The following is a 230,686-nucleotide window of genomic DNA, read 5'->3' on the forward strand; positions in this document are numbered from 1 at the left end:
TGGTATAGAAGAAGCAAAAAAATATAAAGGTATATCCTGTTTTCAGGGATTCGAATTTGAACAGCACAGTTAGGAGGAAGATAATATGGGTTTTAACTTTTTTGTACAAAGCAATATTAGATTCGGCAGAGGCGTTTCAGAAGAATTGCCTCAAATCATATGTGGATATGGTATGAAAAATGTCATGGTCGTATATGATCAGGGAGTAAAAGCAGCAGGGATTTCAGAAAAGGTGTTGGAACAGGTAAATAAAGCAGGAGTAAAAGTAACAATATTTGATAAAGTAATTCCAAACCCCACCAACGAAATAGTAGAAGAGGCAGCAGTCATCGCAAAAAAGGCAGAAATTGATGGATTCGTTGCAGTTGGAGGAGGAAGCAGTATTGATCTTGCAAAAGCTATCAATGTATTGATGACAAATCCGGGTTCAATCGGGCAGTACGGCGGAGTTGGGATGGTAAAAAATCCTGTGCTTCCATTGATTGCAATTCCTACAACAGCCGGGACTTCCAGTGAAATTACAAATGTAAGTGCATTGATTGACACAGAAAAAGTTATTAAATATGTTGTAATTGATAATAATATTACGCCTTCTGATGTTATTGCAGATCCTGAATTTACGGTAACTATGCCTGCATCTGTTACAGCAGCGACAGGAATGGATGCAATTACACATGCAGTAGAGAGTTATATTTCCAATATGGCAACACCATTGTCAGAATACAATTCACTAAAAGGCTTGCAGATTATATACAACAATCTTTCTAAGGCGGTAAAGAACGGCAATGATATGGATGCAAGAGAACAAATGATGCTAGGATGCATAATCACCGGATTTGCCTTTTCCAATGCAAATCTTGGATTGGTGCATGCAATAGCACACACCTTGAGTGCACATTTCAAACTGGCACATGGTATGGCAAATGCAACTGTTCTTCCGTATGTAATGGAATTTAATGCTGAGAGCTGTCCTGAAAAAATGGTGGAACTGGCAAAAGCAATAGGACTTGCAACCAGTGGAAATATTCATAGCGACAAATACCTGCTATCAAAGGAATTGTTGAAGCTGACTAAGGATTTAGAGATCAAAACCTTATCTGAACAGGGTATCAAAGAAGAAGATCTTGAAATGCTGGCCGGAGATGTATTACATGAACCGGTACTTAACTTTAATCCCCGTCAGAATGTGACAAAGGAAAATGTAATGGACATCTTGCGCAAGGCATTTTAAGTATGGAGCGGAGGGGAATAATTGAAAAAAGCAGAAAAAAGTAAAATTATTATAGCAATTGTTGCAATATCTTTTATTCAAGGTCTGCAGTACAGTGTATCCCCTGTTCTGGGGCAGATACAGGAGCATTATAAGAATATAAATGTTAGTCTTGTACAAATGCTGATTACAGCTCCGGCATTGTTGGCGATGCTTGTTGCTTTAATTTCAGGTGGACTGGTAGTGAAGGTAAGTAAAAAGAAACTGCTGATTTTTGCAAGTATAACTTCAGGTATAGCAGGCTTCCTGCCGCTTTTGTCAGACAGCTTTGGACTGCTGTTTTTTTCCAGAATCTTTTACGGAGTTAGTCTAGGGCTAGCATGTACATTGAATACGGCAGTAGTAGCAGAATTCTTCGAAGGAAATGAAAGAGTTTCTGTTATGGGGATACAGGCGGCAAGTATCGGTACAGGTATGGTGGTCATTACCACATTGGGAGGAAGGCTTGGCGAACTTGGATTTCAGGCATCCTACTTCACTAACATTATTGGATTTCTTAGTTTTATTGCTATTGCATTATGTTTGCCGGATACCGGTAAAACACAAGTTACTCAGACTGATAAAATCCGTTTGAACAAAGATGTCTTCATAATATCTATTTTCGGAATGCTGGAGTTTTTGTTTCTGATTACTTTTACAACAAATATTTCAATGCATATAAGTGGTGAACTGACTGGTAATTCTACTGTTTCAGGAATTCTGATAGGAATTTTTTCAGGGGCACAGATTGTCATGGGGCTTATTCTTGGACTCGTGACAAAGGTAACCAGAAAGTATACTTTACCAGTAGCAATGCTAAGTTTCAGCATAGGTGGGATTTTTTTGATATGTTTTCCTGACAACTTTGTGTTGCTTATAATTGGAGCACTATTCTGTGGATTTTCGCAGGGAATGTTTATACCGCAGGCAATGTGTGATGTTGCCAATGCAGTAAACCCGGTGGCAACCACTATGGCATCCGCATGCTTTACCTGCTTCATGAGTCTTGGTCAACTAATTTCTCCGACGGTTTTGAATACGGCATCAAAATTAATATTCGGAAATGTCACTACCTCACATGCATACTTGATTTCATCAATCGGCATGGTTGCTGCTGCAGGAATTGTCATTATGATGAAGGTAGGAAAAAAACAGGAGAAACAGCTACAGTGATATATAAACAAATTACTGAGGGAATATGTTATTTTGGGGGTAAAGATGAAAAAGGGAGATTTTATTTGGGGAGCAGTTATTCTGCTGATTTCAGTATTAATGATAGTACCTGTAACCCATGAAATTTTTGTTTCGGCAACTACAAGTCATCCGTACATTATGGGATTTGTCAAATTTGCTATTATGGCAACCATGGGAGAACTGCTGGCAATCAGAATTATTTCGGGAAGCTGGAAGAAAAGCAGTGGTATGTTTTACAAAGCAGCGGTATGGGGAATAGTAGGTCTGATGATAGTCCTAATGTTCAGTGTATATTCAAATGGAGTAGCTGCTGCTGAAAAAGCTGGATATTTATTTGCATTCCAGGGTGGTTTGGGAACTCTTGTAAACGCTCTGTATGTAAGTGTGATACTAAATTTTACATTCGGACCAATGTTTATGGCAGCTCACAGAGTATCTGATACGTATATCGACATGAGAGTTGAGGGAAACAAAGTATCTGTTGGCGAATGCATTGAGAAAATTGATTGGAAGGGTTTTATAAAATTTGTTGTGTTTAAAACAATTCCTTTGTTTTGGATACCGGCTCATACCATCACATTTCTCTTGCCCGGACAGTACAGAGTGCTATGGGCCGCCTACCTTTCAATTGCACTTGGAATAATACTTTCATACGCACGAAGGAAAAAGTCATAAATCAAATAATTCAAGATAATATTTCAGAAGCTTGAGGGATAAGGTCAGTCTTATAATATTTATTTGGAGGTTTTTAGAATGAAGAAAATGCTAGCGTTATGTACACCAATATCGGAAAAACAGATGGAATTTATTAAGGAACATTGTGATGTTACCATTTGTGGAGAATTAAAACACGGAAAAGGCAAGGTAACAGAAGCACAGACAAAAGAAGAGTGTATGGGAAATGAAATTATTGTTCTTGGTGATGAAGTTGCCGGCGGGGACACCATTACAGCCTGGGCAGAAGCAGGAATGAAATTTATGGGAGTTGCTAAAGGGACACCGGCAACTGTTGACTATGAAGCAATTGCAAAGGCAGGTTTGGAATTATCCTATACCCCGGGAAGAAATCGTGTAGCAGTAGCGGAGTTCAATTTCGGACTTATGCTGGCAGCGGCAAGAAAAATTACGTTAAGCAGTACCGGACTTCAAAAGGGAGAGCATCTGGGGGAACCGGTTAAAGATATTTATGATGTACCGGATGTAAAAAATGTAATATGGGGACCACTGGATGAAAATCATCCGTTTACAGATTACGGAATTGGGTTTGAGTTATTCGGTAAGAAACTGGGTGTAGCCGGATATGGGGCAATTGGAAGAGAAGTTGCTGTCAGAGCAAAAGCTTTTGGCATGGAAATTCTGGCTTATGATCCATATTTACCTGCAGAAAAAATTGAAGCTGATGGAGCAAGAGCCGTTGACCTCGATACAATGCTAAAAGAAAGTGATATGGTAAGTATACATCTGCCAGTGCTTCCATCCACAATGGGAATGGTTAATAAGGACTGGTTCTCAAAAATGAAACCGACAGCGTATTTAATTAATACAGCAAGAGCGGCAGTTATTGACCAGAAAGATTTGATTGAGGCACTCAGTAATGGCGTGATTGGTGGAGCGGCAATTGATGTATATTGGAAAGAACCTGTTCCGGCTAATCATCCGTTGCTTTCTATGAGAAATGTAGTATTGACTCCACATATGGCAGGGCTTACTACTGATGTTGATAACTGGTCAGGTACAATGATGGCTGAGGAAATTATTGCTTATCTAAAGGGTGAACCAAGAAAATATATATGGAAAATTAAAAAATAGTAAGGTATCGCCAAGGGAGAGAACCAGAGTTATGGAGCGAAAAGGAGAAAAGTATGGCAAATTGTATTTATCATAAGGGAAAAGAAAAGTATCCAAATCTTTTTTTGCCGATCCGTATAGGTAATATCAGATTAAAAAACAGAATTATTGGTGCTCCCACAAGCCCAAGTATGATTACAGCAGAGGGACATTTTACACCTGAAATGATTGCTTATCTGGAAGAAAAAGCAATTGGTGGTGTCAGTGTAGTTACTTACGGAGAAGCAATTGTACATTCCGCAACAGGAAAATCGCATAATAAACAGCTTCAGCTAGATTCATTTGGAGTAAAACAAGGCATGGCACAAGCGGCAAGGTCAATTCATAACGCCGGAGCCTATGCAAATATTCAACTGTCACATGGCGGAAAATATGGTGGACTTGCAAGCGTCGGAGGTGATCACAACTGCTGTGATGTGGCATACGGACCTAGTCATGAGATGACACCTATGGGTGAAGTCCAGGAGATGCCAAAGGAACTGATTATGGAAATCGTTGAATCATATAAGACAGGAGCAAAGCTTTGCAAAGACTGTGGGTTTGATATGGTTCAGGTACATGCGGCACATGGATGGATATTTTCACAGTTTTTATCACCTGTGTTGAATAGTAGAACGGATGAATTCGGAGGTTCACTTGAAAATAGGGCGAGATTCCTACTTATGGTACTTGATGCTGTAAGAGAAGGGGTTGGACCAAAATTCCCAATTGAAATCAGACTGTCAGGGGATGACTTGACAGATATCGGCTTGGGGTTGGAAGACTGTATTAGAGTTGCTCAAATGGTAGATGATAAAGTGGATTTATTCAATATCTCGTGCGGAAATCATGAAGATCCGGATGTTTTTTGCAGAACACATCCGTCAGCTTTTTATCCAAGGGGAGTAAATGTTTATCTGGCAGCTGAAATTAAAAAGCACGTAAAAACACCGGTTGCGTGTGTCGGCTCCTTAAATGATCCTGCGCAGATGGAGGAAATCATAGCAGAAGGTCAGGCTGATATTGTGGAAATAGGTCGTGCATTACTGGCTGACCCATATCTTCCAAAGAAAGCCTTGGAAGGAAATGCAGACGATATTACACCATGTCTGCGTTGTTATGAGTGCTTTGGGGAAACGGCTAAAAGTGAAACTGTTAAGTGTACAGTAAATCCAACGATGGGACAGCAGCTGCAGGAAAAGTATCCGAGAAGAACCCCAGAACGTAAAAAGAAGGTTTTAATAGCCGGAGGTGGCCCCGCGGGTATGCAGGCAGCTATCACAGCAGCTGCACGCGGTCATGAGGTTATACTGGCAGAAAAGTCAGAAAAACTGGGAGGGAATCTTCATCCGGCCGGCGCACCGTATTTCAAAAAGGACATCATTGATTTTTGCAATGTACTGATAAACAGAGTTGAAAAAGCAGGGGTGAAGGTTGTTCTTAATACCGAAGTTACGGAAGACTATATAAAGGAAGTATCTCCTGATGCTTTATTCGTTGCTGTTGGTTCTAATGAGCTGAGACCGCCCATTAAGGGAATAGATTTGCCACATGTCATTATGGCTGTTGATGCGGAACTTCATCCAGAAAAACTTGGTAAAAAAGTAGCTATTATGGGTGGCGGCCTTGTGGGAAGTGAAGCGGCAGTTTCGTTTAATCATGAAGGAAAGAAATGTACAATCATTGAAATGAAGGGCGTTATAGCAGAGGAAGTAAACAGCTTTTATCGTGGAGGTCTTATGGTAGAAGTTGAGAAGAGTGCAGATATTTATGTAAATACAAAAGTAAAAGAAATTGTACCTGAAGGTGTGTTGTGTGAACGAAATGGAGAAGAATTTATCATAGCAGCCGATTCTGTAGTTTGTGCACTGGGTTTTCGTGCACCTTATGATAAAGTAGATGCTTTGTGCAGTCTGGTAGATGAATACTATATTATCGGTGATTGCAAAAATGTAGGGCAAATATATCATGCGATAAACAGTGCTTACTATGCAGCACAACTGATTTAGCACTGATAGTTGAACATCAACCGAATGAACAAAAGGGGGATGTAAAGATGAAGAGTATTACAAAATATTCAAATCTTTTTAAGCCAATTACTATTGGTAACTTACTATTTAAAAACAGAATTTTTTCAGCACCTACGTCATTGAATTGGGGAGCAGTTGATGGCAATCTTACTCCCGAGACAATAGCATACTATGAGTTAAAGGCAAGGGGCGGTGCAGCCGTTGTGACGATGGGAGAAAGTATTGTACATACTCTTACAGGAAAATCACATGACCGTCAGATTGAATTAGATAACCCAACTTCTCTTGTTGGATTATCTCAATTGGCCAAGGCTATTAAAAGACACGGCGCAGTTCCAAGTGCAGAGCTGTCTCACGGCGGAAAATGGGGAGGGCTTATCAGCATGGCAGGCAGCTTGAAAGCTGACAGGGTTGCCTATGGACCAAGTGCAGAAATGACAGAAGCTGGTGAAGTGAAGGAAATGCCTGAGAAACTGTTGCTAGAGATTATTGAATCATTTGGAAAGGGTGCAGCAGTACTGAAACGCGCAGGATTTGAAATGTGCATGGTTCATGCAGGGCATGGATGGTTCTTCGGACAGTTTTTATCACCCAAAACAAATCACCGTACTGACCGGTTTGGCGGAAGCTTTGAAAATAGAGCAAGAGTACTTGTCATGGCATTGGAATCTATCCGAAGGAATGTAGGACCCGGATTTCCTATTGAAGTACGTATGAGCGGGGATGAGTTTATAAGCGGCGGTATTACTGCTGAAGAAGGAATAAAGCTTGCGAAGACGATTGAAGGTAAATGTGATTTGATAAATGTGTCAGCCGGAATGCATGAAAATCTTGAGTTGTATATCAGAACCCATCCAACGCAGTTCGCAGAAAAAGGGCCCAATGTTTATCTGGCAGAAGCAATCAGAAAAGAAGTAAAAATTCCTGTTTCAACAGTAGGAGCAATTGTGGATCCGGAAATGATGGAAGAAATAATTGCATCAGGTAAAGCTGACATTGTTGAGTTAGGCAGACCATTACTGGCTGATCCTTATCTACCAAATAAGCTGCGTGAGGGTAAAGAAAAGGAAATTACGAAGTGTCTCCGGTGCATGGGATGCTTCGGAGAATCATTAAAGACAGAGACAACTTCTTGTACGGTTAATCCCGTCATTGGGAATGAATTTAATGAGTGGATAGCAAAAAGTCAGCCGACTACTCCAAAAAAGGTTATGATTATTGGCGGAGGCCCCGGAGGAATGAAGGCCGCTATCACAGCGGCAGAACGGGGGCACGATGTAGTGTTGTATGAAAAGTCCGATACATTGGGAGGCGCACTTAAATTTGCAAAATATGTAGACTTCAAGTATGGATTATATGAATTCAAAGAAGTATTGGAGTATCTGTTGAAAAAAAGTACTGTTTGTATTCATATGAATACAGAAGCAACTACTGAAACTGTAGAATCAGAAAATCCGGATGTATTATTGCTTGCAGTTGGTGCATCCCCAATACTTCCATGTATAAAGGGAATTGACGGAAAAAATGTTAAGTTGGCAGAAGATGTATATGGAAACGAAAATCAAGTTGGTGAAACTGTAGTAATTCTCGGAGGCGGATTGGTTGGCTGTGAAACAGCGGCGCATTTGGCGAGAAGAGGGAAAAAAGTAACGATTGTAGAAATGAGACAGGATATAGCATTAGATTCAGAAGTATTCTACCGTACTGCTATGAAAGTTGATTTGAGCAGAAATAATGTAAAAGTTATAACTAATGCTATAGGCTTGGCAGTAAATGAAGTTGGACTTGTCATTAAAACTCAGGACGGAAATGAAAAGCTGATAAAAGCAGAAACTGTCATTAGTGCAGCCGGGTATCGTGCAGACCATGTGCTTTTTCAAGAAATGAGCAACGCAGCTCCGGTTGTACAGATAATTGGAGATTGCAGAAGACCGGGTAAAGTTACTAATGCAGTATCGGATGGATATTATATAGCACTTGATATATGAAAGAATGTTAAAAGAAAAGTTCCTGCATATAGATTCGCGGGAACTTTTTATTTGGGAATATTTAGAAAACTATCTAGTCAATTTGGATATGGTTTCCTTCAACTGCTTCAGGTCAGAATCAAGATGCTTATACATATCGATATAAAGGGGATACATTTGGTCATATGCATCAGTCCATTCTTTTATTGGCTGAATAATTTCTTTTACAGTTACTAGTTTTTCCATGCTATTTGTAATATCTGGGAATACTCCTACGGCTTGTCCTGCTATCAGTGTATCACCAAAAGGAACATCGCCCGATTTTTCATCAAGAATGTGTACGGGAATATTAAGCATAGAGGCTTTTATCTGAGACCAGATACGATTCTTTGAACCGCCTCCCGTGATGCGCAGCGAATCAACCTTGGCACCGGTTTCTTTAATTGTAGATATGACATGTCGCAGTGCAAATGCAGTTCCTTCTAATACGGAACGGATTATTTCTTTTCTCTCAGTATCTAAAGATAATCCGATAAACATTCCTCGTGCATATGAATTCCAAAGTGGTGCACGTTCACCCATAAGATAAGGAAAGAACATTACTCCTTTGCTTCCGGCACAGGATTCCTTTGCAAGTTGTTTCATATATTCGTAAACATCTAAATCATGCTCATTTGCAAAGTCTTTTTCTGCTTTTCCAAAAGTATCCAGGTACCACTTTAGGGCTGCACCGGTTGTACTGAGTGGAGCATCAAATATATATGGCATACCGGAAATAGGACAGGGCTTTGTTACAAGAGGAAGATCAGTAGCGCTTGGAATATTATGGCCAACGAACACAAGGGAAGAAGTACCCGAGGATTCTCCGGCTTCTCCCAGCCTGCTAAGTCCCATTGCATACATTGAGGCTAATGCATCACTGGCACCTGCTATAACGGGGATGCCACTGACTAAACCTGTCTGTGCAGCAGCGGCAGATGTTACGTTACCAATGACATCAGTGACTGCCTGAGGCTGTGGCAATAAAGAATTTAGATCGGCACCAATTGTACGTGATACTTCATCAGACCACTTTAAAGTATTAATGTCAAGGCACTGTGTGCGGGAAGCCTGATCAATATCCATCGTGATTTTTCCAGTCAGTTTGTAGTTGATATATGAACTTGCCTGAACAATCTGGTAGGTTTTATGGAACAGTTCCGGTTCATTTTTTTTATACCATAGTATTTTATTTGGAAGAAAAACAGTATCCGGCTGTCCGCCAATAATGGATACATAACGTTTATACCCGATTTCATTTATAATATACTGCAATTCAGAAGAGGAACGGCTATCCATCCAGATGATTGCGTTACGTAAAGGATTTCCGGCCTTATCAAGTGGAAGTAGAGTAACTGTCTGTGAACTTACTGAGATACCACGGATACGTTTTACAATATCCTTTCCTGCTTTTTCTGTAATTTCAGACAAAATCTCTGTGGTATTCTTCCACCACACATCTGCGTCCTGTTCCACCATACCGGTGCCCGGAAATATTAAAGCATTCTGCCTTGATGCAGAAGCAGTAACATTCCCGTTTTGGTCCATAATGATTCCTTTTACATTTGTAGTACCAAGGTCAATTCCTAATAAGTAGTTTTCCGTCATGTATGTTTCCCTCCATTTTTAATCTTAATTTTATGCTAACAAAAAAAATATATTATCTCAAAATGCAGTTTGCCGCTATTAAGAGGAAAAGAAATGTTGAATTGAACAGAAAGCACGTATCTGTTAAATATATAAAAAAGCGCTTATGCTATACTTAATATTATCAAATGAGGGAAAGGTGCAGTGATAAAATGGGGGCATTTACATTGAGCATAAGACAGCGAAAACTACTTCGCATTTTGAACTCTGCTCATGGCATTTGTACAGGAAATGAATTATCCGGTAAGCTAGGAATTTCGGAAAGAACAGTGAGAAATGACATCAGTGAAATAAATCATATGCTGGAACCTTATAGGATATATATTAAAGCTATACACGGAAAAGGATATTTCCTCAAAATTGGTAACAGAAGAGTTTTTCTCGAGTTGATTGCAGAAAAAGATAATCTGCTGACAAAAGAAGATAGAATAAAAACACTGCTCCTGAAGCTTATAAAAGGAAATGAATGCATGGATCTGCGCGAGTTAGAGGATGAAATGTATATCAGCAAGACAACGCTGGAAAATGACTTGAAGATAATAAAAAAACGAATCATGGAAAGCAGGCCTTATCTTGAACTAGTAAGAAATGGTTATTATGTCAGGCTGGCCGATGACGAAATCAAGAAAAGAAGTATTTTAATTCAATTGTATTGTGAAAATTGGGATTATGATTCAAAAGATGGCATTGTACTGGAAGAAAATTTGATTAGTAAGGAGATTTTAAATCAGATTCATATTGTTTTAGAACAGGTTTTGAAAGAGTATAAACTGGAAATAGATGATTATGGGCTGGTTTATTTAATCATTTCGGTTGCCATAGCATATTTAAGGATTCTGGACGGACACAGATTAAAGAACGTTGATAATATTTGTGAGGAGTTAATAATTCAAGAAGCATCTGCAGAGATTTGGGAAAAGCTGAACAAACAGTGGCAGTTGGATATTGAGCCTTTGGAATATATATGGCTTGGATGTATTCTAAAACAGTTAACGGTATTGTGTATCATGGATTATGAAAGTATATTGGAAAAAGTAGAGAAAAAGAGTATTTTTCTGGCATCAACAGTTCTTAATGATATTCAGCAGGATTATGATCTGGAATTTTGCAATAATAAAAGGCTTTTTGCCGGAATGGCACTCCATATACAGGCGTTGCTTCATAATATGATTTCATATCACACTCAAAATAAATATCTGCTGGATGAGATTAGAATTAAGAACCCGTTTTTGGCAGATATTGCATATGATTTGTGTGACAGACTGCAACAAATCTGCAAATTAAATCTTGGAAAAGAAGAAGAAGATTATCTGTTGCCATTGCTGCTTTCTGTACAAAGGGATTGGCTGCAAAAGTTAAGAGGAGATGGGATAAAAGTAGCAATTGTAAGTCATCTGAATTCAGACCTGAACTGCTACTTTACCAATAAAATGCAAGAAATTTTCGGGAAGCGTATAAACTTAAATGGGCCTTATCCAATTTATAAAAGAGAAGCAATTGATGAAATTCAGCCATCATTGATACTTACAACAGTGCAGATGGATGACTTTCAATATTTTTCAGTACCGGTAATTACTGTTTCTCCTTTGGTTAACGAAGAAGATCGAAAGAAAATAGAGCTATGTTTAAACGAAATTGAGACTCTGCTATTATACACAAGATCAAAAAAATTTGAATCATGCAGAAAGGTTGAAGATACTGATGAACAGTAAAATTATATTTTTAGTTATGGATGGTACGTCGAAACAATCAAGAGTCTAAGGAAAAATTATTTTAAAACTAGGTTTACTATAATACTGCAGATATAAACATATTATATTAAAACGTTAATATTGAACATAAAAAAAGAAACTGTCATGTCAATACCAGATATAAGCCATTATACTTATCTTAAAGATAGAAAAGGGAAATTATTCAGAAAATGAAAAGGGTTTTGTAATTATAGCAGAAACACTTTTTAAGGAAATGAGACTGGATAGTTGCAACAATAAGAGTAATGGAAAGGATGAATAATCATGAAATATGAAAAAATCAGAAAACAGGTATTGGATGCAATTTTAGAAGCGGTAGATATGGGACTGATTAAAGGAACATCCGGCAATATTGCAGTGAAAGATGATGAAGAAGATGTTGTAGCAATTACCCCAAGTGGCATAGCATATAAAACAATGAAAGTTGAGGATATTGCAATTGTTGATATGAATGGAAAATGGCTGGATGGCCCATATAAACCATCATCAGAAGCTCCTATGCACACAGCAGTGCTAAGAGCAAGAAAAGATATGAAAGCGACCGTACATACTCATGGAATGTATGCAACAATTATGGCAATGTATGACAACGATTTACTGCCAACAACTCCACCACAAGCGGAATTTGCGCCAGTAAAAATTGTTCCTTTTACAATGCCGGGAAGTAATGACCTTGCACAGAAAGTTGTAGATACACTGGGAGATGGAAGAGCGGTACTATTAAAGAACCATGGAATGTTCTGCTGTGGTAAAGATATTAAGTCTGCTATGGCAGCAACAGTATATACAGAAGAGATGGCGACTACTGCATATTATGCAAAGTTGATAGGAATATTCAAACCATTGCCTGAAGAAGCAATTCAAAAAATGAAGGAATTAATTGCTGCAGATCAAGCGGTTTAATGTATTAATAGCTTGGTTATTTCATTTAAAGGGACTTCAGGCAAGTCTGAAGTTTAATAAGGCCAACGGGATGGAAGTTTATACATTATGTTTTATATAAGAAATTTATTTATATCTGAATTAGGGTATATTTAGAAAAGGGGGAAAAACATATGATTAAATCAATTAAGATAAAAAACATTGAAGACATTGAGAAAGTAAACCGTATTGTATGCAAATATCCATTTGATGTATGGATACATGGTAAGAGTGGTATGGCTGATGCCAAATCTATTCTGGGAATGTTTATATTAAAGCTGGATGAACCATTAACCATGGTTGTTCCGGATGATGCCGCTACTGATAAATTGTTCAAGGAACTTGAAGATTATCTGCATTATAATTAGAAATATCATGCTCAATAGTGCTTACTAGTACCATGAATTGCTAGAGAATTAACTTTACTTGAAAGTATCTGAATAATGTTGGGCAAAATCTCCTCCGGACAATAGTTTAATTGTAAAGAGGAGATTTTTGATATATATTACAATTTGTAGTATAACCATTACGCCTTATGCTCGTATTGTTTGCAATTGCCTGATATTCCATTTCACAGCATTAGTCTGTATAATAATATGGCTACATACCAGTTTAAAACTACGAAAGTTATTTATGGACTGTTTGTCGTAATTTGTTGTTGCAAAGGAGAGATATTATGAAGGTTGCGGTGTTTCACGGGAGTCCCCGAAAGGGTAATACCTATAAGGCTACAAAAATCTTTTTAGATGAGTTGACAAAATACAAAGATGTTCAATACACCGAGTTTTTTCTTCCTGAAGCCATGCCGGAGTTTTGCACTGGGTGTCAACTTTGCCTTGGCAACCCGTATGAAAAATGTCCTCATTCAAAATACGTAACTCCAATTTTGAACACAATAATTAATTCTGATGCACTGATATTTACCACTCCTCATTTTGGCGCTTGCAGCATGTCATCTTGTATGAAAAACTTATTGGACCATCTGGACTTTTTGACAATGAATATTGCTCCCAGAGCCGAGCTGTTTAAAAAGAAAGTATTTATTATTACGACAGGTGCAGGTTCTATTGCAGCCATAAAACCAATTAAGAAATATATATTATCATGCCAGACAAGAGTACCCATATATTTCTACGATTTTCATGTATCACATGTTTAAGTTTATATTAAGGAAATACGTTGGTATAGGCAAATATCCATATACATCGGGCATTCTTTAACCGGAGTGTCTTTTCTTATGTCCAGATTCAGAAAGAAGTTGGTATATTTGATTTTCATTATGGTGGAAATTTATAACCGTAAAAGAACTCATGCCGGTAATGGATGTAAAAAATATGATAATTACCAGGGGGATTTATTCGTTTTATGCAACTAATATGGTGAAAGGAGTTGATAAAATTAATGCTCTTGAGGTAATACAATTTTTTGCTAAAATTAAGAAAGTGTAACATTTGCGAAGGAACTGGAACTTGATTTATTAAAAAAATCAACAGTCTTTCACTGGGACAGCAGAGAAAACTTCAGCTTGTTATAGCAACCATTGGAGAACCAGAAATTCTTGTATTAGACGAGCCAACAGCTGGTCTGGATCACAAGGTTGTATGTGCATTGCTGTTGCTTACATTTTACCTCACAGTTAATATAATATTAGGCCTATATGTGTTTCGGAGACAAGATGAGCTGAATTACAGCGAATGAATAAATGGTATATGGGAGTGGAAAGGAGATATATATGAAAAAGAAGACGTCTTTGATTGTACTAATAATTTTTATCGTCCTTGCAATATTAGTAGGTTTTGTTCTTGTTAATAAGGGTGATGGTCCTGTTGCCGGTATGATATTGGCAGATAAAGTTTTGGATGATATACATAAATATAACAGTGCTGAAGAGAAACAAGGCAAAGAAATCTACCTTGTAGTATCAAAAGAATATAATAAATTTGAGGAAGACTATAAAACCAGCATTCCGGAATCTGAAAATTTATATTCAACCATCCACATTGTAGAATGTCCTAAAGGTTCTGAGTTTACGGGAAAATGGCTGAAACATGACGAGGTCATAAAAGAGGATGTAGTAACCTTGACTACGGATTCTGAAGGCGTAGTTTCATTTATGCTTGATGGTGATAATGTAAGTAGAGGCGGTTATAGTTTTGAATTATATGAAGGAGACAGAAAGATATTTGAAAAGACATTTTCTGTAGAATGAGTATGAAGATGAGGATAAACGAGGTAAAAAAGAAAGAGTATTTTACTGAACAATATGACCAATGCTTTGATTATGTTTACTCATATATCTATGCCAGAACAGCAGGAAATAGACAAATGACTGAGGATATTGTAGAAGAGACTTTTTCTGCTGCATGGCTATCTCTTGATCGGTTTAATAATAGAAGTTCATTTCGAACATGGCTCTGCTCAATAGCGAAAAATAAGCTTAGAGAAAGTTATCGTAAAGCGATTAGTAGTGAAAAGTATGAGATTCTAGATAATGACAGCTATATTGAATATGAGAGTAGCTTTGATCTGGAACAGTTTGAACTTGACAAAGAGAAGCGCCAGTGTGTACAAAATGCTCTTAATGAAATAAATCCCCTTTACAGATACGTGCTTATATTGAAATATGTGGATGATATAAGTGTAAAAGAAATTGCTAAAGATCTAGAAAAATCGGTTAAGAGCGTGGACGGCATACTTCAACGGGCAAAAATTGCTTTTAAAAAAGTGTATTTGAATATGAAAGGGTATGATAAAAATCATGGACGACAGAGAAGTTGAAAAGCTTATTAAATCACTGGATACTGAAGTGACACCACCTGAAGGGGTGAAAGAAAAAATTTTATTGAAAGTAATTTTAGAAAATAAAAAAGAGCTCGTTTTGACATCTTTTGAAAGATTTATTTTTGAAAAGCCGTTAAGATTTGCATGTGTTATATCTGTAAGCGTATCTGGAGTTTTGTGGATGGTTTTAGGTAGTAGTTTTTCAAAATTGCTAATTGGTATTATGGGATAGGTGGTGAAATCTATATGAATATTTTATTTCAATCAATATTTACTCCGCTTGGGGTTTTTAATAATAATTATGTGAAAAATAGGCTTCAGACATCAATGATTATAGTACTTTCTACTGCGATTTTAGAAACGATATTTGCTCCAATTGCGTACTTCTGTACTTATAGGAATAGGTATGAAATTAATTTGGATATTAGTAGTATGTTCCTTAGGCTGGTCGTTGTAATCATCACATGGGTTGTTGTATGTACAGTTTTCTGGCTGTTGTCTAAATATTTTCACAAAAAAATAAGCTTTAGACAGACAGCATCTATATGGGGGCTAAGTTATATACCAAATTTTTTATGTATCATTTTATATAATATCCTATTGATAAAACCAAAGATTTACAATGGAAGTGGATTTTCAACCTTTATTATCAGTTCACTTTTTATAATGTTTCTTATCTGGAAGGCGATATATTACTTTATGTACATGCGATCTGTACTTAATACTACATTACGTGAGATTGTTATTATTACGGTGGTATCAGCATTTTTATTTATTTCATTGATAATGCTAGAGTTTATGGTTGGGGTACAAGTACCTGTTTTATAGATATTATTGGTACATTTATGAGAAAGCATATTTGATGGTAAAAAATTATTTAATCAGATTTAATCGAACATATTTAAAATTTGAAAAACCGTGCCAAAAATAGTTGGCACGGTTTTCATATGCAAATATTGACTGTGCCAGAGATAGTACCTCACTGTTATTGTAGCATATAGCAAGGTACCTCTCTGCTTTCAAATCAATTGGGAACTAGCAGAGCATTGCCATGAAGAAGTATGAGGATTATGATAGAGTGAGGCGGGTGTCTCTAAATGAGCAGTGATTGATTTCCATATTGATGTTATTTCAGGACACCGATATAATATTTTTGAGGGTAATAGAATTGACAATCTGTGATTATTTTAAAGGAAAAGGGTTTTTTCGCTACAGTTTATCTAAGAGCAGCGGTATACCATGAGCAGCACTGGCGAATATCTGTTCAGGGATTCTTATATTTTGAGAGGCATTGATGTGAAGAATTTAGTAATAATAAATGGTACAATGGGTGTTGGTAAAACAGCTACGTGCAGAGAACTACAAAAAATCCTGCCACTAAATATTTTTCTCGATGGTGACTGGTGCTGGGATATGACTCCATTTACGGTTACTGAGGAAACAAAAGCAATGGTAATGGATAACATAAGCTATTTGCTCAACAATTTTATTCGTTGTTCAGAATATGAAAATATAATTTTTTGCTGGGTTATGCACGAGCAGTGGATAATTGATGAGCTTCTTTCAAGACTTGATCTGGGTAGTTGTACAGCAAAAATCTTTTCTTTAACAGCAGACTGTGAAGCATTAAAAAGTAGGCTGAACAAAGATGTAGCTAACGGAATAAGAACCAAAGACATAATTCAAAGAAGTATCAGCAGAATTAAAAAGTATGATTGCTTAAATTCAGAGAAAATTGATGTTAGTAAAATATCTCCTAAACAAGCAGCGGAGGCTGTTTCAGCAAGAATACTATAATCTGAAAAAAAGGAGAATAAAAATGGGAAGACCAACAACAAAAACAGATTTGATTAATGCAGCGACAATTAATTACGATAATATGAATGTTTTGATTTCTAAATTAACAGAAACAGAACTTTCAACACCTTTTGATTTTTCAGAAGATGAAAAAAAGACAGAAGCTCACTGGAAAAGAGATAAGAATCTTCGAGATATCCTAATTCATCTCTATGAATGGCATCAACTTTTATTGACTTGGATACAGGCAAATGAAAATGGAGAAAACAAATCATTTATTCCGGAACCGTATAATTGGAAAACATATGGCGATATGAATGTTGAATTTTGGAGAAAACATCAAAGTACATCATTGGAACAAGCGGGAGAATTGCTTAAAAAAACTCATAAGGATGTGTTAAGTTTGGCAGAGACTTTTTCTAATGAAGAATTATTTTCAAAAGGTGTATATAAATGGGTTGGCGGAAGTACATTAGGATCTTATTTTGTAAGTGCTACAGCAAGTCATTATGAATGGGCTATGAAAAAAATGAAAGCACATATGAAAAACTGTAAGAAATAATATGATTATCGTAAGGTTGGCTAAAAAGCTTTCAGGTAAAAGGGTTATTGAAGTGATGATTGAAAATACGGAGTATTAGATATTTGGAAGCGAGCTGATGCATATTAATATACTGCTATTGAAAGGTTTGGGCAATTATGATGTTGAAAAAACCGATTATTATTTATTATTTTTCAGGGACAGGAAATACACTTCTTGTTGCAAGAAAAATAAAAGAGGTTTTTGAAAAACAAAAATACCTTGTTACATTAAGAAAAATATCTGTATCTGGAACTATTGAATTGGAAAATGACTACCATTTGGGAATAGTGGTTCCGGTTGCAATACAATCAACTTTTCCAATAGTGTGGGACTTTATTGACAGACTGCCTGAAGGGAATATGAGACAAGTATTTTTTGCAGATACCATGGAAGTTTTTTCAGGTGGAATTGTAGGACCCATGAAAAAATCTCTGGAAGCAAAGGGATACAGGTGTATAGGGGCATGTGAATTTAAAATGGCAACCAGTATGCAAACAACGGGAAAAAAGGCTGAAATAGGGAAAGTGAAAAATAAAATTGCTTTGCTCAAGGTAGAAGATTATGTGCAGTCACTCGTTGATGGAAGAGCTAAATGGCGACGAATACCAGGTTTATCGGATGCAATGAGGTATATATCTAAGGGACGTTCAATATGGATAAAAACCAGTGAAAGAATAGGGATAGATTATGCCTTATGCACAAAATGCAGGATGTGCGAAAAATTCTGTCCTGTAAATGCGATTCAATTAACGAATCAACATATGAAAATCCAACATAAGCAGTGTATCTCTTGTATGAGGTGTGTAAATTACTGTCCTCAAAATGCATTTACTTTAGGTGAAAAACATGTGATTCAAAAAAAGGTTACTAAAATAAATGAATTATAATGAAAAAATGGAATAAATGGCATGGAGCGCCTCGGTAAAATCTTCAATAATATAATTTTTCATAGTGCTTTTATCACGCTTTGCTGTTAATTTATAATTTTACCACAATTCTACATAGCTAAAATTTTATTATGCTGCATTAAAAATTTTTATGAATTGAAAATAAAGGATTTACCAGTGTAAATGGAAGTGGTACACTTTAAGTACCAATATATGGTAAATAGCTAAAGGAAATATAGGAAAGCAAGTGCATGGTTAAACATGGAATTAATGCAGGTAGAAATGAAATTAATTCTTTGAGAGTTTAAGAATCCAAAATCAAACATACTTAAGTGTTTAGTAACCGAAAACAGTAAAAAAAGTAATTTGGAGGAGATAAACTATATGAAAGCCAGAAAGAGGAGTACACTTATATTTATTATTATGGTTTTCTTTATAATGAGTGGATGTGGTCAAAAAAGTGTCAATATATCATCAACAGAAACATCAGCAACTATTAATAACACTAAGGTTGATTCGAAACGATTCACAAAAATCTCTTTTTCAAGTAAGGCTCTAGAAAAAGAAATGAAAATCAATATTTATTTGCCCAAAGGATATAGTCACAAGAACAAATATCCGGTACTTTATTTAATCCATGGATACACGGGGAACGAGGATGCATGGTTTCCGGGGCTTAAGGTAGAAAAGAAGGCAGATGAGCTAATAGATAAAAAAAAGATAGTGCCCTTAATCATTGTTGCGCCACAAATAGATAATAGCTATGGAATAAATTCTGCAAAAAATACAAGCAATCAACAGCTTCATTTTAATACGGGTATGTATGAAGATTATCTCTATAAGGAATTAGTACCATTTATTGATAAAACCTATAGCACTATTTCTTCAAGAAAAGGACGATATATTGGAGGAGTATCAATGGGTGGTTGGGTAGCCTTACATATGGCATTTACTCATGTGGATATGTTTAGTAAAGTTGGTGGTCATAGTCCTGCAATTTTTTTAGATGGTTATACAGGAGCACCCGTGCCTTTTTTGTATCCAACTGAAAAACTAAGAAATGAGAGAGATCCAATTAGAGTAGCTCAAAACAAAGATCTTACCAGCTTAAAGGTATATCTGGATTGTGGCGCTCAAGATAGTTACCGGTTTTTTGAGGGGTGTGATAAGCTGAACAAGATATTACAATCTAAAGGTGTGGATTCAGAATATTACTTTAATCAAGGAAAACATGATGGGGCATATTGGGAGGCAAATATAGAAAAATATCTTACGTTTTATGCGGCACCTTAAAATAATTTGTACGGAATTACTGTTAAGAGTCTATGCTCAAAGGACCAGAAATAGCATCTTTCAGATTTTTCTTAATAGTATCATACATTGGTTCGAGCCATTCATGACTTGGACGTATAATCAAATTGGCCAGAGTAGCTCCGGAGAGTTTCACTCCTTGGTTGGCCCAGTCTTTCGCCTGTCTGTATAAAGGCATTCCATTTGCATATTTTTAATATATTACAAAGATTATTTATGTTTTGTGAGGTGATTTAATGTTACAGTATGTAATGTTTATAATTAATAGTGGAAAATTTGCAAGTAACAACATGGCTCATATTTTTGAAGATTATACATGGTGGATTGGTCTTGTAAAAAAAGTTCTTAAGAAGGCAGAAACATTTGAAATGAGGCTGTGGTCTGACGATGTGGAAGCCATCGAATCAGGATTGAAGTATGGTACAAAAGTAAATAATAAAGAAACTGAAGAAATTGTTTTTCAAGGGAAAGTTACAAATGATTTTGAAATTGAAGTACAGGAAGATTTCATGTCCAGAGAAGGCTATATTAAATGGTTTACTCTTAACTTATACCGAGGTGAAAAGCTATTATTTTCAAGTGGACATTATGGAGATGAAACATTAGTTTTTGATTTATCAGAAGAAGAGGCTCACCGAATCCAAGAGTGGGCGAAGCAGTACCCAGTTATAAAAAGAGTAGATGTTTATAATGAAACTATCAGGACCAAATTTTAGTGAAATAAAATCATTAAAAATTAAGCATTTTTATATAGATGATATATAATGAGAGAAAGATAACAGCCAGTGTTGTGTTGAAAATTTGGTCTTGGATATAATAATACATCCATAATAGCGTGAAATGGAGAATGATTTTAAGTCTGCTACAAATACTAAAAAACAATGCTTTTGATTCCATAAATTTGGCAGTAAGGATATTAACTTAATGAGGAGGAATGTTTATGACTAATTTATTTGAAAAATCATTACATTTAGGGTTGGGGGCTTTTTTATATTCAAGAGAAAAGGTGGAAGAGCTGGTAGAAGAGCTGGTAAACAAGGGTGAAATAGCCAAAAAAGATGCACGTCAGTATACAAGTGAACTGATTAAAAAAGGGGAACAAGAAAGAGATGAAATTAAGAAACTGATTGGAAATGAGGTTGCTAAAGCAATGAATCAGTTGAACGTAGCAAAGAAAGAGGATATTGTTACAAAAGATGAAATCGGCAGAATTGTAAGAGAGCAAATAACACAAGTGCTTGTAGAACAGGGAATTGCCAAAAAAGAGGACTAATAATGACATAAGAGGTCAGAAAAACGGGGAAGGGTAGGATAGAAATAAAATGGTGATGAAAAAGAAGATACACATTAGAAGATACAGGCAAATCATAACAGTGTTTAGTAAACATGGTTTTGGATTATTACTGGATCAGCTTGGAATCTTTGCTCATCTTAATCTCGAAAAGAGTATCCGCAATACAAAGATAGAGCCCGGTACCTCCAAACTTTCAAAAGGAGAAAGGCTGCGATTAAGTTTGGAGGAGCTGGGGCCTACCTTTGTTAAGCTGGGGCAAATCCTTAGCACAAGAGCGGATATTTTCCCTGTTGAGGTTGTTGAAGAATTAAAAAAATTACAGGATTCTGTACAGCCATTTTCCTTTTCAGAAGTGAAGGCTGTTATTGAAGAGGACTTTGGAGATCAATTAAAAGATATTTACAAAGAGTTTGATGAAAAGCCCATAGCAGCAGCCTCCATATCACAGGTTCATCGGGCAAAAATGAATTCCGGTAAGCAAGTAGCCGTTAAAGTACAGCGACCGGGCATAGAACAAACAATTCATGAAGACTTGAATATTTTAAAGGACTTAGCGCATTTTATCGACCACCATACCCAATATGGGAGTTTGTATGATTGCAGCGGTATGGTAATGGACTTTGAAAATGTAATACAAAATGAACTGGATTTCACAAAAGAGGCTGAAAATCTTGATATCTTCAAAAAGAATTTTTCAAAAGATAAAGGTGTAAAAGTCCCGGAGGTTAAATGGATTTATACAACCAAACGTGTGTTGACCATGGATTACATTAAAGGCATTCGGGTTGATGACGGCAAAACGCTCGAAGCAAATGACATAGATACATGGCAGCTGGCTAACAGGCTTGCCACATCTTTGTGCAACCAGATACTTAGGGACGGCTTTTTTCATGCTGACCCACACCCCGGAAATATTCAAGTGTTGCCGGAAGGAACCATTGTATTTCTGGACTTGGGTATGGTGGGCTCCTTGAATGATACGCGTAAAAAAATGATTTCGAACTTTTTTATAGGTGTTACTTCAAGAGATAGCACTATGGTAGTGAAATCCATTGTTGACATGGAAACAATGCCTAAGCGTAGTAATATGAAAAAATTTGAAAAAGATGTAAATAGAATTATCGAAAAATATTTGACTATGCCAATGAATGAGATAAAGGTTGAAGAATTGCTCTCTGAGATTCTTAATATTGCATTTTTAAACCATATAAAAATTCCGCGGGAGTTTGTATTACTGAGTAAAACACTTGTAACTCTTCAGGGTCTGCTGCAAAGTCTGGCTCCTGACCTCAATGCTCTTGTGGTGGCAAAGCCTATAGCTAAAAAACTGGTTTCACAATCCATTTCGACAGAAGAAATCGGGAGAGAAATAAGAAGAAACCTATGGAATTACAAGGAGTTGTTCAATGTAATTCCTTCTGCCTTACTGGATATTTTAGGCAAGCTGGAAGAGGATGACTTTTCCGTGCAATTTGAAATTAAAGATATTCATAATATACAAAAACGGTTTGAAAGAGCTTTTAACAGGATTTCCTTTAGTATGGTACTGTTAGCTGTCAGCATCATTATTGCAGGAATTATTATAGGCTCCGGGTTAAGTGCCAATTCAGGTGGCGAAATGTATGCGTTGAACCTGATGGTGCTAAAAACCGGTCTGGGGTTGGCAGGGATTATCATTGTGGGGCTGGCTGTTTCAATGTTTAAATCAAGACGATGAGAACAGCAGTAATTTGAAAGGCAAAAAAGAAGTAAATACACTTGTTATTGTTATGTGGTTTTCCCGTCCATAAAAGAGTTTCTGAGAAAGCACTTCCTACATTTCTATTATACTATAAAATTAAAATTGGTCATATTCAGGTCATAAAGCCAATGTAAACTCCCTTATATAAGAAAGATATAAGGGGGTATTAATCATATGCAGTTAGCATGGAAAGAAATGAAACATTATAAAAAAAATTATATTTTGATAGAGTGCACTATTATTCTTATGATATTTATGGTGATATTTTTATCAGGCCTTACCAATGGATTGGGAAGGGCAGTAAGTGCAGCAATTGAAAATAGTAATGCTGATTTTTTTGCAATTAGTGAAGATGCACAAAATGTGATTGCTGCATCCAGCCTGACACAAAAGCAGGTAAATGAATTGATTAAACACAAAAGTGGAGCAGTGTCACCACTTAACATTCAACGTGCCTATGTGAAGCAAAAGAACAGCACAGAAAAATTGGATATTACTTATCTGGCAATTGATACAGGTTCTTTTTTAAGTCCTGAGGTGACAGATGGAGCGAAATTAAGCAGCGGAGAACATGAAATCGTTCTTAACGATACTTATAAGGAAGATGGAATTAGTGTTGGTGATGTGGTTGAGGATACAGCTTCCGGAATACAGCTGACCGTAGTAGGCTTTACAAAAGGTGCTTTTTATGGTCATGTATCAGCCGGATATATTTCATTTGATACATTCAACAATATCAGAAAAAGCAGTAACCCAAATTATGTTCTAGCTTATAACGTGGTTGCTATACAGGGGCAGGCACAAGGAGGACTTAATGTGTCCGGAGTAAACATTGTTAATAAGGACACCATCGTCAATAACTTGCCGGGATATGAGGCAGAGCAGACCACTATTCAGATGATTATTTGGGTTCTGATTGTGATTACCGGTGCGATTCTTGGAGTATTTTTCTATATTCTTACAATTCAAAAGCAAAAGCAGTTTGGTGTTATGAAAGCCATTGGAATGAAGACAAAACAGATTGCAGGGGTTCTGATATCTCAAATTATGGCATTGTCTGTTACAGGTGTAATATTTGGAACACTGTTAGCCTATGGCCTGTCCAAGGTTTTGCCAAGCAATATGCCGTTTTTCTTTCAAGGAAAGGATGCACTGGTTATATCCATGGCATTTGTGGCAATTTCGGTATTTGGAGGAATTTTATCTATATTTAGAGTAGGTCAGGTAGATCCAATCATAACTATTGGAGGAAATGAACAATGAATAAATATGCAATACAGCTGAAAAATATATCCAAAGCTTATCAGGATGGAGAACAGAATAAAATCGTTCTAAATAATATATCTCTGGATGTAAGACCGGGGGAATTTGTAGCAATTGTTGGCCCATCTGGAAGTGGAAAAAGCACATTGTTATCTATCGCAGGTGCATTACTGTCAGCGGATAAAGGTGACATAATCATAGGAAATCAGACCATATTGGAGAAAAAACAATGGAATGAGTTTCGTCGCAGGCGTGTGGGCTTCATCTTCCAAAATCATCAGCTTCTTCCCTATCTGAAGGTGTATGATCAGTTGTTTCTGAACACTAAAAAGACATCTGAGAAGAAGACCCTTGCAGAAGAAATATTAAATGAACTAGAATTGATAGATATGAAGAAAAGATATCCGGAAGGTTTATCAGGTGGAGAAAAACAGCGTGTAGCAATTGCTAGGGCATTTATGAATGAGCCAGATGTAATTCTGGCAGATGAGCCTACAGCCAGTCTTGATAAGATAAGGGGGCGTGCTGTTATTGAATTGATTGCAAAAGAAGTGAAGAAGAGGAAAAAGGCAGCGATTATGGTTACACATGATGAGCGTATCTTAGATCTGGTTGATACTATTTATCAACTGGAGGATGGTGTGCTTATAAAGATAATGAAGTAGAGGAGCTATGATGATGTTCTCCATACTTGTGGTAGAAGATGACGAAACTTTAAATAAACTTATGTGCATCAAATTAAAGCAGGAGAATTTTAAGACATTTTCTGCTTTTGATGGTGCACAAGCACTTGGAATTTTAGATCAGGAATATATTGATTTAATTATTAGTGATATCATGATGCCTAAAATAGATGGGTATGAGTTAACAAAAGAACTGAGGGATGCGTCATATGCACAACCGATTCTTATGGTAACAGCAAAAGATCAGCTGGAGGATATGGAACAGGGATTTCGTGCTGGAACAGATGACTACATGATTAAGCCGATTAACTTAAAAGAAATGATATTGCGTGTAAATGCACTTCTTCGGAGATCAAAGATTGCCAATGAAAAAAGGCTTATAGTTGGAAAGACTGTACTTGATTATAGTCAAATGACGATTTATATCGGAGGTCAAGAATTCGAGATTCCGCCAAAGGAATTTTATCTGCTGTTTTTATTACTGAGCAATCCCAATAAGATTTTTACCAGATTAGAAATCTTAGATGAAATATGGGGAATGGACAGCGAGGTAGATGAGAGAACGGTGGATTCACATATTAAGAAGCTTCGGAGAAAATTTGAAAATTGTATGGATTTTGAAATTATCACAATCCGTGGACTTGGATATAAGGCAAAATACTAGGAAAGAAGGAGTCACATGGAAGAATCGCAAAGAGATAAGAAAAAATACAGGCTACATTTACGAACACATATTGCATTTTCTTCTATTATTACTTTGTGCTTAGCATGTATTGTTTCATGTGGGATTATTTTATTAGGAACGAGACTGTTATATCAAGGACCGTTAACAATTTTTTTATTAATCGTTCTGTGTCTGTTAGTATGTACTTTATCTATGGTGATTGGAGGAAGCCTGTTATTCTTTGTAACAGGCCATCTTTCAAAGCCTATAGAAGCATTGAGCAAGACGGTAAATATGATTGCAAAGGGAGACTTTTCGGCCAGAGTGGAACGAAAGGAACAACGAAATGATAAATTTGAATATGCTAATGAATTAGATGAATTAGAAGCCAATGTGAATAAGATGGCAATGGAGTTAAATGGCATGGACTACATGAGAAAGGACTTCATGAGCAATGTATCCCATGAGGTAAAGACTCCGGTAGCTGCAATAACTGGATTTTCAGAGATACTGATGGATGGAAAGCTAGATAAACAGGAGCAGGAGGAGTATCTTCAACTAATCAATAATGAATCCAGAAGATTATCCGTTTTGTGCGAAAACATGCTTCAGATGTCCAGATTAGACTATCAGGAGATTGTAGCAAAGAAAAACAAAGTTCGTATAGACGAGCAGATTAGAAAATGTATTATTCTTTTGACGCAAAAGTGGTATGAGATGGACATTAGCTTTGATTTAGAGATGGATGCAGTGACAGTAGAAAGTGATGCCTCTCTTCTTATGCAACTGTGGACTAATCTTATCGATAATGCGATTAAGTATTCGGATATGAAGCCGTATATAAAAATCCGCGTAAAAAAAGAGGATGGACAACTGTTAGTCAGGATTGAAGATGACGGTATCGGAATTCCAAAGGAAAAACTGCCAAAAATCTATGACAAGTTTTATCAGTGTGATGAATCGCATAAGAAACATGGAAATGGATTGGGACTGTCAATTGTAAAACGTATATTGGAGCTACTGCATGGGACAATCAGTTATGAGAGTGAAGAGGATGAAGGGACAGTGGTTTTCGTTACCATACCGATAGATTTAAAATCATAATTAATTGTATTTAATATGAGAGAAAGGTATTCCACAAAATAGATGGAATACCTTTTTGATGATGGTGCTATTAAGAGAACAACCGTCCAAGTGCTGTAAGGCTGTATTAATGAGTGATTCGCCAACTTTCTACGATATAAACGATTTTGACAGTTAATATTATCTCATATATAATATTAGAAATATGCGTGCTTTTTTAAGAGAGTCTAGGTAAAAAATGGTAAATTGTAGCTGTTTATGTACATGGTAAACTTGCTTGAAGGGGAGAGATAGTATAATTAAACGTAAATATATATTTATTATGACCTTGTTTACTAGCATTGTTTTTTTTATTATTGTCTCCTACTTCGTATTATCTATTAATAAGGTTAGCGATATTTATTTGAATAATACACAGGAAACCATACTTAGGATGAGAAAGGACTTTCTGAAATATACGGTCAATAATCTTATTACTCAAATTGATAATAAAATAAAAATTAAAACTGCATACATTGACAAATTAGTTACAAATACTTCTGTTATTATTAATTTAAAAATGTCAATGAGTAATGAGGAATTTCATGATTTCTATCTCAACTTTTTTGAGAGCAATACTGATTATAATTTTTGGACTGTACTTCTATGGGATGCAAAAGAGAATAAAGTAATGTATGATCCGCAAAATGTTTCTGGTAAATCATGGGATATAACTCTGGGTAATATCCAAGCTAAATTAGCATCTTACAAAATTGTTCATCATGGGAGTCAGACCGCTGTTTATGGAATCAGTAAAAATTATGTTAATGAAATAGTAAAAGCTGAGATGGCTGAAGCAATTAGAGATACCAGATTCAATGACGATTCTTATATGTGGGTAAATGAGATTTTAAACTATAATGGCGGAAAAAACTATGCAATCAGAAGAGTTCATCCAAATCTTCCTGAAACAGAGGGGATGTATCTTTCTACCGATATGACTGATATGAAAGGGAATTTGCCCTATTTAAAGGAACTGCAGGGAATCAATAAAAACGGAGAACTATTTTTTTCTTACTATTTTAAAGAATTAGAGCAGGATACTGTTTCAGAAAAACTAACTTATGCAAAGTTATATAAACGATTTAATTGGGTCATAGCCATGGGAACTTATGAAAAAGATTTAAATGCTTCTATCAAGCAAACGAATGAGGAAAGTAAAAAACTTGTTTCCAAGCTTATGTTGAATTCAGTACTTTTGTTTATTTTTATACTATTACTGAGTTATTCTTTAATCATGTTAATCGAAAAATTATATAGTCGTCATTCGAAAAAAATCTTGGAATCTGAAATTAATCAGGATTTACTTACAAAGGCTGATAGTAGAAGAAGCGGAACTAAAAGCCTCAGTGATGCATTTAAGGACTATAAGCAAAAGGGACATAATTCTGCTGTTATGATGTTTGATTTGGATTATTTCAAGCACATCAATGACACTTATGGACATGCCACCGGAGATAAGGCCTTGATTGAAACTGTAAATGCTATTTCACATATAATAAGAAGTTCTGATAAATTGATTCGGTGGGGCGGAGATGAATTTATTATCATTATATTCGGCTTGCAGGAAAAAAATGCAATCAAATATGGCGAATCAATTTTATCAGTAGTATCAACTGTGAAGATAAAAATGGATACGGATGAAATTACGCCATCTTTATCCATAGGAGTTTCATATTTTAAAGAAACAGATACGGACTATACGGATGTGCTTAAACGTGTGGACGAGGCAGTGTACAAATCAAAGTCCAATGGCCGGAATCAAGTAAATCAAGTGTTGTAAAAAAAGGGCTGTTGCAAAACAAAACTTAGTTTTTATCTTTTCTTGCCGTACGGGAGTATAAATTGTATCAATGGAAGCTTGGTTAAAGATATTTGCATATGTTTGTCGGCGAACATGGATATTTTACCGGAACCCCTACACGATGTAGGGGTTAGCAAAACAATGAATCATGGACGATGAATGTGAGCGACGGTAAAATATCTAATGATGAGCCGCCAGAAACATCTGCAAATATCTTGGAAGCAATCATTGATACAATTTTATAAGGGAGTACAGGTATTAAAACAAAAAAGCTTTCTAGTTTTACAACAACCCCTTTCTATAAAATGAACACCCTGCATTATGGTAAAATAAGTACATTCATCCGATATTTTGGGTAAGGTTAATTAATGGCATATTATGTAATGTTTAGAATAATTTATTTTTGCCAATCTAAACAGATATTCTCTCATTTTTGTGCATCAAAAGAGAGGACAAATATTGCAGTAAAGATATAATTTATTTATAAGGGGTTGGATTGATGGAATGGATTGAGCGCTTGAATAGTGCTATAAATTATATTGAGGAACACTTGGCTGATGATATTGATTATGAGCAGGTTGCAAAGGTTGCTTGCTGCTCAACGTATCATTTTCAGAGAATGTTTGCGTATATGGCGGATGTGCCACTTTCTGAATATATACGCCGCAGACGCATGACAATGGCTGCGGTAGATTTGCAGAGCTGCCAAGAGAAAATATCAGATGTCGCACTTAAATATGGGTATGATTCACCTACGGCATTTAACCGCGCTTTTCAGGGTGTTCATGGAGTTGCACCATCACTTGTAAAGGCAGGTGGCGTTTCTCTTAAATCATTTTCTCCAATCAGCTTCAAAATTACCATAAAAGGTGCTGTGGAAATGGATTACAGAATTGAAAAGAGAGATGCCTTTAGAATTGTAGGTATTGCGGAACCACTACAAAATGAGATTGAAAAGAACTTTGAAATTGTGCCACAGATGTGGCAAAAAGCTTCTGTGAATGGAATGATTCAAAAACTGATAAGCATGATGAATAGTGAACCTATGGGACTTCTTGGTGTAAGTGCCTGCAATGATATGGACAGTTGGCGATACTTTATTGCTGTTGCCAGTACACAATCAATTGATAATACTCTGGAAGAATATACTGTGCCTCCGTCAACGTGGGCTGTATTTTCAGGTGAGGGTACCGCTCAAACCGTACAGGAATTAGAGAAAAGGATTGTGACAGAATGGTTGCCAACATCCGGATATGAGTATGCAAATGCTCCTGACATTGAAGTATACTTATCGGCTGACCCGGTGAATACAAAATATGAAGTATGGATTCCTGTTGTAAAAAAAGGAGAACTGTAAATGGTACATTTAGTATATTGTGATGACAAGGAAAAAGTATTGGATAAAATTTTGAACGGCTTCAAAACGATGGTTGTTCGTGGAGCAGCGGGAAGGAAAATTCCGCATAGCAGAGTTTTTGAGGGTGAAACACTTTATTTTATGCAAAAAGGCAGTGCCAGAATCTCTGCAAAAGCAACGGTAAAAAGTGTTCATAACCTTGTTAAACTGTCGGAGGAAGAAATTGTTAAAACGCTTGAGGACAACCAAGAAAAGCTCAATCTTTCTCAAAAACAAAAAGAGCGTTGGCATAGAAAATGTTTATGCTTAGTGGAATTTGAAGGCGTAGAGCCTATTGTGCCATTGAACTTTGAACATCAAGGGAATATGGATGATTGGCTTATTATTGAGAAAATTGAGGATGTTGTTGTTGGGACAAGTATTCCGTACAACTATGATAATTCTAAATTTAAATAAAGAGTTTAGTGTTACCTCTTAACAGCAATTACAGTTTTGGTGGAGGCGAAAGCATGAGATATCTTACAAAAGAGTGGTATGACCTTTGCCAGCGTACAGGGCTTCACTTTGGGATGAGAGCACATAAGGGTGCCGGGCAGAAAGATGAAGCTTTATATCTGCGGCTTTATAAAAGGAAAGAACAACAATTTATAAAAAAAGAGAACGAAATATACAATGTGGACCCGCGCTTTATGCTTGATGTTGATGGTTCGGTTTTTATTCCTGCTGATAAATTCCTCAGTGATGATGAAATTTGTGATGAAGATAAAATAGTGTATGAAATGCCATCTGAAGAAAAAGAACGTATTTATAAACTAATTGAAAAGTACGATTCACGAGGACCTTTTGATGTAAATGAATGCAGAATTAAATTCAGTTTTATCACTACAATATAAGGGTGAGAAAATTGATTAAAGGCAATTACCAAGAAGTGAAACCAATACCCGTTGGAGGACTTACCGACGTTCCCGGTATCCTAGTGGGAAATGCTGAGGATAAAAGCGGTCGTACAGGATGTACGGTTATTCTCTGCCCCCATGGAGCAGTCCCCGGTGTAGACGTAAGTGGAGGCAGCCCCGGTACACAGAACACAGATATCATTCGGCCGGGTGCCTCAGAATATCCTGTATATGGTGTCTTGCTCACTGGTGGAAGTTTTTTTGGACTTCCTGCTTCTGGTGGGGTTATGCGTTGGATTGTTGAAAATAAAATTGACGATGTGCCGTTAGTTCCGGCAGCGGTTATATTTGATCTCCTTTATGCAAAAGGCGTAAAGCCGCCAGATGCTGACATGGCATATGCAGCCTGCCAGGCCGCAAATACAGGTCCGGTGATTGAAGGAAATGTGGGTGCTGGAGCAGGAGCGACAATCGGAAAGATTTACGGTACTCCTATGAAAGGTGGACTTGGTACTGCCTCAATACAAATTCCCGGCGGTCCTGTGGTCGCAGCTTTGGCAGTGGTCAATGCACTAGGAGATATATGGAATCAAGGACGTATTATTGTTGGAGCCCTGAATTCAGAAAAAAAGTTTATTAATCAGACTCGAGCTATGATGGAAGGTATTCCAACTCAGCTTTATTACATGAATACTACAATAGCTGTAGTAGCTACTACGGAGCGGCTAACAAAGGCGGAAGCCAACCGGGTTGCAAAACTTGCCAATGATGGAATGGCCCGTGCAATATCTCCCAATAATACTCAGTGGGACGGTGATACAATTTTCTGCCTTTCACTGGGAACGCACACAAGTAAAATGTCTAGGGATGCTGTGGTTACACAAGTTGGTACTGCTGCTGCCTTGGCACTTGAGAATGCCATAATACGAGGTGCGCTGGCAGCACAACCGTAGTCGCTCAGGATTTGTCATGGTAAAGATATTTATTCTCATAAATAGTATTTGTTCTATACCAATCCAAACAGACGAACGACATTTGCTACAACAAAGCATACAATAATACCCGCTACTGTTGGTATAGCAAAAGATGCAAGTGTCCATTTCAGGCTTTGGGTTTCTTTTCTTATTGTCCACAAAGTTGTACCGCATGGGAAATGCATAAGCGAAAACAGCATTACGCAAATACCTGTAAGCCAAGTCCACCCATGCGCAACAAAAATCTGTTTTAAATCTGATAGTTGTTCTAATTCAGCCATTGAGCCGGATGCCATATAGCTCATTATAAGTATAGGTATAACTATTTCGTTTGCCGGTAGTCCAAGTACAAAAGCCATTAGTATATACCCGTCCATTCCCAAGAGCTTTCCAAAGGGATTAAGAAAATTGGCACCATGTGCCAGAAGACTTATATCTCCAATAGTAATATTAGCCATTATCCAGATAACCAATCCTGCTGGCGCGGCAACAGCAACAGCACGGCCAAGAACAAATAAGGTTCTATCAAAGACTGATCGAATTATAATACGTCCAACCTGTGGTTTCCTATATGGGGGCAGCTCCAGAGTAAAAGATGATGGAAGACCTTTTAGTATTGTTCTGGAAAGTATCTTTGATACAAGTAGTGTCATTGAGATACCAATTAAAACTATTCCGGTAAGAGCCAAAGTAGAAGCAACAGACCCAAAGGCACCTCCTACGGTTCCACCAACAAAAATAGTGCCAATAGCTATGAGCGTCGGAAAACGGCCATTGCATGGAACAAAAACATTAGTCAAAATTGCTATCATGCGCTCCCGAGGAGAATCAATAATTCTACATCCTATTACACCGGCAGCATTACACCCAAACCCCATACACATAGATAGAGCCTGTTTACCGTGAGTACATGCTTTCTTGAAGAAGTTATCCATATTGAATGCAACTCTCGGAAGGTATCCTAAATCTTCCAAAAGGGTAAACAAAGGGAAAAATATAGCCATGGGAGGCAACATAACAGATACAACCCAAGCTAATGTACGGTACATTCCAAGTACCAGTATTCCATGCAACCATACGGGTGAGCCTGCCCACATAAAGAATAATGTGAGTTTTTCCTCAATCCAAAAAAGAAAATCAGCAATTAAGCCTGATGGAACATTTGCTCCTGCTATAGTAAGCCAAAAAATAACAGCTAGCAAACCTAACATTATTGGAATACCAAAAATTCTGGAAGTCAGAATGCTATCGATATTTCGGTCTGTTTGATTGTATTTCGTATTATCATAACTAACTGTTTTCCTGCTTATATCTTCAGCGGTGGTTACAATCTGAGAAACAATTTTATCCCTTAACTGGTTAGCTTCAATATCATTATCAACTAAATGTATTTTTGCTTTTATAAGAAGCTCCTGTAACTCTGTATTATCCATAAGGTTAAACCCAAGATACCTGTCCAGTGATTTTAACAGGGTGGAGTCACCATCCATAAGCTTTAGAGCAGCCCAACGGCTGTTAATTTTTCCGTCAACTAGTTCCCCTATTTTTGGCTGGACGATATTTATTGCTTCTTCAACTACTGCATCATATTTAAACTGTATAGGATTACTGGATATATGATTGTCAGCTACCTTATATACCGCATCCATTAACTCATTAAGGCCTTTATTGCTACGGGCATTCGTAGGTATAACCGGTACACCCAGAAGCTTAGAAAGTTTACCATAATCAATTTTTATTTTCTTTCTGTTTGCTTCATCAATTAAGTTTACACACACTACAACCTTGTCTGTAATCTCAAGAGTTTGCAGTACTAAATTCATATTCCTTTCCAGACAAGTGGCATCTGTTACGACAACCGTTGCATCAGGCATACCAAAGCATACGAAATCTCTTGCCACTTCTTCTTCAGCAGAATTAGCCATTAATGAATATGTACCGGGTATGTCTACCATTATAAAAGTTTTGTCTTTATGTATATATTTTCCTCGGGCATTTGAAACTGTCTTCCCCGGCCAGTTTCCCGTGTGCTGATTAAGCCCTGTTAAGCCGTTAAATACAGTACTTTTTCCTACATTAGGATTACCGGCTAGGGCAATTACCTTATCATCTGAATGTACTCGTTCAAAATTAAGTTCATTTACAAGTACACCTGTACCAGTTGATTGTTTTGTTAAACCCATAAAAACCTCCCCATTCCTATAGTTATTGGATTAAGTAATTTTCATGGTTATAAAGTTTCTACAATTATTTTGGATGCTTCTTCAGAGCGAAGGGCTATTATAGCGCCCCGAATGTCATATGCAATTGGATCTCCGGAAGGGCTTTTTTGGAGAGCCTCAACTTCTGTATCTGCAATAAGCCCTAAATCTAGCATTCTTCTTCTGGTGGGGCCATCAGACATAAGTGCTTTAACTTTCCCTTTCTTGCCTAAGGGTAAATAATTAAGTTGTATAAAATTATCGCTCATAAACCATTCCTCCTGTGATTTGATTATGTTAACCCTTAATTCTAAGTTAGCCGAGAGTAAAACTTTTTCCCTACACTAACATATGTAAAATAGAATTAAAGTGTTCCGCATATCTTAACAAATTTAAAAAAATTTGCCGTAGATACAATAAGGAGGTTGGGCGAAGGGACAAGAAAAAAAGAATGGAGTTGATATTTTGACTTTCCTCAAATAATATTCTTAATGCCTTCACAGATTCTTTTTGCTACGATAGGATTGTTCATTGTATACAGATGTATTCCATCCACATCGTTTACCAACAAATCAATAACCTGACTGAGAGCATATGACATTCCTGCATCAAAAAGTGCTGTCGGTTCATTTTCATATCTGTTGATTATTTTTCTGAATCTGTTTGGAAGTGATGCTCCGCACAAATTTACTATTCTTTCTATTTGAGCTTTGTTGATAACAGGCATTATTCCGGCTGTTACTGGTACATTTATTCCTGCTATTCTGCAATTTTCTATAAATGAATAGAAAAACTCATTTTCAAAGAATAATTGTGAAATAAGGAAATCAGAGCCTGCATCAACTTTTCCTTTTAAATGGCTTATTTCTGAAATTCTATTTTTGGATTCCGGGTGGCATTCAGGGTAACAAGCACCCGCTATACAGAAATTAGCCGACTTATTCAAATATCCGGTTAATTCGGAAGCATACTGAAAATCACTCTTTTCCAACACATTTGGATTTTTATCCCCTCGGAGAGCTAAAATGTTCTCAATACCATTTTCACTAAGTATAGAAATAAAGCTGTCAATCTCTTGTTTTGTATAGCCGGAACATGTAAGATGCACCAAGGTTTCTATACCATACTGATGCTTGATTTTCTTGGCAATTTCAATTGTCTTGTTGTTATTGGAGCTTCCGCCTGCGCCAAAAGTAACGCTTATAAAGTCTGGGCTTAGTTTGCTCAATATAGCAAGAGTCTCATCTATATCTTTTAGCTCAGAATCCCTTTTAGGGGGGAATATTTCGAATGACAACACAGGCTTCTTCTTTGCAAAAATTTCTTGTATTCTCATAAATCAATCTCCTATTTGTACTTATAAATATACTGCCATATAAAGATTATCAAGAATTTTTTTATTATGCTTAATTTATATAGTTATGAATTGTGTATGACTAATATAACTAATTAGTGCAATTTATTTGATTATAACATAAATGTACAACACATAATATAGATACAGACAATTAATATCAGGCAACTTTGCCTCTTTCAGAGCTGCTTTTATTTTTAATGTTTTCATAGAAATTGTCTGTTGCAGGATAACATCCCGGGCAGGCTTTTCTAATTTTCTCTAAAACGTAGTCACCATTTGCGGGATTATATAAATATTGAAACTGTTCCTTGATTATCTTGATATCAGCTACACCATGATGACTTGCACTTAGAACCGATTCCAGCATGTTTAAATAGCAAATTATTATCCATCGAAGTTCGGAACTTTCCTCAACTGTCAATTTTCTTTCGTATTCTTTACTTACTTCCGGGTTCACTGACAATAGTTTTCTGATTTTTCTGCAAAGTTCCGTCTCATTTTCATTAAAAACAATTTCTTCCTGATTAATGAGACTTCTTGCCTGTTTCTCATCAAATTTTTCCACATACTTTCTGGCAAGACTGGACTTCCGATTATTACTTAGGTTTGTACTCCACTGCATTACAAGCTCCAAGGCCTTTTCACGTCTTGAACGTTCATGGTCCTTTCTGATAGTGTACAATGCTGTTACGGCACTTATTATTATTGCCGTAATACTTATCAATATTGTCATTACAGATATCCACATATGTAGTTCTCCTACTTTACCTTTTATCGAATACAGATTTGACAATATTATAACACAGTTTGAAATTTATCCCAATAAAGTATTAAAGTTAAATTTATTATTAATTTTACTTGTATTATTTGATAAAATAATATCTGATTTAAAATACAAGCCCCCAAGAAAGCAAATTAACTTTCTTGAAGGCTTAGTTATTTCAATATCGGCTATGTGTCTATATTATTGAAAAGTAGTTCCTGTAAAATCAACATTTGGGAAAAGTTTAGGATCAAATGAGCTGTTATTTTTAAATTTACAGTTAGTGAATTTAATGCCATCAGATAAATTTACCGCTAAAACATCACTTGAAGTATTATCAGATATCTCACATTTGTCGTATGTAATATTTGTTGAAGAGCTGATATCAATCAAACTAAAGTTCTCACACTTTCTGATTATACTATTGGTAAATGCGAAATTTTTGCAATTATATATAGTCATTGCTCCATATGTACACTCTTCAATGGTGGAGTCGGTAAGCTTTAAGTTCTCAGAATTATTAGCTATAATTCCATAGGTTCCGCATCCGTATAAAATGCTCTTTGATATATCTACATCCTTTGATGAATCAAAGTTAAATACACCTCCTACACACTCACCCTTTTCTATGGTATGTCCGGCTTTAATATTCTTTACAGATATTTTTCTGGAGTTTTTAAATGTCAGAACATTTGCGTATCTTGGCTCGACAACTAATTCAACGGGTTTATCCCCCAAACCTTCCAACGTAAGATTATTAATTCCATTGAGTATTAATTCGTTACCATCGTATACACTTTCCCAGTATATATTTGCATTTTTGGATTTTGGATTCAAGTCTGAAATATCATAAGTTCCCGGTTTCAACTTAATATGTTTATTAGGACCAAGTGCGTCAAACAGTTCAGTAACATTGGAAACCGTTACTTCTTTGGCTTTTGAATCAGGCTGTAATCCTATATAAACACTCTTTGATTTTCCATCCCAGCTAACATCTTTTCCAAGGGCCTTACTTATAGCTGCAACGGGTAAATATGTAACTCCCTTTGAAATAAAAGGCTGAATATCTTTACCGTTAGTGTCCTTTGGTTGGAAAAGAGCTCCATCCACATAGATTTTAATGTTATCATAAATTACTGACAGCTTACTTTCCACAGGTGCTGCAAAAACTGTTACACCTAATGTAAATGCTCCTATGATTACTGAAAATATTACTCCTGAAAAAAACCCTTTAAGCCTATCTTTGTTTTTCATGGTACACCTCCGTAATTTAATGTTTATATCCATTCTACCATATAATAGCAAATTGGGGTAATAATAAAACCGAGCATATGAGCTGAACTTTTGCTAGAAAATTACTTTTCCTAACAAGAATGATTTATACAATGCCAAGTCCATAGCATCGACACTCCCGTCATTGTTTACATCAGCATTCTGAATTGTAGTGTCTCCGTTTAAAAGAGCTTTCTTAATCAATGCAAAGTCTATAGCATCTCTTTCTCCATCACCGTTGACATCTCCGAGAGTACCACCACAAATAACTGGTGCTTGTTCATCAAGAAAAGCTGACATCCATGCCAGTGGAGCATTCCAATTTGTATATATTTCATTTGTTGACCAAGACTCGATATTATCCACAAAGCATTTTTCTGAAGCTATTTCACCCGGTTGCCAACCTAAGCTCTTAACCCATGGATCCTGTAAACTTGAGTTAGGCCCGCCTGACATACATCCGGCAGGAGGATGTGGGAAGGAGTTATCTGCCTGATATGCCCAAAAACAGTGATGTGGATTTTCAAGGGGGTTATCGCCATAACCTGTTACATAACTCTGAACATTGGGGTTACGTCCAAGTATATAGTCCATTGCTGTTATTGCACCGTTGATGTATTTTTTGTGTGTTGAAGCATAGCCACTGAATAAATAAGCATATGACATTACAATTGCATTATTGACGACAAATGAATTTGATCCCCATGGGTATCCGATTAATGTATCAGATACTTGTTTTTCTTCTATAGGTACTCCATAGCCCTGAGTCTGTTCAATTGATATGAACTTGTCAGCAGCAGCTATGATATTAGCTTTGGCTTTAGCTACATCGGTTGCAGGCAGACCATTAGGAGCAAGAGCGAGAGTTATTGTTCCCATGCCGGCAGTATTATCCCCGTCAAAACATCCTGTAGGTCCTATGAGTCCCATCTCCTCTCCGCCTGTCAATTCAGAAGGTTCCTGAAGATAGTGAGGCGAGCTCTTTATGTAATCAAGATATTTTTGAGAACCTGTAGTGACATAAAGCTCGCAAGCAGCCCAGTAGAAATCATCCTTAAGATAGTTTTCACCATAAGCTCCAATAGCAGCGTAGCCATTCGAAGGAGCATATACGTCAGGATGTGCAACAGCTGAATTCCATGCGGTTTCGGAAGCAGATAAGCACTTAGCTGCGAAATGAGCATCATACTGCTTCCAGAGACGTGAACCCTGTGCTGCTATTGCAGCAAGATTCAAGGTAGCAGCTGTGGTTGGAGGTTGTAAGTAACGCTTCGTAGTATCCTGATCGGGACGTATAGCAAGGTCTTGCCAACGCACATCCCCGGCTTTGTGATGAACCATACCGGCCAGAGCATTTCCTGTTGGTACTTGCATGTTCAATAAGGCATTCAAATTATAACGAGCTTCATCAAGAATATCCGGGAAGCCATTTCCGCTTTCCGGAATGTTTAATGAACCGTCTTTAAACGGGGTAACTGAAGTGTCACCCAAGTAAAGTGCCCGTTCATATGAATTCATAAGAGTCCAGGTAGAGATACCTCCATTAACCACGTATTTGCCAAAGTCTCCTGCATCATACCAACCACCTGTTACATCCAGTTTGTAGTTTGCACTGTAATTTTTTGCTGGGTCCGGATACAGTACGTCAGGGTAATGTCCTGCGGGGCGAGTCCATTGTTCATCATCTGCGTATGGCATAGTTATTGGTATACCGCTTCTGTGATGATAAAAATATTTTATGGAGTCATATTTCATTTTGGAATATATATCGTTACCAATATTAAAAGGCATACTTTCATTGTTAGCCGGATTAGTGGCAGTCTTAACCACAGGAACATCTGTTACTATCTTATAGCCTGTACCGGATGTTCTGTAATTTGAGAAATCAATAATATGAACATTGTCACCTGACGCATGGTCATATCCCTTAACAGTTGATTTCCCTGCAAAGACTACTGTACCTTTTTGATTAACTAACTGCCAGTTGATGGGAGTTGCTGAGCTTGTCAATACTGTTGCAAGCTTAGCGAAATTCGGATAGAATCCTTCTTGATTTAAACGGACAACATTTGTCGGCTCTGTTGCAGTCTTTGGATATCCTGTAAACTGTGGGTCCTTAATATACATGTCGTCAAAAGTAAATGTTAATGGCTTGAAAATACCGGTATATTCGGAGGGAGCCATACTTCTATCAGGGGCAAGGTGAAAAGCAAATTCAACTTTACTCCTGTCTCCCTTTTTCTGAGTAAATGTCTGAGTTACAGTTGTTGGCTTATTTGCACTCAATTGCAGGAAATTCCACTGTTGATCCAGATTCCAGTACTCATCATAGGGAGTGCTTTGATCACCTATTTTAGGATAGATTAGACAATCTCTATCAGCGGTTACAGTGAACTGTACAGTGTAAGTATGCCCCTGTATCAATGTGAGTCCTCTGTGAAGGAGCTGAACATCCCATCTTTCCCCGGTTGCTGCATTACCAATCTTTGAAAGTGTTATTTTTAACTTACCGTCTTCTGTAATTTTGTAATCAGCTGTTGCAGGGTAAGCTTCAACTACACGCCAAGGAAAGCTTATTCCGTTGTCAAAGGTGTGATTTTTAATCAAGTCTCCTGCACCTTCATACTCGAATGAATACACTGGTGCTGCAATTGTAGGTAGGATAAGCACTATTGCCATAAGCATACAAATTTTCCTTACTAACCTTTTTTTCATATTTACCTCCAAGTTAAAAAATTTATTTTTTAAGCACATTAAACAAAAACTTGCTTCATGTAAGCATTAAAAAAGCTAGCATAAATATGTTTTTGGTATTCAAAAACAGGCCACTGGAAAAATTGGTTTTAAATATTAGGAGTATAAGTTAAATCAGGATTTTATGTAGCAACTATTGACCATCCTTTAGTGGTGACGGTTCTTAATTATAATAACATTTTACCATAATTGTTGCATTTATAGTAAAAATTGTAATTTGGTATTATCTTTAAACGAGTATTTTCTCTAGTTCACTGTTAAACTATTTTGAAAAGATTATTATCAAAAAATATCACAGTAAATTAATAAAAAAATAGTTGATAACTGGTAAAATGGGGAATATAATCAATAATATAAATAAAACTGGAAATATGTTATTGTAAGTTAGGGTATGCTGTTGATACCCTTGTTTTTACGCTTATGAACGTTACCTGAGATACAAGGGATATCCCAAAACTGTTGCAATTAACGCAGCTATTGAGATAGCAAGAATAATTACAAGTTCTGTTTATAAATACATACTGTTGCATCGTATTTTATCTGTCTGCGGTACATACTAAGCAAATACTGCATATCTATAGAAAATCTTTTGACTTGAAGGACATTACCGAGGTTAATTCCTTCTAAGGAAAGCCAATCCCTCCTCATGTATTACTGAACCATAAGGGCTATTTTTTCTTGAGTAATGAGTTACATTACTCACAATTTGACGTAACAAAAAAAGAATAAAGTTGTTACAGGATGAGTTAAGTCGGACGTGAGACTCCAATGAGTTTTACTGAGGAAAGAGCTGCATTGTATCAGGAAATGCGCAGAAAAGGTTTGGGATATACGACAGTAAAGCAGAACCGTGTATTTAAACTGCCTGAGCTAATATAATTATTAGGAGGAAAATATGATAATAGAGATTAAAGAATCAAATGAAAACTATAGTCTGAGCGTAAAATCAGTTGACGCAAAGCAGGTTTTTATTACGATTGCAAATCAAAGTAAAGACCAAGACATACTGAAGACTGCTTCACTGCTATACAAAAAGGTCTATAAGATATTAACCAAGTATAACATAACAGTATTTCATGAAAGGTTTTTCGGAACAGGCAAGTATTATGATGATGTTCAGAAAATAAGGGCCGAGGAACTAAAACTGAATACTCAGAACCAATGTTTCAGTTATATTGAAGGTTCTCCTTATTGGGGTGAAGGAGTCTCAGGAATTAACATACATGGTTTTATTTTATGTAATGAAGAAATAGAGGATGTTGAGTTTAACGGAATAGTCTGCGGAAAGCTGTATAAGACTGACGCTGTGGACTATATGTTAGTACATACCGTTCATGGAAATAAAGAAAGTGACTACTACGGACAGACATATGAGATGTTCCAATCAATGATTAAGGTACTTGGAAAATACGATTTTGAGCTGAAAAATGTTATAAGGACATGGATATATTTGAATAATATTCTATTGCAATACGATGAGTTCAATAAAGCCCGTACAAGGATATTCCTAGAAAACGGGTTATGGTCTGACTCTGTAGCTGTTGATAAAACAGAAGAAATATATATGCCTGCAAGCACAGGTATCAGCTGTGGCAATCCACATGGTCTGACTGTAATCTCGGATATTCTGGCTGTAAAAACAAAAGATATCGAAAAGTTCAAGTACTCAAGTGAATCAGGCAAAGCTCAGAAGTCTGCAATGCGTTACGGTTCTGCTTTTTCAAGGGCTATTGTGCTGGATAATAAGACAAGCAAATATGTTTATTTATCAGGTACGGCATCAATAGATGATTTGGGGAATACAGTGTATCTTGACGATATAGGCTTGCAGATAGATAAGACATATTCCGTGATTGATGCCTTGTTGGATGTAAGCTCAATGAAATTAAATAACATGGTTGAAGGAACGGTATTCTTAAAAAAAGCAGAGTATGTAGATGCATTCATTGAATACTGCAAAAGTCGGAATATTGAACTGCCTGCACTGATTACGGTTGCTGACGTGTGCAGGGATAATCTGCTGTTTGAAATGGATGGAACCTTTGCAGGAGGAAAATAGTTGTTTATGCTAGGCAAAAGAATGCATTACCAAAAACCAAAGGGAACAATGTTTTATGAGGATAGCGACTAGTGTCAAAAAAATCTAAAGCTTGAAACTGTAAATTACATAACTTAATAAATAAGGAGTTATTATGAAAAAATTTATTTCAATAATTGTATTAATCTGTTTAATGATTGGGCTATTTCCACCAAATTGTTTTGCCGGAGAACCAGTTGTTACTCCCCAATTAATTATTATTAATGTAAATGGCGAAAATGTCTCTGTGTTGTCAGTTAAGATAAAAAATGAACAATACTTGAAGTTGCGAGATATAGCGTATTATGCAAATGGCAGTGACAGACAATTCAATATTAGCGAAGTCAAGAAAAAAGCAATTGTTAATATTTATTCAAATACTCCCTATAAGTCTATAGGAAACCAAGCTTCTTTAAAAAACAACAAACCACAAAAAGCGTTACTTTTTAAAGGAAAGTATTTTCTTGATGAAAAAGCTACTAAAATTAATTCATATTACGTAGGTAATGAAATGTATGTTAAACCGGCAGAGCTCGGAAAGCTGTTGAACTTTATAGTAACCTCCGGCAAAAAAACAGGGCAATATTACATTAATACTAATCATAGTGCAATTACTAAGAAAATTGGTGTAGAGACTGCAATGACCTACGGCGATATGAAACAGAGTGACAAGAATAGTCCGTGGGTTGGATATGACTATAGTGGGAGGAAAGTACTGGGATGGCACCAATTATGGCCTGGAGATGTGAGATTATTTTTAGATTTCGGCTCAGGACCTGTTTTAGTGTGCTATAAGGTTATTGTTTCAAATGGTCGTTTCTACTTTTTAGATGATAAGCTTGTTTACAAAAAAGAGATTAATGGTGTGAAGATACCATTAGAAGCAGATGGTGGTATATCTGCAAGGCGCTTAGAACAGATTCTGGGCAGTTACTATGAAACTTTTCTTAAAGAAAGTGTATATCTTACTATTAACCTTGGTATGCCGGCAAAGCAGAAAAATGATAAAAATATAACATATAAAATATCAAGCAATAAGAGCTCAGTATTTTTAGGGGTATTAGAAAAGTCACAAATTATTCCTAGTTTGACACCAACACCCGAAATGGCTAAGAAATTTATTTATACCAGTTCCGATGCCAAAGTTGCGTTTGCTGACGAGACAGGCATGGTTTATGGAATTGGACCGGGAACTTGCACAATCTCTATTGGGCTAGAGGGACGTAGTGATATTCCGGTAAAGACAATTAAAGTTTCAGTTAATGGAGATGCAGCTCTGGCAAAGAAGTCAACAGGGTTTATCTGTTTTGACTATTATGATAATGATGTGGCAAATGTATTTCAGGAACCTACAATACAAGCTATGCATCAAGATGGGGCTCAGTGGGTTAGCTACATAAATACCTTAAGCTATACAAATGAAAATCCAATACGTATTGACGGTGTCAGTAACAAAAATACTAATATAATGCGAGAAATTAGAAAAAACGAGTTTGGGGCTTTTGTCAAGGCAGCAAAAATTAGAGGTATGAAGGTAGCTGCTCAAACTCAAATAATGTATGATGAATTACTAAAGGATTGGATGTCTAATGAAGCAAAAAGTAATGAGGCTCTATTTTATGAGGAGTCTGCAAAATTCTGGGCGTATTTTGGCTCTTTACTAAAAAACAATGCCCAAAAATGGATTTCTGACCCTAATAATGTTGAAGCAAATAAGTTTTGGGATGAATGGTTTGCGCAATATGAAAAAAATATCTTGGAATATGCCAATTGGTGTGAAGAATACAAGGTTGATTTGCTAATAATAGGTGAATATCAATCAAATCCCTTTTATAGTATTGGCGGTGGGCGTATGGAAAAACTGATTAAAGATATCAGGAATGTGTATTCTGGTAAAATAGGAGCTGTTTGCACGTATACAACCCAATGGGATGAAGTAGATAAAATGTCATTTGCAGGTCAACTAGACTATATTAATGTAGTACTTCAAGAACCTTATAGCACCAAGGAAAATCCTACAATAGAGGAATATCAACGAGAAATAGAGCCAATCCTTACGGGAAAAATAGAAACTTTATATAAAAAATATCAGAAAAAAATTATTATTACTTCTTCTTACAAGAGCGCACAGAACCAAGGAAATAAGGAGTGGTTTGAACCTTGCACTGTGCAGACTAATATTAAACAAGATTTTTTGCTGCAAGCCAGAATGTACGAAGGGCTGTTTCGAGCACTGCAAAACAAAACATGGGTTGAGTCTGTATGGGCAAATGGATATAATTGGGTAGAAAATTTCGAACATGCAGACGGACGTTTAAATGCTATTGATAAAGGCCAGTCTGTACGAAATAAACCTGCAGCGAAAGTATTTTTGAAATGGAGTAATAAATAATTACATCGCAAGAAAAATATATGAGCGCATGAATTACCAACCCACACCCTGATAATTGAAGAAAATGGAATAATATGGTAAAATTTAATTAATTAACCCTCAAAGGTCGGATTTATGCTTTGAGGGAAATTTTTATTAATAAGTTTTTTCTAATGAAAAATGAGGAGGTTAATTTATGAAAAAAGGCAACTGTGGATTTTGCCGTAAACTTGCAGCTTTTCTGGTGTTGGTGCTGATTTTTCAGTCCTGTGGATTTGTTCGGGCAGCGTCAACTGATACTGTGAATGTGGATTTTAATAACATTTTACGGCCCGTGAATCATAGTAACTTTGGCTACATTCTCACACCTAACTATGATATACCGGATAGCAGGATGAAAATGCTTGGACCCATTCTTAACCGAGAGACCATCCCAGTCCAGACCTTCCAAGGAGTAGGTGATTTGGATGGTACATGTTTTAACAACGAAAACAGTCAGCTTCAGAGGTGCTTGGAGGCATATCAAAGGGCAAAGGCAAACGGATTGAAGTGGTACTTCCTTCTTGGACTTAATCCGTCGTGGACAGCACCTAACGGCACTCCGGGAGGTGGTGCTCCTACAAATCAGGCTTGGTTTAAGCAGTATGTAAAAGATGTGCTTCAGTATTTAAAGGACAATGGAGCGACGCCGGACTTTGCAGACCTTACAAACGAGTATTGGACAGGCCGTGAAGCTACATTCAAAGGCAATTGGGAAGCCGTAAGGGAAGTTTATCCGGACTATATACCTATAGTCGGCCCCGGTGCAGTAGGTTATTCAGGGATAGCGGATTTTTACATACCGTTTTCCAGTCAAAACCAAATGGATTTGGAAGGACCTTGCTGGCATGAATACTGGGAAGGCAGTACATATGCGTCATATACTCAGACAAATAAATGGAAGGATCCCATAGTAAGCCTTCAGACAAAATATCCTGAAACCAACGGCAAGTATGTGGTATGGGAGGAAAACAACTCTTGGTCAACGTCGGCTGTTGATTGGACACGAAGTATGGCCAATGTAGTGCGCTCAGGAATCACCCAGAATATTAAGGGCTGTATCAAATCAGGCAACTGGAATGGCATGAGCGATATATTGACAACAACTGTCAGAAACAGTCAACAAAATGGAGCTGTCAGGACGCCCATATGGTGGGTATATTACATGTTCTCTCAGTTGTCGGGACACTATGCGGGAGTTTCAACGAGTACAGGGGATGATATTACAGCTTGTGCCAGCAGAGACACTGATGAATGCAAGGTTATCATCGCAAAAAGCACAACCGCAGGTACCATAAATGTAAACCTGAACAATCAGCCTTACAGCGGGAAGGACGTAAGGATAGACCTATATAAAATTACTTCAAGTGAAAATAACGGTCTGACATACCAATCCAGTATTACACCTTCTTCAACTTCCAACATAAGCTTTTCAATAAACAATGCGGCAGCCAATGATTCATGGCTGGTGGTTTTGAAAAAGGTTGATTCTGCTCCAAACTTTTTCCACCCAATGACTCCTGACGATGGGGAAGTTACTACAACAGCACCGACACTTACCTGGTCGGCAGCTCAAGGTGCTGCCAGTTATACGGTGAAAGTATCTGTAAACAAGGATTTGTCCGACCCTGTCATCAACCAATCGGGCATTGCCGATACCAACTACACGGTTGCAGCACCTTTAACTGAAGGCCAAAAGTATTACTGGAATGTTACCGCAGTAAATTCCGGCGGAAGTCGAACAGTCTCAAACGATGCCGTTTATTCTTTTATAGCCGGTGCAAATGCCGGTGTACCCGGACAATTCGGACCTTACCTGCCGTCACGGAATGCACCTAATGAATCAGTTACACCAAAATTTTTGTGGTCAAGAGCATATAACGCAAGCTCTTATCGTTTGGTAGTTTCCAAAAACAGTGACCTTTCATCTCCGGTAATAAATAAATCAGGAATTACAACTATAACAGGTACAAATGAATTTGGCCCTAATACGGCATCAACTTATACTCCTACTACAGCATTGGAAAACAATACTACATATTATTGGAGGGTATACGCCCTAAATGCAAATGGAGAGAGACCAATAAACGGGCCTATACAATATTTCACTACAAAGACTGCAGGAAATTCGCCTGTAAGCTTCAGCCTGTCTGCTCCTGCAAACGGAATAACAGGTGTTTCAGACAGAGCGGTACTTTCGTGGACGCCTTCCGGGAATGCCTTCTTCTACAAGCTTGAGGTGTCTTCAAATGCAGACATGTCTAACCCTGTAATTCTGAGGGACAGGATGATATATAACAAATATACCGTAGAGCCCAATCTACTGAATCCTGATACCAAGTATTACTGGAGAGTTACAGCATATACAAAAAATCTGGCAAACTCCACGGCATCTTCCAGTGGTATATGGTCATTCACAACAGAGAATAAGCCATGCTCGCCATTGCTATATGCCCACCAGCCCGATAATAACAGTATAAAGCTTTGGTTCAGGCTCTCAAAAGGGGCAACTTCATACAATATCAAATACGGTACGGAACCAGGTGTGTACACTAATACAATAAAAGGCGTTACTGCAAGCCCATACACCGTTTCAGAACTTAAAAGCGGAACAAAGTATTACTTTGCAGTAACTGCAGTCAATGAAAACGGTGAAAGCTCCATATGGAACGAAAGACCTGAAATTACCGGGGGGACTGCCATTCCCAACCCTGACTCCAGGTCGGCATTTGCGCAGATTGAAGGAGAAAGCTTCGATAAGCAATCGGGAGTTCAAACAGAAACCTGTTCCGAGGGAGGAGAAGATATCGGGTACATAGAGAACGGAGATTACGCTGTTTACAGTAACATTGACTTTGGGAATGGTGCTGAAAAATTTCAGGCAAGAGCAGCGAGTAACTCAAGCGGAGGAAACATCGAGATTCATCTCGACAGCATCAACGGTACCTTAATAGGAACATGTCCTATTACCGGAACGGGAGATTGGCAGACTTATGCAGATACATCCTGTAGTATCAGCGGTGTGAGTGGGAAGCATGAGGTATATCTGAAGTTTACAGGAGGAAACGGGTACTTATTCAACTTAAACTGGTTCAAATTTACCCCAATAACTGTAATTGTCGGAGACCTCAATGGAGATTCCGGTGTAGATGCAACTGACTATGCACTGATGAAAAAGTATTTGCTTGGATTAATTACGGATTTGCCTGTAGAAAATGGTCTTACGGCAGCTGATCTAAATGGTGACGGTGTGATTAACGCCATTGATTTATCACTATTCAAGAAATATCTGCTGGGTATTATTGAGGAATTACCTTATACAGGCTAAGGATGTATAATTTATAGCCGTTTTTCTACGGAAGTAGATAGCCTAGTGCAAAAGCAGCCATCTAAACAGAATAATCTGTTTAGATGGCTGCTTTTGGTTGAACCTATTTATATTATAAATCAGTTTTAATTCCAAGCACTACTTGTTTCAAAATCGCAAAATCAATTGCGTTTATATCTCCGCTATCATCAACATCAGCTGCTTCTAGCTGTTCTGCGGGTAAATTATCAAGTTCACCCATTAATATCTTTTTCACAAAGACCAAATCAATTGCATTAATTTCTCCATCACCATTTACATCACCTTTTTGTAAGGTTTGAGCAGGATTACTGTCTATTTGAAGCAAATATGCCTCAAGTTGTGAAAGCTGTTCAGCAGTAAGCTGTGATGTTTTACCATGTTTGTCATTTGCATTCTTTGTTGTCAGTACTTCATGGAGTGTTGCCGCAGAACCATCATGCAGGTATGGGGCAGTTCTCCACAATTCCTTAAGCGGTGGGGTATAATACATTCCATCGGGGTCTAGAATATCTTTTGTACCAACATCATGAGCTTTCAAATCAGTATACATTTCTCCGGAGTGACAGTAAGAACATTTTGTCTCACTGCTTTCAAAAATAGCTTTTCCGGCAGCAGCATCTTTTGTCATTGTACCTTTATTCGAGTATGGGTCAGCTTCCTCAGAGAGGCTCTTGATATAAGCAGTTACATCATCAAGCTCTTGCTGGGTTGGCTCTTTAAACTTTATGTATTTGAAACCTGCTTTTATGCCAACATGTGCATCATCTCTTACTCCACGCCACATAGCAGGAGGTGTATCAAAAACATACAACATTGACTTAGTGTTTTTAGTATTGCCGATACCGTCATTTGGCATGTCCCAGTTAAGTCCGTCGGCTCTGCCGTCAGGATGACAGGAGGCACAACTGAGCCATTTTTGTGTGGTGGTTGATGCATCGTAGAATATACGTTCACCACTTCTAACCTGACTTTCTTGGGGTTGTATACCCAGTTTTGCCGTGCTTTTCAATACACTACCGAAGGTATCTATAAGATATACTTCTCCTGCAAAATATGCGCCTACGGCTACAGTTTTACCATCCGGTGATAGGGATATTCCTCTTGGTCCCTGACCGGGTAGCTCAATCTCTTTTAACAGACCTGCTCCCCATAAAGCTCCAAGATCATATTTCAGACCACTTTTTTTTGTGGGGTCGGCTTTAATTTGTAACCAGATATCTGAATATGGTTTGTCGAAGCCCGATTTTGAACGGAATAGTAAGGAATAATTGCTTGTCGAACCTCCGGAACCAGCTTTTGATATTTTCCATTGCTGGCTCAAGCTTGTACTACTGCTGTTTGTTACTATACCGGCATTGTTACTGGTAGAAGCAGAACTAACATCCATGTATTTCTGACTGGATTTCACTTGAAGCTTGTAGTAACCGTTTCCTGCATCAATTAATTTCCATTTCTGATTATCTGAAGAACTCTGGTCCCATTCCACTACAGCCGAATTATCTCCGGTAGCGCCTGCATTGTCCAGTGCTTTGTTTGTTCCCCTGTTAATAATTGAATAATACCCGTCAGAACCGGCCACTAACTTATACTGCTGGTTGTTGTTACCCACATCATCCCATTGTACCAGCTGAGTGTTGTTAGCAGAATTACCGTTAGGTACATCAAGGGCTTTTCCACTATTTCTGTTTACTATCTTATAGTAAGAACTAGAATCAATTTCAGAACTGTCACCGCCGTTTAAATTTCCTGCTAAAAGCTGATGTAGACCATTCAAATCAACTCTCAGCACTTGATGAGTTCCTGACACACTGACCCACATGGTTTTACTGTCTGCTGATATTGCCAGTCCCCAAGGGTCTGCTGCTCCTTCCATTGTTCTGTCCAAAAGGAAGGTAGTATATATTTGTTTGGTTGCTATATCAATAATAGTAACTGCATTTGTCATTACCCATCCTCTTGTTATCTGGGTAGTAGGAAGGGATGTTTTTCCGAAGGTGTGAAGCACGTACGCCCACTTACCGTCAGGTGAACATTTAATGCCTCTTACATTTGATGAACCCTGTGGAAGCACAATATTTGCAACTTCACTGGAGGTTTTCATATCGATAAAGGTAACTGATGCGGCATACTTAGCTTCGGAGGCATTTCCTGAAGGCAGGGCATGTCCGACTATTGCATATTTGCCGTCAACAGTACTGTCCATTAAGTAGGGATAATCTTTAACAGAGATATTTTTTTCAACATTGCCTGAGGACAAATCAACTACAGATACTTTTTTCAAGCCGTAATCAGATACAACGAGTTTATCCTCTACTACTTTTACTCCAAGAGGTTTAGACCCTGTTGAAAACCTTCTTTTTACTTCTCCGGAAGCCGGATTTACTTCGGCAACAGTACCTGCTCCGTACTCACAAACATATATATTTTCATTTCCATTCCATGCAAGAGCTTTAGGCTGTCCATCCAACTGAATAACCTTTTGAACTTCACCGTCGGATGCCTTCAATATTTCAATCTGTGCTTTAGTTGAATCTGATACCGCTATCATGCTGCCATCAGGGGAATATACAGTATCAAAAGGTGAAAAATATGTATTGTCAGCCGAATAGCCAATATTACTATCAGGAAACAGGAAGCTCACTACAGTAATGACTATTGCTATGCAAAGAATCATGGGAATTAATTTTTTATTTGTATACCGATTCATTTTTTTTAACACTCCCATCTATATTATTTTAGCCAAGGGATTTAATTCAGAGATGGCTCGACCTGCTCTCCTCTTAACTGGGCATCTGTATTCTTATAGTCTCCAAAGAATGGTGCAATTCCCGAATCCATCCATATTGTAAATGAGTGAAGCTCGCTTGGAGTAAGATTACCATGTCCCGTCTTTAACTTTTGATATAACTTTGATGCTCTGGAACCGAACTTGCCCGGTTCAGTTCGAGGATAGACATGATCCCAGTTAGCACCTTTATACATTACATCAAATAGCGCAACATATGGCTTCAGATTTTTATACGAACTAAACCATTTGGTTTGGGAATCCAGGTTTCCCTTTCTAAGGTCAGGGACCTGAGAGCCATTGTGACATGAGATACATTTTTTATCCAAAATAGGCTGAATAAGCCTTGGAAAACTCATTGGCCTTGCGCCTTGGGATGCATCAGGTGTAATTGTTGAAGGTGTTCTCCTTAGTGCTAAGGGAACACTTTGCGGATTCTCTGCTGCTTTACGGGCAGGTTCGTGACAACCCTGACATAACAGCCGGTTTTGTCCCGGGACAAGGAAGGTATCAGATCTCATAGTCTGAACGGCAGTTCCGTCTTGATCAACAGCCTGGAAAAAAACAGGTTTTCCGGGTGACAAATAGAAGGATGCACTACCATCTTCCTCGACCGGTACTGAGCCTAATAGCCCTCTGGTATTTCTACCGGCCCATGAACTTTCAGTTCCTTCATAGCTTACTATTGGGTCTGTTGCCAGAGGTGTGGTCTTTGGATACACCTGCCAGATACGCAGTTCTTTAATCTTTGTTCCGGATGGGAATGGAAGCAGTGTATCATAAATATTCATTATAGATACAACTCCATCAGGAGCTTGTCCCGTTGGTATAGCTGAGCCCGGAATACTGTTGGGTACAGTACGTGGGCGAAGTGGCATAGGACCGTAACAAGAAAAATTAGGATCGCTGTACAGCATTGTCTTGTTTCCTTTAGTATCTATAGCATATATTCCATATCGCTTGTTTGCGCCATTACTGTTGGCATTGGGATCATAGATACACAGAAAATAGTCTTCGCTTAAAGGATATGGAGTTCCGTATTTCTGATCGGTTGTGGTGCCGGTTTCAGTTTCCGGATATTTTGCATCAGGTGTAATTTTTGTAATAGTGGAAAGGTTGTCATCATCTTCAACATCCGGGTCAATAACAATTAGAGGCCCATAGTTTTGAGCATGATGAGGAGCGGCTGTCGCAACATATTTGTTGGAATTCGGTATTGCTCTTAATGAATTCTGCATCATAGGAACGTTTTTCCACCATTCATCCCCGGAGTTAGGGTAATTTAGCGTAATAGCTCTCGCATCAAGACCGTCGGGAGTGGTTATCCATGCAGAATGAGGATGAGTGGCACCTCTGTCCACGTAGTCCCAACGAGTGTAAACAATCATACCGTTGTTATCAACACAGGGACTCCATTCATTAGTTTCATGGTAACTTATGCATCTTATATTGCTCCCGTCTGCATTCATTGTATGCAGATTAAAGGTGGGAACCGTACGCTGATGACAACGTCCGTATCCGCCTCTTCTTTCTGATATAAATACAATCCTTCCGTCGGGAAGCCAGCGAGGATCAAAATCATTTACACTCCCGTCGGTAAGCTGTGTGAGATTTGTCCCGTCCACATTTACCTTGAAAATGTGGTAAGTAGTGTTTTGATTCCAAACGCCGTAGGAATTTTGAGCATCTGTGTAGGCGAATACAATTTCCTTTGCATCGTAACTCACATCAAAGGAATAGAAGGCTCCTCCTGTAAGCTTCTTTCCTGCGTAACGCCCATTTTTGCAGATAGAATTCTGTAAAACATCGGTTACGGTGGGATTGCCTGAAAAGGCATTGTTCAGAATATACAGTCCACCACCTTTTACTCCTGTAAATCCGAAGTTTCCATCAATCATATGGTTCTCAACACCTGAATATGGCTGATGTTTAGTAAAAACGATTTTGTCAAAGTTAAACTCTGACTTTTTAAGATCAACACTTCCCGAAAATACAACAGAAATCTGAGTAGCCAATAAAACTGCGGTTATTAACATAACTGCAATAATCTTGAGAGATAGTTTTGATGCTTTTGTCATTTTCAAACCTCCTGTTCTAAATTATTTTTTATTACTATTTTTGTTTTTTTATTTTCAAAAACGTAATACAGAATCGTGAATACAATCAATAAAATGCTTCCGGCCCATACAAGGTTAACCCATTTTACTACCTTAACTTTTAAGGATATATTGTCCTTCTCGTCTATACCTTCGAAAATTATGTATAAATCTTCTTTCAATCCTGATTTTATTACTGCTCTGGAGTGAGAGGTTTTCATTTTTTGATAATACGAAAGTTCCGGCTTTAACTGGAATTTTCCGGCAGGGCCACTGACCCCCAAAACGGAAACAGCGGTAGTTTTTCCTGTTTCTTCTTTCCAAAAGAGGTTTCTGTATTTCACTTCATATTCTCCGAAAACCATGGTGCTTCCCTTTTCCAGAGTCTTATCCGTAGATTGAAGCATTCCCATGGACCCTGCAAAGCCAACTGCCATTAATATCAATGCGGCATGTAGTAATAGAACTGCCATTTTTTTCGGATTCAATATAAGCTTTTTATAGTTTATTACAACGTTTATAATCAAATTTACTGCCAGCATAGTACAAACTGCCAGAGACAATTTTGTAAGTAAGCCGTAATCAGAAAGAAATAGCATTAGTCCCAATACTGTTAAGCCACATACGGCGCCGGGAATCAAAAGCATTTTTCTAGAAAAAATACTTGGATTAATTGAAAGAAATAAAAGCATCAGAATACCATATATTCCGAATACGTACTGGTAAAAACTTATGGGTGCAGCCGATGGATTTTTGATAAACAGTCCTCCAAACAAAGGGAAGGTTGTACCGCCAAAAATTAAAACAGCTGTTATAATGCTTATTGCAGTAAACAAGTTGCCGGGTTTAATTATATTTGGAAGCAGCTTTTTAGGTGCTGCTTCACCGGAGTTATTTATTACGTCCTTTCCATGTGCTTTTCTAATTTTGAAGTAATAGAAAATAAAAAGCAGGACCAGGGCCAGTAATACCACTCCGAAAACCACGGTGACACCACGGCTGCTGTAAGCATGTACCGATTCCAATACACCGCTTCTTGCAATGTAGGTACCCACAAGTATGGTAAATGAAGTTAAAAAAATCAAAAGAAAATTCATTCTTTTATTGTTATTACCTTCTCTTCGCAAACCATGAAGAAAAGTTGTTGCAAATAACCAGTTAACCAGAGATGAATTCTCTATGGGGTCCCATGCCCAATAACCTCCCCAGCCAAGCTCGGTATATGCCCAAATGCCCCCGGTAACAATTCCAAAGGTAAGAAGAATCCAGCCCCACATAGCCCATTTCCATGTAATATTTACGTGTTCTTCAGTGTTTTTTCTGATATCAAATAATTGATATCCAAAAGCAATGAAGAAGAAAGAAAAGGCAATAATTATAACAGGGGGATGAAAGACCATACCCAGACTTTGGAGGGCAGGATTAAGACCAAACCCGTCGCTTTGTGACGAAACCTGTTTAAATGGGTTTTTTATAAAGGTTACTACAAACATAAAAAGTGTCATAACAAATAATAAAACACCGCTGATGGTTTTTGTTGAGCTTTTTTCTTTGTTCCTGAAACAGACAACTATAAGAAGTACCGCCAGTACAGAAGTCCAAAAAAGCATCGAACCTGAGCTGCCAGACCAGAACGCCGAAATTTTATATATTAATGGAAGTGATTTTTCTGTATTATGATATACATACTCAACTGAATAGTTCCCGCTTACAAGCGAATAAAGCAAAAAAAGTGAAGATAACAGAACTCCAGAGCTTGCAACTATACCTGTCAGAATTCCCAGATTTTTGTTTTCCTCTTTTTCATTTTTAAAGGCAATGAGCAATAACGATATAAGACCACATGTAAAAGCAAATCGCAGCATCCATGTACCCAAAAAGTTCATTTAAAATTCCCCCGTTTAGTATTTAATTTTTATATTAAAAGCCATTTGGCTTACTTTTCTGACATCAGAAAATAAAAATACTGTATCGATTCTATTAAGATTATCTTGGCAAGAATGATTTTTTTGAATAAGTACAATTGAACAGCCTATGTTGATAGAAATGAATGTATTTGATATAAATAAATTTTGCGGTTATTTATTACTATTTTATATATTTATATTGTATATGTCAATAAATGACAGAGGTACTTGGACACCCTAAGAATTTTTCGTACCTTTTCCGTAAAAAATTTCCGGCTTGTGTTTAAACAGATGAATCATCCTATTAACAACGTATCCGTTGTTAAGGAACGCTCTCTATAATAAAAAGCCAGACCACCTGTAAGACACTGTATAAGCGACTTACAGGTGGTCTGGCTTTTTTTGTACGGTTAAAGCTTGAGGCTGCTTATGTCTCATCTACAATTTTGCCTATATCCGTAAGGTCATAACCGCCGATTCCTTCCAGTTCCATTTTGAATTCCTGAGAACGCAGAATTTCAAGAACAGCTTGATAAGGTGCTTTTTCTATATCTTCCTTTTTAATAACAAGCTCATACCTCTCTGATTGAAGAGGTATAAAATCAATACCTTTTACTTGCAGACCGGATTTCTCATTACCGATACCAATATCTGCGCCTCCACGGGCAACTGTACTGGCTATGGCAAGGTGAGAAGTGCTTTCCCGTTCGTAACCTTTTATATTCTTTGCAGAAATACCGAGCTTTCTCAGATGCTCATCTAAAAGAACTCTGGTTCCGCTGCCTTTCTCACGATTTATTATAGTTAATTCCTTTCTCTTCAAATCTTCCCAGCCTTTTATACCTTTAGGATTTCCTTTTGCCACATAAAAGCCTTGGAGTCGACAGGCAAGATGAATAATTACTGCGGGAACACCCGGCAGCATTCTCCTGACAAAAGGTATGTTGTATTGTCCGGTATCTCCATCCCATAAGTGTGCTGTGGCCATTTGAACGTTGCCTTGGTATAAGGCATAAAGGCCATTATAGCTTCCTACATATGAACGGAGTGCCTGTATACCATTAGGATGCAATTGCAGATATCTGGAAAGGATATCAAGAAGAATATCTTGTCCGCATATTACAAAGCCGTTGTTTCTAACCAATTCTTCCTCTGAAAAAGAGTTTAATTTATTATTCACTGTAAAACTATCAGGCTGATTGGTGCTTTTTACACTCTTTGTTTTATTTCTATATTCATCAACATCTTTTAAATCGACTCTTATTTTTTTACCTACTCTATAGGAGTTCAATTCTCCTCGTTTGATTAATTCATAAACGGTATTTTTGGCTATTTTCAATATATCTGCGACTTCCTGAGGTGTTAATGCTGAATTGTCATTCATGGTGATTCTCCTTTGGGCTAATACTTTATTTCTTAGTACGTACAAGAAGTACTAAACATCTCAAAACAATATAAAACACAATAAAAAGATACTATTGCTATGTATTATATAATAAACCCATTATAAAAGTAAATATTAATAGTATTTAGTACTGTTTATTTAAAATAATATGCTAATTAACTAAAAATATTTATTTGCTATTGATTTTTAATTTAAATCCACGTATAATAAAACGTAATATAACATAACAAAAAGTTATTAAAATATTAATACGTGTCACGTTACGTTCTCTTATGTTATATTGAAGGTTTAGCAGTCGGGTAAAGAAACTCAATGATGAGATTGTAGCATTCAAGGATGAATGCTATGGTTTTATCATTTTTTTTTACCCAATTTATTATCCCAACGAAAGGAGATGATTTATATGAAATACAAGTTATTCAATACTCCAGTAACTAGAAATAGAATTTTGAGCCTGTTGATTTCAGTTGGCATTATTTTTAGCTTAACTTCATGTGGTAATAAGAATGTAAACGAGCATCCAACAGCATTAGAGAATAGCAGCTCTTCCGGAAACAGAATCTTTACAGATACTGCCGGAAGAACACTTACGATACCGGAAAATATCAAGAAGGTGTATTCTTTAAGCCCTGTAGGTAACATTATGATGTACACCTTAGCGCCTGAAAAAATTGCAGGGTTAAGCAGCAAGGTTGAGAAGGATGACAAAAGGTTTCTTATGCAAAGCTATAATGAACTCCCAGTACTAAGCGGAAATTTCGGGCAAAGCAATACCATGAATACGGAAGAAATTCTGAAAATTAAGCCAGATGTGATTATCAACATGGGAAATGTTGACCACACAACAATTGAGGGCGCACAAAAAATACAGGAACAACTGGGTATACCTGTTGCAGTTATAAATTTTGACTTAAAAACCATGGGCAGAGCATATGAAATGCTTGGAGAGCTTACAGGAGATAAAGTAAGAGCAAAGGAGCTCGGGAATTATTGTACAAAGGTAGTAAATGAGATAAATGAGGCTGCAGCAAAAATTCCTGATGAAAAAAGAGTACGGGTTTATTATGCGGAGGGAGATAAGGGATTGCAGACAGACCCCAAAGGGTCTCCCCATACAGAGGTGCTGGAGTTGGTGCGAGGTATAAATGTTGCTGATGTAGCAATGCAGAAGGGCTACGGACGTTCGAACGTTTCCCAAGAGCAGCTTATGAAGTGGAATCCCGACAGAATTATTGTGTGCATTGATGCCGGAACGCAAAAAGGAAACAATCCATATCAATACATAATAAATGACAGTACAATGAAAAATCTTGATGCAGTTAAAAACAAAAAAGTGTCTGCCGTACCCTACCATCCTTTTAATTGGTTTGACAGGCCTCCATCAGCCAATCGCATCATTGGAGTTAAGTGGCTTGCGAACCTACTGTATCCTGATATTTTCAATTACGATATCAGGAAGGACACAAAGGAGTTTTATGAAAAGTTTTACCACATAAAACTCACGGACACAGATGTAGATGAAATATTGGAGAATGCAGGGTAACAGCTAAAAGGAGGGAGCAAAATGCAAAGTAAAGCTTATGAATTTGATGAAATTGCAAACGGACCGTTTTTACCGATATATTCCGTTATTGCACAGCAAATTATTGAAAAGACAGGTATAAAGGCTGGCACATGTCTTGACATCGGCAGCGGAGGGGGACATTTAGGACTTTCATTGGCACAAATTACAGAGATGAAGGTTATCCTTCTGGACAAAGCGGGAGATGCACTTACCATAGCAAATAATAGAGCGGGTAACTGGGGACTGTCAAATCGAACGACTACAGTACTTGGTGATGTACAAAGAATGCCCTTGGAGGATGGAACCATAGATTTGTGTGTCAGCAGAGGTTCGGTTTGGTTTTGGGAAGACCAGAAAAAGGGGTTTGAAGAGATTAATAGAGTACTTGCTGCGGGTGGTATAGCATATGTTGGCGGGGGATTTGGCAACCTGAAACTGAAAGAGCAGGTTGATAAAAAGATGAAAGAACGTGACAGCGAATGGCCCAAAAGAAGGGAAAAATTCGTTGAGGGTAATAACATAGGCCATTTTACTGAAATATTACAACAAACAGGTATATCGAATTTTGAAATAACAGATGATGAAAAGGGCATATGGGTAATTTTCCAGAAGGCAAGGAATGTGGAGTGAGGTGATGTAAAAATGAATATAAAAAATGATAATGAGATTATTGAGCCGGATGTCTGTCAAAAATCAAACTTTATCGGATATACCTATTGTCCGCTAAAGCTTACCTTTAAAGAGTGCATTGAGGAGACAGTAAAAAACTACCAATCAGAAACAGGGGATAAGGATTTCAGGTATTATGTACCTTCCGGCTGTAGCACTGAAGACCCCTATGACGATATATGGAAGTCACAGAATATAGAACAACTTCCTGAGGTAATTGCAAGTGTTGGCTTCGGAGATTTTTTCAGGAAAGAATTTGTAGAGAGATTTATACATAAAGGCTATTTTAAGGCTGTACCGCAGCCTGAAATTCATAGTTCCTTTTCAGCAGCCGGGTTAGTTGACCCAAATGGCTGGTATACGATTTACTCTGTATTTCCATTGGTTATTCTCATTGACAAAAAAAAGCTGGGAAAGCTGCCTGAACCAAAACGTTGGAGTGATCTTTTAAGTCCGGTTTACAAAAATAATATCATTATAGGTGCCTCTCATGGAGAGTTTCACGAAGATTTGTTTCTTTATATGTACAAAGATTATGGTGATGAGGGAGTTGTAAAGATATCCAATAACATTAAGAGCGGCTGTCATGCCTCACAGATGGCGAAGCTGGCAGGAACCAACAGCAATGAAGGAGCTGCAATATATGTTATACCATGGATGTTTGCAAAAGCCTGTCCAAGGCATGAAGCAACTAAAGTCATCTGGCCTGAGGACGGTGCACTGGTAACTCCATTGTACTTACTGGTAAAGGAAATCGCTTATGAAAAATACAAACCAATCGTTGAGTGTATAACGGGATATGACTATGGACAAAAATCTGCACATAATTATTTTCCTGTCATGAATGCACAGGTTGATAACAGACTTCCGGAAGGAGCAGTCTTTAAATGGCTGGGTTGGGATTACATAAGAAGTCATTCCATACATCAACGAATGGAATACGTTATGAATATTTTTAAAGAGGTTTGGAGCGGAAAGTTTGAAGACAGGGAGATGTTGCTATGAGATTCATTACAGTATCAGGTCCGCCCTCATCCGGGAAAACCTCAGTCATATTAAAGACACTGGAAGCTATAAGAACAGAAACTCATAGAGTTGGCATTGTCAAGTTTGACTGTCTTTCAACCTATGATGATCAATTGTATATGAAGGCAGGATTTCCGGTGAAGGTGGGACTTTCAGGCAATTTGTGTCCGGATCACTTCTTTATCAGCAATGTGGAAGCCTGTATTGATTGGGCTTACCGTAAGAAACTTGATTTTTTGATTAGTGAAAGTGCCGGGTTATGCAACCGTTGCTCTCCACATATAAAAGAAGTTCTGGCAGTATGTGTCATAGATTGTCTCTCAGGCGTGAACACGCCAAAGAAGGTAGGCCCAATGCTCAAGCTTGCAGATATTGTTGTCATAACCAAGGGAGATATTGTATCTCAGGCTGAAAGAGAAGTTTTCTGCTTCAAAGTAAAGCAGGCAAATCCTAAGGCTTTCATTACTTTTGTTAATGGTATAACAGGGCAGGGCGCTTTTGATTTAGCTGTCAAGCTTAAGGGAGCACCCGACGTGTTTAATCTTGAAGGAAAGCGTCTGAGGTTTTCAATGCCGGCAGCACTGTGCTCTTATTGCTTGGGTGAGACAAGGATAGGAGAGGATTACCAGACCGGTAATCTCAAAAAGATGGATTTTGAGGATGTGGTCTAATGAAGGAATATATATTGTCCACAGCACTGAGGGAGATATTCAGAGAACATAACTATGCGCAGGATTTCTTTAGCTCTATAGGAATATCGGATGCCTCTGTAGGACTTGGCATTGAAGCTTTTCTGAATACTCTTGATGACAGCTGCCTTGATGATTGTGGAATGGAACGTGAACAGATTGTAAGCCACTTTATTTTGTTTATGGAAAAGATGGCAGAGCTTAAAGAAAAGCCTGATTTTACAATAAGTGAAATTGCGGTGGTAGGAGGCCATGATAAATCGGGAAATAGTGAAAATATCACTTTGACTATGAAGCCCGGGGAGATTATATCCATTGTGGGACCCACGGGCTCAGGAAAAAGCAGACTGCTGGCAGATATAGAGTGTCTTGCTCAAGGAGATACTCCTACAGGCAGGCATGTTCTTTTAAACGGAAAAGCACCAGCCTATGATAAGAGATTTTCTGTAGAGCATAAGCTTGTGGCTCAGCTGTCTCAAAATATGAATTTTATTATGGATTTGACAGTGGGAGAATTCTTAGCCATGCATGCTGAAAGCCGTATGGCCCCGGATATTGAATATATTGTGAAAACTATTGCACAATGTGCAAATGAGCTGGCGGGAGAAAAGTTTACCATGAAAACGGCAGTTACAGCCTTAAGCGGAGGGCAATCCAGAGCCCTTATGATAGCAGATACTGCACTTCTGAGCAGATCTCCCATTGTATTGATTGATGAGATTGAGAATGCCGGAGTTGACCGTAAGAAAGCCTTGGAGCTTCTTGTTAAAAAGGAAAAAATAGTATTGATGGCTACCCACGACCCCATTCTTGCCTTGATGGGCAATAAAAGAATTGTGATTCGCAACGGCGGAATGAGTAAGATTATAGAAACCGGCAATGTGGAGAGAGAGAATCTTGAACTGCTGCAGCATATGGATGCAAGAATAGTGGAGCTTCGCAACAGGCTTAGAAATGGTGGGAAAATAGACTTTAATGTAGGTGATTTTTTTGAATTAGAGAAAGTAAGGTGAGCTAATGAAAAATAAAGTATTTTTAAAAACTATTACTTTTATACTGACAGCAGCTTTTATGCTTGCAGGCTGTGGAGGTACGGATAAAAATAAGTATGAACAGCCTGCCTCTTCTGCAATCAGTCAGGAGAATGAGGTTAAAGCTGAAAAAAGCAAAGAGATACTTGATATGGCAGGACGAAGAGTAAAGGTTCCAAGTGAAATCAAAAAGGCTTATGCCACAAGTCAGATAGGAATTATTGCGCTATACACCCTCAACCCTGACAAGCTCGCCGGATGGGGATTCGCTTTATCGGAATCGGATAAACAGTTTATATCAGAAAAGTATTATGAGTTACCCGTGCTGGGAGTATGGTCAGGAAAGAACGGAACAGGAAATGTAGAAGAAATCATTAAGGTACATCCTGACATTATTTTTTCAATAGGTACAATCGACAGCTCTCAAAAAGATTTGTCCGATAAAATACAGGTGCAAACAGGAATACCCGTTGTAATGCTGGATGCTCCGCTTGAAAAACTCGATATAATGTATGAGAAATTGGGAGATATCATGGGTGAAAAAGACCGTGCTAAAGAGCTTGGAGATTATTGTGCAAAGACGATTGCCGATATTAACAAGTTCAAGCTCAAAATTCCTCATGGAAAACAGCTTAAGGTGTATTACGCAGAAGGAGCCAAAGGACTTGAAACTGATCCGAAAGGTTCTTTCCATACAGAGGTACTTGATTTTGCAGGCGGAATAAACGTTGCAGAGGTTCCTAAGCAGAGTGGCTTTGGCAGGTCGGCAGTTTCATTGGAGCAACTGCTGAAATGGAATCCTGAGGTTATTGTTGTAGGTTATGACAAGGATGCGAAGTCCGGCTTTTTCAAAGACATATATACTACGCCTGAATGGAAGAGTATCAAAGCTGTAAAGGATAAAAAAGTTTATGCTATACCCAATAAGCCCTTTGACTGGTTTGACAGGCCGCCGTCTGTTAATCGTATCTTAGGTGTAAAGTGGCTGGCTAACCTACTGTATCCTGAGTATGTAAACCTGAATATTGATAATGAAGTAAAGGATTTTTACGATAAATTTTATCACAAGAAGCTTACAGAACAAGAGGTTAAGAACCTGCTGACAGAGGCTCGCGGCAGATAAAGGGGTGATACCATGGGATTTGTTAATGAAATTATAGTAAAGAAGAATGTAAAAACGTTTAGTATCCACAATGAAGAAAAATCCGGAGCAAGAGTAGGTTATATTACAATTGTTTTAGCTGTCATGCCCATTGTAGCATTTGTCATATCCTTTACTTTAGGAAGATACGGGATATCATTGAGTGAAATTTTAAACATGTTTTTTTCTAAAATTTTCGGGAAGGAAGTTACTTGGACAGCTACAACAGAAACAGTTATATTTAATGTCAGACTTCCAAGAATACTTGCAGCTATGCTGGTAGGAGGAGCATTATCTGTCTCAGGTGCCTCATATCAGGGCTTGTTTAAAAATCCAATGGTATCTCCCGACATACTTGGAGCATCTGCAGGAGCCGGGTTTGGAGCAGCAGTAGGAATTCTCTTGTCCTTGGGTATTGCAGGAATACAAGTAACTTCCTTCCTTTTTGGGCTAGGGGCCGTGGCTTTAACATTTATCATCAGTACTATAATTGGAAAAGGGAACAATGCAGTTTTGGTATTGGTACTGACAGGAATGGTGGTTTCCACGTTGTTTACTTCCTTTATTTCAATGACGAAATATCTGGCAGACCCGTACAGCAAGCTTCCCGCAATAACCTTCTGGCTCATGGGAGGGTTGTCCACCATAAGTATGAATGACATAAATATTATTATTTTCCCTCTTTTACTTGGAGCTGTACCCATAATTCTTCTAAGATGGAAACTCAATGTTTTATCCTTTGGTGAAGAGGAGGCAAAAGCATTAGGAATTGATACCTCGGTAATCAGAGTAATTATAATCATCTGTTCTACCTTGTTAACGGCTGCTTCTGTTTCCATATGCGGTATGATTGGATGGGTGGGACTCATCATACCACATCTTGCCAGAATGCTTGTGGGACCCAACTATAAGGTTCTGCTGCCGGCGTCGTTTTTTATTGGAAGTACATATCTTCTTATTGTAGATGATGTGGCCAGAAGCAGCTTTGCTTTGGAGATTCCGCTGGGCATACTTACCTCCTTAATAGGTGCTCCATTTTTCATTTATCTTTTGATTAAAGGAAAGAGGGGATGGATATGAGACTGGAAGTAAAAAATGCCGTTTGTGGTTACGGAGCAAAAAAAGTAGTAGAAAACATATCCTTAAGCGTTGAAACCGGGGAGATTCTGTGCCTGCTTGGGCCTAATGGTGTTGGAAAAACAACCTTCTTTAAGAGTATTCTGGGTTTTTTGAAGCTTATGGATGGAGAAGTACTGCTAAATGGGGATAACATTAATAGTCTTACTAAAAGAAAGGTTGCAAAACTTATCGGATATGTTCCTCAGGCTCATACTCCTCCATTTCCTTTTACTGTTTTGGATGTTGTGGTGATGGGAAGGACTGCTCATATGGGCATGTTCGCTTCTCCTTCAACAAAGGATATAGAGATTGCAGAAAAAGCATTGAATACTCTGGGTATTTCGTCTTTAAAAAATTGTATTTATACGGAAATCAGTGGTGGAGAGCGGCAAATGGTGCTGATTGCACGTGCTCTGACACAACAGCCCAAGATACTCATTATGGATGAGCCGACTTCCAGTCTGGATTTTGGAAACCAAATCAGGGTGCTGGAGCAAATTAATAGACTTTCAAGAAAGGGTATAGGAGTCATAATGACTTCCCATTTTCCAAACCACGTTTTTCTATGTTCTTCTAAGGTAGCCTTGTTGCAGAGAAATCAGATTTTTACAGTTGGAAGCGTTGACGAGGTTGTCACGGAAGAAAATCTGAGGTCCGCATATGGAATAAATGTGAGAATAACCGGTATAGAGGATTCGAAAGGAAGTATTATTAAAGCCTGTATTCCTCTTATTAGTTAGAGCAAAAAATTATTGAGAGGTAATGTGTGAGACTTTTTAGTGGAAAGAAAGTGAGAAATATATGTATATAAGTGATGAAATGATTGAACGTTTTATAAAGGAAGATATACCTTATTTGGATTTAACGACTCTTGTATTGGGTATTGGAAGTAAATTAGGTCAGATCCGTTTTATGGCAAGGGAGGATATGGTCTTGTCTGCTGCAGAAGAGGTTAGGAGGATATTTGGAAAACTTGGAATAAACGTAAGCCGATTATTGCCAACAGGTACCTTGGTTAAGAAAGAAGAAACTTTTATCATAGCAGATGGATTGGCAACCAATCTTCATATGGCTTGGAAGGTTTCCTTGAACCTTCTGGAATACTGTTGTGGCATAGCAACAAAAACAAAAAATCTTGTTGATAAGGCAAAGTCAATTAATCCTGATGTAGCGATTGTTGCCACAAGAAAATCATTTCCCGGAACAAAGGAGCTGGCAGTAAAATCTGTTGTAGCCGGGGGTGGTTACCCCCACAGGCTTGGATTGTCTGAAACCATATTGATTTTTAAGCAGCATATGAACTTTATGGGTGGTTTGGAGGAGTTGCCAAAAGAGATAAAGCAAATAAGAAGTAATGCTTATGAAAAGAAAATAATAGTTGAAGTTGAGAATAAGGCAGAGGCTATTATGCTTGCAGAGGCAGGAGTAGACGGTATTCAGTTTGATAAGGTACCTGCTTCAGATTTAAAACAAATAGTTGATAGTATTAGAAGAATCAACCCAAATATTACTTTAATAGCTGCCGGTGGGATAAATGGGGGTAATGTGCAGGAGTACGCAGACACAGGTGTTGATACTATCGCAACTACCTCCGTCTATTTTGGAAAACCTGCTGACATTAAGGTTACTATGGAAAGATTATGAGGCAGGTGAATCTATGAATACAATAAGCAAAAACAATTTTATGAGTGATATTTTAAAAAGTTATCCGGAAACAACGGATAGAATGAACTTGCTGGCATTGCTGCCGTGTCCTTTAAAGCTACCGTTGCAGGAGGCCTTTAGTAAATTTGTTCAGAAAAATAACTTAAAGAATCTGGAATATTTAATTGAAGGTAATGCGAACAACCAATACTCATATTACAGTTTTGTAGAGCAGTTGGAGGATATTGATGAAATACCTGATATTGTTATATCGCCGGGTATAAATAGTTTTTATTATAAAAATTTTGTTGATAAATTTATAGACAAAGGCCTTTTTGTCAGTGTATCACAAAACACACCCAATAATCTGTTGTCCCAAATTGGAGTTAATGACCCTGGAGGGAATTATACTGTTATTGCTATGAATCTGCTTGTAATGGTTGTTGACAAGCTTAAAATTGGGAATCAATCAATTCCGCAATCATGGGGTGATTTGCTGCAGCCTGAATTTGAAAAAAAAGTTGCAATACGAGGGCAGAATAATTCTTTTTGTGAGACAACATTGCTTACTTTATTCAAGCAGTTTGGATTTGAGGGAGTCAGAAAACTCGGCAAGGCAGTTAAGTATGGTTGGCACCCTTCGCAAATGGCAAAGTTAGCAGGAAGCAATAGTAACGATTCACCTGTCATAAGTGTTATGCCATATTTTTTCACCAAAACCATAAAGCACAAAGAAAATGTTGAAGTAGTCTGGCCAAAAGACGGCGCAATCATTAGCCCGGTTACTATGCTTGTGAAAGCTGATAAGGCAAAAGAATTAAAGCAGATAACAGAGTTTTTTACCGGGGCTGAAGTGGGGCGTATTTGTGCAGCTGCCAGCTTTCCAACAATGCATCCGGAGATTGATAATAAGCTGCCGCAAAGTGCCAACTTAAACTGGATTGGGTGGGAATTTATTAAGGAATATGACATAGGCGGGCTAATGACAGATTTAAACCGACAATTTCTTAAAGCTTTTATATAATAGCGCATTACTCCTATTTTTCTGTAAACCCTTTTTGTCAGACAAAAAGGGTTCATTTTTTTTATATCCCAAAAGATGCAAGAGAGAGTTTAATAATATCAGTTAATTAGTATAATAATGATATAGAATTTTTTGGCGATGATTCAAAATAACAAAAGTGAGGTAAATATTATGACAGACATACTTAAAAACATACAACCTGTTGAGGTGTTTAAATACTTTGAAAAGCTTACGCAAATTCCAAGAGGGTCGGGGAATGAAAAAGAGGTCAGCGATTATCTGGTATCCTTTGCAAAAGAACATAATCTGGAGTATGTACAGGATTCGGCACTAAATGTTGTTATAAGAAAGAAGGCAGCACAGGGATTTGAAAACAGCCCTGCTGTTGTTTTGCAAGGACATATGGATATGGTGTGTGAAAAAAATAAAGCTATAGAGCATGATTTTGCCAAAGACCCACTAAAGTTAAGAATAATTGATGACATGCTATATGCCACGGATACAACTTTAGGAGCTGATAATGGAATAGCGGTTGCCATGGGATTGGCAATTCTGGCTTCTGACGAATATCAACATCCGCCAATAGAATTACTAGTCACCACTTCCGAAGAAACAGGAATGGGTGGAGCTATGGCATTGGAACCTGAAAATTTAGAAGGAAGAATACTTATTAACATAGATTCAGAAGAAGAGGGTACTCTTTTGGTGAGCTGTGCAGGCGGACGCACAGTCAGAACAACAATTCCTGCAGTGAGGGAAGCTGTAGACGAGAACCTTGTTCCATATATGGTGAAAATCAGCGGGTTAAAAGGCGGACACTCGGGAATGGAGATAGATAAAGAGAGAGGAAACTCAAATAAACTGATGGGTCGTATACTTATGTCTGTTTTATATGAAACGGATTTTAGACTCAGCTCATTAAACGGAGGCTCAAAACATAACGCAATTCCACGTGAGTCAGACGCTGTTATTTTAGTAAGAACTAATGATAAAGCCTTAGTTGAGAAAAAAATATCTGAATGTGAAAAAATGTTTAAAACTGAACTGAGAACCTCGGACCCCGATGTAAGAGTGGAATTTGAGATTTTGCCGGACCGCCCGGATGAAATGTTTTCAAAACAATCAACTATTAACACAGTTAACTATTTGTATCTGCTGATAAATGGGGTAACTTCCATGAGCATGGATATTAAGGGGTTAGTGGAAAGCTCCTTGAACCTTGGGGTAATTACGACTTTAAAAGATAGTATAGAATTTATAAGCTCAATCAGAAGTTCAGTTAGAAGCTTAAAGGAGGAATTAACTAATAGGCTTATTGTGACTGCCAAACTAAATGGAGGAAGTGTTGCAACAGAATCAGATTACCCTGAATGGGCATATAATCCCACTTCAAAAATCAGAGCAGCTTTTGAAGCTGTATATGAAAAAATGTATAAAAAGAAGCCTGAAATAACAGCGATACATGCAGGACTTGAGTGTGGGCTGTTTGCTGAGAAATTTGAGGAACTGGATGCAATTTCATTCGGCCCAAATCTATATGACGTTCACACGCCAAATGAGCATATGAGTATTTCTTCGGTTCAGAGGATGTGGGAATATTTATTGGCGGTACTAAAGAATATAAAATAATAGCAATATGACGGTATGTTTAGGGCTTGTTGCAAAACAGATAAAGCTTAGTTTTACGACGGGCCCTTTAAAGCTTCTAACAAATCTTCGGTTACCTTCTTTTCACTTTCATACATTTTATGTAAAGCTTCAAGTATTCCAGACGGGACACCATAGTTTTTTTATGTTCATACATTAAATGAAAATGCCTAATATTTACCTTTTGTTCAGAACCATTTTTGAGGATATCCTCGTAATATTTTATCAGTTCATCATATACAGAAATTCCATATACTAAATTGTTTGGAGTTCCTATAATACCAAAATTATAAATAATTATCAATAATCCGATTAAATTGTGTTAGAAATTATTGTAATTATTTACAATTGTATTATAAAATTTGAATAATATAACAATATATGTTACAATTTACAGTAATGTATATTCTGTTTTTATGACATACCATTTAAAGAGGTCATAATTTTAAAAGTAAAATATCCAAAAGAAAATCACTATTTATTTGTAAATACAAATTTTTAATTAATTTAAACTCATAAGGTTTAAATTAGGAATCTTTGTGAGTTCAAATAAAATAATCAGGCTGATAAGCATGAAAATGAAAGCGAGGTGATAATATGAAAAAGCTAGGTAAAAAAATACATAGTTGTCACAGAACTATAGAGGCATATGCTGGCTGTGATTGGTATGGCTACACATGTGGTCGTAGGACTGCAGATTATGTGTATGATTATCAAAATAAGAATAGGTAATTCATAAAAAATAACCGGAATACAGACTTTCTATATTCCGGTTATTTTTAATCAATAAGGAGGAAGTGATAGTTTTGAATTCTTTCATACATCTGTTTAAAACTCCGGGAGGGCATTATTTTTATGATGTCAATAAAAACGTGATTCTTAGCTTATCAGAAGAACAATATAAGATACTCGAGTACTACAGAAAAAGTGATGAAACTGATAAATGTACCTCGGAATTTAACGCACAAGCGATAGAGTCAATTAAGCATTTGCGTGATTTGGGTTTCTTGTCGGAAAAAAGACCAAAGGAAATGTACCATCCATTAAATGATACGATTCTAAGTCACCTTAATAATAAAGTTAGTAAGATTACACTACAAATAACAAAGCAATGTAATCTCAGGTGTAAATACTGCATATATTCGGGAGATTATGAGAATAGGGTTCATTCAAACGAGAAAATGACTCTTGATACAGCCAGAAAGGGAATAGATTTTTATATTGAGCATTCAAAGGATAATGAGAAAGCCTTGCTGGCATTTTATGGTGGTGAGCCGCTGCTTGAATTTGAATTCATAAAAAATTGTGTTGAGTATTTTGAAGAAAAAGCTGAAGGAAAAAATATTTACTTTTCATTGACTACAAATGCAACCCTTTTAAATGAAGAAATTGTAGAATATTTTCAAAAGCATAGTGTACATTTACTAATAAGTCTTGATGGTTCTTCTGAAATACATAACAGAAATAGGGTATATAGAGACGATAAAGGGACCTTTGAAAAGGTACTGGAAAACCTGGAGATGATTAAAACTAAATTTCCTGATTTTTTAAGTAAAAATATTGCTTTTAATGCTGTGTTAGATCCTCAGAACGAGTTTAGCTGTGTAAATAATTTTTTTACTGATTTTGAATTAGCAAAAGAAGCAAGTGTTATGGCATCACAAATATCTAATTTATACAGAAAAGATACTGTAAAGGCATCTAAAGAATATATATCTGAAATTGAATATGAAATTTTTAAGATATTTTTATCAGAGCTTGGCTATTTGGATGAAAAATACACATCTAAACTACTGTCAAAGGAATATGTGGAAAGAAAAGTTAGATACAGCCGATTGCAGATGAGAGATGAACTACCTGATAGAATTCATCATGGAGGGCCATGCGTAGCAGGAGTTCAAAGATTGTTCGTAGATGTTGACGGTAATTTCTATCCTTGTGAAAGGGTTAGTGAATCATCGCCCCAAATGAAAATAGGAAATATAAATGATGGTTTTGATGTTAATAAAATTAAAACTTTGCTAAATATAGGGAAATTAAGTGAAAATAAGTGTGTAGACTGTTGGGCACTTATGTTTTGTGATTTATGTGCAGCGGCAGCAGATGATATAGATGGCCTGTCAACAGAAAAAAAGGTTTCAAAATGCAGTGGTGTAATAGACACAGCTGATAGTATGTTTAAGGATATTTGTACTTTAAGGGAATTTGGGGCTGAATTAGGCAAAGAGATTTATGCTTTGGATATGATCGAGTGACAGCTGTAATAATGAAGGAGGTTAATATGGAAAAAAACGAGAGACTTTTGATTTATCCGTACGATATGGAATTTACTCCGGTATTGAGGCACAGGTCTTTGCTTACGGAATATGACATATCGTGCCTTGTATCTCCGAATGGATGGGGCTTTACAGGAAAAGATGCAGGTATTGCAGATAGAGGGCCGGATATAGGTATCACAGTGTCTTCTGATTTTGAAAAAGCATTGGACTTATGCGATACCGTGATGATTGTTGAATCGCATCTGCCGTTTGATTTCGAAAAATATATATTTAAAAAAATTATATCTGCAGTAAAATCCAAAAAGAACATAATATGCTCATTAAGTTTGAATAAAGAAGCTATTGAAAAAATATCGTCCATGTGTAATTGTGAGGGAGTGTATTTCAAATATTTTGATGGAAATCAGAGTTTTCTGTCTGAGGATATAGTTATTGAGGACGAAAGTATTGAAGAAATAGACATACCTGTTATTTTGACAGTTGGAATAGATGAGAAAACTAATAAATTTGAAATACAGCTTGCCCTAAGAGACAAAATTCAAAAATCAGGATATAAAATAAGTCAGATAGGCACCAGACCGTACTGTGAGATGCTGGGGTTTCATCCCTTTCCTTCATTCATGTATGGAAATGAAATTTCTGATGTCAATAAAGTATTGATGTTCAATAGATATATCAAGAATATTGAAAAGACAGAAGAGCCGGATGTAATAATAATCGGGGTACCAGGGGGCGTAATGCCATATAACAGAATGATTACCAACAAATTTGGATTGCTTGCCTTTGAAGTCTCACAGGCTGTGATTCCGGATGTTGTAATAGCAAGCCTACTGTATGAAGATTGTAAGCCTGAGGGATTTGATGAGTATACAAATTTGTTTAAATATAAGCTTGGATTTGAGGTTGATTTCTTCAACATTTCAAACATGCAATTCGATTGGTTAAAAGCAAATGAGGAATATGTGAAGTCTTATATTTCATTGGATTACAAGTTTATTGATGAGAAGAAAGAGAAATACATCAGTAATAAAATACCTGTACTTAATATACTTAACAAAGACGATTCCAACCGTATGGCAGACCAAACTATTGATAAGCTTATCGGGTATGCTGATGTCCAAATAGTTTAGAGGAGAAAACTTACTATGGATAATTTAATGTCAGATAAAATAAAAGAAAGGCTTTTAAATATTTTTAATCAAAGGTTTAATATTGATTTTACTAAATGGGACAAGGACTATTACACTAAGAATCTTTTAGGAGAAGATATAAAGCTGAGTGCCAGAGATTTGCTATACATATACTTTGATGTAAAGAGTCAATTCAATATTACAATTCCTCAAGAGGAAATTGCCAACGGAAAGTTTATTACCTTTGGGGGGATATATGATGTTGTTGAAAGTCAAGTGAAACTAAAGAATATATCATAATTTTTATTGGATAGGCATTTTAACTCTTACCATAACCTTGGTAAGAGTTTTTTAATGAGAATCCCCCCCTTTCTATGTTATAATACTACTTGTTGTTAATTCACAAGAAAATGGAAAAAGGATACTAGAAATGTTAACTAAGCAAGAGAAAGTATTACATAGCAAGCACACAGCATTACACGATTTCATTGACGGTTCAAAACAAAGTCTCCCTATAGCCCTGGGATATTTTCCCGTTTCCTTTACCTTCGGGCTTATGGCTGTAAAGGGGGGGATACCTGTTTGGATAGTTATACTAATATCAATGACAAACCTTACTTCGGCTGGACAGTTTGCAGGGACTAACCTGATTATAGCAGGAGCAGGCCTTGCTGAAATTACCATTACTACCTTTGTCATAAATATCAGATACATGCTTATGTCCCTGTCATTATCACAGAAAATAGTTGAGGGCATACCGGGATATAAACGGTGGATAATGTCTTTTGGAATCACCGATGAAACCTTTACGGTAGCTGCCATGCAAAAAAGAGATATAACCTTTTCCTTTATGACAGGACTTGAAGTGCTGCCCTATATCGGGTGGGCAGCAGGCACTGCAGCAGGTGCCATAGTGTGTACCATACTGCCGGAATCCTTGCAGAATTCAATGGGTATTGCTTTATACGCAATGTTTATTGCCCTTGTAATTCCGGCTGCTAAAAAATCAAAAGCTGCTCTGATTGTGGCAGGCTGTGCAATATTTATAAGTTCTCTTATAAAATGGGTACCTGTCTTTTCTTCCGTATCAGGGGGATGGAGAATAATCGTAGCTACATTTATTGCATGTACAGTAGGAGCAAAGCTTTTTCCAATGGAGGATACGGCAAATGACTAATACATTGATTGCAGTATTTCTTATGGCATTGGTTACATATATTCCAAGAGTGCTTCCCATGGCTGTTTTCAAAAATAAAATAAAGTCCCGGTTTATAACTGCATTTCTGGGATACGTACCTTATGCGGTTCTGGGAGCTATGATATTTCCTGATATACTTACAGCTACAGGACATCTTTGGTCTGCTGTTACAGGACTTGGAGTTGCAGTTATACTTGCTTACTTTGAAAAGAGCTTATTGAAGGTAGCTGTGTGTGCAATTGCCGTTGTTTACATTTGTGAGATGATAATTTCCAGAGTGTAGAAATATGCTACCTCGGCTGCGACCGAAACGCACATGGGCAATTATAACATTAATTTTTGCAAATTCATGTTATAATGTTGTTAACTAAAATGAAAAGAAAGCAACATTGTTATGTACTAAGGGGACAGGATTTATGCATAAGAGATACATTTTATCCCTTGATCAGGGGACTACCAGCTCCAGAGCAGTAATATTTGACAGCTTGAACGGTAACATAGCGGGAATAAAGAGTGTTCCGCTAAAGCAGTATTACCCTCAGCCCGGATGGGTTGAACATGATGCTGAAGATATTTTCAGAGACCAGATGGCTGCTATAACCGGAGCAATAAAAATGGCTGGTATAAGTGCTGATGCAATAGCTTGCATTGGTATCACAAATCAGAGGGAAACCGTAGTCGTCTGGGACAAAAACACAGGAAAACCTTTACATAGAGCCATCGTGTGGCAGTGCAGGAGAAGTTCCGAAATTTGTGATAGTTTAAAGATGGCTGGTTTGAGAGATAAAATCAAAAGTAAAACCGGATTGGTAATAGATGCATATTTTTCGGGAACCAAGATAAAATGGCTTCTGGATAATGTAGAGGGAGCAAGGGAAAAGGCAAATAAGGGAGAGCTTCTTGCCGGAACCATTGATTCCTGGCTTATCTGGAATTTAACCGGAGGCAAAAAGCATATAACTGATTATTCAAATGCCTCCAGAACCATGTTATATAACGTAAATGAATTAAAATGGGATGAAGAACTCCTAAAAGAACTGGAAATACCGGCGTGTATGTTGCCGGAGGTAGTTTCCTCATCGGGAGCATGTGCATACTCTAACGAAAAAGTGTTAGGTGAAAAAATCCCTATTTCCGGTATAGCGGGGGACCAACATGCCTCTCTTTTCGGTCAGGCCTGCTTTAAACAGGGTGATGCTAAAAATACGTATGGAACGGGTTGTTTCATACTAATGAATACCGGCAAAAAACCCGTGTCTTCAAGAAACAATCTTCTTACTACAATTGCATGGGCCATAGATAATCAGGTTGAATATGCCCTTGAAGGCAGTGTGTTCAATGCGGGAGCAGCCATTCAATGGTTAAGGGATGAATTAGGTATAATAAAGACTGCACATGAAAGTGATATAGAAGCAGGAAAAGTCCCCGACACGGGCGGGGTATATGTTGTTCCTGCATTTACGGGATTAGGAGCACCATACTGGGATATGTATGCTCGTGGTACGATTCTGGGGATAACAAGAGGTACAAACAAAAAACATATAATTAGAGCTACTCTGGAATCCATAGCCTATCAGAGCAGAGATGTACTGGAGGCTATGGAACTGGATTCAGGTATAGAGCTGAACGCCCTGAAGGTAGACGGAGGTGCAAGTGCAAGTGACTTCCTTATGCAGTTTCAGGCAGATATACTGGATATACCTGTTCAAAGGCCTGTAATAAGGGAAACAACAGCACTTGGCTCTGCATTTCTGGCGGGACTGGGTGTTGGAATCTGGACATCCAAGGAAGAGATTGAAAAAGCATGGAATCTTGACAAGACATACATACCCTTAGGAAATAAAAATTACTTTGACGGTCTATACTTAAAGTGGAAGAAAGCAGTTGAAAAATCAATGAAATGGGATATTTAGGAGGTATAAATGGACATAAGACAATTGTGTGAAAATGCTGGTGAGGCATCTGTAAAAATGGCTGCACTGAGCGGAGAAGTTAAGAATAATGCACTATTAAAAATATCTGAAGCACTGCTTGCAAACAGTAAAAGAATTATCGAAGCAAATCAACATGACCTTGAAAGAAGCGAAAAGGACAATCTGGCTTCACCCCTTCTAAAAAGGCTTAAATTTGATGAAAAGAAATTAAATGATGTGGTAGAAGGAATTAAAAGTCTCATGTCTCTGGAAGAACCTGTAGGGAAAACACTCTTCTCAAATATGTTGGACGATGACCTTGAGCTGTTTAAAGTTACCTGCCCGATAGGTGTTATAGGTATTATTTTTGAGTCAAGGCCGGACGCACTTGTGCAGATATCAACCCTATGCCTTAAAAGCGGAAACTGTGTTCTTCTTAAAGGCGGTTCTGAGGCAAAGGAAACAAACCGTGTTCTGACGGATGTTATAGAAGAAGCTACTGTAGCAGCGGGACTGCCAAAGGGCTGGATAAGTCTTCTTGAAAGCAGGGACGACGTAAGTGAAATGCTGAAAATGGATGAATACATTGATTTGGTAATTCCGAGAGGCTCAAATGAATTTGTACGTTATATAATGGATAATTCGAGGATACCCGTAATGGGTCATGCAGATGGTATTTGCCATGTATATGTGGATTCAGGTGCAGACTTGGAAATGGCAAAGAAAATCACTGTAGATTCAAAGACTCAGTACGTTGCAGTGTGCAATGCTACAGAAACCCTTTTGGTGGACAGCGCTGTGGCAAAGGAATTTCTGCCGGGATTGAAGGCTGAACTTGATAAAAAGAATGTTGAGATATTCGGAGATGAAGAAACAGCTAAAATCATAGAAGTTAAGCCTGCCAGTGATAAAGACTGGGCAACGGAGTACCTTGATTACATTATATCCATAAAGATTGTTTCTGGTGTGGATGAAGCAATAAAACATATCAATACTTATGGCTCAGGGCATACTGACAGCATAGTGACAAAGGATAAAACAACAGCGGTTAAATTTATGAATCTTGTTGATTCAGGCAATGTTTTCTGGAATGCATCCACAAGATTTAGCGATGGTTTCAAATATGGCTTTGGTGCCGAGGTAGGAATAAGCACAAGCAAGCTTCATGCAAGAGGCCCTGTAGGTTTGGACGGCTTATTAAGCTACAAATACATGCTGATTGGCAAAGGGCAGATTGTTGATGATTATGCCACAAACAAGAGACAATTTAAACATGTAAAAATGAATAAGCAGATTGAAGAGATATAAAATATTAAGGAGTGATAAAAGATGGATTTGCAAATTATATCAACTGATAAGGCACCTGCCGCTATAGGCCCGTATTCACAAGCGGTAAAATGCGGAAACGTTATATATACCTCTGGGGCAATTCCCATAGACCCGAATAGCGGAAATGTTGTTGCCGGAGGTGCTGCCCAACAGGCAGAGCAAGCAATTAAAAACCTTGCAGAGGTTCTCAAAGGAGCCGGTGCAGGTCTGGGGAACGTTGTAAAAACTACTGTATTCATAAAAGACATGAATGACTTTACAGCAATAAACGATGTATACAAAAGCTTCTTTACCGACAATTATCCTGCAAGGTCATGCGTTGAGGTTGCAAGACTTCCAAAGGATGTCTTAGTGGAGATAGAATGTATTGCAGTATTGTAGATGAGATAATGGTATAAAAAGGGGTTTTACAACAACCCCTTTTAGTTTATAAACTTATTACAAATCTCTGTAGAAAATCAGATTTGCTTCCATATCCTCGTCCATAGGACCGTTCTTGAATAATTTATTATATCGGTTGGTAAGAGACTTTGCCGTCTTGGCTCTGGTGGTATTCAACTGCATACACAGGTCTGCGAAGGCAGGCTGCTTTGCAAGATTTGTCCTTTGCTCTATAGGAAGAGGACAATGCCTGAATAATATTGATCTTGCTATTTTGTTGAGTCTGAGGATACCCTTTGATTCATAATTTATCCAAATATCATAATCACTTGTGAAAATATCCTTCATCATGTTCCTGTTTTTCTGTATTTGTACCTTGATTTTTCCCTTGGCTTCTTCTGAGAGATCATGATTTTTCTTATAGAACTGAATGTAATCAGTGTACTCTGAGGTCAGAGATTTTTCAGTAATATCATTCCATGCCACGCCCATCATAGTTCTGCACAGTTCCCATCTGAAGGTACCCATAAGCTTCAGTACCATATCATATATGTTTTCATCCGTAAATGCAGGGAATATGAATCTTCCGGGTGTGTTTCTGCCTCTTCCCGTAATTTCCTGCCACATAGATGCACGGGAACCGAAGGTAGGCACTATAATAATGTCAGGAAGAATCTCTTTCATTATCGGTTCTTTTTCAATATTCTTCTTTTCATTTTTATACCAGATTTCTCTATAGAATACTGAAAAATCAGTCTCAAGTATATTCATAATAGCATCAGTAATCTTGTGAGGAGTTACAACTGCTTTCTCAAGGTCACGAGTGATAATATCCCTGTGCAGAATAGGAAAGTAGCTGCTCATGTGACCATGGCATACTTTCTGATTTGTTTTTAACATGTTGTTTATTTCAAAGCTTATCTTTGCATTAAAGTCCTTTTCATATGCCGGCTTATCAAGATCTGTAACGATTTTTCTTTTCTTCATATCCCTGAAAACATCATAGTAATCCTGTCCGAAATCATTAATAGAAGGTTCTTTTTTGTTACTATAAATTTCCTGAAGCCACTTTGTTGAATTATATATATTGAATCTTGATTTTTGATATTCCTTATCGCACAGTCTGTACAAAGCAATCGCCTGTTCTTTTGTTACAAGACGTTCATCCATATATCCAAAATTTAAGAACATGCTTATAATTTTGGGGTATTGTTCGCTTTCCTGTGCTTTTTTAAAAGCGGCTTCATAAACAGTAAAGAAATCGCCTGTAAGTGAAGATCTGAGTTCTCTTGCTTCAGAGTCGCTGGCGGATTTATCCTTTAGAGCTCTGAAATGACAGAGCCGTTTATTGAAACTGTCTTTGAAATCCATAGTGCAGCCGCATATTGTTAATATCTTATCAAGACTGTTTTCAAGTTCCTTTGGAAGCTCATTTCCTGAATATGTACCATCATCATTTTGGGTTATACGGTTTATGAATGCCTTATCCTTCACAGCTTCAACCATTTCATTAATCTTTGAAACAGTAATGGAGCTGAAACAGTCAAACTCATTCTGAAGTCTGCTAATACAATTTGCAATAACTACAGCCGATTGCTCCATAATTCCATAAATAGTCAGTGCTGCTTCTTTATCATCTTTTGAATCTACGGTAATTTTTGCGTAGGAAGACATGAGGTTTACGGGAGCAGTATAGAGACAGTTGATATTGCTGTATAGTTTGGATAGCTTGTTCTTAATTTCACCTACAAGAGACTCCATAAGTTCAGAGCCATTTTTAATATGGTATTCGCATACATAGCTTTCGCTGTTGAAAAAACCCTTTCTCTGCTCAAGAGGTACATTAAGCAGCTTTGAAAAATAGTCGAAATCCGCACCGTCTATTTCATCCTCGGCTTCGCTGCAATTTTCACATATATATGTATTTGATAAGGAATCAGTATCAACAGGAAAGATATGTACTCCATTATCTTTTGCTTCCTGATAAGCGTTTTTGTAATAATCCAGATTCTCTATCTCAGGAGAATATTTAAAATAGTACTTATCCTTTATAGCCCAGTAATATACGGATAGGTTCTTTACTAATATATCCAAACTCCTGCATATAGGGAGAAGCTTCTGATATGAATCATAGCTCAGGTCGATGAGTGTTGCCAGAGAAGAGACAATATATGTTGAATAATCCTTTTGTGTATTCATGATATCTCTGATGCCATTTGCAGATGAGGCAGGAAAACAGTATAAATTACAAGCTTCCCGGGATCTTAAACTAAAGGAGTTCTTACCGCTTTTCAAAATGTCATTAATGCTTAAAAAAGTATTCTGATCCAAGGTGAAAAGACGGCAGCTGTCATCAGCTGTGCATTCTCCACCATTTGGTGCTTTATCAAAGGGCGACAGTAAGACATCTAACTTCCCCTGAAGCATTAAAATAACTGATGATACTCTGTTACCTTCATAAATAATCGTTTCATTCTGACCGGTCAAATATTGGCCTGCATAATCTGATTTTATGCCCATTTTGATCTCCTTTGCCTGTACGAAAATTGAACACTAACATATGGTATAAATTTGAACATAACAAAAAAGCTAGGTTGTTCACCTAGCTCAAATATCGGCATATTATACTAAATTATTTACCTATTCTTAATAAAAATAGGTAATATTGCTTATTTTGCATGGATATATCCTTGGGACTTTAGGTACTCTGCCATTAGTACTCCGCCGCCTGCAGCACCACGTACAGTATTATGTGAGAGGCAAACAAATTTATAGTCATAAAGAGTGTCTTCACGGAGTCTTCCGGCAGTTATACCCATTCCGTTCTCGGCATCTCTGTCCAATTTGGTTTGTGGTCTGTTGTCTTCTTCGAAATATTTAATGAACTGCTTTGGAGCACTTGGCAAATCTAAAAGCTGAGGTTCACCCTTGAAGTCTTTCCACAACTCAAGTATCTCTTCTTTTGAAGGTTTGTTTTCAAAGGAAACAAATACTGCGGCAAGATGACCGTCAGTTACAGGTACTCTTATACACTGTGTAGTTATAAGAGGTGAAGAAGTCTTTACGATTTCTCCGTTCTCAACTTTACCCCAGATTTTCAATGGTTCCTGTTCGCTTTTTTCTTCTTCTCCGCCTATATAAGGTATTACATTATCGAGCATTTCAGGCCAGTCTGTGAAATTCTTTCCTGCGCCGGAAATTGCCTGGTAAGTAGTTGCAACAACATTTTTAATACCGTATTTCATTAAAGGAGTAAGAGCAGGAACATAGCTTTGGATTGAACAATTTGGCTTAACGGCAATGAAGCCGTATTTTGTTCCCAGTCTTTTTCTCTGAGCATCTATTGCCTTTACATGATCTGCATTGATTTCAGGTATTAGCATAGGTACGTCAGGAGTCCACCTGTGTGCAGAATTGTTTGAAACTACAGGAGTTTCATTTTTTGCATATTCTTCCTCAAGCTTCTTTATCTCATCCTTTTTCATATCAACTGCACAGAAAACGAAATCCACTTCATCACAAATTTCTTTAACTTGCTCTGTTGCATTTTTTACTACAATATTCTTAACGTTTTCAGGCATAGGTGTAGACATCTTCCATCTATTACCTACTGCTTCATCGTATCTCTTTCCTGCAGATTTTTCACTGGCAGCAATGGAAACAACTTCGAACCATGGATGGTTTTCAAGAAGTGAAATAAATCTTTGTCCAACCATTCCAGTACCACCGATTATACCAACTTTTAGCTTAGACATCTTTTATGCCTCCTACTCGTAGATTTTCATATTATTGAAAGGATATTGAATGGGTTTAGTCAAATAAAACAATAAAGTGTCCACCATTCGATGACATTTGTATTTGTATTGTGTATTTTATCACAATGACGTTTAAAATTCAATAATAAAAATTTTCTACGAGACTTGCTATTTGAACTGAGGTTGAGTGATGCTCCAGTTCTTTAGCTCGGTCTGAGTACCTACCCAGACAGGTGCCTTCATAGGAACCAGAGGATACAGTTCTTCCACACAGTAATTTGACATTCTCATGCATCCATGTGATATGTATTTTCCAATAGAATAAAATGAATTTGTGCCATGTATCCCATAGGAACCGTCAGTTCTGTTTATCCCCATCCAACGGGTTCCCAAAGGATTTTGCGGTGTTCCGCCTCTTACTGGTTTTGCAAATCCTCCTCCTCCCCAATCAGGGTCAATAAGCTTACAGTTAACGACATACTTGCCTGATTTAGTAAGGGTAGCGGGATTACCTACTGCAACAGCATATTTTTTCAAAACCTTTTTACCTTCATATAATGTAAGAACTCTGGTGGTCTTGTTTACTGCAATCCATCTTCCTTTAGTGGGGGCTTTTATAACATTGTCAAGATAAGCAAACTTGTTGCTTGAGAGTCTTTGTACAAGCATATTTTTTGTTGCCGTGTCGTATGTACCGGTTACACTCATATTATGATTACTTTGAAATAAAAGAAGTGCATTTCTGATATTCAGTTTTTCATCATTTTTATAAGCTTTTTTGTAGTAGCCAAGCTGCTTAATGTAATTCATGTATGTATTGGCCGTAATACTTTTTTGCAGTTGGGCTATTTTTTTCTGTAGTTTTTCCTTGGCAGCAGCCTCTTCCTTTTTCTTCTGGGCTTCCTGCTGTTTTTTTTGAGTATCAAGGGTTTTATCAAGTACGGTGGTATCAATTTTCACTGCCGACTGTGACACTTCCGGATACTGTTTTTTGTCTTTTGCATCGGCTGCACCACATACAGCTGTACTTTCAAATAGTATGGCAATCATTAGTGTGCCAATCAATAAAAGTTTTTTTATCATTATACAATCCACCTCTGATTTTTAATTATTACTATATTATAATTGGAAAAATATAGTACCGCATTAGTTCATTATATTAATATTACTGTTAAAATGAAAATTTCATTACTGTTACATTTTTTGCGATTAAAACGATTAGCACAGATAGGGGCTATCTAGCGGTGTCTCATCAAATATCTTCAAATAAAATATTTCCTGAAATCAGAGAATAAAGGAAATTTACATACACTGTAAGAAAATTACGATAGAACGAAATATTTATGCATTGTATTGAATTTTTATGCATAATAATTTATAATTGTACACATCGATGTTTTATTATGTAGAAAAATAATAGGGGGATTTCAAAATGAAGAAAGGATTATTAAAGAGGATATTCTGCTTGCTTATTGTTGCAACTATCGGAATATCCATTGCAGGTTGCGGTGGCGGAGAAACAATGAAGAGAATAGAAAAGACCGGCAAATTGGTTGTAGGTACCAGCGGAGATTATGCGCCGTATGAATATCACATGCTGGTAGATGGAAAGGATACTATAGTAGGTATCGATATTTCCATAGTAGAGGAGATTGCAAAAGACATGGGCGTTCAGTTCCAGATTGTGGATGCTGATTTCAACGGACTATTGTCATCGCTTAACACAAACAAGGTGGACATTGTAATAGCGGGTATGAATCCAGACGAAAAGAGAAAAAAATCAGTTGATTTTTCAAAGATTTATTATGAAGCAAAACAAGGTGTAATGGTAAGAGCTGAGGACAAAGACAAATATAAAACTGTTGCTGACTTAAAGGATAAAAAGGTTGGTGCACAGCTGGGAACTACACAGGAAAAAATAGTACAAGAACAGATTAAGGGTGCAAACCTTGTTTCATTAGGCAAGATACCTGATTTGGTTATGGAATTAAAGAACAAAAAAATAGATGCATTGGTGGTAGAACTTCCGGTTGCAAGCGGTTATGTTAAAAACAACAACGATTTGGCACTTACTAATGTTCCTGTAAAGGATGACACAGGAGGATCTGCTATAGCAGTTAAAAAAGGTAATTCAAACTTAGTGGACAAAATTAACAAAACCCTTGACAGACTTATGAAGGACGGATTAATAGAAAAGTTTGTTCAGGAAGCTAATGAAAAGAATGTAACATCAAAATCGAAATAATTGACATTATATGAAGGTCAAAGCTAAGGGGATGTCCATGGGCACCCCTGTGTTTTGTTTTTCGGAGAATTTTTATAATAGGGAGGGTTTAGCTTGGATTTCAGCTTTTTAAGTGAATATTGGTACTATTTTGTAAGCGGTACCGCAAACACAATAGTAATTGCAATTCTTACCGTAATACTTGGCGTTATTATAGGTACAGTTATTGCATTAATGAAGATATCTCATAACAAGGTTTTAAAGGCAGTTGCATCATCCTATATTGAGTTTATAAGGGGAACACCACTTCTAGTTCAGATAACACTTTTTTTCTATCTGATATCACTTCCGGAATTTCATATATTCGGTTTAGAATTGGAGCGATTTATCCCCGGTGTTATAGCCATGTCCGTAAACAGCGGTGCATATGTGGCTGAAATAATTCGGGCAGGTATTCAGGCAGTGGACAAAGGTCAGATGGAGGCGGCAAGGTCCATCGGTTTTACTCATGGACAGGCAATGAGATACATTGTATTGCCCCCCAGGCATTAAGAAACATTCTTCCTGCTTTAGGAAATGAGTTTGTTGTTGTAATTAAGGAATCTTCCGTATTGTCTGTTATCAGTATAAGTGAACTTATGAGAAACACAAATATTATACAAGGTGCTATTTACAGGCCTTTTGAGCCATTGGCAATTACGGCTATTATATATTTCCTATTGACCTTCAGTCTTACAAGGCTTCTGGGATATGCTGAAAGGAGGATGAGGACAAGTGATTAATGTTAAGAATCTTCATAAGAAATTTGGTAGCCTTCATGTGCTGCAGGGTATAGATGTAACCATTGAAAAGGGCGAGGTTGTAGTTGTAATCGGCCCCAGCGGTTCCGGTAAGAGTACTTTCCTCAGATGTTTGAACTTATTGGAGCAGCCTACCGGCGGTGAAATTATTTTAGAAGGAATAAATATAACTGACAAGAACAATGATATAAACAAACAAAGGCAAAAAATGGGGATGGTTTTTCAAAATTTCAACCTATTTCCACATTTATCTATTATTGACAACATAACTCTCGGGCCTGTAAAACTCAAAAATCAGACTCCTGAACAGGCAAAAGAGAATGCTATGGCACTTTTGAAGCGTATAGGATTAGAGGAAAAGGCAAATAACTATCCTGCACAGCTTTCTGGAGGACAGAAACAACGTATAGCTATTGTACGTGCCCTTGCTATGTCCCCTGATGTAATGCTTTTTGACGAGCCTACTTCAGCCCTTGACCCGGAAATGGTAGGAGAAGTTCTTGAAGTAATGAAAGAGCTTGCTGCAGAAGGAATGACAATGGTGGTTGTTACTCATGAAATGGGCTTTGCAAAAGAGGTTGGAACCAGAGTTCTATTTATGGATGAAGGTAAAATCAAGGAAGAAGCAACGCCAAATGAAATTTTTACTAATCCTAAAGATGACAGAACAAAGGAATTTTTAAGTAAGATACTATAAATAATAATAGTAAATTCTTAAAAATTGTTGGAGGCACATATGTTCAAGCTGTTAAAGGATGCAACAGTATATTCTCCGGAATTTATTGGTAATAAAGACATATTGCTTTGCTTTGACAAGGTGGCTTTAATTGAAGACAATATAAACCCTACAGGGTTTAAAGATGTTGAGATAGTTAACTGTGACGGCAAAATAGTGTTTCCGGGCTTTATAGACCTTCACGTCCATATAACAGGTGGAGGCGGTGAAGGCGGTTTTACTACAAGGACTGAGGAAGCAAAGGCAGAGGACATACTCAAGTACGGCATAACTACAGTTGTAGGAGTTCTTGGAGCAGACGGCGTTACCAGAAATATGCCCAATCTTTATGCAAAAGCACGCCAGCTGGAACTGGAGGGCCTTTCAACTTATATATATACCGGTTCATATCAGGTTCCGGTAATAACACTAACGGGAAACATACAAAACGACATGGTTTTTGTTGATAAGGTTATCGGGGTGGGTGAAATTTGTCTTGCAGACAGCAGGGCTTTTGAACCGTCTTTTGATGAAATAAGCAGAATTGCAGCTCAAACCAGAAACGGTGCCATTATTTCAGGAAAAGCCGGATTGGTGCATTTCCATCTTGGACTGGGTGAAAGTGCAATGGAGTATATGTTCAGGCTTTCAAATGAGACTTTAATACCCAAACAGCACATTCTTCCTACACATGTTAACCGTACCAAAGTACTCTTTAACAGGGCTTTGGAGTATTTAAAACAAGGCGGCAATATTGACTTGACAGCGGGTTTTATTCCATCAGACAGCGATTTGGAATGTGTTGCTACCTATGATGCATTAAGGACTGTCTTAGACAGAAATCTCGACTTTTCAGGAATCACAATCAGCTCAGATGCCTACGGAAGTGTACCAACTTTTGATGAAAACGGAAACGTGGTTTCCTCGGAGACTGTAAGCTGCAAGATTCTTTTTGACGAAGTCCGTACAGCTATTAAACACAGGGGAATTCCTGTGGAAACGGCAATAGGCATTATCACAAAAAATGCCGCTCAGAGGCTAAAAATAGACGATAGAAAGGGTACTTTGGAAGTGGGGAAAGATGCGGATTGTGTTATATGCGATAGTGCCCTGAATATAGTAAATGTTATTTCAAAGGGAAAAATGTACTAAAAAAGCTGAGTTAATACATTAAAATGCGTGGTACAATCATATAATTAACAGGTGGACATATTCCTAATAGTTAATTGGAGGTTGAGTACATTGACCAAGGATTTTCGCAAGATAATAATAGTATTTATCAGCCTGTTTGTATTATTTGCAGCAGCTGTAACAGTATCTGAAATAGTAAATTACAACCATATTCTCAGAACATACCCCCAAAGCGGGCAAATAGCCGTACCTGACACTGTTCAGGTAACAATGCCTACACAGGCGGCTTTTAATTTTCAGAAAAGCAAGGTAACAACATGGCTGATAAGACTTTTTCTCAGCTTTGCAGTGCCTGCTTTTTTTATATTTTCAAAGCTGTCTATTCACATTAGAAATTGGGCAGCGGGAAGAGCCCGTCGTTGGATTTCAATAATTATTCTATATTTCATTGTGTATTCAGTTATTGAAACACTTATCTACCTGCCTCTGGATATATATACGGGTTTTTTCAGAATGCATCAATATGGTTTGTCAAACCAGACTTTTGTTCAATGGCTGACAGATACAATCAAAAATTTCATTGTAAATACGGTTTTAACCGGGGCGATTATATGGGTTCCGTTTCTTATAATCAAAAAGTCTCCAAAGCGTTGGTGGCTATACATAGCACTAATATCAATCCCGTATCTGTTTATAGTTTCGTATATACAGCCTGTGGTAATCGACCCTATATTCAATCATTATAAGCCTGTTGAAGACAGTCAGCTAGCCTTGAAAATAGAAGATTTGCTCCATAAAACACCAATAGGTGACTGTCAGGTTTATCAGGTGGATAAAAGCAAGGAAACAAACCAGATGAATGCTTATATGACAGGGGTATTCAATACAAAGAGAATTGTCCTGTGGGACACAACAATTAATTATCTGGACACAGATGAAGTGCTGGGGGTTACAGCTCATGAAATGGGGCATTATCTTATGGGGCATGTTTGGAAATCAATAGTTTTCGGGGGCTTGGGAAGTATTCTTATTTTGTACCTAATATATAGGCTGATGGGGTATATACTTAGAAAAGCAAAAGGAAGGCTTGGTTTTGGCAAAGTCTCGGATATAGCAGCCTTTCCGCTTATAATACTTCTTATAAACATGATGATGTTTTTTACGGCACCTATAACCAATGCATACTCACGTAGTATGGAAACTGAGGCAGACCGCTTTGAACTGGAGCTTACAAGGAATAACTTTGCTACTGCAACAGCAACTGTGAAACTTCATCAGCAAAGTCTTACAATGCCTGAACCCGGTTCTGTTTATATGCTTTGGACTTATGACCACCCTACTTTTAAATCCAGAGTTGATTTTGCCAATAATTATAGACCTTGGGAAAACGGGCAGCCTCTGAAATATCAGAAATTCATCAAAGAAGGAAAATAACAGGTAGTGGTAGAAGTAATAAAAGGTTTTTGATTTTTACGTTTCGGAGGAGAAAATAAATAATGGAAATTTTAAAGGGACTTGGTATTTTAAACGCATCTTTCTTGGTTCCGGTTATTGTGGTGGTTCTTGTTATACTTATTATTGCAAAGGTAGCGAAAAGTCTGCTGAAGCTTGGCATACTTATTGCAGTCATAGCAATCGGAGTGGTAATCTATTTTAATCTTCCCAGCTTTACGGTAGATAACGGTACAGCTACCCTAAAGCTCATGGGACAGGAGCATACAATAAATGCTAAAACTGCAAAGGTTATTACCGAGGATAAGGATGGCAAAAAACAGACAGTGCTTGTTTCAGGAACAGAAAGGATTGTTCTGCCGTTCAGTAAAGACTTTGCAGAGAAATTTATAATTGAAAAGCTTAAAGACAGTAAATAATTGCTTAATCAAAAACTATTAAGTATGCGGTTTTGATGATTGATACATGGGCGCAGTGGATGCGAGGACACCCGGCAGAGCATCCTTTAGTGGTATATATTATGGCACCAGAATATAGAAAGGTAAACGTATGATTATAGACATAAATAGAGAAACTGACAGGATAAAGACGATTCTGTTATCTCTTGGGGCTGATGATTGCGGGTTTGTTTCACTTGAGGAGCAGTCTTCCATTTCATGGCACATGAGGGCTGACGATGTTTTACCGGGTGTAAAAACGATTATAGTATTTTATAAAAAATTCCCCAGGTACTTCTATACTGCCGAAGACAGGGAATGCTATAACAAGGATTTCTGCAAAATGATTTCTTCCGTGGATATGATATCACAGATGTTAGCCCAAGAAATCATATCCAAGGGGTTTCAAGCAATAGCCATTGCTGCAGACGATGAGGTGGAGCCGGACTGGGGAGCAGTTTCTCTCAGGCATTATGCCGTTCTTGCCGGACTGGGCAGCATCGGCAAAAATAAGCTGTTGCTAACTCCACGCTTTGGAAGTATGGTGGAACTTGGTGCGGTCATGACTGATATGCCTCTTCATGGAGATGCTCCTATCGAAAAAGAAATTTGTATTTCCGGCTGTGCCCGGTGTATACAGGCATGTCCTCAACAGGCTTTAGGCGGTGGCGAAACAAAAGCAGACCACTGCAAAGAAACTGTATATTTAAATGAAGACGGGGACTCTATAAGCGGGTGTTGGCTATGTCGGTCTTCATGCCCGCTAAATATCAGTTTTGGAAAAAACAATATATAGAGTTCTGTGAGGATATGACCTCAATAGCTGAAGGTAAAAAAATGAAAGCTCAAAATATTAAAATTAACAGCATCCCTGCAATCATTTGGGGCGATGAATCAGACAAGTTATATATTCATGTTCACGGAAAAATGTCTTGTAAAGAACATGCAGAGAGCTTTGCTGAAATAGAAGTTGACAGTAGCTGAAAACAGCGAGCATCCTTTTATGGAAAAAGAGGATATAAATATAGTGCATACATGGCTTGAAGAAAACATATAAGTGATAGTCGCAGTGCTGTCATATCAGAATTATCGAAATAGCTGGTGGGATATATTAATGTGTTATTAGATGTAGTAAAATAATGGTATAAATACAAAAAAAGTTTGGAAATTAAGTTTGTGTTGGAGGTGTTAGTATTGAAATTATCGAAATGCTTAATCACGGCTGTTACTCTTTTAATTGTATTGCTTTGCTTGACCTGCAGAAATGTATATGCAGACGATACTTGCCTTGGAAGAATGCCTGACGGGGTATTCCCCATAGGAGAAGACGATATAAGAATGGAGGAGGAAACAGTAGTTGTTGATTTGAAAAATAACACGGCTCAGTGTGAATTCCATTTTTATAATTCAGGAAAGCACAAAACAATATTGATGGGATTTCCAAGTGTACTAACAGATGATAATGACATTTCACAACCCGTCAATCTTGAAGTTCATAATTTTAAGGCATACATCGGGGGTAAAAAGATTGCTGTAAAAAAAGAAAAGAATACTCCCAAAAAAGACTCGGATAAACCATATGATAAGTTCAGCCAATGGTATACTTTTAAAGTGAATATAAAACCCGGCCAAAGAATCATTGTTAAAAATACATATTCGTTTAACCCGACATATGATTCTATATCAAATATTTTTTCGGGCTATGTAATACGTACGGGTGCGGCTTGGAAAGGCACAATAGGCAAGGCAAAAGTAACATTTAAACTGGGAGACATGCAGCCGTATTACATTACTGATCTGTATCCCGGTAATTATAAATTTGTAGGAAATGAACTTGTTTGGGAAAACTCAAATTTTGAACCAACCTATGATTTGAGCGTTATATATAATGAAAGCCGCTTCAAAAACAGCAAGAAGTATTTGGATAATTATGGCGGTGACATTGAAGACATAAACAAAATAGTAAAGCAGTTCAAGGAAGCAGACCAATTGGCTAAACAAAAAAATAATAAAGAGTTGATAAAACGTTATAATGAGGCAATAGCAGCCCATCAGAACGTTCTGGCTGTGTATATAAAAAGTAAACTTCCTGATGGTTTGGTTAAAGAAAAAACATCAATAGGTGACATACATATTGAGAAGAGAGAAGATGGGGATTTTTATATCGGATGTGACATTTTGGGTATACCTGAACAGCAGTCTAAAATAACCGTTACTCATATTGATAAAAATGGTAAAAAAATCGTTGATGCAGAGAGCAGTAACTATTTTATCTGTCATTTAGAAGCATCGGTTAATTATGAGATTTTGTGCCAGGTTACGGACTGGAAGGGTAAAATTATAGAGAAAAGCACTAAATATTTTGCACCTCCGTCATAGGAAGGCATACCTGATACCAAGCATATTAAATAAATTACATATATGGGTGATATTGACAATAATCTAGGCAATAGATAAACTCAAAAAGTACAGTGTTTAGTCACAATGTAAGTCTTGCAACGAAGGGAGGGTGCTGTACTGCTTTTTTATATTTGCTAAATAAAGTTTTTTCCTCATAACTTCAAGATAGTCGGACGACTAACTATATACAACAAGGAGAGATTTTATATGAACTTTAGTAAAAAGAAATTGCTGTCATTGCTGATGGTTGTTTCAATGTCATTAGCCATTGTTTGCCCAATGAATGTACTTGCAGCAGAAAATACGGATGCAAAAATGCATGTTGAGTATTCGCCAAATAAAGAAATAAAGAGTCAGGAAGCTGTACAGGTTACAAATTTAGCTTCTGCTGAAAATATGGCCGTGCCCAATAAGCTGGAGAAGAAAGTTGATATTTCACGTATCAAGAAGGGAAGACTGCAGAGTGCTGCTGGGAAAGCAGCAACTTCAGATTCAGAAGTTGCTGCCCAATCAACAGTTGTGGCAGGTACTGTAAGCGGAACTTTATCTGCAACAGGTGACGCAAAAATATATTCTCTGAATTTACAGCCGGGAATATACCTTCAAGCACAGTTGACAACTCCTGCAAATCCTAATTTGGATTATGATTTATATTTGCTGGATTCACAAGGAAATATTCTGCGTGGCTCAGAATACTTCACACAGATTAACGGAACCAGCGGAACCTTGCCGGAAGCTCTGGGGTATATAACCTCAGGTGATGCAACGGCTACATATTATTTATATGTTCACTCTTCAAACGGCGGAAGTGTAAGTGAAACATTTAAATTAGATTATTCAGTAAGCAGTGCTTGTGATAACTACGAAATAGATGAGCATGCAAGTCAGGCGCTTGCATTTACATATGGAACAGCTGGGGCATATGTAAACACAAGAAACTTGAGTTCACCGATAGACAACGATTGGTACGCTATCACAGTACCAAGCAGCAGAATATATGACAAATTACAGATTACAGCCACTACTGCGTCTGCCAATACCTGTTCAGTTCAGGTATATAAGAATGCTTCAACATCAGGACTTGCTATGCAGATGGTAAATCCAAGCGGTAATAATTTCTCTGTTGGCACCGGAACATATTATATAAGGGTGTGCAATGCAAAAACCATGGAAGAATATAACGATGCAGATATTCAGAACTATACATTGACAGTTACTCCCATATTAAGAGCAGACACTATTACAATTACAGATTTAAACGGAACAGAAGGCTTGAATTATGTAGTTAACTATCCAGGCTATGGAGCACATTTCAGGACAGGCACAGGAACGTTAACAATTTCAGGTGTTGCAACTGTAAAAGACCCTGCTACAAATGTTACATATGCCGTTGCAGGAGTGGGAGTTACAGGAATGTACTATAATCCGTACTGGGACAGAAATAACACACCTTCAAATGCTGTCAGAACCGGTACCGGTATAACTGATTCGTCAGGCAGATTTAATATTTCAATTGGTTTGCCTTCGGGAGTGGGTGGTGAAATGCACGATTCAGGTGTTTCCTATCAGTATTTCGATGTATGCGGAGTTCAGGCGTATATGAGCGATAATACAAACGTAAGAGACGAGGAGACCATTTTTCACCTTGCATATTCAATGTATCATGGTTTTTAGTCTAAAATATATTAAGCGACATTAAGTCCCAAATGAGTTAAATAGGAATAAGCAGATATTAAAAGCAGAATATTTATTGCTGAAAAAGCATCTAAAGTGAGTATCGCCAGACTACTTGAGAAGTGGTGGGTGATACTCTTCTTTTTTAGGAGAAAGTTAAATTGAGTAAAGTAATAGTCATAATTTCATGAAAGTGTTGCTCTTTAAGGATTGCTAATTTTACATAAATTCTATTAAATGTTAAACTTTAACTAAAATATCAGTGTGAAAGGAATACTTTATGAATTACATATTTATTTTTTCCGGGATAGCTTTTTTAATAGCTTTAATACATTCGTTAGTCAAGGTTTTCTTTTTAGAAGAAAAATGGGAGACACTAATCTTTTCTAATGGATTTGATAATAAAAATATGTTAGAAATATACTCTTATTTAACGTCTGAAGGTATAAAATGTATAATTGTAAACTTAGAAAGTTCTTCTTCAAGGGAGGTTGCAAGTACTAGAAACATTGTGCCACAAAGACTTGATATTCATAAAAGCCATATACAAAAAGCCCGTCAACTGATATACAAAAAGTATGGAAATACCTTGGGATAGTCAGTTTGATGTTTTGTCATAATAATATGTTACATCTATTTTTAACCGTGCTAATAATTCCCAGTAATTTTGTTGGTTTTCACTTCTTATTTTGGGTATAAATATAATAACACAATATAAAAAGAGGTGTTTACAATGGACGCATGGAGATATTTCAAAAACGGAAATTGGTCCGAGGAAATAGATGTAAGGGATTTTATAGTAAATAATTATACACCATATGAGGGGGATGCTTCCTTTTTAAAGGGTCCGACGGAAAGGACACAAAAACTTTGGAAGAAAGTCAGTGACAAACTGGAGGAGGAAAGAAAGAACGGAGGAGTTCTTGATGTTGATACAAAAATAATATCAACAATGACTTCTCATGACCCCGGGTATATAGATAAAGAACTGGAAAAAATTGTAGGATTACAGACTGACCAACCTTTGAAAAGGGGTATAATGCCATTTGGTGGAATCAGAATGGTGGTAAAGGGCGGTGAGGCTTATGGTAAAAAGATTGATGAAAGTGTTGTTAAGCTTTTTACTGAGTACCGCAAAACTCATAATGATGGTGTCTACGATGTATATACTCCTGAAATGATGAGAGCAAAAAAAGCAGGAATTATAACCGGGCTGCCGGATGCATACGGTAGAGGAAGAATAATCGGGGATTACAGAAGGGTTGCACTGTATGGGGTTGACAGACTTATTGACGATAAACAGAAGCAGCTGACAAGTCTTGAAATGGATTATATGGACAGTGAGACCATTCAGGAGAGGGAAGAAACAAAAAGTCAGATAAAAGCCCTTGAGTACTTAAAACAAATGGCAGAAATGTATGGCTTTGATATTTCAAGGCCTGCTGAAACCGCACAGGAAGCCTTCCAATGGTTGTATTTTGGTTTCTTGGGAGCAGTAAAGGAGCAGAACGGTGCCGCTATGAGTCTCGGCAGAGTTTCAACCTTCCTTGATATTTATATAGAGAGGGATATAAAGGAGGGCGTACTTACGGAGGAGGAGGCTCAGGAACTTGTGGACCACTTTGTTATGAAACTCAGATTAGTAAGATTTCTAAGGACTCCCGAATACGAAAAACTGTTTTCCGGCGACCCTACATGGGTAACTGAGAGTATAGGAGGTATGGGCCTTGACGGACGTACGCTGGTAACCAAGAATTCCTTTAGGATGCTGCATACCTTGTTTAATCTGGGACACGCACCTGAACCAAATTTAACGGTTCTATGGTCAGTACATCTTCCTGACGGTTTTAAAAAATACTGCTCATATGTTTCCATTAACACAAGCTCTATTCAATATGAGAGCGACGACATAATGAGGTATTACTGGGGCGATGACTATGGTATAGCATGCTGTGTTTCGGCTATGAGAATTGGAAAGCAGATGCAGTTCTTCGGAGCCCGTTGCAATATGGCAAAAGCTTTGCTGTATGCAATTAACGGAGGCCGTGACGAAAAATCAGGGGTTCAGGTAGGGCCTATAATGCAGGCAGTTGAGACTGAATATCTTGATTATGATGATGTAATGAAGAGATTCGATGCAGTACTTACATGGGTTGCAAAGCTTTACATCAACACTCTGAATATTATACACTATATGCACGACAAGTATGCATATGAAAGACTACAGATGTCTTTGCATGACAAGGATATATTAAGAACTATGGCATGTGGAATAGCAGGATTATCAGTAGTTGCAGACTCACTGAGCGCTATCAAGTATGCAAAGGTAAAGGTAATAAGGAATGAAGATGGGCTTGCTACCGACTATGATATAGAAGGAGATTACCCGAAGTTTGGAAACAATGACGACCGTGTAGACAATATAGCAGTAATGCTGGTTAAACGTTTTATGGAAAAATTGGAAAAACAGAGGACTTACAGACATTCTGTTCCAACTCTTTCAGTACTCACTATTACATCAAATGTTGTATACGGAGCGAAGACAGGAAATACACCTGACGGAAGAAAAGCAGGAGAACCCTTCGGACCGGGTGCAAACCCAATGCACGGAAGGGACTTGAATGGAGCACTTGCAGTACTTCAGTCAATTTCAAAGCTGCCTTACCAGTTTGCACAGGACGGTATATCTTATACATTCTCCATAATCCCAAAAGCACTGGGAAGAGAGGAAGATACCAGGATAAGTAACCTTTCGTCAATGTTAGACTCCTACTTTAAGGAAGGCGGACATCACATTAATATTAATGTTTTTGAAAGGGAAATGCTTATGGATGCAATGGAGCATCCTGAAAAGTATCCTCAGCTTACAATAAGGGTTTCCGGTTATGCGGTAAACTTTATAAAATTGACAAGAGAACAGCAGCTTGATGTAATTAACAGAACTATACACGAAAATATATAGTTTCAGCCGGACAGGTTCCGAGGGATAAGAGTGACAAATTAATTTCCTTGGAATCTGCTAAGGATTAATTTTCATACGGGGTTGCAAGTTTTAAGGAGGTAATTCTGATGGAAATCAAAGGAAGAGTACACTCATTTGAAACCTTCGGGACTGTAGATGGTCCCGGAATAAGATTTATAGTATTTTTAAAAGGTTGTCCCCTGAGATGCAAGTACTGTCATAACAGAGACGCATGGAGCTCCGAGGGAGCAAAACTGTATACCCCTCAGGAGGTTATGAAGGAATTACTCAAATACAAGAACTTTATAGAAGCCTCACATGGAGGAATAACAGTCAGCGGAGGAGAGCCGTTAATACAGCAGGATTTTGTAAGGGAGCTGTTTAAGCTGTGCCGTGAAGCGGGGATACATACTGCTGTGGACACTTCCGGCTATGTCAATGTTGAAGATGTAAAGGAAACACTTGAATATACAGACCTTGTACTTCTGGACTTAAAACAGGCAAATGCAAAGAAGCATTTGGACTTGACAGGTGTTGAAAATGAGCGAATAAAGCTGTTTACAAGCTATCTCGGTGAAATAGGAAAACCGGTCTGGATAAGATACGTCCTTGTTCCGGGTTATACCGACAATGAAGAAGACTTGCTGGCGGCATACAATTATTTAAAGGGATTCAAAAATATAGAAAAAATAGAGGTTCTTCCGTACCACTCAATGGGAAAAGTGAAATGGGAGAAGCTGAATGTTGAGTACCCTCTGGAAGGAGTGCCCTCCCCTTCACAAGAAGAAGTGGACAGAGCAAAAAACATTCTGACCACGGGAAAACCGTAGAAATTTTACATCTGTTTTCTTACGGTTTTGTATTCATCATTAAATTGAAAGTAGGGGCAGCTGTTAAAGGCTTTTGTCATAAACCTTAGCATTTCATCCTCGTCCAGATTTACCTGACAGTAATAAGAGCTGTATTCTTCGTCGTACAGGTAATTTATACAGCAATCACAGTTTGATTTAGTTTTCATCAGCAAAATCCTCCTATAATATAGTTAGATAGTCCACTGGCAAAATGTCTCATGATTTAAAATCATTGAGGCATTTTGCTTAGTACAGGGTAATCGTTTTCGCAAAAATTACCAGTTACAAAATATGATGCCTGAGAACGGACAAGAAGCTGGTTATCTTCATTGAATATCTGGCCGGAAGCTCTCATAATGGTTTTACCATTGCTTACTACCTCGCCTACCGCAGTCAGGCTGCAACCTACGGGTGAATTTTTAATATAGCTGTTGCTCATATCAATTGTTACAACCCGCTTTTTAAGCGTAATACAGGAAACACCCATAACTATATCAGATAATGAAGCCAGAGTACCTCCATGAACAAAGCCATAGATATTACAGTGCTTGTCTGTGATTTTTGTTTTACATGTAAATCTCCCTTCAGACAAATCAACTATTTCAAGCTTAAGGAAATTTTCAAGTATGGGACTTTTGTATGTTTCCAATAAATATTTATATAGCCATGAAAGATGTTCCTGCATTATGTGCCTCCATTAAATTGTTAAGTTTTAATAGCTAACTATTACCATATATTAAAAAATGCTTTATTGTCAAGAAGCTATGGTGTAAAGAAAATAAAATGATGCAATATTATTTGCCTATATATTTTTTCCTATGTATTGGGAAATACAAGGACACTGAAGTTCCATGTCCTACATTGCTTGATATTTCTAAGAAGCCGTTATGCTTTTTCATTACATTATAGCAGTAGGAAAGGCCAAGACCAAAATTTGAATCTTTGTTCTTAGTGGTAAAGAATGGTAAAATTACACTTGAAATTTTATTAGAGGGTATTCCAATTCCCGTATCTTGAATTTTTATGAAAATAAATTTTTTACTAGTACCCGTTGAAACTCTTATTTCACCATTTTCTCCAATGGCCTCAATGGAGTTTCTGAGTACATTATTTATTACTTCTATTGTATGTGTTTCATCGCAAAGAAGCTGGATATTGCTGTCGTAATTCTTGAAAATATCGATACTGGCTTGTTTTATATCAATTTCATTTAAATTGATTGCAGAGTCAATTATATCTTTAAGAGATACTAATTTTTTACTTAATATAATATCCCTTGTGTTTTTCATTGTTCTATTCATCAAATTGGATAAATGCGAAAGTGAGTTTCTAATAATTATAACGCTTTTTTCTATAATATCATTCTGCGTGATGTTGTTTTCTTGTATGGAATCAGCACACATAGAAATCTTTGAAATTTCACTTTTCAATGAATGATTAATTATACTGATTCCCGGATAAGCAGGTTTCATTGAAGTTTCAATATCTTTTTTTTCAATTTTGATTTTTATTCCCATAATCCCATGCTTCATAGCTAAAAATATAGCAATGAGCACTGAAACGAAAGCAATTAAATCATGATAATTCCAGATTGAGAAGTTCTTACAAAGTACCAGAATATAGTCTGTATAGACTGTTAGGGAGGTTCCCGGAATCAAAGTGATGCAGACAATAAGAGCTTCTGCTTTTATATCGGCTTTTATATAGGAGTAAATAAGGAATGAATTGGATAATATTATATAAATGCCGGCCCATACTACAATAATTATCAAACTGGGATTTACCTTGGGGTAGACATTAAAGATGAGGTAAAAAAGTATGATTGGCATTAAAAAAATAAGATAAATTTTTCTTTTATGCTTTAAAAAAAATGCATTTGCGGACAGGGCGTGGGTCATGCTAAACATTAAAAAGGAATATGGAAAGAAATAAAAAGAATAGGTATCAAGGAGATAGAGCGGTAAATATTTCACACTTGAGGATTTAAAGTATTCTTTCGGAAGCATATTGCTGCCAAAAGTTTCTTTTACATAATGAGCTACCAGTCCGCCAATAACACAAGTAAACAGTGCAAAGCATATCCATCGATACTTACTATCTTTTGGATTTAAACTTAGAAATATAAGACCAAATACCAGCATTAATGAATATACGATAAACACAGTCCATGCCTCTTAACTCTTTAAGATTTGTTTTTGTAAAAACCTCTCATAGTTATTTTTTCAACGGCTTCCTTACTACTGCTTACCCCAAATTTTTTAATTATTTTATTGATTTGACATCGCAGAGTTCCCTGTGATTTATATAGAATTTTTGCAATTTTTGACTGAGTATATCCTTGTTGTATTAAATTTATGATTTCTCTTTCGGATTTGGTTAGAATATCCAGCATTTTCTCCTCTTGTTGTTTTGCAAAGCTTTTAGCAAGTATTTCAGTGGGGCAGCACCGATTAAAAACAGTTCTTATTGTGTAGGGAATTTGCTTATAATCGGTTTTAAGGACATAATTTATTGCACCTGCAGTAAAAGAATCAATTATTGACTTTTCTTCATTCAAACATGTAAGCATAATTATTTTTAAGTTTTCATAGAGATGTAAAATTTCAGCTGCTATGTATATTCCATCGTATTTGTTTTGATTTAAAATAATATCTAAAAGCACTATGTCAATATCTTTTCTCTCTTGCAATAGTTCACTCAAATCCTGGCGGTTTACGGCGGTTCCTACAATTGATATATCTTCACAACTATTTAAATACAATTTTATAGATTCAATCCAGTCTATATCGTCGTCAAGTATTGCAATTTTTATTTTACACATAACATGAAGTTTGACTCCTTCTTAATATACTAATAAATACAAATAAATACTAATATATACACAATATAGCATATGTTGGTTAATTTTGTAATCATCCAAATTCATAAATTATGACTTTCCGGTTTAAATTTGTAAGGCACACTTAAAAATATAATATTCATGGGGGGTATATAAAAAATATATGTTACATTTTGGAAATTTTACTTATATAATTTGTTTATCGAAAACACCTGATTGCGTTTGGTGTTGAATGGACGTAAGTCCAGAAAAGTCAGGTTAGGTGGATCAATTATGGATATTATTAATATAGTCTCAGCTTGTGATAATAATTATGCCCAGCATCTGGGAGTAATGATAACATCTCTTTTGGAGAATACGGCAGTAAGAGAAAATGTGGATTTTTTTGTGATAGATGGAGGCATCAGTAGTCGGAATAAGGAATGTCTGCGTGCTTGTGTTGAAAAGTATGGCTCACGAATTAGATTTTTAGAACTTAAACCTGAATTGTATCAGGATTTTAAAACACAATCATACTTTGGCTATGTGACATATTTTCGCATATTTATACCTGAAATTGTTGAGGCTTCGGTCAGGAAAGTCATATACCTTGATTGTGATATAGTCATTAAAGGTGACATCCGCAAACTATGGGAAAATGACATTTCCGAATACTTTGTGGCGGCGGTTGAGGATGTTGGCATTGATATTGGCGGAAATTTCGCAACCATGGTGAAAAAACACATTGGTATTCCGAGAAAAGGTAAATATTTTAATGCCGGGGTTTTATTAATTAATCTGGACAAATGGCGGGCTGACAAAACTACTGAGACAATAAGAAAATACTTGATTGAAAACAGGGAAAAAATATACTTTGCGGATCAGGATGGTCTAAATGCTGTTTTCAAAGACAGATGGCTGAAATTACCCATAGAGTGGAATCAACAGGCGGATATTCTGGAGCTTTTAAAAAGAAATAGAATTGACAGGCCTGACGTGATGAAGGCGGCTCTCAATCCCATGATTATTCACTATACAAAGCAGGTTAAGCCATGGCAATATAAAGATTGTCATCCATTAAAGGAGGAATATCACAGGTATCTTCGCCTAACTCCATGGAATGATACTGCTCCAAAGGTTACTATTGTAGATGTACTTGGAAAATTCCTTGGGAAGACTCCGATTGGAAGGGGTTTCTACCTGTATAAGAAGAAAATTAGAGATTACTTTATTATAGACAAGAGTTATTTTTCGGATAAATTGGTTGAATCCAAATTATTCAAGCTGATATACTCTTTGCTTTTTCCATTAATTTACACATATCTAAGACTTTTCTCAAGGCTTACGGTCCGTTCTTATTACATCCAAAATGAAAAACCTGCGGAAAATATAGCATCTGCCCTGGGAAGGCTGATTTGTGCAGCTCTTATTCCTGTCAGGTACACAATTCCTCGAGCCTTGAAGGAAGCCTCCCGAAAATACGCACTCTCTGATAAGTATACATGCCCCTGTTGTGGCTACAAATCATTTACAAAAGAGGCAATAGAGTCACATGAAGCCTGTAGAGTCTGCTACTGGGAGTATGACTCCCAACAGCATGAAAATCCCTATTTTGACGGAGGCGCAAATGAAGTATCTCTGGTGCAGGCTCAGCATAATTTCATCCAGTTTGGGGCGACGGAAAGAAGGTTTACACATTTAATTTATTATTATAACCACGCACCATATTTGTTTTACAAAAAGGATAAGAACTGGCATCTTGTAGCCGGAAACTTAATGGAAAAGCAGAATCAGGGATATTAATTTAAAAGCTATCTGGGGGAATAGAAAATGGAAGCTAAAAAGCAGATAAAATATTGTATTATAACAAATGATGATGATATGCATACTCAAAAAAAAGAAATAGAAGCTGTCGGGTTCTATCAGTGGCTGAATGTATTCCAAGGACATATTTTCAAGGCAGGCCAAATAATAAGCCGTCTCAAAGACACTGATTTTGATATAATTCATGTACAATTAACACCAGAAAACCTTCCTGTTATACATTCAATAAGGGGCAGAATCGGTTATAGGTCAAAGACCAAGCTTGTTGTCAGTATGGATATTCCGGTAAAATGCTGGAAAAAATACTTCATTGATTTTTTAGAATTGACTGATGCTGTACAAAAAGCGGATTTTGTTTTTGCAACGGAATACAGCATATCAAGAAGACTGGAAGCATTAACAGGCGCACAGGTATATGAACTGGCATACCCGGCAGATATACAAAAAATCAAGACATACTGCTCCGGGAATAATTCTCAAAAAAATAAGTATATAAATGTTATACATTCAGGCAAGCTAAATAACCTTTTCAGGGTTAAGAGGTTTGTAAAGAAATATAATATGAGGCTCAGGGTGGTTTTTTATAAGAACGGGAACAAAAAATTAATTCGGAAATTAATGAAATATAATATTGAAACTGTTCAATGCAATAACGAAGAGGAATACTGCAAAGCATTAAATGAAAGTGCAGCACTTATAGATACCAATAGGTATCCCAACTATGGTAAGAGCATTATTTATGCTGCTGCCATGGGGATAATAGTAATCGGGAATCAATTATCGGATGCATCCAGACGCTGCTATCCCTTTACATGGACCAAAAGAAATTTACTGACAGCATTAAAAGTAGTGTTAGATATGCAAAAACATAACGGTGAAATGCTGAATTTCGTTTCAGAGAACGCACGTTCAAAAGTAGAATGTTACAATTGGTATAATATAGGAGAACGCTTTCTTCAGATGCTTTCCGGTAAGACTCAAGACAAAAAATTCTTAAAGCATGTCCGTAATTTCGGCACCGACCCTGACAGAACTGTATTTTACAGAGATATCCCTCACATGTTTGGAGACAAAGCCATTAATTTGGAAAAGAATGAGTTGGCTGTGGTTTGTCTTCTCAAAGACGGAATGGATTATTTGGAAGATTTTTTGGAGCATTATAATAATCTGGGGGTAAAACATTTTGTATTTATTGATGATAATTCTACCGATGGTACCGTAGAGTTTCTAAAAGGCAAACCCAATGTTACCGTTTATCAGGTAAATATAAAGCCTTCTATGGTATATGAAAGTGAAATAAGGAGAGCCATTATACAGAGCCTCTTTGATAACTGCTGGTGTCTGTGCGTGGATGTGGATGAGCTGTTTGACTACCCCTATTCTGATAGGATTTCTCTGGCACAATTTTTAGACTATCTTAACAAAAACGAATATACCGCAGTTGTTGCCTATATGCTGGATATGTTTTCAAAAAACAGCAGGGTTTTAGATACGAACTATACAGATCGACTTGCAGATAAATATTGTTATTATGATATTTCTCAAGTCAAAAAGGGAAAATATTTTAAGCACAACCTCAACTTTTGCAACTATAACGTACTTTCGGACAAGGGAATGAAATATTATTACGGAGGTATACGCAGAAAGCTGTTTGGAAAAATCGTAATCAATAAAAAGGAAATTCCTCGTTATTTACTGATAAAGCATCCGTTGATGTTCATAGACCGTAAAATTGAGCCCATAACAAATCCTCATTTTTGTAACAAAGCACATATCGCAGATGTAAATGGACTTTTAAAACACTATAAATTCACAGATTCATTTATAGACAAGCTTAATGCAGAGCGGGATTACAGTTTTTTCGGAAGAATAGAGCACAATGAGTACTCGAAAATACTGCAAGGGAAAGAAAACATAAATTTCTATTCTAGTGATTCAAAAAAATTGGAGGATATGGAATATTTAATTAAATCACACTTTTTACAGGTTTCGGGGAGATACTTGAATTATGTAAAGCAACAGGGGACTTAGTTTTCAATTTTAATATTATTCAAAAATATATTTAATAGGAAGGGAGCATCAAAGTGACAAAAACAATTGAAGCTTATCTCACGAAAGCATCAAAACTTACAGCTTCCGTTGAGCAATCCGCTTTTTATACTATTTTAGATGAAATTAAGCGAGTTTTAAAGAGAAGGCATACTGTATTTATTATCGGTAATGGCACAAGTGCTGCTACAGCCTGTCATTTTGCAAATGACTTAATGAAAAATGCAGGAGGGATAATAGCCGGCAAGCTTGGATTTGGTATTAAAGTCATTGCACTACCGGAGAATATGCCATTTTTCACGGCAGTATCCAACGACATATGTTTGGAGCAGACATATACTCAATATCTGCGTGCGTATGCTTCGGCAGGTGATCTGGTTATGATATTTTCTTCCGGTACTCCACACAGAAATTTGATAGAAGCAGCAAAATTCAGTTATACAAGGGGGCTGCGAGTTGTTTCAATTACAGGGCAAGTACCGGGGACACTGGAAGAAAACTCCCATGTGCTGTATCACATTGGGAGCAGTATACCGGAACATGTTGAAGACATGCAGGAATTTTTGTGCCATAGTTGGGCAATCCTGCTGCGGGAAGAACTCACCCAGCCGGTAGTATTTCTTGACAGGGATGGAGTTATCAATGAGGACAGACCTGATTACATAAAGAGCTGGAATGAATTTAATTTTCTTCCCGGAGTGGCAGATGCAATTAACAAGCTTAATGAAAAAGGTTATGCAGTAGTAGTCGTAACGAATCAGTCTGCAATTGGGCAAAAAATTATCAGTGAAGAAACGTTGGAGGAAATTCATAAAAGAATGTGCGAAGCTTTGTTACAACAAGGTGCAATTATCAGCAAAATATACTATTGCCCACATACCTCCTCTGAAAACTGTACTTGCCGAAAACCGCAAAACGGATTGATTACAAAGGCATTTGATGAACTGCCGTTGGATATGGAAAATGGCATTTTAATAGGAGACAGGCTTACAGATATCGAAGCAGGTCTTAAATCTTCACTTACCACAATTTTATTGACACACGGCCGGAAGCACCGGGACATTATAAAGGCAACACCCCATTATTCGGCAAGGGATTTGACAGGGGCAGTTCAGTTAATACTTAGTGATGAATTCAAACCAAATATCAATAAGGAGGGGATATGCAAAGTAAGTCAGTTATTATGAAACCCGGATTGAGTGGTTAGCAGACAACAGTAGTATCTCAGCTCATTGCTGCAGAGGTGCACGATGATGAAAAGGGAGGAGAGATTTTGGTTATTTCAAAAACACCGCTAAGAATTAGCTTTTTTGGCGGAGGTACTGATATGCAACAGTTCTGGAGGGAAGAAGAAGGGTGTGTTCTTAGCTGCTCTATAAACAAATACATCCATGTCATTGTTAATAAAAGCTTTGACCGGTTAATACACATTAAATATTTTGAACAAGAGGATGTTGATTCCATAGATAAAATAAAACATGATTTGGTACGTGAAACAATGCGTAAAGCGGGAATTAAAGGTGGAGTCGAAGTTGTGATTCTATCGGATATCCCTCATACCGGGAGTGGTTTAGGGTCTTCCAGCACTTTAACAGTGGGACTGCTTAATGCATTCTATACATATTGCGGAAAGAAGGTTTCTAAAGAGATCTTGGCGCAGCAGGCATGCGAAATTGAAATTGATATCCTTGGCAAGCCTATCGGAAAACAGGATCAATATATAGCTGCATATGGGGGATTGAACAAAATAGTATTTAAACCCAATGGGAGTGTACAGGTGCAACAAGTTGAACCTATATATAACATGTTACCGGCTTTACGAAAGTATTTACTGTTGTTCTATACCGGAATCGGACATAAATCAGAAGATATTCTTGAAGAACAAACAAGACTTATTACCCACACAAGGCCTGTTTTGAGGAAAATAAAAGAACAGGTTAATGATGCTTTGAAAATTTTGTCCGGGGAAGACCTTGAGAAACTGGGAACATTAATGCAGGAGGGTTGGAGATTAAAATGCCAACTTGCAAGCAAAATAAGCAACAACTTTCTTAACGAGTTAATTGAAAGAGCTTTCAAGGCAGGGGCTATGGGTGCAAAGATTACAGGGGCAGGTGGAGGCGGATTCCTTCTCCTTATCTGCAAACCGGAATTACAGGATTCTGTTCGCAATAAACTGGGTGATTTAAAAGAATTCAGCTTCGATTTGGAAGCAGGTGGAACCGAGATATTGATGGATAGTGAAAACTTGCGGTTTGCATAAAAGTAATCGAGAGAAAAGAGGTAAATGCAATGACCTTGTCAACAATGATTGAAGACTTTAAAAAGCCTTTACATGCCATAGAACAAGTGCAAATTGAGAATTCTGCCCGGTATGTTCTGGAGGCATTGAAAAAAAACTGTAGTGTTTTTATTTGCGGAAATGGAGGAAGCGGTGCTAATGCCAATTTGTTTGCCGCTTCCATGTCAAAAATTGTAATGGATAGCTGTAATATTCGTGTAATAAGCTTAAATTCCAATATGGCAATCATTACTCATGTGGCTGAAAGTATGAATTATATTAATATATTCAGCAAGCAAATTGCAAACCTGGCACATGACTCAGACCTGCTGATTGCCATAAGCGGAAGCGGGAATTCTCCAAACATTTTGGAGGCAGTAGCCACTGCGAAGGCCTTGGGAATGTATACTATAGGTTTAACCGGGATGGGTGGCGGAAAGCTGTCTTCCATGGTGGATTTCCCAATTGCCGTGAATTCAGACAGCATGGAAATAATTGAAACAATACATACCGTGATTCTCCATGCCATTTCTGTCTGGGTGGCGGAAAAGGTAGCCGAATGAAAATGTCATTTTCGATATCATGGAGGTAAATGTGAATACAGATTATGAAAAAGGTACTGCAACCTTTGTAATGGCACATTGGAGTCAAAACCACGAAGAAAGCAGGGAACATCTGAAACAAGCCGTAGATGGAATACTAAGCCAAACCAACGATAATTGGCAAATTGTTATTGTGGACGATTTGTCTCCTTCCCTTGAAGCCAGAGAATACTTAAAAAAAATAAAAGAGCTTAAACCTGAAAAGATTCATCTAATATTTAAAGCAACAAACGATGGACCGGGTATAAGCCGTAATATTGGTATTGAATGGGCATATAAAAATAATTCGCCTATTATCCTCTTCAATGATGCTGATGATGTATCCCACCCAAAAAGACTGGATACTGTCAGAAGAATTTTTATGGGAGACCCCGAAGCCGGAGTTGTATATTCTACATTCAAAGTGATTGACGAAAATATGAAACCTGTTCCGGATAAAGCGTTGACTCCTTCCATACTTGAAATTCTTGAAGGGCACAGGGAGAACCCGGTGCAAGGAAAAGATGCGTGGATACAAATAGGTACTGTTAAGGGATATACCAATCTTACTTCATCAACGGCTGTAAAAACCCAGATAGCATATAAATATCCCTTCCCGGAAGTTATAGTATCAGAAGATCAGCATGCATGGCTAAGGTATTCTGCAGGAGGAGGAAAGTTTGTATATGCCGCAGATATTCCCTCATTATATAGAATTCCTCAAGGCATTTCTACAGCTTCCCGGGCAAGGAGAGAAGACTTCTATTCAGAGAAAGCTGTTGTTGACACAGATGGCTTTTTAGAGGCAATCAGAATTTATGACAAAGCCATAGGTCTATGTCCTGAAGACAGGGACAGCCTATTGATAAAATTTTATCTTAAACTGGCTGAGACACTTGGAAGAGAAGACCAAAACAGTTTAGCCAGAGCTCAAGTTGTCAAAGCTGCCGGGATTTCAAGAATCAAGACTGAGGAACAGATAGCTCTGAGGGGATTGCAGAGCCATCTATGGGCTAAAATATAAATTTATTTACATAAAGGCAGGTATTATTATGGCAGAACTACGGTGGAATCCTTTATTAAAAGACTGGGTAATCATTGCACCAAAACGGCAGGGAAGACCTGTAATATCAAAGGAGCAATGCCCTTTTTGTGTGAGTTCGGGGAAGGTACCGAAGGATTATGATGTATACAGCTTTGAAAATGACTTTCCCGCCTTGTCTCAAAATTTACCGGACGAAACTTTACCTTCCTATGATGTTCATGAAGTTAATAAAATTAAGGGCGCCTATGGCAAATGCGAGGTTATCTTGTATTCACCCGAGCATAAGGCAAGCCTCCATCAATTGTCGGTGGAGCATCTGAAGAAGTTGGTGGAGTTGTGGATAGAAAGGTTTAATGCCTTAAAAGCAGATGAAAGAATAAAGTATATTTACATATTTGAAAATCGGGGCGAGCTTGTAGGGGCTACCATTTCACATCCTCATGGACAAATATACGGTTATTCATATATACCCAAAAGGGCAATGCTAGAGCTTGAATCCTGTGAAGAATATTTCAGAACACAGAATACCTGTCTGATATGTGAGATGCTAAAAAATGAAATAAATAACAGAGACAGAATGATTTTAGAAAATGACAGCTTTGCAGCCTTTATACCATTCTTTAGCGAATGCCCTTATGGAGTATATATTGTCAGTAAGAGCCACAAAAATAATCTGGGACAGTTCAACGCTCGTGAGAGGTCTGATTTAGCAGGTATATTAAAGGATATTACAGGAAGTCTCGATATGTTGTTCCATTATCCCTTCCCGTACATGATGTGCATGCAACAGGGGCCTGTAAACAGCGGGGATTTTGGAGCACATTCCCACTTTCATATTGAATTTTTTTCTCCTATGAGGTCAAAGGATAGCCAAAAGTTTAATGCATCCGGTGAAACTGGTGCATGGGCTCACATTAACCCTACCAGACCTGAGGAGAAAGCTTTGGAGCTACGTAGAGCATATATGCAATATAGAGATGGAATTCAGGGGTGAAACTACGGCGGTAAATATAATCAAACCACTTATTGTGAGGGAGGATAGTATGGAAACAGTCAAGATAGTTTCTGCATGTGACAGCCATTATGTACAGCATTTGGGGGTCATGATTACTTCATTGCTTGAGAATACTTCCATGAAGACAAGTCTGGAATTTTACGTTATTGATGGAGGTATAACAGATGCTGATAAGGAGTTGCTTTGTTCATGTACCTGCTTATATGGCTGTAAAATTAACTTTATAACTATCCAAGCAGACTTTTATGCCAGATTTGGAGAAAGCCCCTCAGCAAGTGATGCTACATATTTCCGGATATTTGTTTCGGAGCTGCTTGACACAAGTGTTGAAAAAGTAATTTATCTTGATTGTGACATCGTAGTAATAAAAGATATAGCCGAACTATGGAAAACAGATGTATCAGAGTATTTTTTAGCGGCTGTTGCGGATTGTGGAGTTGAATACTCGGGTGAGTATGCTGTAACTCTTAAAAGAAAACTGGGTATGAAAAGGAAAGACTGCTACTTTAATGCCGGAGTCCTGTTAATTAATCTGGTCAAATGGAGGGAAGAGAGTATTTCTAAAAGCATCTGCAAGTTTCTTTTTGAGAATAAAGGAAAGATTGATTTTGCTGATCAGGACGGGTTAAATGCAGTATTATGTAACCGTTGGTTGCCGCTGGACTCTCGATGGAATCAGCAGGTTGCACATTGTGAGTTTTACGAACAGGAGAAAGTAGTATGGGAAAATGTGACCAGAGCAGTCAGGGAACCGTGGATAATTCATTATACAACCAGTTATTTTTCAGGAACTAAGCCGTGGAATTATTTGGACATGCATCCGTACAGACAGGAATATTACAGATATCTTCATATGACACCATGGAAGAGTTTTATTCCTCCAGACCGTACAATTTGGAATATACTTTTGAAAATCATTTATGAAGCATATGCAGGAAGGCTTTTAATCAATTATTACAGACGAAGCATAAAACCCACATACCGATATGAGACCGCACGGCTGCCCAAAAAATTGACCTTATCCTTATGGTTTAAACTGTTGTACCTTATTGTCCATCCATTTATTTTTTATTACAAAAGCATGACACGGAAAAAGGAAAAGTTGAAAAGTCAAAAACACATTTGTCCTTGTTGTGGTTATAAAACACTGGAACAAAGGCCCCCAAAGACTGAGGAAGTGTGTGAAATCTGCGGATGGGAGTACGACTTTTATCAATTGTGCTACCCGGATGAAAGCAATGGCGCCAATGAGGTTGCATTGAATCAGGCAAGAAAAAATTATATGGAATTTGGTGCATCTGAAGAAAAATACAGGTATGTGGTCAGAAGACCCGACCGTTATGATAAGAAAAAAATGGAGGCTGTTAAATATGCTGCTAGATATTAGCTTGAAGCAGGAAAAGGATATGTATTGTGTTGAAAGTGAGATTGCAACCGTAGCAACTTTTTACAAGCGAAGGTATGAAATGGCATTTCTTGATGCTTGGAAGTTTGATTTCCTTCCCCCGGAGCAAAGTCCTGAGGGAACATTGGGAGGCAGGATATATACCGGTTTTATTGAGGATTGGTGGATGTGGGGACATTTGGAGGAGTTCCACGGTATTAGGGTTTTGTGGAACGAGGACTATGTGGGGAAGGACATTATGTACGTTGTAAAGACCGAGCTGGAACAAAATCGTCCAATATCAGTAATGATGGACTCCTTCTATCTGCCGTGGGCACATCAGTATGAAAAAGATACCCACTATGAGACATTAATGATGGTAGTTGGTATGGAAGAAAATGGGGTTTACTGTATAGACATACATTCTCTTAAACGGGTCGTATTATTGCCGTTAGACGCCTTTCTCAAGGGACATAAGCAATATACCGTTTTTTTACCCATGAGGGATGAGACAAAGGAAATAAACTGGCGAAAACTTTTCGGAGACAGGGCAAAAAGGCTCCTTGGAGAAGGGTATTCGATAAATTCCTTTGACAGCATGAGAGCTTTAGCTGACTGCGTGAGGGATACAATGGATTTCTCTATGGAGATAAAAGGGCATCATCATCCACTTAACGCAGGTATCATAAGAAATATTGAAACCCTTGGCAGGGGCAGATTCTTGTTTTCTTCTGCAATAAAGTATGTTGATGAGCTTTATCATATAAACAATTTTGATAAATTGTATGAAAATTTTAAAACCGTATCCAACATGTGGCATTTAGTAAAGTACCAAATGATTAGGCACTTCTATACGGGTAGTCCGGATAAGGCGGCCTGCAAAATGATTGGGGAAAAAATCGAGGAGGCCTCAGTGTTAGAGGAGAAAATGGCACACTTAATCCTTGAATGCACAGAGAAAGGTATCGTGGCAGACACGGTGAAATTACCCTCAAAAACAGCTCCATCGGAAGAAAAAGTTAAGGATTTTGTTTTTGTCGAGTTGAAGGATTATCTGAATAATAAAGGTACCGGTGAAATGACGGAAACATATAACTTTAACACTCTGGATTTTGAAGGGATGAAAGCTGCAGGCCCTGACAAATTACATTTCAGCCTTCCCTGTATACTTGAGGAAACCTATGATAATATCTCCTGCACCGGTCAGACCATTAAGATTCCTTCAGGTAAGTACAAGAGCATTATGCTTGTGGGGTGCTCTTTCTGGGGCAGCTTTTCGGAGAAAATGAGTGTAACATACTCGGATGGACAAAAAAAGGAATTTTACATAGGCTTTACATGTTTCGACTCAGGAGTACCGTTATTTGGGGAGTCAGTATTTTACTCCGGAAATCTTATTGAAGTCAGGAAAGATATAGTCAGAAGAGGGGAGAATAAAGGACATTTGTTTCTGAGGGAACATGCTTTAGATGCAAACAAGGAAGTTACTGAAATACAGCTTCCTAATTACCCTAATATTCTCATATATGGAATTTCAATGGGAAAATAATCTCGTATTATTTATAAGTCAGGAGCTTAATGATGATTATTGATTTGCTTGAAGAATCAGTTGAAAAATACCGTGGCAAAATCGCCGTATGCTGTGACGAACGTAATATGACCTACGGAGAATTGTATATAAGAATTCTGAAGCTTTCTGAGGAATTAACCGCAAAAGGTGTTAAAAAAGGGGATCACGTGGCACTGCTTCTGGCGAATTCAATAGAATTCATACTGTCATTTTTTGCGGTTAACCGCTGCGGAGGTATTATTATTCCGGTTTATGTGAATACCGGTGCAAACAAATTGGTGAGTATAGTAAATTTCTGTGATATCAAGTTTATCATTAGTTCAAAGCAATATCAGGATGTGTATAACGCAGTAACACGGGAAGTTTGTTTGAAAATGCAGAGTATATTCAGCGTCAATGAGGATGGTATCACAGAATGTATTACACTGGCAGAAGCTCCGCCATTGCAGGAAAAGGTGTATGAATCAAGTGAATGCAGTAATTGCCACGATTTGGCAGTTATACTTTTTTCGTCCGGCACCACAGGCATACCAAAAGGGGTTATGCTTTCAAATAACAATATTACCAGCAATGCAAAGGCGATTTCCGATTATCTGAGGTTATCACCCGACGACAAGGTGCTTCTGGTAAAAAATATAAACCATGCCTCCAGTATAACGGGGGAAATGCTAATTTCATTATATAATGGGTGTTCATTGTACTTAACAGGAGATTTACCAACTCCTTCACTAATCCTACAACTAATGAGAAAAAAAGGGATTACCGTATTTTTTGCTGTTCCTTCCATATTATTTACATTGGTGAGACACAGGGACTTTAAAAGCTGCTGTTTTGAAAAGCTGAGAATTATGAACTTTTATGGAGCCTGCATAGGGTGTGAAGAGATTAAAATGCTCCATGAAAAATTCCCTAGGGTAAACCTGATTTATTCCTACGGACTAACAGAGGCGTCTCCAAGAGTAACCTATCTGGAAGGTGAAGAGCTTATCAAAAGGCAAGGCTCGTCAGGAAAAGCCATTAAGGATATTGAACTTTTTATAGTTGATGAAGCCGGAAATTTTCAAGGCCCGGGAAGTGTTGGTGAAATCGCCGTCAAAGGCCCCAATGTGATGCTGGGATACTACAAAAACAGCGAATTGACTAAAAAAGTACTGGGGGATGGATTACTGCATACGGGTGATTACGGGTACAGGGATGAAGAAGGTTTTCTGTATGTGATGGGAAGGAAAGATAACTTGATTATTCAATCAGGAAAAAATGTATATCCCGAGGAAATTGAAAAAGTACTGGGGAGCTGTTCCGGAATTGCTGAAGCTCTGGTAAGGGGAGAGAGCGACAGCTTCCTCGGTCAGAAAATCACAGCGTATTTGGTTGCGGAGGATGAATCCTCGACGGAGCTTAGGGAAGTGCTGCTGCATTGCAGGCAAAATCTTGAGGATTACAAGGTTCCGAGAGAAGTGTACTTTGTAGCCGCACTGGAAAAGAACCCCAACGGCAAAACTGTAAGAAATCAGGAAATAAAAATATAGACTCAGTTGGAGGTACGCATAATGGATAATACTGTTGAAGCAAAATTAAAAGAACTGATTATTAAAAATCTGCTGATGAAGGTGTCGGCACAAGATATAACTGATGAAACGGATCTTGTAAGGGATTTCGTACTGGATTCCTTACAAATGCTGAGACTTGTATGGGATATAGAAATTGCATTCGGAATAAGTATTCAAAATCAGGATTCTATGGTGAAGCTGGTTGCGAAGTATAAGCTGCTTAAAGAATATGTTTTGAAAAGGGTATCAGAAAGTACAGCAATGCCGGCAGGAACAGAAAAAAATGTCTGAATCCAAGGGGGGGAGATATACTGTGATGAAATCCGAACAGCGGGAAAAGCTAACTGAACTTCTTTGGTATCTGAATGAGAATAATGATTTTTACAGAGAACTTATGGGAAAGTTGCATATTGCATTAAACGGGGATGTGGAAAACAGCCTGAGAAAATTCCCGATATTACATAAAAAAGATATACGAGATAATTACAATACCTATTTTTCCAAAACTAGCGAAATTAAGATAGAGGAATTTACCAGCGGATCCTCGGGGGTTCCCCTCAAGTGCCAGAAAACACGATATGAAAGGCTTATGGCTACGGCTAATATCTGGAAACAGAGATATATGCATGATCCGAAAGTAACTCTGGACAATTATTTTTCTTTTCATGACCTGAAAACTTATAAACAGATTGGGAATTTGTTTTTATATGATCCCCCAAATATGAAGAAATGCTTTGAAAAAATGTGCAGTTTGGAACCAAGGTGGATTTCAGGCCCTATTTCAGCCATTGAAAAGTATGCAAGGTTAGTTGAAGAGGGATATTTAAGCTATGAAAATAAAACTATCCGCGTTTTTGAGAATATGGGGGAATTTGCAGAACCGGAACAGAGAGAGTATGTAGAAAAAATACTTGGATGTAAAACCATAAACCATTACGGCTGCATAGAATCATGGTGCATTGCGTATGAGTGCCCCCATGGCAGTATGCATGTACAGGACTCTATGATGTATGTTGAGCAGCTACCCTCCAATGCATGGACAGAGGAAAACGCAGGGGAGATTGTAATAACGAGCCTGTATAATAAACTGATGCCTTTGATAAGGTATAATACCCACGATTTGGGCACTGTTGATTATTGCACCTGCAAATGCGGAAAAACTTCTCAGGTTATCAAGCTTCTTGGTGGGCGTACCACTGACATGATTCAGAACAGTAAAAACATTCCGGGAGAATTGTTTTTTAAACGCGGAGTTTATAAGCTCATCCGAAAGGGGTTTGATTGTATTGAAGGCTTCAAGGTTATGCAAACAACACCAAAGGATTTTATATTTTACATTGCAATGCAGGGCGACTATAAAGAAAATGTAACCAACTTTTTTACAGAATATATACAAAATGGATTAGGAGCAGACATCCGTATTCAATTCCAATTTGTTGACAGCTTACCGCCGCTTCCCTCCGGAAAGACAAAAATATTTCACTCCTTGATAAATATATAAAAGAGTACTGCAAATCATAAGGAGGTGACATTAATTTGATTAAAATAAAATCAAAACCCGTCAACACAATACTGGGATTTATGAAACCGTATACCGTATGTTTTGTAAATCTGTTTCTGACCATACTGGCGGCATCTTTTGTATATCTGATATATCCATACATTTTTGCGTTTATGATTGACAGAGTATTTTACAAGGGTGACTGGCAGCTATTCAAAATAGTGGTTATTGCATATACCATTATTTTTATCGGAGAACAGGCAATTCAGATTATTCTGAATATGGAATGGGCATATCTTGTGACAAAATTCGTATTTGACATACGAAAGAAGCTTTTTGAAAGGATATTCAAGATAAAGGCAGCATTTTTAAGCAATGCGCAAACAGGAGAGCTGATTGCTCGGGTAAACAATGATCCCCCACAGGTTATGGAGCTTTTGCACTGGCATGTATTTTTTACTGCATCAAATGTTATAAGACTGATAATTTCTTTTGTTATTGTATTCTTTATTAATATAAAGCTGGCAGTGTTAATGCTGGTTGTTATACCATCTTCGGTTTATCTGTCACTGTATTTCAGCAATAAAATTAAAAACATATATGAGCAATACCGCAAGGAATACGGCAAATACATCAGCTGGGTATACGAGATGCTGCAGGGGATGAGGGAAATCCAGCTGTTTGCGGCAGAGAGAAGCGTGGCCAGAAAGTTTGTGAAATTCAGTAAAAAAATGGTGCATGCAAGGGTCAAGGCAAGTAATATTGAGTTTATATCACAAACGGCCAATTCATTAATCACACTGTTGTCGGATTTGTTTCTCTATATTGCCTCCGCCATCCTTATTTCCCGCAAGGAATTGAGTATCGCAGGCTTCATAGCAACCATGGAGTATTTCGGAATGTGCAACTACCTGTTAAGGGCTATTAATGATTCGAATTTTATGAGGCAGAACAATAAGGTGTCCATTAAGAAGGTATTGGATATATTGGATGAGGATATAGAGGATACGAGAAAAAACATGCCACCAATCAATATATCCCAAGGTGAGATAGAGTTTTCAGAGGTTTCATTTTGCTACGATAAAGATTTGCCTGTATTAAAAAATATTAATCTTCATATCAAAAAGGGAGAAAAAATATCCCTTGTCGGCATCAGCGGAGCAGGAAAAAGCACCATGGTGGGTTTATTGCAAAGATTTTACGAACCCATGGAAGGGTGCATAAAAATAGATGGAACAGATATATCCCAATGCGATTTAAAGTCCCTGAGAAGGAGTATTGGAGTTGTAAATCAGGAATCCATACTGTTTGACGGAACAATCAGGCAGAATCTTAAGCTGGGAAACCGCAAATCCTCGGAGGAGGAAATGTGGGAAGCATGTAAAAAAGCAAACATTGACGATTTTATAAGAAGTCTTCCCGATAAGCTTGATACTGTCATCGGCAGTGAAGGAATGAATATTTCGGGGGGACAAAGGCAAAGAATCGCAATCGCCAGGGTATTTCTAAAAAATCCTAAAATTATTGTTTTTGATGAAGCGACCTCTGCATTGGATTTTGAAGCCGAAACAGCTGTGAAAAAGGCCTGGCAGGAGCTAAGCGCAGGAAAGACATCTATTATTATTGCCCATAGGCTTTCTACTATTATGGATTCGGACCGGGTGGCCGTGCTTCACGGTGGGGAGATTGTATCCTTTGATACCCACAAGAGGCTTTTGGACTCCTGTGAACATTATAACAGGCTTTTTAGGGATCAATATCTGATTGAAGGATGTGCGACTGCATGAAAAGTACAATTGCCAAGAGAATTGAAGTTGTTAAGGCCCTGAGGCCCATCGTGAAAAATATGAAAAACCAGTTGCTGCTCTTTGGAACATTAAAAATCTGCCTGCTTGTGCTGGGGCTGACTGCCCCATACTTGTACAAGCTGCTGGTGGATGAAGTGCTGACCAAAGGAAGGTTTAGTTTATTAAGATGGATTTGTGCCGGATATATTACGATTTTTATCATTTCCAGTGGACTTATGTTCATACAAAGGATTAAGGGAAACAAATTCTTTTTCAAATTGCTGTTTGATATCAGGTACCGTATTTGGAATAACTATTTAAAAATGTATGTATACAAATACTCCAACTGCAACATCGGAGACCTTAAAAACCGTGTTGACGATGATACCAATGCATTTGAGAAGTTTTTGGGACAGCATATTATTGATTATACCTACAACTGGGTATATGCGGTATTAAACGGAGCAGTCCTTTTGTTTCTCAACTGGAAACTGGCCCTGTTCGGATTTATTATGGTACCCTTTCCCTTCCTGATGTCCAATTGGATCGGAAAAAGGGTGCAAAACGCAAATGATAAGCAAAAGGTATTATGGGTTAAGTATGAAAAATGGATCTATTCCTGTATTCAGGGATGGAAGGAAATAAAAACCTTTACGGCGGAGAAAGTGAGCAGCATGAACTTTACCCACCACTGGAAAGAGATTGGGAAAAATTTCTTCGTTGTACAGATGCTTTTTAATATCAGCCGAACCTTTTGGGTTATAAAGGATGTATTTATTACAAAGGTAAGCCTTTATTTCATAGGCGGTGTCCTCATTATGAATGGTGAAATAACTATCGGCAGCCTTTTGGTATTTATGAAATATTATCAGGGATTATTTGACGGAGTCAGTGAAGTTAACCGTCTGGATATAGATTTATACAATGATATACCTTCTATAGACCGGGTTCTGGAAGTCTTGATTCAGAAGGATGAAATAAAGAGGGGAACTCTCCGGCCGGAGCGATTCATGCCCGGTATAGAGTTCAGAAATGTCACGTTTGCATACGACGGAAACAATAAGGATGTACTGAAAAAGCTTTCCCTTGAAATCAAACCTGATGAACGGATTGCCATTGTTGGAAGAAGCGGTTCAGGGAAAACTACCCTTGTAAAATTGATTCTTGGGTTGTGCCATGCACGGGAAGGGAATGTCATCATAAGCGGGATTGATATTAAAGAGCTTCACCCCTCGTTTCTGCACCATCATGTGGGAGCTGTAATGCAGGACAATTACCTTTTCAATCTTTCAATACGTGAAAATCTGCTTATGGCTAAGCCGACTGCAACAGAGGCTGAAATCCGAAAGGCATGCGAATTGGCGTACATAGCTGAGTTTATTGAGAGTTTGTCGGAGGGCTATGAAACCATTATAGGTGAGAAGGGAATCAGGCTTTCGGGAGGACAGAAGCAAAGATTGTCTATAGCCAGAACTTTTCTTGCTGATCCCAAGATTATCATTTTTGATGAGGCTACTTCTGCTCTGGACCACGAATCCGAAAAGGTTATCCATAAGGCCATAGAAAATATCTCCCGTAACAGGACCGTTATCATAATAGCCCACAGGCTTTCTTCAATTCTCTCGGCAAACCGGGTTCTTGTACTGGATAATGGCGAGATTGTAGGAGAAGGGCATCATTCGGATTTGTACGGAAAAAACGGAGTCTATGACATATTATTTAAGCAACAGTATGAAATTCAGAAGCTGACAGCATCGTAACAGATTGGGAGGATTTTTATTATGAGATTAGAAATAGAGCCGGTTCATGGTGCTTACCGCAATTGTCTGGAAGACATCTTGGCTACAACCGCAACATACTTCCAAAATGACTTTGAGCTGATGTTTGCAGAATCCTGGGGGTTTACTTTTTATCCAGCAATGAGGAATTTAAATACAATACTGGGAAAACGTCTGGATGCAGGGAAAAACGACTATTTTGGCAATTTGGAGAGATTTCATGGGATTAGGACGCAATGGCACTTTAAAAAGACAATTGATGAGTACGAGATGATGATAAAGGAAGAACTTTTGGCGGGGAATCCCGTTGCAGTTTTCATGGATGCTTACTGGCTGCCATGGACGAAAACCTACAAAGTTTATCATGCTCCCCATTACTGCCTTATTATAGGAAAAGATGACAATTCTGATTTTCTGTGCTTGGACCCCTATGTTACCAGAGATATCTGCACCCTTCAGGGAAAATGCCTTTTATATGGAAATGCAAAATGCATTACGTTTTCTGTGAATATGCCTTCAACTTCCATATACTGGAAAAGAATTATCCTAAACTCCTCAAAAAAGATGCTTGAAACCTGTACATACGGTAAGAATGCATTCGAATGTATGCGTGAATTTTCAATTGAACTGGGAAAATTGAAGGATTTGAATTCAGAAATCAATGGCTGCCCAATACCATTATTGGTGCCTGTTTTCTTGCAGTTAAAGGAGATTGGCGCAGGGCGCAGGCATTTTGCAGAAGTGCTGGAATACCTTTTCGCAAAGGGTGCTGCCACGGATGTACTTTCTTACGCAGAAGTCTTTAGAAAGCTGAGTACCAAGTGGAATAAGGTAAGAAAAAATGTGATGACAGAATGTAACCGTAACACGAAAATAAGTATTCTTGAAGCCTCAGCAAAGGAAATTTGCACTATTGCAAAGGAAGAGGAACGGGTTGCACTGGAACTGCTGCAATTGTGTTCGTGAATATAGATGGGAGGATGTAATCTGATATGCTGCTGGATATAAAACCACTACACGGGAGCGGATATAACTGCCTTGAGGACTTATTCGCTTCAACAGCCGTCTGGCTTGGCAGAGAATATATGCTTATGTTTGAAAGGTGCTGGGACTTTGAGTACTATCCGCCGGGAGACAGTACAGAGCTTTTGGGTGAGAGGATTTTCGAGGGGGCCGACCATTACTGGACAAGTATTGAGAAATACCATGGAATAAAGGGTGTCTGGTATGAAAATACGGAAAATCCATGGGAATTAATTACTCAGGAGATTCATGAGGGACGTCCCATGGTTATTAATATTGATGCTTTCTGGATTCCTCCGGCACATACATTTCAAGTTCAGCATCAAAACCATTTTATTCTTGCAACGGGATATGATGATGCAAAAAAGGAAGTGTTCTATATTGACCCATACCTGTCAAACAATCTGAATACTATTTCACCGGATATCCTGTCACAAAGCGGTGCCAACTATGTAGGACTGGTATTTAAAGCAGAAAACCGTGAGAATTTAAACTGGCAGGAAGTAATCATGGAGTCTTTGCTTTGGACAAGCAGGAAGAAGGAGGATGGGAGTGACTGCTTTAACTCCATCCGACTGTTTGCAGACGAGGTAGAAGGTAGCCTTAATATAGAGAATGAAATTAAGGGATATAAATTTGAATCAATTATTCCGATGTTTTTCAACCTGTTCGGTATTGGCTCAAACCGTTTTAAATATGGACGTTTTATTCATTACATTGCTGAAAACTTTGAATTAAAGGATTTGACTCCAGTAAGAAAAAGGTTTGAGAAGCTGGCATGGGATTGGTATGAAATCCGAAGCATATTGATGAAGGCCGGAAGGGGCACAAGCAATGATATTGGTTCCGTGAAAAGGAAAGTGACACTCATTTTGCGAGGAATTGCAGATGAAGAAGAAAAACTTTACGAAGAAATTTTAAAAATATGCGGATATAACGGTTAGAACCATTATGCAAAAAAATGAAGGAGCAGGAAGAAATATGGATAGCAAGGTGATAGAAAATATAGAACCATTTAATGACATATATTTCAAGAGCTGCTTTTATAACTCACTTTTCCCTTTAGTGAATTATTTCAGAAGTGATCTCAACAGCATATTATTCAATGACATTATTGTTTATGATTCAGAGCCGGAGAAAATTGAATCCGGCATAGGAGTAAAATATATCCCTGTATTGAGGGACGAACAGCTGATTGACCATCTGGAATTGGAAGTTGAGATGAAAGAAAGCTGCCCTGATATTATTGACAGGATACAAAAGGATATAAGTCAAAATCGGCCCGTAATCCTATGGGTAGACAGTTTTTACGAGCCGCTGAGAACCGATACCTACATGAAGCATCATACCCCCCATACACTTCTGATTTACGGATATGACAAGAAGGAAGAACTGTTTCACATAATCGAGCATAAATCCAGGGAAAACCTGTCCTATAAAAAGAGGCAGATAGCTTATGGTGATGTATCTCTTGCTGTAAAAGGGTATCAGGAAAATTTCATGACCCCGGACAGATTCTCATATTACTCATTTATAGCACTGAGGACGAATTCTGACAGCGAAAAAAACCCTTATGCCAAGACAGAAAAACTACAAAGTCAATTGTTAGAGGAGTTTTCAGCAAGGAAAGAGAGTATTTTTGAAGGATTAAGGCATATGGAAAAATTTCTTCAGCATTACAGAAGGACAGTTCTTAATGAACAGCTTTTGAAAAGCAATGTTAAAAGTCTGGTTGAAGGTCTAAATACTGTCATAAATTTCAAGAGAGTTGAATGCTACAGATTCAAAAGGGTGTTTTCCGTCAATCATCATCTGTCGAGAGTGGCTTGTGAGATTGAGGAGTTGTGGGAGCTTCTGAGAGTGGATGTGGCAAAGTACTTGTTTTTCTATATGTATGATTGGGATGTTTTTTACAGGGGTGTTGAAAGGTCCGAAAAAATTTTGCAGCTGGAATATCGGTTTTATGAAGAACTTGTTAAATAAAACGGTATACCACTAGGAAGATGAGGGATAAAGTGAAGGCAGGAAAAAGGCTTCGGCGCAGATTTTACAGATTTACCATCAAAACTCCATATATTACATTGTTGATTATAACAGCAATTATCCTGTTACTTTTAACGGCAATGAATTTTATGAAGCATCATTAAGCTTATGGTGAAAGGAATGAAGATATGGAAGAATTTTGCCCTAGTGATATGAAAAAATCCTTGGATAATTATTTAAAGAAATTTTCCCAATACGGGCATTTTAGCGGCTCTGTCCTAGTTTCCATAAAGGACTGCATTGTGTTGTGTAAAGGATATGGAATGGCTGATTATGAGCATGATGTTCATAATACTCCATCAACAGTGTTTCGTATTGCTTCCGTTACCAAGCAGTTTACTTCGGCGGCGGTACTTTGCTTGCAGGAGCAGGGGGCTTTGTCCGTCAGTGATCCCTTGAAAAAGTATATTCCTGATTTTCCAAATGGAGACAGGATTACTCTGCATCATTTGCTCACGAATACTTCGGGGATACCGGATATTGTAGATGTTCCAAGTATAATGAAATCCATACGTACAGGAATACCTGCGGAAATGCTGGTGGATAAACTAGGCAGGCAGCTCTTGGAGTTTGAGCCGGGAGATAGGTTTCGTTATAGCAATTCCGGTTATATTATACTTGGCCTTATCATAGAAAAAGTTTCAGGTCTTTCCTACGAAAATTATCTAAACAAAAATTTATTCCCAAAAGCGGGTATGACAAATACAGGCTTCGATCATGCGGAACGTGTCCTAAAGCACCGGGCATCCGGCTACAGTCTTTCCGAGGACGGCGTGAGCAACGCTGATTTTTTTGATATGTCACTGTTTTTTGCCTGTGGCTGTCTGTACTCAACTGTTGAGGATTTATATAAGTGGAATAAGGCACTTGATGAAGAAACTGTGATATCTAAAAAATCAGTTGAGGATATGCTGACTCCTTACGTAAGTGACGAGGCACTTCATTATGGCTACGGCTGGTACCTGACTGAGAATTCTGCCTTCCACAATGGAATAACCTACGGGTTCAAGTCAAAGGTATGGCGTTCTTTCAACGGAAGGGCCGTGATTGTTGTATTGGCAAATAACGATTTCGTGGCGATAGATACACTTGTAAACGGGTTGGTGGCAATATTGTCTGGAGAAGAATATACAAGTCCTAAGGCGCCCGGTATACAGATGATACTTAAAAAAAATCATGGCATTCTTGTGGGTACATATAAAAACAGAGATTTCACACACGAGGTTTTTTCAATCTCAAATGAAAAAGGAAGGCTGATTATCAGCTATTATAACTATCTCAAAAGAGTCAGGGCAGAGGTTTTCCCGGAAAAAATACTGCCGGATGAGGAGCATTATTTTGCCATGGATTTGGATTTGAAGATTTGTTTCTTTAAAGATAAATGGGGAGAACCTTATAGGGCAGTTTTCAAGGTAGACTGCGATGAGTTTGAAGCTTGGAAAGATAAAGGACAGGAAGGTGGGGAACATGACTAAAATCAGTGAACATTATCCGCTTACGCACCCTCAAAAGGGTATATGGCTTACAGAGAGCTTTTATAAGGGAACAGGAGTCTGCAATATCGCACAGTCAGTAAAGCTGGGGAAGGAGCTTGAACTTGAATTCCTTCAAAGCGCTATAAATAAGGTAATTGAGCAGAACGATGGAATACGTTTGAGAATGGTTGAGACAAAGGGGGAAATCATGCAGATGGTTTCTCCATACCGGGAGTATCAGTTGGAAACAGTGGATTTCAGCAGTGATGAAAATGAGAACGATGTAAGGGCGTGGGTGGAGAACCATACTAAAAGTGCATTTTGCCTTCTGGATTCAGATTTGTTTTACTTTGCTGTTCTCAAGCTCCTAGACGGCGAAAACGTTTTGTACCTGAAAGTACACCATCTGATTACCGATGCATGGGGAATGTCACTTTTTGTAAATCAGGTTATTGAGTATTATTCAATTTTAAAGGAAGGCGGAGAATTGCCTGAATTAATGAAACCTTCCTATGCAGAATATATTGCTTCTGAAGCCGAATACCTCAAATCCAAAAGATACGGGAATGATAAGGAATTTTGGAATAAAGAATTTGAGACCGCTCCGCCTCAGACGGGGATAAGCAGGGAAACCGGGGACTACAGGAATATTGAGGCTGCAAGAAAAACATATCTTATCGCTCCTGAATTAACGGCTTCAATTCAGTCCTTTTGCAAAGCCAACAACATCTCGGCATATGTATTCTTTTTAACCGCTCTTTATGTATACCGATTAAGAATATCCTCCTTGAAAGACATAGTGATTGGAACGGTTTTCCATAACAGAACCAATGCTGCTGACAAGAATACTGCCGGGATGTTTGTCAATACAATCCCATTCAGAATTAATATTTCGGGAGACAGTACCTGGCTGGATGCGCTGAAGTCGGCATCTAAGAAAATTGCAGCTGTTTTGAGGCATCAAAGGTATCCCTATGACCTTTTACTGCAGGATTTGCGCCAAAAGTACAAGATGGAAGAAACACTCTTTGATGTTATTCTTTCGTATCAGAACAGTGTATTTAACGCTTCACAGGAATGGCATTTCAACGGGTATGAGACAAATACTATTGCCATGCACATCAGTGACAGGGAAAACGCAGGACAGATACTTCTGGAAATTGATTACCAGACTGCTGTTTATAGCGGGGAGGAAATACTTAAGTTTATAAATCATTTGATGAATTTGATAGGGAACGGAATAGAAAAGCCGGATAAAGCAATTTCTGAAATAGAGCTGTTATCTGAGAGTGAAAAATCTGAACTGTTATACGGTTTTAATATAGGCTTATCTGGACACTGTGAGGATAAAACCATCCATCAGCTTTTTGAATCCTGTGTTGAAAGGACAAAAAATCTTACGGCACTTGTTTATAAGTATAAAAACCTTACCTATGGTGAAGTGAATGAGAGAGCAAACCGTCTTGCACGGACACTGCGGGGGCTGGGTGTCAAACCCGACAGCCTTGTGGGAATTGTGGCAGACAGGTCTTTTGAGATGGTAATAGGCATACTGGGAATTCTGAAGGCCGGGGGTGCCTATGTGCCTATCAGCCCGGATTATCCCATGGAAAGAATCGACTTTATTTTAAAGGATAGCGGAATAACTCTTATATTGACACAGAGCTGCTATATGAACTTTATAGAGGAAGCGGCGGGCAGCAGGAATACTCATAAACTTAAAATTATAAATCTGGAAGATGAGAAGTCTTATGCGGAGGATTCATCTAACATAGAATCCGTAAATAGCCCCGACAATCTGGCCTATGTTATATATACCTCCGGTTCAACCGGAGTGCCCAAGGGTGTCATGGTTAAACACCGGAGTGTTATCAATATTTTAAATGCACTTCAGCAGGAGTATCCTCTTACGGAGTATGACTCATTTCTTTTTAAAACTACCTATACTTTTGATGTGTCAGTTGCAGAACTGTTCGGATGGTTCTTTTGCGGAGGCAAACTGGTGATTCTTGAAAAGGATGGGGAAAAAGACCCCAAAAGTATTGCAGAAGCAGTTTCAAAAAACAGTATCACCCATATAAACTTTGTACCTTCTATGCTCAATGGATTCCTTAATGCACTAGATGATAGGGATATATCCAAATTAGGCAGCTTGAAATATGTTTTTGCCGCAGGAGAGGCACTTCCTCCCGCAACAGTGAAAAAGTTCCACAGCAAGTTAAAGGGCTGCCGTCTTGAAAACCTGTACGGGCCTACGGAAGCTACCGTGTATGCCACAAGATTTGAGACAGATGAGGTGCTGAGTGAAAAAAGCGTTCCCATAGGAAAGCCCTTTCAAAATATCAAGGCATATATTCTGAATAGGGAACATTGCCTGCTTCCGGCAGGTATTGCCGGAGAACTCTGCCTTGGAGGGGCAGGACTGGCAAGAGGATATTTAAACCGTGAAGAGCTGACCAATGAAAAATTTATAGATAATCCATATATGAAGGGTGAAAAAATATATCTCACAGGTGATTTGGCAAAATGGAATAAAGATGGAAGTATGGAATTTCTGGGAAGAATCGACCATCAGGTGAAAATCCGGGGCTACAGAATCGAGCTTGGAGAGATTGAGTCAGTGCTCCTTCAGCATGAATTTGTCAGGGAGGCAGCGGTAATTGCAAGAGAGGATGGGGGAAGTCTGTATCTCTGTGCGTACATCGTTTCGGCAGATAGCACAACCGCCGAGGAATTAAGGGAGTTTTTACAGCAGAAACTTCCTGAATACATGCTTCCATCCTTTTATGTTTTTATTGAGAAAATACCTCTTTTATGGAGCGGGAAAATAGATAAAAAGGTACTTCCGGCACCTCTGGATTTACTGGAAAAACGTACCGAGTACAAAGAGCCTGAAAACGGGACGGAGCAAGTGCTTGTCCAAGCATGGACGGAAGCGCTTGGCTTAGGTCGGGTAGGGGTAGAGGATAATTTCTTCTCTCTTGGCGGTGACTCTATAAAGGCAATCCAGATTGTTTCATTTCTGAATAAGCATAACATGAAAATTGAAATTACTGATCTGTTTCGACATCCTACAATAAAAAAACTGGCAGTAAAGGTTCGGGAAAAAACACGTGAAGCATATCAGGGAATGGTAACGGGAGAAATCAAATTGTCTCCCATACAGAAATGGTTTTTTGAATCCAATTTCACTGACATGCATTACTGGAATCAGGCCTTTATGCTTTTTAGCAGCAACGGGTTTGATGAAAATAGAGTTAGACAGGTATTTACAGAAATCATAATGCATCACGACGCTTTGAGAATGGTATTCCGTCAGGAGACCGGACAATTCATACAAATTAATCGAGGAGAAGAGGGAGAGTTGTTTTCCCTTAATGTGTGGAAGCTGGAGGGAGCAACCGATGATACATGGAGAATTGAGCAGTCAGCCGGAAAAATACAAAGTTCCCTTAACTTAGAAAAAGGGCCTCTTGTAAAGCTGGGCTTGTTTAAAACTCCGTCAGGAGACCATTTGCTCCTTGCTATACATCATCTTGTGGTTGACGGTGTATCCTGGAGAATCCTGCTTGAAGATTTTGCAAAGGGATATAAGCAGTTGTCGGAAGACAAGGCCGTTAAGTTTGACAGAAAAACGGATTCGTACCGTGAGTGGATTGAAAACCTGCAAAGGTATGCAGAGAGTTCTGAATTACAAAGCCAGTGCGGATATTGGGAAGAGCAAAAGGGGATAACAGGACTTCCGGGAGGAAACGGAAGCTTTTCAGACAGACAGAAGGACAGCAATACAGTAACGGTATGTCTGAACCGTGAGATTACGGGAAAGCTGCTGAAGGACACACACAGAGCCTATAACACAGGAATAAATGACATATTGCTTACTGCTCTGGGTTTAACCATAAGTGAATGGAGCGGCAACAGCCGGATTTTTATTGATGTGGAAGGACACGGAAGGGAACAAATCTCAGATGAGCTTGATGTATCAAGAACTATAGGCTGGTTTACCTCGGTCTTCCCGGTGAAATTGGATATGTCGTACCGTGAGGATCTGCCTTGCGAGATAAAAGCAGTCAAGGAATACATGAGGAATATACCTGATAAGGGTGTTGGCTATGGAGTACTTCGCTATTTGACCCCTTATGGTAAAAAGCAGTTTGGGACTAATCCGCAAAAACCGGAAATCAGATTCAATTATCTTGGGGATTTTGATGCTTTTATTGAGCAATCATTGTTTACCTTGTCGGATATCCCCACAGGCCCTCTTGTGAGCTCTCATTCGGAAAGACAATATGCACTTGATATAAATATATTGGTTATTCATGGAAGCTTAAATGTAATGATAAATTACAACAAGTTCCAGTATGATGAAAAACTTGTGAATAAGCTTGCAGAAAGTTTCAGAGTCCAATTGATAAAAATAATCCATCACTGTACAGAAAAAAACATATCTGAAATAACCCCGGGTGATCTTACATCAAAAAGCCTCGGACAAAAAGATATGGATGATATATTTGCGGAACTTGAGGATAAGAATTTCTAAAAAGCACCAGGGAGGTACGATTATGAACAGGTTTAAAAAAGAAAATGTCATGGATATGTATTTTTTATCCCCCATGCAGCAGGGTATGCTGTATCATCATTTGCTGAATCCCGGGCAAAAGGAATATTTTCAGCAGCTTTCCTTTGATTTGAAGGGAGAACTGGATATCGGCCTGCTGGAACTGAGTTTCAATAAACTTATAGAAAGACATGAAGTCCTTAGGACAAACTTTGTTTATGAGAAAACCAAGCAGCCCGTACAGATTGTTTTCAGGGAGAGGACATGCAATATACAGTTCTCGGATATTTCAAGCTGTCGGGATGCTACTGAGAAGATGGTAAGGATTGAGGAGTATCTGGATGGGGACAGGGAAAAAGGTTTTGATTTGTCCAGAGACCCTCTTGTTAGGATGGCTGTACTGGGGGTAGACCATGAGGAATATAAGATAATAGTAAGCTTTCACCATATTATCATGGACGGATGGTGTATAGGCATATTTTTAGAGGAAATCTTTGAAATATATAAAGCGGTTAAAGAAGGAATACCTAAAGAGTTGCCCATGGCATCACCCTACAGCAAGTATATACAATGGCTGGAAAAACAGGATTCAAATGTGGCATCAGAATATTGGAAAGACTACGTGAAGGGCTATGAACAGCTGGCTGCATTGCCACAAAACAGCATTTCAGATGCAGGTGAGAGAGATGGACAGCAGGAGATACACTTTAATATTGGCCATGAGCTGTTAAAGAGAATAGAGTGTTTGGCAGGAAGTAAAAGTGTAACTGTAAATACTGTTCTTCAGACAGCTTGGGGAATACTTCTTCAGAGCTACAATAACACGGACGATGTGGTATTCGGGACTGTAATATCCGGTAGAATACCTCAGATACCCGGGGTGGAAAGAATGCTGGGACTATTGATTAATACCATACCTGTAAGGGTTAAGAGTGTTAAGAATGAATCCTTTTCAGAGCTTTTGGAAAGCGTTCAGCAAAGCCTCCTTGAGTGCGAAAAATACGGATACTACCCCATTTATGAAATACAATCCGGTTTGGAGTCAAAACAAGAATTAATAAATCATATTTTCATTTTTGAAAACTATCCACTTTCAAAATATATCGGAAAACTGGGTAAGGAACAGGGTTTTGACATCAGTAATATGAAACTTTGGGAAAAAACAAATTATGATTTTACAATCGAAATAATTCCGGGAAACGGTCTTGATTTAAAAATAAATTACAATCCCGCAGTCTACTCACACAACATCATAACCTCTATTTACAGCCATATGCTGCAAATTCTAAAAAACGTAACTGAAAATCCGGAGGTGCTTCTTGGGGAGATTGATATCCTGCCTTGCTGTAAAAGGAAACAGCTGCTGGTGGATTTTAATTCTACACAAACGGAATATGACCGTGACAGGACAATCCATGAACTTTTTCAGGCACAGGCAGGTAAAACTCCTGATGAAAAGGCACTAATACTGGGAAACGAATTTATGACCTACCGCGAGCTTGATGAAAAGACAAACAGGCTTGCAAAAAAACTGCAGGAAAAGGGTGTTGGAAGAGAAATCATCGTTGGTCTCATGACCACACGTTCAATTGAGATGATTGTAGGAATTTTAGGTATCCTGAAGGCGGGAGGAGCATACCTTCCAATTGACCCCGGATACCCCCGTGACAGGGTGCTTTATATGTTGGAGGACAGTAGGGCAGGTATTCTGCTTACAGAGGGGAAGCTTGCCGGAGAACTCGGATTCAGTGGAGAGATAATCGACCTCAAATCCATAGAAGCCTACAGTGAAGATGCTGCGAATATCACTTCCAAAAGTACGCCGAACAGTCTGGCATATGTCATTTATACCTCAGGGTCAACGGGCAGGCCAAAAGGTGTAATGCTGGAACACCGTTCCGTTATTAATTTCATAAAAGGAATTACCGATATCATTGATTTTGCAAGTGGAAAAACTATTGTATGTATTACAACCTTGTCCTTTGATATATTTGTGCTGGAAACATTGCTGCCGCTGACCTGCGGATTGCGGGTGGTGATTGCTGATGAGCGGCAGCAAATGGAGCCTGAGGCTCTGCGTAAACTGATTATGGAGAATCGTGCAGAGATGCTGCAGACCACTCCTTCCAGAATGCAGATGATATTGAATGACGCTGAAAATGTAGACTTTATCGGAGACTTGAAGGAAATCATGCTGGGAGGAGAGGCTTTCCCCGGGACTTTGCTGACGGAGCTGAAAAAACATACACAGGCAAGGATTTATAATATGTATGGCCCAACGGAAACCACAGTCTGGTCCACGGTAAAGGAGCTGACTCATGAGACTAATATAAGCATAGGAAAACCCATAGCAAATACCGGGATTTATATATTGGATAAATACACCCGATTGCAGCCCGTTGGAATTACCGGGGAGCTGTATATTGGCGGAGTCGGTTTGGCAAGAGGATATCTGAACAGCCCCGAATTAACACAGGAGAAATTTGTTCAAAGTCCTTTTGAAGCAGGTAAAAAAATATACCGGACGGGTGATTTGGGAAGATGGTTGCCGGATGGTAATATTGAATGTCTAGGCAGGGTGGACAGTCAGGTGAAAATAAGGGGCTACCGTATCGAAACAGGTGAAATAGAGCATATTCTTCTGCAGCACGAAGCAATAAAGGAAGCTGCTGTTGTAGCAGAAGCTGATAAACACAATGTGAACTGTCTTTACGCATATATTGTAACCGCAAATGATATCCCGGCAGCCGAAATAAGAAGTTTTCTGCAGGGAAGGTTACCTGAGTATATGGTACCCTCCGGTTTTGTAACACTGGACAGGCTGCCGGTTACTCCCAATGGCAAGGTTGACAGAAAGTCACTGCCAAAGCCCGATATTGCCGTTTTAAGCACGGATGAATATGAGAAACCTGCCAACGAACTGGAGGAGAAGCTTGCGGCCATATGGTCGGAAATTCTTAGTGTTGAGGGAGTAGGCACAAAAAGCAGGTTTATTGAGCTGGGTGGACATTCCATACTTATAATGTCAGCGATAGCCAGAATTAATAAGGATATGGGAGTACAGATAAGTTTAAAGGAGTTTACCGAAAATGACACTGTTAAAGCTCTCTCAAGGCTTATTCAGAACAAACAGGATAAAGGAGCAAACCTTATTCACTATAAGGAAACAGGAATACATAAAGACAGTAATGAACCCTTTCCTCTCACAGATGTTCAGACAGCATATCTGTTAGGGAGGGACACACAATTTGAGCTGGGAGGAGTTTCAACTCACGGCTATGTAGAAATAAGGACATCACTGGACATTGAAAGGCTTGACAGGAGTCTTGGAAAGCTTATACGCCGCCACCCAATGCTGCGCTCCATAATCATGGACAATGGCAACCAGAAAATTCTGGAGGATATCCCTGAATACAGGATTGCCGTGGAGGATATCAGTTCAATGGAAAGGGCTGCACAGGAACAGAGGTTAAGTCAGGAACGGGAACGGTTGGCTAATTGCATTTTCAATACGGAGCAGTGGCCGTTATTTGAATTCAAAGCGATAAAGACGGAAGAAGATACTCACTACCTTTACATAGGAATAGACATGTTGATTGCAGATGCCTCCAGTATGCAGGTTATGGTGGAGGAACTAATGTATTTTTACCATCATCAGGACGGGGGTCTGCCGGAACTCACATATACCTTCAGAGATTATATTCTGGATTATCAGCAATTGAAAAAGTCCGAAAGCTATATAGCGGATAAAAATTATTGGCTGGGAAAATTGAATGATTTTCCTCAGGCACCGTCATTACCGCTGAAAATAAATGCATCGGAGATAAAAAGAGCACACAACAAACGTAGAAGCTTTTTTCTGGACAGCAATAAATGGAACAGGCTGAAACGGACTGCTCAGAAGGAAAACCTGACCATACCCGCGCTACTTTGTACCGCATATGCCGAAATCTTGGCACATTGGAGCAATCAGCCACATATGGCTGTCAATCTTACTGTATTTAACAGATACCCCTTTCACGGGGAGGTCAATAAGCTTATGGGGGATTTTACCTCAGTACTTGTACTTGACATACACTTGAAGGAAAAAGTGCATTTGCTGAAACAGGCAAAAGAGGTACAGGCTACACTTTTTGATGCACTGGAGCATCGATTTTATGACGGAGTTGAGTTTGTCAGAGATATTGCCAGACAAAACCACATGGGGATGAAAGCGGTTATGCCGGTGGTATTTACGTGCTCTTTACTGGGAGAGAAAAGAGCCGGGTTTGAATTGCTTGGTTCAATAGAAAATTCATTAACCCAGACATCACAAGTATTTCTGGACAACCAGATTGTTGAAACAACGAAGGGAGCGTATATTTACTGGGACTATGCCCAAGAACTTTTCAGTGAAAACGTAATCACTGAGATGTTTGAACAATATACGGGACTTCTTGTGAGCCTTGCCACAGATAGTACAGAGCAATGGCGAGAGTGTGGTAAGGACTTGGAGAGGATGGAAGAATACAATGCTACGGATGAGGAACTGGAGAAAAATACGCTTCATGGGCTGTTTGCAGAACAGGCTGAGAAGACACCCCACAATATTGCCGTTGTTTTTGAGAATGAGTGCCTTACTTATAAGGAGTTAGATGCAAAATCCAACAGGATTGCCAATTATCTGAAAAAAATAGGGATAACCCCCAATGAGCTTGTTGGGGTGTCGGCAAAACGCTGTACAGCTACTATTGCAAATATATTTGGTATTCTCAAAGCGGGGGGGGCATATGTACCTGTTGACCCTGATTACCCTGAAGAGCGTAAGAATTATATACTCACAAACAGCAAATGCAGTATTTTTTTAGAGCCGGAGCTTTATGAAAAGGAAAACCTGTCAACATTTCCTGATACATATACTCCACAGGATAATCCCGGGTCGGTTGCCTATGTAATCTATACTTCCGGCAGCACAGGAAAGCCCAAGGGAGTTGTAATTACTCATGCTGCTGCGGTAAATACCATTTTGGACATAAACAGAAAATTCAATGTGAATGAGAAGGACAGAATTTTGGGATTATCTTCTATGTGCTTCGACTTATCGGTATATGATATTTTCGGAGCTCTCAGCACAGGTGCAATGCTTGTAATGATACCTGACCAGCGGGATGCGGGGAATTTGATAGAGGTTATGTCGGAGAAGGGTATTACCATATGGAATTCTGTTCCTGCGATTATGGATATGCTGACGGATACAATGGAATTCCGGGGAATACAAGGGGTAAATACGGCACTACGACTCGTATTGTTAAGTGGGGACTGGATACCTTTGAACCTGCACAAAACAGTGAAAGGCCGTTTCCCGGAAGCTGAGGTTATCAGCCTTGGAGGTGCTACCGAAGGTTCAATCTGGTCCATCTATTATCCTATCTGTGAAATAAAAAAAGAATGGAGGAGTATTCCATATGGATACCCTCTCGCAAATCAAAAAATGTATTTACTGAATTATAAAAACGAAATTTGCCCTCCAGGTGTTCAGGGAGAGCTGTATATAGGCGGAGCAGGCGTGGCGGATGGCTACTGTAATGACCCTGAGAAGACGGCAAGTGCCTTTGTCCGGCATCCTTCACTTGGTTATCTTTATCGGACAGGGGATTATGGTGTCTTCCACGAAGAAGGGTATATTGAGTTTCTGGGCAGGAAGGATCACCAGATAAAAATCAGAGGCTACAGGATTGAGATGGGTGAAATCGAGAACTGCCTGCTTAAGCATAAAGATATTAAAAATGCGGTAATTGTGGACAGGGATGATTCAAACGGGAAAAAATCCTTGTGTGCATATATAATATCAGACCGACCATTTACCGTTACCAATGTACGTGAGTTTTTATCAAAGGAACTGCCTGAATATATGCTTCCGGCTCACGTTGTGCAGCTTGACAAAATACCTCTTAGTTCAAACGGTAAAGTGGACAGAAAGTCCCTCCCGGAACCTGACGACAATGTGGGGGTTATGGATGGATATGTGGCTCCGGGGAATGAAACAGAGGAAAAAGTAGCCCGTATTTGGGAAGAACTCCTTGGTGTGGATTCCATAGGTATTTATGACGCCTTCTTTGATGTGGGCGGTGACTCCCTGAAAGCCATTAAGCTTGCTGAGAGAATAAATCAGGAATTCAAAACAGGCCTGAAAGTACAGGATTTGTTCAAATATACCACGGTAAGCAGTATTGCGGCCATTTTATCAGAAAAAAGTGAGGCTGATACAAACCATGAAATCAAAAAATTTATTTTAAATTAAAGCATAAAGGAGGAATAGTCTATGGACAGCCGCAATTTGCACCCCGAAAAGGATATTGCAGTGATTGGAATGTCCGGGAGGTTTCCTGAGGCTGAAAACCTTCAGGAGTTCTGGGCAAATCTTGTTTATTCAAGAGATTCAGTAAGGGAATTTCCTGAAAACAGGCTAAAAGAGCTTGAAGACATATTGGGAGTCAGGCCACAGACGGATTTTATACGCTTGGGGTATCTTGACAGGATAACATATTTTGAGCCGGAAATATTTTCGCTCAGTGAAGAGGAAAGCAGGTACATGGACCCGCAGCAAAGACTGCTGCTGGAATTAACTGAGGAAGCTTTTCTGGACGCAGGATACAACCCTGAGGATTTATTCGGGAAAAATGCCGGAGTGTTTGTTACCTGTAACCAGAACCAGTACACACATCAGTTGAGTAATTTTTGTCCAATTTCCCTTTTAAATGGCCTGCCGTCTTCCGCTGCAGGAAGAATTTCATATACCTACAATTTGCTTGGACCCTCTGTTTTAATAGATTCTGCCTGTTCGTCAGCACTTGTTACAATACACTCCGCATGTCAAAGTCTGCGTTTGGGCGAAAGCGATTTGGCAGTTGCGGGGGGAGTAAACATGACCCTTTTCCCTATTGACAAGGAGTCTATCCCCATTGCTGCCATATATTCGCCGGATCAGAAGGCAAAAGCCTTTGATAAGGATGCCAATGGCACTGTAATGGGGGAAGGCGGCGGGATTGTTATCCTCAAGAGGCTGGATAAAGCACTGGCTGACGGAGATTCAATCCATGCGATAATCAAGGGAAGTGCCGTAAACAGTGATGGACGCAGGTCAAACGGAATGGCAGCTCCCAGTCAGGAAGGACAGACAGAGGTTGTTTTGAAAGCCATGGAGAATGCAGAAATAGATACGAAAAGTATTTCATATCTGGAGGCACACGGTACAGGTACAAATATAGGGGATCCAATAGAGGTTTCCGCCATTAGTCAGGCTTACGGTAAGCTTGGGTATGAAAAAAAATCTGTTCCCATGGGTTCTGTTAAAACAAATATCGGACATCTTGACTATGCCGCAGGAATTGCCTCATTGCTAAAAACCATACTTATGCTGAAAAACAAAACCATCCCGGCTTCGGTACATTTTAACCAACCAAATCCACTGATAGACTTTGAAAACTCCCCTGTATATGTAAACAGCAATCCGGCTGAGTGGAAATCAGAGTTCCCACGAAGAGCCGGAATCACCTCTCTGGGAATGGTGGGCACCAACAGCCATATTGTTCTGGAAGAAGCACAAGAAAACCATGATAGCGTAAAGTGCAGGAGAAATATTATTGTGCTGTCAGCGAGAACGGAGGATTCTCTCTACCGCATTGCAGAAAGAATAAGGTCATATATAGCCGAACACCCCAGACTTTGCATAAACGACATTGCATATACCTTGAACAAAGGAAGAAGAAAATATAAAAATACGGCTGTTTTTACTGCTGAAAACTGTGAGGAACTTATCCGAAAACTGGAGGAATTTATTGAAAGCAAAAATCAGTCCTCCAAAGAAATAAAAGACTTTCCCGCCGATTATAATGCCATTTATATTTTCCCGGATATCAAGAGCATTGATTTCAATGAAATTCCAAAGCTTTACCATGGCAACGATGTTTTCAGAAGTATTTTTGAAAAGTATTTAAAAGAAATTGATGAAAGCATCGGAGACGGTGACAAGACCGGAGACTATATTTTAAACCTTTATTCCTATGCAAAACTGATGGAGGAATTTTCCTTAAAACCCAAAGCCGTTATAGGGTTTGGGACAGGCGATGCCATAGCAGAACTGGTTAGAGGGAACATCGGGTTTGAGGAATGTGTACGGAGAGTAAATGAGTCGAAAAATAAAGAAATTGTGTTGGATAACGTCAGGCTGGAAAAACTGGTGGATATGGTTCTTGAATCAAAACTGAATACATTCACCGTATTTTGTCCCTCTGGGGAATTGGCAAGCCGGTTAAAAAGTACATTAACAGAAAGGCAGGGTGTGCACAGTCTTATTCTGAGCCAAAGGGAATACAGTTTTTATACTGCTTTGGAGGAAATGCTCAAAAACGGCTTAAAGATAGATTGGGAAAAGGTTTATCAGTACAGTGACAGGAAAAGGATTCATCTTCCGGGATATGTTTTTGAGCGCAAGAGTTATTTTATCAGGGCTGAAAAGGAGGTAAGACTTCCGTCACAGACATATGGGAATTCTTCCGGTGCGAGTGGGGCAAAAGCCGTTCGTGAGGTTCTCCACGGTATATTTTCAGAAATTTGCTCAGATGAAACGCTCACAGAGCAAACAGAAATAATTGAAACTGATTTTGACTCCATCTGTTCCATGCAATTTATCGGCAAGGTAAAGAAAGTATATGGCATTGATGTACCTATAAAATGGCTATTTGAAGATTGGACACTTGGAGAACTTTTCACAGCCATTGAAGAAAAAATCAGTGACTGCAAAGAAAAGGAAAATACCGGGACTGTTCAGTTGCAAAGGGAATTTTATCCTGTATCGTCAGCACAAAAGAGAATGTATGTCCTTACAAAGCTTGATTCGGGCAATACCGTGTACAACCTGCCCTCTGCACTGATATTGGAGGGAAAGGCTGACAAGGAGAGGATTGAGAATGCATTCAGAAAGCTTATACAAAGGCACGAAGCATTAAGGACATACTTTACGCTGGAAGACAGAGAACCTGTTCAAAAGATTCACCGAGAGGTGGATTTCAATATAGAATACGATGAAGCGGAAGAAAGAGAGATAGACGAGAAAATCAAGGAATTTATAAGGCCGTTCGCTCTGGATACCGCACCGCTCTTTCGTGTGAAGCTTATAAGGTTGGGGGAAGACAAGCACCTGTTTTTATATGATATACACCACATCATAGCTGACGCAACCTCCATAAGTATTATTGTCAGGGACTTCATAAAACTGTATGAAGGCAAATCGCCGGAGAGCTTGAAGTTCCAGTATAAGGATTACGCAATAAGGCAAAACCAACAGAAAAAGGCCGGAACGGACATGGATACGGAACAGTACTGGCTTAAATGCTTTGAGGGAGAAATTCCGGTTCTTGACCTTCCTGCGGATTATCCTCGACAGCAGGTACAGAGCTTTGAAGGGGACAGAATATATTTCGAGACAGGTGAAGCACTTACCTTGAAATTGGATATACTGGCAAAAGAAACGGGAACTTCGCTTTTTATGGTGCTTATGGCGGCATATAATGTACTTTTGCACAAATACACCGGACAGGAGGATATCGTTGTGGGAACTCCGGTCTCTGGCAGACCTCATGCCGACTATGAAAAAATTATCGGTGTCTTTGTAAACACTCTGGCCATGAGAAATTTTCCTAAAAGCGAAAAAACCTTCAGGGAATTCCTTAATGAAGTAAGGGAGAACAGCCTGAATGCATATGGAAATCAGGCTTATCCCTTTGAGGAACTGGTGGAGAAGCTTGGCATAAGGCGAGATATGAGCCGCGGCCCATTGTATGATGTGCTTTTCACTCTTCAAAGTATGACTCTCTCAGAAGCCTATTCATCTGATATTTACACCTCAGATTTAAGATTTATTCCCTATGCATTCAATAATGGAACCTCAAAATTTGATATGTCCTTTAATGCCATACAATATGAAAAACACCTTAAAGTTGAAATAGAATACTGTACCAAGTTGTTTAAAAAAGAAACGGTGGAAAGGTTTGCAGCTCATTTTCTGCGTATACTTGAACAAATTACCGTGAATCCGGGTATAAGGCTGGATGAAATTGAACTACTGGGGGCGGAGGAGAGAGAGCAGCTTCTATATGCCTTTAATAATACCAATGTAAAATATACAGGCGATAAAATGGCACAGAACCTGTTTGAAGAACAGGCACTAAGGACACCTGACAATATAGCACTGGTATTCGGGGATATCCGTTGGACTTACGGCGAACTTGACAAAAAGGCGGATACCATCGCAGGGTTGCTCATGAAAAAGGGTGTGAGGAAAGGCAGTATTGTGGGGATTATGGCAAAGCGCTCCCCAGAACTTTTTGCAGGAATTCTGGGAATTTTGAAAGCCGGAGGTGCGTATCTGCCCATCGATCCGGAGTATCCCGAGGCAAGGGTCAGATACATGATTGAGGACAGTAGCGCCGCAATACTACTTACCGAAAGGGATTTAAAAGAAAAGGCAAAGTTTGACGGGGAAATTGTATTTCTGGAGGAAATCAGCTTCTGCCAATGCCCAACCACAGAAATAAAACCTATTTGCAGGCCTGATGACCTTGCTTATATTATTTACACTTCCGGTTCAACCGGTAATCCAAAGGGCGTATTGATTGAACATGGAGCCTTGAAGAATTTTGTTCAGGGAATGTCGGAAAAAATAGAATTTAATCAAGGTAAAACAATCCTCGGTCTGACAACCGTTTCATTTGATATTTTTGCTTTAGAAACCTTTATTCCTCTGGCAAAAGGAATGGAAATTGTCATAGCAAATGAGGAAGAACAGAGAGATTCAAATCTTCTGGGGGCACTCCTGCGCAAAAATAAAGTAGAAATGATTCAAATGACGCCATCCCGCATGAGGCTTCTGCTGAGTAACGGAAAAGGTGCAAAAAGCCTTGAGTATGTCAAAGACATAATTATTGGAGGGGAGCCATTTCCTGAGACTCTGCTTACGGAACTCAAAGAAATATCAGATTCTAAAATTTTCAACGTATACGGCCCAACTGAAACAACAGTGTGGTCTGCCTTAAAAGAACTGACCCAAGAAGAAAACGTCACCATCGGTAAACCAATCGCCAATACTCAGATATTTATAATGGACGAGAGAAGCCGTTTACAACCAATAAATGTGACGGGTGAGCTGTGTATAGGCGGCGATGGGCTTGCAAAAGGATATTGGAACAGGGAGACACTCACTAAGGAAAAGTTTGTAATCAATCCATATACGGGCAAACCCATGTACAGGACAGGGGATATGGCGAAATGGCTGTCAGACGGCAATATACAGATATTGGGAAGAGCTGACCATCAAGTGAAAATCAGAGGGTATAGAGTGGAACTGGAAGAAATTGAAAAACACATTACCCAATACGAGAGTATTAAGGAATGTGTTGTAGTCTCCAGAAAAGATAGTCTGGGCAATCAAACACTGGCTGCGTACTATGTCTCTGCCGGAGAAATCAATATATCCCGTCTCCGTGCATACCTTGCAGGGGTACTGCCCGACTATATGATACCGGGCATCTATATGAATATTATGCAAATTCCCAGAACTGCTAACGGTAAAATAGACAGAAATGCACTGCCTGAGCCGGAAATGCTTCGACCTGTTCTGGAAAATGAATATGTAGAACCATCCACAGAGACTGAAAAACAGGTATACGGTATTTGGAGCACACTCCTTAACCGTGAGAACATCGGCGCAAAGGATAATTTCTTTGATATCGGAGGAAATTCACTTTTGCTGGTTCAAATGCATGCTGAACTGGAAACCCGGTATCCGGGCAAGTTAAGTGTGGCGGAGATATTTGCATATCCCACTATAGCAAAATTAGCAGCCCTACTGGGGCGTGAGACCGGAAAAATCCATGAAAGTCAGGAAATTGAGGAACTTCAAATTCCCGGACAATATATGGCTGACGGCAGTGCAGACTATGAAGACGGTGCCATTTGCATAATACCTGAACCGGAAGTTCTGAAAAATCTGAAAGCTCTTTCAGACAGCAAAACCGTTCAAACAATGGATATTCTGCTGGGTGGGTTTATATACCTGCTTTCGGAAGTGTCAGGAAAACAGGAGATTCCTTTACATGTATTGAAGGGCTCGGATTGTTTTATTCCTTTAAAAATGAATGTAGAAGTTGTCAGCACGGTTCATGAGCTGATATCCGCTGTGGGTAATGAACTCAGAGATAAATGTATAAATATTGGTTTGTCCTCAGGGTATCCTGTCAAAGCAAGACCCGGCAGGAAGGGCGATTCTGCAGCTATACTTTTTACGTATAATGTCAGCAGCCTGCAGCCTGAGATCCGGAGTATTTATGATGTTGCTTTCAGGGTGGATGAGGACAACAGAACTATTGCTTTCACAGTTGATTACAATGCGCAGCGAATCAGCAAGTCTGCAATGGAAGAATTAGTTCAACTATATATGAATGTATTAAATGTGATTTTTGAGAGGATGGTTTAAATGGGAGAAAATACAGGGTTAAAGTTTATTTCCAGGTGTATGGCCATTGCTGTTTGCACCAGAAACAGAAATTGGGACGAAGAAGAGTACAGGAACGGTGTAAGCGAGCCCTATAAAAAAGTTCAAAAGATGCAGCAAGAGCTGGAAGCCGCTTCGGCTGAACCTACGGTTTCTCAGATAAAAGATGCATTTTATATGCTGAAGTCGGTATTTGCAACCAAGGGAACTCCCATTGAAGAACAGACGGAGAGGGTTCAGCAGTTGCTTGACGAAACGGGTTTGCACAGCTTGTTCAGCGGTATGGAACCAATCAGTGAAAAAACTGACTTGCAATAATTTTGGGGGGTGACAGGTGTGGAAAAGCTTATTGATATTACTGAGCTTGGAAAAGGGGACAAATATAGTGGCAGTACATCACAGATTAAAAACCTTTCAGGAAAGGATATTGCAGTCATTGGTGCATCGGGAAGATTTGGCTGTGCTGAGAATCTGGGGGAGTTCTGGGATGGGTTAAAGGAGGGACGGGATTTTATACGCAGCCTTCCTGAGAACAGGAAGGCTGACAGTGAAGTATATTACCGTCTATCAAAAGCTGATGAAGAGGAACACAGATACAGGGAAGCTGCCTACATGGACAGGATTGATGCCTTTGATAGCTCAATTTTCAGGATTCCGCCAAGGGAGGCGGATTTGATGGACCCCAACCAAAGGCAGATGCTGGAGGTAATATGGGAATCTATTGAAGATGCAGGATACGGAGGGGACAAAATAAGAGGCAGCAGAACGGGGGTATTCGTTGGTTACAGTTCTGATTTCAGTGAGGAGTATAAGAATTACATAAGGACTGTGACAAACAATCAGGAGGAAGTATCTATTACGGGAAACCTCAAGTCTATTATTGCAGCCAGAATCGCATACATTCTTGACTTGAAAGGCCCGGCAATGATGATTGATACAGCCTGTTCCTCCTCACTTGTGGCGGTACATCTGGCATGCAGAGCCTTACGGAACGGTGAATGTTCCATGGCGGTGGCAGGTGGTGTCAAGCTCCTTATAACAGCCCCTGCTGAAACAGGCGAACAGGGAGATACAGGAATATTATCCCCCACCGGGAGGGCAAGAACCTTTGACGAAAGTTCAGATGGTACAGGTCTGGGGGAAGGAGCCGGAGCGGTACTTCTAAAACCTTTAAGCAAGGCTGTTGAGGATGGCGACCCCATTTATGCCATTATTAAGGGTAGTGCTGTTAATCAGGATGGAAATTCCATAGGTATTACCGCACCCAATATGTCTGCACAGGAAGACGTTATTCTACGGGCATGGAAGGATGCCAATATAGAACCGGAAACCGTCACATACATAGAAACACACGGTACAGCTACCAAACTGGGTGATCCCATTGAAGTTACGGCAATCAAAAAGGCTTTTGAAAACTTTACAAATAAAAAGCAGTTTTGTGCAGTAGCTTCTGTCAAATCAAACATCGGACACCTTGACCATACGGCAGGCATTGCAGCGATTTTAAAGGCAGTAATGGCAATAAAGCACGGGGAATTGCCACCATCTCTCCATTTTAAAAAGCCAAATGGGAAGATACCTTTTGAGGGTTCTCCTGTATATGTAAATGATAAGCTTACAAAATGGGAAAGCCAAGGCCCCAGAAGATGCGGTATAAGCTCTTTTGGCCTGAGTGGAACCAACTGCCATTTGATTATGGAGGAATACACCGGCCATAAAAGGCAGGAAGCAGATAAAACGGCGGCAAATATATTTTTGCTGTCCGCCGCCAGCAGAGAGGCCTTCATGTCCCTGCTAAAAAGCTATGATGCCTTCCTTTCTAATTGCAGTGAAGGTGAGTTTGCTGATATATGCTATACAGCCAATACAGGCAGGGAACATTTCAATATAAGGCTGGCTATTGTCGCAGACAGTCTGGAGGATTTACGCAGTAAAATCAAATTCCTTATTCAAGAGGGAATAGAAAATACTGTTGAGACAGACATGTTTCATGGTGAACATAAAATTGTTGCTGCTTCCAAACTGTCAAGGCTGACGGGGGAAATAACAGAAGATGAAAAGAAACAGCTTACTAATCAAGTAATTGCGGAGATGGACATATTATGTGGAAAGGCAGGAGCCGTTGAAGACTTAGATGAGCTACGTAAGCTTGGCAAACTTTATGTACAGGGTGCGGACGTAGAATGGAAAGGCCTCTATTCTTCAGGGAAATATAATAGGTTAAATCTCCCTGTATATCCGTTTTTAAAAGAGAGACATTGGATTAGTACGCAGGTAAAAAATGCGGTACCAGTTCAATACGATAACGGGAGTAGGGGAAAGCCCCTTATAGACGAATGTACTGCGGAGTCAATGGATATACGGATATATTCCACCCGCTTTAGTGCAGAAAAACACTGGGTTCTGGGAGAGCACAAAGTAGCAGGAGACTATGTCATACCGGGAACTACATATATAGAAATGGTATGCGAGCTTGTAGCCCAAAAGGATTATACCGGGGTGATTGAATTCAGGGATGTACTGTTCCTGACTCCGGTAGCTGTAAAAGGCGGTTCCGAAGTAGAAGTACAAACAATATTACGAAAAGATGGTACCTACAGCGAGTTTGCCTTTGACACCCGGCCGGGTGGTGAAAGCTTTGTAAGGCATGTGGAAGGAAAATTTGAAATAAGAGAAGCTGCAACGCCGCTTTTTTACGACATAAATGAGTGCAAAGGGCGCTTGCAGATGCTGGAGCATTTCCAATACGGGGAGGATGCGGACTATGCAGTGGAAATCGGCCCCCGTTTTAAAAATCTTACCGACATATATATGGGGAGCGGGGAAGTTCTGGCGTATCTTTCTCTGCCCCAGGAGTACAGCGGAGACCTTTTGGATTTTAAAATGCATCCTGCTTTGATGGATACGGCAGTTAATATGGCAAACAGTGCTATAGGTGAAGGATTTTACCTGCCCCTTAGCTATAAGTCACTAAAAGTTTATGGTAAAATGCCGGGGAAATTCTATTGCCATCTTGTCAGAAAAAATAAAGATGCCGCCAGTTCGGAAACAGGCGTTTTTGATATATTGTTAATAGAGGAAAGCGGGAAAATTTTTGCAGCTATCGAGGGTTATACCGTTAAAAAAGTTCATACCCAAAAAACAGGTACATTTATACCGGTTAATAAGGACTTGGATTTTTACGAAACCCGCTGGCTAGAAAGTACGGCACTAAAGGCAACGGACGGTTTAAATACCGGGACGGTTCTGGTATTCAAGGACAAGTCAGATGTGAGTTCAGCTTTGATAAGTCGTCTGAAGGAGATTGGCTGCGAGCTGTACGAAATTGAAATGGGTAGTAGCTTTGAGATGCAAGATGATCACAAATTTATTATTTCAGGTGTCGAGGAGGACTACCACAAGGTTTTGAGCAAGGTTTCCTCAAAAATCTCAAGGATTATACATCTGATGTCAATTGGCGGAGGAAGAGAAATAAATACCATTGAGAACCTTGATGAAAGCTACAGGACAGGAGTATACAGCCTGTTCTATCTGGCAAAGGCAATTATGAAATACAAAATAAATCCGCTGGAGTTGATTCTGGTATCAGACAATACTGCTGTAGTATCGGGAAAAGAGCATGACATTAATTCTCAGGGTGCAGCAATGTTTGCCCTTGGCAGAGTTATGGAAAATGAGTACAGCGGACTGCGTTGCAAGTGTATAGATATGGGGGATGGTACATCTGCCTCGGAGATTATAAAGGAGATGGCAGCTTCTGACACCGGCTCCTATGCTGCATATAGGAATGGAAAACGGTATGTGGAGGAGTTTGGAAAGGCTTTGCTGACAGGAGGTAAAGAGGACGAAATTGATATCAAAAGTGAAGGTGTTTATATCATAACCGGGGGAGCAGGAGGAATAGGACTTGAGATAGCGAAATACCTTGCATCCAGAAATAAAGTAAGGCTATGCCTGATAAATCGAACAGCTCTGCCGGATAGAGACGAATGGGACGGCATACAAAAACGTAAGGACGACACCAAACTCTGTAAAAAAATTACGGCAATTATGGAAATTGAAGAATCAGGCTCCTCTGTTCTCTGCTATACAGCGGATGTGTCGGATTTTCAATCCATGGGGATTATCATAAATGAGTTAGTGGAGAAATACGGCGGTATAAACGGTGTCATCCATGGGGCAGGCGTTGCGGGAGACGGATACCTGATAAGAAAGCCTGAGGAGGTGTTCCGGCAAGTAGTATTACCGAAAATTAACGGCACATGGGTTCTGGACAAATTGACGGAAAACCTCAAACTGGATTTTTTTATTCTCTTTTCTTCCATTTCAGGGTATACCTTCACACCGGGGCAAGGGGACTATACTGCGGCAAATGCCTATTTGGATGCATTTGCACAGTACAGGGATAAAAAAGGGAAAAGAACTCTTTCCATCAACTGGCCTGCTTGGAAAGAAACAGGCATGGCTGTTGACCATAATGCGCTTAACAATGAATCCTTCTTTAAACCTATTTCAACTGCTGACGCATGCAAGGCGTTTGAAATACTCTTGGACAAGCATATAGTCAGGGTGCTTCCGTCAGTACTCAACTATAAAATATTCGAGAGAGGAAACATAAAGATACCCTTTGCCTTATCAGAAGAAATCCGTGTGGATAATCCCATTCGGCAAAAAATAACTGAACCAAAGGAGGCAAAAGTTATTTTAAAGGGTAAGCTTGGGAACGGGTATTCCGATACTGAACAATCGCTGGGAAGACTATGGTCCCTCGTGTTGGGTGTTACCGAGGTAGATATCTATGATAATTTCGAGTCTCTGGGGGGAGATTCATTACTGGCAACAAGCCTTCTAAAGGAAATGCAAAAAACATACGGCAATTTGGTGGATATCTCAGATATTTTCACATATTCTTCAATCTTTGACATGGCAGAATACATAGAGAGCAAAACTAATAAGAAGAAAGAATTTGAAAAAATAAATGAAGAGGAAGACACAGAGGAAGCCAGGCTAAATGATATATTGGATGAGCTTGCTTCAGGGAAATTATCCCTTGAAGAAGCCGGAGGAATGATTGATCTGGGGGTGGTTGAATAATGGAAGCAGTAAAAGATTATATTCTCAAACAGGTTGCTGCAAAAAGCCTTTCCCGGGAGGATGCCGTAAAGCTGTTGCAGGAATTGAAACCAAAGGTTGACAAATCAGATGGGGGAGTGGCTGTAATCGGGTTGGCTTGTAACTTTCCCGGCGGGAACGGTGCAGAAAGGTTTTGGAGCAACATGGTAAACGGAGTTGACTGTATCGGTAATCTTCCGGAGGAAAGAAAAAAAGATAACCTTGAACTGTTATCCAACCCTATCTACAGAAAGCTGTTCCTGAATACGGATTTCAGCGAAGAAGACATTAATCAGGGGAATATAGATTTTGCAAAAGGGGGATATCTGGATGAAATAGACAAATTCGATGCGGATTTTTTCGGTATTCCACCTGCAGAAGCCAGGTTTATAGACCCAATACAGAGAGTTTTTCTGGAGACAGCTTGGGAAGCCATAGAGGATGCGGGGTACGGCGGGAACAAAATATATGGTACAAATACCTCTGTGTTTGTGGGAAGAGATAATACCGGAGGCTCCATTTATAAAATTTTCACACAGCAGGATCAGATGCACCTTACAGGCTCATGGACGGGTATTCTCGCTTCAAGGCTCTCTTATCTTTTCAATCTCAAGGGTGCGGCGACGGTTATCGACACGGCATGTTCCTCCGGAGCGGTGGCTATCCATGAAGCGTGCAGGGCAATAAGAAACAGGGAATGTGACTTTGCTGTAGCAGGAGGAATTCAGGTAAATACACAGCTGACTGTGAAAGGTCAGCAGACCGCCATGGAAATGGTGGAGTCAGCTGATTCAAAAGTCCGAACCTTTGACAGAAATGCTGATGGAACTGTTTGGGGAGAGGGCGTGGGTGTCCTGCTGCTAAAGACACTGTCAAAGGCAATAGATGACAGGGATCACATCTATGCCGTAATAAAGGGGAGTGCAATCAATAACGATGGTGCCTCAAACGGAATTACGGCACCTAATGCACAGGCACAGGAAGAAGTGATTGTGCAGGCTTGGAGAAATGCACAGGTGAACCCGGAAACCATTTCATATATTGAGGCACATGGTACGGGGACGGTACTTGGAGACCCTATAGAGATAAAAGGTCTCAGTAATGCTTTTGGCAGATTTACCAACAGGAAGCAGTTCTGTGGAATTGGTTCGGTAAAAACGAATATCGGTCACTTAGTAGGAGCATCAGGGGTTGCCTCGGTAATCAAGGTAATAATGTCACTAAAAAATGGAGTTATTCCCGGAAACATTAATTTTTCTGAGCCTAATCCATACATTAGCTTTGAGGATACCCCCTTCTATGTAAATGACCGACGGCAAATATGGGAAAATGAAGCTTTTCCCAAAAGGGTAGGAGTAAGCTCCTTTGGTTTCAGCGGTACAAATTGTCACATTGTTCTTGAAGAAGCACCACGTATAAATCAACCTGATAAAGGTGAAGGTACAGAAATAAATATTTTTACAATTTCTGCTAAAAGTGAAAATGCATTAAAAACCTATGTTCATAAATATGCTGAATATTTGGAAAGTGAAAGCTCAGGTGACATAAAGGATATGTGCTACACTTCTCAGGTTGGGAGAGGACATTATGAGTGGAGGATTGCCCTTTTAATACGGGATATGGAGGATTTGAAGGGAAAAATTTCGTGTATTAATAAAAATGGTTTTGAAGTGGCAAAGGTTCCATGGCTGTATTTTGGACGACATCATGTGATAGCCGGAGGAAAAACCAAAAGGGCTGTCCATGACATAAGTGAGGAGCAAAAAAATGCTTTAAGCATTAAGTCGGACAGTCTTATTCTTGCAATGCTTCAAAAAGAAGTAAAAGATAAAAATACCGCCATGGATTTGTGTAGCCTTTATGTAAATGGCGCCGAAGTGGATTGGGATAGTTTATATTCAGGTCAGCTATGCAAGAAGGTATCTCTTCCCGGTTATCCGCTGGAAAGGGTGCGTTTCTGGGCGCCACACAGATATATGTCATTGGAAGGAATGAAACAGAAGGACTCAGCTTTGCAGGGACAGCAGAAAGAGGAGGAAAGTGAAAGCAGTCTGGAGGTTTCCATAAAGGGAAGAACGACAGGAGAAAAGTACTCTGATACAGAAAAGCTGCTTGCTGCAATATTTGCAGGTGCATTAGAAATACAGGAAATAGACATTGAAGAGGACTTTTTTGAAATGGGCGGAAACTCACTTATCTTTATAAAGATACAGACACTTGCAGAGAAAAATAATATTAAAATTGACCAATCAGATATAAATACTTATAGTACGGTTAAAGAGCTGAGCTTATATGTTGATAATAAAATAAAAACAAATGGGGAGGGCAAAAATGTCAACAGAGTATAAAGATATTATGTCAAGGTTGAATAAAGTAATAAAGATGACAGTTGAAGATTCTGAAGTGTTCATTGAATTGAAGCCTGAAGACAGCCTTACTGAATCAGGGTTGGATTCGGTAAGCTTCATTAAGCTGGTAGTACTGATTGAAACAGAATTTGATTTTAATTTTGATGAATATGGCATGTTTTTTAACAACTTTAAGACACTGGACGATATTATTGTGTACATACAGAAAAGAATATAATGAAGAAATAAAATTTTTTTGTGGTATTTGATAAAAAGTGTATTTCACCAAATGACTAAACCTTCAATTTTTGGGAAACATAATTATTGAATGTTTAGTTTTTTGTTTTAAAAAATCTTAATAAAAACGGTGATATACATATATGAATAATATATCAATTATCCTAATAATAATTTTATTTGCAATTATTGCAGGTTTGATAGGACTTGTTCTAAGAAAAAGACCATCCTATGATGTTCAGATAGAGGATGTAGTCTTAAACCCTGATGATTTAATGAGACATGCAGAGCAGCTGGCGAAGACACAGCTTACAGAAAAAAGAAGCTCAGGAATAAATAAAATCAGGGAAAGAATTGAAAGAAATTTTCAGAAGGTACTTGATACCTACCATAAATTCAATATAGATATTTCTGCGTCTTTCCCTGTTCCTCCGGCTGCGGAATGGTTGTTGGATAACTTTTATATTATTGAAGAACAAAAAAGTATTCTTATTAAGGAATTAAGCGAAGCAAAGCAGACCTTACCAGTAATATCTGAGGGCGCTTATGCAGGGTATCCAAGGATATTTGCAATAGCTGCAGATTTGGTGTCCCATTGTGATGGTAATGTAAATGAAAGGATTATAAGGGATTTTATAACTGCCTATCAGAGGTACACTTTCCTTTCCATACAGGAACTCTGGATACTGTCAACAATGCTGAAGGTGGCTCTTTTGGAAAAACTCTGTGCTGTGTGCGCCAGAATGCAGGAGAACCGTCAGGATTGGTACAGGGCAGAAAATATAATTAATGGAATCAGGCATAATAATGAAAACTGCGATGATTTCAAAAGACATATAGACCAACTTGACGAAATAACCCCTGCTTTTGCGGAACATCTTATCAGAAAGCTGCGAAAGGATGGGGCAAAAACTCTGTGGATGATTGAATGTCTGGACAGTATTCTTATTCAGAAAAGTACTTCAACAGATAATCTTATTTCGGAGGACCATTTTAATCAGGCAACACTTCAGGTATCCATAGGAAATATTATTAACAGCTTCAGGGCACTATCAAACTTTGACAATACTGTCCTGTTTGAAGAACTAAGCGAAGTAGAGAGAATTCTAAAGCTTGACCCCTGTGGAATATACTCGCAAATGGACTTTAACTCCAGAAACCATTACAGGGACATTGTAATGAAGCTGGGAAGCAAATATGATACAACTGAAATAAACATAGCCAGATTATGCGTTGATTTGGCAAAGGGTAATTACCAAAAGAATCCTTCCGTAACCGCTGAAAATCATGTAGGATATTATCTTGCAGGAAATGGAAACAGCATTCTTACGGGCAAGCTTGGAAACAACAAGCCACCTTTCTTTAAAAACCGTGAGAGCTGGTATATTTCAGCTATAGTGATTTTCTCTGTTTTAATTGCACTTATACCCACGCTCAACAGTATTTTAAGGGAAAAAGGTGGACTAACCTTTATTGCTGTATTTGCAGGTATACTTTCAGTTATTCCTGCAAGCGAAATAGTTGTGTCAGTGCTAAACAGCTGTATAAGCAGAGCTGCAAAACCTGCGAGACTTCCAAAACTGGAGCTCAAAGACGGTATCCCGGAGGATTGGGCTACTATGGTGATTATTCCAACCCTTATACCAAATGTAAACAGGACGCTTGAGCTTATAGATAACCTCGAAATTTATTATCTTGCTAATAAAGGCAGTAACATATACTTTACTCTTGTAGGAGATTTCAAGGATGCAGATGAAGAAACTCTTACTGATGATAATACAATAGTTGAAGCCGCAATAGAAAAGGTAAAGAGTTTAAACAGTAAATACAGCCGGAGGGACGGCAAACCTGTTTTCTATTTTTTCTGCAGGAAAAGAACCTATAACGAAAAACAGAGTAAGTGGCTGGGCTGGGAGAGAAAAAGAGGAGCAATCGTTGAGTTCAACAGACTTCTTGGGGGAAATAAAAATACAGGCTATGTATTTAGAAGTGCAGATGTTGATTCTCTGCCGGATATCAAGTATGTCATAACTCTGGATGCAGACACACAGCTTCCTTTGGATGCTGCAAAGCAGATGGTAGGCGCAATGGCTCATCCTTTAAACAAGGCTTATTTTGATGTGGAAAAAGGTATTGTCACAAAGGGTTATGGTATAATGCAGCCTCGTGTTGACGTAAACATTGAAAGTGCGGGAAGGTCAATTTTTACAAGAGTTTTTGCAGGACAGGGAGGAATTGACCCATATACTACAACTGTTTCTGATGTATATCAGGATGCTTTCGGTGAAGGAATATTCACGGGAAAGGGTATATATGATATTGATGTTTTCAGAATGGCTCTTGACAAGGCAATACCTGAGAACAGTGTATTAAGTCATGACCTGTTGGAAGGCAGCTTTTTAAGAACTGCACTTGTTACTGATATAGAATTGATTGACGGCTACCCTGAAAAATACAATTCATTTATGATGAGACTGCACCGTTGGACAAGAGGTGACTGGCAGCTGCTTCCATGGATACTGGGGAAAAATGATTTATCGTTGTTATCTCGTTGGAAAATGCTTGATAACTTGAGAAGAAGTCTTGTTCAGCCTGTTCTTGCAGTTATAGCCTTGTTGGCTGTGTGGCTTTTCAGATACAGCAGCAGAGGGTGGCTTATACTTGCACTTATAGCCTTGTGCTCTCCTGTTTTAAACTATTTCGTACAGCTTGTGCTTGCGGGCAACTATAAGATATTTATCGCAAAGCGAAGAACTACCATTATAACCGGGTTCAAAGCAATACTCCTGCAATTGGGACTGCTATTAACTTTTTTGCCATATCAGGCAGAATTAATGGTAAATGCAGTAGCGAAATCCATATACAGAGTATATATGTCAAAACAAAACCTGCTGGAATGGGTTACGGCAGCTGACATGGAAAGGTCCCTTAAAAACGGAGTGGTCAGCTATTACACAAGGATGTGGTTTTCACCTGTATATGGTGGGATTATTTTAGCTCTTTCTGTTTTTTACAGGAAAGAGTTTTTACCGGTGGCTGTGGCAGTATTTATTTTATGGGTACTTTCTCCATGGATTGCTTATATAATTAGTATTCCTTCTGATAAAAACAATGCCCTCCTTGATTTGGCAGGAATTGAGGAAGTCAGATTGCTGGCTAGAAGAACCTGGTGTTATTTTGATGAATTTGCAGGACCGGAAGAAAACTATTTGCCTGCGGATAATTATCAGGAAGAACCATACAAGGGAGCTGCACACAGAACATCTCCAACCAATATAGGTTTGCTTCTGGTATCAAATCTGGCTGCTAGAGATATGGGATATATCAATACACCGGACCTTTTAACAAGGATAGAAAATACCATAAATACCATTGAAAAAATGGATAAATGGAACGGGCATTTATATAACTGGTATAATACCTCTAACATGGAGGTGCTGCGCCCTAAATTTATTTCAACTGTTGACAGCGGAAACTTTATAGGCTATTTAATGGTACTTCAAAAAGGACTTTCCGGACTGTTGGAGAGCCCCATATATGACTTTTCAACAATAGAGGGGTTATTTGATCTGCTGGAAATATGCAATTCGGAAATAGACGGCAGTAAGGCATATTTTGATATTGAACTGTTGAAAAAGCTTGTAGACACGGATAGTACTGAAGAAAGCTTTAGAATTCTTTTGCCTGCCGTTTTAAAATTAGTTGAAGAGTTGGATAATAACAAGAGAACAGGGTACTGGCTAAAAAAACTGGACAGCTTTATTAACACATTTAACTCTGAATACGAACAATACAAGGGAAGTCTCTTTACTCCCATAAAAAATATAACTCAGGAGCTGCAGAGGATTCAAGATTTGCAGACCAGAGTTCAGAAGCTTATTGATGCCATGGAATTCAAATATTTATTTGACCCAATCAGAAATCTTTTTGCAATAGGTTTTGATGTTGAGGAAGGCCATGCAAGTAAATCCTATTATGACCTTTTTGCTTCTGAGGCCAGACAGACCAGCTTAATTGCCATAGCCAGAGGGGAAGCGGGCAGACAGCACTGGTTCAAGCTGGGAAGAAAGCTGGTAAGGGTAAACGGTATAAAGGGACTTGCATCATGGACCGGAACTATGTTTGAATACCTAATGCCAAGACTGCTGATTAAGAGTTATTCAAACACATTAATAGACAAAACCTATGAATTTGTTGTAAAAACACAGATAAAATATGGATTGGCTAACAAAGCACCTTGGGGGATCTCAGAATCCTGCTATTATGCATTTGACATAGGCTTAAATTATCAGTACAGAGCTTTTGGTGTGCCTCAATTAGGTTTGAAAAGAGGCCTTGCAAACGATTTTGTTGCAGCACCCTATGCAACTGTAATGGCTCTGGACATAGCACCACGAGAATGTGTTGAAAACATTCACAGGTTCAAAGAGCTTGGTGCCATGGGGAATTTCGGTCTGTATGAAGCTGTTGACTTTACAAGCTCCAGAATGAGCAAGGGACAGTCATATGCTGTTGTAAAAAGCTACATGGTTCACCATCAGGGAATGAGTATGCTGGCTTTGGTAAATTTCTTTAAGAATAATATAATGCAGGAACGCTTCCACAGTAATCCTTTAATTAAAGCGGTGGATTCACTGCTTCAGGAGAAGTTCCCGGCAGCGGCTGTAATTAATAAGGAATTCAGAGAACAGCCGGTTGGAGGAACTAGAAGGAATATTGACCACGAGGAAACGGTTATTAGGGAATATCAAAAGCTTTCGGCATATCCCAATGTGCACCTGTTGTCCAACGGAAGCTACTGTCTGATGATTACGGACAAAGGCTCCGGCTACGGTAAATTGCATTCAATGTCAGTGTACAGATGGATTAACGATTATATGCAGAGCAGCGGAGCATTTATATATATTAGAAATGTAAACTCAAATGAGTTTTGGTCAACTACCTATAATCCCACAAACACAAAGCCTGAAGCCTATAAAGCTATATTTGCACCTCACAAGGCAGAGTTTGTCAGAAGAGAAGGGAATATTGAAACAAATACAGAGGTAATAATCAGTTCAGAGGACAACACAGAGGTAAGGAGAGTAAGCATACACAATCATAGTAACTCCAAAAGGGTAATAGAACTTACCAGCTATATGGAAGTTGTTCTGACACAGCCTGAAGCCGATTCGGCCCATCCTGCCTTCAGTAAGCTGTTTGTGAAGACTGAATATGTGGATGAATACAATGGACTTCTGGCAATGAGAAGGAAAAGGGATGATATAAAACAAACCACATGGGGATATCATATCGCCTCTACAAATGGAAAAGTACAAGGACATGTGGAATATGAGACAGACAGGTCACTTTTTATAGGCAGAAACAGAAATCTTGCATATCCACGTGCCATGGAGCCGGACAGACCACTTTCAAACTCAGTAGGCTCTGTACTTGACCCTGTTTTCAGTCTGAGAATCAGGGTTACGGTTGAAGCAGGAGAAAGTACTGTAGTCAATTTTTGTATGGGCGCTTGCGACAGCAGAAAAACAGCGATTGAGATGCTGTCAAAATACAGTGATGCGGCTGCAGCAGACAGAGTTATTGAAATGGCATGGACAAGAAGTGTAGTAGAAGCAGGCTTTATAAATGTTGGCGGAGATGCTGAGAAAGTTTACCTGAGACTGCTGCCCGGAATGTTATTTGGGATTGACAGAAGAGAACAGGCTGAATATATCCTGCGCAATTCTCTTAGCCAGTCTGATTTATGGCCTTTTGGAATATCAGGGGACCTGCCTATGGTCTTGGTTACGGTAAAAAGCAGAGACAGCTTTGAAGAGGTAGACTGGGCTTTGAAATTGCATGATTTCTATAGAATCAAAGGGGTTGTATTTGATTTGGTAATTCTTCTTACAGATGAAGAATCCTATATACAACCAATATTTGAAATGATAAGGGACATGGCTGTTTCAGGGAGGTCTTATGACCTGTTGGATAAAAGAGGCGGTATATTTATAAGAAATTCAAGGCAAATGAATGAAGAGCAGAAAAATCTTCTTTTTGCCTGTGCAAAAATAGTAGTGGACGCTGATATGGGAATTGCATCGTTGATGGAGGTAATAGAAGGTATTGAAAAATCTCTGAATGTTGAGATTCATGGAATATCAGAGCCTTACGCAGATAGTGCTGCCCCGGCTAGGATAGGTGAAAACTCAGGCAAAGATGATGCAACATCCAAAGAACTGTTGTTTTTCAACGGATTTGGAGGCTTTACAAAAGACGGAAAAGAATACGTTGTGGAGTTAGGTACGGGAATGAGTACTCCTGCACCATGGGTAAATGTAATTGCCAATGAAAAATTCGGATTTATATGCACCGAATCAGGCGGAGGCTATACATGGCATCTTAACAGCAGTCAGAATAAACTGACCTCGTGGATAAATGACCCTATTACCGATACTCCCTCTGAGGTAATATATATTTGTAACACTCAAAAGGGTAAGGTGTGGAGCTGTACTCCTTTGCCTGCCAGAGAAACAGAACCTTATACCATAAGACATGGATTCGGTTACACCTGTTTTTCGCATAACAGCAACGGAATCAATCAAACCCTTACACAGTTTGCAGCAGAAAAAGCAGCTGTAAAGTTCAGCATATTGAAGCTGGAAAATACTACAGCAAGTGAGATGCTTCTGGATACCGCATATTATTTCAGACCTGTACTTGGAACGGAATTTGCACAAACGGCTCCATATATTGTTACCGAATTTGATGAGTCGTTGAACGCTATTCTTATAGACAATGTGTACAATGCAGATTTCAGAGGACAAAGAGCTTTTCTGTCATGTTCGGAGAAGGGAGTATCCTATACCGGCAGCCGTTTGAATTTCTTCGGTGCTGATATGGATATATCAAATCCCGCAGGGATGAAGGGAGACCTTGATTCCAATACAGGAGCAGGTATTGATTCCTGTGCAGTCATAAAGGCACATATAGGGCTTAAACCCGGTGAGACAAGAGAAATAGTATTTTTTATGGGACAGGACAACCTTGAAAAGGTTTCAGAATTAATTAATGATTTCAGAAGTACCGAAAAGGTAAAAAATGAACTGGAAAGGGTAAAAGACAGTTGGGATAGGAGACTGGGGCAGCTGCAGGTTAATACACCTGATGTATCAATAAATCTGATGCTCAACGGATGGCTGCAATATCAGGTGCTTTCCTGCAGGATATGGGCCAGATCCGGATTTTATCAAGCGGGAGGTGCTTTCGGCTTCCGAGATCAGCTTCAGGATGTAATGTCCGTTGTATACAGCTTGCCGGAGCTGACAAAAAATCAGATACTCTTGCATTGCAGACATCAGTTCCCGGAAGGAGATGTTCAGCATTGGTGGCATGACCAAAAGATGAACGGTATCAGAACAAGATACTCTGATGACTTGCTATGGCTGCCATATGTGACATGTGATTATATAAATGCAACAGGAGATTTTGAAATCCTCAATATAGAGGAAGGGTATATTACCTCTCCTGTTCTTAATGAAAATGAACATGAAAGATATGAGATACCTGAAGATTCAGGTATGAAAGGGACAGTTTACGAGCATTGCATCCGTGCCATAGACCAGGGCCTCAAATTCGGAATCCATGGAATACCCCTCATGGGCGGTGGAGATTGGAACGACGGAATGAATCTTGTAGGTGTTAACGGTAAAGGTGAAAGCATTTGGCTGGGATGGTTTATGTACTGCGTTTTGCATAGAATGATTCCTGTTTGCAGTAAAATGGGAGACAGCCAAAGAGCAGAGGATTACAAAATAAAAGCTGACACTATAATAGAAGCAATTGAAAAAGAAGCATGGGACGGAAGTTGGTACAGACGTGCATATTTTGATGATGGGTCACCTTTGGGCTCAATAGAAAATGATGAATGTAAGATAGACTCTCTGTCTCAGTCATGGGCAGCAATAACCGGAGCAGCAAAAAACACAAGAGTAGAGGAAGCAATGGATGCTGTGGAAAAATATCTGGTTGACAGGAGAAACGGACTTATTAAGCTGCTGACTCCGCCCTTCTATGACAGCGAACTCAATCCCGGATATATAAAGGGGTATTTACCGGGAGTGAGGGAAAACGGAGGTCAGTATACTCATGCAGCCACTTGGGTTATTTACGCCTTTTCCAGACTGGGAAACGGAGAGCGTGCATGGGAGCTGTTTAATATGATAAATCCCGTAAACCATGCCAGAACAAAGAATGAAAGTATGACCTATAAAGTAGAGCCTTATGTCATGGCTGCCGATGTATATGCGGTATACCCCAATGAAGGAAGAGGGGGATGGACGTGGTACACAGGAGCAGCAGGGTGGATGTACAGAATAGGTATGGACCATCTTCTGGGAATTAAAAAGCAGGGTAATTCTATTTTGATGGACCCATGTATTCCTCAGAGCATGAACGAATACTCCGTGAGATATGTTTATGGAAGTTCCGTTTACAACATAACAGTAAAAAATCCCGGACACAAAAACACAACTGTCCAAAGAATAACTATGGACGGCAAAACTACAGAAACCAACAGAATAGAGCTTGTTGACGACGGTAGGACACATGAAGTTGAAGCGGTAATGTAGACGAAATAAGGGCTGTCGCAAAACAATATAATGTCTGTTTTGCAGCAGCCCGTTTTTTATAAGGATTTTAGTATATCAGCTTGTTAAACAGTTTACATACATCCTTCTCATATGCTATATTAAAGTAGTGTGTGAAATCAATAACAAACTGACTTTGTATAATAAACTCGGATTTACTCGGACATGGGATACAATCCGGGTAAACTAATTTAAAAAGGAGTATATATATGGCAAAAATTTCAATGAAAACTCCACTGGTTGAAATGGATGGAGACGAAATGACCAGAGTAATCTGGAAAATGATTAAGGACATTCTTTTGATTCCTTATATTGACCTTAAGACAGAATACTATGACCTTGGACTTGAGTACAGAGAAAAGACAGGGGACAAGGTAACTACAGATTCTGCTGTTGCTACTAAAAAATATGGTGTTGCGGTAAAATGTGCAACCATAACTCCAAATGCGGAAAGAGTAACAGAATACAACCTTACACAAATGTGGAAAAGCCCTAACGGTACAATAAGAGCAATTCTTGACGGAACAGTTTTCCGTGCGCCTATATTGGTTGATAGCATTAAACCATTTGTTAAAACATGGGCAAAGCCTATTACGATAGCAAGACATGCTTATGGCGATGTTTATAAGAATGTAGAATACCGTGTTCCCGGAGCAGGAAAGGCAGAACTGGTATTTACAAACGAAAAGGGTGAAGAAACCCGTGAGACAATCCACGATTTCAAAGGTGCAGGCGTAATACAGGGAATGCACAATATAGATATGTCCATAGAAAGCTTTGCGAGATCCTGCTTCAACTATGCACTTGACGTTAAACAGGATGTATGGTTCGCAACAAAGGATACTATATCAAAGAAATATGACCATACATTTAAGGATATTTTCCAAGAGATATACGAAAAAGAATATGATGCAAAATTCAAGGAAGCAGGAATAGAATATTTCTATACCTTGATTGATGATGCAGTTGCACGTGTTGTAAGATCTGAAGGCGGATTTATCTGGGCCTGCAAGAACTACGACGGTGATGTAATGTCAGATATGGTTGCTACTGCCTTCGGAAGTCTTGCAATGATGACATCAGTTCTCGTTTCACCTGAAGGCTTTTATGAATACGAGGCAGCTCACGGAACAGTTCAACGTCACTATTATCAGCACTTAAAAGGACAGGAAACTTCCACTAACTCCATGGCTACATTGTTTGCATGGACAGGAGCGCTTCGCAAGAGAGGTGAACTGGACGGAATAAACGAACTGATTGAATTTGCGGACAAGCTTGAAAAAGCTTCAATAAAGACAATTGAGAATGGTGTAATGACAAAGGATTTGGCTGCTCTTTCAGAATTGAAGACAATAAAGACTGTAAATACTGAGCAATTCCTTGTTGAAGTAAAGAATACTCTTGATTCAATGATGTAATTTAAAGAAAGCTAAAGCATAATAACCCTGCAAGTCGGTTATTATGCTTTTTTTGTCTGCCCTCGGCAATTTACTATATATTTTCCTAAAAGTGTGATAAAATGACACTAGCTGTTTTGCGACTTGCAATTATAGAGATTTATTTATTTTTAAATAATAATTTTTCAGGAGGTAAAAATGAACAGTTTAATTAAACCAGAAGGCTATAAACCAAGCCTTGACATACGTATGACAGAAGTTGCCATTAAAAAAACAAAGGATTATTTTGAAAGTGAACTTGCAAAAGAATTGAATTTAACCAGAGTTTCCGCACCATTATTCGTGAGACCTGAAACGGGCTTGAATGATAACCTGAATGGTGTTGAAAGACCGGTAGCTTTTGATGTAAAGGGAATCGGCGGAGACACGGTGGAAGTTGTTCATTCACTTGCAAAATGGAAGAGAATGGCATTGAAAAGATACGGCTTTGCACCCGGAGAAGGCCTTTATACTGATATGAATGCAATCAGAAGAGATGAGGATATGGACAATCTTCATTCAGTATATGTTGACCAGTGGGACTGGGAGAGAATAATACTTAAAAGCGATAGAACCGAAGAAACCTTAAAAACTATAGTAAGAAAGATTTTTTCAGTATTCAAGAGGACTGAGGACTATTTGTCAGGCTTGTATCCAAACCTGCAAAGATACCTTCCTGAAGATATATTCTTTGTTACCACTCAGGAGTTGGAGGATATGTATCCGAAAATGACTCCAAAGGAAAGGGAAACTGCACTTGCAAAAGAGAAGAAAGCTATATTTATTATGAAAATAGGTGACACTCTGAATTCAGGAATCAAGCATGACGGAAGAGCCCCTGACTATGATGACTGGGCACTGAATGGAGATATAGTATTCTACTATCCTGTTTTGGACATAGCTTATGAGGTTTCATCAATGGGAATTAGAGTAGATGAGGATTCACTTGTTGCACAGCTTAAAAAAGCAGGCTGTGAAGACAGAAAGAATCTTAAATTCCACAAGGAACTTTTAAACAAGGAGCTTCCTTATACAATCGGTGGAGGAATCGGCCAATCAAGAATATGCATGTTCTTCCTTGGAAAGGCACACATCGGAGAGGTTCAGGCTTCAATATGGAGCGATGATATGATAGAAGAATGTTCACAAAATAACATAGAATTACTGTAATAGTTCGTATAAAATGTACAATGGGGTACTTAATTTTATACAGGGACTTTTAATTTAATACATTTTGGCATATTATAGACTAGAGTATGTTATGTAAAACAAATGTACAAAGGAGTACGGTTAAAAATGAGTTATTCAGAGATAAAAAAACTATTCAGAACGCCGGATGAATATATTGGAAAAACTATAACAGTTCCGGGATGGGTAAAAACAGTCCGGGATTCAAAAACTTTTGGTTTTATTGAGTTGAACGACGGAACTTTCTTTAGAAACCTTCAAATTGTATTTGAAGAAGGCAAGCTTGAAAACTTTAAAGAGGTTGCAAAACTTTCCGTAGGATCCTCCATAGAAGTTGAGGGTATACTTGTGGAGACTCCAAACGCAAAACAGCCCTTTGAATTAAAGGCAAATAGGATATCCATTGAGAACCTGTGCCCGGCGGACTACCAGCTTCAGAAGAAAAGACATTCCTTTGAATTTTTAAGGACAATCTCACATTTAAGACCAAGAACAAACACCTTTTCTGCTGTTTTCAGAGTCAGATCCCTGGCTGCTTTCGCCATACACAAATTCTTTCAGGAGAGAGGCTTTGTTTATGTCCATACTCCCCTAATAACAGGAAGCGACTGTGAGGGTGCAGGACAGATGTTCAGAGTTACCACACTGGATATGAAAAATCCTCCAAGAACTGAAAATGGTGATATAGACTATTCACAGGATTTCTTTGAAAAGGAAACAAGTCTTACGGTAAGCGGTCAGTTAACTGGTGAAGCCTATGCTATGGCCTTTAAGAACATATACACCTTCGGACCTACTTTTAGGGCTGAAAACTCCAACACTGCAAGGCATGCAGCAGAATTCTGGATGATTGAACCGGAAATTGCTTTTTCTGATTTGAAGGATGACATGATGCTTGCAGAAGATATGCTTAAGTATGTTATCAATTATGTTGTTGAAAATGCACCTGAAGAGATGCAATTCTTTAATAGCTTTGTAGATAAAGGTCTTTTAGAAAGATTGGATAACGTTGTTAATTCCGATTTCGCACACATAACTTATACAGAAGCTATTGAGATATTGAAAAAGAACAAAGACAAGTTTGAATACCCTGTTGAATGGGGTGCTGATCTTCAAACAGAGCATGAAAGATATATTACGGAGCAGGTATACAAGAAGCCTGTATTTGTTACCGATTATCCAAAAGAGATAAAAGCATTTTACATGAGGATAAACGATGACAACAAGACTGTTGCGGCTATGGACCTTCTGGTTCCCGGTGTAGGTGAGATAATAGGTGGAAGCCAGAGGGAAGAGCGTCTGGATATTCTTGAAAAGAAGATGGATGACATGGGACTTAGCAAGGAAGATTACCAGTGGTATCTTGACCTTCGTAAATACGGAGGAACAAAACATGCCGGCTTCGGTCTTGGTTTTGAGAGAGCTATAATGTATCTCACAGGAATAACAAATATCAGAGATGTAATACCTTTTGCAAGAACCACAGGCAGTTGCGAATTTTAGTAAAAGTCAGGGAGCTTCACAAAAAAATGTGAATGCTCCCTTTTTATGCTTTACCCTCTCAGGTAAGTAGTACCGTCCATTGGGATGTATACTTGCAGTCCGGGTGGAATACCTTGACTTCCAACAAAGTAGAAGGTCAGATTTCTTCTCGGAAGAAGATTTACAGGCACAAGTAAGAGATTGGTTGTGGAGTTGGACGGCCTGACAAAAAAGTTATATCTTCCCGGAGGGAAGCTCCTGTAATCGGAAACTTCTGTGTAGCCTATGTTTGTAAATACTGCCGGGCCTCCCCTTAATACAAGATCGAGGTTGCCGGAATTAGGTGAGAGATTGGCAAACCTGATATTGACTCTGCCCGGGGCAAGGGTCTCATATTCATCTTCAACAGGCAGAATTCCTATTCTTGGAAGGATACCGATTACTGCAAGAGTAAATACCTGTTTATCGGAGATGGGTAGATTTATTCTCAGTATTGGAGTGTTCTTTTGTCCGGCAGGGTAAACCTCAATATTATAAGTACCTTTAGCTAATGGCATGTATTCAGTAAACTGTCCGTAAGAAAGTCCTCCGGCAATAAGTTTGTTATTAGCATAAACATCAGCAGCAGGAGTTCCCGGAGAAGCGTGAAACAGCCTGATATATGAAATACCGGGCACTTGTCTCAGACTCTCTGTCTGATTAATGTCAAAAAAGTCATAATCCATAAAATTCACCACCATGTTATATAATAAATTTGAGTAGTCATATATCAATATATGCTGTGTAATAAGGAAAAGTTAACATAAATATCAAATAAAAAAGAATTCTGCAAAAATTTTATATTGTAGGGAATGAAATAATTAGTGTATGATTAATTTGTTTGTGGTATAATAGCATGAGATTTTATAAGAAAAGGAGTAGTTGTTATGTCGATATACGAACAGTGGAGAGATATTGCGGATGCTGAAAGAACTCCACAAGAAAATGAGTCTTTTTGGAAAGATTATTTTTTAAAGGAAAAAGATAACTACGCATATATATTAGGTAACAATTTGAAGACCTTGAAAGGTGAATTAAAAGAACTTGCAAGTACATTTAATATGGATGATGTTACATTTACAGGTTTCTTGGACGGAATAAATACCAGCCTTACACAAGAGATTGATCTTGAGTCTCTTGAAGAAACAACAGTTCTGGATGCTGAAATAGACTACGAGAAACTGTATTTTAATATGTTGGATGCAAAAGCAGAATGGTTATACAATCTGCCTGAATGGGAAGACATACTTTCTGCTGAAAGAAGAAAAGAAATTACCACTGAATACAGAAAGGCCGGAATTGCTTCAAGCAATAAAGTTGGCAGAAATGACCCCTGTCCTTGTGGAAGTGGGAAAAAATACAAGAAATGTTGCGGAAAGTAATATTATTTGATATTAGAGAATAATTATACACATAAATAAAAGGTTTGAGTTAATCACGTATATATCCACGGTTGACTCAAACCTTTATTTTTCCCTATAATATGCATGGGACAAGGACTTTGAAAAAATATCTATACATATTGATGAATTTTTAACAAATTAAACTTGCACTGATGTATGAATTATTATACAATTAGGATAGATTAGGAACTTTTTATGAAAGAACAGGCCTCTGATTATTCATACCAGATCAAAATAAATTAGGATATTTTAGAGAAATAAGGGCATGGCATAAAAAATGTTTTAGCCAATGCCGGAAATGGAGAAGATATGGAAAAAAAATTAAATGATTACATTGATAAGATGGTAAGTGCAGTTGATTGTACAAACAGGATTGATCCCGAATATTTTACAAAATACAGCGTAAAAAAAGGACTTAGAAACAGCGATGGCTCCGGAGTTCTGGTTGGATTGACCGAAATTGGTGAAGTACATGGTTACGTTATGTACGAAGGTGAAAGAAAAGAAGACGAAGGCCGTCTTGTTTACAGAGGTATAGACGTATTTGAATTGGTAAGGGGATTTCAGCAGGAGAAAAGATTTGGTTTTGAAGAAGTATGCTATCTGCTGTTGTTCGGAAAGCTTCCAAATAGTAGTGAATTAACAGAATTTACTGATTTGTTGGGTGGATTAAGGGCATTACCGAGCGGCTTTACCGAGGATATGATATTAAAGGCACCAAGCTCAGATATAATGAATAAGCTTGCAAGAAGTGTACTTGTTTCTTATTCATATGATGAGGAGCCGGATGGTATAGACCCCAGAAATCTTTTGAGACAGAGTATTGAGCTGATAGCAAGATTTCCTACAATGGCAGCATACGGATTCCAGGCAAAGTCCCATTACTATGGAGGGCAGAGCCTGTATATACATAGTCCTGTTCCTGAGTTGTCAACAGCTGAAAATATACTGCATATGATTAGGCCGGATAATAAATATACGCAGTCCGAGGCTGAAATACTTGACTTGGCTCTTGTACTTCACGCAGAGCATGGAGGAGGAAACAACTCGACTTTTGCAGCAAGAGTAGTTTCTTCTACGGAAACTGATACTTACTCAGCCATTGCTGCTGCAGTTGGTTCTCTGAAAGGGCCGAAACACGGCGGAGCCAACATTAAAGCAATGAATATGCTTACAGATATAAAGGAACATGTTGAAGACTGGGCAGATGATGATGAAATCAGAGGCTATCTGGTAAAGATAATCAACAAGGAAGCCTATGACGGCGCAGGTCTCATATATGGAATGGGTCATGCCGTATATACTTTGTCAGACCCAAGAACAATACTGTTAAAAGAAAAGGCGCATCAATTGGCAATTGAAAAAGGAAGGGAAAGAGAATTCCTGCTTTACGATGCTGTTGAAAGAATTGCACCTGATGTATTTGCACAGGCAAAGGGCACAACTAAAAATATTTGTGCCAATGTTGACCTTTACTCAGGCTTCGTATATGATGCACTGGGAATTCCGACAGAGCTGTTCACACCATTATTTGCAGTTGCCAGAATAGTTGGCTGGTGTGCCCACAGAATAGAAGAAGTAGTATGTATGCAAAAGATAATAAGACCTGCATACAAGAGTATTTCAAAGCCGCAAAAATTCTTGCCTATAGAAGATAGATAATCATTTTATTTCAATAAGGATGGGGAAACGCTTTACAGCGTTATCCCCAAACTCCTATCATACTCATAAAGACGATAAACAGCAGAACAGGTGTAATATACCTTACCAAAAAGGTATAAATCCTTATAAGTTTCTTGTTTTTCAACTCCCCGTAATTGGAAAGCTCTGTTTTCATGTCCTTTTTATCTATAACATAACCTGCGAACAATGCGATGAGTAGCCCGCCAAGGGGTAACAATACATTTGAAGAAGCCTGATCAAAGAAATCAAACAAGCTTAAACCGAAGGGTTTGATTTTACTTACTGGGTTAGCACCATTCTGAGACATGGTAACAAATGTTCCTATAACAAGAACTATGGTGGAACATAGCAATACTGCTTTTCTTCTTGATACTTTCTTTTCTTCCACGAAGTAAGTAACCACAACTTCAAGCATTGACAGCATTGCGGTTGTTGCTGCAATGGCTGACAGTACAAAGAACAGAACTATTAGAACTCCACCAAAGGGAACTTTTGAAAAAACCAAGGGTATTGTTTTAAACAACAGTCCCGGGCCTTGCTGAGGAGTCATACCAAAGGAGAAAACAGCAGGGAAAATAGCGATACCTGCCAGAAGTGAAACTATTGTGTCCGACACGGCAACTTTCCCGGCAGTAGCAATCATATTGTTGTCAGAGGTAAAGTAACTTCCGTAGGTGATAATAGTTCCCATTCCCAAAGAAAGCTTGAAAAAAGAAAGGCCTAATGCCATTAAAATAACTTCTTTTGTAATACTGGAAAAGTCTACCTTGAAAATGAAGGCTACTCCTTGCATGGCGCCCGGCAATGTAAGTGCTCGTATATCACATATTATAATAAGAATCAACAGCACAGGCATCAAAACTTTAGTCATTCGCTCAATTCCTTTTTTTACTCCCAGTACCAGAATTGATGCAACTACTATAATAGCGACAAACTGCCATATAATAGGGGCAACGGGGGAAGAAGCGGTTTTATTGAATATGTTGTCCAATTCTTTATAAGAGCTGTTCGCAAAGGTTCCTGACAAGGCTTTGAAAATATAAGAATAAACCCAGCCTGCTACGGAGCTGTAGAAAAAAAGAATAAAAAAAGCCGACAATATACCCATATACCCTATTATTTTCCACGGCCCTCTGGACTTTATAGCAGCTATGGCACCGATAGGGTTTTTTCGGGTTTTTCTTCCTATATACATTTCACTTATCATAACAGGCAGCGCTACTAAGACAATACATATAAAATATATCAGGAGAAAAGCTCCACCACCGTAATTCCCTGTAAGGTAAGGAAATTTCCAAATATTGCCTAAACCCACGGCCGAACTTAATGTTGCGAAAAAAACTGCTAATCCTGTTGAAAATCTCTCTCTTTCCTGCGATTTTTTTTCCATTAATTTTTAGTACCTCCAGAGCATTAGTGATAATTATTTTTTACAGTTTGACAATAATAATACAGATATGTAGTTTTAATGAGGTTAAAAAAGTGAAACATGGGTATAACCAAAATAACAAAATAATTACATGTGTAGACAAGGAGCAAAAAATAAAATATCATAAATTAGACACTTGTGCAATAAAACCGTAGCAATAATAATATTTTTTAAAATAAATAAATGGTATATATGGAGGACGAAAATGAGGAGAACAAAAATAATTTGTACATTAGGGCCTGCTTCTGATAATGGAGACGTATTAAGGAATATGATGCTTGGCGGAATGAATCTGGCAAGATTGAATTTTTCCCACGGAACACATGAAGAACATAAAAAGAGGGCAGACTTAGTAAAGAAAATAAGAGAAGAACTTAATCTTCCAATACCTTTATTGCTTGATACAAAAGGGCCTGAAATCAGAACCGGTAAGTTTAAGGACAATCAGGTTACACTTGTAGAAAATGATGAATTTATACTTGTTAACAAGGATGTAACAGGTGATGAGACAAAGTGTACGATTACCTACAAGGAGCTGTACAAGGACGTTTCAAAAGGAAGCAAGATACTTATTAACGATGGTTTGGTTGAACTTGAAGTTACCGATATAAAGGATAAAGATATTTACTGCAGGGTTCTTAATGGTGGTGTGGTAGGGAATCACAAGGGAATAAATGTCCCCGGTGCGGAAATTAGACTGCCGGCATTGACAAAACAGGATATTGACGATATAAAGTTCGGTATAGAGAACGACTTTGATATTATAGCTGCCTCATTTGTCAGAAAAGCTGCCGATGTTGTGGAAATAAGGAAGGTGCTTGAAAAGAATGGCGGCAAGGATATATTGATAATAGCAAAAATTGAGAATAGAGAAGGTATTAAGAACTTCAACGATATTCTCAAGGTTTCTGACGGAATAATGGTAGCAAGAGGAGACCTTGGAGTAGAGATACCAGTAGAAGAGGTTCCGATTGTCCAAAAGAACATTATAGAAAAATGTTATCAGACGGGTAAACCTGTTATAACTGCTACACAGATGCTTGACTCTATGATTAGAAATCCAAGGCCTACAAGAGCCGAAGCAAGTGACGTTGCAAATGCTATTTTTGACGGAACAAGCTGCGTAATGCTTTCAGGAGAAACAGCTGCAGGTAAGTATCCTCTTGAAACCATTGAAGTAATGGCAAGGATTGCCGAGAAGGCAGAAAGATCCATGGATTACTGGAAGAGATTTACTGCTGCACGTTCAGAATTTAATTCCAGCGTTACAAACGCTATCAGTCATGCAACCTGTACCACCGCTCTGGACTTAAAGGCTTCTGCAATAATAACTGTTACACAGTCCGGACATACAGCAAGAATGATTGCCAGATTCCGCCCTGCATGCCCGATAATTGCAACAACAGCAAATCCAAAGGTGCAAAGACAGTTGAATTTGTCTTGGGGAGTACTGCCATATCTGGTAGGGGTTGCAAATACGACGGATGAAATGTTTGATAACGGTGTTGAAAAGGCATTGGAATCAGGCCTTGTAAAAAACGGTGATTTGGCAGTAATTACAGCCGGTATGCCTGCAGGAATAAGCGGAACCACCAATACACTTAAAGTGCATATTGTGGGTAAAGTGTTGGTACAGGGTGTGGGAATCGGTACAGCTTGTGCGACAGGTGAATTATGTGTAGCACAGAATGCTAAAGAAGCAATGGATAAATTCAGCGATGGAAATATATTAGTTGTTCCGTTTACAGATAACTCAATGCTTCCGATAATAAAAAGAGCCTCTGCCATAGTTGTAGAAGAACCCGGACAGTCATGTCATACTGCAACAGTAGGTTTGGCACTGGATATACCTGTAGTAGTAGGGGCTGACAATGCTACTAAAATATTGAAATCCGGTTCAGTAGTAACAATTGATTCTGAAAGAGGTCTCATAATCAGATGTAATTGATAAATGTCTTAAAAAGGGATTTATCAGTTGAACTGGAAAGTCAATAAGGTTATAATAATTAATGCTAATTGGTATAATTTATGGAAAAATGAGAGGATAGACATGGCTGACAAAAGTGAAAAAAAACAGAAAAAGCAATTACCGCTGCTTCCGCTCAGAGGACTAACGGTTTTCCCTTTTATGACCTTGTACTTTGATGTAGGAAGGGATAAATCCATAAAGGCACTCGAAGAGGCAATGATCAATGACCAACTGATTTTTCTTGTTGCACAAAAAGATGCTTCGGCTGATTCTCCCGGTGCTGATGATATTTATTCAATCGGTACTGTATCAAAGGTTAAGCAATTACTTAAACTTCAGGGTGATACAATAAGAGTTCTTGTTGAAGGTATAAACAGGGCCGAAATAAAGAAAATTGTACAGGATGATCCTTTTTTCATTGCAGAAGTGGTTGAGACAAGGGTAGAAGAAGAGGACTTTGTCGAAAATGAAGTAGAGGCTTTGAAAAGAAGGTTGGTTTCAGCATTTGAGGATTATGTAAAACTTAGCGGAAAGGTTTCACCGGATACAGCTCTTTCGGTTGTGGAGATAAGCAATATAAGTCAGGTTTCTGATATAATAGCAAACAATATACCTCTGAAGGTTGAGCAGAAGCAGGCTATACTTTCAGAATTTCACCCTTTAAGAAGGGTTGAAAAACTACTGGAAATTCTATATCAGGAAACAGAAATACTTGAGATTGAAAAAGATATAAATTCCAAAGTAAGAAAGCAAATAGATAAGCTCCAGAAAGAGTACTATCTTCGCGAGCAAATGAAGGCTATTCAGACCGAGCTTGGCGACAGAGAGGGAATTGCCGGTGAGGTTGAGGAATACAAGGATAAACTTAAATCAGCGGGGCTTCCGGAAGAGGTTGAAAAGAAGGTTCACAAGGAATTGGACAGACTTTTAAAGATGCCTCAAGGCTCTGCCGAAGGCGGTGTAATCAGAACCTACCTTGATTGGATATTTGATTTGCCTTGGAGTAAATCAACACAAGAGCATATAGATTTGAAGAGTGCAGAAGAAATTCTGGAGAAAGACCATTACGGTCTCACAAAGGTCAAGGAAAGAATAATAGAATATTTGGCGGTTCAAAAGCTTAAGAACAGCCTGAAAGGCCCTATACTTTGTCTGGTAGGACCTCCAGGAGTCGGTAAGACATCCATCGCAAAGTCTATTGCAAAAGCTCTGAACAGGAACTATGTGCGTATTTCTTTAGGTGGTGTTAAGGATGAGTCTGAGATTAGAGGACACAGAAGGACCTATGTTGGTTCAATGCCCGGAAGAATTATTTCAGCCTTAAAACAGGCGGGCTCCAACAATCCTTTGATACTTCTGGATGAAATAGACAAAATGAGCAGCGATTTCAGGGGCGACCCTGCTTCTGCAATGCTGGAAGTACTGGATTCAGAACAAAACTTTGCTTTCAGAGACCACTATATGGAATTGCCGTTTAATCTGTCAAATGCATTGTTTCTGACTACTGCCAATACTTTGGATACAATACCGAGACCACTCCTTGACAGAATGGAGATAATAAATCTTTCAAGCTATACGGAAGAGGACAAGGCAAATATAGCTATGAAATATCTGCTTCCAAAGCAAATCAAGCTCCACGGTCTAACTACGAAAAATATAAGATTAGATGAAGGAACAGTTAGAGATATTATCAATTACTATACTCGTGAAGCAGGGGTAAGAAACCTCGAAAGAGAGATAGGTTCTGTTTGCAGAAAGGTTGCGAAGGTTATTGTATCTGAATCAAAAAAATCTGTAACCGTAAACAGAAATAATCTGGAGAAATTTCTTGGAGTTAAGAGATTCAGGTTTGATTATGCGGGGGAAAAGGATGAAATCGGTATTGCTACCGGTCTTGCATGGACCCCGGTGGGCGGAGATACACTTTCAATCGAAGTAAACCTTATGCAGGGTAACGGCAAGTTAGAGCTTACGGGGCATTTAGGTGACGTTATGAAAGAATCAGCGAAGGCTGCTATGAGTTTCATAAGGTCAAGATGCACTGAATTGAAGATAGATGAGAAATTTCACGAAAAGAATGATATACACATACATGTTCCCGAAGGTGCGATTCCCAAAGACGGACCTTCAGCCGGAATTACATTGGCAACGGCAATGGTATCAGCTTTGTCAGGATTACCGGTAAACAGAAAAGTAGCTATGACAGGCGAAATTACGTTAAGAGGCAGAGTTCTTCCAATAGGAGGGCTTAAAGAAAAGGTTCTGGCGGCACATAGAGCCGGGATTGAGACAATAATTCTTCCGGTGGACAATGAGAAAGATATTGAAGAAATACCTCAAAATGTAAGGCAGTCTCTGAATTTTATATGTGCGTCTGAAATGAATACAGTATTGGAAAATGCTCTTGTTCATAAAAAGGAGCAGTAAAAACTGATAGTGGTTACAGGGGAATATATAAAACCGGTTGCAGCTAAAGCTGCAACCGGTTTTAATGATTTTTATCAGAAATAAACGTTTAAAGTTTCTAAAGCGTTCTCATGTATAATTCTTTCACCGTATTCATTGAGATAGCCTTCAATAAAGTTGGCATTTCCCACATGATCAGAATACTCCTCCAGAATTACCTCCAGTTGAGGAGAGGATGAAGATCCGGCAAGCAAAAGGTAATAGCTGCTTTTAAACCTGTAAACAGCACTTTCGCCGTTGTACAGAGGATAAATCCTTTTTGCCAGCTGGCATAAGTCTTCAATTGAATCAAAACAGTATATGTTCAAAGTAGAGCAAACCTTGCTTTTTTTCTTTTTCTGCCTCAAATCAGAATTCTTATACTTGCTTTTAATATACTTTTGGATGGATTCAAATTCGCCATCCGAGTCTATCTTGGTTATTGTTACAACAAATCCGTCCTCGTTTTCGGGAGAGGCTTCGAATACCAACTGAGAATCTCCTGATGCGAACCCGTACTCTTCTTCGGCACGTTCCATCATATCCCAGAATAATTCCTGGGCGGCAGGTGAATTATAATTCAGAGAAGAAATATCAATATTTCTTTCTTCCAGGTCATTTAATGTGATTGTGACCCTCAGTACATTTTCATTAACTTTTTCTATTCTCATTCAATCACCAACTTACTTTTATTAATTTAATCTGGAAAACCTGCTGAACACTAATTTTTAATAGTTTACTATATTATACTTCGAAAATAAATAGTTGAGAAGTAAATTTATTAATAATATACTTTGTAAAGACATGTAATATCTATAAATACAACCATATAATACAATTACTAATATTATACTGCAAAGTAAATAATACATTAAAGGTTCGTTACAAAGACCACAATACATTTGAAATAATGCCCATAAAAATATATAATATTTAAAAAAATATGCAATCATAAGAGGAAGAATAAATGAGAAGTATAGTACTGGCGTCATCGTCACCAAGAAGAAAAGATTTACTTAATCAGATAAAATTACCATTTGAAATTATTCCAAGTGAACTTGATGAGAATATAAGCAGTTTGATTGGTACTCCGGCCCAAAAAGCGGAACAGCTGGCATATCAAAAAGCGAAAGATGTGTCTGGCAGAGTGAAAACCGGTTTGGTTTTAGGTGCAGATACAATTGTAGTAATTGACCAAGAGATTTTGGGAAAGCCTAAAGACCCCGAAGATGCTTTTTTGATGCTCAAAAAACTTAGCGGCAGGGAACATGAGGTTGTTACGGGGATATGCTTACTAGACTTGGATAACAACATTGAGCTTGTACAACACGAAACCACCATTGTGCAATTTATAGAGCTGGATGATGAAAAAATCACAGCATATATTAAAAGCGGTGAGGCGTTTGATAAGGCAGGGTCTTATGCAGCTCAAGGAATAGGCGCAATATTTGTAAAGGGAATAAAAGGATGTTATTCAAATGTTGTAGGACTTCCCTTAACCAGATTGAGCAATATGCTGGAAAAGCTTCAGGAAAGTGTAATATAATAAATTCTATAGCATCAGATTATTAAAATTAAGATTCTAAACACATAAATGACGATGTAATTGGAATAAAAGCATGGTATAATAAAAGACGTGTGAGTTAATTAGAACGTTAGAAAATTAACGAGGGTTACAATGGATAGGTTAAAGATTAAAGAGCTTCCAATATGTGAGAGGCCTTACGAAAAAATGTCGGAAGTGGGGGCAGAGTGCCTGTCAAATGCCGAATTGCTTGCTATAGTAATTAAGACAGGAACCAGAGCCTACACGGCTGTAGAGCTTGCACAGAAGGTTTTAAAGCTTTCTCAGGACGGAAGACTTTCTTCCCTTAACAACCTCTCTATTGAACAGCTTATGAAAGTAAAGGGAATTGGTCGAGTAAAGGCGATTCAGATAAAAGCTGTACTTGAGTTTTCAAAAAGAATAGCAACGAGCAACGGAGTTGTACGACATTTTGTTAAAAGTGCCGATGATGTAAGTAATCTTATGATGGAAGAAATGCGATACTTGAAAAAGGAAATGTTCAAAGCTATTCTACTGGATACAAAAAATAAGGTGTTAAAAATAGTGAGTATTTCAACAGGCAGTTTGAATGCTTCCATTGTGCATCCCAGAGAGGTTTTCAGCGAAGCTGTGAAATGCGGCTGCAACAGTATTATATTTGTACATAATCATCCCAGTGGGGATCCTACACCCAGTAACGAAGATGTACGGACTACGGACAGACTTGTAAATGCAGGAGACATATTGGGTATAAAGGTATTGGACCATATTATACTGGGTGATGGAAGATATGTGAGTTTAAAAGAAAAAGGCTTTATTTAGCCAAAATACACAGGAGGTACTTTTTAAATGAGTTTTTTTGCAAGAGATATTGGTATAGATTTGGGAACTGCGAATACATTGGTACATGTAAAAGGAAAGGGAATCGTTGTCAGAGAGCCGTCTGTTGTAGCAGTTAACATTAAAAATAACGAAGTGTTGGCGGTAGGAGAAGCCGCAAAGGAAATGATTGGTCGTACGCCGGGTAATATTGTAGCAATCAGACCAATGAAAGATGGTGTTATAGCTGATTTTGACATAACTCAGAATATGATAAAGTACTTTATAAAAAAGGCTATGACTCAAGGCAAATTCAGTAAGCCAAGAGTTGTAATATGTGTTCCGTCAGGTGTTACAGAGGTTGAAAAGAGAGCTGTTGAAGATGCGACACTACAGGCTGGTGCAAAAGAGGCCTACCTTATTGAGGAACCCATGGCTGCTGCCATAGGAGCAGAGCTGCCCGTAGAAGAACCATACGGAAGCATGGTTGTTGATATCGGCGGAGGTACTTCGGAGGTTGCGGTAATATCTCTTGGTGGAATAGTTACAAGTAAATCACTGAGAATTGCCGGGGACGAATTGGACGAATCAATCGCCCACTACATTAAAAAAGAATACAGCCTTATGATAGGTGAGCGTTCGGCGGAGCAAATCAAAGTTACAATAGGAAGTGCTTTTCCGAAAGCAAAGGAAGAAAAAATGATGATAAGAGGAAGAGACCTGATTACAGGCTTGCCAAAAAACATTGAAATAACTTCCACAGAAATAAATGAAGCATTGAAGGAGCCTGTCAATGCCATAATAGATTCAATAAAATATACCCTTGAGAAAACACCACCTGAGTTGGCTTCGGATATAATGGACAGGGGAATAATGCTCACAGGCGGAGGGGCACTTTTAGACGGTTTGGATAAGCTGATAAAGCAAGAGACAGGTATGCCGGTTTCAATAGCTGAAAATCCTCTGGATTGCGTTGCTTTGGGAACAGGCAAAGTTCTGGAGGAAATAGAGACACTGAAAAAGGTTCTTTTATCGCCACAGAGATTAAAATAATTAAAAGCATTAAGTGGGTGGGTTAAGAGAGGAGAAGTAATTCCTTGAAGTATTTTAAAAGCAGGGCATTGGTAATTACAATAATAATATTAATTCTTATTGTGTGTATAGGCTTGACCATGAATCCGGCAAGTAACATAAACTGGATTGGGAACTTGATTTCAGTACCCTTTACATCTGTTGAAAAAGCATTTTCGTATACGGGACAGAAGATTGAAGATGGGATAAATCTTTTTGACAATGTTCATAAGTTACAGGCTGAAAACAAGGAATTAAGAGAAAAAGTTGACACGTTAAATAATGAAAGAACCGAGTTTTTAAGGCTGAAAAGGGAAAATGAAGATTTGCGTAAGGTTTTTGATTTAAAAGATCAGCTTGCAGAATCTGAATTTGTTGGTGCCAATATAATAGCTCGGGACGGCGGAAATCTCTTTAATATTTTTTTAACGGATAAAGGGTCTGCCAACGGAATTGATTATAATATGCCGGTTATTACCAGCAAGGGTTTGGTTGGAAAAGTAGTGTCTGCACAGCCTTTCTCATCCAAAATCATAAGTATTTTAGAAGACGGCAGTTCTGTAAGTGCCATAGTTGCCAAAAGTGGTGATTATGTTGTTGTAAAAGGAGACATTAAGCTGGAAAAGGAAGGTCTGTGCAAGCTGGAATATATTCCTGCGGAGCTGGACCTGATTCAGGGAGATATAATAGAAACATCCGGAATCGGAGGTATTTACCCAAAGGGTATTACCATAGGAACCGTTAAGGAAATAAGATCCGGAGAAAGTGACCGTGACAAGTATGCTATTATTCAACCGGCGGTTGATTTAAAAAGAATAAATCAGGTGGTAATACTCAAAAATAAGAAAGCACAATCAAAGTCAGAAATGGAAAATGCAGACAAATGAGAAAAAAAGTAATTTTGTATGCTATACTTATATTCATAGTTGTAACTGCACAGGTTACTTTACTGAATAACATTGCAATTTTCGGGGTATCTCCTAATCTTGTGATTATTTTAATAGTTAGCATTTCACTGCTGGAAGGCAAGACGGACGGTGCTGTTGTCGGCTTTTCTGCCGGGTTGTGCATGGATGCCGTAATAGGTGTGGCCTTGGGATATCATGCTCTTGTAGGTATGCTTCTGGGGTTTTTATTGGGTAATATAAACAAAAGGCTTTTCAAGGAAAATATACTTGTAATGGCTTTTTGTACTTTTTTATCTACATATATTTTTGAGTCAGCCATTTTATTTGCATCATTTTTGCTGGGTCTTAAAATCGAATTTATTGCAACCTTGAAAACTGTTATTTTACCTGAATCACTGGTAAACTGTGTATTAGGTATCGTTATATTTGTAGTTATAATATTGTTGGATAGGAAATTTTTAGAGATTGAAGAAAAGAACAGGTACTAAATGAGGTTTAGAGATTAATGAAACAGTTTTTTAAAGACAGATACACTATTGTGGGAATAGTAATTGTTCTGATATTCTCTGTAATGGTTTACCAGTTGGCAAACATGCAGCTGGTTCAGGGGGAAAATTACTATACACAGTCCCAAAATAAAATAATGAGATCAACAACCATTCTGGCGGAACGTGGGAATATACTTGACAGGTTTGGTGTTCCTGTAGCTGTTAATTCTACCAGCTATTCCGTTTTATTAATGGATACAGGGCTTGGCTCAAAAAAGCTCAATGAAATGATGCTTAAAATTATAAAAGTTCTTGAAAAGAATGGCGACTCATACAACAAAACTTTCTCAAAGTATTTCACCTACCCGGTGGGGTTTGGAACTATGCTGAAGAATAATCAAAACCGAAGAAAAACCCTTAAAACTATGACAGGATATGAGTTCAAGGACTTTGATCAGAAATCTACACCGGAAGAAGTGTATGAATATGTCAAGGATATGGTGTTCAAAGTTGACGACAAGTACTCCGAAAAGGATGCTTATGATATTATGACTCTCAGGTTCCAAGGAATATCAATGGTTCCGGTCCTTGCTGATTCAATCAGTACCAACACAATTGCAGAGTTGGAAGAACGGAGTGACGAATTTCCCGGGATAGTTATACAGAGTGTACCCAGCAGGAAGTACGTTGATGCGAAGTATGCAGGACAGTTAATAGGTCATGTAGGGCCGATAGATGCTGATGAACTGGCTAAAAACAGTGACGCAGGCTATAAAATGACGGATACAATAGGTAAGTCGGGAGTAGAACTGACTACCGAAGGTTACCTGAGAGGCACTAACGGCTTCAGGCGTGTTGAGATAGACGATAACGGGAAGCCTAGAATTGTCAGTGAAGAAGCGGTAAAGCCGGGCAGTAACGTTGTTTTAACTATTGACATGGGACTCCAAAAGGTAGCGATGGATTCTCTTGCAAAAAATATAAAACTTATACGAGAGTCCAATAACAACAAAAAAAATCGCCACGATGCATTTGCAGGGGCAGCAGTTGCCATAGATGTAAATACGGGGGAAGTACTTGCATTGGCAAATTATCCCAGTTACGACCCCTCCATATTTATTGCAGACCCTGATGATAAGGTTGCAAGAAAAGCAAAAGCGGACTTGGGAGACCCTAAAAATACAACAACTTCGGAGTATAACAGAGCCATTGCCGGAATCTATACACCGGGTTCAACCTTTAAGCCCCTGATTGGAATTGCAGCACTAGAGGAAGGAAAAACAACTCCATACGAAACATATTTTGATAAAGGCTACGAAACATATGATGGTATGGCGCTAAAGTCAATTGAGTACAACCAATATGGCGTAGGTCTTGGAACGGTTAATCTCATAACTGCAATACAAAAGTCATCAAATCCTTATTTTTATAATCGTGGCAACAGAGTGGGAATTGATAATATAGTAAAATGGGCTAAAAGATTCGGCTTGGGACAAAAGACAGGAATAGACCTTTTGGGTGAAAGTAAGGGGATTATCTCCTCAAGAGAGTATAAAAAGAAAGTTGAGCCATATCCCTGGACTGCTGCCGACACCGCACAAACATCAATCGGACAGATGTATAACAGCTTTACCCCAATACAGCTTGCAAACTATGCTGCCACCATTGCAAACGGAGGCAAGCATTTAAAACCTCACGTTATAAAGAGAGTTGTAAAGTTTGACGGCTCTATCGTAACTGAAACAAAGCCGGAATATGAAATAATTCCGGTTAAGAATGAAAATATGAAAGCAATTCAGCAGGGCATGATAGCGGTTGCCAATGCTACAGACGGAACTGCGGCAAATACTTTCACTGACTTAAAGCCTATAAAGGTTGCAGGAAAAACAGGTACTGCCGAAACAGGAAGGGAAGCAACTCAGTCCTCAAATGCATTATTTATATGCTACGCTCCTGCCGACAAGCCTCAGATAGCTGTCGCCGTAGTAGTTGAAAGAGGTGTATTCGGTGCTTATACAGCACCTATTGCAAAGGATATACTTAAATATTACTTTGATTCAAACGGAACAAACAATAAAGATTATACTGTTAAAGCAGATATAGTCCAATTGACCAAGTAAAGTATATATGCCGCAGGGTCAGGCAGGTGGAGGTTAAAAGTATGGATGAAAGTTCAGTAACTTTTAAAGGGACTGTAAACGGATTGACAATTATTTTAAAGAATGAGACGGAATTTAGTGAGATTGTACAGTGTATGAGGGACAAAGTGAATTCCGCAGGTAAATTCTTCAGAGGTGCAAAACTTGCAGTAAAGTATAAAGGAAGAAGCATTACTGAAGAAGAAAAATCCCAACTGTTGGAAATACTTGTAAGAGAAAGCGGAGCCAGAATAGAATCATTTGAAGAAGATAAGGAACAGGTTCAAGCGGCAGCTAATAAGGTTTCAGCGGACAAGCCTGTTGAAAGAAAGAATCAGATAAAAAAGTATATGTTCTTTAAGGGAATAGAAGAAGGACAGACAAAGTTTTACAGAGGAACTGTCCGTTCCGGGCAATTGATAAATTTTGACGGAAATCTGGTAATTTTAGGAGATGTCAATCCCGGAGCAGTAATCGAGGCTACCGGAAATATAATTGTAATGGGATTACTCAGAGGAGTTGTACATGCAGGCAGTGACGGAAACAAGGAAGCTATAGTGGCGGCCTTGGGTCTGAACCCCACACAGTTGAGAATAGCAGACATTATAACACGTCCTCCCGATGAAAAAGGAGGAGCTGGAAATTCTTTGCCCGAACTGGCGTATATAAAGGATGAAACCCTTTATGTAGAAAGGTTTTTACCTGCAAGATAGCCCCATTCAAAAAGGCAGCAATATTGACAAATGGAAAAAACAAATATATAGTTTAATGTGTATAAGTTTGAAATAATTTCTCTTTTAATATATTTTCTTCTTAGAATTGGAGGCAATGCTGTATGGGCGAGGTAATTGTAATTACATCCGGAAAGGGTGGAGTAGGTAAGACTACAACAACTGCCAATATTGGTACTGGCCTGGCACTGGCAGGTAAAAAAGTAGTACTTATAGATACTGATATAGGACTAAGAAATCTGGATGTTGTCATGGGACTGGAAAACAGAATCGTATACGATTTGGTTGACGTTATTGAAGGAGTTTGCAGAGTTAAGCAGGCCCTGATAAAGGATAAAAGATATGAAGGCTTGTATCTTCTGCCCGCAGCACAGACAAGAGATAAGTCATCAGTAACACCGGAACAGATGATTAATCTTGTAAATGAATTAAAAAATGAATTTGATTACATAATAATAGATTGTCCGGCAGGAATAGAGCAAGGCTTTAAAAATGCAATTGCCGGAGCAAACAGAGCAATAGTAGTAACTACTCCAGAGGTTTCAGCAGTAAGGGATGCTGACCGTATTGTAGGGTTACTTGAAGCAAATGAACTGAGGAATCCAAAGCTTTTGATAAACAGGGTAAGAATTGATATGGTTAAGCGCGGAGATATGATGACCATTGACGATATCATTGATATACTTGCTATTGACTTAATAGGTGTTGTACCTGATGATGAAAAGATTGTTGTGTCTACTAACAAAGGTGAGCCTGCGGTAACTGATGATAAATCACTTGCAGGACAAGCATACAGGAACGTAACAAGAAGAATACAAGGCGAAGATGTACCCATTATGAACCTTGATACTGATGAAGGGTTTTTGAATAAGTTTAGAAAATTGCTGGGATTTAAAAATACATAAGGAGGGTTAGTAGTATGCTGATAGATTTCTCTAAAATCTTTGGCAGATCCAAGCCGTCTAAGGATGTAGCCAAAGAAAGGCTTCAGTTGGTGCTGATTCATGACAGAGCTAACGTTTCTCCTGAATTTTTAGAAATGGTTAAGGGTGAAATAATTAAGGTAATACAACATTATATGGAAATTGACGAGAGTGCACTTGATATACAATTAACCAGAACCAAGAGTGAAGAAGGCGACAGAGTGGTTCCTGCTCTGATTGCAAATATTCCAATAAAAAGTGTAAAAAATGCAGGCAAATAAACTCAAAGGCAAGTGATTGGTTAGATGAATATAGCATTTATAGCTCATGATAACAAAAAAGAATTAATGGCAAGCTTTTGTATAGCTTACAAGTCAATTCTTCATGAACATCATATAATAGCGACACGATCTACAGGTATTATGATCAATAAAGCCACAGGGTTGAATGTTAATCTTCTTGCGTACGGCAGTCTGGGTGCACAGCAGTTATCAGCCAGGATTGCTTGCGATGAAATTGATTTACTGATTTATTTCAGGGATGCAAATATTGAAGAGGACCATAATAATTACCTGTTATTCAAGCATTGTGATGTAAACAACATTCCTTTTGCTACAAATATAGCATCTGCCGAGGTTCTTATAAAGGGTCTTGAGCGTGGAGACCTTGCGTGGAGGGAACTACTTAGGCAGGATTAAAAAATTTGAAACGAGTTTTCATAGAAAAGATACCCTATATATTTAAGGGTATCTTTTTTGTTGACAATAAAACTCTATTTGGAATATTCCTTCGTATTGATAAATATAATTTATATAATTATTAATAAGCCAAAGAAAGGGTGGAAGGAATGGACGAAATTATTGAAAGACCGAAATATTCCCGACCGACCGGTAATCCCCGGAGAAACAGAAGAAATCCAAACAGCGATCTTATTTCAACAATTGCAGCCGCACGAATGCTGATTGCAGTAGTTTTTTTATCTGCAATTGCCTTGTGCAAGGCAGCAAATACGCCTGCAACAGATGCCTTTGTATCAAAGGTTAAAGTAGTTACAACTGTAAACTATGATGTAAATAAATATATTATGAGTGCGGCTGATACATTAGGGATAAAACTGCCGGAAGATGGAGGTAAGCTTCAAAAACTGGTAAAAGGCGGAGATGTTGCCGAGGGTAGTGATACTCAGGCTTCAGCAGTTATAAATAAGACTGATTCAAGTAATACAGCTAATCCTGCATCCGGTACAAGCAGCAGTTCTGCGACTACTGACAGCAAATCGGTGGCGGGAAGTGATATGCAGGTTCTGGACGATATTGAAATAAAGAGCATTGCAGATAAATATTCTTTTATAGTTCCTATTAAAGGTGAGATAATTTCACCCTTTGGAACAAGGACGGACCCTTTAAGCGGTAATCCTCAATTTCATTCAGGCATTGATATAGAGGCAAATATGGGAACATCTATTAAAGCAGCACTGGCAGGAGAGGTTACTGAGGTAGGCTCAAATCCTGAATATGACAAATATGTTAAAATAAAGCATAATGGGGGTATAACCACTCTTTACGGGCATTGCTCAATTCTGGTTGCAAAGGTAGGACAAAAGGTCAATCAAGGAGATGTAATTGCAAAGGTTGGTAATTCCGAGGATGAGTCAAGTTCAAATCTGCATTTTGAAGTATGGAAGGACAACAAGCTGATTAATCCGGGAAAGCTCTTTGACCTTATTAACGGAGGTAACTAAAGTATTGCCACATATTGATTTCCGTCTCAAAGGAACAAGGCTCCAGATAGATTTATTGATTATTCCTGTATTTCTGGCGGCAATCATAGGAAAAATTTTTGTTGCATATTCTATGACTCTGGGTTTTATTATTTGTCATGAACTTGGGCATATTGCTGCAGGGGTAATGTGTGGAGCCGGACTCAGTAGCTTCCGTCTTTTACCTGTAGGCGTTAATGCTGCTATTGATGATTTTTTGTGCAGAAAGTCTCAGAAAATTCTGATTTATATCTCAGGCCCTTTGGTAAATGTGGTTTTTGCAATAATTATATACTGTGTACATAGGTGGAAGACTCCGGCAGGGGGACTTGTAAGTGTAAATATTATGCTGGCCATAACAATAAATTTATGGCTGGCTATTTTTAATTTGATTCCGATCCCTCCCCTTGACGGCGGCAGAATAGCAATAGAACTTCTGGCGGATAAGATGGGCTTATTTCGAGCCAACAGACTTATGAATACATTTTCACTGTTTTTTTCAATTGTGATTATTTGTATCGGAACGGTGGTATTAATTAAGAGTAGATACAATGGGAGTCTTGTTTTGATTGGAGTTTATATTATTTTCCTTTTAAAGAAAAGCAAAAAGGAGGCTGCCATATTGAATATGAAGAACTTCATTTTAAAACGTTCGGCTATTATTAGAAAAGGTATTTTTCCCGTGAGAGAAGTTGCGGTTATGGAAGATGTAAAGATACTGGATTTAGTAAAAAAGATGGATTATTCCAATGTATTTCATATAGTTAAGGTATTGGATAATGACTTGAATGTTATAGCATCCATAACAGAACAGGATATTCTGAATTCACTTATGAAAGGTGTTTCAGACATTACAGTAGGTGAAATTATAGCAAAAAAAATATAATATTCAAAAGACTAAGTTTACGGTAATGGTATTATTTAAACCTATCGTATGTGTTGACTTTTAGTACATCATAATTATACAATTACAATTAGAATGTCTTATAGAATGTTATAAAACCATAATATCAAATGGGGGGGAATTAGGATGTTTAAAATAGTTAAAAAACAAGTGTTGAATCCTCAAGTAGTTTTAATGTCAATAGACGCACCATTAATAGCGAAGAAGGCTGAGCCGGGACAATTTATCATTTTTAGAATAGCTGAAGGGGGAGAAAGAATACCCCTTACTATAGCTGATTATGACAGGGAAGTCGGTACTGTTACGATTATATATCAGATAGTCGGTAAGACCACAAGAGAACTGTCTGAAATGAACGAGGGAGATAGTCTTTTGGATTTTGTAGGGCCTCTGGGAGTTGCATCACATCTTGACGGCTATAAAAAGGTTGCTGTTATCGGAGGAGGTCTTGGAAGTGCCATAGCCTATCCGCAAGCCAAAAAGCTTCACAGCCTTGGGGCAGAAGTTCATGCAATTACAGGTTTTAGAAATAAAGACCTTATTATTCTTGAAGAAGAAATGGAAAAGGTTAGCAACAAGCTGATTGTAGCAACAGATGACGGGTCAAATGGAAATAAAGGTTTTGTTACTAATGTTTTAAAACAACTCATTGATGAAGGAAACAAATATGATTTGGTTATTGCTATAGGGCCACTTGTAATGATGAAGGCTGTCAGCAACCTCACCAGAGAATATGGTATTAAGACATTGGTAAGCATGAACCCGGTAATGATAGACGGAACAGGCATGTGCGGAGGCTGCAGGCTCACGGTCGGCGGGAAGACAAAATTTGCTTGTGTAGACGGTCCTGATTTTGACGGACATGAAGTGGATTTTGATGAAGCAATGAGAAGACAGAATATGTACAAAAAACAGGAGAAAGAATCCACTGATATTCATGTATGCAGACTTGGGGGTGCAAAAAATGCCTAATATGTCATTAGCTAAGGTAAAAATGCCTGAGCAGGAGCCAGACATAAGAAACAAAAACTTTAAAGAGGTTGCACTGGGTTATGATGAGAAGATGGCTATTGAAGAAGCACAGAGATGCCTCAACTGCAAACACAAGCCATGTGTATCAGGCTGTCCGGTTAATGTAAAGATACCTGAGTTTATACAGCTTGTAGCAGAAGGAAAATTTGAAGATGCTTATAATAAAATAAGAGAAACAAACAGCCTGCCTGCTGTCTGCGGAAGAGTTTGTCCACAGGAGTCCCAATGTGAAATGTTGTGTGTAAGAACTAAAAAGGGTGAATCTGTTGGAATAGGCAGACTTGAAAGGTTTGTAGCAGATTGGTATATGCAGAATGTAAAGGCTTCCGTTAACAAGCCTGAAAGTAATGGTATAAAGGTGGCTGTTGTTGGTTCCGGTCCTGCTGGACTTACCTGTGCAGGAGACCTTGCAAAAATGGGATACGAAGTAACTATTTTTGAGGCATTCCACGTTCCCGGAGGAGTTCTTATGTATGGAATACCTGAGTTCCGTCTTCCGAAGACTTTGGTTCAGCAGGAAATCCAGACAGTTAAAGACCTGGGAGTTGATGTACAGACAAATATGGTAATAGGTAGGGTACTTTCAGTTGATGATTTGAAAGCAGAAGGCTATAAGGCAATATTTATTGGTTCCGGTGCCGGTCTGCCAAGCTTTATGGGGATTCCCGGAGAAAATTACAACGGAGTGTACTCCGCTAATGAGTTTTTAACAAGAATAAACCTTATGGGTGCATATAAATTCCCAAGTACAGATACCCCGGTATTTGTGGGAAAAAATGTTGCGGTAGTAGGCGGAGGTAATGTTGCTATGGATGCTGCCAGAAGCGCAAAGCGTCTGGGCGCGGAGAATGTTTACATTATATACAGACGTTCAGAAGCTGAAATGCCTGCAAGACTTGAAGAGGTACACCATGCAAAAGAAGAAGGAATAATTTTCAAGGTATTGACCAATCCCAAACAGGTTCTTGGAACAGAGGACGGCTGGGTTAAAGGTATGGAATGTGTGGAAATGGAGCTTGGAGAACCTGACAAGTCAGGAAGAAGACGTCCTGTAGAAAAGAAAGGCTCAGAGCATGTGGTTGACCTTGAAACAGTAATCATTGCCATAGGACAATCTCCGAATCCACTTATATCATCTACTACTCCCGGACTTGACATACAATCTTGGGGCGGTATAATAGTTGAAGAAGAGACTGGTGCAACAAGTAAGAGTGGAGTTTATGCCGGTGGTGATGCTGTTACCGGTGCAGCTACTGTTATATTGGCAATGGGTGCCGGAAAAAAGGCAGCAGAGGCTATAGACAAATTTATCCGGCAGAACCAATAAGTCTTTTACAAACATTACAATATTTGTAGAGGAGATTGCAATGAAGACATGGGTTTTGTATCACAGTAAGGGTGGAAATACCAAGAAGATTGCAGATGTAATTGCAAACGAGTTGGAGGATGTATTGAAGTCAGAACAGATTCCTCCTGCATATCCGCCTGAAAACGTTGCCTTACTGTTTCTCGGTACAGGTGAATACGCAGGAAAGCCTGATTCAAAATTACTGGAATTTGTCAGAACTTTAAACAAAGACAGAGTTAAAAATGTAGCTGTATTCGGAACTAACGGTAAGGGTGTAGCAGGTTCAGCGATTGCTACAGTTAAATCCCTTTTAAATGAAAAGGGTATAAATGTAGTTGACGAATCCTTCTGCTGCAAAGGAAAGTTTTTTATATTTGCAAACAGAAAGAGTCCTGACTCAAATGACATAAATGCTGCAAAAGAATATGCAAAAAGAGTTTACAATAGCATTAAAGCATAGCAACCAAAGGCATAACAACTGTTAATTACAGCTGTTATGCCTTATCTTTTTTTCATTTTTTCAAGACACTTGTTAACATCAATGTTAACGGGAACCCAGGCACCGTCTTTTTGAATAAGTGTATTTATTAAGAAATCTGTACCATTGGCCAATTTTGCAAACTTGAACATGTATTTGTCTCCATTTACTCCGTCAACGACAATCTCCTTAGTAAAATCATTTTGCTGGGGCTGATACTGTTTTTTAATCAAACCGCACCAATTACCATATACAATTTCAACGTAAGACTCTGCATTATGTGACCAGCCGTGATATGGAGCACAGAAAAAATCCTCAGGAGTCAGTACGAAGGAATCAATATAATATCTGTTATTTGCGTTTACAAGTGAAATTTCAGCAAAATAATAGTTAAAACTGGTTCCCCCGGTATTTGTCCCTTCAAGAATCTCCAACTCCAGAAAATACTTGATTTCCTTTGGGTTTTCGGTTATTGCCGGAATTACTTTAATGAGGTTTATATGTCCTATACCCTGAAAGGAATCCAGATATTCATTGTAGGGCATTGATTTCTTATTATTTTCGGAAAGAAACCGGTAAGCTATGGGGTAGGGTTCTTTTGCAAAACCCACAGTGCCGCAACCTCCTGTTTTTTCATCTGTAAGGTTTGCAGCCTGTTGAAGGACACTGAAATAATTGACTATAGTTTTAACCGGAGTATCCATTATTTTCACGGGAACCGTTCCGTCCTTAAAGGTTTCTGAAAAGGTGCTAAAGTCAATAAAATTGTTATTAAGTGACTTTAATGAAGACGGTCTGAAATAAGTTTCATTGAAATTATTTCGTTTTTCTTTCATAATGGAAACTGTTTGTCTGGACAAAACCTCGTCAGTTTCTTTAATTTGAGCTAATTCCTTTACAGACCCTCCGATTATATTTGTTTTATGATTCTGATTATCCACTCTTATACAAATTGTAGTTATGGCAAGAATTATTAAGAACAATGACACTATAATTCCTGATTTGTATATATATTTCATAAAAACCCCCAAATGATTATTATTATAAATATATTCATAATACGTTTATACATTCTTTAAATTTACTTGTAACATCCTGTTCAAATTTTGTTAACAAAAATCTCACAGTAACTACACAGAGAATGGCTATTCTATAACCATGGATATAATATCCGAAAAAAACAATTGAAGGAGTGATTTTTGTTGAGTAATGCAAAAAAATTAATCGGACTGAGTTTAGGTCTGGCGGTTTTAATCAGTTCTGTGGGTTTTACTTTTGCTGCTAATTCCGAAAAATCATCAGATACAGCAAAGCCAAGACACCAGAATTCACAAATGTTTAAGGGAAAGGGATTTAAACAGACGACTGTTTTGGATAGTCTTGTAACGGCAGGAACAATAACTGCTGACCAACAAAAGGCAATTTGCGAGGCTCTCAGGCCTTCAAAAGACAATAAAAATACAATTAAAGAGAGCCTTGACACTCTGGTGAAGGCAGGAACCATAACACAGGCTCAGGAGGATGCAGTAATTAAAGTATTTGAAAATGCGAAGGCACAGTTACCTTCTGATAAAAAAGGTGATTTCAAGGGAAGAAATCAAAAGCATATCAGCGTACTGGATAAACTTGTAACGGCAGGTACAATAACCTCGGACCAACAAAAGGCAATTTGTGAGGCTCTCAGGCCTTCAAAAGACACTAAGAATACAATTAAAGAAAGCCTTGATAGTCTGGTGAAGGCAGGAACCATTACACAGGCACAGGAGGACGCAGTAGTAAAGGCATTTGATGATGCAAAAGCCAAAATGGAAGCAGAAAGAGAAAAGAGGCAAGAAGAACTTGCTGCAAAAAAAGGAATTACAGTAGATGAACTCAAATCGCAAATGGAGCAAGGAAGAAAAGCTTTCAAAAAGCAAATCTGATTACTTGTGTATAAAAAACCCTGTTTCTTTTTAAAGGAGCAGGGTTTTTTGTGCTTGAAAATATGTATTATATATGTAAAAATTACTATTAATAATTAAAGTAACGGTATTGATTTTATAAATAAAGGTAATTATTCTAATAAACATATTAAACAGAGAGGATAAAAAAATGAGACTGATAACTGCAGGTTTTGCACTACTTACATATGCTTTTCTGAATTACTACATCGGTCTGAGAGGACTAAAATCCATAAATACAAAGGTTCCGGTAAATAAGTATGCATATTGGGTTATTATTGCCGTTCTTGCATCTGCGTATTTTGTGGGTATGATAGGAGGCAAGTATTTTCCGGACAGCTTAGTACGTACAATTAATGCGGTGGGAGGCTATTGGCTGGCTGCATTTGTGTATCTTGTAGGGATTGTTGTCTTAATGGATGTTTTCAGAATTCTTGGGAAAAAGCTGAATATTCTTCCGGCTTTCCTAAAAGACAGAACCTGGCTTGTGGCAGCAGCGGTAGTTTTATTTGTAGGAACTGTACTTGCAGTTGGAACGTATAATGCAGTTGTACCGAGGATTGTTTCATATAGTGTTAATATTAATAAAAAAGCAGGGGATATGGAAAAGCTGAAATGTGCCATGATTTCAGACGTACATCTGGGAGATACTATAGGCAGAGAAAGACTTCGTACGGCGGTTGAGAAGATTAATTCACTGAACCCTGATATAGCTGTTATAACAGGTGATTTAATTGACAGAGAAATAGAGCCTGTGAAAAGGGCAAACATGCTGGAGGAACTAAAAGGTATAAAGACCAGATTCGGTGCTTATGTCATAATGGGAAATCATGAATACTATTCAAATGATGTTGAAGAGATAAACAAAATGTATGAGGACAGTGGTCTGGTTGTCCTAAGAGATAAATACGTTAAGATTAACAACAGCTTTTATCTGGTAGGACGTGAGGATTATATGGCTGATAAAAGCGGTTCACATAGAGAGAAACTTAGCAACCTTTTGGAAGGTGTAGATAAAAGCCTGCCTGTTATAGTTCTTGACCATCAGCCCAAATCCCTGTCGGAAGCAAGGACGGAAGGTGTGGATTTACAGCTTTCAGGCCATACACATGGAGGACAGTTCTTTCCCATTAGCCTTGTAACGGGCAGCATTTTTGAAGAGGATAACGGCTACCTTAAAGATGGTAAATTCAATCTTATAGTATCCTGCGGATACGGAACGTGGGGCCCCACAGTCCGTATCGGAAGCAGGTCAGAAGTTCTGGATATAACTATTAATTTTCCTTATTCTTCTTGAAACTGAATTTTGCTGGTTTTTGAGGTTTTTCAGGTTCATCAGGCATGTCGCTGTTGAGAGCTTCTGCATATTTTGGGTAGTACATTTCAATTATATTTTTAATTGTAATCTTGATTGCTGAATACAGAGGGATAACTATTATTAAACCTACAAATCCAAATATAGGCAGTATACCCATTAACAGGAGAATGACTGTAAGTGGATGGATATCCATACTTTTTTTCATAACCTGAGGTGAAATAAGATTATTATCTATCTGCTGAACTATAGTCATTACTAAAAATATTTTTACTGCCATGAAAGGGTTATCTGCCAGTGACAGAAGTATGGCAGGGACAATTCCAATCCATGGTCCGAAGAAGGGAATAATACACGTTATCATAGCAAATATTGCCAGTAACAGGGAGTATTTCAAACCTATAATCAGATAGCCGATGTACATGAGAAGCCCTATAAAGAAAGCTACCAGAAGCTGGCCTGCAATATAATTTGAAAGAACAAAATCTATATCAGTTAAAATCTTTCTCATATTGTCTTTTTGGGAAGCAGGTAAAAATCTGACTACACTTGGCATGAACTTGTTTCCGTCTTTTAAGAAATAAAACAGAATAATCGGCAAAATAATAATTACTGAACCGATATTTGTAATCGCCCCTATAAAGCTTAGTGTATTCTTTCCTACGCTCTTGGCAAGACTTTGCAGAAAATTGGAGACTTTGTCTGCTATGTCAGAGGTCTGAAAATTTGAATCATTAAAATAACTCAACAAATTGCTTGAAAGAAGATTATTTACAGTATTTTCAGCCTGTTTATACAAGACCGGCAGACTCTTTGCAAAGTCGTCAAACTGAGATTTAATAATTGACCCGGTATAAGAACTTAACAATATCAAAGCAGAGAGAACAATAACAAAAGCAAGGACTATTGCTAATATGTGAGGAACCCTGGCTTTTTCAAGCATTGAAACTATTGGGCGAAGGATATAGTATAGCAAGCCTCCGAAAAGTATTGGGAAGATTATTGAGTAAACAAAGCTCCTGAAGGGTGATAAAAAGAAATTTATCTTCCCGAACATATATATAATTACTAAAGTAAGGAGCAGATAACAACCGTATCTGAAAATCTTGCTCTTTAATAAACTGCCGTTATTGTTCAAATCCATAAATTGTACCTCATAAAATATAGTTTTATAGCCTGTCACAGCTACATAAATTATAAAATTAAATATATTATTATTCAACTAAAATATATTATTATACGGACTTAATTTTGGATATCTCCTCCAAAGCACATTATGGTATCACAGATTAAATATGAAAATATGTGATTAAACAAATTTTTACCAGTTTATAATCAAACATATTATTAAACAATAACTATGGGAAGTAATTATTTTGGAGGTTACTAAATGGCGTTCTCAGGCAGAACCGCAAGGTATCTGAAGTACATTCTTATAGGCATAGCCGCAGGAGTGGCAAACGGTCTTTTCGGCTCGGGAGGTGGAACGATAGCCGTTCCTGCAATGGTGTTTCTGTTGGAGGAGGATGAACACAAGGCACATGCTACCGCATTGCTTATTATTCTGCCATTAACCCTAGTGAGCACTTATTTTTACTTGTCTCATAATTATGTAAACTGGAATATAACATGGAAGGCAATGACGGGAGGTGTTATGGGAGGAGCGATAGGGGCTTTTCTTCTGAACAAATGTCCTTCAAAAATTCTTCGTAAGATATTCGGAATATTTATGATACTTGCAGCTATAAGAATGATTTTTTAGGGAAATAAGAAAATCGGAGGGTGCGTATGATAGTTGTTTTAATAGGTCTGGCAGCAGGAATAATAAGCGGTATGGGAATTGGCGGAGGAGCAATCCTTATACCTGCACTTGTAATTTTCGTTAAACCTGAGCAGCACGTAGCGCAAAGTGTAAACCTGCTTTTTTTCATTCCTACAGCTATTGTTGCACTGGTAATACATATTAAAAATAAAAATGTCAACTTCAGAATGGGAATACCGATAGTGATTTCAGGACTTGGGGGAGCAGTGCTGGGCTCTAAGCTTGCACTTGCCATGAACGGAGGGACTTTAAAGCATATATTTGGAATTTTTTTACTTCTGATGGGGTTATATGAGATATTTGGAAAGGGTAAAGTTAAAAAGTTGAACAAGGCTTGATTATATGTAAACGCCTTATAAGATATGATATAATTATGTGAAAATCTAGAAAAGGTGGGTAAAATATATGGAGCTTGGAGATATTGGACTAATCGTACATAAAATAAAAGAAAACGTTTCAAAAGTAATCGTAGGTAAAGAAGACATAATAGATTTGTCATTAATTTGCATAATTACTGGTGGGCATATGCTTTTAGAGGATGTTCCCGGAACAGGGAAAACGGTTTTTGCAAGAGCATTGGCCGCCTCTCTCGATTGCAGCTTCAGACGTATTCAGTTCACACCTGACCTTTTGCCGTCAGATGTTACAGGTATAAATTTTTATAGCCAGAAGGAAAGTAATTTTACTTTCAGACCCGGTCCGGTATTTTCAAATATTGTGCTTGCCGATGAAATAAATCGCGCCACTCCCCGTACTCAGTCCTCAATGCTGGAATGTATGGAGGAAAAACAGGTGACAATCGACGGTGAGACCAGAAAACTTGCTGCTCCGTTTTTCGTTATAGCTACACAGAATCCCGTAGAAATTCAAGGAACATTTCCTTTGCCGGAAGCCCAGTTGGACAGGTTTTTGATTAAAACCTCAATGGGGTATCCCGATACCAAGTCTTCAATAGATATTCTCAAAAGGTTTAAGGAAAGCAACCCTCTTGGGGAACTGATGTCAGTTGTCACCGCTGCCGAAATATGCGGGGCATCTGAAATATACTCAAAAGTAAAGGTTTCAGAGGATATAATGGAGTACATAATTAATATTGCAGAGGCTACAAGAAAGCATTCAGGGGTTCATCTGGGGGTCAGTCCAAGAGGTACACTGTCTCTTATGAAAGCCTCGCAGGTTCATGCTCTGCTTAAAAACCGTACATATGTTATACCCGACGATATTAAGGCAATGGCAGTTCCTGTTCTTGCTCACAGAATAATACCAAAAGGCCTTTCAGCTGATAATAGTAATCCCGGCGAGAAAATTATCAATAATATTTTAGAGCAGACAGCGGTTCCGCTTGAATAGGAGGAAGTATGTTATTTTTGCAGATTGCACTTGCTCTGCCGCTGCTGATTCTCATTGAAACTATTCTTTTCAGGCGTTTTTTGCTTAAAGGAGTTGTTTACCGTAGAACTATATCAAAGACCTCAGTTTTTGAGGGTGAAAAAATATCAATGATTGAGGACATAGAAAACAATAGCTTCCTGCCAATAGCATGGATGAAAGCGGAGTCCCGCATAAGCCCAAACCTTGAGTTCAGTGCTATTAAAAATATGCAGGTCTCTCAGGGCGGCTATCATAGAAGTGTTTTTTCCATAATGCCTTTTTATCGGCTGAAAAGAACACATACGGTTACCTGTCTGAAAAGAGGGGAATACAATGTTGGAAATGTGACGTTAACAGCCGGTGACGTTCTTGGCTTTGTTACAAAGATATTATCATATGACAATGAGGTCAGACTTCTTGTCTATCCAAGTCCTCTTTCTGAAAACAGAATGGTTCAGTGTTACCGCTCGCTACAAGGAGATGCGGTTGTACGGAGGTTCATAAACCCGGACCCCTTTCTGGTAGCAGGAGTGAGGGAGTATCAGGCGGGAGACCCTGTTTCATCCATCAGTTGGAAGTCAACGGCAAGAACTAATTCGCTTCAGGTATATAAGTATGACTATTCGGCAGATACAAAGCTCTTGATTCTGTTTAATATTGACTCCAGCAGCAGTCAGGATAGTTATCCAAATGAAAGAGAATGTGAAAAAATAGAGCTGGGTATTCACTTCTGCGCTTCAATAGTAGATAAGACAATTAAACAGGGTATAGCTACAGGATTTTGCTGTAACGGACACTTCAGAGACCAGAAAGAAATTGTCAATATTCCTTCGCGTTGCAGCCAGATTCAGCTATTTACTATTTTTGAAGCTATGGCGAAACTGCAACTTCACAGAGTGCTATCCTTTTATACAATGATAAAAAACATAAAAAACAGTATTCCTAAGGATACAGATATACTTATTGTTTCTCTTTACAATGACGAAAAGATTCAGGAACAGGTTCATGAACTTAAGCGTTCAGGACACGACGTTGAGACCTGGATTATTTCTGAAAGCGAGGTGGAATAATGTCGAAATTGTTTTTGCTCTCTAATATATTACAAGGTTTTGCCTTGATGCCCTTTAATTTTTTTATTATGCAGCTTGTACTTCCGGCGGACACCGCCCTTATTTTATCAGTTCTCCTGGTGGTTATTACCTTTGTGGCAACACTGATATGCAGCTTGAATATAAAAGCCTATTTGTATAACCCTGTATCCTTGGCTGTATCAATTCTCATAGCAGTTGTCGGTACAGGGACTGACCTTGGCAGACTAATTGTGACCATAATGTGCATGTTTGTTTTTCTCAGTACATGGTACAGTATAAAAAATGAAAACGATTTCTCTATGCAGACCGCCGTATTTGCACTTATCATAAATGTGGTGTATGGGGTAATAAACAAGGTTGCAGCTATGAGTGACAGTGTACTATATGGAAATGCAGCTATATGCATTTCGGTTATCTCTGCCGTTATACTTCTGATAGTAAGACAGGTAGATGACTCCAGAAGCTTTGGAAGAGCAGCCATGGATATAAGCAGAACCCAACGAAAGAATAACAGGATATTCGGCGGAGTAATACTTTTGGTACTTATCTTAATGGGTACGTTGGGACGGGTATCTGAAATTTACAAATTCGTACTAAGCTTAATAGCAAAAATATTTAGTTTTTTAGGTATGCTCCTAAGTCCCGGAGCAACACATGCCGAAGAAAGGCAAATGCAGCAATTTCCCGAGGCAAAAGCATCCTCAAGCCTCTTTGAGCAAATACTAAAGATAGTACTTGACGTATTGGCGATAATTCTCATAGTAGTGTTTACAGTCTACCTTTTGTACACAATAACTAAATTGATAACAAAGTTAATACGCAGTATCGCCGGATGGCTTGCAAACAGAGAAGCGACAGCCATAATAATAAATGAAAACGGACTCATTGATGAAAAGCAGAGTCTTTACGGTAAAAATCTAAAGAAAATCACTAACAGATTTCTTGACAGGGCGAAAGGATTATTCAGCAGAGAAGTACCTTATAACAAATTACCTGATGGGAAAGCTAAAATAAGAAGACTGTTCAGAAACTTTGTTGATAAATCAATAGGGATTGGGGTTGCCGTAAAAAAATCTTCAACTGCAGAGGAGATTTCAAAAGGTGCTTCGGATACAGTGCCAACTGAAACAGGGATTAACAGTTTAATGTCTAAAAACTATAATGCAGTACGTTATGGTGAGATGGAGCCATCTCCAAAAGATTTGGAGACTTTGGAAAAAAAGTTTAATATATAGGTATTCGTTGACAAAAAACTATAAATAATATATAGTGGTTTTATATAGAACCACTATTTTTTATGAAGAGAGATGTTGCAGGTGGATATTATAGACGCTTTAATGCAGGCGGGTTTCACCAGACACGAGTCTGTTTTGTATGTTACTCTCTGCAGGGAAGGTGAGCTTACCGGATATGAAGCCTCCAAGCTCACAGGAATTCCACGGTCAAATGCGTATCTTGGCCTTGCCGGCTTGTGCGACAAGGGCGGTGCTTACAAAATAAGCAGTGAAACGGCTCAATATGGTGCGTTGCCTGTAAATGAGCTTGTGGAAAATCTCAAGAGAAGGTTTTCGCAAATCATACAGGTAATAGAAGAGATTCCAAAGGTCAATATACCAAAGGATACCTTTGTAACAATTAACGGTGCCCAGCAGATAGTTAATAAGATGAAGAACCTGATAAATGAAGCCCAATACAGGATATATATATCCATAGCCAGAAACCAACTGGAGCTTGTTCACAAGGAACTTATCTATGCTAAGGAGAGGGGACTCAAAGTAGTTCTGATAACCTCTGATTGTAACGGTATGGAAGGTTTTACCTGTTACAGGTCTCAAAAGAAACCCGGAAGCGTCAGGCTTATTACGGATTCCTCCAATGTTCTGACGGGACATATAAGTGAGTTTGATGCTACAGGATTATTTTCAATGAATAAAAATATGGTTGATGTTATAAAAGATTCTTTAACAAACGAAATCAAACTGATAAATATAAAAAATAATCAGAATTGAAATATAACCTATATAACAAAAGAGGTTTATTAATATTCAAACTAAATTAAGAGAGGTGTACATTATGACAGAATACTATTCAACAAAAACGAACTTTTTCGGTAATTCAAATCCGGAAAAGTTAATAAAGGAATATGGGAGTCCCTTATATGTCTACAATGAAAAAATATTAAGACAAAAATGCAGAGATATGAAGAATCTTGTGGATTACAAAAACTTCATTCCCAACTACTCCATAAAAGCAAATTCAAACCTTACTGTTCTGAAAATCGTGAAGGAAGAAGGACTCAGAGCTGATGCAATGTCTGCAGGAGAAATCCAGCTTTTGCTTCACGCAGGGTTTAAGCCTGAAAATCTGTTTTTTGTTCCAAACAACGTATCGGAAGCAGAACTAAAGTATGCAGTTGAAAATGGTGTACTGGTAAGTGTGGATTCACTTTCACAGCTTGAAATTCTGGGTAAAATCAATCAGGGAGGAAAGGCTGCTGTAAGGTTTAATCCGGGAGTTGGAGCAGGACACCATGAAAAGGTTGTAACAGCCGGAAAGAAAACAAAATTTGGAGTAAACATTGATTGTGTGAATGAAGTTAAGGCAATTGCTAAAAAGTATAATATGAAAATATGCGGTGTAAACCAACACATAGGCTCATTGTTTATGGAAGGTGATTCATATATCGAAGGTGTAAAATCCTTACTTGCAGTAGCAGAACAATTTGAAGATATAGATTTCGTAGATATGGGCGGCGGTTTCGGAATACCTTATAAAAAGCAGGAAGGCCAAGAACCCCTTGATTTGGCAAGCTTCAAGGAAAAGCTTACACAGGTTCTGGAACAGTGGACTGACAAATATGGAAAGAAGATTCTGTTCAAAACTGAGCCCGGCCGCTATATAGTTGCAGAAAGCGGAGTATTACTGGGTAATGTTTATGCCACTAAGGCCAACTACGGGAACAAATATGTTGGAACCGACATAGGCTTCAATGTGTTGGCAAGACCTGTTATGTACGATTCACACCATGATATTGAAGTATACAGAAACGGAAATCCTTTAAATGACAGTGAAGTGGAGGAAGTAACTGTAGTAGGTAATATCTGCGAAAGCGGTGATATTATTGCAAAAAACAGAGAACTCCCTGTTATAAATCAAGGAGATATTCTTGGGATAATGGATGCGGGTGCCTACGGTTTTGCAATGAGTTCAAACTACAATATGAGACTAAGACCTGCAGAAGTTCTTATCAAGGAAGACGGCGAGCCTGTGCTGATAAGACGCAGGGATACTTTTGAGGACTTGATAGCAAACTTCAATATATAATGAGAATTGCAAGCTATGATAGAAAAGAGGATTAATGATGAATAAGGTAAAAATAGGCATTATAGGATACGGTAATATCGGTAAGGGCGTTGAAGCGGCAATAAGACAGAGCAGTGATACAGAATTGGTTGCCGTATTTACCAGAAGAAATCCTGAAAGTGTAGTTTTGAAGACTCCCGGAGTAAAAGTTGTAGAGATTAAAGATGCTGAAAAATATAAAAATGATATAGATGTAATGATTCTTTGCGGGGGTTCAGCAACGGACCTTCCTGAACAAGGGCCTGAATTTGCGGCTATGTTCAATATTGTTGACAGCTTTGATACACATGCAAAGATTCCTGAGTATTTCGCAACGGTAAATAAGGCTGCCATGGCTGCAAATAAAACCTCTGTTATATCAGTTGGATGGGACCCAGGATTATTCTCAATGATAAGAATGTTATCAGGTGCAATTCTGCCCGAAGGCAACGATTATACATTTTGGGGTAAAGGGGTAAGCCAGGGACATTCTGATGCAATCAGAAGAGTAACAGGAGTAAAGAATGCCATTCAGTATACTATTCCTATAGATGATGCCGTTGAAAGTGTAAGAAACGGTAAAAACCCTGAACTGTCCACTAGGCAGAAGCATTTGAGAGAGTGTTTTGTCGTAGCAGAAGAAGGTGCAGATAAGGCTAAAATTGAAGCTGACATAAAGAATATGCCTAATTATTTTGCAGACTATGACACAATAGTACATTTTGTAAGTGAAGATGAGCTTAAAAGCAATCATTCCAGAATGCCACATGGTGGATTTGTATTCAGAAGCGGTAAGACAGGTATAGATACGGTTAACAACCACATTATAGAATTTTCACTCAAACTGGACAGCAATCCTGAATTTACTGCAAATGTATTGGTTGCCTATGCAAGGGCGGCTGTACGCATGAATAGAGAAGGCTGCCATGGAGCAAAGACGGTATTTGACGTACCACTGTCATACTTGTCTGCAAAGAGCCATGCTGAACTTATAAAGGGACTTTTATAATCGAATTTAGAACCAAAACTCATTATTTGCCATAGTATGTAGTATTATTTTTATGTCTGCAGCTATGCGGGTAGGAGGTATTAATGAGTGGTTCGGCATTAGACAATGTGACTTGGAAAGGCAACAGCAGAAAGATGTATAAAGCAGTAATGTCTGCAGTTCCTTCAATTTTCAGGTCCACTATAAAGCGTGAGATTGAGAGTTGGGTTGTGGAGCACAAAGTTAAAGTTGTTACTGAAGATTTGCTTTTAAAAATGTTTCACGAAAAAGCTCCAAAGGGCTATAAACAAAAGCTTGGCCCGAAACTTGAAGCAATGAAAACAACCCGTGAAGAAACACGGGGCGAATCAGAAGAAGAAGTTATTGATTCAGAAGAATAATAATTTAATTAAAAAATGGCAGGTACAACACACTCGTGAGTGTAAGTTGTATCTGCCATTTTTTGTCGTATAATGGAAAAATTAGCCACCATATACAACATAAAGGAGGTATATAGCTACATAATTTATAGATTTTAGTGAGATTATTGATTAACTATTAAAAGCTTGATATTATACCAGTAATAGACAATAGAGGAGGTGACATTTTAGTAAAAAAGGGTTTTATTGTTGTTCTTGTAATACTAATGACAGTGGTATTCAATTCAGGTATTTCATCAGTTGACGTAATTGTATTGGTCACAATGACGGTGACACTGGTGCGAAAACAGATAACGGAAGTACGTGTCAAAATTGGAGATTAGTTAATATGGACGGAGGATATTGTTAAATAGTTAACACGGGAAGAGAATAAGCTTCTGGCGTTAAGTGTATCAACAGCAAACGGGGTGATGTTACCCAATGGACTGATAATGGAGGTAAAAATCAGGAGTGGTCTCTTGTTGCTCAAGCAACAGGAAATATAACATATACACTGGTCAGAGAAAAAAATCCTAAAACTGTATATTACAACACATCAGTCTCCATATACTATGTAAACACAACATGGTGACAAACAGCATTTTTGGCCCTTTGGACTGAACTATTACAGCGAGGTAAAGACTGACGTAGATTACATAAATCATTGCAGAATTGTAAACCAGTTTAAAAAAGATGGAGTATAATTTATTATTTATGGGAGGTACTACAATTGATAAAAAATATTAATTTGGTAAAACGTATTTGTCTTATGGTTCTAGTTGCAGCAATTCTAAGCTTGAGCTTTCAGGTAAATCTATATGCAGCAGATGAGAAAGCACCGCAGATGGGAAGCTATCCTATTGAAGGCCAAATACAAGCCGCAGGTACAAATAAAGCTGAGGTAATCGTTAAGGCTGACAAATCGGGTATGGTATACTACATAGTTAGCAAATTCGTTAAAAATCCTACTGTGGAACAGATAATGGCAGGAAAGGACGGCAACGGCGCTAAGGCTTGTGCTTCAGGAACTACTGCGATAACAGCTAACGAAGAAAAGAGTATTTTAGTAGACTATCTTCCCGATTACTCTACTACATATGATTTATGGTTAGTAGCAGTGGATTCAATCGGCAATATATCTGCTCCACGCAGGACAGATATAAAAACACCGGGTGCAATTGCCGGTAATGAAGCGAAATTAGTCTACATGTCTACTATAAAGGGTAAAACAATAGGTTACTATAATATTGGAACTCCGTCTACAAAAATAGCAGGTGTAACTGCCGGCTCTATAGATTTAACACTGGCTCAGGCAATTGATGAGACCAATGCATGGCCTTACACTACATCTATTAGAGCAACATATGCAAAAGCTCCTGTTAAAGTGGTAAAGTATGCTGAAGGAGCATCAACGGCAAATTTTGAGACCGACACTGCATATGCAAATGAACCCATAATAAACAATGACTTTTTTATAATTAAGGTTACCTCAGAGGATGGCTCAAAAGTAAGCTACTACAAAATTATGGTAAAGTCACCGTTATTAACTTACAAACTGCCACAGGTGACCAATGTGACATTGGATGAGACAGGTACAGCTAAGTGGGATGATTTGGAGAACGAGTCAGGCTATGTTGTACAGTTATACAGTGAATGCGGAGATTTAGGTTCACCTGTAAGTTTACCTGCAGGCACAACCTCTTACAACTTTTTACAGGATATGAGAGCCAGAGGTGAAGGCAGCTATAACGTAATTGTAATGGGAAAAGGAGACGGCGTATTTTATACAGATGGACCTTGGTCTGTTCATTCAGCAGAACAGTCTGTAATTCGTCTCTCAACAGTAACTGAAGGTCTCAAGTGGGACGGAGATGTAGCGAAGTGGAACCAAGTACCAAATGCCGTTAGTTATACCGTACAGGCATACAAGGATGGAAAGGCATGGATAGTGCCTGTAACAGTCTCTGCTGAAAAAGCATCAGCAGGAATTGATTTCGCTGCATCTATAGCTAATGCCGGAGTAGGTAAATATACATATACAGTAAAGGCAAATGGAAACAGCACACTTATTCTGGATGCAACGGCTGAATCACAGTTATCCAATGAAAACATAAAGTCAGCACCTGTAAGCAGCACAGTATTAAGTACTACATCAACAATAAAAGGTACTGCAATCAGCGACGTTGGAACTCCAAATGCTGATAAAAATCTGGTAACACCGGGTAGAGTAACCATAAGTGCAACCAAGGCACAAGATACTTCTAATGCAGGAGCATATATAACCTCCTTTAAGCTCAATGATCCAAAATCAAAAGTTAGAGTTGTAAAATATGCAAATGGAGCTTCAACTGCAAACTTTGCAAAGGATTATGCATATACTAACGCGACTATAAATAATAATGATTTCTTCCTGATTCAAGTAACAGCAAACGATAATTCAACATGTTACTACAAAATTATGGTGACTGTAGAAGGAACAATACCAAGCTTGGGCTACTATCCTATGGCCGGGCCTATACAGGCAGCGGGTACTAGGAACGCTGAGATGACAGTAAAATCAAATCAATCGGGAAAAGTGTACTATGTAGTTACCGGAAAAGCTGATTCATATGACCCGAATCCTACAAAGGAACAGGTATTGGCCGGTAAAAACGGAAAAGGCGTGAATGGATTTGCTTCAGGAAATGTTTCCGTAACCGCTAATGTAGAGGAGAGTATTATAATAAATAATCTTCCTTACTATTCCACAAGGTATAATGTATGGGCAGTAGCTGTTAATGAAGAAGGAAACATGTCAGCACCATACAGAGCAGAAGTAATAACACCCGGACAGACAGCAGGCAGTGAGGCCAAATTAGACTATATGTCCAAAATAAAAGGCAAAGCCATAGGTTACAGCAATGTTGGTACACCTGCGTCTACAATAGAAGGTGCAAAAGCTGGAACAATGTCCTTGGCTATCACGGCAGCACAAGATGAATCAAATATCGGAGCATATATTACATTGCTCAGAGGAACTTATTCAGAAGCAAACATAAGAGCTGTCAAGTATTCCGCAGGAGCTTCTACAAAAAACTTTGAAACAGATGAGGCATACACTAACACTACTATAGCAAACAATGACTTTTTTATTATAAAAGTTACCTCAGAGAATAAGAAAACAGTCAGCTACTACAAAATCATAGTAAAAGTAAATCCTTAATTAGTTTGGCAATGGGGTTGCAGTAAAACAGCTAGTTTTTTGATTTTGCTACAACCCCTGCTACTTTATTGAGATACCGGTTTCTTTTTGTTTTTTAGCAGAAGGGCTGCAACCAGTCCTATAACAGCAATAACACCTGCTGTTATGAACATATTTCTGTAGCCTGCACTTATTGCAGTCTGAAAAGTATTTTCAATAGTCGCTCTTGCGCTCTCAATTTTATTAAGATAATCCAGCTTCCAATCGCTGAAAATTTTGTCCAGATTAATTTGAGAAGCAGCTCCTTTTGGTGCGGCTGACATTGCTCCAAGTATTTTATCCTTGATTGTCGGTATTACTTTATCAAGCATGTTTGAAGAAAAATCTTTCAGAACATCTACAACATTGGTAACATCAGCTGATTTGAGCTTTTCTATGGCAGTACTTGAAATACCTCCGCCGTTTGTCATTTTTGACATATCAAAGTAGCCGGACACATATTGAGAACCGGGGAACGTAGGTGCGGAAGGTTCAGGCATTACTGCCATTACTTTACCCTGTACACTCTTACCTGCTTCTGCTATAAAGTTAATCATAATATTCGGTGAAACAGCTACTCCGATTGACCTTATTAAAGATAAGGTAGACAAGGCTGAAGCTGATTCTCTTTCACCCACAAATGACAGCATGAGGTAATTCAGTGGAGTACCCATGGTAAAGCCCATACCAAAACCCACAAAAATCAGTCCAATCATTATTGAAGCAAAGCTTGGGTGAGCAGTTGTAAAAAACGCCAGGAAGAAAGTTCCAAAAGCCGTACAAAGCATACCCAGAACGGTTACCAGTTTTGCAGAGTATTTATCAATGAATTTGCCTCCAAGAGGTGCACTGATTCCTGCAAAAACCGACATCAAGGTAACCAGATATCCTCCGTTTCCGGTTTTTATCTTTAGAATGTTTTCAGCAAATTGAGGGATGAAAACAACTGCCATAAGGCCAACCCCTGTTATAAAGCCCAAAATAAGAGTCAAAAGTATCTGACGCTCTTTAAAATATCTCAGGTTTAAAATGGGGTCGTCTGCTTTTGATTCTATAAGAATAAATAAAGGCAAACAAATAACAAATAAAATCAGGAAAGGATAAACATGTAAATCCTTTATACTCTCAGAAAAATTGAAGTAGTTCAGGTTAGTAAGAGCATACATAAGGCTTAAAATCATAATACTCAGTACCAGACTACCCTTTAAATCCATTCTCTTGTTATTTTCCCCAAGGTTCTCTTTAAGAGTGTAGCTTAATGCCAGAATCAACAAACATATAGGAAGGTTAATAAAGAATATCCATCCCCAATGGTCGACTCCTGCAATATCCAGAATGGAAGAACCCATAGTAGGGCCCAAAATTGTGGCGATGCCGTAAACTCCTCCTACAAAACCCAGTGCAGTTCCTCTTTTTTCGGGAGGGAAGCTGTTTCCTATAAAAGCATTTGCTATAGGCATGATTCCGCCTCCGCCAATAGCCTGAATAACTCTTGCTATAAGGAAGAATGTGAAATTGCCGTAAAAATTGGATATACCGCAGAGAAAGGAACCAACCGCAAAAATAACTATGCTGGTCAGATATACCTTCTTACGTCCGTATCTGTCAGATAACTTGCTGACAATGGGCATAGCAACTGCATATGCCAAAGTGTAAATAGTAACCATCCAGACACTTAAAGACTCACTGATGCCAAAGCTGTTTTTAATTACAGTTCTTGCCGGGGAGACAATACCGCTGTCTATAGCCCCCATAAAAATACCCAACAGAAAAATTGCCAATACAATAAATCTTTTTTTATTGTCATTATTAGTATTCATTTTTTTCTCCTTTTTTGAACAATGTTCATTTAATAATAAAAAATTTTTAAATATTCATATGACTATACAATTCATCAAATGAAATATACTTGGTTTTGCTCAGGTACATCAGGTTTGAGACAATAAATTGAGACAAACTGTGTGGTGTCAGCATTGATTTTATTGTCCCGTTATCTTTTTCAATATTTAAAATACCTTCAACTGAGATATAAAGGTCTTTCATATCATTGTTTCTTTCAGGACTGTAGCCTTTTTGCATTGAAATCTCGTAAAAAATGGAAAGGTACTTATCTACAAAGCTGTCAAGATAAATGTAAATCTCTCTGATTTTTTCCTTTAGAGGTAACTTTGAAAATTTAAGGCTTTCCGACAGTCCTATAATCTTTCTCCAGTCGTCCATAAAAATTTCATGAACAAACTTTTCTTTGTTTTCAAAGTAGTTGTAAAAAGTACCTATACCGATACCGCAGTTTTTGGCAATATCCCGTATGTTCAGTTCCTTGTAGCTCTTGTCAATAAGAGTTTCTCTGCCTTCTAATATTAAGTTTTCCTTTATATTTTCAATTATCTTTGGCACATAATCACCTTTATATGAACGATGTTCATATTATAACACCCTGCATAAAAAAATAAAAGTTTAAAATTGCACAAAAAAATGTTTATTAGTCCGGGTATAAATATTCTATTGCAGGAAAATCTTTTAATACATAGAATATGTGTAGTAGCAGAAAGGGGATGAGAACATAAGTGGAGCAAATAAATGAAATATACCCGGAAAAGCCCTGGGAGCTTAAACCCTGTAAATTAGAAGATTTGGAGAGTAAAACAAGGCTAAGAATGGGTAATGAATACTGGGAGAAAAACAAGGAAGATTTAATACAAAAGTGGAAGGAATCCGTAAGCATTGAAAGCAAAAGGATAAAACTGCTGCGTTTTCTCTCTGAGAAGGATAAAGTTACCTTAAATGAAATTTATGAGGCTATGGGAGAAAAAGATAAAAACGAAGTTCTTAAAATATTGGCAGTCATGAAATTTCAAAAACTTATAGAAGGTATTGATAACAGGTTAATTATGATTAATGACCTGGGAAAAGAATACCTGAAGAATTCTTAAAGAAGAGCCTAATGGTTCTTCTTTATTTTTTATGGTTAACGATAAATTTAGTTTATATAGTTGAATAACTTGATTTTAATTTTAAAATCATTTACAATATAAACATTAAATGGCAAATAATTCATTAGTTTGGCAAAAAAATAAAATATTATAAGATTTTCTAAAAAATGTAATTAAAAATGTCGAATAAATACTTTTTTTATTTTATTATAGTACAAAGCCAAATGTCTTTAGTTTTAGACATACCTTATAAGCATAAAAAAACTAGTACAAGCTAAGATATCATAGCTTTCAAAGCACAATAACAATAACTTTATATTAATTGCAATATGATGTATTAAAAATTATAAAGTTTCAAAAGAACACCAAAGATGGGAGGTTTGAAATAGTCTATTTAGGTTCGGTTTTTTGTACAGTATTTTAAACTTAATAAGGGGGGCGTATACTAAAAAATGAAAATGAAGTCAAAAATACATTTTATTTTTTCTGCACTAATTATATCTTATTTGATTGGGGCTATGGTGTTTCTTTACGTTTCAAATGGCATAGTGAACGATAACTTCAGCAGTCTCACGGATACTTTAAATAAAGATGCAAATCAAAAAGTAAGAGGTCAATTAGAAAATGTTACAAGTCAAATTAGTTTAAGTATAGAATCAATAGAAAATCAGGTTGATGAATCGATGCTCAATGCTGCGTATGCACTTCAAGAAATTGATTCTCAAAAAACACTTACCGACGGCGAGCTTGAAGTAATTTGCAAGAAACTGGGAATGAACGATTTGTACTTAACAGACCAAAATGGCATATTTATAGCTTCAACGGAAAAAGCCGCAAAAGGGTTATCGTTGTTTTCCATATGGGAAGGATATAAAGACCTTCTAAACGGGAAAGCGCAGGTATTACCATCTACTTTGAAAATTAAAGCAGAAACAGGACAAATTTTCAAATTTACTGCAATACCCAGAAGCGGAAATAAAGGCATTATTGAAACTGCATGTGATTCCAGTGTTGTAGAAAAGGCATTAAGTATGTATGTAGATAATAGCAACACCCACGGAATTAATTCGATTCAGGTAGTTGACAGTACCGGGATTGCTCTGACACAGAACCTTAAACAGGGAGTCAAGGCACAATGGACAAAAGGTGAAAAAGTAGAGAATAGTTATGTAAAGCGAGTATTCAAAGACGGAAAAGCCATAATTATCATTAACGACAAAAACGGTGATATTTATGCTCCTGTCAAATTCGGAAGCGAAATCAGATATGTAATGCATGTCAGACTGGACACCACAATCTATTATAGCAGTGTAAGCCTTGCAGAGAAAAGTCTGAAGTCAGCAGAAAAAAGTATAAACTCAAATCTTATACTTTATACAATTATTGCCTTCTGTGTACTTCTATTCTTCCTGTTAATAATTTTACAATACCTGAGATTTGTGATAAAATCCTTGAATAAATTTGCAAGTGTTTTAAAATCCATGGGTAAAAACAGAACAGATACACTTGAAACAGTGAATGTAAAAGAGGCTGAACTCAATGAAATTCAGGATGGCATAAATATTGTTACAAAGAGCTATGAAGAAATTATTAAAACCATTAAGACAAGTATCGGTAATATAGCAGGCTTACAGCAAGAATACAGTAAAAATATGAACCATGCATTTAATACGATAAAACAGATTTCTCAGTCTTCAGGAGAAATGGCAGCCAATAACGAAAAGGAAATGAAGCATGTAGACGAAATAACAAAGGTTATGGGAATCATGATTAATACCTTGAATAACGTAAATGCTGCTACACATTCTCTTAGAGATGTGTTCAACAAGACTCATAAGTATGTAAAGACCAGTGATGAGGGTCTTAGTAAAATAACGAATGCTATGGAAAGAGTTGAAACCGAGGTTATAAACGGTCACTCCAGTATAAAACAGCTGATTAACAGTTCAAACGAAATAAGCGGAATTCTTGGGTTCATTAACAGCGTGACCTCACAAACAAATCTGTTGGCTCTTAATGCAGCCATAGAGGCAGCAAGGGCAGGGGAGGCAGGAAGGGGCTTTGCGGTAGTTGCCGAGCAAATAAGAAAGCTGGCAAATGACAGCTCCGAAGCGACCAGCAGGATAGAGGAAATATTAGGGAACATTAAAAAGGACATACAATGCACTACCGAGGGTAATGATAAACAGATTATTGTTATAACAGACAGCAAGTCTGAGATTGACTCGGCAAAGATTGCACTAAAAGGACTGATTGATTTCACTATTAAGTCAGGAGAACAGGTTGAAGAGGTTACAAACAATGTTGAACTTCTCAGACAAAATGAGAAAACGGTGGAAGAAGTTATAGCAGTAGTTAATCAGGCTATTGAGTCTAATGCTGCAAACAGCGAAGAATTGCAGGCTACAATAGAAAGTCTTCTTGATTCTATGGAATATCTGTCAACCGCTCAAAAAAGTATAACAACTGAGTTGAAAACATTGGACAGGCTATAAAATAATAAAAACGTATCCGAAAAGGCTGTGAGTGAACCGAGGTTCGTCACAGCCTTTTTCGGCCTCTTCAATGCAGGTATGTATTTCAAATAAAGAAGGTTTGATGTAAAATAGATATAAAATGTAAATTAAATTTAGGAGGATATTCATTTTGGATAAATCAATATTAGCAGATTATCTGGATTCACTGGAAGCAAAAGGCATACCCGGCTGCGACTGCGTTATTTTCCAGAATCACAAGCCGGTTTTTCGGCATACCACAGGTTACTCCAATGCAAGCAAAACAAAGCCTCTGACTTCTGCAAATACATACTGGTTATTCTCGGCAACAAAGCTTATAACATGCACTGCAGTTATGCAGCTTGTGGAAAAGGGAAAGATATCACTGGACGCTCCCGTAGCTGATTACCTGCCGGAATACAAACATCTGAATGTAAAATGCGGCTCTGACGTAGTGCCTGCTAAAAATACACTTACAATAAGGCATCTTCTTTCCATGCAAAGCGGGTTAAACTATAATCTTCAGGCCCCATCCATACTGAAGGTACTTTTGGACACTAAAAATGAGGCCACTACCAGGGAGGTTATACGGGAATTGGCAAAAGAGCCTCTGGAATTTGAACCCGGTACCCATTTTCTGTACAGCCTTAGCCATGATGTACTGGGGGCGGTTATAGAAGAAGCCTCCGGACAAAAGTTCGGAGAATATCTTTATGAGCATATACTAAAACCTCTTGGAATGAAAAATACCGGCTTTGAATTAACTGCTGACAGAGAGGCAAATATGTCTGAACAGTTTGAATTCAATATGGAAACAATGACATCAAAACCCATTTCCATAGTCAACTGCTATAAGCTTTCCAATAAATACGAGAGTGGAGGAGCCGGACTGATATCCACAGCAGATGATTATATTCTGTTTTTAGATGCAATGTGTAACGACGGGGTGAGCGCAGAAGGATACAGAGTCCTCACGAGAGAGTCTATAGATATGATGCGTATGGACCAGATGAATGATATTTCCAAAAAGGATTTTGATGAATTCGGAAGAATAGGATACAGTTATGGCCTTGGTGTACGCACTCTTATTGATAAGGAAAAATCAGGAGTTAAAAGCCCTCTTGGAGAATTCGGCTGGGATGGTGCGGCAGGAGCTTATGCAGTAATAGATGTTGAGAATCATGTTGCTATTTTTTATGTACAGCATGTACGCAACTGCGGTTATGCATACTCGGATATTCATCCTAAGATAAGAGACATTTCCTATGAAATGTTAGGCTTATAAACAGTTTAGGTTGTTAAAGATAAGCATATCAGTCGTAAAAACACATAAAAAAGTGTTGTGGCTGATATGCTTTTTATTAATCATAAATTCATGTATTATGTTAACTATTAAGCTTAATTTAATTGAGATTTCCAATAAACTGGTAAACATAAGTATTATCACCTTTTGCATTGCAGGTATGGTAATATTAGTATATTACATTTAAGTATTTGCCTACGATTTAAAAACTAAATACAGGGGGGATATATGTATGAGATTACAACCAGTAGAAGAAATACTAACGTCTTGGAGGCGATGTATTAATTCTGGTTTGAATAATTCAGCTACTGCTGCGAGTACGTATATTAGTAATGATGCTTTACAAACTGCATTAAGCGAAGGCAAGCAGGTAATATCGTTATTTGATGAAATATGGAGGGAGTTGGAAAATCTTACGGTAAACAAGAATATAGTCTTCTTATTAACCAGTCCTGAAGGAGTCCTTTTAAAAAAAAGTGTTGCAGAGAATTGAACAGAAAAATTGAAAGAAACGGAATTAAAATTGGGATGTCTTTTGCTGAAAGGGCATTGGGTACCAATGCAATAGCTTTATCCATAAAATTGAAAAAACCGGTTTATACCACACCGCTGCATCATTATTGTGATTTACTCAGAGAAGTTTATTTTTACTCAGTACCATTAGAAGTAAAAAAAAGAGAAATTGGATATTTGGCAGTATGCAGTATGAAAGAGCCTGTTAAGGCCGAACTTGGAGTTATCGCTGACCTTACAGCCTACAGAATTATCAACGAATTGAAATCAAGTAACATAAGTTCAATTCTGCCCGATAATAAAGATTGTTTGTTAAACAAAAAGCAGTTGGCGATTCTGAGATTAATCGCTATGGGCGTACCTGATAAAACTATAGCACTTGAAGAAGGCATAACCATAAATACTGTTAAGTACCACAAAAAAAGCATTTATAAGAAGCTTGAAGTGGAATGTTCAGCACAAGCCGTAATAAAATGCTTAAAGCTTAATCTTATGTCTATAGACGATATTGATTGTTGAAAAAAAATTCAAAAGGGATTGACTACCTTTTAAGGTAGTTTGTCCCTTTTTTTATATTTTACTACACTAAGACACAATAGTAAAATCACAAAATATTATATAAAATGACAATTAATACATCATATTGAATAATTATCTGATTTTAGTTTAATTTGCTAGTACGGTTCTAATATGTTTCTTTTTGCATTTTTTAGAAAAAAACGAGAGAAGGATGCCAAGAATGCCATTTATTGAAGTAAACAATCTGGTTAAGGATTACAAGCTCAATGTAAGGAAAAAAGGGTTAATAGGTTCACTTCAAAGTCTGCTTGTTCCAGAGTATAAAATGAAGCGTGCTGTCGATGATATCAGTTTTTCCATAAACAAAGGAGAAATGGTAGGTTTTATAGGCCCTAACGGTGCCGGCAAATCTACTACTGTAAAAATGTTAACGGGGATACTGGTACCTACTTCAGGCTCAATAACAATTGACGGTCTATGCCCATACAAGGAAAGAAAAAGAAACGCTATGCGCCTTGGAGTAGTTTTTGGTCAAAGGACGCAGCTGTGGTGGGATTTGCCCGTAATTGATACCTTTGAACTTCTGAAATATATTTACAAAATACCAGAATCCAGATATAAAAAAAATATGGACTTATTTAATGAATTATTAGATATCGATTCATTTATAAGCCAACCGGTAAGACAGCTAAGTCTTGGGCAAAGGATGAGAGCTGATATTGCAGCAGCTTTGCTCCATGATCCAGAAATCATATTTTTTGATGAACCGACCATAGGACTGGATGTTATCGCAAAAGAAAAGGTGCGGGAGTTTATCAGGTACATAAACCAAGAAAAAGGTACAACCATGCTCTTTACTACTCATGACATGCAAGATATTGAAAAGACCTGCCAGAGAATGATAATTATTGATCAGGGTGTGACAATATACGATGGCACGGTAGAAGAAATAAAAGAAAAGTACGGCACCAACAGAACCCTGCAGGTAGATTTTTCTGAGAATGTTGAAAAAATAGATATACCCGGAATACAGGTAATTGAAGATAAGGGAAGCAAAAAGAGATTTAAATTCCATAAAGATGAAATCCAAATATCCAGTCTAATAAATGAATTAACTCAAAAATATTCTATTGTGGATCTGACAGTTCAAGAACCTGAAATTGAAGGGATAATCAGAGAAATCTATCAAGGGGGGATCAAGTTCGATGAGAGCCTACTTGGAGTTCGCTAAAAAAGCATTCCAGAATAATATTGCATATAGGGCAGATTGTGTAGCAGGTATTATTAATGCCATAGTTATGATATTTGTCAATATATGCGTCTGGAAGGCAATCTATGAGGATGAACAGGCTGTAGACGGTGTACAGTTTAAAATGTTGATAACCTATGTGGTTCTTGCTTTCCTGATGCAGTGTATTTATGCAATGGATGAGTACCGCATTGAAAACAAGGTGCGCTCAGGCTCAATAGGCTTGGATTTACTCAAGCCTATTAATTTCAGCGGCTATATTTTTTCATATAATGTAGGTATCCTGATTTTCAGGGTTGTCATGCAGCTCACACCGGCATTAATCATATCAGTAATTCTTTTCAAAATGCTTCCGCCTTTTTCATTAACAATGTTTGTGCTTTTTCTGGTCAGTATGATTCTGGGTTATCTTGTATTGTACTGCTTGAATTTCATTGTATGGATAAGCTCATTCTGGTTTTATTGGACCTTCAGTCTTGTAACAATCAAGGATGCAGCTGTAATGATATTGTCAGGTGCGCTGCTTCCGCTGTGGTTTATGCCTCAGGCAATGGTAGATTTTATAAATCTTACTCCCTTTGCTTCCATATATTACGTACCCATAACTATCTATCTGGGGCAAATGCCAATGGAGGAAATCGCTTTTGCATTATTAAAGCAGCTTATATGGGTTTTTGGTCTGTTTGTAATTGGCAGGCTCTTATGGAGATCAGCATTAAAAAAATTGGTTGTTCAGGGGGGATAGTCAGTGAAAAAGAAACCGTTATACAGTCCTGGTGAAATATTTATTTTGCTACTGAAGTATGCAAAACTCAGTATTAAATCAATTCTTGAATATAAATTTGACAGAATCTTTATTACAATAGCAATTTTTTGCAGAGAAATGATTTCCGTTGTAGTTATGTTTCTCATACTGGCAAGATTCGTACGGATAAATGGATGGGAATATAACCAGATGTTCTTCCTGTACAGTTTTTTGTTTTTATCCTATAGCGTGTTTGTGTTATTTTTTGCAGGAATGCGAGATTTCGACAATATGATTTATTCAGGAGAATTTGACAGGTTCCTGACCAGACCCCTTGGGCTTATGTACCAGATAGTTGCGTCAAGGATAGATTTGAGTGCGGCTCTGGGTCATGGGATAGTGGGAATAATCCTGTTTGTAAACACTGCGTTTTCAGTGGGAATAGAGTGGAATGCTAAAAATATTATTTATTACATAGTGGCTTTATTGACAGGGGCAGTTATACAGGCCTCAATATTCTTGTTTTCGGCCTGTTTTAGCTTCTGGACATACAAGGTTGACAATCTTAGGAACATGATATTCTTTAATGCAAGAAGAATTTCCGGCTACCCCTTAAGCTTTTATCCGGGTATCATACAAAAGCTTCTCATGTTTGTAGTTCCTTTTGCTTTTGTAAACTTTTTTCCGGCACAATATTTCTTAAGAAAAAGCGATATGTCTTCATACTGGAACGGTTTTCTCTATATGACACCAGTGGTTGCCGTAATAATGTTTTTACTTGTGTATGCATTTTGGAAAAAAGGAGTAAGCCGATATTCAAGTACAGGTACGGCCATGTAATGACATATACAAAAGGGGGATTATTAATTTGAAAAGTTATAAAAATTTAATTGCTTTAGGAGTACTTGTAGTTGGGATAGCCGCATTTCTTACGGTGAAATATGTTAACTTTAATGATTTGCTCAAAAGCTTAGGCTATTACGATGAAAAAATAAGCGTAGTAAGTACAGCAGATATACACGGACATATTATCTTCGATGAGGAAGCAGGGGGATATTACTCTCTGGATGACGTAAGCGTAATGATGGGTATGCCGCTTATGAAACATTTGATAGACGGTGTAAAGGAGAAAAATAAAAATACCTTGGTTCTGGATTCAGGAGACTTGTTTCACGGAACCAATGAAGCAAACATAGATAAAGGTGAGGGAGTCGTACAAGTAGCCAATTTAATGGGCTATGATGCAATGACACCCGGAAACCATGATTTTAACTTTGGTTATGACAGGCTGATTCAAATCAAAGACGAACTCAAATTTCCAATTCTTTCGGCTAATATTTACAAGGATGGAAAGCCTGCGTTTCAAGAGTACAAAATTGTAGATGTTGGGGGTAAAAAAATAGGCTTATTCGGAATGACTGAGCAAAATGCCCTTATAAATACAAATTCAAGGGATACAGAGGGTGTAACTCTGGAAGACCCTGTAAGAATTGCGAGAAATATGGTAGCAACACTAAAGGGTAAGGTGGATGCCATAGTACTTATATCACATCTTGGGGATGACATAGACAGAAAAGTAGTAAAGCAGGTTGATGGCATAGACTTAATCCTGTGCGGTCACCACCACTTTTTATATGAAAAGGCTGTAAAGGTCAACAATACATATCTGGTTGAAGCGGGAGGCTATAGCACACACATAGGATTGGCAGATATGTACTTTAAAGACGGTAAGCTTGCAAAGTTAGCATGGAGCGTTAAGAAAACTAAGGACAAGGATAAAGCTGACCCGGCTTTAAATAAGGTGGCAGAGAAATACCATGCAATAGCTCTTGAAGCTACAAAAGAGGTTGTAGGAAAAACAACAGAAAAGCTTGACGGCTTCAGAAATAATGTGAGAAGTAAAGAAACAACTTTGGCGAATTTGCTTTGCGATGCAATGCGTGAAACTTCCGATGCGGATTTAACCCTAATGAATGGAGGAGGAATACGAGAGAGTATTCCGGCAGGAAATATAAATCTGTATTCTATTGGGAAAGCCCTGCCATTTGTTAATTCACTTGTCACAATACAGGTAAGGGGAGAAAACATATACACCGCAGTTGAAAGAGGTATAAGGCTGTATCCTGATGGAGGTTCTAATGGAGGCTTCCTGCAGGTTTCAGGTATAAAGTATACGTTTGATGCATCAAAGCCTGCCGGTAAAAGGCTGGTAAGTATTACACTGAATGGAGAACCGCTGGATAGAGAAAAGTACTACAAAGTTGCAACAAATGACTATATATATAACGGCGGAGACGGATACGATGAATTGAAAGAAGGAAAGCTGCTGAAAAAGGGAGAGCTTCTTAAAGATGTTCTTGCTAAATACATAAAAGAAAAGGGTGATGTATCAGCAAAGGTTGAAGGCAGAATACAGGTAGTAAATGAGAGGTACAAGTAAAATATTTTAAAGGAGTGTAAGACTTATGCAGAAACAGGAAATAGAAAGCAAGGTTTGTGAGGTTGTAAGCAGAGTTGCACAGTTTAATAATGAAAATGTGGTGGCAGACAGTGATTTGAGAGACAACTATGGAGTTGACTCAATAGTTCTTGTTGAGCTGCTGGTTGAAATCGAAGATATTTTTGGAATAACCTTTGATAGCAGCTCCCTAACCTACGAAACCTTCTCAACAGTGAATTCTATAACTGATTATGTTGACAATATATTGAATTCCTGAATACACAGTGATAGGACAGGTGACTATGATAAAACAAATGGGTAATGTACCCAGATACTTTGAGCCCTATGTAAATGATTGTTTCCATAATGCTTATTCCGCAGCACTTTTACATATGGGATTGAATCCCGACATTATTCTTGCTGATTATCTATCGTTTATGTATGACTGTAAAAATGGATATGTTGGAGTCAACTATTTTTACAGGCCAAATACAACGGTTGAGTTTACAGAAGATGAACTGAATACATCCCTTGAATTCGTATACCTGGCACCAACAACCTTATACAGTCAATCCACAGAGAAAGCTGCTGATATCAGGTACAAGGACAGGGTTAACATCAATATGTACATAGAGGACAAGCCTGAGGTGGCATATCAAAGACTTAAGGAATTGCTTGATAACGGAATGCCCGTAGTTGCTGCTGTGGATTTGTACTATATGAATTATCACAGGGCATACGGAAAGGAACATGGTTTGCACTGTGTGGTATTCACCGGATATGACGAAGAAGAAGGATATTTTCATCTGTTTGATAAGTATAAACTGTCAAGCAGTGATTTTGACGGAATATTGCCTATAGATGAAGTCAATATGGGAAGAAGGTCGGATAATCCCTTACCGGGAGTAAATGTGACACAAAAAAGACCGGTTCGCAATCTCTGGATGGAAATTGGCCTAGATAAGGATTTTAAGGTCACAGAAGAAAAAATGCTGAATTTATTAAGTGAAAGCTGCCGGAGAATGAAAGGTCGAAAAGAAGTTCTCGGATATACGTGTGGGTTGGATGCAATTGAGTTATTTTCAAAAAGTTTATTGGAAAAGAAAAATGAAAAGCTTGATGATGAAAAAGTGTACTGGTACAGGGTTTATCTGAACGGCAGCTTGAAAAATATTTCAAGAAGCAGAAAGCGTTTCAGTGTATTTATTAAACAAATCAAATCTCTGTTACCGGAACAGCTGATAACCGGACTGTGTGTATCATTGGAAGAAGCTTCAAAACATTGGGATATCTGTTCCAGTATCGCTTTAAAGCTCGGCATAAGGAAGTCACTGGATATGATTGACGATTTGGTAAGTCAACTTGATATTATACGTGAGTTGGAGAGCAGTATTGTGGAAAGGCTGGAAGGCTATCTGCAAAGCAGAAGCTTAAATAAATAGAAGGGAAGCGACTTTTGTGAAAGAAATTGAATACTCACCATGGAATCTGTTTAAGGAGAGCTGTGAGAAGTATAAAGATAACATATTGCTTATATATAATGACAATAAATTTACTTATGGCCAGATATACGACAAGGTTTTGGATTTTTGTGCAATCATTCAGGGTTTTGATTTCAAAATTGGTGGAATCTACCTTCCGAATTGTACAGAATTCATTACAAGTATGTTTGGCTTAAATCGACAGAAAAAGGTTTTTGTATCACTTTCGTATCAATTCAAAGGAGATACACTTACAGACCTTATAAATTTCACGGATGTTGAACTTCTGATAACTGACCCTAAAGGGTATGACTCTGTTAAAGATGGCATTGACAAGATGAACATAAGAATAGTACTCGTTTTACAGGAAAACGGTACATTTGAAATACATGAGTTCAAAAAGGCCAAACGTGCGCTTACGGATGTAAATGAAGATACTTTCGGTATATGCTTTACGTCAGGCTCTACTTCGAGGCCAAAGGGAATTGTACTCTCAAACCAAGCAATTGTAGGAAATGCACTCGCAGTTGCAGAACATCTGGGTTTCACCAGTGATGAACGGACTATACTGCCAAGATCACTTGCACAGGCAAGCCCTATATCAGGGGATGTGCTTATGGCAATAAGCCGGGGTGGAGGAATTATCCTTCTCAATAATGTGTTTCATCCCGCAATATTCTTAAAGGCAGTTCAAGAGTATAAAGCAACTAATTTTTACATCGTAAGAACAATGCTTTTACAAATTCTTGAGTATTCTCAACTTAAAAATTATGATATCAGCTCAGTAAAAAGAGTTCTCATCGGTGGAATGGTAAATCCAATGACTATCTATCGCCGCGCAGCAGAAGCATTCCCGGGGGCACGAGTTTTCAATGCCTATGGTACCTCCGAAGCGTCAGCCAGAGTAACCTTCGGAGAACATGAAGACGTAACAACTCTGCCTTGTGTAATCGGTAAACCTATGAGAGGCTGTGGCGTAAAAGTATACAGAGAAGACGGAAGTGAAGCTCAAGTTGGCGAAATAGGAGAACTATATATAACCAGTGATTACATGATGGACGGTTATTACAATTCACCTGAGCTCACAGCAGAAGTTCTTGGTGAAAAGGGCTTCCGTGTAAGAGATTTAGGCTATAAGGATGAAGAAGGACGTTTCTTTGTACTCAGCAGAAATGATGACATGATTATGCAGGGTGGAAGCAGAGCATATCCAATAGATATAGAAGAAGTTATGCTCAAAAATCCGTCAGTCAAGGAAAGTGCCGTAATAGGTGTTGATGACGAAAAACTGGGACAGAAAATTGTTGCCATGGTAGTTCTAAAAGAGGGCTGTACGGCAGAAGTAAAGGATATATACAAATGGTGCAACATACAGCTCGAAGACAGAAAAGTACCAAAGGAAATATATATAATACCGGAAATACCGAGAAATGCAATAGGGAAAATAAGCAAAAAGGATGTTAAAGAATTATATCAAAGCTTGAAAAAATAACAGGGGGATATGTGAATGAAAAGAGAAGAAATATCAAAGGAAAGACAGCTTGTATTACTTACTGCAGTGGAAATGAATGATTCACAGGGTGATGAGCTGAAAAAAATGCTGGATGGCGGTGTTGACTGGTCCGAAGCAATATACCAGATGATTACACATAGAACCTTGCCAATGTTCCGGTTCAATCTCAAGAAGTTTAATCTTTACGATTCGATGGAAAAAGAACTTCAAAGACTTATGGATACTCAGTGGGCTGTGTTTGGTGAAAGAAACACCTGCTATCTGGAAAAGCTTTCAGAAATACTCAAGGAGTTTGAAAAGCATAATCTTGTAGTTCCTGTGCTCAAAGGCAACCTCCTTGCAAGTACAGTATATCCTTCAATAGAATCAAGAATATTCAATGACTTGGATATGCTTATGAGTCTCGATGATGTAACCACTGTAGTAAAGGCTCTTGAAGACCTTGGCTATATACAGGGCAATTACGATGAGGAGAAAGATGTAATTGTAGAAGTACCGAGAAAACAAAAAGTTCTTCACCAGATGGCAACACATGAAATACACCAGTTCCTCAAGCTCAGCGATAATAAGTTCGCAAAGCTTGTTGAAGTTGACGTAAACCATGACATTCTGTGGAAAGGTAACTGTCCTTACAAGGTACTGACAAAAGACCTGATACAAAGAGCAGTACCAATTGAGATAAATAACACAAAGGGCTATATGCTGGACTACATAGATAATATAATCCAACTTAGCTGTCATCTGTACAAAGAAGCATGTCTTATGATATGGATAGCCAGCCTCAAAGACCTGAAGATTTACAAGTTTGCAGATTTATTTATGTACATACGCAAATTCTTTGACAAGATTGACTGGAATATACTTGTTGAAAGAGTTACAGAGTACAAATTGGAGAAAATTGTATATTATAACTTCTATTATATAGAGCTTATGTTCGGAGAAATAATACCTCAGTTTGTAAAGGACAGCTTCAAACCTGAGGACCTTTCTTATCTGGATGAGTATGCAATCGAAAATAAAGAACCGTCAAAATGGCCGTACGATTTCTTTACAAGGCTTTTTGATGTTAACAGAATTCTGAATATAGACCAGAGCAAAGCTACGGGTATGAACAGGTTCTTAGATGCAAAGTTTGGTGAAGGCCAGTCTTAAAATCATTAAAGGCACAACTATATGCCAAGGAGTTGAATCCTATGGAAAAAAGAACAGTGACAATACTCTGCTCAGGTTTCGGACTTGGGCTGTATATTCCGGGACTTCTTATAGACCGCAGATTACGTGAAAAGGGAGTTTCTACTAAAATAGAAGTGTTCGAGAACCTTATTTCACAAGATAAAAGGGACGGCATACAAAAGAGCCGGAAGGCATATCACAGTAATTTTGCCGTTGCTCTAATGTCTGCAAGAATGCCCATGGATATTCGTCAGAGTATTGACAATGAGCTGGCTGATGAGCTGCTAAAAAGCTGGGCGAAAGAAAACAGAAGGGACTTCATAGTACTGTCAGGGCACTGGCTTCATGTAATGGACGAATACAGAGCACGGATAGCCCCGCAAACTGTTAATGCAGAAATACTGTATGTTGACTGCGACCTCCCTCCGTCATGGAAAAGCCTTCAGCAGTATAAGCCTGATTACAGTGTTAATTATAAAGAAGTCTGGCTGTATGATTGTGAAAACAGTAAAATTCAGTTCCAGATACCAATTGTAAACGAAGACCCCATTCCCTTCCATAAAAGACCGGAAAGATTTATTATCCATGGAGGAGGCTGGGGAATGGGAACCTATCAGGGGAAGATTCCCGAACTGCAGGACAAAGGTTTTCAGTTGGATATTGTTCTGTATGAAATTCAGGAGGCTTCAAGGAAAAAGGAAGAGGACAGATGTTTTATGGTTGATCCTTCGTGGAGAGCCTGGAACAAAAATGAAAAAGGCATTTATGAGTTTCCGCCTTTAGCGCAGATAATACCTGATATAGAGCCATTATTTGAAAATAAAGAAGAGTATCATGAGCTTTTTGATATTACTAAGAATTCAAGGGCTATTATTGGAAAACCGGGAGCCGGAACTCTTATGGATTCAATATCTTCCGCAACACCTATGATAATGCTGGAACCCTTTGGAGAGCACGAAAAAAAGAACACTCGGCTTTGGGAACAACTTGGCTACGGAATTACTTACAATGCTTGGAAAGAGACGGATTTCTCTACGGCAATATTGCGAGAGCTCCATGAAAACCTTGTAAAAGGCAGAAAAGCTGCTCTTGACTACACAGAGAGCTATAAGCTCAGAAACAGCTTGTAGAATGGCAGAAATGCGTTACATGAGGTTCTTCACTTAAAGCAATATTATTTAAGTTTACATAAATAAATTTATGGATGTGAAGGCTTATGCAACAAGAAAAAAGTACATCAAGCGTAAACGGTATGTTGATAGTATTCGAAGGGATAAGCGGCTGCGGGAAAAGTGAGAGTGTAAGGGTTCTCAGAAAGTACCTGACCGATAATGGATATAAAACAAGTGTATTGGAATGGAATTCGAATAGGGTAATAAGAAATATAATCAAAAGGATTGACTCTAAAAAATTACTGACACCTGGAATTTACAGCTTTTTTCAATGGGTTAGTTTTCTTATAGATTACCTTTTTAAAGTCCTTCCGCTTTTAAAGAAGAATTATGTATTAATTGCTGACAGATACATATATACAGGTTTAACCCGGGATAGTGTAAACGGGGCAGGGGGTAAAATCGGAAGACTTCTGCACAGGTTTGTTATAAAACCCACCATGGTCTTCTTTTTGGATGTAAGTCCTGAAGAGTGTGATAGAAGAATCAAAAAAAGAGGAAAGGACTTGTTTCACACAAATAAGCTTATCAGGGAAAACAAGCTTTTGAAAAACAAGGAGCTATATTATCTGAATAAGCTAAGGGACGAATATTTGCTTTTGATTAACAGCAAAGCAATCCAAAATGAAACCAATATTATTACTGTCAATGAAGATTCAGACATTGTTGTAAAATGCGTGAATGATTATATTTCAGGCAGAAGGGAGATATATGAATACTTTAAACCGCTCAATTGACGGAGTACCGCGATACTTCGTCCCTTACGTAAATGACTGTTTCCAGAATGCCTACGGAGCAATTGTAGCATACTTTGGGTTGAAGCCAGAGTTGATTTTGGCTGATTACCTGTCATTTATGTATGACGATAATACCGGATATATAGGTTTAAACTATTTGCATAAACCCTCACGCTCTTTCGAGTTTTCGGAGGAGCAGCTGAATACTTCCCTTGAATACGTTTACTTTCCGACAGTTACACATTATAGCAAACGTGACGAAAGTGAAGTGAAAAAGTTAACAGACAGCAAAATAAAAATTTCATTATATATTGAAGACAACCCCCAAATAGCTTATGAGAGGCTTATTGAACTGATAGATTTAGGAGTTCCTGTGGTAACAGTTGTAGACATGTACCATATGAGTTATCACAGTGCCTACCATAAAAATCATGGGGCACATGCTGTGGTTGTAACAGGATATAACAAGGCAGAAGGATATGTTGAAATATTCGACAAGTACAGTCTTTCCAAAAGTGATTTTGACGGAAGGATGTCTATAGAAGCTTTAATATGTGCAAGAAATTCTGATAACGATCAAGGCACTTACACTAAGCCCATTAGAAATATGTGGATGGAAGTGAGCAAAAAAGAAGGTTTCAAACCGAAGTGTGACGGCTGTAAAAATATTATAGCTGAAAGTTCAAGCCGGATGAAGGGCGAAAAAGACATTTTAGGCTGTAAATGCGGATTGCCGGTAATGAAGATATTCACAAGGGATTTAATATTTAAGAGGGACACTATGCCCGACGAGGAATTATTCTCTCTTCTGAGGTATTACAATGCTGCATTTAAGCTTATGTCCAGAAGCAGGATAAGGTTTGTGGTATTTCTCCGGGAGGTATCTACAATGATTTGTGATTCAGAGGAAATCTGCATTTGTCTTAAGGATTCTTCAGAGAAATGGGAAATCTTATCCAATTTGTCCCTTCGTTTGGCCTTAACAAAAAACAAGGACATTATGACTAATATATGCAGGCAACTGGAACTCATAATAGTAACAGAAAGCCATGCAGTTGATAAGCTTCTTGAATTAAGCTATAAACAGGAGGCATAAAATGAAAGAAATTAAACTGTTTTGTTTACCGTATGCAGGCGGTTCTGCAGATATATATGCAAGATGGAGGAATTATCTGAACAGCTCTATAGAGCTTTGCCCCATAGAACTGCCGGGAAGGTCTAAAAGAGCTAAAGACCCATATTACAAAAGTATGGGGGAGGCTGTGGAGGATATAGCAAGTTTTGTTAAAAATGAAACACGCAATAGTGACTATGCTATTTTCGGACACAGTATGGGAAGTATTATAACCTATGAATTGATATGCAAACTCTATCAAATGGGTTTGAAATTACCTATACACGTATTCTTTTCTGGCAGATACCCTCCCTGTATTGAAAAGCAGGATAAGAATATGCACCTGCTTTCTGATGATGAGTTGATTCATGAAGCAGTAAGTATGGGCGGAATACCTGAAAAGCTTTTAAAGTATACCAAATTGGTGGAAAATGCTGCTAATACTCTTCGGGCAGATTACACAATTCTGGAAACATACGGACATAGTCCTCATATACAGAAATTTGATATTGATATATCTGTGCTTTCGGGTACAAATGATGAACTTGCAACCGTGGAGGATATGAAATACTGGGAGCTGTATACAAATAAAAGCTGTACCTTTTACACCTTTGAAAAGGGGCATTTTTACCTGCACAATAATGCCGAAACAATAGTGAAAATTATAAATAATACTTTGCTGGCTACAGAATAGGAGGGACATATGAACGATAATATACTAAATGATATCGCAACCGAATATGGAACGCCTGTCTATGTTTATGACACTGAGAAAATCATATCTCAGTATACATTGCTAAAGAACAGTCTGCCCCAAGAATTTGGGATATTTTATTCTATGAAGGCAAACCCCCTTGTGGGGATATGCCAGTTGTTCAAGAAGCTTGGGAGTTGCATTGAAACGGCATCTTCCGGAGAACTGCATGCCGCGCTTTCGGCAGGTTTTTCACCTGATAAAATCATATTTACAAGTCCCGGAAAAACATATGACGAATTGGAATACGCCGTGGAAACAGACATTTACAGTATCAATATTGAAAGTCTGGATGAAGCGGAAGCAATTAATAAAATAGCAGCTAAAATAGGCAGGGTGGTGGACATCTCTATAAGAATAAACCCTGACTTTGACATTGCAGGCTCGGGTATTAAAATGTCAGGGGTTGCATCTCAATTCGGTATAGATCAGATTCATATGGAGAGCGTATTCAAAGAATTAAAAACACTGACAAATCTGAAGGTAATAGGTATACATATATATACGGGTACACAGGCGTTAAATGCCCACAGTATTGTTCAGAGTATGGAGCAAATTATACAGCTGGCATTGGAAACCTCGGAAAAGTACTGTTTTAATCTCAGATTTCTGAACCTTGGCGGGGGCTTTGGTGTTCCTTATTTCAAGGACGACAGTACTCTGGATATGGATATACTTCGCAACGAATTTGGTCAAGTATGGGATAAATACAAAGACAGACTTTCTGATACACAGGTTTTTGTTGAAAGCGGAAGATTTCTTATGGCTGAATCGGGAACATACCTTACAAAAGTTCTATACAGAAAAGAATGTAAGGGAAGAAAATATCTGGTCTGTGACGGTGGTTCAAACCAGCATGCGTCATCTGCTTTCCTCGGAAGACACATTAGAAATAATTTTCCAATGCATATTCTGAATAAATCAGGCTATGAAGAACCTGTAAATGTAGTAGGCCCTTTATGCACGCCAACAGACGTTATAGGTCAGAATGTTACGTTGCCGGAAGCTGTTGCGGGAGACGTAGTTGCAATTGAAAAGTCAGGAGCTTATGGAATAACACAGAGCCCCGGACTTTTCCTGAGTCATCCTCTACCGGCTGAGGTTCAGTACTATAAAGGTAAAACATATATTCTCAGAGAAAGGTGGGAAAAAGAAGATTTTATGCTAAGACAAAGGCCTCTGGATATAAATCTTCTTAAATAGTATGGAAAACGGTTTTAACTTAATAAGCCTTATTACAACAGAAAGAAGCAAAGGAACCATTGTGTGGCTTTGCAATATAGGTGCGGAAAAATACTGGAGTAACTTGAGTGCAGGGGTTGTTAACAGGCAGGAGGACATTGCCGTAAACCGTATGGAAGAAATGAATCTTCTCATATGCAGAGAACAGGATATTATTATCCTTCGTGAAATGCCTGATGAAGATTATCTGAGCAATTTAAGAAAAATGGGTTTTTCCATACCAACTATACTATCCCCTGAAAATGCTGATTTATTAACTCCAATATCAGAGTTGGTACTTAGAGATGAAGGCCTACTCAATAAATTAAAAGAGGCAGCTGAAAAAAATAATGATTTGTATTTCAATCCGTATGGAGTTACTCATCTTGAAGAGGAAATTGCGCAAAAGACGGGTATGAGGATAATGGGTGCACCTTCTCATATTAATGCAAAAATCAATGACAAGATATTTAACAGAGAAATATCAGAAAAGCTTGGGTTAACTGTATGTGAAGGCAGAGTGTGCAATTCTGCCGACGAAATCCGAGAAGAATATGACAAACTGACAAATAGTAAACCGTTCTTTAGTAAAGTGATTATAAAAGAGCCAAAGGGTGCGTCAGGCAAGGGTTTATACATAGTAGACAGCAAGGAAAAGTTGGAATCAAGTCTGAGGATGATAGCTCGGTTCTCCAGAGGCAGGACAGACAGTAAGTGGCTTGTTGAAGGCTGGTATAACAAAAAAGGGGATATTAATTACCAGATATATGTTTCACCTGACGGAGAAGTAGATGTATTTTCGATAAAAGAACAGTTACTGAGGGATACAGTTTACATTGGCTCAAAAATGCCCCCTGAGCTGGAGCAAAGAGTTTTGGACAGCTATATGGAATACGGGCAAAAAATAGGAAGATATCTGTATGAAACAGGCTTTACCGGAGTAGCCGGAATTGACTCGATTATAACAGAACAGGATGTATGTATCCCTATAATTGAAATAAATGGTCGCTTTACCTTGTCAACGTATATTTCATTTGTAAATCAGATTCTGAAGGACAAAAAAATACTGTCAAGATACTTCAGACTGACTCCGGAAAAAACTGTGAACTATACGGATATATGCAGCAAACTGGAGAATGAGGGTTTGTTGATAAATTCAGACAATAAGGAAGGAATATTTGTGTACACCTCGGGGACCCTTCCTTACAAGCTTCATGAGGGTACTGACGGCAGCGTTGGAAGAGTTTTTACCTTAATAGTCTCTGATTCATGGGAGAATGTAAATGTACTAAATTCTAAGCTTGAGAAGATAATGGAAGCTTATTCTAAATAATATAATTCATTAAAGGAGATATGTTTTATGGAAATAAAAGAACAGATTATAGCTGTAATTGCTTCAGCTTTAAATATTGATACTGAACAAGTAAACGGCATATCAGCAGATGAAAACCTTAATAGGTTAGGTGTCGATTCAGTTAATTTCATCGAAATTATTGTTAGTCTGGAAGATAAATTACATATTGTCTTTGATGACGAAGAACTCTTGCTTGATAATCTGAATACGCTGAATAAGTTGGAGAAGGTAGTAAGTCAAAAACTTGGAATTTAGTACTATATATATACCAAAGAAGGTGGGGGTACAATGGGGAAGGCCCTGGATATTGACCTGTATAAAAACGGGTTTGATTACAAGAATGTTGATTGCATACAATCACCGATTGCAGCAGCAACAGGTTATTTTAACAATGAAAACTATTTTTATTACTGCTTTTTACATAGTATTGCAGGCGCTTATGAAAATTACTCTCAGTATGATCCATCAGATTATTCCAATAAAATCCTATGCAAAATGGGTTTGGAGCTTAAAAAAATTGATTGCAGAGAATGTACAACTGATGATGTAATTTCAATGGCAGCCGAGGAAATTTTGTTTGGCAGGCCTGTTATTATGGTTGTAAAGTATAATTCTCTATTTTACAACATGTATTACAAAAATGAGGATTTTAAGCTTAATCACGGATTACTTATAAATGAGTTTAATGAGTCCAACAGAACATTTTGTATCAGAGACCAGCTTCACAAGGACATTCTGGATACCTATAAAAATGCTTACTTTCCTCTTCATATTACTTTTGATATGTTAAAAGAAATATGGGAGCACTCAAACAATCAATTACGAAAGGAATTGGCTTCGTGTGCGGACAGCATTTACAGTATATATCAGAAGGAAGAAGTTATTCTTAATACAAACAAAGCCATTAGTATTGCCTTGACCATGATGGACAATAAAAATGAATTGATAAATATAATAGAGAATTTTGACGGAAGCAAGGAATTTGACAACAATATTGTATTTAACAGGTTACGTTTTCACGGGTGTATGGAACCTATATTTCATATACTTTATGAGCAGTGCATAAATAAAAGTCTCGAACTTGCCCAACTTCAGGAAACCCAAAAAAAGGTTGAAAATATCAGAAGCAAAGCAATAAGTACCGTTGGAAAGGCCAGCCGCCGCCGTGAGACAATAAGTAAAGAGAGAAAAGATGATTTGTGTAAGATGGTTGTCGAAGGAGATAAAATACTTCTGAACCTTATGAAGACTTTGGTTGTATGTGAATCAAAAAAGAAGTTTAGTAATTATTTTATTGATATAACGGAACATTATAACAATCAGGCTTTTGAAGATACCTTGAGAGATGATTCCAGAGCTGATATTACAGGAGAGGGAACACATTATATATTCCAGGACTTAGTGGTAAATGAGGAATGGAAAAAAGGTGATTTCTGTTTTAATTACAGCTATTTATCTGCTCAGCCTGATAACATAAGCTGTAACGCTGAGGTAATATGCATACCGGAAATAAACGCACAATACATAAGTATACTTGGATGTTCAGAGTTCGGAAGCTATAATGAGAAACTGGTAATAGAGTATTCTGATGGGTCAAAAAGAGTAATAACCGCAGATTTTTCTGATTTCTTTCAGCCTCCTGTTTTCGGAGAAAAGGTTTACTGGACCGGGGCAGCAGCGGAAAGAAGAAATGGCAGGACAAGGTATCACAGCTTTAATGCAAGACTATTTGCAAAGAGATACCGTATAGAATCCGGATGCGTTGTGAAAATACATTTGCCAAAAAAAAGAAATGTTCATATATTTGCATTGACCCTTACCGATGAGGTGTTTTTATAAAGAGTAAAAGACAGTGGGTATGACCTCTGAAAGGAAAATTTATACTCATCGGGGTAAGAGAAAGCTGGATGAGGACAGCATTTATTACATGAAGATGTAGTATATTCCGACAAATAGTTGGTGTAAATAACTTGAATCAATTCAAAAATATTCATATAATTAATTTATGAATGTTAACCCTATGACTTTGAATACCTTCTTCGCTGCCAAAGGGGAAAGGGGGAGGTAGAGTGAGAAAAACTCTTGATATTGATTTGTACAAGAATGGTTTTGATTTTCAGAAAATTGATTGCATACACGGACCAATTGCTGCCGCTGCAGGGTACTTTAATTATAATAATTATTTTTATTTTTGTTATTTACATGCGATTATGAGTAATACTCCAAAGTATCTTGATTCAGGCTTTGAGAGCAAAGAAAACAAGATATTGAATTGCATGGGTTTGGAGCTGCAACGGATAGATTGTACCGGGAAAACTCCTGAAGAAACCATGCACAGGATTGCCCAAGAGCTTATTGAGGGATGTCCTGTTGTTATGGTGGTAAAATATAACTCGCTGTTCTACAACAAATACTATAAAGATAGCACATATATTCTTGATCATGCCATTATTGTAAATGAATATGGAGAAAATAACAGGACATTTGGTATTAAAGAAGCGTCTTTAGTGAGGGATATAGTTAATAACTGTGAGAATTCGGATATATTTTTTTCACTTCAAGTGACCTTTGATATGTTGAAAGATATATTTGATGAATCAAATAAGCAGTATATTAAGGAAAATCAAACATTTGCAAACAGTATATATTCTATACATAGGATTGAGGACGTCAGTATTGATACAAATGATGTTATCAAGGAGTCATTGTTACTGTTTCAGGACTATAAAAATGACTTTATTAATATCATAAATTCGTATAATGAACAAATTGAGAAATTCAAATATTCCATAGAACTGATAAGACGTCGGTTTTATGGTTGCATAAAGCCTATCTTCCACTTATTGTATGACCATTGCAATCAAAATAACTTAGATACAGCTTTGACAGAAATCACTGAAAAAATTATTGAAGACGTTAGAAAAGATACACTAAATTTTTTATATAGGGCATGTATCACAGGTACAAAAATCACCAATGAGAAACAGAATGACTTATGCAGTAAGATTCTGAACAGTGATGAAAAGCTTATTAGTTTAGTTAAGAATATATTTGTAAATAAAGAAAAGAAAAATTATATAAACTATTATGTGGATTTGACAGAAGCCTATAATAATCAGGCTTTTGAAGAAAACCTGAGGGATGATTCCGTAGCTGATATTACAGGAGAAGGAACACACTATATATTTCAGGACTTGGTGATAAATGAGGAATGGAAGAAGGGTGATTTTTGTTTTAAATATAGCTATTTTCCTTCTCAGCCTGATAACATAAGCTGTGACGGGCAGATAATTTGCGTACCTGAAATAAATGCTCAGTACATTAACATACTGGGCTGTTCTGAGTTTGGAAGCTATAGGGAAGACATTGAAATTGAGTATTCAGACGGAACTGTACAAAGGATTACAACAGATTTCACTGATTTCTATCAGGCTGCCATTTATGGAGAAACAATTTATTGGATTGGAGCAGCAGCAGATAGGAAAAACGGCAAAACAAATTATCATAACTTTAATGCAAGGCTATTTGCAAAGAGATATCGTATAGAACCGGGACGTGTTTTAAAAATACATTTACCAAAAAGAAAAAATGTTCATATATTTGCATTAACACTTACCGAAGAGGTGATTTTATGAAAAAGGATAAAAATATAGAAGTAGAAAAGAAATATGTAATTGATGCACAGAATGGTCCTCTATTTGATAAAGTACGGACTGAGTTTTCTGACTTTATGAAAAATTACAGTTCGAGTTCCGTAAAAGCAAAAGACAGTACAGATGATTATTACGATACAGACGGGGGAGACTTGTACAGGCAGAATATAATACTTAGAATGAGATCAGATAATAAAACAAAACGTATAACAATAAAAAAAGATATTCCTGAGGAAACCCTTTGCGGTAGCGACGGACAATTGACAAGATTTGAATACGAAAAAGAGATTGATTCTGAGGATATAGAAGATAATTGGGAATTAATAAAATTATACTGCACGGAGCTTACTCAAAAATTCCAGCCAAAGGATTTTCATAAAGTTATAAGGGTTGAAAAAACCCGTGAGAAAATACTGTGTTCACAAGACGAATTTTCAGTAGAAGTTGCTTTTGACAGTGTTAATTATGTAAACATAAAAAATAATACATCAAAAAAAGAATACCAGATAGAACTTGAGTTGAAATCAGATTACTCGCATAGAGACAGATTAAAGACTGTGACGGATGAAATGGAAAAGAGGTATGAGTTCCTAAAGCCCAACTATGAATCAAAGTATATAAGGGCAGTGAATATGACTTGCATTTAAAAAAGATCTATTGTAAAGGGAATTTGTTCACCGAACAATTCGTTGAAGGTTTTAATGGCTTTATTGTCCACACTAAGCATAAGGGCTTCATTTGTTGACATTATCACTTCGGCATAACCAATGAAAATATCATTTTTTGTTAATGCAATTATGCTTCCTTCTTCCATGTTTGCATTTGGGGGAATTTTAAGTATCATGCTTTTCACCGCTCCGGTACCATCTAATATAATATATTTTAATTTTTCTCAAATTATGTAAAAAATATACCCATTATATGCAAAAAGGAACTTGGAGTCCCCTTACTCCAAGTTCCTTTTTGTTTGTGTGTGATATAATATTATCCTTGAATTAATGTTAACATATATGTAATTATTTGTAAATGCATTTTATTATTAATTTTGATAATTTATTTTAAAATAAGACTAATTCCCCCTTATTAAACCCCTAAATTAAGACGATATAAATATAGTGGGAAAAATTAGTTTACAAAAAAATATGAGTTTTGGAAAGGTTTTATATGTACGAGGATAATGCTAAGTTTAATGTGGCTTCTTCAATAGAGCAAAGTATTGAACTCCTGATGAATTTAAACGAAGAGTACGCAAACCTTACTTCAAAGGTCAAAAATCTTGAAAACAGACTTGCTGCGGTATCAGTATTGATAGATATTAATGAGTATATGGGTAACATCCTTCAATTTCAGGATCTTGTAAGCTATCTCAAAGATGTTATTGCAGGAGTGCTTGGTCTGGATTGCAAGATTTTAACTCCTGATGATATTACAAAGATGAATATAGACAGTTCATATCTGCCCGGTACTGATTTGTATATACAGGATTTGGAGGCTTAGGATAAGGTACTCTTTGGATATGATTCAGGTTCTATTGGGGTACTGAGTATTTCAAAACGTGATTTATACGGGTATCTCGTTATTCATCATGAATTGGCTGATATGATTGATGAAGAAAAAAAGGTATTGCTTCAGTTGATTAAAAGTCAGATATGTATATACTTTGAAAATGCAATCCTATTTTCAAAGCTCAGGGATTCAGCGGAGCATGATGGATTGACAGGTCTTTATAACAGACTGTATCTTTCTCAGTTGCTGGATAACTGGGAAGATAAGATGATAGACATAAATGGCGCGATTATACTTGATTTGGATAATTTTAAGAATATTAATGACAATTACGGACATCTGGCAGGGGATAATGTTATTAGGATGTTGGTGGGTGTCATTAAAAATGCTATAAAAAACCTCCCTGTTTATGCCATACGTTATGGGGGAGAGGAATTTCTTTTACTTACCAGAGGAATTGATTCCAAGAATATTGTGGAAATAGCTGAAACAATTCGCAAAGAGTTTAATGCCTTGAAATATGAGAAAAGCAGTCTCAGTGTGAGTCTGGGGGTATCAATTTTGGGTGAGTCCTGTGGGGTAGTAGACTATTTGGAGCTTATAAGAAGTGCTGATGAAGCACTGTATACAGCAAAGAGAATCGGCAAAAACGTGGTGGTTACCTCCGATGAAGACCTACAGCTATTTGACTCCGTATCCTTCAACATTGCAAAGAACCTGTCAAGATACAACAGATTCAATGTTATAGGAGAAATCTACAGGGTTAATTTTAAATCACCACATTTATTATCTATAGAAGAATACAACAAGCTGAAATATTGTATTACATCTTGTTTCAGAGAATATGACGGAATATACGGGTCTGTTTCATTATCATTTGTAGTTTTAACAGACAATCAGATACCTCAGGAGCTTATAGAGAATAAAATTAATAAGGCTCTGGTAAGCAATGAGCTTGATTATATTAGCTTTGAGGTATACTCAAATACTGATGCCTACAGAGAGGTTATGCTCCACAGTGAGAGAGTTGCTTCCATCAGCATTGCCCTTGCAGAGGCTTATGGCCTTCCGGCAGAGGAAGGTGAAAAGGTTAAGCTTGCAGCTGCGAACCATGATATAGGAAAACTTTATATTAATCCAAAGATTCTCAATAAACCCGGAAGGCTTACGCCTGAGGAATATGAGAAAATCAAAATGCACGCCTTTTATAGCTATCAGTATGCTAAAAGCCGTGAAAACCTTAAATTTGTTGCGGATTATATATTTTATCATCATGAATATGTTGATGGGTCAGGATATTTTAAGAAAAAAGATATTCCGCTCCATTCTCAAATAATAGTACTGGCAGATATTTTTGATGCCTTATGCGAAAACAGATGCTATCGGGCTGCTTTTAGCAGAGATGAAGCTATCAGAATAATGGAGGGTGAAAAGCACAAATTTAACCCGGAACTGTTTGAATTAATGAAAAAAATTGCAGATTATATTTAAATAGTAAATACTGTAAAATGAGTTTAGGAAATGATATAATTGATGCATTAACTACAGTCGTCAAGGAGGATAAATGGATGCAGTACCGCGAATTAGGTAATACCGGGATAAAGATATCAGCTTTGGGATTTGGTGCAATGAGATTACCGCAAACGAATGTAGGCGGTAAAATGGTTTTTGATACCGAAGAGAGTATTAGAATGATACATAAGTCTTTCGAGTTGGGTGTGAACTATATAGACACAGCCCCTTACTATTGTGAAAAACAGAGTGAGGAGATTGTGGGAAAAGCCATAAAAGGCTGGAGAGACAAAGTTTATCTTTCAACCAAAAACCCCATTGAAGACGATTCCGGTGACCATTATAGAGAAAGACTTGAAAATTCGTTAAAGAAACTTGATACTGACTACATAGACTTTTATCACATGTGGGGAATAGACCTTGAGAGCTATGAGAAGAAAATAAATGTAAAAAACGGCCCACTATCAGCTGCATTAAAAGCGAAAGAAGAGGGTTTGATAAAGCACTTATCCTTTTCTTTTCATGACAAGGCTGAAAATATGATAAAGCTAATTGATACCGGATACTTTGAGACAGTGCTATGCCAGTATAATATGCTGGACAGAAGCAATGAAGCCGGCATAGCTCATGCCCGTGAAAAAGGTCTTGGAGTCATGATTATGGGCCCAATTGGGGGAGGAAGACTGGGAGCACCTTCTGAAATAATCAAAAAATTAATACCCGGTGGAGCAAAAAGCAGTGCCGAGCTTGCTATGAGATTCGTAGTTTCTAATCCAAATGTAACATGTGCATTGTCGGGGATGAGCAGCATGGCTATGGTTGAGGAAAATGTACGGGTTGTGTCAAAGGAGGAACAGCTTACAGATGCCGAAATCTTTGCAATTAACGAGGCAATGGAGCAAAATAAAAAACTGTCTGACTTGTACTGTACGGGATGCAATTACTGTATGCCATGTCCAAAGGAAGTTAATATTCCTAAAATATTTGAATATATGAATTATCATCGTGTTTATAAATTGACTGATTATGCAAAGGCAGAATATAAAAGTATCGGGACAAATGAATGGGTTAAAGGGAACAGAGCTGACGCGTGCGTAGATTGCGGTATTTGTGAGCAAAAATGTCCTCAGAAAATACAAATACGCAAGCAGCTAAAAGAGTCACATAAAGCACTGGCTTAGAAATATAAGTATTACTCAGGGTTGGCGGAGAAACTTTCGCTGACCCTTTTTCACAATCAGTCCAATTGAATTATATGATAATACTATTAAAATAGGGCATAACCCGAACAGATATCTTGATTTCACTTCCCAGAAAAAATAAAACCCCAGATAAAATAATATGGTATAAACCAAAAGCTCAGCTTTGAAATCCTTATACCTTATACAGTACCAAAGATAATATGCCACAAGGGCCAGAGTTATCCAGTTGCAGGTGTGTAAATACCAGTCAAGAGCCCCTCTGAATATAGCGTCATCAGGTTCAGCATATTTTATGAGGGGAGTATCATAAAGCTTGAAATTCTCAGGTTTTAGTGTTTGGCTTAAACCGTAAAAATTAACATTGTAGGTGCCTTCTGTCCACGTCCAGAAGGTTTTTTTAGCATATCCTTTCAATGTGTTTTTTATGCCTAGGGTCTGATACTTATCAATTACATCGTGTATAAAATATCTTGAGGCTTTTTTGGGGTCGCACTTGTAGCGTGAAACAAATATAGTTGTATTACGTCCCCCGTCCCAATAGCCCAGCTTACTGTCAGAGGGGAAACCTATGTTAATCCACCTCCATACTGGATTTGCATGAGTACCAACAGGTTCGGCTATAATACCGCTTTTAAAACCTATAAAACTGAATAATCTCAAAGGTAGTGAAAATACCAGTATTGCTAAAATAATTCCTGCAATGACTTTTTTTGAATTTAGTGTACTCCTTAAAAACTTGCTGTTTAGTGTCCAGTAAACCAAAACTGCCAGCAAAAACAACAGAGCAACACTTCTTGTAAAGTTTCCCAGCATAAGAAGTAATGCAGTGTATATCATGTATTTCGTGTGAGAAGTTTTTACAAATTTTACTGAGTTGAGAAGTCCTGCCGTACAAAGAGAAGTACTCATAGTATCGCCGTATGTAAGATTGTTCAAAATAATTGCCGGCAGAAAACATACAGCCATTAATAGTACACCACAGGAAGAATTTCTTTCATCGGGGAAAAGCTCTTTATACAGTTTGTAAGTCAGCCAGGCAGTCAAGGTTGAAAATATTACATTGCAAAACCTCAGAGTAAGTAGGTTATCTGGAAAAAGTAAATAAAGAAAAGAAAAAAGCAATGTAATACCTATGTTGTTGGGATAATATCCAAGATAGTTACCTACTTCCAGAGAAGAAAACTTGCCATGGAGAAATTCCCTTGCAAAGCCTTCTACAATAGCAGCATCTTCATAGGCATTTACTGGAAACAATAAAATATATAAGACCTGTACAGTAAAGTAAATTGATAGGATGGTTAATATAGTTTTTTTCTCATTAAATTGAGTCAATATATGCCCTACACTAAAAAATATAAATAGAAGCAAAAATACAGGTATTGAAAGGACAATTAATATTAATGGCTTTTGAGGTAATATTATTGGAAGAGGATTTGACTTTGCCCTGAGAAGTAGAGTCAACAGCCACAGGAATGAAAAAAACAGCAACAAAAAGGTAAAGACAAGATATCTCATTTTGTCAGCTATCTTTTTCAAGTTCTATCCCTCCAAGTGAATATATGTAAATGATTTTTCCTGCTGTTTTATTATGACCTGTAGAGCTTTTTAAATACGTGTTAAAATTTTGATATATTGAAATCATTGACTTTGCTTACAGCATACTGCTACAATTACAATAAATTCATAAGGACAGTTCGTAACCATCCTGTCTGTAAACAAAACTACGGGCCTGCTATCGTAAGGATAGCTTATTTTGTTTACACATGGGCATATGCCCTTTTTTATGTTTGGAGGATATTTGTATGAGAAAAATTGGAATTACTACTACAGTTCCTGTAGAAATACTGCTTGCAGCTAACTGCAAGGTAATTGATTTGAATAATGTGTTTATATCCGGAGACAGCTATTCAGAGGATATCGAAAGAGCCGAAAGAGACGGCTTTCCCAAAAGCTCCTGTGCATGGATAAAAGGGATTTACGGAGCCTGCCTTCGCTGTGGCATAAGTGAAATTGTGGGAGTTCAGGAGGGGGACTGTTCCAACACGGGAGCACTGCTTGAGGTTCTAAAGACAAGGGGAATAAAAGTGTATCACTTCTCTTATCCTGCATCTCACAACGTTAGTGATATAACCATAGAAATGAATAAATTTATGAAAGCTTTTAATGTCAGTCTAGAGCAGACGGAAGCCGTCAGAACGTCTTTAAGCACCATAAGAAAATACGCCAAAGCTATTGATGAGCTTACCTACATAGACAATAAAGCCACAGGCTTTGAAAATCATATATCACAGGTAACTTTAAGCGATTTTGACGGCAACCCTCAAAAATGTGGACAATTGCTTGAAGCAAAAATAAGTGAAATATCAAAAAGGCAACCGAGAAAACAGTTGTTGAGACTTGGTTATATAGGTGTACCGCCAATGATTTGTGATGTATTTGAGTATGCCGAAAGGTTTAATGCCTGTTTTGTATATAATGAAGTGCAAAGAGAATTTTCCTTTCCAAGGGCAGCACAAGCCAAAGATATATATGAGCAGTATTATGATTATACATATCCCTATGATTTGAACTTCAGACTTTTGGAAATAAAAAAACAGATAAGACAAAGAAGGCTTGACGGTATTATTCATTATACTCAGTCCTTCTGTCACAGAGCCATACAGGATATAGTAATAAAACAGGAGCTTGATATTCCTGTATTCACAATAGAGGGAGACAAGTCCAATTGTCTGGATTCCCGGACAAAACTGAGACTTGAAGCTTTTCTGGATATGCTTGTAGATTTAAGGGGGCTAAAGCAATGAAAATACTTGGAATTGACTTGGGCAGCAGGGAAGTAAAAATAGTTCTCATGGATAAAAATTCAATTATACATAAACAAAAAATAAGTACAATGACTTTTTATAAAAACTACTGTCTATATAAGAATGGAAAACTTGAGGTAGACATAAAAAACCTTGGATTTAGTGAAGACGTGGTTGCAGTATCAACGGGTTATGGAAGAAATAACACGGACATAAGTAAGTTCAGACAAATAACGGAAATAAAGGCTCATGTGTACGGAGCAATTTATCAGACAGACTTGAAGGAATTTATCCTGTTGGATGTAGGCGGACAGGATGTGAAGGTGATAAAGGTTGAAAAAGGTCTTATAACTGATTTGGAGATGAATGACAAGTGTGCTGCCTCCTGTGGAAGATATCTTGAAAATATGTCCATGGTTCTGGAAATTCCGCTTGAAAAATTGACAGAATACTTTGAAGCGCCTGTGGAACTGAACTCTACTTGTTCTGTTTTTTCAGAATCGGAACTAATCGGTAAAATAGCCGAAGGGGTTTCAATGGAGAGATTATGCGCCGGGGTAAATTATTCGCTTTACAGAAAACTTAGACCCTTACTTTTTAAATTTAAAGGAAAAAGGCTGGTAATGTCGGGAGGTGTGGCAAAAAGCAAATCACTTGCTTACTACCTTACAAAGGATTTTGATGAAGTAATAATGCTTAAAGAACCGCAGTTTAACGGTGCAATCGGATGTTGCAGTTATGGTTCGCTTTTTTGATTTTTTTACCTTTTTACAAAAAAAATTTTTGGACACAATATAAAAGAATGAATCTATTTTAATTAGTTCTCTTACCACGGCACAGCAAGCAGGGAGGGATTTATTATTAAAATTATAGGTAGATTTTTGGAGCCGGGTCAGGTAGGCGGTGTAGTTGATTCTCTTAAAAACAGCGGAATCAACAGGCATGATATGATAATCAGCAGTTTCGATGAAGCCAAGTTTAAGAGCATGAATGCTGATGCAATAGATAATCATATAAGTGCCACTGTGAAAACAGAGCAGGATGACCCAGGAAGGTTAAAGTCTTTTTTAGAAAGTTTAAATGAA

Annotated in this window: 183 protein-coding genes and 2 pseudogenes (2 of these 185 cut by a window edge); 157 read left to right on the forward strand and 28 right to left on the reverse strand. The window is 38.1% G+C overall.

Annotated features, from left to right (window positions below; genetic code table 11):
• The 7 genes from buk to P0092_RS03305 all read left to right on the forward strand — a co-directional run.
• On the forward strand, nt 1-73 hold the 3' end of the coding sequence (gene buk / locus P0092_RS03275) for a butyrate kinase (protein ID WP_004618933.1). It extends 1,040 nt beyond the left edge of the window; 73 of the gene's 1,113 nt are visible here — the last part of the coding sequence; its start codon lies beyond the left edge, outside the window; the stop codon is at nt 71-73.
• A 12-nt stretch (nt 74-85) separates the two neighbouring features.
• On the forward strand, nt 86-1,231 hold the full coding sequence (locus P0092_RS03280; protein WP_004618932.1) for an iron-containing alcohol dehydrogenase: 1,146 nt from the start codon (nt 86-88) through the stop codon (nt 1,229-1,231).
• 21 nt (nt 1,232-1,252) lie between these two features.
• Nucleotides 1,253-2,422, forward strand: coding sequence for an MFS transporter (locus P0092_RS03285; protein ID WP_004618931.1), 1,170 nt, complete (start codon nt 1,253-1,255; stop codon nt 2,420-2,422).
• Nucleotides 2,423-2,467: 45 nt separating this feature from the next.
• Complete coding sequence (locus tag P0092_RS03290; protein ID WP_004618930.1) at nt 2,468-3,118, forward strand: hypothetical protein; 651 nt, start codon at nt 2,468-2,470, stop codon at nt 3,116-3,118.
• Between the two features lie 78 nt (nt 3,119-3,196).
• Nucleotides 3,197-4,252, forward strand: a complete 1,056-nt coding sequence (locus tag P0092_RS03295) for an NAD(P)-dependent oxidoreductase (protein WP_004618929.1) — start codon at nt 3,197-3,199, stop codon at nt 4,250-4,252.
• Nucleotides 4,253-4,305: 53 nt separating this feature from the next.
• The gene (locus P0092_RS03300; RefSeq protein ID WP_004618928.1) at nt 4,306-6,279 is read left to right on the forward strand and encodes an oxidoreductase; all 1,974 of its coding nucleotides are present in this window, start codon (nt 4,306-4,308) and stop codon (nt 6,277-6,279) included.
• 47 nt (nt 6,280-6,326) lie between these two features.
• On the forward strand, nt 6,327-8,288 hold the full coding sequence (locus P0092_RS03305) for an FAD-dependent oxidoreductase (RefSeq protein WP_004618927.1): 1,962 nt from the start codon (nt 6,327-6,329) through the stop codon (nt 8,286-8,288).
• Between the two features lie 69 nt (nt 8,289-8,357).
• Here the strand turns inward: P0092_RS03305 and P0092_RS03310 are convergent, their stop codons facing one another.
• Nucleotides 8,358-9,914 (reverse strand): xylulokinase, encoded by a 1,557-nt coding sequence (locus P0092_RS03310; RefSeq protein ID WP_004618926.1) that lies wholly within the window; start codon nt 9,912-9,914, stop codon nt 8,358-8,360.
• A 206-nt stretch (nt 9,915-10,120) separates the two neighbouring features.
• On the opposite strand from P0092_RS03310, the gene P0092_RS03315 reads away from it, so the two are divergent.
• The 13 genes from P0092_RS03315 (at nt 10,121) to P0092_RS03370 (ending at nt 19,966) form a co-directional block, all read left to right on the forward strand.
• The gene (locus P0092_RS03315; protein ID WP_004618925.1) at nt 10,121-11,665 is read left to right on the forward strand and encodes a BglG family transcription antiterminator; all 1,545 of its coding nucleotides are present in this window, start codon (nt 10,121-10,123) and stop codon (nt 11,663-11,665) included.
• Nucleotides 11,666-11,968: 303 nt separating this feature from the next.
• A complete protein-coding gene (locus tag P0092_RS03320; RefSeq protein ID WP_004618924.1) occupies nt 11,969-12,607 on the forward strand; it encodes a class II aldolase/adducin family protein in 639 nt (212 codons plus the stop codon).
• A 152-nt stretch (nt 12,608-12,759) separates the two neighbouring features.
• Nucleotides 12,760-12,993 carry a hypothetical protein gene (locus P0092_RS03325; protein ID WP_004618923.1) on the forward strand — a complete coding sequence of 78 codons (234 nt, stop codon included), beginning with the start codon at nt 12,760-12,762 and terminating at the stop codon, nt 12,991-12,993.
• A gap of 308 nt (nt 12,994-13,301) precedes the next feature.
• Entirely contained in the window at nt 13,302-13,784 is a 483-nt protein-coding gene (locus P0092_RS03330; protein WP_004618922.1) for a flavodoxin family protein, read from the forward strand.
• Between the two features lie 341 nt (nt 13,785-14,125).
• Nucleotides 14,126-14,323: a hypothetical protein gene (locus P0092_RS03335; protein ID WP_422785455.1), complete on the forward strand. Its 198-nt coding sequence runs from the start codon at nt 14,126-14,128 to the stop codon at nt 14,321-14,323.
• A 34-nt stretch (nt 14,324-14,357) separates the two neighbouring features.
• Complete coding sequence (locus tag P0092_RS03340; RefSeq protein ID WP_004618921.1) at nt 14,358-14,834, forward strand: hypothetical protein; 477 nt, start codon at nt 14,358-14,360, stop codon at nt 14,832-14,834.
• Nucleotides 14,831-15,403, forward strand: a complete 573-nt coding sequence (locus tag P0092_RS03345; protein ID WP_276187066.1) for an RNA polymerase sigma factor — start codon at nt 14,831-14,833, stop codon at nt 15,401-15,403. Before P0092_RS03340 ends, P0092_RS03345 begins: the two co-directional genes overlap by 4 nt.
• Entirely contained in the window at nt 15,372-15,638 is a 267-nt protein-coding gene (locus P0092_RS03350; RefSeq protein WP_276187067.1) for a hypothetical protein, read from the forward strand. The genes P0092_RS03345 and P0092_RS03350 overlap by 32 nt, the downstream gene beginning before the upstream one ends.
• 95 nt (nt 15,639-15,733) lie before the next feature.
• Nucleotides 15,734-16,234 (forward strand): YIP1 family protein, encoded by a 501-nt coding sequence (locus P0092_RS22100; protein WP_422785456.1) that lies wholly within the window; start codon nt 15,734-15,736, stop codon nt 16,232-16,234.
• A gap of 468 nt (nt 16,235-16,702) precedes the next feature.
• The gene (locus P0092_RS03355) at nt 16,703-17,203 is read left to right on the forward strand and encodes an AAA family ATPase (RefSeq protein ID WP_040758703.1); all 501 of its coding nucleotides are present in this window, start codon (nt 16,703-16,705) and stop codon (nt 17,201-17,203) included.
• Nucleotides 17,204-17,225: 22 nt separating this feature from the next.
• Complete coding sequence (locus P0092_RS03360; protein WP_004618917.1) at nt 17,226-17,765, forward strand: ClbS/DfsB family four-helix bundle protein; 540 nt, start codon at nt 17,226-17,228, stop codon at nt 17,763-17,765.
• 137 nt (nt 17,766-17,902) lie between these two features.
• A complete protein-coding gene (locus P0092_RS03365; RefSeq protein WP_004618916.1) occupies nt 17,903-18,673 on the forward strand; it encodes an EFR1 family ferrodoxin in 771 nt (256 codons plus the stop codon).
• Between the two features lie 423 nt (nt 18,674-19,096).
• Nucleotides 19,097-19,966 carry an alpha/beta hydrolase gene (locus P0092_RS03370; RefSeq protein ID WP_276187069.1) on the forward strand — a complete coding sequence of 290 codons (870 nt, stop codon included), beginning with the start codon at nt 19,097-19,099 and terminating at the stop codon, nt 19,964-19,966.
• A 61-nt stretch (nt 19,967-20,027) separates the two neighbouring features.
• Here the strand turns inward: P0092_RS03370 and P0092_RS03375 are convergent.
• Nucleotides 20,028-20,177: pseudogene (locus P0092_RS03375) on the reverse strand (IS66 family transposase); the annotation flags it as partial.
• A 43-nt stretch (nt 20,178-20,220) separates the two neighbouring features.
• Between P0092_RS03375 and P0092_RS03380 the strand changes: the two are divergent.
• From P0092_RS03380 to P0092_RS03435, 12 genes are all read left to right on the forward strand, one after another.
• Nucleotides 20,221-20,700, forward strand: a complete 480-nt coding sequence (locus tag P0092_RS03380; protein WP_004618914.1) for a hypothetical protein — start codon at nt 20,221-20,223, stop codon at nt 20,698-20,700.
• A 224-nt stretch (nt 20,701-20,924) separates the two neighbouring features.
• Entirely contained in the window at nt 20,925-21,257 is a 333-nt protein-coding gene (locus P0092_RS03385; RefSeq protein WP_004618913.1) for a phasin-related domain-containing protein, read from the forward strand.
• A gap of 55 nt (nt 21,258-21,312) precedes the next feature.
• Nucleotides 21,313-22,995 carry an ABC1 kinase family protein gene (locus P0092_RS03390; protein ID WP_338054761.1) on the forward strand — a complete coding sequence of 561 codons (1,683 nt, stop codon included), beginning with the start codon at nt 21,313-21,315 and terminating at the stop codon, nt 22,993-22,995.
• Between the two features lie 198 nt (nt 22,996-23,193).
• Nucleotides 23,194-24,282, forward strand: coding sequence for an ABC transporter permease (locus P0092_RS03395; protein WP_004618911.1), 1,089 nt, complete (start codon nt 23,194-23,196; stop codon nt 24,280-24,282).
• Nucleotides 24,279-24,947 (forward strand): ABC transporter ATP-binding protein, encoded by a 669-nt coding sequence (locus tag P0092_RS03400; protein WP_004618910.1) that lies wholly within the window; start codon nt 24,279-24,281, stop codon nt 24,945-24,947. The genes P0092_RS03395 and P0092_RS03400 overlap by 4 nt, the downstream gene beginning before the upstream one ends.
• A gap of 13 nt (nt 24,948-24,960) precedes the next feature.
• On the forward strand, nt 24,961-25,629 hold the full coding sequence (locus tag P0092_RS03405) for a response regulator transcription factor (RefSeq protein WP_040758697.1): 669 nt from the start codon (nt 24,961-24,963) through the stop codon (nt 25,627-25,629).
• Between the two features lie 213 nt (nt 25,630-25,842).
• Complete coding sequence (locus P0092_RS03410) at nt 25,843-26,733, forward strand: HAMP domain-containing sensor histidine kinase (RefSeq protein WP_242831754.1); 891 nt, start codon at nt 25,843-25,845, stop codon at nt 26,731-26,733.
• A gap of 412 nt (nt 26,734-27,145) precedes the next feature.
• Nucleotides 27,146-28,534, forward strand: a complete 1,389-nt coding sequence (locus tag P0092_RS03415) for a diguanylate cyclase domain-containing protein (protein WP_242831753.1) — start codon at nt 27,146-27,148, stop codon at nt 28,532-28,534.
• Between the two features lie 520 nt (nt 28,535-29,054).
• Nucleotides 29,055-29,912 (forward strand): AraC family transcriptional regulator, encoded by an 858-nt coding sequence (locus P0092_RS03420; protein ID WP_004618906.1) that lies wholly within the window; start codon nt 29,055-29,057, stop codon nt 29,910-29,912.
• Nucleotides 29,913-30,368: a hypothetical protein gene (locus P0092_RS03425; RefSeq protein WP_004618905.1), complete on the forward strand. Its 456-nt coding sequence runs from the start codon at nt 29,913-29,915 to the stop codon at nt 30,366-30,368.
• A 53-nt stretch (nt 30,369-30,421) separates the two neighbouring features.
• Nucleotides 30,422-30,805, forward strand: coding sequence for a hypothetical protein (locus P0092_RS03430; RefSeq protein WP_004618904.1), 384 nt, complete (start codon nt 30,422-30,424; stop codon nt 30,803-30,805).
• A gap of 2 nt (nt 30,806-30,807) precedes the next feature.
• Nucleotides 30,808-31,761, forward strand: a complete 954-nt coding sequence (locus P0092_RS03435) for a P1 family peptidase (RefSeq protein WP_242831752.1) — start codon at nt 30,808-30,810, stop codon at nt 31,759-31,761.
• Between the two features lie 53 nt (nt 31,762-31,814).
• Here the strand turns inward: P0092_RS03435 and feoB are convergent, their stop codons facing one another.
• The 6 genes from feoB to P0092_RS03465 all read right to left on the reverse strand — a co-directional run bounded on the left by feoB (nt 31,815) and on the right by P0092_RS03465 (nt 40,090).
• Nucleotides 31,815-33,965, reverse strand: a complete 2,151-nt coding sequence (feoB, locus tag P0092_RS03440; RefSeq protein WP_004618902.1) for a ferrous iron transport protein B — start codon at nt 33,963-33,965, stop codon at nt 31,815-31,817.
• A gap of 47 nt (nt 33,966-34,012) precedes the next feature.
• Entirely contained in the window at nt 34,013-34,252 is a 240-nt protein-coding gene (locus P0092_RS03445) for a FeoA family protein (protein ID WP_004618901.1), read from the reverse strand.
• A 206-nt stretch (nt 34,253-34,458) separates the two neighbouring features.
• On the reverse strand, nt 34,459-35,319 hold the full coding sequence (gene metF, locus P0092_RS03450) for a methylenetetrahydrofolate reductase [NAD(P)H] (protein ID WP_004618900.1): 861 nt from the start codon (nt 35,317-35,319) through the stop codon (nt 34,459-34,461).
• Nucleotides 35,320-35,497: 178 nt separating this feature from the next.
• On the reverse strand, nt 35,498-36,088 hold the full coding sequence (locus tag P0092_RS03455; protein ID WP_004618899.1) for a DUF4760 domain-containing protein: 591 nt from the start codon (nt 36,086-36,088) through the stop codon (nt 35,498-35,500).
• Nucleotides 36,089-36,304: 216 nt separating this feature from the next.
• Nucleotides 36,305-37,357, reverse strand: a complete 1,053-nt coding sequence (locus P0092_RS03460) for a right-handed parallel beta-helix repeat-containing protein (RefSeq protein ID WP_004618898.1) — start codon at nt 37,355-37,357, stop codon at nt 36,305-36,307.
• Between the two features lie 93 nt (nt 37,358-37,450).
• Nucleotides 37,451-40,090, reverse strand: coding sequence for a glycoside hydrolase family 9 protein (locus P0092_RS03465; RefSeq protein ID WP_004618897.1), 2,640 nt, complete (start codon nt 40,088-40,090; stop codon nt 37,451-37,453).
• Between the two features lie 934 nt (nt 40,091-41,024).
• On the opposite strand from P0092_RS03465, the gene P0092_RS03470 reads away from it, so the two are divergent.
• The 3 genes from P0092_RS03470 to P0092_RS03480 all read left to right on the forward strand — a co-directional run bounded on the left by P0092_RS03470 (nt 41,025) and on the right by P0092_RS03480 (nt 47,944).
• Entirely contained in the window at nt 41,025-42,188 is a 1,164-nt protein-coding gene (locus P0092_RS03470) for a RidA family protein (RefSeq protein WP_004618895.1), read from the forward strand.
• 133 nt (nt 42,189-42,321) lie between these two features.
• Complete coding sequence (locus P0092_RS03475) at nt 42,322-44,598, forward strand: glycoside hydrolase family 113 (RefSeq protein ID WP_004618894.1); 2,277 nt, start codon at nt 42,322-42,324, stop codon at nt 44,596-44,598.
• A 175-nt stretch (nt 44,599-44,773) separates the two neighbouring features.
• The gene (locus P0092_RS03480; protein WP_004618893.1) at nt 44,774-47,944 is read left to right on the forward strand and encodes a carbohydrate-binding protein; all 3,171 of its coding nucleotides are present in this window, start codon (nt 44,774-44,776) and stop codon (nt 47,942-47,944) included.
• Nucleotides 47,945-48,056: 112 nt separating this feature from the next.
• On the opposite strand, the gene P0092_RS03485 is transcribed toward P0092_RS03480, so the two are convergent.
• The 4 genes from P0092_RS03485 to P0092_RS03500 all read right to left on the reverse strand — a co-directional run bounded on the left by P0092_RS03485 (nt 48,057) and on the right by P0092_RS03500 (nt 56,137).
• Nucleotides 48,057-50,672 (reverse strand): RICIN domain-containing protein, encoded by a 2,616-nt coding sequence (locus tag P0092_RS03485; RefSeq protein WP_004618892.1) that lies wholly within the window; start codon nt 50,670-50,672, stop codon nt 48,057-48,059.
• 41 nt (nt 50,673-50,713) lie between these two features.
• The gene (locus tag P0092_RS03490) at nt 50,714-52,828 is read right to left on the reverse strand and encodes an HzsA-related protein (RefSeq protein ID WP_004618891.1); all 2,115 of its coding nucleotides are present in this window, start codon (nt 52,826-52,828) and stop codon (nt 50,714-50,716) included.
• A gap of 2 nt (nt 52,829-52,830) precedes the next feature.
• Nucleotides 52,831-54,732: a cytochrome c biogenesis protein CcsA gene (gene ccsA, locus P0092_RS03495; RefSeq protein WP_004618890.1), complete on the reverse strand. Its 1,902-nt coding sequence runs from the start codon at nt 54,730-54,732 to the stop codon at nt 52,831-52,833.
• A 448-nt stretch (nt 54,733-55,180) separates the two neighbouring features.
• Nucleotides 55,181-56,137, reverse strand: a complete 957-nt coding sequence (locus tag P0092_RS03500) for a substrate-binding domain-containing protein (protein ID WP_004618889.1) — start codon at nt 56,135-56,137, stop codon at nt 55,181-55,183.
• Nucleotides 56,138-56,561: 424 nt separating this feature from the next.
• On the opposite strand from P0092_RS03500, the gene P0092_RS03505 reads away from it, so the two are divergent.
• The 20 genes from P0092_RS03505 (at nt 56,562) to P0092_RS03595 (ending at nt 75,942) form a co-directional block, all read left to right on the forward strand.
• Nucleotides 56,562-57,701, forward strand: a complete 1,140-nt coding sequence (locus P0092_RS03505; protein WP_004618888.1) for an ABC transporter substrate-binding protein — start codon at nt 56,562-56,564, stop codon at nt 57,699-57,701.
• Nucleotides 57,702-57,722: 21 nt separating this feature from the next.
• Nucleotides 57,723-58,352: a class I SAM-dependent methyltransferase gene (locus P0092_RS03510; protein ID WP_004618887.1), complete on the forward strand. Its 630-nt coding sequence runs from the start codon at nt 57,723-57,725 to the stop codon at nt 58,350-58,352.
• A gap of 12 nt (nt 58,353-58,364) precedes the next feature.
• Nucleotides 58,365-59,396, forward strand: a complete 1,032-nt coding sequence (locus tag P0092_RS03515; RefSeq protein ID WP_004618886.1) for an ABC transporter substrate-binding protein — start codon at nt 58,365-58,367, stop codon at nt 59,394-59,396.
• Nucleotides 59,393-60,088 carry a GTP-binding protein gene (locus P0092_RS03520; RefSeq protein WP_004618885.1) on the forward strand — a complete coding sequence of 232 codons (696 nt, stop codon included), beginning with the start codon at nt 59,393-59,395 and terminating at the stop codon, nt 60,086-60,088. The genes P0092_RS03515 and P0092_RS03520 overlap by 4 nt, the downstream gene beginning before the upstream one ends.
• Nucleotides 60,088-61,119 carry an ATP-binding cassette domain-containing protein gene (locus P0092_RS03525; protein WP_004618884.1) on the forward strand — a complete coding sequence of 344 codons (1,032 nt, stop codon included), beginning with the start codon at nt 60,088-60,090 and terminating at the stop codon, nt 61,117-61,119. The genes P0092_RS03520 and P0092_RS03525 overlap by 1 nt, the downstream gene beginning before the upstream one ends.
• Before the next feature lie 4 nt (nt 61,120-61,123).
• Complete coding sequence (locus tag P0092_RS03530) at nt 61,124-62,260, forward strand: ABC transporter substrate-binding protein (protein WP_004618883.1); 1,137 nt, start codon at nt 61,124-61,126, stop codon at nt 62,258-62,260.
• Between the two features lie 12 nt (nt 62,261-62,272).
• On the forward strand, nt 62,273-63,358 hold the full coding sequence (locus P0092_RS03535; protein ID WP_004618882.1) for a FecCD family ABC transporter permease: 1,086 nt from the start codon (nt 62,273-62,275) through the stop codon (nt 63,356-63,358).
• Complete coding sequence (locus tag P0092_RS03540; protein WP_004618881.1) at nt 63,355-64,137, forward strand: ABC transporter ATP-binding protein; 783 nt, start codon at nt 63,355-63,357, stop codon at nt 64,135-64,137. The genes P0092_RS03535 and P0092_RS03540 overlap by 4 nt, the downstream gene beginning before the upstream one ends.
• Before the next feature lie 61 nt (nt 64,138-64,198).
• Nucleotides 64,199-65,041 (forward strand): ModD protein, encoded by an 843-nt coding sequence (modD, locus tag P0092_RS03545; RefSeq protein ID WP_004618880.1) that lies wholly within the window; start codon nt 64,199-64,201, stop codon nt 65,039-65,041.
• 13 nt (nt 65,042-65,054) lie between these two features.
• Nucleotides 65,055-66,065: an ABC transporter substrate-binding protein gene (locus P0092_RS03550; protein ID WP_004618879.1), complete on the forward strand. Its 1,011-nt coding sequence runs from the start codon at nt 65,055-65,057 to the stop codon at nt 66,063-66,065.
• 171 nt (nt 66,066-66,236) lie between these two features.
• The gene (locus P0092_RS03555; protein ID WP_004618878.1) at nt 66,237-67,694 is read left to right on the forward strand and encodes an aminoacyl-histidine dipeptidase; all 1,458 of its coding nucleotides are present in this window, start codon (nt 66,237-66,239) and stop codon (nt 67,692-67,694) included.
• Nucleotides 67,695-68,309: 615 nt separating this feature from the next.
• Nucleotides 68,310-68,444: a CLI_3235 family bacteriocin precursor gene (locus P0092_RS22105; protein ID WP_004618877.1), complete on the forward strand. Its 135-nt coding sequence runs from the start codon at nt 68,310-68,312 to the stop codon at nt 68,442-68,444.
• Between the two features lie 65 nt (nt 68,445-68,509).
• Nucleotides 68,510-69,967: a Cys-rich peptide radical SAM maturase CcpM gene (ccpM, locus tag P0092_RS03560; RefSeq protein WP_117407385.1), complete on the forward strand. Its 1,458-nt coding sequence runs from the start codon at nt 68,510-68,512 to the stop codon at nt 69,965-69,967.
• A 26-nt stretch (nt 69,968-69,993) separates the two neighbouring features.
• Nucleotides 69,994-71,121 carry a TIGR04066 family peptide maturation system protein gene (locus tag P0092_RS03565; RefSeq protein WP_004618875.1) on the forward strand — a complete coding sequence of 376 codons (1,128 nt, stop codon included), beginning with the start codon at nt 69,994-69,996 and terminating at the stop codon, nt 71,119-71,121.
• A 15-nt stretch (nt 71,122-71,136) separates the two neighbouring features.
• On the forward strand, nt 71,137-71,421 hold the full coding sequence (locus tag P0092_RS03570) for a peptide maturation system acyl carrier-related protein (RefSeq protein WP_004618874.1): 285 nt from the start codon (nt 71,137-71,139) through the stop codon (nt 71,419-71,421).
• A gap of 130 nt (nt 71,422-71,551) precedes the next feature.
• Complete coding sequence (locus P0092_RS03575; protein ID WP_004618873.1) at nt 71,552-72,298, forward strand: AzlC family ABC transporter permease; 747 nt, start codon at nt 71,552-71,554, stop codon at nt 72,296-72,298.
• A complete protein-coding gene (locus P0092_RS03580; RefSeq protein WP_004618872.1) occupies nt 72,291-72,602 on the forward strand; it encodes an AzlD domain-containing protein in 312 nt (103 codons plus the stop codon). Before P0092_RS03575 ends, P0092_RS03580 begins: the two co-directional genes overlap by 8 nt.
• 133 nt (nt 72,603-72,735) lie before the next feature.
• Nucleotides 72,736-74,232, forward strand: a complete 1,497-nt coding sequence (glpK, locus tag P0092_RS03585; RefSeq protein ID WP_004618871.1) for a glycerol kinase GlpK — start codon at nt 72,736-72,738, stop codon at nt 74,230-74,232.
• A 9-nt stretch (nt 74,233-74,241) separates the two neighbouring features.
• Nucleotides 74,242-75,540 (forward strand): glutamate-5-semialdehyde dehydrogenase, encoded by a 1,299-nt coding sequence (locus P0092_RS03590; protein WP_004618870.1) that lies wholly within the window; start codon nt 74,242-74,244, stop codon nt 75,538-75,540.
• A 21-nt stretch (nt 75,541-75,561) separates the two neighbouring features.
• On the forward strand, nt 75,562-75,942 hold the full coding sequence (locus tag P0092_RS03595; protein ID WP_004618869.1) for a RidA family protein: 381 nt from the start codon (nt 75,562-75,564) through the stop codon (nt 75,940-75,942).
• Between the two features lie 57 nt (nt 75,943-75,999).
• Here the strand turns inward: P0092_RS03595 and P0092_RS03600 are convergent, their stop codons facing one another.
• From P0092_RS03600 to P0092_RS03610, 3 genes are all read right to left on the reverse strand, one after another.
• On the reverse strand, nt 76,000-78,462 hold the full coding sequence (locus P0092_RS03600) for a hypothetical protein (RefSeq protein ID WP_004618868.1): 2,463 nt from the start codon (nt 78,460-78,462) through the stop codon (nt 76,000-76,002).
• 149 nt (nt 78,463-78,611) lie between these two features.
• Nucleotides 78,612-79,697, reverse strand: coding sequence for an aspartate-semialdehyde dehydrogenase (asd, locus tag P0092_RS03605; RefSeq protein WP_004618867.1), 1,086 nt, complete (start codon nt 79,695-79,697; stop codon nt 78,612-78,614).
• A gap of 168 nt (nt 79,698-79,865) precedes the next feature.
• Nucleotides 79,866-80,780 carry a L,D-transpeptidase gene (locus P0092_RS03610; RefSeq protein WP_276187073.1) on the reverse strand — a complete coding sequence of 305 codons (915 nt, stop codon included), beginning with the start codon at nt 80,778-80,780 and terminating at the stop codon, nt 79,866-79,868.
• Between the two features lie 349 nt (nt 80,781-81,129).
• Here P0092_RS03610 and P0092_RS03615 point away from each other — a divergent pair, with 349 nt between their 5' ends.
• From P0092_RS03615 to pflA, 13 genes and pseudogenes are all read left to right on the forward strand, one after another.
• Nucleotides 81,130-81,942, forward strand: coding sequence for an ABC transporter substrate-binding protein (locus P0092_RS03615; RefSeq protein WP_004618862.1), 813 nt, complete (start codon nt 81,130-81,132; stop codon nt 81,940-81,942).
• Nucleotides 81,943-82,035: 93 nt separating this feature from the next.
• Nucleotides 82,036-82,703: pseudogene (locus P0092_RS03620) on the forward strand (amino acid ABC transporter permease).
• Nucleotides 82,696-83,418 carry an amino acid ABC transporter ATP-binding protein gene (locus tag P0092_RS03625; protein ID WP_004618858.1) on the forward strand — a complete coding sequence of 241 codons (723 nt, stop codon included), beginning with the start codon at nt 82,696-82,698 and terminating at the stop codon, nt 83,416-83,418. The pseudogene P0092_RS03620 and the gene P0092_RS03625 overlap by 8 nt, the downstream one beginning before the upstream one ends.
• Before the next feature lie 39 nt (nt 83,419-83,457).
• Complete coding sequence (iadA, locus tag P0092_RS03630) at nt 83,458-84,588, forward strand: beta-aspartyl-peptidase (RefSeq protein ID WP_004618857.1); 1,131 nt, start codon at nt 83,458-83,460, stop codon at nt 84,586-84,588.
• 90 nt (nt 84,589-84,678) lie between these two features.
• Nucleotides 84,679-86,001 (forward strand): M48 family metallopeptidase, encoded by a 1,323-nt coding sequence (locus P0092_RS03635; RefSeq protein WP_004618855.1) that lies wholly within the window; start codon nt 84,679-84,681, stop codon nt 85,999-86,001.
• A gap of 62 nt (nt 86,002-86,063) precedes the next feature.
• Nucleotides 86,064-86,438, forward strand: a complete 375-nt coding sequence (locus P0092_RS03640) for a hypothetical protein (protein WP_004618853.1) — start codon at nt 86,064-86,066, stop codon at nt 86,436-86,438.
• Between the two features lie 130 nt (nt 86,439-86,568).
• Nucleotides 86,569-87,252 (forward strand): epoxyqueuosine reductase, encoded by a 684-nt coding sequence (locus P0092_RS03645; protein ID WP_004618851.1) that lies wholly within the window; start codon nt 86,569-86,571, stop codon nt 87,250-87,252.
• 41 nt (nt 87,253-87,293) lie between these two features.
• Nucleotides 87,294-87,440, forward strand: coding sequence for a hypothetical protein (locus P0092_RS03650; RefSeq protein WP_158498413.1), 147 nt, complete (start codon nt 87,294-87,296; stop codon nt 87,438-87,440).
• Nucleotides 87,441-87,650: 210 nt separating this feature from the next.
• Nucleotides 87,651-88,835, forward strand: coding sequence for a hypothetical protein (locus tag P0092_RS03655; RefSeq protein ID WP_004618847.1), 1,185 nt, complete (start codon nt 87,651-87,653; stop codon nt 88,833-88,835).
• 228 nt (nt 88,836-89,063) lie between these two features.
• On the forward strand, nt 89,064-90,530 hold the full coding sequence (locus P0092_RS03660; protein WP_004618844.1) for a hypothetical protein: 1,467 nt from the start codon (nt 89,064-89,066) through the stop codon (nt 90,528-90,530).
• A 280-nt stretch (nt 90,531-90,810) separates the two neighbouring features.
• A complete protein-coding gene (locus P0092_RS03665; protein ID WP_004618843.1) occupies nt 90,811-91,128 on the forward strand; it encodes a hypothetical protein in 318 nt (105 codons plus the stop codon).
• A 135-nt stretch (nt 91,129-91,263) separates the two neighbouring features.
• Entirely contained in the window at nt 91,264-93,492 is a 2,229-nt protein-coding gene (pflB, locus tag P0092_RS03670; RefSeq protein WP_004618841.1) for a formate C-acetyltransferase, read from the forward strand.
• A 107-nt stretch (nt 93,493-93,599) separates the two neighbouring features.
• Nucleotides 93,600-94,322, forward strand: a complete 723-nt coding sequence (pflA, locus tag P0092_RS03675; protein WP_004618839.1) for a pyruvate formate-lyase-activating protein — start codon at nt 93,600-93,602, stop codon at nt 94,320-94,322.
• A 5-nt stretch (nt 94,323-94,327) separates the two neighbouring features.
• Here pflA and P0092_RS03680 read toward each other — a convergent pair whose 3' ends face one another.
• The 4 genes from P0092_RS03680 to P0092_RS03695 all read right to left on the reverse strand — a co-directional run bounded on the left by P0092_RS03680 (nt 94,328) and on the right by P0092_RS03695 (nt 97,164).
• Nucleotides 94,328-94,510, reverse strand: a complete 183-nt coding sequence (locus P0092_RS03680; RefSeq protein ID WP_004618837.1) for a DUF6472 family protein — start codon at nt 94,508-94,510, stop codon at nt 94,328-94,330.
• A 62-nt stretch (nt 94,511-94,572) separates the two neighbouring features.
• Nucleotides 94,573-95,031 carry a PaaI family thioesterase gene (locus tag P0092_RS03685; RefSeq protein ID WP_081580240.1) on the reverse strand — a complete coding sequence of 153 codons (459 nt, stop codon included), beginning with the start codon at nt 95,029-95,031 and terminating at the stop codon, nt 94,573-94,575.
• Between the two features lie 106 nt (nt 95,032-95,137).
• Nucleotides 95,138-96,505, reverse strand: coding sequence for a sensor histidine kinase (locus P0092_RS03690; protein WP_004618834.1), 1,368 nt, complete (start codon nt 96,503-96,505; stop codon nt 95,138-95,140).
• Between the two features lie 20 nt (nt 96,506-96,525).
• Nucleotides 96,526-97,164 carry a DNA-binding response regulator gene (locus P0092_RS03695; RefSeq protein WP_004618833.1) on the reverse strand — a complete coding sequence of 213 codons (639 nt, stop codon included), beginning with the start codon at nt 97,162-97,164 and terminating at the stop codon, nt 96,526-96,528.
• Between the two features lie 291 nt (nt 97,165-97,455).
• Between P0092_RS03695 and P0092_RS03700 the strand changes: the two genes are divergently transcribed.
• From P0092_RS03700 to asnS, 29 genes are all read left to right on the forward strand, one after another.
• Complete coding sequence (locus tag P0092_RS03700) at nt 97,456-98,964, forward strand: glycosyltransferase (protein WP_004618830.1); 1,509 nt, start codon at nt 97,456-97,458, stop codon at nt 98,962-98,964.
• Nucleotides 98,965-98,991: 27 nt separating this feature from the next.
• A complete protein-coding gene (locus tag P0092_RS03705; protein WP_004618828.1) occupies nt 98,992-101,016 on the forward strand; it encodes a glycosyltransferase family 2 protein in 2,025 nt (674 codons plus the stop codon).
• 53 nt (nt 101,017-101,069) lie between these two features.
• Entirely contained in the window at nt 101,070-102,221 is a 1,152-nt protein-coding gene (locus P0092_RS03710) for an HAD-IIIA family hydrolase (protein WP_004618826.1), read from the forward strand.
• A gap of 86 nt (nt 102,222-102,307) precedes the next feature.
• Nucleotides 102,308-103,297: a GHMP family kinase ATP-binding protein gene (locus tag P0092_RS03715; RefSeq protein ID WP_004618824.1), complete on the forward strand. Its 990-nt coding sequence runs from the start codon at nt 102,308-102,310 to the stop codon at nt 103,295-103,297.
• 44 nt (nt 103,298-103,341) lie between these two features.
• Nucleotides 103,342-103,878 carry a D-sedoheptulose-7-phosphate isomerase gene (locus P0092_RS03720; RefSeq protein WP_276187074.1) on the forward strand — a complete coding sequence of 179 codons (537 nt, stop codon included), beginning with the start codon at nt 103,342-103,344 and terminating at the stop codon, nt 103,876-103,878.
• A 31-nt stretch (nt 103,879-103,909) separates the two neighbouring features.
• Complete coding sequence (locus P0092_RS03725) at nt 103,910-104,920, forward strand: glycosyltransferase family 2 protein (protein ID WP_004618820.1); 1,011 nt, start codon at nt 103,910-103,912, stop codon at nt 104,918-104,920.
• 28 nt (nt 104,921-104,948) lie between these two features.
• A complete protein-coding gene (gene galT, locus P0092_RS03730) occupies nt 104,949-105,935 on the forward strand; it encodes a galactose-1-phosphate uridylyltransferase (protein ID WP_004618818.1) in 987 nt (328 codons plus the stop codon).
• Nucleotides 105,936-105,984: 49 nt separating this feature from the next.
• Complete coding sequence (locus P0092_RS03735) at nt 105,985-107,343, forward strand: glycosyltransferase (RefSeq protein WP_004618816.1); 1,359 nt, start codon at nt 105,985-105,987, stop codon at nt 107,341-107,343.
• Complete coding sequence (locus P0092_RS03740) at nt 107,327-108,889, forward strand: hypothetical protein (RefSeq protein ID WP_004618814.1); 1,563 nt, start codon at nt 107,327-107,329, stop codon at nt 108,887-108,889. The genes P0092_RS03735 and P0092_RS03740 overlap by 17 nt, the downstream gene beginning before the upstream one ends.
• A gap of 29 nt (nt 108,890-108,918) precedes the next feature.
• Nucleotides 108,919-110,439 (forward strand): class I adenylate-forming enzyme family protein, encoded by a 1,521-nt coding sequence (locus P0092_RS03745; protein ID WP_276187075.1) that lies wholly within the window; start codon nt 108,919-108,921, stop codon nt 110,437-110,439.
• Nucleotides 110,440-110,460: 21 nt separating this feature from the next.
• Nucleotides 110,461-110,751: an acyl carrier protein gene (locus tag P0092_RS03750; protein WP_004618810.1), complete on the forward strand. Its 291-nt coding sequence runs from the start codon at nt 110,461-110,463 to the stop codon at nt 110,749-110,751.
• A gap of 25 nt (nt 110,752-110,776) precedes the next feature.
• Nucleotides 110,777-111,961 carry a phenylacetate--CoA ligase family protein gene (locus P0092_RS03755; RefSeq protein WP_004618808.1) on the forward strand — a complete coding sequence of 395 codons (1,185 nt, stop codon included), beginning with the start codon at nt 110,777-110,779 and terminating at the stop codon, nt 111,959-111,961.
• Nucleotides 111,962-111,996: 35 nt separating this feature from the next.
• On the forward strand, nt 111,997-113,748 hold the full coding sequence (locus P0092_RS03760; protein WP_004618806.1) for an ABC transporter ATP-binding protein: 1,752 nt from the start codon (nt 111,997-111,999) through the stop codon (nt 113,746-113,748).
• Nucleotides 113,745-115,508 (forward strand): ABC transporter ATP-binding protein, encoded by a 1,764-nt coding sequence (locus tag P0092_RS03765; protein WP_004618804.1) that lies wholly within the window; start codon nt 113,745-113,747, stop codon nt 115,506-115,508. The genes P0092_RS03760 and P0092_RS03765 overlap by 4 nt, the downstream gene beginning before the upstream one ends.
• Nucleotides 115,509-115,529: 21 nt before the next feature.
• Entirely contained in the window at nt 115,530-116,492 is a 963-nt protein-coding gene (locus P0092_RS03770) for a BtrH N-terminal domain-containing protein (RefSeq protein ID WP_004618802.1), read from the forward strand.
• A gap of 26 nt (nt 116,493-116,518) precedes the next feature.
• Nucleotides 116,519-117,493, forward strand: a complete 975-nt coding sequence (locus P0092_RS03775) for a C39 family peptidase (RefSeq protein ID WP_004618800.1) — start codon at nt 116,519-116,521, stop codon at nt 117,491-117,493.
• A 7-nt stretch (nt 117,494-117,500) separates the two neighbouring features.
• Nucleotides 117,501-118,532 carry a BtrH N-terminal domain-containing protein gene (locus P0092_RS03780; RefSeq protein WP_040758635.1) on the forward strand — a complete coding sequence of 344 codons (1,032 nt, stop codon included), beginning with the start codon at nt 117,501-117,503 and terminating at the stop codon, nt 118,530-118,532.
• 212 nt (nt 118,533-118,744) lie between these two features.
• On the forward strand, nt 118,745-120,067 hold the full coding sequence (locus tag P0092_RS03785; protein WP_276187076.1) for a serine hydrolase domain-containing protein: 1,323 nt from the start codon (nt 118,745-118,747) through the stop codon (nt 120,065-120,067).
• The gene (locus tag P0092_RS03790) at nt 120,015-124,607 is read left to right on the forward strand and encodes a non-ribosomal peptide synthetase (protein WP_081580237.1); all 4,593 of its coding nucleotides are present in this window, start codon (nt 120,015-120,017) and stop codon (nt 124,605-124,607) included. The genes P0092_RS03785 and P0092_RS03790 overlap by 53 nt, the downstream gene beginning before the upstream one ends.
• Nucleotides 124,608-124,629: 22 nt before the next feature.
• Nucleotides 124,630-130,905, forward strand: coding sequence for a non-ribosomal peptide synthetase (locus P0092_RS03795; RefSeq protein WP_004618793.1), 6,276 nt, complete (start codon nt 124,630-124,632; stop codon nt 130,903-130,905).
• Nucleotides 130,906-130,926: 21 nt separating this feature from the next.
• On the forward strand, nt 130,927-137,136 hold the full coding sequence (locus P0092_RS03800; protein WP_004618791.1) for a non-ribosomal peptide synthetase: 6,210 nt from the start codon (nt 130,927-130,929) through the stop codon (nt 137,134-137,136).
• Nucleotides 137,137-137,472 carry a hypothetical protein gene (locus P0092_RS03805; protein WP_004618790.1) on the forward strand — a complete coding sequence of 112 codons (336 nt, stop codon included), beginning with the start codon at nt 137,137-137,139 and terminating at the stop codon, nt 137,470-137,472.
• An 18-nt stretch (nt 137,473-137,490) separates the two neighbouring features.
• A complete protein-coding gene (locus P0092_RS03810; RefSeq protein WP_004618788.1) occupies nt 137,491-142,248 on the forward strand; it encodes a beta-ketoacyl synthase N-terminal-like domain-containing protein in 4,758 nt (1,585 codons plus the stop codon).
• Nucleotides 142,248-144,614, forward strand: coding sequence for a beta-ketoacyl synthase N-terminal-like domain-containing protein (locus tag P0092_RS03815; RefSeq protein ID WP_004618786.1), 2,367 nt, complete (start codon nt 142,248-142,250; stop codon nt 144,612-144,614). The genes P0092_RS03810 and P0092_RS03815 overlap by 1 nt, the downstream gene beginning before the upstream one ends.
• Nucleotides 144,598-144,852, forward strand: coding sequence for an acyl carrier protein (locus P0092_RS03820; RefSeq protein WP_004618784.1), 255 nt, complete (start codon nt 144,598-144,600; stop codon nt 144,850-144,852). Before P0092_RS03815 ends, P0092_RS03820 begins: the two co-directional genes overlap by 17 nt.
• A 142-nt stretch (nt 144,853-144,994) precedes the next feature.
• On the forward strand, nt 144,995-153,463 hold the full coding sequence (locus P0092_RS03825) for a glycoside hydrolase family 94 protein (protein ID WP_004618782.1): 8,469 nt from the start codon (nt 144,995-144,997) through the stop codon (nt 153,461-153,463).
• A 227-nt stretch (nt 153,464-153,690) separates the two neighbouring features.
• Nucleotides 153,691-154,899, forward strand: coding sequence for an NADP-dependent isocitrate dehydrogenase (locus P0092_RS03830; protein WP_004618780.1), 1,209 nt, complete (start codon nt 153,691-153,693; stop codon nt 154,897-154,899).
• Nucleotides 154,900-155,076: 177 nt separating this feature from the next.
• Nucleotides 155,077-156,087 (forward strand): aspartate--ammonia ligase, encoded by a 1,011-nt coding sequence (gene asnA, locus P0092_RS03835; RefSeq protein ID WP_004618778.1) that lies wholly within the window; start codon nt 155,077-155,079, stop codon nt 156,085-156,087.
• A gap of 126 nt (nt 156,088-156,213) precedes the next feature.
• Nucleotides 156,214-157,608 (forward strand): asparagine--tRNA ligase, encoded by a 1,395-nt coding sequence (asnS, locus tag P0092_RS03840; protein WP_004618775.1) that lies wholly within the window; start codon nt 156,214-156,216, stop codon nt 157,606-157,608.
• Between the two features lie 50 nt (nt 157,609-157,658).
• On the opposite strand, the gene P0092_RS03845 is transcribed toward asnS, so the two are convergent.
• Complete coding sequence (locus P0092_RS03845) at nt 157,659-158,312, reverse strand: DUF4397 domain-containing protein (RefSeq protein ID WP_004618773.1); 654 nt, start codon at nt 158,310-158,312, stop codon at nt 157,659-157,661.
• Between the two features lie 201 nt (nt 158,313-158,513).
• Here P0092_RS03845 and P0092_RS03850 point away from each other — a divergent pair, with 201 nt between their 5' ends.
• Both P0092_RS03850 and P0092_RS03855 read left to right on the forward strand, forming a co-directional pair.
• The gene (locus tag P0092_RS03850; protein ID WP_004618770.1) at nt 158,514-159,008 is read left to right on the forward strand and encodes an SEC-C metal-binding domain-containing protein; all 495 of its coding nucleotides are present in this window, start codon (nt 158,514-158,516) and stop codon (nt 159,006-159,008) included.
• 330 nt (nt 159,009-159,338) lie between these two features.
• Entirely contained in the window at nt 159,339-160,691 is a 1,353-nt protein-coding gene (locus tag P0092_RS03855; RefSeq protein WP_004618768.1) for a citrate/2-methylcitrate synthase, read from the forward strand.
• Between the two features lie 40 nt (nt 160,692-160,731).
• Here P0092_RS03855 and P0092_RS03860 read toward each other — a convergent pair whose 3' ends face one another.
• Entirely contained in the window at nt 160,732-162,102 is a 1,371-nt protein-coding gene (locus P0092_RS03860; RefSeq protein WP_004618766.1) for a sodium-dependent transporter, read from the reverse strand.
• Between the two features lie 244 nt (nt 162,103-162,346).
• Here P0092_RS03860 and pyk point away from each other — a divergent pair, with 244 nt between their 5' ends.
• Nucleotides 162,347-164,089, forward strand: a complete 1,743-nt coding sequence (pyk, locus tag P0092_RS03865) for a pyruvate kinase (protein ID WP_004618764.1) — start codon at nt 162,347-162,349, stop codon at nt 164,087-164,089.
• A 102-nt stretch (nt 164,090-164,191) separates the two neighbouring features.
• Nucleotides 164,192-166,537 carry an endopeptidase La gene (gene lon / locus P0092_RS03870; RefSeq protein WP_004618762.1) on the forward strand — a complete coding sequence of 782 codons (2,346 nt, stop codon included), beginning with the start codon at nt 164,192-164,194 and terminating at the stop codon, nt 166,535-166,537.
• A 74-nt stretch (nt 166,538-166,611) separates the two neighbouring features.
• On the opposite strand, the gene P0092_RS03875 is transcribed toward lon, so the two are convergent.
• Complete coding sequence (locus P0092_RS03875; RefSeq protein ID WP_004618760.1) at nt 166,612-167,226, reverse strand: adaptor protein MecA; 615 nt, start codon at nt 167,224-167,226, stop codon at nt 166,612-166,614.
• A 296-nt stretch (nt 167,227-167,522) separates the two neighbouring features.
• Here P0092_RS03875 and P0092_RS03880 point away from each other — a divergent pair, with 296 nt between their 5' ends.
• The 15 genes from P0092_RS03880 to P0092_RS03950 all read left to right on the forward strand — a co-directional run bounded on the left by P0092_RS03880 (nt 167,523) and on the right by P0092_RS03950 (nt 180,682).
• Nucleotides 167,523-168,101, forward strand: coding sequence for a Maf family protein (locus P0092_RS03880; RefSeq protein WP_004618758.1), 579 nt, complete (start codon nt 167,523-167,525; stop codon nt 168,099-168,101).
• 132 nt (nt 168,102-168,233) lie between these two features.
• Entirely contained in the window at nt 168,234-168,923 is a 690-nt protein-coding gene (gene radC / locus P0092_RS03885; RefSeq protein WP_004618756.1) for a RadC family protein, read from the forward strand.
• A 27-nt stretch (nt 168,924-168,950) separates the two neighbouring features.
• Nucleotides 168,951-169,973 carry a rod shape-determining protein gene (locus P0092_RS03890; protein ID WP_004618754.1) on the forward strand — a complete coding sequence of 341 codons (1,023 nt, stop codon included), beginning with the start codon at nt 168,951-168,953 and terminating at the stop codon, nt 169,971-169,973.
• A gap of 44 nt (nt 169,974-170,017) precedes the next feature.
• A complete protein-coding gene (mreC, locus tag P0092_RS03895) occupies nt 170,018-170,878 on the forward strand; it encodes a rod shape-determining protein MreC (protein WP_004618751.1) in 861 nt (286 codons plus the stop codon).
• Nucleotides 170,875-171,387: a rod shape-determining protein MreD gene (gene mreD / locus P0092_RS03900; RefSeq protein WP_004618749.1), complete on the forward strand. Its 513-nt coding sequence runs from the start codon at nt 170,875-170,877 to the stop codon at nt 171,385-171,387. Before mreC ends, mreD begins: the two co-directional genes overlap by 4 nt.
• 17 nt (nt 171,388-171,404) lie before the next feature.
• Nucleotides 171,405-173,507: a penicillin-binding transpeptidase domain-containing protein gene (locus P0092_RS03905; RefSeq protein ID WP_004618747.1), complete on the forward strand. Its 2,103-nt coding sequence runs from the start codon at nt 171,405-171,407 to the stop codon at nt 173,505-173,507.
• 41 nt (nt 173,508-173,548) lie between these two features.
• Nucleotides 173,549-174,238: a septum site-determining protein MinC gene (minC, locus tag P0092_RS03910; protein ID WP_004618745.1), complete on the forward strand. Its 690-nt coding sequence runs from the start codon at nt 173,549-173,551 to the stop codon at nt 174,236-174,238.
• A 122-nt stretch (nt 174,239-174,360) separates the two neighbouring features.
• Entirely contained in the window at nt 174,361-175,161 is an 801-nt protein-coding gene (gene minD / locus P0092_RS03915) for a septum site-determining protein MinD (RefSeq protein WP_004618743.1), read from the forward strand.
• A 14-nt stretch (nt 175,162-175,175) separates the two neighbouring features.
• Entirely contained in the window at nt 175,176-175,460 is a 285-nt protein-coding gene (gene minE, locus P0092_RS03920; RefSeq protein WP_004618741.1) for a cell division topological specificity factor MinE, read from the forward strand.
• Nucleotides 175,461-175,484: 24 nt separating this feature from the next.
• Entirely contained in the window at nt 175,485-175,877 is a 393-nt protein-coding gene (locus tag P0092_RS03925) for a methylglyoxal synthase (protein WP_004618739.1), read from the forward strand.
• A 149-nt stretch (nt 175,878-176,026) separates the two neighbouring features.
• On the forward strand, nt 176,027-176,920 hold the full coding sequence (locus tag P0092_RS03930) for a M23 family metallopeptidase (protein ID WP_004618737.1): 894 nt from the start codon (nt 176,027-176,029) through the stop codon (nt 176,918-176,920).
• 4 nt (nt 176,921-176,924) lie between these two features.
• The gene (locus P0092_RS03935; protein ID WP_004618735.1) at nt 176,925-177,824 is read left to right on the forward strand and encodes a site-2 protease family protein; all 900 of its coding nucleotides are present in this window, start codon (nt 176,925-176,927) and stop codon (nt 177,822-177,824) included.
• Between the two features lie 144 nt (nt 177,825-177,968).
• A complete protein-coding gene (locus tag P0092_RS03940; protein ID WP_004618733.1) occupies nt 177,969-178,814 on the forward strand; it encodes a sulfide/dihydroorotate dehydrogenase-like FAD/NAD-binding protein in 846 nt (281 codons plus the stop codon).
• On the forward strand, nt 178,807-180,201 hold the full coding sequence (gltA, locus tag P0092_RS03945; protein WP_004618731.1) for an NADPH-dependent glutamate synthase: 1,395 nt from the start codon (nt 178,807-178,809) through the stop codon (nt 180,199-180,201). Before P0092_RS03940 ends, gltA begins: the two co-directional genes overlap by 8 nt.
• 40 nt (nt 180,202-180,241) lie before the next feature.
• Complete coding sequence (locus P0092_RS03950; protein ID WP_004618729.1) at nt 180,242-180,682, forward strand: flavodoxin family protein; 441 nt, start codon at nt 180,242-180,244, stop codon at nt 180,680-180,682.
• Nucleotides 180,683-180,723: 41 nt separating this feature from the next.
• On the opposite strand, the gene P0092_RS03955 is transcribed toward P0092_RS03950, so the two are convergent.
• Nucleotides 180,724-181,719 (reverse strand): hypothetical protein, encoded by a 996-nt coding sequence (locus tag P0092_RS03955; protein ID WP_004618727.1) that lies wholly within the window; start codon nt 181,717-181,719, stop codon nt 180,724-180,726.
• 183 nt (nt 181,720-181,902) lie between these two features.
• On the opposite strand from P0092_RS03955, the gene P0092_RS03960 reads away from it, so the two are divergent.
• Complete coding sequence (locus P0092_RS03960) at nt 181,903-182,622, forward strand: hypothetical protein (RefSeq protein ID WP_004618726.1); 720 nt, start codon at nt 181,903-181,905, stop codon at nt 182,620-182,622.
• A gap of 169 nt (nt 182,623-182,791) precedes the next feature.
• Entirely contained in the window at nt 182,792-183,937 is a 1,146-nt protein-coding gene (locus tag P0092_RS03965; RefSeq protein WP_004618724.1) for a metallophosphoesterase, read from the forward strand.
• On the opposite strand, the gene P0092_RS03970 is transcribed toward P0092_RS03965, so the two are convergent.
• Entirely contained in the window at nt 183,915-185,099 is a 1,185-nt protein-coding gene (locus P0092_RS03970; protein WP_004618722.1) for an AI-2E family transporter, read from the reverse strand. The two genes, P0092_RS03965 and P0092_RS03970, sit on opposite strands and share 23 nt — an antisense overlap.
• A gap of 246 nt (nt 185,100-185,345) precedes the next feature.
• On the opposite strand from P0092_RS03970, the gene P0092_RS03975 reads away from it, so the two are divergent.
• The 10 genes from P0092_RS03975 (at nt 185,346) to P0092_RS04020 (ending at nt 196,190) form a co-directional block, all read left to right on the forward strand.
• Entirely contained in the window at nt 185,346-185,717 is a 372-nt protein-coding gene (locus P0092_RS03975; RefSeq protein ID WP_004618721.1) for a sulfite exporter TauE/SafE family protein, read from the forward strand.
• Between the two features lie 26 nt (nt 185,718-185,743).
• A complete protein-coding gene (locus tag P0092_RS03980) occupies nt 185,744-186,115 on the forward strand; it encodes a sulfite exporter TauE/SafE family protein (protein ID WP_004618719.1) in 372 nt (123 codons plus the stop codon).
• Between the two features lie 67 nt (nt 186,116-186,182).
• Nucleotides 186,183-187,127: an AAA family ATPase gene (locus tag P0092_RS03985; protein WP_004618717.1), complete on the forward strand. Its 945-nt coding sequence runs from the start codon at nt 186,183-186,185 to the stop codon at nt 187,125-187,127.
• 8 nt (nt 187,128-187,135) lie between these two features.
• Nucleotides 187,136-188,218: a DUF58 domain-containing protein gene (locus P0092_RS03990; RefSeq protein WP_004618715.1), complete on the forward strand. Its 1,083-nt coding sequence runs from the start codon at nt 187,136-187,138 to the stop codon at nt 188,216-188,218.
• Complete coding sequence (locus tag P0092_RS03995; RefSeq protein ID WP_276187079.1) at nt 188,218-189,474, forward strand: hypothetical protein; 1,257 nt, start codon at nt 188,218-188,220, stop codon at nt 189,472-189,474. The genes P0092_RS03990 and P0092_RS03995 overlap by 1 nt, the downstream gene beginning before the upstream one ends.
• A gap of 72 nt (nt 189,475-189,546) precedes the next feature.
• A complete protein-coding gene (locus tag P0092_RS04000; RefSeq protein ID WP_242831751.1) occupies nt 189,547-190,248 on the forward strand; it encodes a TrmB family transcriptional regulator in 702 nt (233 codons plus the stop codon).
• Between the two features lie 64 nt (nt 190,249-190,312).
• Entirely contained in the window at nt 190,313-191,563 is a 1,251-nt protein-coding gene (gene lysA / locus P0092_RS04005; RefSeq protein ID WP_004618709.1) for a diaminopimelate decarboxylase, read from the forward strand.
• A 37-nt stretch (nt 191,564-191,600) separates the two neighbouring features.
• The gene (locus tag P0092_RS04010; RefSeq protein WP_004618707.1) at nt 191,601-192,590 is read left to right on the forward strand and encodes a diaminopimelate dehydrogenase; all 990 of its coding nucleotides are present in this window, start codon (nt 191,601-191,603) and stop codon (nt 192,588-192,590) included.
• Nucleotides 192,591-192,673: 83 nt separating this feature from the next.
• Nucleotides 192,674-192,970, forward strand: a complete 297-nt coding sequence (locus P0092_RS04015) for a hypothetical protein (protein WP_004618704.1) — start codon at nt 192,674-192,676, stop codon at nt 192,968-192,970.
• Nucleotides 192,971-193,718: 748 nt separating this feature from the next.
• On the forward strand, nt 193,719-196,190 hold the full coding sequence (locus P0092_RS04020; protein WP_004618702.1) for a hypothetical protein: 2,472 nt from the start codon (nt 193,719-193,721) through the stop codon (nt 196,188-196,190).
• A 65-nt stretch (nt 196,191-196,255) separates the two neighbouring features.
• On the opposite strand, the gene P0092_RS04025 is transcribed toward P0092_RS04020, so the two are convergent.
• Together P0092_RS04025 and P0092_RS04030 are read right to left on the reverse strand one after the other, a co-directional pair.
• Nucleotides 196,256-198,028, reverse strand: a complete 1,773-nt coding sequence (locus tag P0092_RS04025) for an MFS transporter (protein WP_004618700.1) — start codon at nt 198,026-198,028, stop codon at nt 196,256-196,258.
• Between the two features lie 46 nt (nt 198,029-198,074).
• Complete coding sequence (locus P0092_RS04030) at nt 198,075-198,605, reverse strand: TetR/AcrR family transcriptional regulator (RefSeq protein WP_004618699.1); 531 nt, start codon at nt 198,603-198,605, stop codon at nt 198,075-198,077.
• Between the two features lie 170 nt (nt 198,606-198,775).
• On the opposite strand from P0092_RS04030, the gene P0092_RS04035 reads away from it, so the two are divergent.
• From P0092_RS04035 to P0092_RS04145, 23 genes are all read left to right on the forward strand, one after another.
• Nucleotides 198,776-199,141, forward strand: a complete 366-nt coding sequence (locus P0092_RS04035) for a hypothetical protein (RefSeq protein ID WP_004618697.1) — start codon at nt 198,776-198,778, stop codon at nt 199,139-199,141.
• A 452-nt stretch (nt 199,142-199,593) separates the two neighbouring features.
• The gene (locus P0092_RS04040; RefSeq protein ID WP_004618695.1) at nt 199,594-201,636 is read left to right on the forward strand and encodes a methyl-accepting chemotaxis protein; all 2,043 of its coding nucleotides are present in this window, start codon (nt 199,594-199,596) and stop codon (nt 201,634-201,636) included.
• 151 nt (nt 201,637-201,787) lie between these two features.
• A complete protein-coding gene (locus P0092_RS04045) occupies nt 201,788-202,921 on the forward strand; it encodes a serine hydrolase domain-containing protein (protein WP_004618693.1) in 1,134 nt (377 codons plus the stop codon).
• Between the two features lie 250 nt (nt 202,922-203,171).
• Nucleotides 203,172-203,432: a hypothetical protein gene (locus P0092_RS04050; RefSeq protein ID WP_004618690.1), complete on the forward strand. Its 261-nt coding sequence runs from the start codon at nt 203,172-203,174 to the stop codon at nt 203,430-203,432.
• Nucleotides 203,429-203,971 (forward strand): helix-turn-helix transcriptional regulator, encoded by a 543-nt coding sequence (locus P0092_RS04055; RefSeq protein ID WP_004618688.1) that lies wholly within the window; start codon nt 203,429-203,431, stop codon nt 203,969-203,971. Before P0092_RS04050 ends, P0092_RS04055 begins: the two co-directional genes overlap by 4 nt.
• Nucleotides 203,972-204,191: 220 nt before the next feature.
• The gene (locus tag P0092_RS04060) at nt 204,192-205,202 is read left to right on the forward strand and encodes an ABC transporter ATP-binding protein (protein ID WP_004618686.1); all 1,011 of its coding nucleotides are present in this window, start codon (nt 204,192-204,194) and stop codon (nt 205,200-205,202) included.
• Nucleotides 205,177-205,965, forward strand: coding sequence for an ABC transporter permease (locus P0092_RS04065; RefSeq protein WP_004618684.1), 789 nt, complete (start codon nt 205,177-205,179; stop codon nt 205,963-205,965). Before P0092_RS04060 ends, P0092_RS04065 begins: the two co-directional genes overlap by 26 nt.
• A 3-nt stretch (nt 205,966-205,968) precedes the next feature.
• The gene (locus P0092_RS04070; RefSeq protein ID WP_004618683.1) at nt 205,969-206,805 is read left to right on the forward strand and encodes an ABC transporter permease; all 837 of its coding nucleotides are present in this window, start codon (nt 205,969-205,971) and stop codon (nt 206,803-206,805) included.
• 28 nt (nt 206,806-206,833) lie between these two features.
• The gene (locus P0092_RS04075) at nt 206,834-208,405 is read left to right on the forward strand and encodes a bifunctional metallophosphatase/5'-nucleotidase (protein WP_004618680.1); all 1,572 of its coding nucleotides are present in this window, start codon (nt 206,834-206,836) and stop codon (nt 208,403-208,405) included.
• 25 nt (nt 208,406-208,430) lie between these two features.
• Nucleotides 208,431-208,682: an acyl carrier protein gene (locus P0092_RS04080; RefSeq protein ID WP_004618678.1), complete on the forward strand. Its 252-nt coding sequence runs from the start codon at nt 208,431-208,433 to the stop codon at nt 208,680-208,682.
• Between the two features lie 25 nt (nt 208,683-208,707).
• Nucleotides 208,708-209,847, forward strand: a complete 1,140-nt coding sequence (locus P0092_RS04085) for a BtrH N-terminal domain-containing protein (protein ID WP_004618676.1) — start codon at nt 208,708-208,710, stop codon at nt 209,845-209,847.
• Nucleotides 209,848-209,863: 16 nt separating this feature from the next.
• Nucleotides 209,864-211,378: a class I adenylate-forming enzyme family protein gene (locus tag P0092_RS04090; RefSeq protein ID WP_004618674.1), complete on the forward strand. Its 1,515-nt coding sequence runs from the start codon at nt 209,864-209,866 to the stop codon at nt 211,376-211,378.
• Nucleotides 211,379-211,393: 15 nt separating this feature from the next.
• The gene (locus P0092_RS04095) at nt 211,394-212,551 is read left to right on the forward strand and encodes a nucleotidyltransferase domain-containing protein (protein WP_004618672.1); all 1,158 of its coding nucleotides are present in this window, start codon (nt 211,394-211,396) and stop codon (nt 212,549-212,551) included.
• Nucleotides 212,552-212,592: 41 nt separating this feature from the next.
• On the forward strand, nt 212,593-213,702 hold the full coding sequence (locus P0092_RS04100; RefSeq protein ID WP_004618670.1) for a glycosyltransferase family protein: 1,110 nt from the start codon (nt 212,593-212,595) through the stop codon (nt 213,700-213,702).
• Nucleotides 213,703-213,788: 86 nt separating this feature from the next.
• The gene (locus tag P0092_RS04105; protein ID WP_004618669.1) at nt 213,789-214,481 is read left to right on the forward strand and encodes a dTMP kinase; all 693 of its coding nucleotides are present in this window, start codon (nt 213,789-213,791) and stop codon (nt 214,479-214,481) included.
• Nucleotides 214,456-215,577 carry a BtrH N-terminal domain-containing protein gene (locus tag P0092_RS04110; protein WP_004618667.1) on the forward strand — a complete coding sequence of 374 codons (1,122 nt, stop codon included), beginning with the start codon at nt 214,456-214,458 and terminating at the stop codon, nt 215,575-215,577. Before P0092_RS04105 ends, P0092_RS04110 begins: the two co-directional genes overlap by 26 nt.
• Nucleotide 215,578: 1 nt before the next feature.
• Complete coding sequence (locus P0092_RS04115) at nt 215,579-216,289, forward strand: thioesterase II family protein (protein ID WP_004618665.1); 711 nt, start codon at nt 215,579-215,581, stop codon at nt 216,287-216,289.
• A gap of 9 nt (nt 216,290-216,298) precedes the next feature.
• Nucleotides 216,299-217,552, forward strand: a complete 1,254-nt coding sequence (locus P0092_RS04120) for a type III PLP-dependent enzyme (protein WP_004618663.1) — start codon at nt 216,299-216,301, stop codon at nt 217,550-217,552.
• 1 nt (nt 217,553) lies between these two features.
• Complete coding sequence (locus P0092_RS04125) at nt 217,554-218,903, forward strand: preATP grasp domain-containing protein (protein WP_004618660.1); 1,350 nt, start codon at nt 217,554-217,556, stop codon at nt 218,901-218,903.
• 27 nt (nt 218,904-218,930) lie between these two features.
• Nucleotides 218,931-219,179: an acyl carrier protein gene (locus P0092_RS04130; RefSeq protein WP_004618658.1), complete on the forward strand. Its 249-nt coding sequence runs from the start codon at nt 218,931-218,933 to the stop codon at nt 219,177-219,179.
• Between the two features lie 33 nt (nt 219,180-219,212).
• The gene (locus P0092_RS04135) at nt 219,213-220,763 is read left to right on the forward strand and encodes a hypothetical protein (protein WP_004618655.1); all 1,551 of its coding nucleotides are present in this window, start codon (nt 219,213-219,215) and stop codon (nt 220,761-220,763) included.
• 230 nt (nt 220,764-220,993) lie between these two features.
• Entirely contained in the window at nt 220,994-222,559 is a 1,566-nt protein-coding gene (locus P0092_RS04140; RefSeq protein ID WP_004618652.1) for a hypothetical protein, read from the forward strand.
• Nucleotides 222,556-223,224 (forward strand): CYTH domain-containing protein, encoded by a 669-nt coding sequence (locus tag P0092_RS04145; RefSeq protein ID WP_004618650.1) that lies wholly within the window; start codon nt 222,556-222,558, stop codon nt 223,222-223,224. The genes P0092_RS04140 and P0092_RS04145 overlap by 4 nt, the downstream gene beginning before the upstream one ends.
• Here the strand turns inward: P0092_RS04145 and P0092_RS04150 are convergent.
• Nucleotides 223,221-223,421, reverse strand: a complete 201-nt coding sequence (locus P0092_RS04150) for a hypothetical protein (RefSeq protein ID WP_004618647.1) — start codon at nt 223,419-223,421, stop codon at nt 223,221-223,223. The two genes, P0092_RS04145 and P0092_RS04150, sit on opposite strands and share 4 nt — an antisense overlap.
• 320 nt (nt 223,422-223,741) lie before the next feature.
• On the opposite strand from P0092_RS04150, the gene P0092_RS04155 reads away from it, so the two are divergent.
• The 3 genes from P0092_RS04155 to P0092_RS04165 all read left to right on the forward strand — a co-directional run bounded on the left by P0092_RS04155 (nt 223,742) and on the right by P0092_RS04165 (nt 226,776).
• A complete protein-coding gene (locus P0092_RS04155; protein WP_004618645.1) occupies nt 223,742-224,074 on the forward strand; it encodes a hypothetical protein in 333 nt (110 codons plus the stop codon).
• 102 nt (nt 224,075-224,176) lie between these two features.
• Complete coding sequence (locus P0092_RS04160; RefSeq protein ID WP_004618643.1) at nt 224,177-225,574, forward strand: bifunctional diguanylate cyclase/phosphohydrolase; 1,398 nt, start codon at nt 224,177-224,179, stop codon at nt 225,572-225,574.
• A 17-nt stretch (nt 225,575-225,591) separates the two neighbouring features.
• A complete protein-coding gene (locus tag P0092_RS04165) occupies nt 225,592-226,776 on the forward strand; it encodes an aldo/keto reductase (protein ID WP_004618641.1) in 1,185 nt (394 codons plus the stop codon).
• Between the two features lie 15 nt (nt 226,777-226,791).
• Here P0092_RS04165 and P0092_RS04170 read toward each other — a convergent pair whose 3' ends face one another.
• Nucleotides 226,792-228,333, reverse strand: a complete 1,542-nt coding sequence (locus tag P0092_RS04170) for a glycosyltransferase family 39 protein (protein WP_004618639.1) — start codon at nt 228,331-228,333, stop codon at nt 226,792-226,794.
• 266 nt (nt 228,334-228,599) lie between these two features.
• Here P0092_RS04170 and P0092_RS04175 point away from each other — a divergent pair, with 266 nt between their 5' ends.
• From P0092_RS04175 to P0092_RS04185, 3 genes are all read left to right on the forward strand, one after another.
• Nucleotides 228,600-229,601: a 2-hydroxyacyl-CoA dehydratase family protein gene (locus P0092_RS04175; RefSeq protein ID WP_004618637.1), complete on the forward strand. Its 1,002-nt coding sequence runs from the start codon at nt 228,600-228,602 to the stop codon at nt 229,599-229,601.
• Complete coding sequence (locus tag P0092_RS04180; RefSeq protein WP_004618635.1) at nt 229,598-230,356, forward strand: acyl-CoA dehydratase activase; 759 nt, start codon at nt 229,598-229,600, stop codon at nt 230,354-230,356. Before P0092_RS04175 ends, P0092_RS04180 begins: the two co-directional genes overlap by 4 nt.
• Nucleotides 230,357-230,482: 126 nt before the next feature.
• Nucleotides 230,483-230,686: the 5' portion of a hypothetical protein gene (locus P0092_RS04185; RefSeq protein WP_004618633.1), read on the forward strand. The gene runs 123 nt beyond the window's last position; only the first 204 of its 327 coding nucleotides appear in the window; the start codon lies at nt 230,483-230,485; the stop codon falls past the right edge of the window.

Origin of the sequence: Ruminiclostridium papyrosolvens DSM 2782 (genome assembly GCF_029318685.1) — a bacterium.
GTDB lineage: Bacteria > Bacillota > Clostridia > Acetivibrionales > DSM-1351 > Ruminiclostridium > Ruminiclostridium papyrosolvens.

Bases quoted from the DNA above. Each gene is read 5' to 3' on its own strand.
- P0092_RS03445 (WP_004618901.1), bottom strand. From the start codon at position 34,252: ATGAGCGATAATTTTATACAACTTAATTATTTACCCTTAGGCAAGAAA.
- P0092_RS03615 (WP_004618862.1), top strand. From the start codon at position 81,130: ATGAAGAAAGGATTATTAAAGAGGATATTCTGCTTGCTTATTGTTGCA.
- P0092_RS03460 (WP_004618898.1), bottom strand. From the start codon at position 37,357: ATGAAAAACAAAGATAGGCTTAAAGGGTTTTTTTCAGGAGTAATATTT.
- minD (WP_004618743.1), top strand. From the start codon at position 174,361: ATGGGCGAGGTAATTGTAATTACATCCGGAAAGGGTGGAGTAGGTAAG.
- P0092_RS03735 (WP_004618816.1), top strand. From the start codon at position 105,985: ATGGAAACAGTCAAGATAGTTTCTGCATGTGACAGCCATTATGTACAG.
- P0092_RS03925 (WP_004618739.1), top strand. From the start codon at position 175,485: ATGAATATAGCATTTATAGCTCATGATAACAAAAAAGAATTAATGGCA.
- P0092_RS03645 (WP_004618851.1), top strand. From the start codon at position 86,569: ATGATTATAGACATAAATAGAGAAACTGACAGGATAAAGACGATTCTG.
- P0092_RS03700 (WP_004618830.1), top strand. From the start codon at position 97,456: ATGGATATTATTAATATAGTCTCAGCTTGTGATAATAATTATGCCCAG.
- P0092_RS03305 (WP_004618927.1), top strand. From the start codon at position 6,327: ATGAAGAGTATTACAAAATATTCAAATCTTTTTAAGCCAATTACTATT.
- P0092_RS03875 (WP_004618760.1), bottom strand. From the start codon at position 167,226: ATGAGAATAGAAAAAGTTAATGAAAATGTACTGAGGGTCACAATCACA.
- P0092_RS03590 (WP_004618870.1), top strand. From the start codon at position 74,242: ATGGACATAAGACAATTGTGTGAAAATGCTGGTGAGGCATCTGTAAAA.
- P0092_RS04025 (WP_004618700.1), bottom strand. From the start codon at position 198,028: ATGAATACTAATAATGACAATAAAAAAAGATTTATTGTATTGGCAATT.
- P0092_RS03300 (WP_004618928.1), top strand. From the start codon at position 4,306: ATGGCAAATTGTATTTATCATAAGGGAAAAGAAAAGTATCCAAATCTT.
- P0092_RS03530 (WP_004618883.1), top strand. From the start codon at position 61,124: ATGAAAAATAAAGTATTTTTAAAAACTATTACTTTTATACTGACAGCA.
- P0092_RS03370 (WP_276187069.1), top strand. From the start codon at position 19,097: ATGGTTTTCTTTATAATGAGTGGATGTGGTCAAAAAAGTGTCAATATA.
- P0092_RS03520 (WP_004618885.1), top strand. From the start codon at position 59,393: ATGAGATTCATTACAGTATCAGGTCCGCCCTCATCCGGGAAAACCTCA.
- P0092_RS03770 (WP_004618802.1), top strand. From the start codon at position 115,530: ATGAGATTAGAAATAGAGCCGGTTCATGGTGCTTACCGCAATTGTCTG.
- P0092_RS03660 (WP_004618844.1), top strand. From the start codon at position 89,064: ATGAACTTTAGTAAAAAGAAATTGCTGTCATTGCTGATGGTTGTTTCA.
- ccsA (WP_004618890.1), bottom strand. From the start codon at position 54,732: ATGAACTTTTTGGGTACATGGATGCTGCGATTTGCTTTTACATGTGGT.
- lon (WP_004618762.1), top strand. From the start codon at position 164,192: ATGGCTGACAAAAGTGAAAAAAAACAGAAAAAGCAATTACCGCTGCTT.
- P0092_RS04080 (WP_004618678.1), top strand. From the start codon at position 208,431: ATGCAGAAACAGGAAATAGAAAGCAAGGTTTGTGAGGTTGTAAGCAGA.
- P0092_RS03905 (WP_004618747.1), top strand. From the start codon at position 171,405: ATGAAACAGTTTTTTAAAGACAGATACACTATTGTGGGAATAGTAATT.
- P0092_RS03930 (WP_004618737.1), top strand. From the start codon at position 176,027: ATGGACGAAATTATTGAAAGACCGAAATATTCCCGACCGACCGGTAAT.
- P0092_RS03470 (WP_004618895.1), top strand. From the start codon at position 41,025: ATGATAATAGAGATTAAAGAATCAAATGAAAACTATAGTCTGAGCGTA.
- P0092_RS04155 (WP_004618645.1), top strand. From the start codon at position 223,742: ATGTACGAGGATAATGCTAAGTTTAATGTGGCTTCTTCAATAGAGCAA.
- P0092_RS03855 (WP_004618768.1), top strand. From the start codon at position 159,339: ATGGAAAAAAAATTAAATGATTACATTGATAAGATGGTAAGTGCAGTT.
- P0092_RS04130 (WP_004618658.1), top strand. From the start codon at position 218,931: ATGGAAATAAAAGAACAGATTATAGCTGTAATTGCTTCAGCTTTAAAT.
- P0092_RS03985 (WP_004618717.1), top strand. From the start codon at position 186,183: ATGGAGCTTGGAGATATTGGACTAATCGTACATAAAATAAAAGAAAAC.
- P0092_RS03740 (WP_004618814.1), top strand. From the start codon at position 107,327: ATGCTGCTAGATATTAGCTTGAAGCAGGAAAAGGATATGTATTGTGTT.
- P0092_RS04105 (WP_004618669.1), top strand. From the start codon at position 213,789: ATGCAACAAGAAAAAAGTACATCAAGCGTAAACGGTATGTTGATAGTA.
- minE (WP_004618741.1), top strand. From the start codon at position 175,176: ATGCTGATAGATTTCTCTAAAATCTTTGGCAGATCCAAGCCGTCTAAG.
- P0092_RS03515 (WP_004618886.1), top strand. From the start codon at position 58,365: ATGAATATAAAAAATGATAATGAGATTATTGAGCCGGATGTCTGTCAA.
- P0092_RS03665 (WP_004618843.1), top strand. From the start codon at position 90,811: ATGAATTACATATTTATTTTTTCCGGGATAGCTTTTTTAATAGCTTTA.
- P0092_RS03600 (WP_004618868.1), bottom strand. From the start codon at position 78,462: ATGGGCATAAAATCAGATTATGCAGGCCAATATTTGACCGGTCAGAAT.
- asnS (WP_004618775.1), top strand. From the start codon at position 156,214: ATGAGTTATTCAGAGATAAAAAAACTATTCAGAACGCCGGATGAATAT.
- P0092_RS22100 (WP_422785456.1), top strand. From the start codon at position 15,734: ATGATTATAGTACTTTCTACTGCGATTTTAGAAACGATATTTGCTCCA.
- P0092_RS04040 (WP_004618695.1), top strand. From the start codon at position 199,594: ATGAAAATGAAGTCAAAAATACATTTTATTTTTTCTGCACTAATTATA.
- P0092_RS03860 (WP_004618766.1), bottom strand. From the start codon at position 162,102: ATGGAAAAAAAATCGCAGGAAAGAGAGAGATTTTCAACAGGATTAGCA.
- P0092_RS03940 (WP_004618733.1), top strand. From the start codon at position 177,969: ATGTTTAAAATAGTTAAAAAACAAGTGTTGAATCCTCAAGTAGTTTTA.
- P0092_RS04165 (WP_004618641.1), top strand. From the start codon at position 225,592: ATGAGTTTAGGAAATGATATAATTGATGCATTAACTACAGTCGTCAAG.
- P0092_RS03540 (WP_004618881.1), top strand. From the start codon at position 63,355: ATGAGACTGGAAGTAAAAAATGCCGTTTGTGGTTACGGAGCAAAAAAA.
- P0092_RS04095 (WP_004618672.1), top strand. From the start codon at position 211,394: ATGAAAAGAGAAGAAATATCAAAGGAAAGACAGCTTGTATTACTTACT.
- P0092_RS03535 (WP_004618882.1), top strand. From the start codon at position 62,273: ATGGGATTTGTTAATGAAATTATAGTAAAGAAGAATGTAAAAACGTTT.
- P0092_RS03365 (WP_004618916.1), top strand. From the start codon at position 17,903: ATGATGTTGAAAAAACCGATTATTATTTATTATTTTTCAGGGACAGGA.
- P0092_RS04180 (WP_004618635.1), top strand. From the start codon at position 229,598: ATGAAAATACTTGGAATTGACTTGGGCAGCAGGGAAGTAAAAATAGTT.
- P0092_RS03955 (WP_004618727.1), bottom strand. From the start codon at position 181,719: ATGAAATATATATACAAATCAGGAATTATAGTGTCATTGTTCTTAATA.
- feoB (WP_004618902.1), bottom strand. From the start codon at position 33,965: ATGGGTTTAACAAAACAATCAACTGGTACAGGTGTACTTGTAAATGAA.
- P0092_RS03550 (WP_004618879.1), top strand. From the start codon at position 65,055: ATGAATACAATAAGCAAAAACAATTTTATGAGTGATATTTTAAAAAGT.
- P0092_RS03410 (WP_242831754.1), top strand. From the start codon at position 25,843: ATGGTGATTGGAGGAAGCCTGTTATTCTTTGTAACAGGCCATCTTTCA.
- P0092_RS03295 (WP_004618929.1), top strand. From the start codon at position 3,197: ATGAAGAAAATGCTAGCGTTATGTACACCAATATCGGAAAAACAGATG.
- P0092_RS04085 (WP_004618676.1), top strand. From the start codon at position 208,708: ATGATAAAACAAATGGGTAATGTACCCAGATACTTTGAGCCCTATGTA.
- P0092_RS03950 (WP_004618729.1), top strand. From the start codon at position 180,242: ATGAAGACATGGGTTTTGTATCACAGTAAGGGTGGAAATACCAAGAAG.
- P0092_RS04125 (WP_004618660.1), top strand. From the start codon at position 217,554: ATGGAAAACGGTTTTAACTTAATAAGCCTTATTACAACAGAAAGAAGC.
- P0092_RS03320 (WP_004618924.1), top strand. From the start codon at position 11,969: ATGAAATATGAAAAAATCAGAAAACAGGTATTGGATGCAATTTTAGAA.
- P0092_RS03765 (WP_004618804.1), top strand. From the start codon at position 113,745: ATGAAAAGTACAATTGCCAAGAGAATTGAAGTTGTTAAGGCCCTGAGG.
- P0092_RS03750 (WP_004618810.1), top strand. From the start codon at position 110,461: ATGGATAATACTGTTGAAGCAAAATTAAAAGAACTGATTATTAAAAAT.
- P0092_RS03780 (WP_040758635.1), top strand. From the start codon at position 117,501: ATGCAAAAAAATGAAGGAGCAGGAAGAAATATGGATAGCAAGGTGATA.
- P0092_RS03490 (WP_004618891.1), bottom strand. From the start codon at position 52,828: ATGACAAAAGCATCAAAACTATCTCTCAAGATTATTGCAGTTATGTTA.
- P0092_RS03340 (WP_004618921.1), top strand. From the start codon at position 14,358: ATGAAAAAGAAGACGTCTTTGATTGTACTAATAATTTTTATCGTCCTT.
- P0092_RS03965 (WP_004618724.1), top strand. From the start codon at position 182,792: ATGAGACTGATAACTGCAGGTTTTGCACTACTTACATATGCTTTTCTG.
- P0092_RS03420 (WP_004618906.1), top strand. From the start codon at position 29,055: ATGGAATGGATTGAGCGCTTGAATAGTGCTATAAATTATATTGAGGAA.
- P0092_RS03475 (WP_004618894.1), top strand. From the start codon at position 42,322: ATGAAAAAATTTATTTCAATAATTGTATTAATCTGTTTAATGATTGGG.
- P0092_RS03820 (WP_004618784.1), top strand. From the start codon at position 144,598: ATGTCAACAGAGTATAAAGATATTATGTCAAGGTTGAATAAAGTAATA.
- P0092_RS03385 (WP_004618913.1), top strand. From the start codon at position 20,925: ATGACTAATTTATTTGAAAAATCATTACATTTAGGGTTGGGGGCTTTT.
- P0092_RS03430 (WP_004618904.1), top strand. From the start codon at position 30,422: ATGAGATATCTTACAAAAGAGTGGTATGACCTTTGCCAGCGTACAGGG.
- lysA (WP_004618709.1), top strand. From the start codon at position 190,313: ATGACAGAATACTATTCAACAAAAACGAACTTTTTCGGTAATTCAAAT.
- asnA (WP_004618778.1), top strand. From the start codon at position 155,077: ATGAACAGTTTAATTAAACCAGAAGGCTATAAACCAAGCCTTGACATA.
- glpK (WP_004618871.1), top strand. From the start codon at position 72,736: ATGCATAAGAGATACATTTTATCCCTTGATCAGGGGACTACCAGCTCC.
- P0092_RS03705 (WP_004618828.1), top strand. From the start codon at position 98,992: ATGGAAGCTAAAAAGCAGATAAAATATTGTATTATAACAAATGATGAT.
- P0092_RS03695 (WP_004618833.1), bottom strand. From the start codon at position 97,164: ATGTGTAAAATAAAAATTGCAATACTTGACGACGATATAGACTGGATT.
- P0092_RS03575 (WP_004618873.1), top strand. From the start codon at position 71,552: ATGTTAACTAAGCAAGAGAAAGTATTACATAGCAAGCACACAGCATTA.
- P0092_RS03815 (WP_004618786.1), top strand. From the start codon at position 142,248: ATGGAAGCAGTAAAAGATTATATTCTCAAACAGGTTGCTGCAAAAAGC.
- P0092_RS03405 (WP_040758697.1), top strand. From the start codon at position 24,961: ATGTTCTCCATACTTGTGGTAGAAGATGACGAAACTTTAAATAAACTT.
- P0092_RS03775 (WP_004618800.1), top strand. From the start codon at position 116,519: ATGCTGCTGGATATAAAACCACTACACGGGAGCGGATATAACTGCCTT.
- pyk (WP_004618764.1), top strand. From the start codon at position 162,347: ATGAGGAGAACAAAAATAATTTGTACATTAGGGCCTGCTTCTGATAAT.
- P0092_RS03785 (WP_276187076.1), top strand. From the start codon at position 118,745: ATGAAAAAATCCTTGGATAATTATTTAAAGAAATTTTCCCAATACGGG.
- metF (WP_004618900.1), bottom strand. From the start codon at position 35,319: ATGAGAATACAAGAAATTTTTGCAAAGAAGAAGCCTGTGTTGTCATTC.
- P0092_RS04110 (WP_004618667.1), top strand. From the start codon at position 214,456: ATGAATACTTTAAACCGCTCAATTGACGGAGTACCGCGATACTTCGTC.
- P0092_RS03830 (WP_004618780.1), top strand. From the start codon at position 153,691: ATGGCAAAAATTTCAATGAAAACTCCACTGGTTGAAATGGATGGAGAC.
- P0092_RS03610 (WP_276187073.1), bottom strand. From the start codon at position 80,780: ATGATAAAAAAACTTTTATTGATTGGCACACTAATGATTGCCATACTA.
- P0092_RS03360 (WP_004618917.1), top strand. From the start codon at position 17,226: ATGGGAAGACCAACAACAAAAACAGATTTGATTAATGCAGCGACAATT.
- P0092_RS03465 (WP_004618897.1), bottom strand. From the start codon at position 40,090: ATGAAAAAAAGGTTAGTAAGGAAAATTTGTATGCTTATGGCAATAGTG.
- P0092_RS04100 (WP_004618670.1), top strand. From the start codon at position 212,593: ATGGAAAAAAGAACAGTGACAATACTCTGCTCAGGTTTCGGACTTGGG.
- P0092_RS03745 (WP_276187075.1), top strand. From the start codon at position 108,919: ATGATGATTATTGATTTGCTTGAAGAATCAGTTGAAAAATACCGTGGC.
- P0092_RS03330 (WP_004618922.1), top strand. From the start codon at position 13,302: ATGAAGGTTGCGGTGTTTCACGGGAGTCCCCGAAAGGGTAATACCTAT.
- P0092_RS04145 (WP_004618650.1), top strand. From the start codon at position 222,556: ATGAAAAAGGATAAAAATATAGAAGTAGAAAAGAAATATGTAATTGAT.
- P0092_RS22105 (WP_004618877.1), top strand. From the start codon at position 68,310: ATGAAAAAGCTAGGTAAAAAAATACATAGTTGTCACAGAACTATAGAG.
- P0092_RS04150 (WP_004618647.1), bottom strand. From the start codon at position 223,421: ATGATACTTAAAATTCCCCCAAATGCAAACATGGAAGAAGGAAGCATA.
- P0092_RS03555 (WP_004618878.1), top strand. From the start codon at position 66,237: ATGACAGACATACTTAAAAACATACAACCTGTTGAGGTGTTTAAATAC.
- P0092_RS03990 (WP_004618715.1), top strand. From the start codon at position 187,136: ATGTTATTTTTGCAGATTGCACTTGCTCTGCCGCTGCTGATTCTCATT.
- asd (WP_004618867.1), bottom strand. From the start codon at position 79,697: ATGTCTAAGCTAAAAGTTGGTATAATCGGTGGTACTGGAATGGTTGGA.
- P0092_RS03425 (WP_004618905.1), top strand. From the start codon at position 29,913: ATGGTACATTTAGTATATTGTGATGACAAGGAAAAAGTATTGGATAAA.
- P0092_RS03800 (WP_004618791.1), top strand. From the start codon at position 130,927: ATGGACAGCCGCAATTTGCACCCCGAAAAGGATATTGCAGTGATTGGA.
- P0092_RS04015 (WP_004618704.1), top strand. From the start codon at position 192,674: ATGAGTGGTTCGGCATTAGACAATGTGACTTGGAAAGGCAACAGCAGA.
- P0092_RS03880 (WP_004618758.1), top strand. From the start codon at position 167,523: ATGAGAAGTATAGTACTGGCGTCATCGTCACCAAGAAGAAAAGATTTA.
- P0092_RS03505 (WP_004618888.1), top strand. From the start codon at position 56,562: ATGAAATACAAGTTATTCAATACTCCAGTAACTAGAAATAGAATTTTG.
- P0092_RS03640 (WP_004618853.1), top strand. From the start codon at position 86,064: ATGGAAATTTTAAAGGGACTTGGTATTTTAAACGCATCTTTCTTGGTT.
- P0092_RS03480 (WP_004618893.1), top strand. From the start codon at position 44,774: ATGAAAAAAGGCAACTGTGGATTTTGCCGTAAACTTGCAGCTTTTCTG.
- P0092_RS03825 (WP_004618782.1), top strand. From the start codon at position 144,995: ATGAATAATATATCAATTATCCTAATAATAATTTTATTTGCAATTATT.
- P0092_RS03795 (WP_004618793.1), top strand. From the start codon at position 124,630: ATGAACAGGTTTAAAAAAGAAAATGTCATGGATATGTATTTTTTATCC.
- P0092_RS04115 (WP_004618665.1), top strand. From the start codon at position 215,579: ATGAAAGAAATTAAACTGTTTTGTTTACCGTATGCAGGCGGTTCTGCA.
- P0092_RS04135 (WP_004618655.1), top strand. From the start codon at position 219,213: ATGGGGAAGGCCCTGGATATTGACCTGTATAAAAACGGGTTTGATTAC.
- P0092_RS03595 (WP_004618869.1), top strand. From the start codon at position 75,562: ATGGATTTGCAAATTATATCAACTGATAAGGCACCTGCCGCTATAGGC.
- P0092_RS03525 (WP_004618884.1), top strand. From the start codon at position 60,088: ATGAAGGAATATATATTGTCCACAGCACTGAGGGAGATATTCAGAGAA.
- P0092_RS03850 (WP_004618770.1), top strand. From the start codon at position 158,514: ATGTCGATATACGAACAGTGGAGAGATATTGCGGATGCTGAAAGAACT.
- P0092_RS03350 (WP_276187067.1), top strand. From the start codon at position 15,372: ATGATAAAAATCATGGACGACAGAGAAGTTGAAAAGCTTATTAAATCA.
- P0092_RS04050 (WP_004618690.1), top strand. From the start codon at position 203,172: ATGAGATTACAACCAGTAGAAGAAATACTAACGTCTTGGAGGCGATGT.
- P0092_RS03280 (WP_004618932.1), top strand. From the start codon at position 86: ATGGGTTTTAACTTTTTTGTACAAAGCAATATTAGATTCGGCAGAGGC.
- mreD (WP_004618749.1), top strand. From the start codon at position 170,875: ATGAGAAAAAAAGTAATTTTGTATGCTATACTTATATTCATAGTTGTA.
- P0092_RS04120 (WP_004618663.1), top strand. From the start codon at position 216,299: ATGAACGATAATATACTAAATGATATCGCAACCGAATATGGAACGCCT.
- P0092_RS04065 (WP_004618684.1), top strand. From the start codon at position 205,177: ATGAGAGCCTACTTGGAGTTCGCTAAAAAAGCATTCCAGAATAATATT.
- P0092_RS04000 (WP_242831751.1), top strand. From the start codon at position 189,547: ATGTTGCAGGTGGATATTATAGACGCTTTAATGCAGGCGGGTTTCACC.
- modD (WP_004618880.1), top strand. From the start codon at position 64,199: ATGTATATAAGTGATGAAATGATTGAACGTTTTATAAAGGAAGATATA.
- P0092_RS03455 (WP_004618899.1), bottom strand. From the start codon at position 36,088: ATGTGGATATCTGTAATGACAATATTGATAAGTATTACGGCAATAATA.
- P0092_RS03980 (WP_004618719.1), top strand. From the start codon at position 185,744: ATGATAGTTGTTTTAATAGGTCTGGCAGCAGGAATAATAAGCGGTATG.
- P0092_RS03805 (WP_004618790.1), top strand. From the start codon at position 137,137: ATGGGAGAAAATACAGGGTTAAAGTTTATTTCCAGGTGTATGGCCATT.
- galT (WP_004618818.1), top strand. From the start codon at position 104,949: ATGGCAGAACTACGGTGGAATCCTTTATTAAAAGACTGGGTAATCATT.
- P0092_RS04175 (WP_004618637.1), top strand. From the start codon at position 228,600: ATGAGAAAAATTGGAATTACTACTACAGTTCCTGTAGAAATACTGCTT.
- P0092_RS03845 (WP_004618773.1), bottom strand. From the start codon at position 158,312: ATGGATTATGACTTTTTTGACATTAATCAGACAGAGAGTCTGAGACAA.
- P0092_RS03890 (WP_004618754.1), top strand. From the start codon at position 168,951: ATGAGTTTTTTTGCAAGAGATATTGGTATAGATTTGGGAACTGCGAAT.
- P0092_RS03975 (WP_004618721.1), top strand. From the start codon at position 185,346: ATGGCGTTCTCAGGCAGAACCGCAAGGTATCTGAAGTACATTCTTATA.
- P0092_RS03970 (WP_004618722.1), bottom strand. From the start codon at position 185,099: ATGGATTTGAACAATAACGGCAGTTTATTAAAGAGCAAGATTTTCAGA.
- P0092_RS03995 (WP_276187079.1), top strand. From the start codon at position 188,218: ATGTCGAAATTGTTTTTGCTCTCTAATATATTACAAGGTTTTGCCTTG.
- P0092_RS03310 (WP_004618926.1), bottom strand. From the start codon at position 9,914: ATGACGGAAAACTACTTATTAGGAATTGACCTTGGTACTACAAATGTA.
- P0092_RS03510 (WP_004618887.1), top strand. From the start codon at position 57,723: ATGCAAAGTAAAGCTTATGAATTTGATGAAATTGCAAACGGACCGTTT.
- P0092_RS04010 (WP_004618707.1), top strand. From the start codon at position 191,601: ATGAATAAGGTAAAAATAGGCATTATAGGATACGGTAATATCGGTAAG.
- pflA (WP_004618839.1), top strand. From the start codon at position 93,600: ATGGAAATCAAAGGAAGAGTACACTCATTTGAAACCTTCGGGACTGTA.
- P0092_RS03720 (WP_276187074.1), top strand. From the start codon at position 103,342: ATGATTGAAGACTTTAAAAAGCCTTTACATGCCATAGAACAAGTGCAA.
- P0092_RS03565 (WP_004618875.1), top strand. From the start codon at position 69,994: ATGGAAAAAAACGAGAGACTTTTGATTTATCCGTACGATATGGAATTT.
- P0092_RS03400 (WP_004618910.1), top strand. From the start codon at position 24,279: ATGAATAAATATGCAATACAGCTGAAAAATATATCCAAAGCTTATCAG.
- iadA (WP_004618857.1), top strand. From the start codon at position 83,458: ATGTTCAAGCTGTTAAAGGATGCAACAGTATATTCTCCGGAATTTATT.
- P0092_RS03485 (WP_004618892.1), bottom strand. From the start codon at position 50,672: ATGAATCGGTATACAAATAAAAAATTAATTCCCATGATTCTTTGCATA.
- P0092_RS03395 (WP_004618911.1), top strand. From the start codon at position 23,194: ATGCAGTTAGCATGGAAAGAAATGAAACATTATAAAAAAAATTATATT.
- P0092_RS03290 (WP_004618930.1), top strand. From the start codon at position 2,468: ATGAAAAAGGGAGATTTTATTTGGGGAGCAGTTATTCTGCTGATTTCA.
- P0092_RS03680 (WP_004618837.1), bottom strand. From the start codon at position 94,510: ATGAAAACTAAATCAAACTGTGATTGCTGTATAAATTACCTGTACGAC.
- P0092_RS03500 (WP_004618889.1), bottom strand. From the start codon at position 56,137: ATGAATGACAATTCAGCATTAACACCTCAGGAAGTCGCAGATATATTG.
- P0092_RS03345 (WP_276187066.1), top strand. From the start codon at position 14,831: ATGAGTATGAAGATGAGGATAAACGAGGTAAAAAAGAAAGAGTATTTT.
- P0092_RS03755 (WP_004618808.1), top strand. From the start codon at position 110,777: ATGAAATCCGAACAGCGGGAAAAGCTAACTGAACTTCTTTGGTATCTG.
- P0092_RS03390 (WP_338054761.1), top strand. From the start codon at position 21,313: ATGAAAAAGAAGATACACATTAGAAGATACAGGCAAATCATAACAGTG.
- P0092_RS03325 (WP_004618923.1), top strand. From the start codon at position 12,760: ATGATTAAATCAATTAAGATAAAAAACATTGAAGACATTGAGAAAGTA.
- minC (WP_004618745.1), top strand. From the start codon at position 173,549: ATGGATGAAAGTTCAGTAACTTTTAAAGGGACTGTAAACGGATTGACA.
- pflB (WP_004618841.1), top strand. From the start codon at position 91,264: ATGGACGCATGGAGATATTTCAAAAACGGAAATTGGTCCGAGGAAATA.
- P0092_RS03415 (WP_242831753.1), top strand. From the start codon at position 27,146: ATGAGAAAGGACTTTCTGAAATATACGGTCAATAATCTTATTACTCAA.
- P0092_RS03790 (WP_081580237.1), top strand. From the start codon at position 120,015: ATGAGTTTGAAGCTTGGAAAGATAAAGGACAGGAAGGTGGGGAACATG.
- radC (WP_004618756.1), top strand. From the start codon at position 168,234: ATGGATAGGTTAAAGATTAAAGAGCTTCCAATATGTGAGAGGCCTTAC.
- P0092_RS03580 (WP_004618872.1), top strand. From the start codon at position 72,291: ATGACTAATACATTGATTGCAGTATTTCTTATGGCATTGGTTACATAT.
- gltA (WP_004618731.1), top strand. From the start codon at position 178,807: ATGCCTAATATGTCATTAGCTAAGGTAAAAATGCCTGAGCAGGAGCCA.
- P0092_RS04160 (WP_004618643.1), top strand. From the start codon at position 224,177: ATGATTGATGAAGAAAAAAAGGTATTGCTTCAGTTGATTAAAAGTCAG.
- P0092_RS03650 (WP_158498413.1), top strand. From the start codon at position 87,294: ATGAAAGCTCAAAATATTAAAATTAACAGCATCCCTGCAATCATTTGG.
- P0092_RS03570 (WP_004618874.1), top strand. From the start codon at position 71,137: ATGGATAATTTAATGTCAGATAAAATAAAAGAAAGGCTTTTAAATATT.
- P0092_RS04060 (WP_004618686.1), top strand. From the start codon at position 204,192: ATGCCATTTATTGAAGTAAACAATCTGGTTAAGGATTACAAGCTCAAT.
- P0092_RS03380 (WP_004618914.1), top strand. From the start codon at position 20,221: ATGTTACAGTATGTAATGTTTATAATTAATAGTGGAAAATTTGCAAGT.